Source organism: Robertmurraya sp. FSL W8-0741 (assembly GCF_038004005.1).
Lineage (GTDB): Bacteria > Bacillota > Bacilli > Bacillales > Cytobacillaceae > Robertmurraya > Robertmurraya siralis.
On the sequence record NZ_JBBOQG010000001.1, the window covers coordinates 3,704,720 to 3,935,405 of the forward strand.

Here is a 230,686-nt window from a genome sequence, read left to right on the forward strand (position 1 = left end):
GTCCTTTTATTAAATCCATACCTCTTATCCCCTTCTTGTATCGTTCTCTAACAGCTTCCCTACTCACGTTGTATTTTTCTGCAATTGCTGTCATTGTTAATTGCTCTCCGTTTATATCGATATAGATATTGTTTCTAAAATTCCTCATTTGTTCTTTTTGGGTTGTCCATCTGCAATTGTTTGGTGAATATCCCATATCATTGTTTATACGGTCAATTGTTAAATGGTCTTTATACCCGTTATCAATGCTCCAGTTGAAGAATGACTCAAAATCGTTTAACCATTCTTCACATACTGATATACCCCTACCGCCATAATTTTTATAGTCTTGTCTATTTGGATTACCGCATCTACTTTTCATATTTTGCCAAGTTGTATAAATTCTTTTATAAGATTTTCCGTGCTTGAAATTTCTTTCGGTGAGAACCTCTCTCTTTAAACAACCACAACTTTTTGTAATCCCATTTTTTAAAGCCGATCCAATAATGACTTTTTCAGAACCGCAACTACATTTACATAACCATGTTGTTTTTCCGAATTTATTATTGTCAGATTTATTAATAACAGTCAGTTTACCAAAGGTTTTTCCGACTAAATTTAATGGTTTCGGCATTAATCAATCCACCTCGACGCTAAAAGTGATTGTTTCAGGTTTTACCGAGACTCCAGGTACTATCTGTCCATCTTGACTTATTACTACCTTTTCACCGCTAATTTCCACAATCTTGAGAGACTTCTTAAGGTCCCCCCATTTCACGCTATTCTTGATAAATTCATCCATTTCATTTTCGATGACATATTGAAGGATTTGTTCTTCATCGGCTTTTTCCGGTGCTTCACCAGACCTACGAGTTTTACTTTTTCCATATGGAGTAGAAATTGTCTTAGCTTTAGGATCCTGCTCTAATTGCTTAGCATGATAAACAGCAATCATATTTTCAAAGAATTCAAGACTGTTAGAGATTGTGGATAGCTCTCCACGTTCCCATTCAGCAATACGTTCTCTTTCCACATCTGCCACTTGCTTAATTTCCTTCTCCTTTGACTTAAGAGCAGAAAGTTTTCTAAATGCCCAATTAAGACTCTCTAAATCAGTAATTTCAAAAGGCTTGTCCTGCGACTGGATTTCTTCCACATCCATTAATTCAGTTTGCTGTAATGCATTCATTATTTTTCCTCCTTAAAAACCTGATCTAAGTATTCATATGTTTCAACTAAATCCTCATAAAGATTGCTACCACTTAAAGTTTTTTCGTATTGTTCAAGTAGCTTATAAAATGGCTCCAACTTTGGATTTACAGGGCTATGAACAGTGCGATCTTTTGCTTCAAACCAAGGCATTTTATCCTCCCCTGTTGATTTATTCTTAATTACTGTTTAAACTGAAAATGAAATTAAAATAACTTTATGGTCCGATGTTGGCGCATCGGGCTATTCTTTTTGCTCACCATAACCACAATGTGGACATCCGTGGTCAAATTGTTCATCCTCTAATACCTGAAAGCTGCGTTTACACTTTGGACAACGTAATGTTACTGTTGTCATTAACTAAGTAACCTCCTGCACCAACCAATTTTTATTCCCTGCTTTTGGTATCGCTCAATTAATGCTTCCATTTTTTCTCTCTTGCTCATAAGATCACCCTTTCTTTTTTGATGCTTGTTGCAAAATAATAATGCGGTCTTGCAAAGATAAATTAAGCCAATCTCTAACTTTGATTTTCAACGTACTCACCACCCTTCATTTGGTATAATCCTCTGTAAGAGGAGGTGTATATTATGGTAGAAACAGCTCAAGATATCCACAATCAGCCTGAGGCTTTTGATTACCTAACCCCAGGGGAGCAACAACAGTTGATTAAATGGATTGAGTCGAATTTTGAACCAATCAAATCATTTAATGAACGTCGTACATCATATGGACTAAAACACATCTTTGAAAGTAATGGTGGGTTTTATATTGGTAATGGTGCTTTCAAAGGTGCTATGTTAAAGTGCGGCTATAAAGTAAAAGATAAAACTGCACTTAACTGGATCTTTAACGTTTCAGAGAAATCTATTAAACTATTGAAGTAATGAAGGCAGCTCACTTGATATGGTGGTATCAGGTGAGTTTTTTATTTAACTCAATTCGTTGCATTTCAAATTCTTCATAAACCTTATATCCTTGTTTTCTTAGCCATTTAGCAAGTGTTGTTTTCCCTGTAGGTCCTTGCGGTCCGTTTATTAGAAAAACTCTATTTTTATCAGTCATTCCGATAGCTAAACTTAATAGTTCTTTTTCGCTGAGTAGAGATTTAATATTTTCAGGTATGGAGTTAATGATTTCGCACGGTCTCACTATCTTCACCTCCCTTCAAGTTTTAGAACTAAAATCGTTCATCAAATTTCGCCAAGTGGGTAAGAAGGAAAGCCTGCTAGGCTTTAGATAATTTTGCTTTTATTTGTTCTGCATGTTCTGGACACACATCACAATTTACCCAAATGTTAATAGCGCTTTGGTTTACTAGTTTCTAACTTTTTTGCTTTGCGTTCTGCTTCGATAATCCTCGGGACGCTTGTTTTTAAGAAGAACATTAGGATTTTTTCTTTAATATGCTTTGGAGCATCCTTCATTGAAATCACATCCTATAAACTCAATTTCAATTGACCATCATGGAGAAATTTATTAATGAAATACATTAGGCCTTTACCGGTCACGACTACTTGACGGCTAGTTTTAAGTTCGCCTTCTGAATCGTAATAAAGATGGCAATGGATTTTCATTAATCCTTGATTTAATGATTTTTGTGTAGGCATATTCCATTCTCTTCCTTGTCTATTAACAAGGTATCCCTTATTTCTAAGCCATTTAAATAGTCGGTCACGCCCGATATTCACACCGTTTTGCCTCATGTATTTTGCTGCAGCTTCTATAAGGAGGCCTTCATCACTTGTGGTTATGGCATTTGCTAAAATCACTTTTTCTTTGTTACTTTCGATTTCGAATTTCAGTTGTTCATTTTCATCCACAGCTTCTGCAAGCATGAGTAATGCTTCTTTGAAGTTTTGTGGAAGAGTGTAATTTGGTTGTGGTGCGATTAGCTTTTTTTCCATTGCGTTAAAGGCTTCAATATATTTCAGCTTGAATTGAAGTGCCTTGTTTCCAGTAAAGCCCATTGCCAGTAATGTGAATCCATCTCGATTCATGAAGTACACTCTCCGTTCACGACCGTAACTATCAGGTTCGGTTGTTTCGAAGAACATCAGTCCAAAATTGGGCACATCTTTTTTGAATTCATCAATATCTCGTAAAACGTGTTTATGTTGCTTTTCAAAGGTTTCAGCTACTTGTAAAGAACTTGTTACAGCTTGTTGATTATGCATAATTACTAGTTGGTTCATTAATTAACCCCCTCATATACCTAAAATTTTCTTTATATGCTTGATATGTTCTTGAGCTTTCACACCATTTCTTTTACCACTAAGAATGTCAGACAAATACGCTCCGGAAATACCCAACATTTCAGCCAAATCTTTGTGTTTCAACTTCTTTTTATAAAGCTCCGAACGAACTTTAACACTTAAATCTTCCGACATAATCTAATCTCCTTTCTTTAGTATTCGACAAGAAAAAAGCTAAATGATTAGCGAAAAAACATTGACTGTTTTATGCGAATAGTTTAATATATAAGCATAGCTAAATAAGACTTTAAAAGCCTGTAATTTAACATTTTTTTGCTCCCCAGCGTCAAAAATGTATTTACATAGGTTGTATTTTTTATTGTCTTTTTTGCTAATCAAATAGCTTATGTCTGTAATATTAAACTATAAGCATAAAATAGTCAACTTATTTTATACAAAAAGTTTAATTAATTTCGACTGGCTCTTAAGGATGGTTGATATGACAACGTTTACGAGGATAAAAAAACTTTGCAATGAGAGAAAAATTTCAATTAATGAACTAGAAAATGCTTTGGGTTATTCCAAAAACACCTTATATCGATTAAAAACACAAACTCCAGGAGCTGATAAACTACAAAAAATAGCTGATTATTTTAACACATCTACTGATTACCTTTTAGGTAGAACCAATAATCCTCATTTAGATAACGATGACGAGATTACCGATGATGATTTTCGCAAGATTGAACGATTCGCTCGCAATTTAACACCAAATAATAGAAAAAAAGCTCTAAGAATTTTAGAAGCAACATTTGATGATGCATTTAGCAAGGATGAAGATGATGACGATGATGACCTTTAAGCCTAATTATTCGAAAGCAGAAAGAGCAGCTCATACGTTATTACAAATTAATAATGTACGAGAACTTCCTGTAAAAGTAAAAAAACTTTCGAAACATTTTCCGAATCTACGAATTAAAAAATATACTTGGTTCGCTAAGAATCAAGGTATGACTTTACAAGAAGTTTGTGAATTTGCTAATAGTGATGAAGGTTGTTGCTATTATAAAAAAACAACAGGTCAATATTTAATACTCTATAACGATCAAGTGGAGAACAAAGGGAGAATTCGCTGGACAATAGCCCATGAACTTGGTCACTTCATGTTAAAACATAATGAAATTTCTAATAGAGCCACTTTAGGCAGAAGCTCTTTAAGCGATAGTGAGTATGAAATTTTCGAGAAAGAGGCTAATTGTTTCGCAAGGGAGCTGTTAGCACCACCAACAGTTATTATCAAGTTAGGAAAAGTTGAAATATTCGATATTCAAAACATTTGTGAAATGTCAGAGGAAGCAGCAAGTAATGTCATTTCATTTTTGAATACTGGCCAAAGAATGGGATATGGATACACTTTTAATTCTACACTTGAAAAAATGTTTTCTAACTTTATATATAAAATGAAAAACAATCATTACTGTGGCGATTGTAGAAGTTACTTTATCTTTACTGACCCTTCCTTTTGCCCGATATGTAGAAATCAAAAAATAACTAAAACATTTTATACTTATAGGGGGATTAACAACGTGAAATATAATGGTTATGATGTGGATGCTAACGGACGAGCTTTAGCATGTCCTCAGTGTGGGAACGAAGAATTAAATTATAACGGTGCACATTGTAAGATTTGCGGAGTCAACGTAGTAAATAAATGTACTAATGTAGAAGAATGGAACGGTGAGATTCAATGGGAATGTGGAACCATCCTTGATGGTAATGCAAGGTATTGTCCTAATTGTGGAAGCAAGTCTACTTTCTTTGAACAGAAATTATTAGAAAATTGGGAGATAGAAAAAGAAAAGGACCTTATTCCTTTTTAATTATTATAAGAACATACATTCTTATTTAGGAGGGTAATACTATGAGAGTAGCAATTTACATTCGTGTGTCCACCGAAGAACAAGTAAAGGAAGGTTATTCTATCTCTGCTCAAAAACATAAATTGAAAGCGTTTTGTATTGCTCAAGATTGGGAAGTGGCGGGTATTTATCCAGACGAAGGAATATCTGCTAAAGACATGAACCGACCAAACCTTCAGCGAATGTTGAAGGATATTGAGGAAGGGCTAATTGATTGTGTCCTAGTTTGGAGGTTAGACCGTCTTACTCGTTCCGTCTCTGACCTTTATAAAATATTGGAGAAGTTTGAAAAATACAATTGTAAGTTTAAATCTGCTACTGAGGTGTTCGATACAACATCAGCTATGGGGAGAATGTTTATAACCATCGTTGCCGCGATGGCTCAATGGGAACGTGAAAATTTAGGAGAACGTATCAGCATGGGGTATGAGGAAAAGGTAAGACAAGGTAAATATGCACTTAACTTTCGGCCATTTGGTTATGACCTAGTATTGACTAAAGGGGACCTTATCATTAATGAGCCAGAAGCAAAGACAGTTAGAACTATTTATGATTTATATAACAAAGGCTATAGCGCGAATCGAATTTGTCAATATCTCAATGAGAGGAACATCACTACTCGAGACAAAAACACTTGGAACGATACACACATCATGAGGCTTATTAAAAATCCACTTTACAAAGGGTCCTTGAAATGGAACGACGTTGTTTATGATGGTGCTCACGATCCAATAATCTCGAGTGAACTGTTCGATGCTACTCAAAGACTTATAGAAAAGCGTAGACCGAAACATCCTCGAATTATCTCAAGCAATTTTATATTTGCAGGAAAACTTAAATGTGTAAAATGTGGACACGCAATGGTTGGAAGTAAAACTTACGAAACAAATAAATTTGGAGAGAAAGTTATTTATAATTTTTATCGATGTAACAAAGGGAAAACTGGACAATGCAAAGGTTCTTATAATGTCTCGGAAAGAAGACTAGAACAATCATTTTTAGATTATATAACTAAACAAGACTTTAACTTTGAACAGGCTGCCGCTTTAGGGGATGAACTTCTGAACCAAGAATCACCAGAAGAAAACGATAAATTAACCTTAGAACTAGAACTAATAAAAATCAGTAATAGAAGAAAAAAGTGGCAGTATCTTTGGGCTGATGAAGTAATGTCAGACGATGATTTTCGAGCTCGAATAGCTGAAGCAGAAAAAGAAGAGAAAAAAATACATGAGCAACTGGAGAAGTTCAAGAATAATTCAGTTGAAGTAGACTTTTTTGCCCGACAAGAAATACTAAAAGCAATTAAAAATATAAAACAAAATTGGAATTTCCTTGAGCAAATGGAAAAAAAGCTTTTAATAGATGATGTCGTAGAGCAAATCCACTATACAGTTACTAAAGAGAAACGTAATAATTATGTAAGCATTGAAAACATTGACTTCGTGCAATGTTAATCTTTGCTTTTTTTGTCCTACCATTACGTTTCATCCTTCATAAGTGCTCCCGAAGCTATAACAACTTTCCTTTACAAGCTCGAACGGTTTAAATGGGGAGATCGTCTCCTCCTCAAGCTCATAAATTTTCGAAAAAATTTTACTCCCATATTCGATTGGCATCACAATGGCTGTGGAGGAATTAATTTCATATTCCTCAATGATTAGCTTTTCGTTTTCCATTTCTTAATCTCCTTATAATCAAATTGATTTGCTTGCTACTGAACCAAATGTTAAAACTGGAAATAGGTCTTTTTTCTCAGTCAAACAAAAGAATTTCAGTGTAAAGCCATCCATTACCATCATAACGCTGATTTTATGTCATTTCTATAAATTACCAAATTGTTCAAAAATTAGTCATAATTTCCTATTGAAGAAATTTATCTAAAAATTTTAAAAATTCAGTTGATTACCATGAAGAAATCCTTTATAATATCAAAAAGACATCAGAGGTGATCTCGATGAAAGAAAAATTTTATCCAGAATTAATGAAGTCCGGTGCAATGAATCGTAAAAAAGAAGCATTCATGATGAACTTATACATCGATATGGTTTTATCTGAATCATTATTAAAGTCTGAAAAGGAAAAGTTGTTCCTACAAATTGATCAGGCAATTGATAAAAAAGATAAAAGCACCTTTCTTCAGCTTTCCACGCAATATATAGAACTCAAGCAAAGGTTCGGAACTTAGTACTTATGCTATTCTCCCCTCTCCAACTAAGCGGGGATTTTTTTAGCGCAAAACTATGTTTATAAAGAGGTAATTTTTGCTTCCTTCTCGCTTATCATCGGCAAAATACAAGCTGCGCAGTAAATCCTTCCAACTAAAAAAGAGCCCTAAACGGACTCTCTGCCCTTCGTATACGTGATACAACTTTCACTATTCTTCACTCTGTCTCATCTTTTCAATTTCATACTCCTCTATCATTGAAATGCGCTCAAGCATCGTCGGATGACCATAGCGGAAAATTTTCACTAAAAGCGGTGGATTCACTTGGCTTAGACCCGCTCTGCTTAACTCCTGAAAGGTCCCGATCCCGGCCTCCGTATTACCAGTCATTTCAATGGCATAGCGATCTGCTCTCATCTCCTGGTATCTAGAAACAAGATTGGAAACAGGGCTTGATACGAATAGGAGCATCGATAAGATCATTAGGAAAAGTGGAAAAGAGCGAATATCGTGCACTGCAGGAATTTTTAATGCTTCTCCCCACCTATTTACCGCATAATTCATAAGACGATAGGTTAAGTACAAGCCTACTAATGATAAAAGCAAATATCCAGCAATCCCAATATAGAGATGTTTTTCAACATAATGTGCCATTTCATGTGCCATAATAAATAAAATTTGTTCATCGTTTAAACGATTTAACGTCGTATCCCACAGCACAATACGGGAATTCGAGCCAATACCAGTGACATAAGCATTAAGGGCATTCGTTTTTTCTGCCATATTCACTTCAAACACATGCTCTGAGGGAATATTTGCTTCACTAGCAAGCTCTAATATCTTCGCTTCTAATTGTTTATCCTTTAATGGATAAAAATCATTGTACAAAGGATCAATCACGACTGGTTGTAGAAACATTACAAACAGTGTAAACGGCACAGATAATAACCACGCGTACAACCACCATCTCTTTTGACTTTTTTTCATAAGCCAGTAGAGGACTGCAACGATAATAAACATCGTTCCAAAATTAATCCAAAAATCAATTAGCTCATCCTTCATCCATGATGAGAATGACTGTGTCGAAATATTATAAGACTTTGACAAAGAATAGCTAATATAACTTAATGGGAAAGTGGCTACAAATGCAAAAAAAGTAAGCCAAATCGTATATATTGCAGTCTGAATGATTTTATACTTTGAAGACTGCCCTGCCCATTTCTTAAAAGCACCTGAAAGACCTGCTAACAGCACAAATAAATAAAAGAGCCATTCAAAAGGCGTGCTCAAAAAAAATAATAAATTTCTTATTTTGGAATACTCCTCACTCAGCATGAGCTCCCGTCCATTTAAAAATGTGGCTGGATCTGCTTTTGAGCCTTCATATTCAAACGGCAGACTTGTATCAGCAAAATAGAATAAATACCAATAAAAAAACAGGCCATAAAGGATGTAGGCAATGATTCCGTATAGACCAATTTTTCTCGCCATGTCACTCCCCCTTCACGTTGTTCAACGGGTATAATGGTACAACCCCTCTATTATCATTTTAGTAGCAAAAAAAACATTTAGAACTGAGACTTTTCTATTATCATCTCAAAATTTTCAAATCATACGTTAACGCCACGTAAAGGGAAACCATTTTTTTCATTAAAAACAGCATGAAAACGATTGTTAAGCATAAGGTAAAGTTTGCTTCCTCAAGCAATACGCGCCAAAAGCAAAAATTAAAAGAGCAAAGAATAGAGAGAAAGAACAGCGATCGAACCTAGGACGACAACAATCACATTTGCACCAAGGAAAGCAATGGCAAAAGCAACAGCCGCACCTAGCACTCCATACCAAATATCCTCTTGAATAAAAAGAATTCCAGGAAAAATAAGGGCTCCCAACGTTGCGTAGGGAACATTCCTTAAAATACCTTGAAGAAATTCAGGCAATTCTTTTCCACGAAAAAGAACAAATGGCAGCATCCTTGGAATAAAGGTAACCACACCCATGCCAATAATCATCCACATGATTTCACTGTTCATTTTTCACCCTCCTCTGTCTTCCCCTAATGAATACAACCCACTCCACAATGACCGCTGAGAGCAAAGTTGCACAGACAATTGCCCAGCCTGTTGATAAAGCATTGGTTATTGTAAAAACAGTATTAAAAATAGCTGCCAACACGGCCAAATATACGACTTTCATCCCCTTCTTCATCGACGGAACTAACAATCCAACGAACATGGCATAAAGGGCAACCGACATTCCTTCCTGAAATGTTTTCGGCAAACTTGAACCGACCATATAACCAACTCCAGAAAAAATGCCCCAGCTTAAATAGGCAATCATATTTAGGCCAAACATATACCCTGCTGAAACAGTTCCTTCCTTCACAGCGGCTATCGAAAATGTTTCATCCGTTATGCCAAATGCGTACGCTGCCTTTGTCAACAGAGGTTCATCTTCACTCTTTTCATTCAATGAAGCTGACATTAAAAAATGACGAATATTAACGATAAACGTAGTTAAAATGATTTCAAATGTACCAGTTCCTAAAGTTAATAAACTTAAAGAAATATATTGAGCGGCCCCCGCATAGACAATCAAGCTCATGAGAAGAGTCTCTCCAAAGGATAATCCTGTTGTCTTCGCTAATAATCCAAACGTTAGAGCTACTGGAAAATAACCAATCGCAATCGTAATCCCTGCTTGAAATCCTCGTCTGAATTCAGTAGCCGATTTATTTAACACCATCTCTGACATATCTCCAACCTCCTCTTTATTGCAAATTTGCATAAATCTTCCGAAATTGATAAAATATATTATACATATGTGCGTTATATTATACAAGAGTATAGGAGGAAAAATGGAAAATATTCAAAAAAATATTGCGGATAATTTAAAGAGCATCCGAAAAAATCGCGGCTACAGCTTGGAGCAAGTCGGAGAATTAACGGGAGTTAGTAAAGCCATGCTTGGCCAAATTGAACGAGGGGATTCAAATCCAACTGTTTCAACCTTATGGAAAATTGCAAGAGGTTTGCAAGTTTCCTTTTCTTCATTAATGAAAGAGGAGGCTTCTAATGTTATCGTCGTCAAACAAAGCAACATAGTTCCTGTTACAGAAAGCAATGGAAACTATCGCGTTTACCCTATCTTTCCTTTTGATCCACGAAAAAAGTTTGAAATTTTCACCGTTGAAATCGAACCAGGGTGTACTCATCTATCTGAAAAGCATAACGAAGGCCTTGAAGAGTATATTACTATTGTCAGCGGTGAGCTTGAAATACTAATCGGCGACGAAAGCTTCAGCCTGAACTCTGGTGACTCCATCCGCTTCCTTGCTAATAAAACACATACGTATAAAAATAACAGCAGCATGCTTACTACCTACCAATTGGTGATGCATTACCCGTAACATGCTAAAGTGCTGTCGCAATAAGTGACAGCACTCTTTAACTACATATTATATTGACTTGTTATTTTTTGGCTCATTTCCCCTCTCTTGCAGCTATGCTGAAAAGGCGTGTGAAATCTATCTTCGATTCGCACAAAATGAGCCAAAAATCGTTTATCAACAATATCGTTAAACAAAGCGATTAAATTAAAACCGCTCGATCATTGCTCATTTTTTCCCCGCGAATGCGTTGGAACTCTTCCAAGAGCTTTTCTACTGTCAACTGCTGTTTTTGTTTCTCATCTGCCTGAAAAATAATTTGTCCTTTATCCATCATAATCAGTTTGTTGCCCAGCTCCAATGCTTGCTCCATATTGTGAGTAACCATTAATGTTGTAAGCTTAAATTCATGAACAATTTCCTTCGTCAATCTTGTTATCAGCTCCGCCCGGGAAGGATCAAGCGCCGCTGTATGCTCATCCAATAATAAAATTTTCGGTTCCGTAAAGGTTGCCATTAATAAAGATAATGCTTGGCGCTCACCGCCAGAAAGAAGGCCGACTTTGGCCTCAAGCCGATTTTCTAAACCTAAATGAAGAATCTCAAGCTTTTCTTTAAAAAATTCTCGTTTCTTTTTCGATACACCGATTTTTAATCGACGAGAACGTGTCCTTGCATATGCAAGTGCTAAATTCTCTTCAATAGTCATCGATGGTGCTGTCCCCGCCATCGGATCCTGAAAGACCCGGCCAATTAACCTTGAGCGTCTATGCTCTTTTTCCGTTGTCACATCATAACCGTCAATCTTTACAACGCCAAGATCCGGGATAAGCTTGCCGGAGATCATATTCATTAACGTCGATTTTCCTGCCCCGTTGCTGCCGATAACCGTAACAAAGTCACCTGATTCAAGGACAAGATTAATATGATCAAGGGCAATTTTTTCATCTGGTGTTCCTTCGTTAAACACTTTATAAATCTGTTTTAATTGCAGCAAGGCTTTCACCACTTTTCTCTTCATCATTCATTTTTTCCTTCGATGCAAGCAATCTTTTTTTCTTCTTTTGCTTATCTCTTTGCCACTCAATCATTTTCGGGATAACGAGAGCAGAGACGACAATAAAGGCGGTAATAAGCTTCATATCTCCCGTCTCCAAAAATTCAATCCTCAGCGCAAGAGAAACAATCACCCGGTATAAAATGGCCCCACCAATCACGGCGAGAGTTGCTCTCACGATCGTTTTTGCACCAAAAACCGCTTCACCGATAATCACAGATGCGAGACCAATCACAATCATACCGATCCCCATCCCGACATCACTAAACCCACTGTACTGCCCTATTAAAGCTCCGGATAATGCAACAAGAGCGTTTGAGATTCCTAACCCCAGCACTTTCAAATGATCCGTATTAGCAGAGAAGCTCCGGATCATTGTCTCGTTATCACCCGTTGCCCGAATCGCCAAACCAATATCGGTTTTTAAGAATAGATCGATGAGCACTTTGACAATAAAGGCAAGAATGAGCATGATCACTAAAATTCCCCATGTTTTCGGAATAAAACTCGAAAGTCCGAGCGTATGGAAAAGAGACTGGATTGCATCATCAATTTTTAAGCTCTTCCAAAAATCAGTAAATTGGGTGAGAAGAGTTTCTTGATTTAACAAAGAAATATTCGATTTCCCCATAATTCTCAGATTGATCGAATAGAGGGCAATCATCATTAAAATTCCTGACAGCAAAGGATTAATTTTCCCTTTTGTGTGGAGAAGACCCGTTACACATCCAGCCAAAAAGCCTGCCACCATCGCTAATAGTGTTGCCAAGAGGGGATTCATTCCCCCCATAATAAAGACAGCAGCAACAGCTGCTCCAGTTACAAAACTCCCATCCACCGTTAAGTCAGGAAAATCTAATATTCTAAATGATAAATATACTCCCAAAGCCATGAGGGCATACATAGCACCCGCTTCGACAGAACCAAAGATTGCAGTAAACATAAAATCTCCCTTTCGAATAGAAAAGTGAAAGCGCCTCGCTCATCACCGTATAAACTGGGGAGAACCTGAAGTTTGAGAGGCGCTGGAACTAAACAAATCTAAAAATCTAAATTTATAATACTTACTTAATAACAGCAAGAAAAACGCAAGCTCATCACACTAGGGTGAGTCACTATGCTGAATCCTTTCATACAAACCAAGGGCTTCTCCATTTGTGGAAGCCCTGGATTGCTACCTACTCTAAAAATTGCGCAATATCGTTCCATTCTTCTTTCAATTCTACATTCATTTCCTCGGCAGCTTTTTTATTGATTACAAGCTTAACCTCTGTCGGATATTGTGCAGGAATTTCTGCTGGACTTTTTTCTCCTTTTAAAATCTCAACGGCCATTTTTCCAGCTTCGTAACCAATTGCTTCATAAGAAATCCCATATGCAGCAAAGGCTCCTTTTTCAACAGAATCTGTTTCGCCAACGAATAATGGAATATCATTGTCATTTGAAACTTGGATGACAGCGTCAAGGGCAGACACAACAGTATTATCAGTAATGATGTAAATGGCATCTACTTTCCCCATTAAAGATTCAGCGGCCTGTTTAACATCTGCAGAAGTGGCCACCGATCTTTCCACTAACTCGACGCTTGTTCCCTCCAACGCTTTTTTCATCTCGTCAATCTGGACGATAGAGTTTTGCTCACCGGTGTTATAAATTGTCCCAATGGATTTTGCCCCATAGTCTTCAACAATAAACTTAATCGTGCTTGGAATAGCATCTGGATACATATCACTTGTTCCGGTGACATTGCCACCTGGTTCTTCAAAAGATGTAATCAACTCTGCTCCAACCGGATCTGTTACAGACGTAAACACAATCGGAATATCAGTCGTTGCATTTAAAGCACTTTGAGCAGCTGGTGTCGCATTGGCAAAGATCAAATCGACTTGATCACCGACAAAATTGCTTGCAATGGCTTGTGCGTTTGGCATTTCACCTTGCGCATTTTGCTCATCATATTCAACTTTTAACCCTGCCTCTTCGAGCGCTTTTTTAAATCCAACCGTCGCTGCGTCAAGAGAAGGATGAGCTACGATCTGAGAAATTCCCACTTTATATGTTTTTTCGGAATCACCACTTCCGCCGTCCCCATTAGATTCCTCCGAAGAACCGCAGCCACTCAAAATAAGTGCTCCCATCATCCCAACAGCAGCTACTGTTTTTAATTTTTTCAACATTATTCTGTTCCCCCATTTTTATTTACTTTTCTGCTTTGAAGCTTTTATGCTTTCATGTACTAAATAACAATATTTAACTAGAATTATATAATTATCTTCTATATTATTTCAAGTGTTTTTGCATAAAGTTAAAAATTTTTTGAAAATAATATTTATCCATTTTTACTGCCATTTGCAATGAAAGCGATGAATGAGGTCAACACGATGCTTTGTTCCCTTTTCAAACAGCAAGAATTCCATGCGGAGGGAATGCCTGTTAGATGATTAAACTGCTAGGCGCAAGACGTAGAAACAGGTACTGAAAAGAACGGGCATTTACAAGATTTGTTACATGCCTTTATCAGCAATTTTTAACAAACGCAACATAAAAAAGGCAGATCAAATTCTCACTGCCTTTTATCCATTAATTTGTCTCAAAATATCGTAAAAAGAAGCTTTCCCGTGTTCGCTGCTTGCCTCATCAAATGCTTGAACCACAAAGCAATGACCCTTTACAGCTTAAGGTTTTCAACTTTTTAGCACTTGCTCTTTCAAAGCTCTGCGCAAAATCTTCCCAGTTGTATTTTTCGGGAGTTCTTGTAAAAACTCAATGAGAGTTGGTGTTTTATACTTTGCTAGATGTTCTTTGGCATAGCTTATAACCGCCTCTTCTGTTAAAGCTGGATTATTGCTTACTACATAAGCTTTCACTGCCTCACCTTGATTCGGATCAGGAACACCGATGACCGCTGCCTCAACAATTTCTCGATGATTATATAACACTTCCTCAACCTCACGTGGATAAACATTGTAACCGCCTACAATAATAAGATCTTTTTTGCGATCAACAATATAGAAATACCCATCCTCATCCATCATAGCCATATCACCAGTATAAAGCCAGCCATCGCGAATCGTTGCTGCTGTTTCTTCCGGCATTTTGTAATAGCCTTTCATAACATTTGGACCACGAACAATTAATTCTCCAGAATGTCCGACAGGTACCTCTTCTCCTAACTCATTGACGACTTTATTTTCAACATGGACGATTGACTGACCGATAGAGCCTGCTTTTCTTGGACGATCCAGTGGATTAAAACATGTAACAGGTGCTGCTTCAGAAAGCCCATACCCCTCTGAAATGACAACTTTAAATTTCTCTTCAAAGCTCTTTAACAAAGCAACTGGCATCGCCGCCCCTCCAGAAATGCATAGTCGTAAAGACTGCAAATCTTTCGGATCACCTTCTGGATATTGATAAAGAAAATTGTACATCGTTGGAACCCCAGCAAAGACCGTAGCTTCATATTTTTTGGCCAGTCGAAAAATTTCCTTAGGACTGAACTTTGGATCGATGAGGAGCGTTGCCCCACTTAACAACGGGGCATTCAAGCAGACTGTTAAGCAAAAAACATGAAACATCGGCAATGTTGTAATCACTCGATCATCTTCATTCATATGAAGATAAATGCCCACATCCCTAGCATTCGAATAAAGGTTTTTATGAGTTAGCATAGCGCCTTTAGGCTTACCTGTTGTTCCCGAGGTATATAAAATAAGCGCCACGTCATCCTCATCAACCTCAGGTGCTCGAAAACTCAACTGTCCTAATGCAACAACTTCTGAAAACGATTTCAACTTTGAGTAGATCGATAATTGACTGTTACTAGTTCCTTTTCCCTGCGGCGTTTCACAAACAATATAATGCTCTACTTTTGGAAGCGTGTGATGCATTTTTTCTGCTAATGGTACTAATAAATCAAGGGCAATTACGGTGGTCACATCACCATTGTTCAAAATGTAGCCAATTTCGTCAGGCGTATAGATTGGATTAATCGGAATAACAGTTGCCCCAAGACGCAATGCCCCGTACATTCCAATGACAAAAAAAGGTGAATTCCCCAATAGCAAACCCACATGATCCCCTTTTTTTACCCCCAGCTTTTCCAATCCAGAAGCAAACTTCGTAATCGCCCCATCCAACTCTGCATACGTGCTTGGCTGATCTTCAAAATAATATGCTGGTTTATGAGGCACTATTTTTGCCGTTTCATGCAGTTGAGAAGATAAATTCATCTACTCCATCCCCTTTGTTTATTGTGAAGAATTTCCCGAAAAAAACTTCATAGGATAACTAGGTGGAGCGTACCTTCATGCTGATTTCCATAAATTTGAGAAATGTTCACAAATTTTTAATAAATCACAAATATATTATATTAAAAGAAGATCACCTCTTCAATAGAAAACGCATACATAATCGAATTTTTAAAATATTAAAATAGAAAAACCTCCCCCTTTTTACCTTTTATTTATGCATAAAGAAAAATAAATTGTTTTTCTAAAAAAAAAACGATGTCCTATAGACATCGTTAATAAATTAATTGACTAAATTCTTCTTTTGTTATATTGCCAAAATAATGTTTAATATCGACATCAGCAAGGGCTTTATCGATTTCAGCTTTTTCGTAGCGTTTGCCAAGCAATTTTTGTTCAATATCTGCCACATCTCCTACGCCAAAGAAATCTCCAAAAATTTTGCAGTTTTCGATCATTCCTTTATTTACTTCTAAGCGCACATCGATGCTGCCGACAGGAAAACGGTGGGAATGCTGAAGATTAAATTTTGGCGACTTACCATAATTCCAATCCCAATTTTGATAGCGCTCCTTTGAAAGCTGATCAATATTCTCCCAATCTTTCTCTGTTAAAACATATTCCTGAATGTTTTCTTTGCTGCCGAAGATATATTCTAGCAACAAAGCCCGGAAATCCTCAATTGAGATTTTTTCATCAAGGAATTCTGAAATATTGGCAACCCTGCTGCGAATCGACTTTATCCCCTTTGACTCAATCTTATCCTTTTTCACCTTTAATGCTGCAACAACATTATCAATTTCCGAATCAAGCATAAGAGTCCCGTGGCTGAACATTCTTCCACGAGTAGAAAACTGGGCATTGCCAGAAATTTTTCTGCCTCCAACCACTATGTCATTACGACCGCTAAGCTCGGCATGAACTCCTAACTTATGAAGGGCTTGAACAACGGGTTCAGTAAATTTTTTAAAATTATGAAAAGATTCGCCATCGTCCTTTGTGATAAAACTAAAGTTCAGGTTTCCTAGGTCATGATAAACCGCACCTCCGCCAGATAATCTGCGAACAACTTTAATTCCGTTTTCTTCCACATAGTCTGTATTTATTTCTTCAATTGTGTTTTGATTTTTTCCAATAATAATAGAAGGCCCGTTTATGTAAAAAAGCAAATAGGTCTCGTTAATATCCAAATTTTTTAAAGCATACTCTTCAATCGCTAGGTTTATTTGAGGATCTGTAATCCCCTTATTATCTATAAACAACAATTTCTAAATCAACTCCTTATAAAGTTATAACCTTCCCAAACTGGGCTAATGAAACAGGACCTGCATAGATTTCCTGCGCTTCACTAACAAGATTCTCAAGATTTCCATATTGCGGCAAATGGGTCAAAATGACTTCTTTAACATTCGCTGATTGCGCCAAATTACCGACATCAATACTGTTCATATGGCCGGCAATTTTCCCATCTTGTCCCTTAAAAAAGTTGCATTCAGCAAGAAGCAAATCAGCCTTGTCCGAAAATGCGATAAACTCGTCTTTAAATGAGGTATCAGCAGTATAAACCAACGCCTTTCCATCTGCTTCAATTCTCATGGCAAAGCATGGGACTGGATGGTTCGTTCTTAAAAATTGAATCGTAAACGGGCCTATAGTTAAACGCTTTTGCGGATTATAGGCAATTCCTTCCGTAACCCCTGTATGGGTAAGCTTACTAAATTCCAGTTCATCTAATAGATGTCCATAGATCGGAAGCGTCGCCGGCTTCTCACCGATGAAACTTTTTATTAAACGAGCATGCTGCAATACCCCTATGTCGGCAATGTGATCAGCATGATAATGCGATATAACGACAGCATCAAGCTCCTCAGGCTCAACAAAATTTTGCAATTTGGCCAAAACCCCACTGCCACAATCGATCAGTAGTTTAAACTTACCATGCTCCAATAAATAGCCTGTACTCGCTTCATTTACCTTCGGATAACCGCCCCAAAAACCAATAATCGTCAATTTCATAAACCTACCTCCTCATAATGCCATTATATAAGATTTCACAAAAATAATAAAAAAACTGTATTGACACCTCAAAACTGTTATAATACAATTAAGATAATATTAAAACTGTTTCAAACACCTGAACCGAAGGAGGCTATAAACATGATTCAAAGCATTGTTGAATTTTTCAATAATTTGCCGGCAAAAGAGTGTAGCGACTGTGGTGTAAAGATCGAAGAACAGCACGAGTGTTATAGCAATAAATGTGATCATTGTCTAGGTGTTACAACTTTATAAAGCTTACGCTAATGGCACGTCGTTCAAACTAAGTATGGGTGACTGTTGTAGATTTAAGGAAAACTCTTTGACCATGATAATCGTTTTAATTCAATGTGATATTCGTTTTCTATCAAAATGCATCTGCATTTTGTTCCATAATCCCTTCCAAATTTGAAAGCCAGTTGTCATTTGACAACTGGCACTTTTTTTACTCTTTTACAAGTATTTCAAATTGACGTTTATGCTTAAGTTTAAAGTAAAATAGACTTCCAATAATAAATAAACACATAAACCCGATCATAACAAATAAATTTTGCCACATAAATCCGTAATCACCGCTAGAAATAACTGCTTTTAAGCCTTGGACCGTATAGGTCATCGGCAGGAATGCATTAAAGTGCTGCAGGAATCTCGGAATTAATTCTAATGGAAAAGTTCCAGCACTTGTCGTTAATTGGAAAATCAAAATTAAAATCGCAATAAATCTGCCCGGATCGCCAAAGGCCGTTACAAAAAATTGAATTAACGCTACAAAGGTTAAGCTTGTAACAACAACAAACAATAAAAATAATGGTATGTTTTTCACTTCTAGTCCTAGAGCAGTCATTAAAACCGCTGCTGCAATCAAACCTTGAATAATGCCAATTCCTGAAAGGATCGCAAATTTACTTGCGAACCAGGTCCAGGCGTTTTTCGGAACTGCAGCAGGCTGCCTTAGCGGAAAAACAATGGAAAGCAAGAGTGCTCCAACGAATAAACCGAGTGAGATAAAATATGGCGCAAAGCCGGTACCATAGTTTGGAACTTCATTAATTTTTTCATCTTGAATATCAACTGGGGCTGCCATCATCTGATAAGTTTTATCATTAGCCTCGACAGTTGATGCTTCCTCTGCACCATCAGCTAGTTTATCGGCCAATTCACTGCTTCCATCTGCAAGTTCAACCGTACCATCTGCTAACTCTTTTGCCCCCTCCTCTAATTGACCGGCACCGATTGTAATTTTATCCGTTCCATCACTCAACTCATTTAATCCACTTGATAAAAGAGAAGCACCGCCCGCTAATTCGTTTGCGCCCGCTTTTGCCTCTGAAAATTTTTGTGCAAATGTTCCCATTCCAGATTGAAATTGTTTTTGACCCTCAACCATTTTCCTAGAACCTTCATGGAGAGCTTTGCTCCCCTCAGCAAGTCTGTGGACACCTGTTTCAAGCTGTGTTTGCTTCTCGGATAATAAAGTCAAATTACTTGAAAGGGTATCTGCCCCTTGCGAGATTTGTCCTGCCCCCTCAGCCAATTTTGAGGTACCTGCTGTTAGAGAGTTTAAAATCCCTTCTAATTCTTTTTGCTGAGCTGGCTCCAGCATAGATAATACTCCTTCAAGCTGCTGCTTGAGCATCATCATTCCGCCACTTACATTTTTCGCTTCCGCCTGCCATGTATCCAAAGAGTTCGACAGGTGTGCTGCCCCTTGAGCAAGACCTGCTGTACCTTTTGTCATCTCAGGTATTTTCTGATCCATCTCTTCAATACCGGCTTTTGCTTCAGAGATTCCTTTCGCAAGCTCAGTATTCCCTTTGGAAATTTCTTGTGAAGCTGTTGTTAATGTGGAAAATCCTTTTTCCAATTCACCCAAACCTTCATTCAAAGATTGAACTCCAGTTGATAGATCCTTAGATCCTGAGTTTGCGCTTTTCATCCCTTCATTAAAGGTAATCGCTTTGCTTGCTAATTCAGCAAGATGAGTATGCAGCTCATTCGTACCATCCTTTAATTGTTCAGAGCCATCGTTGATTTTTCCTGCACCGTCACTCGCTTCATTGAGACCGGATGCTAAATCCTCAATGTTAGAGAAAACAGTTTCTGCATAAGTTTCGGTAATTTTTTCTGAAATGGAAGCTTTTATTTTTTCAATAGCTGTGCCACCAATTTGGGCTGCAAGGAAGTTATAGCTTTCATTTGGAACATAAATTAATTCGAGCTTTTGCGGCTCTTTATCCATTAATGTTGTTGCATTTTCAGAAAAGTTTTCTGGTATTTCCACAAGCAAATAATAGTTTTGCTTTTCAAGACCTTCATAACCCTCTTTTTTTCCGAGAAATTCAAACTTGAATTCTTCACTATCCTTTAATTTATCTACCAATTCATCCCCTAATTTTAAATCCTTCTCACCATAACTCGCCCCTCTATCTTCATTGACAATCGCGACAGGAAGATCTGCTAAATGCTCATAAGGGTCCCAAAAAGCCCACAAAAACATCCCGCTATAAAGAATTGGAATAAATAATATCGCAATCACAGGAATTAGCAGCTTTTTATTTTTTACTAAAGAACTTAATTCTGCCTTCATCAAATGTCTCATCCCCAACCTCCGTAATAATTGACCATTTTATTCATATGGTCATTTCTTTAAAAAAATCAAGGATTACCTATTTGGATAATCCTTCAAAAATGTATTGCTCTAACACTTTAGCAATCTTTTCTTTTGACAGTGGTTCATGGTTTTTTTCCCAATCAAAAATAAGAGCAACGTACAGCTTCAACATAACAAAAGAAGTGAGTTCCGGATCGCATCGTTGTATTTCACCTTTATTGATGGCCTTCACGATTTTATCCTTAATAAAATTTAAAATCGCCTTCTCAATGCGTTCTATTACTTCCATTGCAGCAGGGGTACGCATTTCTCTCCCTTCCTGAAAAAGCTTGATCGTGAGCTGATGTTCCAAACGAAACTCCAAGATGCGATAAAGAGCTCTGTGGACATTCTCTTGAAAAGTCAATGTTTCATCGATTGCCTCTTCGGCCGCTATTTTCATCTCCTTAATAAGACTGTTCGTAATCTCGTCAAAAAGTTCTTCCTTTGTACTGAAGAAAGTATAGATCGTGCCCTTGCCAACATTAGCAATTTTTGCAACTTGATCCATCGTTGTTGCTTTAAAACCAAATTGAGAAAACGAATTAGTTGCTGCATCAACAATCATTTTCCTTCTATCAACGACCATTTCATCACCTCTTTTGACCAAATGTCCAAATTAGTCAGTAAGTACAATTGCTATTTTACCCTACTCAGTTGATTTGTCAACAGAAAACAATTTGAATAAATGAGCATAGAGATAAATACTAAACAAAGAAGAGGCAAACAAAATACTTAAAATCCATACGGGTTCAAGCCATTCGGATAAAAATAAAGTGATCGGTGCAAGAAATCGGCCAATTGTATATTGCAAACTGTCCGCTCCCATATATTTACCAACTGACTCCCGTGGAGCATAGCGGCTTACAAAACTCTCCATTACCGGTGAACGGACTATTTCCCCAAATGTAAAAACGACCGTCACCAAAAATAAATACCAAATATTTGTACTTATCCCTAATGCAAGCATCCCTGTTCCCGATAAAAAGGAAGAGAGAATAAATATATCTCTTTCATCACGGTTTTTCAGCCATTTCGTAACAGGCAGAACGAATAGAACAAATAAGAGACCGTTCAAGCCCAGCATCCATCCAAAAATTTCTTCACTCGTCAAAAAAAGAGACCATTGATTCCAACCGATAAACACTTGTGCGGGGACATGATTAATTACATAGATCGGCAAATAGAGATCCAACTGCATGATCGTCACGACTGCGAAAACACCTGCCAAAATGTATATGGCGAATATTTTATCACGAAAAATCTCCCGATAATCGCTCCACTGCGCCTTCATTACGTGACGAAGCTTTGATTTACTATGAATATCATGTTTTGTTTCTTTAACAATTAAATAAATCACCAGCGTATAGATAATTAATATAAGCGAGCATGTCCATAAAAGCTCATGACGATAATGAAAGAAAAATATCGCACCAAGAGCTGGTCCAAGAACGGCCCCAATATTTTTTGCGGTTGTAAAAGTTGCAAAGACTTGACGCCGCTCCGCTTCTGGAACTAAATCCGCTACCATCGCTGCACTTGGTGGACGATAAATCGCGCCACCAAAACTAATACCGATAAAGGCAAGGTAATCAAGCCAAGGGGACATAGATAGGGCAAAGAGGACAAACATCAATGCTTGAATAGATGAACCCATTAGCATCACATGTCTTCTCCCTATACGATCAGCAAGACTCCCTCCCGCGAGACTTCCAAATAAGCTGATAAGCGGAGGAATCGCCATTAGCATTCCTGCGGTAGAATTTCCTAATTCCGTACTAAAATAGAGTGCTATGAAAGGGAAATACATCCAAAAATGAAGGTTAAAGATCGCCTCTCCAAACAATCGCACCTTTAAGTTTAAATCCCAATGAAATACTTTCATAAGAGTCACCTTCCTCTTTTCGTTCCTGGCCAGGTTCCTCCAATATAAAAGAATTTTCAGATAAAATATAGACTGTTATTTAAAAATTTGTTATACTAATAATATGAAAATCGAGGATACCCGATTTTTAATTTAGGTGCAGCAAAAAACGAACATTTGCTCTTATTTAAAAAGACCAAATCCTTTACAGCGGATTTGGTCTTTCTGTTTTCGAAAAGATAAATACTTCTTCGATGAGCCCAATCAATAGCAGGCTTTATAAAATGTCAATGTTGATTGATTGCAATTCCATGAATGAGGAGAAAACAAGATTTCTCGAAGTGTAAAACTAAAGAATTGTTTGAGCAACAATATCGTTTAACAAAGCCTAATTAAAAAACTGCAACACTTTTTCGACTGCGGCTTCTCCTTGATCAATGCAGTCAGGAAGACCTAAGCCTTCAAATGAAGCACCGGCGATAAAGACTCCAGGTAGTTGCTGCTTCACTTGTTCAGTCACTTTCGCAAGCCGCTCTTTATGCCCAACAGTATATTGAGGCATAGCGTTTTTCCATCTCGATACAACAACGAGTTCAGGCTCCATTGTAATGTCCATCGTTTTGTTCATATCTTCAAGAACAATTTTGACAATCTCATCATCGGATAGCTCAACTATCGTTTCATCACCTGCACGACCAACAAAGCAACGCAACAATACTTTATCATCTGGACAAGAATGCGGCCATTTTTTATGTCCCCAAGTACAGGCTGTAATCGTATAGTCGCTATTTCTTGAAACAACGAAGCCAGTACCATCAATATCGTTGGCAATTGCTTCCTTTGGAAATGCTAATGCGACATTGGCCACAGATGTGGACGGAACCTTTTTAAATTCATTGAAAAATGGATAATCAGCAAATATTGTCGGTAATATTTGATGTGGTACGGTTGCGACAATGCTTTCTGCTAATAACAGCTCACCGCTGTTCAAGCTTATTTCATAACCAGTTTGGGTTTTCTTTACTTTTTCCACCCTCTGCCCTTTTAAAACCGTTCCTGGCTCCAGTCTCTCTTCAATCGCATCAACAAAGCTTTGCAGACCAGCTTTAGGAGTTAAGAACATTCCTTTCTTACTGCCTTTTGACTGTGGGCTTTTCTTTGGAGCTGGCGTCGCCTTTTTCATCCCTAACACAAGGCTTCGATACTTCTGTTCTACCTCATAAAACTGTGGAAAAGTGGACATCAAACTCATTTGATCAATATCACCAGCATAAATCCCTGACAATAATGGCTCAATTAAGTTTTCCACCACTTCATCTCCTAGCCTGCGTCTAAAAAAATAACCAAGCGATTGATCTTGTGCAGGATCAGATTTAGGCATAACAAAATCGGCCGCTGCCCGCATTTTTCCTGTTAGAGAAAACAATCCAGTTGTAATAAATGGTCCGATTTGCGTTGGGATCCCCATAATGGAACCACCTGGCATTGGATGGAGCCGTTCTTTCACTAATACATATGATTTTCCTGCAGTGTTGCTTACGAGTGTATCCCCAATTCCTACTTCCTCTGCAAGTCTGGAAGCACTTTTCTTTCGTGCTAAAAATGAATCTGGACCCCTTTCAATCACATATCCATCTTTCACGACCGTTTGAATCTTCCCACCTAATCGATGTGATGCTTCAACTAAAATAATCTCTAGTGGTAGGTTTTTCTCCCGTGCTTCTTTCTGTAAATAGAAAGCAGTTGTGAGTCCCGTAATACCTCCCCCAAGTATTACAACCCTTCTCTTTTTCTCTGACACAGTAAATCGCCTTCTTTTCATTTGATAGATTACTCAGTTTGCTGTATCAATGACACATAATAAAGTTCTTTTGCCAATCATTGTGACTGTTTTGATGGTCAAATAGTGTTCGTCACATTGTTGAGCTCCATGTTTTTATATGTTTAAAGATTGCTCTGAAAGGATGAAACACAAGGAGTTCAAGCTCATTTCACCCTGTCAGAACGGAATCATTTGCTCTGACATTTATTTTAATAACTTAAGCACTGCTGAAGCCATTGCGTCAATAAATAATGGATCTGTATTTGGCATTTCTGGGCGATAGTAGCTTACTCCAAGCTCGTCCGTAATCACCTTACATTCATAGTCATTATCGTACAGGACTTCTAAATGCTCTGCTACAAACCCAACTGGTGTATATACAAATGCCTTGAAGTGATGTTCGTCATACAATTCCCTCGTTAAATCCTGAACATCAGGTCCGAGCCATGGCTCTGGAGTATTTCCAGCACTTTGCCAACCTACATAATAATTTTTTACACCAGCCCCTTCAGCAATTAAATCTGCTGTTTCCTGAAGCTGTTTCGGATATGGATCACCAAGTTGCAGAATTTTTTCTGGTAAGCTGTGTGCGGAAACGATTAAAGCGGCATTATTTCGTTCATCTTCAGTCATGCTGTTAAACGCTTGCTTCACCTTATCGATCCAAAATTGTATGAATTTTGGCTCCTTATACCAGCTTTCCACTGATCGAATTGTTAGTCCACCTAGTTTCTCTGCCTCTTCCTTGGCACGTCCATTATAGGACTTGATGCTGAAAGTTGAGAAATGAGGGGCCAAAACAATACTTAATGCCTCTGTTATACCATCCTCATGCATTTGCTTCACAGCGTCCTCAATGAAAGGCTCGATATGCTTTAAACCGATATACAGCTTAAATTCTACTTCATCCTGAATTTTATTTAAGTGTTGTTGAAGCGCTGCTGCCTGATCATTTGTTGTCTGTGCTAATGGAGATAATCCTCCAATCGCTTCATAGCGTCCTTTTAAATCTTCCAACATCTCATCTGATGGTCTTCGTCCATGGCGAATATGCGTATAATAGCGCTCAATATCTTCTTCTTTATATGGGGTTCCGTATGCCATTACAAGCAGACCCATTTGTTTTTTTGTCATTTTTTTCTATTCACCTCATGTTTACGTCTCTAAGCCATTATCTTGCCAAAAATTATATTGAAATATCAACTTTTATACCTATCTATTTGTGTAATTTGCTGGCTGAATACTCATGTATAAAAGTAGTTAGCTTCTTTAATGTTTCTGGATTCACTTGCGGGAATACCCCGTGCCCAAGATTAAAGATAAACCCTTGCTGCTTCATTCCTTGATCCAAAATTGCCTTTGCTCTTTCCTCAATCACTTCCCAAGGTGCAAGAAGGATTGCCGGATCTAAATTTCCTTGAACTGTTTTCGTGATTCCCTTCATGCGAGCCTCTTCAATCGGTAAACGCCAATCCAAGCCAACAACATCTAACGGTAAATCGTGCCATTCAAGAGCAAGATGACTTGCTCCAACACCGAACATAATTAGCGGAACATTCTCTGAGCGAAGTTCTGAAAAAATGCGTGTCATGATAGGCTTGATAAAGGTACGGTAATCTGCCACATTCAATGCTCCAACCCAAGAATCAAAAATTTGTATTGCTTTTGCTCCTGCCCTTATCTGTGATTTTACATATGTAATCGTAGTACTCCCAAGTTTGTCCATTAAAGCAAACCATGCATCCGGCTGAGAATACATAAAGGCTTTCGTTTTATTATAATTTTTCGAAGGTCCCCCTTCGATCATATAGCTTGCTAATGTAAATGGTGCACCGGCAAAGCCAATTAATGGTACAGAAAGCTGCTCTTCCGTCAAAAGTTTAATCGTATTTAATACATATGGAACATCTGCTTCAGGATTAATTTCTCCAAGCTGCTCCACATCAGCGAAAGTACGAACCGGGTTTGCAATAACCGGGCCAATCCCTGACTTAATTTCAACCTCTACTCCGAGTGCAGGCAGCGGCGTCATAATATCCTTATATAATATCGCGGCATCCACATCATATTGCTCAACCGGAAGCCTCGTTACATAGGCACAAAGCTCTGGTTGATGCGTGATTTCAAAAAGTGAATACTTTTCCTTGATCGCCCTATATTCAGGCTGTGAACGACCTGCTTGTCTCATATACCATACAGGCACATAGTCCGTTTTTTCTCCCCTTGCTGCTTTCAAAAATGTTTCATTTATTTCTTTGACCATGAAATGAAGTCCACCTTTCAAAACTATCTATTCTAAAATAAGAGAATAGACTATTTTATACTCATTCTAATATAGCGTTTTCTACTACTGTTGTATACATTAGTGATTGAACTGTCAAAAAATAGACGTTTTTACCGTTATAGCACTTCAAATTGGTTGCGATACGACTCATAATAAAAACCCTTCTCTGCCATTAGCTTTTGATGCGAACCTCTTTCTATAATCTCTCCATTCCGTATCACCAATATGACATCGGCATTCTCAATTGTTTTAAGTCGATGGGCAATAACAAAGCTTGTCCTGCCCTTCATTAAATTTGCCAGGCCAGTTTGAATCTCAATCTCTGTTTTCGTGTCAATACTGGAAGTTGCTTCATCCAAAATTAAAATACTGGCATCTGCTAAAATCGCCCGGGCGATCGCAATCAATTGTTTTTGACCTTGACTTAAATTATTTCCTCCTGAAGACAAGAGAGTTTCGTAGCGATTCGGTAAATGTTTAATAAATTGATGGGCAGAAGCTGTTTTCGCAGCAAGAATAACCTCTTCATCACTCGCCTGTAAATTGCCGTAGCGAATATTTTCCATTATCGTACCTGAAAATAAAAATGTTTCCTGTAAGACAAGACCGATATTTTTACGAACATCCTTCAAGCGATAGTCTTTAATATCTTGTCCGTCGATCATCACACTTCCAGCATCTGCATCATAAAAGCGTGCCAGAAGGTTTATAATTGTTGTTTTTCCTGAACCCGTTGGACCGATAATAGCGATTGTTTGTCCTGCTTTGGCATGAATGGAAATATCTTTGAGAATTAATTGTTCTTTTGAATATCCGAAATAAACATGTGAAAGCTGGACATCGCCACGAAAGCTTCGAACTGGAATCGCAGCTTCATTTTCTTTTATTTCAGGAACTTCATCCAAAATTTCAAATGCCCTCTCGGCGCCAGCAATAGCTGCTTGGAAAGTATTGAGAAGACTTGACATTTGATTAATTGGACGGAAAAATTGCCGGGAATATGTTACAAACGCAGCAATAATGCCAACCGTGGCCAAATTATTCAATGTTAAGAGAGCACCTGAAGCGATGATAAAAACGAGTCCAAGATTGTTAATAAAGTTATTGACCGGACCTAAAAAACCAGACACCATTTCAGCCTTTTCCGAGGATTGTCTGAGTCGTTCATTAACACTAGAAAACTTTTTAAAAACATTATCTTCTTTTCCGAAAAGCTGAATGACCTCAAGGCCTGTAATCGACTCTTCGACAATTCCATTAAGCTCCCCTAAATCTCGCTGTCTCTTAATAAAATTGCTACTGCTATATTTAATCATTTTCTTGGTTGAAAAAAACATCACCGGAATGACACAAAGTGTAATCAATGCCATCATCCAATTGAGAGAGACCATCGCGATGATAACGCCCACCACTGTTAATACGGTGGACATTATTTGAATAACGCTCTGACTTATAGCATTATTCAATTGGTCGATATCGTTGGTGACTCTACTCATAAGCTCCCCTTGACTTCTCTTATCAAAAAATCTTAAAGACAAACTTTGCAATTGTTCAAAAAGCTCCTGTCTTAACTTTCGGATTGTTTTCAGGGAGATATTGATCATGAAGTAAGATTGAAGCCACGTAAATATCGAAAAAACAAGGTAAACAATCGCTAGAATGCTTACCATTTTGATTGTTCCGGCAATATTTTTGGCAATAATATATTGATCAATAATGATTCCGATCATATATGGGCCAACTAATCCTAATAAGGTTGTGGCAATAACAAGAACAATAACAAAGAAAAGATAAAGCTTCTCATTCTTCATGTACTGCCAAATTCTCTTTAAAGTCCCTTTACTATCCTTTGCCTTTTCAAATGGCCCTCTCATTTTTCCTCTTGTTCCTGTCTGACCTCTAGGGGAAAAACTAGTGGCTTGCTGTTTCATGGTAGCCATCCCCCTTTCCACCCTGTGTATAATAAATTTCCTGATATACGGAATTTTCTTTCAGCAATTCACGATGTGTGCCGTTGCCGACTACTTTTCCATCCTCCAGAACTAAAATTCGGTCAGCGCTCATGATAGAGGATATTTTCGAAGAAATAATAAATGTTGTTGCTGTCATAAAGTTTGTATTCAACGCATGCAAAATCTTTTTCTCTGATAATGCGTCAACTGCTGAAGTCGAATCGTCCAAAATTAAAATCGGCGGTTTTCGAACTAATGCCCTCGCTATCGATAATCTCTGTTTTTGACCACCGGAAAGATTATTCCCTCCTTGTGTTAACGGTTGCTCATAGCGTTTATCCAGTTTTTCTATAAATTCCGAAGCATTGGCAGATTTTGATGCGTCAGCAATCTCTTTAAGATCCGCATCCTCTTTGCCGTACTGTAAATTTTCCAATATTGTCCCAGAGAAAAGAGTTGCTCTTTGCGGGATAAACCCAATTGCTTTTCGCAACTGCTCAAGGGAATAATCTTTTATGTTTTTCCCATCAATGAAAATGTCTCCTGAATCAACGTCATATAGACGAGGCAATAATTTCACTAAAGTTGATTTACCACTGCCAATCGTTCCAATAATCCCCACTTTCTCGCCGGCTTTTACCTGAAAGGAAATGTTTCGAAGGACATATTCACCATTTTTACTGTAGCTAAATTTGACATCCCGAAATTCAATAGCGCCTTTAATGGTTGAAGGAGCATTATTTTCGTAATTTGAAATTTCCAACTCTACATCAAGTACGTCTTTGATTCGTTCTGCTGAAGGTACGGCTCTCGAGATAGACATCAGGACATGGCTGCTGCCTATAAGCGCATTCAAAGTAATCGTCAAATAGTTGATAAAAGCAAGAATAACCCCTACATTGCTTGTTCCTTCATCAACTTTAATGACACCAAGCCAAAGAGCAGCAACAATTCCAATATTAATAAGAAACAGCATAACCGGCATAAGCCCCATCATCATTTGACTGGCTGACAAATTCATTTTCGTCAGTTCATCATTAATACGAGAAAAACTCTTTTTCTCATAATTCTGTCTCCCGAATGCTTTGATTACGCGAATGCCCGCGAGATTCTCCTGCAACTTCGTATTTATTTTATCAACAGCTTCCTGAACTTTACGAAAAAGCGTCCCAGCCCGCTTCATAAAATACCAATTAACAAGTGCCAGTATTGGGATTAATATGAGTAAAATCGAAAAAAACTCTCTTGCTGAAACATATACGATAACAACACTTCCAATAAATAAGAGAGGACTTCTTACAAGAATTCTTAATGTCATCATCGTCGCTGCTTGAACAGACGTCACGTCATTCGTCGCAATTGTGATCAGCTTTCCAGTACCAAAGTGATCCTTATCTCTAGCAGAAAACTGTTCCATCTTCTTAAAAAGATCTTGACGAATATCTGTGGCAAAATTGACAGCGGCTTTTGTACTATAAATCGAACAGCCAAGCCCGCCAATTAAACCGATTACCGCTACAACCAGCATAAGCAGACTCATTTTAAACACATAAGAGTGATTCTGTTCAGCGATTCCATTATCGATAATATGCTGCATGATCATTGGTTGTAATAGATCCATCGCCACCTCGATGCACATAAAAAGGGGGCCAATAACAGCAAAGAAAAGATATGGTTTTAAGTATTTTAATAGATTAAAAAATGCTTGCATTTGACTAGCCTCGTTTACGACAATAGTAGAATATACAACGGATATATTATAAGCTTCATTTATTTGAAAAACAATTTAGGACATTGAATGCACTTAATGAAACCATGCTTCAATGTCCTAATTTACCTAGTGCTTATTTGTTTTTATCACTCCATTACGATTGGCATAAACTGCGGCCTGTGTACGATCAGCAACATCCAGCTTGCTTAAAATATTGCTTACATGCGTTTTCACCGTTTTTATCCCAATGAAAAGCTCGGCGCTAATTTCTTGATTATTCATCCCTTCGCCAATACACATCAGAACCTCAAGCTCTCTTTCAGTTAAATCATGATGAGGTTTTTTCTCCTGTTTCCGCAATCGATTCATCATCCGGTTCGCAACCTTTGGCTCAATAATAGGCTCTCCTGCTACTGCCTTTCGGATCGCCCTTACGACCTCATCAGCAGTCGCCGTTTTTAGCATGTAACTGAATGCCCCCGCCTCTATTGCCGGGAAAACTTGTTCATCATCATAAAAACTAGTGATAATAATAATTTTGCAATTCGGCTCATGCTGCAAGATTTCCCTTGTAGCCTCTATCCCATTGCCATCCTCCATTAATAAATCCATCAATACAACTTCAGGCCTTTTTTCAAGCACCAGCTTTATCGCTTCATTTCCACTTTTCGCTTCACCCACGACGTCAATTTCTGGCTCTGTAACTAAATAGGAGATAATTCCTTTTCTAACCATTTCATGATCATCAACGACGGCTACTTTAATCATTTGTTATTCCCCCCTAGTAGTTGGTATGCGAATATCGATATATGTTCCTTCTCTCTCTTTAGAACGAATATTGAAAACTCCTCCTACCTCTTCACATCTTTCCCGCATCGTTTTTAAACCGTAAGAGGCAACCCTTTCAATTGTCGGATTAAAACCTTTTCCATTATCAGAGATAAACAAATAAATATAACGCTCTTCCTCCGTCAATGAAATACTGATTTTTGACGCTTCAGCATGACGTAGAACATTTGATAAAGCCTCCTGAATAATGCGAAACAAATGCTCTTCTGCCGCTTTCGATATATGAACAATTTCATCAATACTCGCTTGAAATTCTATATTCGTTTTCCCTTTTAAATCTTGAATAAGCTTAATGACCCCGTCACACAGACGATCATCACTTAATTGAATCGGGCGTAAATGGAGAAGCAATGCCCTCATCTCACCTTGCGCATGTGCAGCAATTTTTGAGATTTCTTCTAACTGTTCCTTCGCTTTTTCATGATCAATTTCAAATAAGCGCAATGTTGCTGAAGACATCATACTTAAAGCAAAAAGCTGCTGACTGACGACATCATGAAGATCACGGGCCAGTCTTTGTCTTTCCTCCATCACCACTGCAGCATGTGCCGATTGCGCTAAAGAGGTTTTTGTATCAGCCAATCTTTGCAGCGAATGCTTTTGCTCCTCGATAAACTCAGCAAGTTGATTTAATTCCTCTGAAATCATTCCGATTTCATCGTTATCATTTACTTCAATGCGCCCGGGTAAATTGCCACTTCTCAAAGAGGAAACATACAGGAGGAGATCCGTTAACCTCCCCTTTAAAAGAGAGCTTGACCGATAGCCAAAATAAGCGCCCACAAATAAAAACACAATGAAGGCAATCATAGAAAACCAAAAGGTATTCTCAATTGTTAGCGTTATTGAACGATTAACCAATAATAGCTGAAAGCCAATAAACAGAATTAACGTGCTGATAAAGGCCATCATCAAATAGTTTTGTAAAAACCAATATCGGATGCTATTTAATTTTTTCAAAATTTTCGCTCCTATACCTTATCGATTCGAATTGAACCTATCTTAACGTTAATGGTTATTTTTAATTTTCTCGTCGCTTCATCATAACCTTGAGTCTTATAAAAGACGGTTCTATTCAATGTATTTCCCTTTATATCAAAAATTCGCACATCCCCTATTTTTGAATTAGCAGTAATGTTTACAGGAATATTTTCAGGAATTATCATTTTTATATCCGCGATACTCCCGTTGATTATTATTGGGGTTTCTCTCTCCGGGATGAAAGCTTTGCTTAAATCCAAAAAATAGTCACCAATTGAATTGTTTAGCACCATCGGCTCCAGCGCCCAATTGCTATCATTATAACTGACTTCACCAATCAAGCCGCTAACTATCTTTTTCTCATCCTGATCACTGTCGCTGAACGCAGGTTTTTTTGTAGAAAAATCAATATCAATCTGCCATTTGCTTTTTTTGAATAAGAGTGAGAGGGCCAGCAGGATAATCAATATCGGCCATAGCTTCCAAACATCTGCAAATTTAAAAACAATGACCTCAAATCTGTCCAAAATTAATAGACAGGAAAATAACAGTAACAATAGGCTGAAAGTGTATTTTTTTCTTTCCTTCCTCAATAAATTGCTAATAAACAAGCTCAATCCAATCCCCAAAAGGAAAAAGGGATATAAAACGACAAATAGTTCTTTCATTTCCAAGGAAATGACACCTATATTTATTAGCAGGAGAACAATTCCTAAAGCCAGCAAAAATAATGCAAATAAAGTTTGATTAATGGATTTCTGCTTCACAAAATTCCCCTTTCTTTCTAGTTCCATAGAGAGTAATTTATTCTGTCCATTTTCTGCTCCTGAATAAATAATCTCACTTGTTTAATAGTTTACTATTTTTTTCATAAATAGAAACAATCAATCGATGGTTTTTTCTCCGTCTCAAGACGGAGGAAGCTTTTTCACATTGTCCGCCTCTCGCACTCATTTTCTTTTCCAACATATTCTGTAAACACATATAGGGCAAATACCCTTTTAACCTAATTTAGGAGGAATGAAAATGGGCGTTGAGTTAACAGCGCTACATTGGCTTTACGTCTTGATCATATTTATCATCATTGGCTTTATGATCATGCGACGTGATACAACTTTCATTTGTATTGTCGGCATCTTTCTTATCGCAATAACCGCAACCGGTTCTTTAAGCGCCTCTGTAAGCAGTATTTTTACAAGTTTCATTTATGCAATTACAGAGCTTCTATCCACTATTCTTGTAATTTCCATTATTGTTGCAATGAGTAAGACCTTAACCTCAACAGGAATTAATGACGTAATGATCTCACCTTTTGCTAAATTGATTCGAACCCCGGCACTAGCTTATTGGACAATCGGGATTTTAATGATGATAATTTCTTGGTTTTTTTGGCCCTCTCCGGCAGTTGCCCTTTTAGGTGCCGTACTTCTCCCAGTAGCTTTAAGAGTGGGACTTCCCGCTTTAGGTGTAGCTATGGCTATGAATTTATTTGGCCATGGGATCGCCTTATCAGGTGACTTTATCATTCAAGCTGCGCCAAAGCTAACAGCAGATGCAGCTGGGTTGCCTGTTAATGAAGTGATTCAAGCGAGTATCCCACTAGTCGTGGTCATGGGACTGACAACCACTATCGCTGCCTTTCTTTTCTTAAAAAGGGATATGGAGCGTGGAAAATTAAGCATCGACAAGAACACCGTTTTTTCAAAAACGGACCCTCAAAATAAAAAAGAAAGCTTACTAACCATTACTCAAAAACGCTTTTTCGCCATTTTGGTACCGCTGCTATTTCTTTTAGACGTCTTAGCCATGGTTGTCCTTGATCTGACTGGTGGGGATGCAACAGCTCTCGTTGGTGGAACTGCGATATTGATTCTGTTAATCATTACACTAGCTAGTCATAAAAAAAAGGGGTTAGAAAAAACAACAGCATTTCTAATTGAAGGGTTTCAATTTGGCTTTAAAGTTTTCGTCCCTGTCATCCCTATTGCTGCTTTTTTCTACTTAGGCGACGCGGGTTTTTACAGCATCGTTGGGGAATACTTGCCAGACCATTCACAAGGCATTGTGAATGATTTAGGGATTGCGCTGGCAGCCGTTGTTCCTTTGAGCAAAGAAATTGGGGCCATTACATTAACGATTGTTGGAGCGATTACCGGCTTAGATGGTTCCGGCTTTTCAGGAATATCACTGGCTGGATCAATCGCCACTCTATTTGCCCATTCGATCGGTGCTGGAGCTGCAACCTTAACTGCTCTTGGGCAAATTGCCGCAATTTGGGTTGGCGGAGGCACTTTAATACCCACAAAAGACAAACAATTTATAACTCAAAAAAAGACTTAATATCACAAGGGAGTTTCTCACATAATTGAGCAAACTCTCTTTTTCTTTTTTCACTCATCGTAAAAATACATAACTTTGGCTGCAATCCAAAACGGTTTTTTATCTCCGACCACATCTCTTTATATTTTTGGATCTTCTTCCGATTATCTTGCGTGCTCCTTGTATTATCAATCTCAACAAGATGGACATAACCATCACGACTAAATACGGCGTCAGGAATGATTGTTTTCTTCTTGGTGACATTCAACCCCTTAATTTGTATTCCAAAGCTAAATTCAGGCTCCTGTGTAACCTCAATTGGAAGCTCTCTTTTCCAATCACTTGGACAACCATAATATATATAGGCTTCATTGCTGAGTAGCATATGGTCGAATAGGACAGATTTCTTTATCTCCTTTTCAGAACCAATCAATTGGCGTCCTCCCTTATTGAGATATATAATCTTTTGCTGGGAGCGAACTACATTTAGATACTCTTCCAGTTGAGCAACTACTCTACAAGTATGACGATACGATCCTAACCTCAAAATCTCATGCAGCTGTTTAACGCTCACTACCCCCAACCTATCTATGGCCGATAATATCTGTTCTATCCTCTCTAATTTCATCAAGATAACCTCCAATCATTTTATCTGAGATATATGGGCATTGAATCTCGTATGACTGTGCTAATTTATAGATTGCTCTGCCTGGTACTGGCTCAAGTTCCTCTGCGCCTGTTTCATCTAAGATAACTCTGCTTCCGGTTCCGTCCGCAATCCGAAAAGCCAATCTTGCCACCATGTTCATTTTCACACCCATGCTCACAGCTTCTCTAGTTGGATATTGGGTGGCCATGATTAACCTAAAACCTAATCCCCCAGAGATACGAGCAATCTCCCCTAAATAAATCTGAGCTAGCTCGGCATATTTTTTAAACTCTTTATTCACTAATTTAGGAGATAATTCTGCAGATTCATCCACAATGATAAATGTCCTTTCCTTAATAGGTGTCTCAGTGATATTCGTCCAGCCATTTTGGCGATATCGTTCTTCTTCGACCTTTATTAGTTTATAGACATAATCAAGCGCCTTACACGCTTCTAGGAGGTCTGATGCCACGGTTAATACTTGTGGTAGGTTTTGATATTTAGAAAACTCTAGACCGCCTTTGAGATCCAGAATAATAAAACGTACATGTTTAGGATTAGATAGAAGCAACGAAGCAAAAATACTCTTTAATGCTACGGTCTTTCCGAACCTTGTGGTCCCACCTACTAATAGATGTGGATAATGCTCGAAGTTATGATACATGACTTTACGCTTTTTCCCGATCGGTACAAGCCAGCTACCTTTATACAGATGCTTCTTATTAAACTCCCAATTAGCAAGTCTTTTATTAGGGATAAGCGCGGCAGCTGTGACAAGCACAGGCGGGATAAACCACTCTAGCATTGTGTCACTCTCCTTGTCATTGTATTGGTCAGTCTCATAGGCATTGAGTCTCTATGTCAGTGACTACGACTGATGTTTAAATATTGCTATCTCACTTGTTATTTTTTGATGTCACTCTCAGAGCAACTAAGTAAGCTTATCGCTTACTATCCCTTCCTCGTTTCTCTCGTTAGGGAACGATGATAGTTTAAAAAAATAGCTTACTCAGATGTTGGAGTAGATACAGCAACCCTCCATATTTAGTAATCTCTAAAGCTATCTTTATAGCATCCTCATTTACCTTAATACCATAAGCATCTAATATTGTTACTACACACAAACTCCCGCCAGCAACGCCGATCGCCACCATGCCAAATGTAATTGGATCCAATCTGATCACCTCGCTTTGTCACTGTCTAGTACAGTGTATGGGCGCTTGGTTTGTACTATCACAAAATTATTGTGATTTTATAAAAATATTTGTGAAAGGAATAATAAATCTTGTACCGAATTAATATATTAGGTGATGTATATGGTAATTTGTCTACTAGGCTTGTACGTTAAACAATCTAAATACACAAGAACTGAATTATGCAAAATATTTGGGATATCTCAAAACACCTTATCCAATTGGTGTACTGGTAAGACATACCCTTCCGTACCTCAAATGCTGAAACTTTTTAAACTTTTGAACGTAAATTTTGAGGACGTGTACATTTATAAGGAGGAAAAACAATGAAAAAATGGTTTGTGATATTATCGTTAGTATTACTTTTGTCTGCTTGTGGGTCAGATGAAGCAGACAAGACATCAACAAATGCAGATCCAGAAGCCGCTAAAAGTGAAAAGACCGAACAGGCTGAATCAACCGAACCCTCACAGGAAGATTTAAATGAATCTCTAAAGGATGAGGCTGTAGCAGCTAACTTTGTAGAATTAAATAGTGACGAGGTAGAGGTTGGATTGAAAGTGCATGCTACCGGGGAAATTTCTAATATTCAGGAAGATGGTATTTTCAGAACCTTTACTCTTACCACTGATGAAAACGATGGTACTGGTATGTATTCAATTAAAGACCTCTTAAAAGAAGAAGAATATACAGAAGGTGACATAGTGAAAGTTTACGGAATCTATGATGGAAAAGATGAAGTTGGTTTTCCTGTGATAAGTTCAACAGTGATAGAAAAATAAACAAATCCGTCTCATACTGAGGCGGTATTTTTTATACTTGATATACGAACAAATGTTTGTATAATTATATCAAAGGAGATGTGATTGAATTATGAACAAACTGACAGAGGGAAGTAATTTACGGTGGGAGTCAAGCCGAATGATGTTGCCGGAACACAAGGAATTGCTTATCAAGATGGGGAAAGATAAAGAAAAAGTTCCTAAACCAGTTTTAGACGAACAAGAACTTGAGCAAATAAACATTGATATTTATAACTCACTTAATTACACCATGCCTATGCGACTTACACTATGGGATGATGGATATTTTAAAGACATTGAGGGCGTAATCGACAAAATTGATTACGTCACTAAGACCTTATTAATCGACACAGACAAGGAGATATTAAGGTTATCGATTAATGACATTAGCAAAACGGAGATGATTTAGTTGGCAATTATCCCAGAGGATGACCGTAAAATCATTGAGCAATCCATTTTATTGCCGATGCTTTTAACAATCCTAGATAGAGACAGGCGAATTTTTGAGTAGCTATCTGTTAAGTTTAAGCCGTCCTATTTTGCTCTCATTGAAAGTATCATTTTTCACAAAAAACATAATAATAATAATAAATGAGTTATGCATAATATTGTAATTTCTTTTGCGACTGAAATTTTTTTATTAATTTCTACAAATTTCTGCACAAGTGATTTTTCAAAAGGTATATTATTTTTATAATTGATGTTAATATATTATAAGAAATAAAGGGAGGTATTAATTTGAAGAACGATGAAATCCGACCAGAAATAACCGACATTTTTAGGAAGTTAAATATTAATAGCAAAGAAAATAGAAAAAAGTATACTTTTGGTTCAACACTGTTAGATGATGAAACAAATAGTAAATTTGTCACCAAACATATTGTTGTAACTCCAACCGAAAGGGGGGAACAAAGATAAAATGCCTAATTGGAGTGAAATTTTAAATGAAATCAATATTTTTAACAATCCTTTTGATTCAATTAGAAGAAAATATCTAAGGGCCTTACATGAAATTACTGAGAGAAATGTAATAGTTTATTATTCAGGATGGCTTCAAAAACAAGAATTAGTTGCTGAACGTTATAATGGTTTTTCTGTTGACGATAGTGACAAAAACGGTTTCATGACAGTTATGAATGGATTAGACAAGACAAAAGGACTAGATTTATTCTTACATACCCCCGGTGGTAGTATAGCAGCTACCGAATCCTTAGTTGAGTATCTAAAATCTATTTTTGGAACTGATATTAGAGTAATTGTACCACAGATTGCAATGTCAGCAGGTACAATGATTGCATGTGCTTCTAAAGAAATAATTATGGGCAAACATTCTAACCTTGGACCTATAGATCCACAATACCGGGGCTACCCAACACATGGAATTATTGAAGAGTTTAATAGGGCAGTAAAAGAAATTACTGAGGATCCAAAGAAAATTCCAATTTGGCAACCTATCATAGCTAAATATAGTCCTACTTTAATAGGAGAATGTGAAAAGGCAATTGACTGGTCAAACCAAATGGTAAAAGAATGGTTAATAACTGGAATGTTTAAAGACTCTTCTAACAAAGAAAAAAAAGCTGACTACATTGTTTCTGAACTAGGAAATCATGCTTTAACCTATTCTCATGATCGTCATATTTCTCTGGGTAGAGCAAGAGATATTGGGTTAGCAGTTCAAGCACTTGAGGATGATAAAAAATTACAGGATGCGGTTCTTTCCGTTCACCATGCATGCATACATACTTTAACTGCTACTCCAGCTACAAAAATTATTGAAAATCATAATGGAGTGGCATTTATCTCTCAAGTTCAGAGAGCAATTCCAGTATTACCACACCAAATTGAAAAGCAGCCTCCTGGTCCCCCAGCTGCACAAGAAGTTAGCAGCCCTCAATTTGGAATAGAAGAAAATAATATCATACTATGACCCAATATTAAAAGCCCCTACTCAAAAAGAGTAAGGGCTTTAGCATTTTACTCACTTTTACCAGTGATATAACCGCGATCTACAGCCACATAAAGTATCCCTAAAGCATCTGCTCCTGTTAACTCGCCGTTGATAAACTTGGTACGCCATTCTTTACCGAGTGCCGGGTCTTTTTGCTCAAAGCGACCGAGTACACGTAGCAATGCATTTTCCATCTCTTTCACTGAAAATTTAACTGGTTCCATCAGCCAATTCACCTCATCTTCTTTTTCTGGTTTTGGTTCTGCTATTCCTGATTTAACTTTTTTTAACCCTAAAGCTTTAACAAGACCATTCACATGCCCTTGAGCAATTTTATCGATAAAATCTGTTTGTTTAAGCTTCGCGGCATCACTTGCATTGTCAATAAATCCATTCTCTGTGAGGATGGCCGGCATATTTGTCTCACGTAATACTGCGTAATTAGCACGTTTTTTACCTCTGTCCTTAAAGTCCAAAGGTTTTAAGATTTCAGTATGAATCTCGTTTTGATTAGCAACTGACGCATTACTCGCATTGGTATGGACAAACGTTTCAAATCCTGTACCGCCGCCTGCGTTAATGTGGATGGACATAAAATAATCTGCTTCCCAAGTATTGGCCATTTTTGCACGTTCCGATAAGGACAGATATTTATCTGTCTCACGGCTTAATTTGACTTGAACATTTTCATATTGAGACAGTAAGGATTTTATCTTTAAAGATATTGCTAGGGTAAGGTCTTTTTCTTTAAGTCCGTTTGCAACAGCACCCGGATCTGATCCGCCGTGTCCGGGGTCAATAAAAATTTTCACCATTACTCATCATCCTCTCTTGGTTTATCATATGCAAGAGCTCGTTTACTGTCTGAGATACCCGCCGTAGTTGGATCACTCACAATTCCGCCGGCCACTAGGACTAGCAAGATAGCATCCACATATTTTTCAAAATGGCCCAGTTCCATCAACCCTAGATCCGTTACAAGTAATCCCAACAATGCAAAAAGAGCTACCCAAAATGGATAACTCTGAACGCGCACTTTCCAGTTAATTTTCATTAATGAACACTCTCCTTTTTTGTTACACCATCAATTCTTAAATGAGCTTGTTTTGCTGATTCTTCAACCCTTGTAACACGCTCCCCGAGAGCTTGAATCTGCTTGTCATTTGCTTTTAAATCAATTTTGATATCGTCCACCCCACGTCGGATATAGCCTAATTCTGCTTTTAACTCTGCACTCTCACGTCCATCTGATTTAATAGCTTTTGTCCTGTTAAGGGAATAGCCCATCAAAGTGATGATAACTGCCAAACCTGATATTAATACCCCTACCTCAATCGTCATAAGTCACCTCGTGTCATTAAGAATAATATTTATTTACGCCTGTTCTTGTACTGGTGCAATTAAATACACAGCATTTTTATTAACGATGATATCGCCAATTGTAATCATGATTAGCTTTGGATCATTGATTTTTGTTGCAAGCTCTGTCGCATTGTAACCTTCAATATCAGCCGTTACAGATAATCCGTTATTTAAAGAGATTTGTACTTTCATATTGTTTCCCTCCAATTTTTAATTCCAAGCTAAAGCACCTAGAATACTACTACCTTGTCTAACTACAATCCTACCTGTACTTGAGTCTCTATAAAGACCTAGCCCTTGACTAAACGTATCCTTTACTAAATCCGAAGCACTGTACCCATTAACCGCGCCTGCATTGCTCGCAAAAGCAACGTTAGTCGGACCGTTGTTGCCCCATATGATCCTGTTAGCACTTCCTAAGTCTACGGTTGTGCCATAAAAAGTAGCATTTAATGCTTGTACATCAAAGTTTCCACCTGTGGAAACCTGTAGACCTGATCCATAAGTGTTAATCCAAGAATCTGCCCCATTAAATCTTATACTAGCTACCGAACCATACCCAGAGCCGATTGTGAGAGTATCCGCGACGTTAGTTATTCCTGATAACTCAATCCTACTCGCCTGTAACTTTATCGTCTCAGGTGATTGCACAATCGCAGAGATAACCCCGTTACGCTCAACTTTTGTACTGATTAATCCAGCCTGAATGCTCAACTGTGACTCTGCATTTCCGACTCGGTTGCCCAACTGATTAACGCTAAACACGATATTATCTGCCCTTATATTTACGGCAGCTACGGATTCCTCCATAGCCTCAACTGAGAGTTTAATGTTATCGGCTTCAAGTTCTAATGTCGCAATAGATTCGTTGACACGCTCGACTTCCATCGTTATTCTCTCATTAGTTTGCTCGAATCGTGAGCGAGTTTCTTTTTTGTTTTGATCAATTTCCACTCTTTGCTGAGTGAGAATATCGCTAAACGTCTTTTTACGATTTTCAATCGTGACTGTTGGAGCTCTCTTGCTAAACGGAAACCATTTGCGAGCTGCAATCCTTGTCTTAATATCCATACCAAGTGGCTCATAGATAGTCCAAATGTTATCGCCTAAGTTAGCCTCAAAGTCCAGTTGAGTGACTTCAATCTCGATCGATATTTCAGGCACATCGTTAAGTTCCTGCTTGAGCCTATCTAGCAATGATTCCGGGATAGAGTACCTATCATCCCTGACAGGCTCCGCATGTCTCTCACCGTAAATTGCAACCATCGGTGATGGGTACGTGACCTCCAACCCCTCAGAGCCAAACCCTTTAATAACAGTTCTTAGGTTACTTGTATCAACCGATTTTTTAAGCGTCTTAACATTGTGCCGAAACCTGAACTGATTATCTGTGTCTGTGCCTATCCGTTTATACAGTTTAAGATGTTTGCCAGGCATAATCTTAATCTCGCAATCTAGGGCATTACAAGCATCACGGATAAGCTTTACGGCATTGTCCTCGCCAAAATTGGACAGCACTACATAGTTAGTGACGTCAACATTTTCAAACGTCCATCCAGAACCGGCAAGGATAAAATTAAAAATATCATCGGCTGACTTGGTGCCGCCCATATAGCCATAAATTTGATGTTCAATTAAGTCAAAGAAGATGTGCAAGGCACTTTCCACTTGCTTTCTTTTATTGACTTCAACGATTTTCTTAACCCTGAATTCGTGTCCGTCTAGTTCTATGAGTGACTCTTCTTCTAAAAGTGGATATGCATGAGCGTTTTCCGGTGATAAAAAAGAAGTGAAGGAAATACTAAAATCCCCGTTCACTTCTTCATTTACAACTGCATTTTGAATATTTGTGAGTGCCTCAGTATTACCTTGTAAGTCCGTTACAATAAGCAATAAAAATACACCTCCTTCAAGATGTTAGTGTTGTAGTTATATCGGATTCCATTTATGCATCGGTATTTAATGCTACAATCAATTCATTATATTGCCCCTGAGTGATACGATCACCTAACAAAAAGATATCTAATTTTAGCAACATATCATCTTTTGTCCCATAGCGACCATTAGCAATTAACTTTTTACACGCATCATAAGTATTCAAGATATCACCCTTCTTTAATTTAATCCAAGTTCTAACTTGGTCAATCTAAAATCCAGTTCCACAGAGTAAGCAATAGTCTCAGCTAGTTGTTCCTCAAATGGTTTATTTGGGATTATTGGTTCCTCTGGATTTTCCGGATTCGGGTACTCAAATGTTAACTCCTGTGTTTCCGGATCAACTTTAATCAAAGTTCCCTCTTGAAAACTCTGTGCATATTCCCCATCCCTAAGAACTAACAACGCTATTGATTCTTTAGTTCTCTGTTTTAATGACGTTAAATTTGCATAATCGTTATCAAAATTAAGGACTGGTACATAATTATAAGCTTGATCAAAAAGAACTTCACCAGTTACCTTGTCATAATAGATTTTCATTATTTTATACGTGTTATAGGCATTATACACTTGTATCATTCCTTCCCCACGCTTCCCACGTTCCAGTTGCATTTCCTCCTACGTTAACTGGCAATCTAACCAAATTTTCACTTACCACAGCATTTAAAGCATCCCCTTTTAAGTTGTAGGTGGTCACACTAGTTTGGGATGTACTTTGATAAGATGACAGTTTAATTGTTTTAGGATAAAAGGGATCGTTATCTTCTTCGTAATATGTCTTGTATACAATGGTGCCAGCACTATTCTTAAAACTTAAAGTTATTTTTGATGGAATAAATGGAATATCTGTAATTTCTACAAATCTTAAATTAACAGCTCCCGTAGTACCTGCATATTGAAACTGTAAAGTAGCTGTAGAAGAAGTACACGTTCCACTTGCATATCTAAGAATTTTATTTGCTAACTCTTCTAAGCTGTCTTCAACGTGAGCATCCTCGCCAATTGCTTCTGCAATCTTAGCTTTTTTGGTAGGTAATACAATTTCATTAGCATCCTTCGTCGCTTTTACGATTTCGTGTATATTTGCACCATCAGCTAAGCGTTTATCAAAAGTATACTCCCATTTGTAATCGCCCATTTCGATGGCGAGAGTGTTGTCGATAAAACTATTGACTAATGACATATACATTATGGATGCTTCGTCATAATTTCCCCAAGCAGAAAATTTAATAAAAACATAATTTGATTTCGGAACAAATGTGTACTCTTTGAAGTTATTCTCTAAACTTTTACCTGTGTTTAAATTTATTCTTTCATTTACATGGGATTTCACTTCCTCGTAAACAACATCCAAATAAGTACCACTTGATACATAAAAATCCAAGTTGATATCGTCGGAAAAGTGCGTAAATCTAAAACAATATTTTTTATTAGGTGTAACAGGAACATACCCGCCTGCTTCACCTTCGTCAAATACCACCAAACTTGCTCTATCTTCGGCATATGAATTGTTAAAATACTGAAAAGATGTTGCATCAAATTCCGGAATAATATTATTCCAATTTGGAGCATATTTTCCATATTTTATTTTATCCCACTGTTCTTCCGTTAAATTAATTTGTGTTTCTTCTCCGTTGGCTAAATTTTTTCTACCCACAATTTTTTCATTAACTTTTTCTACAACCTCAGACATTTCGTCTTTAGTTGTAATGCTATATGTTAATAGATTATTTTTAGTGGTTTTAACGCCAATATCGCCTTGTGGCAGAGATATCTCGGCCAACCTAGTGTCTAAGATGTAAACTCCATCTATGTCCGGATTGTCATAAATTTTAATATCAGATGGTAGATTCAAAGCGGGACGGACACCGTATTGACCCGCAGATGACGAAGTATTGGTAAGAACTCCACTACTATTTACTGCGCGCATGCCATAACTTTGCCCAGCGACTGGAGTTCTGAGAAACCAATGCCAAGGATTAGAATTTGTCAAAGAAGAGGTTGCATAATTTGAATTAACAACAGCTTCTGTTGTAGGTAAGGCTTGCCTTGAGGCATTCGCTGTCGTAAACAATTCCAGCAAGGAGCCTTCCGCTATATTATTTTCATTTGCAAGACCTACCTCAGTGTTGGACAGTAAGAAAACTTTATCTTGAAGCGTCTCACTCCCCCCGCCATCTGTGGCAGTATTTTTAACAACAGTTAAGTTTGTTGTTAAAATTTGTTTCTTGAAATCCAGTGAGAAGTTTGTTAGAAAACCACATTCACTGTCATAGGGGTTATAATTAACACCATTAGTATTCGGAGGTTCGTCTGTCTCATGCTGTGGCTCGTACCAAGATTCTATATCCTTATTTAGCCATTGACGAATATTGGAATGTAAATAACGGTTATTTCCGTTAGTTCTTCTATAGCTGTCACTGTTACTAGGTTCTTTAGCATCAATTACTTTTAACGTAATAATCTTTTCTGTTATCAGCGTCACAGAGTTGTCGGGGTAGCCTTCATGATTCTTAGCCGCTACTTGAAATACAATAGGCACGCCATAATATGTTGTTTCCGGATCTTTAACTTTTGTTCCGATAGGTAAATCGCTTAATCGCATAGTTTACCTCCTTTCCTAAGCGCCTAAAATTCCGTTTACTGATGTAATTAAACTTGACCTATCTAAATTGTTTAAACCACCACCTTCACCCTGTAAGATAAAATTTGAGCCATTAAAAGATATGGTGTATACACTATCTTGTTTTAATTGTCCAGCATCCACATCTGATCCATCTGCTTTTTTAATAGGTACTTCGCCTAATTCATTGACATTGATAGTGACCACATCTGTATTTTCTTCATGGATTTTAATTCGCAAAGACACACCTTCTGCATATGCGGAAAGTGCTGGCTCAAGTGTTGCTGTATAATTATTAGAAGTTCCAGTGGTTGCTGCAAATCCAGTATGTGAGATATAGTCTGATACATGTGTCCCAAGACTATCTCTAACCTCATTGATGTTATCCGACAAACCTTCATTCAATGTATGCAGTTCTTGTTTCGTGGCAAAAGCAGAAAAATCTAACTCGACATTTCCATTTTCATCGGGCCAGACTCCATTAACACTTGACACTAAGCCGGTCCCATCCACACCACCTACTGCCAGTAACCCCCAATAGGATGAGTCGCCACTAGCATTAGGGGTATTACCTTGCGTATCTTGCAGAGCAATATATGAGTTTTTACCGTACCGCACAATGTTGTTTTTCTTGTACTCGGTATCGCTGTTATAAGGCTCGATATACCTCGTATTATCTGCTACTGATTGAGCGTCTTCTGTGGCTTCCTCAGCGTTACTGATGGCTGTTTGAGTAGCAGACTGCCTTTGAGCTTCTTGTTGTTGCCTTACGTGCTCTGCTTCTTGTCTAGACGTCTCAGCTTGTACTCTATCCGCCTCGTTTTGTTGTCTTTCGGATTCTGCCTCAACCCTTACTTGTTCAGCGAAAGTAGCAATCTCCGTAATATCCAGCGCGTCTTGGGTCGCTTGCCTAGCATCACTTATTGCCTGTGATACTTCGGCAGCAATTTGATTAGCTTTATCAGTAGCCGTATTAGCTGCCTCGGCCGCCTCGTTTGCCTCCGTGGTGGCTTGTTGAGCATCCGCCAATATTTTTGGACCCTCGCCTAAGACTTTTTGGATAAGCGTTTCCTCGTCCTCCGATGGGATATAATCGCCGGATGGATCACTAAGCACCTCATACCTAAATGGTATGGTAGATACACGCCCATCTGCGTCATAAACTTGGATAACCGCCTCAACTTTACCTTTAACCTCAAGCTCTGTCGTGCCTAGCTTAAATCGGATAGTGTTAATGCCTGTTACCTCACCTACTGTGATGACTGCCTGTTTATCAGGGCGTGTGGACGTCATTGTAAAGGTTGATCCATCCTCAATGTTGTAAATCCTGCCTTCGTCAAAAATCCGAAAAATAAAAATAACCGTGTCATTTTGTGTCACGGTTGGAGTGCGTATGGCTGTTTTGCTTTTAATGTCTACATCGATCTCGAATACATTTTGAAGTGACAAAGAAATCACCTGCCTTAAATATAATAAAACCTTGTCCTTACTGTAATCTCGTAATCCTCTGCATTAAGAATCTCTATGTCATTCCAACCAGGAACAAATTTAAAAACTTGACGATTAGTCTGGCCAAAGATGCTAATCCCGTTTTTAGTTGACCTAATCCCTTTTAAACAAATGACATCATCCTCGTTTGTAGAGCCGTTATATCGCCACTCTTGCCCTGTTGTATTGTTACGGATGGTTAACCCCTGAGACACCCCTCTAAACTCAATCTCCGTCTCCTGCTGAGTTACCATGTCGATGTCAACGTCTCCGATGTTATGGAGGGTAAAGTTTGATGTATGTTTGAACTCGACTTTATTGATAGATTCAGCATAGGATGACGGTGATACAAAATCTAAGTCAATAGTACCCATGCTAGGTGTTACTTTTTCAGGCGCATATTTAGAAGCAGTTCTTACCTTCCACCTCTTTTGAGGATTACGATCATCAATTAAATGAAAATAGCTCTTACCATTAAAGAGCTTGTAAACCTCGTCTCGCAGTCTTGTAAAATCAACAATATTGGTTGCCTCAATCAAGTAAGTAGCTGTCATGGTGCGTCCTTCGTAATTGATTTCGACATCAATATGGCCATCTGCTCCCTCTGCATTCTCAGATTCGACTCTAGGGGAGAGTGAATCTATCATAAAGGACAAGTACGTTAAACCGTATTGCGTTAGGTCATATTGCTTGTTGTCTAAGGTTTTAATTATGAGACTCATGGGTTCACCCCGTTTACGATCGCTCTATTTGTAAAGCGAGTGTTTAATTCTTCTTCGATGATATCCACCATAGTATAAGCATCGTGCACATTATTCCCCTGATAATTGAGAACAACATTAACTGATGGAGAAGTATTATCTTTTTCCATTGTTTTTGCGATCATAGCACCTATTGTACCAAGCACCTGATCGTTTAATGGCAATGCAGCCTCTGGACCAGCCTCACCAAAACCTTTAAGTCCATAAGGTGTATTGAAAATAGTTGGCTTTGTGAATATAGCCCCTTTTGCATACCAATCCACTGTTAGTTTAGGAACACTCGGTGGCTTTAAGCTAAATGAACCATTAAGTTTAAAATGTGGTAGCTTGGGCATCTTTATTTTTGGAAATTCTAATTTCAAATTCGAAAAGAATCCCTTTATATCCTTGATTTTTTCATCAATGAAATCTCTAGCTTCTTGAAAAGGTTTTTTAATTCCATCTTTAATTTCAATCCATTTTCTGCTTGCTTCTGTTTTCAAATCAGTGAATTTATTAACAGCATTTTTCCTCATTTCTTCGGCTTTCAACTTCACTACTTCTGATGTTAATTTCCACCACAGAGCTGCACCTTCTTTTATCTCTCCCCATTTTAATGCTGTTTGCTTCTTCAATTCTTCAAAACGATTATAAGCATTAGTTTTTATTTCTTCTGCTCTCGACTTAACTTCTGCAGTAGTTTGCTTCCACCAGTTAGCAGCGTCTGCTTTCATTTCCTGCCACTTTATTGATGTATCTTGTTTAAACTTTTCCCACTTTGTGAGGACTTCTCCTGTTTCCCAATTTACGTGGTTTACATGTTCTTCTGCCTGAGCCTTTGCTTCTGAAACAACCATTTGATGCATATCTTCCGCTTTTTTTACTGTTTCATCACGTTGTCTCTCGGCTTCGAATATCATTCTGTGGGCTTGGTCTGCTGTTATGGTACCTAATTCATCACGTTGCCTTATAATTTCTTGGATAGTTTGCTCAGCCTGTTCTTCTGCCGCTTTAATAGCCCCTTCTTTTTGTTCAACAGATTTCTTCACAACTTCAGCTGCCTGTTCAGCAGTTAGAGCAGACGCATTAGCTTTCATGCGTTCCATAATAGCCTTTGCTTCAACTTCATTTTGAGATAATAAATTAATGCCGTTCTTAACCATACCTTCTTGGATGTTATTGATTTGGATTCTTTCAGATTCAGTGAGGACTCTCTTTTCATCAGATGCTTTTTGCATAATTTCTTTGATGATTTTCTCACCATTGGAAATTGCATTTTGTTGCTGAGTGTATTTATCGTTCATGTTTTTTAAGATTTCATCTTTTTCCTGCTGACTAATCCAAATACTCTCTCTCATAAAGTTCTGCATAATTTCAAGAGATTCTGCACTTCTTTTCTCTAATGCTTCTCTCATCTGATCAGCCATTTGACTAAAATTACTAGAAACTGCTTCTGCTGTTTCTTTAGTCACTTCTTTTGCGGTTAAATCTAATTCTCTAAGGGCAAGAGTGGCTTTATCATTAAGGTCTAAAAATCCCCCAACAGCCTTCTGAGTAGCTTCTGACACATCATCACCAAATCGTTGGATTTCGATAGATGGCTTTTTTAAATCTTTAACTAATAACCCTATCCCTACTCCAATACCTGCAAGCGCAGCAACCGTGATACCGATAGGGCCAGTTAAAGTTGTAAACACCGCGGCTAAACCTCCAATCGCTGGAGTAGCTGCTGTTGCTCCTGTTGTTACAACTGCGATTGCTCCTGACAATGTTCCTAAACCTGTCATGATAGCGCCAAGCGAGCTAATCAAGGTGCCACCCACAACTAATAATGGTCCAATTGCTGCAACAATTCCTCCTATAGATAGGATCAGTTTAAGTGTTTTTTCGTCCATTTCCGCGAATTTATCAACTAAAGGCTTAATTTTCCTCATCATATCCTGAGCAATAGGAATTAAAATACCTCCAATGGTTATCCCTAAATCTTTAACGTTATTCCACAGGATTTTCATTTGAGATGCAGTAGTCTTGTATCTTTGCTCGGCTTCTTCAGTTAAGGCGGTGTTCTCTTTCCATGCTTTTGTGGATGTTGAAACAGCAGAAGAAAGAAGATTAGACGCACCCGCCATCCTTAAAAGAGTATCAGACTCACGAATACCCTTAATCCCTAAATCGGATAAAATAGTAGTGAGGTTTTTACCTTCTTTTGAAGAATTATTTAATCCTTTAACAAACATATCGAGTGCTACTACTGCATCTTTTTCCCACGCCTGTTTAAACTCTTTTGACGAAACTCCAGCAGCTTTGGCAAATCCAGCTAATGCTTTTCCTCCACCTCCAACCGCTGTTTGAATCTTTTTCAAAACAGTAGTCATGGCGGTACCACCTGCTTCAGCTTCAATACCTAGTGATGACATAGTAGCAGCTAAAGCATTTATTTGAGCCTCTGACATTCCTACTTGCTTTCCTTGAGCAGCCAAACGTAATGCCATTGACACAATTTCGCTTTCGGTTGTGGCAAAGTTATTACCAAGTGCAACAATAGAAGAACCTAATCTATCAAAGTTCTTTTGATTCATTTGAGTAATATTTGCTAACCTAGCGAGTTCTGTTGCAGCTTGGTCACTCGACATATTTGTAGCTTCACCTAAATCGATCATTGTACGAGTAAAACCTAGGAGTGCATCGTTTTGGATTCCTAACTGTCCTGCCGCCTCGGCTACTCCTGCAATTTCCGTAGCAGCCGCTGGAATTTCTTTTGCCATACTTCGAATGCCTTTTTCGAACTCAGCAAATTCCACCTCTGTTGCATCCACAGTTTTTCTTACCCCCGCGAAGGCAGATTCAAAGTCAACAGATGCTTTAAATGCTGCTGTTCCTGCCGCAACTAAAGGACCAGTTACTTTCATGGACAAGTCTTTCCCAATGTCTTTCATGCCATTTCCAACATTACGAAGACTTTCTCCTGCTGAATGTAATTGTCTCTGCATGACAAGCCATTGATTGGTTTGTTCCTCTATGCGACGGTTAACCAGGTTTAGTTGATCCTCAGTGTTTCTCATGGCCGCAACTGCATTATTATATTGAGCAGCTAATCTCATGGTTTGCTCAGAGTTTTCGCCAGTAGCTTGTGCAGATTCTTCATACCTTCTGCGTAACTCCTGCACCTTCGCCCTGTGGACTTCAAGAGTTCGGTTCAATATATCTGCTCGACCTCTTAAACTAGTCAAGCTGTTATCAAAACGCCCTGCTCCCGCCTGAGAAGCTTTGAACTCTGAATTAACAGCTCGTAATCTCGTATTAATATCCCGCATCCCTCTAGTAAAATCCGCACTATCCAAATTTATGGATATTCTAAGAGCACCAATGTCTGACATTTTCTCACCTCTCTTCTCAGAGGATTTGATCTATATAAACTTCTGGTTCCTTTATTTCTGATTCGTTAAGTTCAAAATAAAAACCGATATCCATTTCATCGATTTCGTTGAGCTTATAACCTTGTTTCATGAGATTTTTGTAAACACTTTTAATAGACTCATAGGGCTCTATTCGTTTTTTGAGTCTGAGACACCCTCAATGCCTGAGGTTGCCTCAGTAATGACATCCACAAGAGTGCCTTGCAACTTAGGGAGCATCCCTTTCAACGGTAGTCCATCTAGCAGTTCATCAACTGTAAACTGATTTTCAAAGACTTCGCATACAAACTCGGCTAAATTATCAATCGTCTCGTCATCAAGCTGTGTCTTACCCTCCAACAATTTATTTAGTTTTAGCGCACGTCTCAGAATACGCCCTTTTACAAATGGCACAGCAAATGTTTTATTTTCGCCGTCTACAATCAATTCGATTTTCATAATTCATCCCTCCAAAATAAAAAGGGCAGCCTATAAGACTACCCTTCAAAAATTAGATTTCATCTGTTTCTTGTTCATCTGTTTCTTGATAAACTTCGGTAAACCAATTAGCAATCACCGCAGCATTTACACCGTCATCCGTGCTGCGAACTTTATATCTCCAGTCACCATCAAAATCACGTTTCAGGAACTGCCCTACAATTGTAGGTGTTTGATATTCAATGTTTTCACCCTTAGTCTGATGGTTTTGTTGAGGTACGCTGAACTTGCCTTTTAATAGCCATACAAACATTTCTCCACCATCGGAAGTAATCGAACTAAACCCAATCGCAACATATGGAGTTGCATCATCTGAGTTCTCGATCATTACCCCATCCTCATTAATGGTATGTCCTAATAAATCTGCTTCTACTGCCGTGGGTAAATCAGAAGTATTAATCGTAACCTCAGTCACACCTAGCGCTGAATCAGTAGCAGCAGGACCATCATCTGCATAAAGAGTTGCGGTATTAGAGTTTGTATTCATTTGGACTGAGATAGCAGGAGCTATTTTTTTAGGAGTTCCATAAGTAACTCCTGTATCATCGTCCTTTGTTAATTTTGCATAGTGTAAATTCTTCAATCCAACTACAGCCATTAGCTTTAGCCTCCTTTAATTCACATAATTAAAACGCAAAACCTTATGATAGGTCTTGGTTTCTTCTTCAAATGTTTCAGTTTCCATCCTTCTGACAAATCCCACAGATATAAGGAGATTTTTCACTTGTTTTGTAAGATTGGTATAATCCCCGTTACTCCATATATCTACTTGGATAGAGTGTTTCGTCTTTATTTCTTTATCATCTGCTCTCGTCTGACTGGTCTGATTAAATTCAAAAAAAGTGATATATGTGTCTTCATTTCCATCATAATTCAATGGTTCAACTGGTACTCCCAACGGTTTGAGGGTAGAAATAATTAAAGAGTTAAGACTCATAATCCTAACTCCCTTCTAATGACTTCGCCCATCTTATCTGTGACATTCCCTATGTTGTATTCGTAAGCAGGTCCCATAAATGGACGAGCTGCCATCGCTGGATATCTGTACCCTTTATTTTTACCTCTTGTAGCAACACCAGCTTTTCTTCCGATTTCTAAAAAGTAGCCATAAAAACCTTTTCCCTGACCATCAATCCACACACTTACTTCATCGTGCTGAACCTTATCCGATTTTTGAATGCTTTTCTCTAAATTTCTGGTTCGTTTCGGGACATTTTCTACTACTTTTTGATACATTAAATCAACGCCTGCCATCAAAGCTTTATTTTTGGCTTCTGTATTTAGACTTACACCTATCTGATTAAGCTGACTCATAAGTTGTTCCATTCCTTCTAGCTGAATACTCACAATATCTCCCTCCCAACTATAGTGAGAGTTTTATTGGATTCGTTGTCGTTGATCACCGAAAGAATTTCGAACTTCCTGCCTTTAAAAATAATCCTTATTTTTTTTCCTGATATCCATTTATCTTGTATCAATTTAGAATATCGAAAGACAAATGAGTTTGTATTTTTAGCATGGGTAGTAGCCGCCTCATAAAACGCATAAGCTGACCCTTTGTCATTTAGAGTTTTTATCATTGCCCGTGATGAATGAAAATCTTTGTATCTTTCATCTTCGGGTAATGGAAAACCATTTTCGTTTTTAGCTTCGGGATCATACTCTTGAAAAATTACTCGGTGCCTAAAAAGTGCTGGATTCATCCACATCACCATATCTTTTCAATTTCAAAATCAAACTCTGATAAGCAAAATTTAATTTATCTATTTTCAGGCTTGGATCTCTATTTTCATAATGCAATGCGCAATAAAGCATGACTGCTAAATCATATCGCTCATCTTTTTCTTTTGGCTCTGGAACACCAGAGTCTTTCAAATCCAATTTTGCCGCATTAATTAAAAGAGCGAGGAAATCATCATCCTCGCTCTCATCAATTCTCAAGTACTTTTTTACTTGTTCCAGCATCATCAATCACCTTCTACAGGTGCAGGCTCAGTTTCTACAGTTAATGGAACACTAAAAGCTGAAATCTGACCATTATTGGCGATTGCTCGTACCTTGAACTCGTAGGATGTCTCAGGAGATAAGTTGCTTTCAGAATATGATGTACCTACTCGCTTTCCAACACTTTGGTCATTTCTATAAATCTCATACTCTTTGATTCCCCCAGGATAACTCACCGCATCCCATTTAATAGATACGGAGGTGTCTGTTTTTGACTGTACCGTTAATCCTTGGGGTGCATCAGGGTGTATCAACCACTTCAGCAATGCGGAATGCGCTATTCAAAGAGCGTTTTTGGTCATACCACGCTGTTAAAACAAATAGGTAGTTACCAGAGTCTACATCCTTGTCTGTATCATAAGTCATGGCATCGTAGTTAATTCGGAAGTAGTTAAAGTCTCCGATAATAGGGTTTACCGCTCCGTCTGCAAAGTGTACTGGTTTACCTAATACTTGTTCTGGTTGTGCATTATAAAGCGTAGCGTTGCCGTTAGCTAATACCTCAATAATATCCATGTAGTCTGCATAACGCATAACGATTTGAGCATTGTCACGGAAATCTTCATGTAAGTCAGCGATAGCTGCTTTAATTGCTTTATAAAGGTCATCACCTTGTACACGTTTGATGTCAGTTCCGTTATAGAATGACATATGTTCTAAACCAGATTTAGGAGTTGACGATAACGAATCTTTCTTTTCCTTAGCAGCTAAACCAGAACGTAGAGCATTGTCCACAAAACCAACTAATTCAACATCTGATCCATGGATTACAGTATCAGAGATTACTGCTTTTACTTTGAATTTGTTACGTCCAAAAGTAACTGTATCACCTTTAAGTTTTAATTCTTTAGCTGTTTCTTCGTCAGTTATAAAATCATCATCATCTAAGTTGTAAGAAATACGTGGCAGTTCTAAGCCTTTGATAGCGCTAATTTGTGCAACTTCACGTAATTGGTTGCGTGCAAATGGTTCGTGAACTAATTCATTTTGCATGGTAGTTGGCAAGAACTTATCTCCACCTGTTTCATTACCAGCAGGGATAGCTATTAGCTGTTTTGCTTCATCATTCACTGGACGTCTTTCTAGAGAAGCACGAATAAATTCTGCTTTAGCCTTAATCATTTTTTGCTTAGGATCTGCTTCGGAACCTAAACCAAGATTTTTCGTTTGTTGCTGTGCTGCAAATTTTTCCTTTTGCTCTGCTTCTAAAGTGTCATGTTGCTCCTTGATTACTTCAAAGCGCATTTTTAAGTCCTTTTTTGAATCCTGTAACGCCTTGATATCTTCCATCGATGCTTTTGGGTCAACCGCTTTTTGAGCAAGTTCACTTTCAATTTTTTGTAATTGTTGACCAATTGTAGCCATGTCTTGTTTTAATTCAAATAAAGTTTTCATTTTATGACATCCCTTCTAAAATTGTATTAATGTACGCCGCATTGGCCTTAGACTCTTCGGCTATTTTTTGTCTCTGAGCCATTTCTTCGGCCGAAATTGTACTATTTTGTGGTTGTTTAAAAAGCTCCTTTGGTACATTCTTGTATTTCGCGAAGAGTTCATCGCTAATTGATGCGACCATATTGTTTTCAGCAAGCACCTCATCACAAAGCCCATACTCAAATGCTTCATCTGCAGACAACCAAGATTCTGCATCCAAAAGCTCTTTCAAAGTTTCTTCATCTAACTTATCACCTGCTTTTTGCAGATAAGATTGCATGGATGAGTTGCTGATACGATCCAAATCATCTGCCACTTTTCTTAATTCTTTCGCATTTCCCCATGTAAATGTCCATGCATTATGAATCATCAACATAGAGTTTTTTGGCATTAAGATTTCATCTCCTGCCATCGCAATAACAGATGCAATTGAAGCTGCCACACCATCAACATGAACAATGATTCTGGCATTATGACGCTTAAGCATATTGTGAATGGTAATCCCCTCAAACACACTGCCGCCCGGACTATTAATATAAAGATTAATAATCTCGATACCTTCGCCCAACTCGTCCAATTCGTTTTTAAACGTAATCGAAGAAACTTCTCCATATTCTTCCCAAGCATACTTCGTAACTTCTCCATAAATAAAAATATCCGCTGATTTACCATCATCGGATGCTTTCATGTTAAAAAACTTATTCTTTTGTTTCCCCATTCCCCTCACCTCCTTTCGATGAAGATTTTCTTAATGCTGGATCCATTTCGATCGGATATAGATCACCCGATATCCAAAGTTCGTTCGCCTTACCACCTAATGGAGGCAAGTCTTCAAGTCGTCTCACTTCATCCGGTTTCATCCCTCCACTCCTAAGCATTGCTTGATAAAATGCGGTTCTGGCAGCAGTGTCGCCCCGAAGTAGCCCTCCAAGGTTGAATTTGAAGTATAACCCACGCAATCGATCGGCTTTAGTGAGCAATTTTCGGTTAAATTCATGCTCATATTGCCTAACAATAGGAAGCAAAGTCATGTTTACAAACTGAATCATCTGCTGTTCGTTACTTCCAAAGGTGCCTCCTTCGGAATCATTTAAAAAAGAAGCCGGAACATTAAAAACGTTGGCCACTCTTGAGCGAGTAATTCGCTCGGACGCCAACGTATCAGAAGCAAAGTATTCTTTTTTTAATTTATCAATTTCAACCCCGGGTTCTTGAAAAAGTATTCCCCCGTTGTCTTTGTAAAATCTTCTAAAATCGTCGATAATTTTTTGTCTTTTTTCATCATCCACGTTCGCAGCATACTTTAACACAAAGGACTCCTTTTTTTGCATTTCTGTAAGAGAAAACTCTTGAACTGCTTTGTCATATTCCAAGGTGTTTTTTAAAACGTCTAATGGGCTAATCCCCGCCCATCGTGATGTACCTGTTATATGTTTAACGTGAATCATATTCATGTTGTGAATATAATGTGTTTTGGATGCTGAATTTACTTGGTACCACAAAGAGTCATCATCTAAGTTAATAAAAGGCGTCACATAGCTGGAATCAATCGGAATAATTGCTTCTGGTTGCATTCGAATATCCCTTATGATTACTGCATAACCATTTCCTTTTTCATTACGAGCGACCTCTAATTTATTCAGCAAATCAAAGCTTGTCATATTCGGATTAGGATCATTAATAAGCGCATCAGCCGATTGATGGTCCGTAATCACATCATAATTTTGATGTAATTTAATCGGTAAAGCAGATAAGGTGTTCGAAAGCCTACTAATAACGCTAAAAATCGTCTCATTGGTTGCTAGTTTACTATTGTCGATTCCCCAAAAGGTTCGACCAAACCAGTTAGAAAAGTCGTAAGTCACCCCCTTCCAACCTGCCTTTGCTCCTCTAGCGGCCATTTTAAATCGTTGAAACCATTTCAAAGTCTCACCTCCTTATAAGTCATTAACTGAAATAAAGCTGATATTTCCGCTTCCTGAATTCGTCTCAGCATATCTAGCTTGTACAAACCCGGTGATTATTGCGGCTATCGGATCTATTCGTTCGCGAGATTTACGTTTTGATAATCGAATATTTTCATTAGCGTCAATTTCGGTCATTGCATTTCCAATTGCCCATGCTAAAAGTTCATCCCCGTCATGAGTGATCTTCTGTTGATATGAATGTTCTCTAAAATCCTTGGTCGGTTCGCTTAGTGTTTGAAATCCTTGTCGGACCTCAACAACCGTAAAACCTCTCGCATTCATATTTTGAGCAAATTGAGTAGCGCCATATGGGTCATAACAAAGTAAAATAGGGTTCCATCCTTCTTCCTCCACTTTGTTCGCTATCCAATCTTCGATGTATGAATAATCAACTACCGATCCAGGAGTAACACTCAACCAACCTTTATCAATCCAATGAGCATAAGGTACTCTATCCTTCGCCTGTCTCTCTTTTAAAGCATCTTCAGGCATAAAGGAATGTTGCTTAACATGGAATCCGTAATCCATTGGAAATATAAATCCTACTGAAGACAAGTCAATTTTTTTGGATAAGTCGACACCGATATATACATCTTTTCCGGTTAAATCAGGATCCTCATCCACTTTGCAAGCATTCCATTTCGACAACGGCATATAGCCGCCCTGCTTCTGATCAACCCACAAATTCATGTTTTTAGTCAGAAACTTCGCCATTTTTTCAGGTACATCAAGCGCAGCCTTTAACCTTTTTCGAAGATATTCGATTCCATTCTCATAAGAGCAAAGAATCGGGTTAGCTTTTTGCCAATTTGACTCATCGCTCACATCATCTTCTTTATCCAATTCATTGATCATGACAAAGTAATTGTCATTCTCTATCGGACTATTAGGGTCCAAGATTTGAGATACATAATGATACTCAACCCGATAACAAGGATTATTCAAATCAAGTCCAGCCGTAGTGATAATCATCATTAATGGTTGTGGTCTCGCTCCCATACCAGATTCAATGATTTCATACATTTCATCTGTTTCGTGGGCATGGTACTCATCAATGATTCCACATTGTGGGTTATATCCATCACCGCTTTTACGATCCTCTTTAGATAACGGTCTAATAATAGAATCACTTTTAATATGTGTGATGGTCCCATAGGCTGTTCTAAATTTATCAGCTAGGTCTCCACAACCCTCAATCATTTTTTGTGTTTCTTCCCAAACAATTTTTGCCTGTTCTTTCTTCGTAGCAGCACAATAAACCTCTGATGATGGCTCCCCAAAGGCTGATGCTTCATAACTGCCAACTGCGCCAAGCGATTGTGATTTTGCGTTTTTACGACCTACTTGCCAATAACCTTTTGAAAATCGCCGATATTTCGTAACTCGATGAACCCATCCATATATATTCCCAAATATAAATTTTTGAATGATATGTGGCTCAATATGCTGCCCGGCGAGAACCCCTTTTCTGTGTTTAAAGAGTCGCATCCAGTCTAAAAATCTTTCACCTTTTGACTCATCAAAAACATAAGGAAAATCGTCTGTATCTTCTCTTTCAAGGTCAAATAAAAAACGCTGACACGCCCATTTATGCTTTTCGCAGGCTATAATGTCACCGTTTATCACTTGTTCACTATATTCAATTAGTTGAAACCTCAAAGATGGCTTTGTAAGAACATTTTGCATTAAACATCACCGAACTTCCTCTCAAACTCTGTCGGAGTATGCTTCGGTGGATCTGCTTTTGGAATCACAAGTTTTAGGCGTGATGTAATGGAAAGGCCAAGTTCGCTAGCCGCTCCTTTGCATTCGTTAAAAAGTAGATTCTTTGTTTTTTGCAATTTAGAGTAAGATTCGTTTAGGCTTTTAACACCATCTGAAACATCAATCGGCTTCATGCTTCTTAACAACCTAACAATTTTTACATATTCCGTTCTGCTGTCAATATAACGTGCTAACCCATCTACATCTAAATTGCTAAAAATTTTCAACTTTATTAGTTCATTTGCAATCTTATAAAACTCATCTTTTTGCTTTTTTGTTAAATAAGATGGTGCAACAATATTCTCTGTACTTCCTCGAATAGCATTTTCTTGCTCTTCTCTTTCTTTCATTTCCGCTTTAGTTAGATGGTTTGAACGCCCTTTTCCTTTGATCACTTCAAGTGGCTGCCTCGGTCTACCTGCCATATCCATTTCACCTCCTAAAAAAATTTGAATAAACGGATTTTTGTGCACAGAAAACTGCCCGTCGGTCTATACGGAATTTTATTTTTTACTTTTTCGAGAGGGGGGCTATCAATTCCCAGCTCTTTCCCTCCCTGTTTTCTTATTATGACAAGATTGGCATAGTAGCCAAAGGTTATCTAAGTCTAGCCGCTTACTCCAATCCTGCTTTAATGGTGTGATATGATCCACGATGACACCTGGCACGATACGCTCTTCTTTTAAGCATTGCTGACATAGACCATTATCTCTGGCTATCACTATGCCCCTAGCTTTACGCCACGCCCAAGACTTATAAAAAGAGTTAGATTTTTTATCTCGTTGGTGCCGGTCATAATACTTTTGCTTTTCGGATGATGCCTGCTTATGTTCCTCACAGTATTTTTCCTGAGTTAAATTTCGGCATCCTATTTTGTTGCATGGTTTAAGTGGTTTACCCGTCATACAATTCAATCCATTCTAAGACAAAATAGAAAACACCTCTAAAGAGGTGTTACTTGTCCTTTAACTTATTCTTCCCTTTCAACAATTCTTCTCGCTTCATCCATACTCTGTTTAATCAAAGCCTTTAATTCAGTTTCTTTTTTGGATAATGTTGCAAGTGTTTGTTCATCCATTTCTTTTACTGATCCGTGTAACTTTCTCATTTTTTTCTGAAGCTTCTTTGTTTCTTGATTTGCATAAAAGGCAATGTACTCATGCTTGCAATGTGGGCACCGAAAATAAGTTTTCTCAATTCCATTTTTCACTAGCTTTGTTTTGAGTTTGTTAATTGAAAATACCTTTTTACATCCAGCATCACATGTGGCTTGGATAGGTTTATCGCTCATTCTTTATTCTCCTTTCGCTCTTGACCTTAATGTTTCTGTTGACGAGCTTTATATTCAACCATCAGTTATCCTCAATTTCATCAAGAGTATTACTGAGTCCGCATTCAATACATTTGGATATGATATAAGGACCTTTATCATCTCCGTATATTTCTATTTCTTCCAACTCTCCACCGTATTCTGGACAAGTAGTTTTATCAATTTGATCTAATTCATCAGCCAATGCTTTTGCGTGTTTGGCAATAGCTTGTAACTTCGCTGAGAGTTTATCTGTTTCTGCATTTAGTTGAATAGTAATACTTCTTAAAGATTTTATCCTCTAGCAAATTCATTTGCTAGTATATTTTCTTTAATATTTTCTTTAATATTTTCTTTAGCGTTTTTGTATATAATGTAGGAAAAATTTTTATCGTACCACACCTGTAGGACGATATAGTACCACAATTGTAGTACGATATCGTACCCTAACTGTAGGACGACGTTATAGTACTACACCTGTGGTACGAACAAATTTTCGTATATAAAAAAGCACTCCCGAAGGAATGCTTCTAAGTTGCATTATAATTGCTTTATTTGTTTTGTGAGGTACTTTAAATTCCCCTCAAAATACTTTTGATTGACGTAGGAAACAGCACATAAAAAGAAATTTAATATATAACTAGCAAGCAAATATTTGCTAATTTCTATATTTAATAATGGAACTAGGGTCAAACTTGTTAGAAAAGATAACAGAAAACTAAAAGTTAATGCTCTTAGTTCGTGTACCCTAGTTAAAAGATGAACGAATCTACTCTTTAATTTATCAGCATTTATGTTTTGCATCATAATTAAATCTAAATCAAATTCGTGTTTATAATATTTTTTCCAGTTATTCCAAACTACAAATCCAAACAGCATACTTACTTGATGAATTACATAACCCACAGGTACGCCGATTGCCGTTAAAGTTGCAGCTATCCCGATTATTGCAATATCATTATTTGTCTCCATAAAATCCATTAGAGGCAGGTTTCCAATATAGGCATTAAGTAAAACAAATAAAAGAAATATCCACCCTGGAATTCCCCATCTTATAAGATGTTTTGTTTCAAAGTTTATGGCGTTCACCCCCAATAACATATTTTGTCTTTAGATAAATATACCAATAATCGATTCAAACTAAAAGCCATCACTCACTGCGGTGGATGGCAAACCGTCCCGATCCATTCCTTAACAACTGGGATCGCTGTTAAAACAGGAGGAGATGTTTATAGTCGCTTTAAAGGCAGTGACTTTGCCCCAGGAATGGAATATCAAATATAAAAAGAATAATACACGGGTAAGGATTTGCACCTTACATACCTATGGTTATCAACTATAGTTGGCACGTCACTAGGGACCTCTTTTGTGTCTACCTTTTCCACCACCGTGTAGAAAAAAAGAACTGACCAAGAAATTGTCCGTGAAAGGAATTCCTTAATCAATTCCCGATGTTATAACTTTAACAGTGTTAAAACCAAATAACACAAAAAATATTTATGATTTTTTTATGAATTTTTTTTAATATTTTTCTCTTTTTTTTAAAATATTTAAAGGATTCTCTAGAAAATGTGTTGAAATAATTTTGTATAGGGGATGTAAATATTTGTCGGATGAAAAAGTTAAGAGGGAGAGAAATCATGTCATATTTTAAAACAGCTAATCCAAATGTTTTTGAAAACGAGTATTTAAGAGAGCCGCAAATTAAAGCTTATGAGAAAATTTTGGAACATTTTAATGAAAGGAATAGTTCTGAACACGCCCTTGTTGTATTACCTACAGGAACTGGTAAAACCGGATTAATGGGAATTGCTCCGTATAATATTTCAAATGGTAAGGTTCTAATAATAACACCACAAACTGTAATACGAGACTCTGTCTTAGGATCTTTAGATCCCTTATACCCCAAAAACTTCTGGCTATACACAAGAATATTTGACAACTACAACGAGTTACCTTCAGTTATTGAATACGATAAATCACTTACTGATGAAGTTATAAATAGTGCGGACATAATTATTTTAAATGTACATAAATTACAGGAACGTCTAGACTCTTCACTTTTAAAAAGAGTTGGAAAAGATTTTTTTGACTTTATAATAATCGACGAGGCACATCATTCGGAAGCAAACACATGGAAAAGAGCTATAAAATACTTCCAAAAAGCTAAAGTATTAAAGGTAACAGGAACTCCCTTTAGAAGCGATGGACAAAAGATACATGGTGAGGAAATTTACAGCTACAGCCTTGGAAAAGCAATGGCGAAAGGATATATAAAAAGTCTTGAAAAAATTGATTATATACCAGAAAATCTTTATCTTACTCTAGACAAAGATTCCTCAAAACTTTATTCATTAGAGGAAATTAGAAATATGGGTTTAAGAGATGAAGAGTGGATCCAGCGTTCAGTAGCTTTATCTCCAGAAAGTAATAACAGTATTATTGAACAATCAATAAAACATTTAGAAGAAAAGAAAGAAAAGACTGGTAATCCTCATAAAATCATCGCTGTTGCTTGTAGTATATGGCACGCAGAACAATTGTTATCTCAATATGAAGAAAAAGGATACAAATGCTCAATTGTACATAGTGAAATGGAAAAACACGAAAGAGAAAAAGAATTTGCAAAAATAGAAAATCATGATGTTGATGTAGTAATTAATGTAGCAATGTTAGGAGAAGGATACGATCATAAATTCTTAACTATTGCAGCAATACTTAGACCATATAAAACACTCTTACCGTATGCGCAATTCATTGGAAGAGTGTTAAGAGCCATTTCAGAAGAAGATGTCGAGCGTTTATCAGAAGAGGACAACATAGCAGTAGCCATTCATCATAAAGAATTAGGTTTAGATACTCTTTGGAACTATTACAAAAAAGAAATAAAAAAGCGAGATATTATTAAGAGAATAAAAACTGATTACCCTGTAGATCCAAGCGAAAAAACTCCTTATAATATCGATTTCGGTGTAGTGAAGGAATCAGAAAGTTACTCTACTGAAAGAGAGGCATTCATAGATAGCGAGCTTTTAAAAAGACGCGAAATAGCTGTTGCGCAGGAAAAAATGAAAATAGAAGAGTTACAACAGTTGCTTGAAATTTCCGAAGAGAAAGCAAAAGTTTTATATCAACAAAGTCTGAAATCACAAGACAAGGAACGTTATTTACGACCAGATCTTTATCTTAAAAGGAAAAAATCTGAAATTGACCAACTGATTAGAGAGGATATTATCCCTCAACTACTCGTTGACTTCAATTTAGAATTGTCTAGTAACGAACTAACCACTAACCGATTTATTCTTCCAAGAAAATACCAATATATCTATAAAACTGCTAAAAATAATGGAGCTTTACTTGGCATATACTTTAATCACTCCTTGAAAAATTTTATCGGTGATGGAAGAGAAGATTGGAAGTTAGATGACTACGATCGAGCAATAAATAATGTCTATGAAATAGATTCACATCTTCGTGCAGTTATGAGAAAATACTTTTGGGGTGAATAAAATGAATTATGATATTATTGAACGACTTTTTGAAGAACTGTATGCTCCTAAACTGACTCCTTTTGAGTTACTTGAAAATGCCCGTCTTTCTAATTATATTTCGGTTAATTTCCATTCTGAAGACAATTATTTAATCGGTGTAACCAAATGCTTTCTTGAAACCGGAGACCAAGCAGAATATATCTACACATTTAATTCTGAAAACATGCTCATTAGCATAAACGAGAATATAAGAAATGAAATAAGAGAAATTTACAACCGTTATAAAGAAATCAATGGTCTTTATAACAAAGTATCAATTAAAAATAAAGTCATTTAAATAAAACCTCCTTCTAATTAGGAGGTTTTATTTTTTAGTAATCGCTATGTTTAGATTGAGTGCTAATCGATAAAATGCCTTCCATCTAATTTTAGAATATGTGGTAGCACTTATCGGCGGCTGAAACTTAAAACAATACACATTATAGTCCGTCAAATATTCGCTATCCTCGCTCATATAACGTTCTTCGATTAAAAACCTTTCCATCTTCGGCAAACGCTGTACAGCCTTTTCTGTTCGTTCACAGAAGCGTTTCCGATATAATTGTTCATCAGCATTGTAAATGGCAATACTTCCTGTTTGATCGCCAGTCTCATTAGTAGGACTATGATACCGCACCTCTGGACTAGCTGTAATGGATGCTTCTCTCTCATCAAATGTTAAATACTTAAATAAGCGATACTTCTCTAGGTGCTCTTCCACTTTAGTTTGTGTCGCTTTTCTGTCTAATTCGGGTAGCTCAAAGCTCAAGATGTATCACCCCTCAATTAACAATACCCTAGGAGTTACCCTAGGGCAAACTACTACTCTAGCTCATCATTGGACAACTCGTCCTCATTCGAAACATCATCCAGCGACATCTGATCAGTCACAACACTTGCGGTACCATCTTTATCTACTGTATATTCTACACCTTCATGCTCTTCGTAAAACTCATCTATGCTCATTTGTGACTCCACGATATGGAGTGTCACATCAGAGCCAGCTCTACGGTAAAAATTATATGATTGGTCTGAGGATGTATCGCCTTTGACAATGAACTCTAATACAGTTTTCTTGCTGTCCTTTGCAGATTTACTGAACTCACAAGTTAATTTCTGATCAACACCCTCGATTTCCAATTCAACCACTTCACGGGTTAATTGATTAAGTTCCTGCTTTTTCTCGTCCTCACCTTTTACATAAAACTGCACAAGCTCCTTTTTGCTATCTTTAGTTTGTTTATTAAAATGAGCCTTAACGGTTACTTGCATGCTTTATCTCTCCTTTTTTTCTTATTTTCCATGGTCATTAAACATCCCAAACCATTTCCATTTTTTTTAACGTCACTTGCTCTTACCCAGCCGCGATCTTCGTGAGACTTGATGACTCTTTCGATTGTTCCTGGGTTCATTCCAGTGACAACCTTCTTTAACTTTCTTGGTCTTTCTTCTCTCCATCCGGCCATTTGATGACCTCCTTCACCCTAGTTGGAATGTCCTGCAATTCTGGATGTTTCTCTTCCGTCCACATGGCGCAAACTAAATTCCAAGTGGCAGCACATAAATGATCCTCGTCTTCCTGTCCATCAAGATATTTCATGAGATGTCTCAATGCCGAATCTATATAACTGTGAATGGGAATGCCTTTCTGCCAGTTATACTCACCGTATTTCTCTGCGCCTTTTTCAAAGTGCTGGGAAAGTCTTAAAATTGCAGTTGGTGGAAGTAAATCGAGTCGTCCTTTCCCTTCTTGCATATCACGAACCGCACCTGTCTCAAATTCTCTTCTATTGCCCGAGTCTTTAATAATCATTTCGACTTCACTCTTCTCTTTGGCTTCGCTTTTTTCTTAGGATTTAGAATATTGTCGATTACCTCTAATTGATGCTTTGGAGCAAGAACTGCACCTGTATGTTGTGCTAAATAAAGATTCAAAGCGATTCTAGCCATAATGTAAGCATCAACTACGTTGTCGCTGTTATAATAAAAACCGTAAATATCCTGAACAGCTTCCATCACAACTTTTTTCTTTTCCTTACCCTGCAACCTGACTTTATTTCCTTTTTCACCCTTCCAATCAGTGACACCAACATATTTCTTAACAGAACTTGGAGCAACTTCGAAATAATTCATTCCTCTTCTGAGTAAAGACATCCTGATACCCCATCCAATGCCACCTAACTGAATAGCCTGTTGAGACGCATATCCAAATCCCTCAATAACAATGTAATCATTTTTTTGAACATGTCTCATGACCTCATCAATGAGAGTCGCCATTCTTTTAGGATCTTCTTTTCCTACTCCGGTGAGTTCTTTAGCGACTAAGACTTGTCCATCTTCATCAAGTGCAACAAACCCCGTCTTAGTAGATGGGTCAATCCCCACAAATCTCATACTCTTGTCCTCCTAGCCCAAGGAATTTCATGAGCGATTGAATGAAATATTTCTCTTTCCTCATGAGAAATCTTCATACTTGCCTTGCCATGATAATAAAGGGCAGTTTCAGCTTTAATATCTTCATAGTGTCCTTTACAAAGTGACACATTTGCCCAAGTCTTATATGATTCTTTTCTGCACCCGAAGACTCTGCACCCTTTCATCTAAACCACCTATTTTCTTTATTTTCAATATCCACTTGTAAAGCCTTTTCTTTCTTCCTACGCTGCAATTCCTTAGTTGCTTCATACCGTTTTTTCATTCTTGCTCCTTCGTCTTGTGCAATATCATAGAGTTGCTGATCAGTAGCTTTAGTTAGATCCATATCAGCACATCCTTACTTAATTTCGAATGATTCTTCTTGTTCTTTTTGCTTACTTTTGCAATTATGGCAAACTCTCTTTTTGCTTACGATTGTGGTTTTTTTAAGTGGGTAAAGCTTGAAACAAACGCTACAGCTAATTAGTCTCACTGGCTCGACCTCTTTTCTTTTCGAACTCTAGATAATGAGTCTCACAAAATACGAAATTTCCATTCTTGGTTTCTACGAAGAAATCCTCAGACTTTTCTATATAGAGTGTTTTGCCACATACATCACATGTTTCGTATTTATCCACGAATATCACTTCCTAGGACATTCCTTTACTCTTTTGTTTCATAATCTCTTAGCAATTTCATAAATGATGTTAACTGTCACACTATTGCCAGCTTGCTTATATAACTGGCTATCTGAATTTACTTTTTTAGCCTTATCAAAAGCCCAGTCTGGGAAACCTTGAAGTCTCCAACATTCTCTTGGGGTTAATCTTCTAATTCTGTATCCATCACTTATTCCGAATGTCCCTGCATGAGTAAAACTTGTGTTTCCATTAGCTGTAATAGTTCCAACGTTTCCGTCAGTTCGTTTTCTCTTGTTGTACATATCCCACACTTCGAAATCAGGGACAACAATTTTGTTACCCTCACCTTTATTAGTAGTTAGAGTTGGAGCAAGTCCTTTGCTGTCGTATACTTGACCATTCATTCCATTTCCAGAAGGATTAAGGTTTCCTTTTACAAGTACCTTTGGTTCAAGACCACCACCTTGAAAAGTCCTTATACAGGTTGATATACCTGTTGGATCAAGAACTTCATTTGTTTGTCTAAATCCTTCTTTTAGATGGCCAATGATTCTAATAGAGTTTTCGTTTTTTCTGTTGATAGGAAATATTTTTCTGGTACTTGCTCTTCTAAGATGTCCGATAATGAACACTCGTTCCCTGTTTTGTGGGACTCCGAAGTTTTTAGAGTTAAGCACATCCCATTCTGCATCATACCCGACTTCATCCATGGTTCTGAGGATAATCTCGAACGTATTCCCATTTTCGTGGTTAAGGAGCCCTTTGACGTTCTCAAGGAATAAATAGCGTGGTCTGAGAATAGATGCGAAGCGCATAATCTCAAAGAAGAGAGTTCCTCTAGTATCTTCGAAACCTTTCCGCTTTCCAGCAATTGAGAAAGCCTGGCACGGAAATCCTCCACAGATAACGTCTGTATGTCCGATTCCTCGAATAGACTCATCTGAAACTGTTGTGATGTCATGAGCTGTCCATTCTCCTTTCGTATCATAAATAGCTTCATAGCTTTTTCGAGCGAATTTATCTACTTCAACATATCCAACGCAGGTGTGACCAGCTTGTTCCATTCCCATTCTGAAACCGCCAATCCCTGCAAACAAATCTAGGAATCTAATACCGATCACCACCTAGTTAACTTAATAATTCTTGTAGTTATTAGAAAAAATTACTATAATTAAATAGTTTAAATATGAGTATTATGAGAGGTTTCCCCCATGAATATAAAAGAACTATTTAATAGTTATAAAAATGGAGATAGTACAGAGAAACTTGGAATTATTAGTAATTTAGTTACAATTTTCACAGCTATCACAGCACTTATCACTGGTCAACTCTTAACTTTGAAATTCGTTATTAGTAACACTACGTTTATTGCTATTGCATTTTACATAATTGCTATGGGTATCTCCCTTTTAATTTTTTTCTATTATCTAAAAGGGTCAGCAATCTTACTTAAGACATATAAATCCTTCTTAGTTCAAGTATCTATGATTCTCATTGCAACTGGTGCTTTAATATTTGCATGGGTTATTATCTGGAGTTTTATTTTAACTTTTTCTTATTAGTAATTTCCTTATAAAATCAGCATTTCATGTTCAAACAAACTTACATCTGCTGGTTGTAATGGTGGAGGCATTCTGTCTTTTGGTAATTGCAAAAGAGGAAGGCCTCTCTTTTTACTTACACCAATCTTTCTAAAGCCAGCTGCATGAAAAGTTCCACCCTTTAAATGCTTTCCAACATAAGTGATAATGCCATCTCTTGGTGGGCTCCCCCATTTAGCTGCAGTAATTCCTAATGCTAGAACTATCAAATGGGAAGAAAGATAATTTCCTTCATTACGAAACAATGTACATTCCCAAGCATTAAAGCCGTCATCCCTAATACCTTGCCACGTCACCCACAACGCTTTTTCATCTTTTGACAGTAATACTATATTCTTACCAGGTCGGCAAAACTGATTAGTGCCCGGCTTCTGTCTTGTATAATGCCGATCTGCTAAAGTTAATGCTCTTGGATCTCCTTTGTTGACTTCAATCCAGCACAACCTTACCGCCCCTTTCTTTTAGGAAACATAATACAAATCCAGTTATCTAAAACGGTAATTCCTCCGGCAATTGCGCTGTGAGCTCTCTAAACCATTCCTCATCTTTAGTATCTAAAGCAAGGTTTATGAGTGCCGGCAGGTCATCTTCATTTATAGAATCTTTACAAGGATAAACTAGCTCCTTTTCGACCCACAAAGAACTTTTCATTGATTTTCCTTTAGGGTCACTGGTGAATTGTACCTTTACATCACCATCATCCGGATCACGTTTAAGAACAAACCCAATAAACTCCTGCCCCCTGCTATTAACAACCCGAACCCAATCACCGACTTCAAATTGACTTCTAATCGTTTCCACAACCTCACTCCTCTCTTTTGAGCTCCGAAAATCTTTGCCTATACCCCTGAAACAACAACCTAAAATCATTCAATCCCGTATCTCTCCCCTTTGCGATCGTCTGTTGAATCACCTTACCTCCACTTGTCGTATCATTTGGATCATGCCAAAGGAACTCTACAACATCAGCATCCTGTTCAATGGAGCCTGATTCTTTTAAATGGGAGAGTTGAGGCTTAGATGCCGTTTCGAATGTTCGCGACATTTGGGAAAGCATCATCAAACAACAATCCAAATCCATAGCGATTCTTTTTGCTTCGCCCGTCACATTCCCAATTGCTGTTGCTCTCGACTCACCCTTTTTCTGCGGGATACGCATGATTTGCAAGTAATCAATAGCAATAACCGCAATTCGACCATGCTTCTTTTTAATTTGCTTAGCTGTCGCCTTAACCTCATCAATAGTGACCCCGGCTGAGTCTTGAACATATAAAGGCAAATCCTCAAAAGCTTCATAAGCAATCAATATTTTGTCCATATCCTTTGAATCAAGGTTTTTGTGTTTAATTCTTTGATATGAAATCCCTGTCGCATTAGACAGCCATCTATCAATTACTTGCTCCCTACTCATTTCTTGAGAAAAGAGCAATACCGCACCTTTATTTTGCATAGCCACACCTTGTAACCTTTGTAAGAGTAAAGCTGTTTTACCAACTGATGGACGACCAGCCGAGATAAAAAGCCATTTTCGCCATAAACCTTTAGCCCAAGCGTCAAACTGTTCAAATCCTGTCGGGATATATTGAGCAGGAGTTTTCAAATGCTTAAAATAATCCTGTCTCATTTCAGCAAATGTTTTCATCTTGGCATTATCTTGAGGTCTCATTTCAGAGACTAAGTTTTCAATATATGAAAAGAACTCTTCGTCGCTGTCGTAATCGTCTCTGGACATTCCCTTGATGATATCCGCAGTGTTTTTCATTCTCCGTTCCATCGCTTTGGATCGAATGATCCTCGCATAATACTCCACGTTGGCAGTAGTTGGACAAGATGCTGCTAGGTTAGACAAATAATTAACTCCGCCAATATTTTTGACCCCTCCGAACCGTTCGAAGGCTTCAGTAACAGTGATGATATCTACAGGATTCCCACGCTTTTCTAGGAATCTCATAACTTTATAAATTTGTTGATGTCGTACGCTTGAAAAGTCTCTATCCTCAAGAAAAACAATGTCATCCAAAACATTCGAGTCCAAGAACACTGCACCTAAAACAGATTGCTCAGCAGCTAATTCTTCAACTCCAATCGAATGCATCAGGATCACCGCCACTTTCAATCCACTTTGTAAAGGCAATATCTTTATCTCGGCTATCCTTAATAACTTCTCTCATAGGCATTACAGGTTTTTTCGCAGCGTTCATCTTGATAGCAAGTTCTCCGAATTTCTCTCTAAGCTTCTTAGCAGATAGGACATTGGTTTTCCAAAAATCGTCCTTTGTCACCCAATCCATAACATCTTTTGCAAGGTACTTGTTCACTCCATCAATCTCAATAAGCTTCCGAAAATCATCTGCCCAGGACTGTAAATTCGCTTTTCGGATAAGATGCTCCACTCCTGCCTCTTTTGCCACGGCCGACACAAGACCATGAAAGTAAATTGCCATCTTGAAATAGGTGTTATCCTCGCTATATTTCTGTTTTTTCGCCTTTTTGGGCTTTTCAACTTTCTTAGGCAGCTCTGGTTCCGGTGAGCTAACTGGTTGCTCGGTCCACTCTTCATAATTTTTGTTAAAGCTCAATATCCTTCCCCTCCTTTTACCAATCCCAACGACTGTCACAATTTTTCTATCAATGAGACAATCTAATTCTCGATCTACATGGCTTTTCGTGGTGTTGACTTTTTCCGCGATCATAGCAAGTGGTAATTCATGTGCTTTTCTGCGGAATCCGTATGTAAAGCGCCATATGACCATAACGATTCTTAATTGTGTGCCATTGAGATTGGTCTTGGTTATTTGCTCTAAAATCTCGTTGGCAATCCTTGTATGGCCGTTTTTAAGTTGTGGACTTGCCATCACGAGACCTCCAATCTAGTTTGCTTTTTGCTCTTTTAGTGCCTCAATGGCTTTGCATGATGCTTCTAGTGCTGTTGACAACATTTCAACAAAAAACGTTAGTTTTTCGATTTCTTTATTTTTCGGATCGATTTGCTTAGTGAGTTCATTCACCAGTTTTTCAAGACGCTTGGTTTTATCTTCTGCCTTTATTAGTTTTTCAGTGTAATAGTCCTCTTGGTCTTTCCATTGCTTTACGGTGTATATCTTTTCATTCTCGATTTCAATAGCATTTTCTCTCGGGATTATTACTCCACTATGTTCCCCTTCGATGATTTGAAAAGGGGCATTGAACTGAAAGGGCATTGAAGGAAGAATTCTAGCTTCAAATTCTTCTCCTTTTCCGATATAACCTTTGCTTCCACGCAACACTTTAATTGTCTTTATTTTCATGATGACACCACCTCGATTTCATAATGTTCACCTGCTTTGAACCCTTTCTTAAACAACGCCTTTTTCACTGTCATTTCAGCAAGCTTAGGCATGTTATTTGAGCTTGATAAGTGTGTTAGGTATATTCGCTCTCCGTGACCTGTTACAAGCCTAGAAAGCGCCTCTGCGGTTTGCATATTACTTAAATGTCCGTTATCTGATAGAATCCTAGCTTTGACATTGTTAGGATAATCAGATACCTCAACCATGTTAGGCTCGTGGTTGGCTTCCATGATATAGATGGAAGAGAACTCCATAGCGGAAATCATTTCGTCATCCACATGTCCAGTGTCTAAGCAAATGGAGCATCGATTACCCTCATAGTCATAAATCGAATACCCTAGGGGTTCGTATGCATCATGGTGAGTATTAAAGGCTTCAATGTAGAATACATCTTTAAAATCAATCCCTTTTCCTGATTTGACGACTCGTTTTAGATTATCCTCAACCACTTTAATGTCCTTCCATTCGCCTTCGCTTGCGTATACCGGAATGTTGTATTTGTTTGCTAATGGCAAGCCTTTAATGTGATCGCCATGAGCATGGGTTATAAAAATAGATCGGACATTAATTGGCTGGATTCCAATTTCGACAAGTCGTTTATCTATCTTTGTTTTCGCGATACCAGCATCAACTAGAATAGTAGAGTTGCCCGAGGTCAAGGCTATACAATTGCCACCTGACCCCGAAGCTAAGATGTCTACTTTCATAAATGCTCGCCCTCGTTATCGGCGATCATCATGGCGAAATTGGCTATATTTGCACAGCGAATGGTGATTTCATGTTTGTCTTTGTTTAATTTCTTGAGTTCGTGGTTTAGAGCAAACATATTTTTTGCTAATTGTGCAGATAAGAAATGATGTTCTTCGTCATTCCACCCACCTTTGTGATCATTAACCTTCAATTGCTTATCCATATCATGCGCAAACTCTGAAACTACTTTTCTTGGTTTCGGATTAGGCTCCATTTGTTGAACAAAATTAGCAATTTCATCCCCAAGTTCGTACACGTTTATACAATCCCGATCCACACCCATCCTTAATGCAATTAAGTCATGACCATGATAGGTTTCTAGCAACGGTCTAGCTTCAAAAGCTTCCTTGGCTTCTTGGACAAAATCTAAATGTCGTTTAGTTATCTGAGTCATTTAAAATCACTCCAATTCGTCGCCGTTTTGCATTTCTTTCATATCGATTTCCATTTGAATCATGTCAAGCAATCCTGTTAGTTCAGCGATGGAAGGATTTTCACCCATCTTAGGAGCGTTTTTAGCGATATAAGCTGCTACTTGTTCCTTACCAACAACACCGAGATCTTTTAACTTTTTAGTGATTTTGGTACGGATGGATTTAATTTGTTTTTCTTCTTCGGTTGGCTCATTTGTTGGTGGAGCATCGATGATGTCTTGATTAGGTGTGATGTCCTTGCGTCCTTGGGGCTGATACTCAGGCACAGTGTCATTGCCACCCTCAACCGTTTCATCATCAAAGTTGAGTTCAAATGCAGCCTTTAAAGCTCTACGTGCCATATGCTTTTTAAACATGTCATTGAAATAATTTGTCCACATGGTTTTCTGCATCCCGATATTGGACTTCTTAAAATGTTCTACCTCTTCGACTTCCATAACGACCGTAAATGGCTTATAACCTTCACGATAGGCAATGGCATAACCACCAATTACACGACCTCTAGGAAAGCCCCAAGAATGCTCATCAATGACAACAAAATAACGACCGTCCTCTGCCTTTTCTTGATGCATTTTAAATTCATCATTTTCGTGCACTAACTGCACATCATAACCTTGATACCCATCACTCTCTTTGGACTTGCGAACAAAGAAGTCTACTCCGAATTGGACAGTTAATTGACCGCCACGAACAGCCGGATAAATCTCATTCATTACTGGGTTTGCCCCACTTGCTTTTGCGATCGACATGAATAGTTTAAATTGTTCCTCGTTACAATCTTTTGCAATTGTGCTTCTTACTACTGCAATGTCTTGAGTAGTTAACTCCCCATACGCTAAACCTTGATATGCTTGTAGTTGATTGTTTGACATGATATTTTTCCTCCTTAGTTGGTTCATATGATTGAATTCTTTTAATCGTTTCGCACATGCGTTTATATTTCGGCTCCGGCTCATGGTCGCAAAACTTTATATATCTTTGATGTGTTTCAGGATCTACTTTGGTTTGATAAAATCCTCTACCGTTCTTGCAATGACATTTGCCCATAATATCACCCTAGATATCTGGTAATATCTTTGTTTTGCCTGTTTCGCGATGTACAAGATGTAATTCACCATTGATTTTCTTAAAGATGAGCCAGTGTGCCGGATTCAAACCGTATTCAATAAAGAGTTTCTTTTGATTGCGAGTGGGTTTACGACCTTGTTTCATTTCCTTCACCTTTCTTCAATTCAGATAATGAGTGAAATGTTTTTTGTTTAATGTCATCAAGAACCTCGAAAGCTTCATGAGGTGTCAATCCATCAACAGTAACCATGTTTGCTAAGCAACCAATTATATGAGCATGGAGTGGATTATGAATGTCCATTCTTTTTTTCTTGTTCATAGCTCACTTACCTCAACCTTCAACTCTTGCCCAGCCACAACACGACATGTAATCAACTGCCCTGAAGGCTGCTTAAATCTCGTAATCGATTCAGCATTATCAACAAATACTGGAGCAACAATCTCGCTCTGTTGTGCAAGTACTTCTCGCAATTCAAGACCTGCTCGAATGCCTTCTGAAAGAGAAAGCTTGCGATATGGTTTACCGTCCATTTCGATCTCAAAGGTATTCTTGAGTTCACCGTTTTTCTGTTGTTCGAATAACCGAATGGAAAGCGTATCGAATAAGGCTTGTACCTTTTCAGCTTGCAACTCGGCTTCTTTGGCCTTAAAGGCTTTAATTGAATCAATAATGAAAATGAAATCGTTTAGGCTGTTAAGGGTTTCCTGCTCTGCCTTTTCGGCTTCTGCCACCTGCTCCTGCAATCTAGTAAACTGTGAATATGCATTAATGGCTTCACGTAATGGCTGACCTTTTTCATCAATGGAACGAATCTCTTCACGAAGTTCTGTAACATCTATAAAGTCAAGTTCCGATAGCTTTTCTTTGAGCTCATCACGTTGTTTTATGAGAGCACTATGACCCTCCTTGTATTCAGCCATACGCTTTTCTTTATCAGCTTTCACAGCTTCAACAGACTTTTCATCTAATGGTTGCTGGCACGTTCTACACGTATCCTCAATCACTTCGTTTTTAAGTGATGGCCATCTTTCCTTAGACATGTCGATTTGGTCTTGTACGGCTTTTGACTTGTTAAGGACTGAATAGTATTCTTGATTCTTTTCAACAGCGCTATCGAGCAAAGCTTCTTTCTCACGCACTTGTTTATCTACCTGAGCGAGTTCTGCTTTGAGTGATTCAAGTGGAGTGTTTACTTTCGGCAATTGGTCTAATTGTTCTTTAAGTGTCTTGGTGCGACTTTGTGCAGCAATATAAGCCTTGTCTTTGTTTTTCTTGTTTTCTTTATGCAGATTTTCTATGTCTATTAAATTGTGTTTTTTAAGTAGCGTACCTAGTTTTTCAGCTAGTAATTCTGGAAGGTGTTTCAAAACTTCTTTACTAGGTGGAGTTGAAAAATATTTCATCAATGTTGCTCTCTGCTCGTCCTTTGTAAGAGTGAAGAAATAGAACGGATTCAAAAGGGATAACAAGATATTTTTCTCGCCCAATTGTTCAACAACTCTGTTAAACTCCCCAGCTTTTTTGGGTACTTCATTGACGTAATAAACTGCCTTACCCTTCTTCAATCCACGACCAAGCAATAATTCTTTTCCATCAACATTTAATAAAAGCGAAACCGATGTCTCATCTGCATCGTAAGTAATCGGTGTCGGATCTAACTTGCCACCTAGTGCGTCTGTGCCGTACAATACATAGCAAGGAGCTTCAACAATTGTTGATTTTCCAACAGCGTTGTCACCGGTGATATCTGTTCGCTCGCCAAAGTTAACAGTGATATCCTGGTGACTTTTAAAATTCTTAAGAACTAATTGCTTAAAAATAATGTTCAAAACATTTTCCTCCTATTCATTTACTGAGTGACTATACTCAATTTCTTTTGAACCGCAGAATGGACAAAACGTTGGTTCCTTCCCATCCTTAACTGCAAATTCATGATTCTTAGGACAAACATAGACATCAAGAATCATAGTTTTCGCCTCGCTTTCTTGGCTAAATCCGCAATATGGACAACCGTGGTCAAACTGTTCATCTGCCAATACTTGAAAACCTTTGTGGCATTTGGGACAACGCAATGTTGCGGTTTCCAAACTCATCACCCTTACAGTTCGGCTAGTTCTTTTTCTAGTCGAGATATTTCACGATTGATGGCTTCAAGTGCATGTTTCTGAATATCTGTTACTAATTCACAACCATTTAGGGCCACGCTTGTTTTTTTAGTAGTAAAGTAAACTTGGTTTGTATCATAAATCTTTTCAGCCTTATAAGTTAACTCATCAATACGGTCAACAATCTTCCTAGCTTTCTTAGCACGTTCCTCCAAGTACTCCAAAGTTTTTAAATCCATCTGATTCACCCCTTTCTTTTTGATAATTGCTGTAAAATGATGATGCGATCCTTTAACGGCAATTTTAAAAATCTACTAATCTTCATTTTTCTCACCTCCCTCATACTCATCTGCCATATAGCCAAGAGTTACAACTTCACGAAGGTTTGTGGAGTGTTCCACGCTTGAAAGCTTTATGTGTGTATCCCCATCTGCTACGTAATGTAAGAGTTCTTTACTGATTTTCACCTTCTTCACCCCCTTTCAATTGGTTCTTAACAAATGTTCGGTAAATTGCCATATACCGGTCTGCGTAGCTTAAAGCTAACCATTCGCCTGCTTTGATTTTCACTGTCTTTACCTCCCTTCTGAGTAGTTGAGAAATTTATTAATGAAATAAACTTGCCCTTTTCCTGTTACCTTTGGTGTCTTCGTTACTCGAATGCTTCCATCTGGATTGTTGATGGCACTCTTTTTAATTTCGAAGAGACCTAATTCCATGCTTTTTTGAGTAGGGTTGTTAAATTCTTCTCCTATTTTCTTAATCAGGTAGCCAGTTTCTCGTAACCATTCAAACAATCGTTTCTGCCCGATTTCCACTCCGTTTTGCTTGAGAATCTTTGCAAGTTCGCCAACTAGAATAGATGATTGAGAAGTTTCAACTGCATCAGCAAAAAGAACTTTGGGCTTTTGCTCTTTTACTTTTTGTTCAGCTTCTAATCTCTTAACCTGTTCTTCTTTTAAATTGGTTGCTAGCTTGATTAGGAAGTCTGGACTTGTTAGCGCCTGTTCTAATGTTTGGTCAGTCATATATGCTCCATGTTTTCGAATGGACGGAATGACTTCATGAGTGATCCAACGTTTGAATTCTTTTGCTTCTGGTTTGCGGCTTGATAATACCAACGAATAAAGCCCGTATTCATTAATGATATTTACTTCACCCTGACGCCCTAACTTGAAGTTAGACCGTTCATCCTCATCTAACCTACTCACTGCCTTGGAAGGGTTTGATACTTCCAAAACATCACAAACATCTTTTACTACAAACCAAGGTTCGTCGTCTTTAAGAACTGTACGAACTTCATTTTGCTTGAAATTAAAAATCTTAAGTTGTTCCATCGTTTCTCTCCCCTTTCAAGTTTTAGAACTAAAATCGTTCATCAAATTTCGCGCATTGGGTAAAAAGGAAAGCCATCTAGGCTTTTGATAATTTTTCTTTTATTTGTTCCGCATGTTCTGGACACACATCACAATTTGCCCAAATGTTAATTGCACATTTACGACAAAGTTTTTTATCACACGTTTCAGTTAACTCTTGAAAATCAATACTCGTTACTATTCCTGTACCTACTGCATAATCGCAAAGCTTAGTTGATTTGCGTTCATTGCAGTTTTCGCAAAGATCCATATCTCAACCCCCTAATTTTCATTGACGTTGCTACCGTCTATTAAGCTATTAATCCGTATGCAAAGAATCAGCAATTAACCACTTCTAATTAGGCTTAATTAATTCGTTCATGCGCTTTTTATAGGCTATTAAGCGCATATCCCTGTATGTCATTGATGGCTGTAATACTTTTGATCGATGAATTGAAACTCTCTCAGCTACTTTTCGAGTGTAGTAAGCAATACGGTGTGTAATGTCTTTTTGCATTATTGGGTTTCCTCCTCGCAATTGATTGATATTTCTCCAATAGTTAAGTTAATGAATTTAATTTCTCTCCCATATTTTTTGGACAAGATTCTTTCGATAATTGGCTTTAATTCTTTTACTTTTTCTTCCGTTAATTCAAAACCGGGTAACCCCTTCATAAGTTTTCACCTCAATGCACTATATGCAGAGTGGACAGATAGACAAATCTGTCAATTTTTCTACCTTAGGTAGCAGATTCACCCCTTTCATATCTACTTAAAGTAGAATTATCATTAAAAAAAATAAAGTCATAACTAAACTGCAGAATTTCACTAAGTTTTTTAGCATCACCAATTGTAACTTCATCAGGACATTTTTCCATTTTACTGTAAGTATGAACATGGACACCCAACTTTTCAGCTACTTCTTTTTGAGTAAGACCTTTCAACAATCTAGCCTGACGTAAAGTGATATTCATGTTTCTCACCTCGCTTAATTTGTTTTACAAACTCATAATAATCTACTTAAAGTAGAATGTCAACAACACCAAAAACATTTTTACTTCTTATTTTTCTACAAAATTCTACAAAAAGAAGAAATAAATCTACTTTTTATTGATTATATTCTACTTAAGGTATATAATTGTCTATATAATTTAGTTCGGAGGTAACGGAAATGAGTATCGGGGAAAACATAAAAAAACTAAGAGAATTACATAACTTATCTCAAAAAGAATTAGGAGAAATCGCTGGAGTTTCTGATAAAGCTGTATCAACATGGGAGAAAAATGAAAAATCTCCTAGGATGGGAGCTATTCAAAAAATTGCCGACCATTTTGGAATATTAAAAAGTGACATTATCGAAAATAAGAATATTGTTTCAACTATTAATGAGCCTCAACAAACCTATGGATCTGATTCAGTTCCAATGCCTTTATTAGGCTCTATTGCAGCTGGTATACCCATTGAAATGATTCCAGTAAAAGAAATGATTAATGTGCCAAGAGAGATTGCTGACATGTATCCTGATGCATTTTTAGTAAAAGTATCAGGAGATAGCATGAATAAAGTTATTCCTTCTGGAGCTCTTGCCTTAATAGACCCAACGGAAGAAATCAAAAATGGAGACATTGCGGCTGTATCAGTTAATGGATACGATGCTACGCTTAAAAGATTTTATAAATTCCAAGACGGGATAACATTAGAACCGGAAAGTTATAACCCCAACATCAAGACTCAGTTTTTCAGTTCCAAAGAACAGGAATACAACCCCATTCATTTAAAAGGAAAATTAGTTTGGTATATGGCCCCTCTCGACATTAAATTCTAGGAGGAAAACTGAATGAAATGTATTGCTTACGTTAGGGTATCCACAGAAGAACAAGCGAAACATGGATACTCTATCGCAGCTCAAACAGAAAAATTAGAGGCTTATTGTGTTTCTCAAGGCTGGGATCTAGTCGAAACAGTAGTTGACGATGGATACTCAGCCAAAGATATGGATCGCCCTTATTTTCAAAAAATGATTAATCGAATCAAACAAGGTGGTATTGATGTACTGTTAGTCTATCGTCTGGATCGATTAACAAGGTCTGTTCTAGATTTGTATAATATTCTCCAGATTTTAGATGACCACAATTGTAAGTTTAAAAGCGCAACAGAAGTTTATGATACTACTAATGCAATGGGGAGATTATTCATAACTCTTGTGGCAGCTATCGCTCAGTGGGAACGTGAGAACTTAGCAGAGCGAGTAAAGATGGGAATTGAAAAAAAGGTAAAGCTCGGAAAATGGAAGGGCGGTACTCCTCCTTATGGATATAATTACGAAAATGATTTGCTTACCATTAACGAAAATGAGGAACCGGTTGTTAAAAAGATATTTAAACTAGCCAAACAACTAGGCTTTTACACAATAGCAAAAATGCTAACTGAATTAGGGTATCCTACAAAAAAAGGCGGAGATTGGCACGTAGACACAGTAAGAGATATTGCAAATAACCCTGTTTATGCTGGGTATGTCACAAACAACACAAAGGAAGAGTCTAAAAAACCACCAAGAGAGCAAAATTTATATGAGGGCATCCATCCTAGAATTATTCCAAGAGAAGACTTTTGGGCTCTTCAAGAGGAATTAGATAAACGCAGAACCTTCGGAGGTAAAAGAGAGACTAGTAATTATTATTTTTCATCAATCCTCAAATGTGCAAGGTGCGGATCGTCTATGTCTGGACATAAAGGGGCAAAAGGAGTCAAAACATATCGGTGTTCAGGTAAAAAAGCAGGAAAGAAATGTACAAGCCATATCATCTTAGAAAAAAACCTCACTCAAAAAATATTAACCTCGCTTGATGATATAGTCAAAGGACCTATTAAAGACAGTAATACGTCCATGGAGAATATAAGCGAATTAGAAAAAGAATTAAAGTCTATTCAAAGATTAATCGAAAAACAAAAAACTATGTTCAAAATGGACATCATTGATATTGATGAATTGATATCCGAGACTGAGGCTCTAAGAATTCAAGAAAAGAGAATCGCAAAAGAATTAAATGCCTATTATCAATCTGGAAATGTTGAACAAGAAGATCTAAATTACCTTGTTGATAATATTGATGCTTTATGGCAAGTTGCGGACGATTACGATAAAAAAGAATTAATGACTCGTTTATTTAAGCAAATAGTTATTGATACAAAAGACGAATATAAACGTGGAACAGGAAAGCCGAGAGAGATCATTGTTGTTTCAGCTAGATAAGATGTCTTTTGTGGGTGCTGGCACTCTTATACCTTGGGCATTAATTCCCGCCGCTGCAATCTGTAATGTTGATCCATTTGAACTAGCTAGAAGAAACCTATTACCTGTAACAATCGGTCTTTTCGTGACAACAATTGTTGCCATGTTTTTAATTTAAAACGAAATGTCGGGGCCTTAGTTTTTTAGGCCCCGATTTCTTTACATAGGGTAAAGCTTTTGGAAGGCTCATAAATGCTCCACTCCCTTGACAATATGGATAATACAAATTACTGTACGTATCATTGATGTTTTAGTACACTGATGGTGGTTACAGCAGTATGTTATGAACGTATAAGGAAAAGATATGAATGCGATTAATAAGGCGATGGAGGAATTTATAATGACAAAATATACTGGTTTTATTGGTACTTATACAAAAGGGGATAGTAAAGGAATTTATTCATTTACCTTGGATACAGTTCTGGAAAAAATCACAGATGTACGGCTAGCAGCTGAGTTGGAAAATCCAACTTATTTAACTGTAAGTAGTGATAATCAGTATGTATACTCAGTTGTAAAAGATGGAGCTGCTGGTGGAGTTACAGCCTTCTCTCTTGATCACCATACAGGCGATCTCACCCACTTAAATAGAGTATTAGCAGATGGTGCACCTCCATGTCACGTGAGTGTAGGTAAGAAAAATAAAAACGTCTTTTCTGCCAATTATCACAAAGGAACGATCGATTCCTACTTAGTCAATGACGACGGAACACTACTTCCTGCCTCTTCAATTGTGAAGCACCATGGTTCAGGGCCAGACCCTCGTCAGGAAAAACCACACACCCATTATTCTGCTTTTACTCCAGATGAAAAATATGTAATTGCAGTGGAATTGGGAAGCGATAAAATTTATACATATGAAGTTTCAAACGGAGTCTTACAAGAGAAAAATCAGCTATCTGTAAAAGCTGGAAGTGGTCCTCGCCACATTGTCTTTCATCCAAATCAAAAATATGCCTATGTGATGACAGAATTTAGCTCGGAAGTTATTGTCCTTGGTTATAATGAACATGATGGTAGTTTTAATGAAGTTCAATACATTTCAACTCTCCCTAGAGACTTTCATGAAAATAACCAAGGAAGCGCCATTCATATTTCCTCTGACGGACAATTTGTTTATGCGGGCAATCGTGGTCATAATAGCATCGCAATTTTCAAAGTTGACGAAACGAAGAGCACGCTCACTTTTGTCGAGCACATTGCTACAGAAGGAAACTGGCCAAGGGATTTTGCCATTGATCCGTCAGAGAATTTTATCGTTGCTTCCAATCAGGAATCAAGCAATTTGGTGCTGTTCTCAAGAAATCCAGACACAGGTAAACTAACGCTACTACAATCCGATATTACTGTACCAGATCCGGTTTGTGTGAAGTTCTTACACGCATGATCGTAGCTTAGCTTTTTGACACTCATTTTTTGTTTCATTTAAAATGGTCTGTATGCCATCCAGCACTTGGCTGAAAAATAGCGAATTTCAAAAGGAAGTTAAACACCGCTTCCTTTTTTTCGTGTCTCAAAATAAATCATAAGTCTTCTTAGCAAACTTCTGTTATAATTATCAAAAAAGACTAAATCTTTTTATAATAAGGAGTGTTGATTATGCTCGAAAAGTTATATTCAAAGCTAGAAGGCTATTACGACGAAATGGTATCAATCAGACGCTATTTACATCAAAATCCAGAACTATCTTTTCAAGAAGTTAATACAGCCAACTACATTAAAAGCTTTTATGAAAATTTAGGAATTGAAGTAAGGGGAAATGTTGGCGGTAATGGCGTTGTTGCCAAAATTCACGGTGGCAAACCAGGACAAACGATCGCCCTTCGTGCCGATTTCGATGCCCTTCCAATTCAAGAAGAAAATGATGTACCGTATAAATCTCTTAATCCCGGAGTCATGCATGCCTGTGGTCACGATGGACATACAGCTACACTACTTGTTCTTGCTAAAGTACTGCATGAGCTAAAAGATGAATTAGAAGGTACATATGTAATGATTCATCAGCATGCGGAGGAGTATGCACCAGGTGGAGCCATTTCCATGATTAAAGACGGTTGTTTAGATGGAGTTGATGTTATTTTCGGAACCCATCTTTGGGCAAGTGAACCGACCGGAAAAATCCAATACCGCACCGGTCCGATTATGGCTGCCGCAGACCGCTTTGAAATCGAGATCCAGGGTCAAGGTGGACATGGGGCACAACCGCACAGAACGAAAGATTCAGTTGTCATCGCCTCTCAACTCGTTCTTAATCTACAGCAAATTGTCAGTCGAAGAGTGAATCCAATTGATTCTGCCGTTATCTCTGTCGGCTCCTTTGTTGCTGAGAATGCCTTCAATGTAATCGCTGATAAAGCGAAGCTTGTTGGAACCGTAAGAACATTTAATGAAGAGGTTCGCTCCTTTATCGAACATGAAATTGAACGAATTGTAAAAGGAACATGCCTTGCTGCTAACTGTGACTATTCCTACGAATACAACAGAGGCTACCCTGCTGTCGTCAATCATGCGGAGGAAACGGATTTCCTTGTGGATTGTGTTAAAAGCGTCCCTTCTGTCCAAACGGTGGAAGAAGCCGAACTACAAATGGGCGGAGAAGATTTTGCCTACTACTTACAGCATGTGAAAGGCACCTTCTTCTTTACAGGAGCGAAACCAGAAGGGGTAACCATTGCCTATCCTCATCATCATCCAAAATTTGATATCGATGAAAAAGCGCTATTAGTGGCCGCAAAAGCATTGGGGTCTGCTGCACTCACCTATAAAGTGCAAATGGAAGAGGTTTCACTGTAATAGAGCTGGACAAAAGTTCTGAAGTCAAATTATAACAGAGAAGAGAAACGTATAAGTTAAATTAACGTAAAAGGCTAATGCCATAATTCCAAACTCATATGCGCTTAATCGAAGCCCCAGCAATGAGAATTGGTCAAATTAAGGGCAATAGTTTCTGCAATTTTATACTCGAAATCCACCTGAGCTCGTCCTCATAAACCCTTTATGAGAACGAGCTCAATTTGTGGATACTTTGTCCGCATGAGCTCTTTATGAGAATAAGGTTTCTTGGATCTATGTGATCTTTGTCCTCATGAACCCTATCAAAAAGTCTTTCTTTTTTGGGAGCTTCCAAGCTAGAGTATTAGTGGGCTCCCAAAAGTTATACTTTATACTGCCTCTCAAAAATTTAAAGGAAAACGAATTTCTGAACAGCCGCAATACTTTTTGGATAGCCCCCTTTGTTACTTGTAAAAATATCCACTTCTTTTTTTAAAATCTATTTTATTTTTCAATTTCTATTACAATTGGTTCAAGTTCAAAAACCTCATCAGGGGCTGAACTGTTTTCTTCACGATACACATTACCCCTTTCATCTGTTCCATCAGCTGCTAAGAGTCTCACTATCGGTATTACAATTAGTTTCGATGCACCAGGGTTCAGTTTTTCTAAAGTATAAGTATAATGGAAAATATCACCTTCACTATACCCACCGTCCCAACTACTCACATATACATTCCCTAAATCATCTTTTACTTCTTTAATATCAATAAATTCGAAGTCCCACTTTTCATCTACTTCTTTACTGATTGATACATCGTAATTGACGATAAACGACATAGGCGTATACGTGATCCTAGTAACATTAAAAGTAATGCCCTTTTGTTCTCTTACAAGATTCACTACTTGCTCGTGATGTTTTGTGGTTTTTAAATCAAACTCAAAATCCCAGTTTCCGCTAATCTGTTCTCCATCAATTGCAGAGTCAATCTTAAATCCTTCTATATTTAATTCAAAGTTACCTTCTGATAATCCTTTTCCATTAATAAGAAGTCTGCTAGTCATCATACCAACGTACTGATGATCTCCCGTCTTTTTTATCTCATATTTTCCTGCATGAAAGAAAGTGTGACTCCCTTTAATTTCAGGAAAACCAATAATTTCAGGTGATGGACCAAGATCTTTTTCACTTTCAATCTCATATGTTACATATAAAGCACGCCCATCAAACACCGCTTCATTGAGGGTTACTTTTATCCCTTGACCTTCCTTCACAAGATTGAGCTTATTCGCATTCGCATCATACTCCTTATACAAGCCATTTTCATTAAAGAGCTTGAAAATTCCGCCTATTATAGGAATCTCTTCTGCGAAAGTCGTAAATGATAAGCCAAATAGAGAAGCTGAGGAAATCCCAATAGCTATAGAGGCAGCAGTCATTGTTTTTTTCCATTTCGAAGGTTTATTCATGTGAATTTTCTTTTTTAATTCCTTTTTAACTTGCTCTCTTTCATGTTTGCTTACTTCTACATGCTCGAATTCATTTATATCAATGTCAACATCGTTTAAAAGTTCATAAATGTCCTTCATATAAATAGTTCCCACCTTTACTAGAGATTTCATGTTTAAGCTTCTTTTTCCCACGATGAATTCTGTTATTAACCGCTGACTTCGTCATTGCTAGCTGTTCAGCAATTTCCTCTGAGTTAAAATCCATCAAATACCTCATCATAAATATCTTTTGATCGGTCGGTTCCAGCTGGCTGAGCAATTCCATCAGATCATCCTCGCGCTCAACCTCCATCGAGGGTGAAGGCGGTACTCTTATATGCTCCAAAGAGAGTTCCTGCTTTTTGACTCCCCTTCTGTAATAATCAATCGCACGATATTTAGCAATGGCACAAATCCATTTCTTAAAATCTGTCTCACCATTGCCGCGAAATTTCTCGGCCTTTTGCCAGATGGATAGAAAAATATCATTTACACATTCCCCCACCATCTCTTCCTGACGAAGTGGTCCGATAACTTTATGCACAATTCCTTTTATAAGAGGCAGATAGCAATCAATAATATATTCAAGAGCATCTTCCTTTCCAGCTTGGAGACGTGTGATAAAGTTCGATTCATTGGATTTCATAAATTTTCTCCTTCACTTTTTTGTAAAAGCTTTTACACTATTAATAACGAAAGAAATAAAAATATTTTCTCATAGATTATTAAATTATTTTAAATTTCCTAATTATTTTACATTATGAAAAGTTCATGCGAAGATAGGAAATAAAAACCAAAAAGAATGGAGCGATGGCATGGCTTCCCACATAAGAGTTAGAGCTTGTGCACTTATTATCGAAAATAATTCTATTTTGTTAGTAGAATTCAATGACCATCGAGGCTTACATTATAATCTTCCAGCTGGTGGCGTGGAAGCTAATGAATCAGTTATTGAGGCAGTTATGAGAGAAGCGAAAGAAGAGGCATCCATTGATGTGGAAGTAGGACCATTGGCGCTCGTTTATGAATATGCTCCGCACTTGAATAACGATAAATATGGGGGTGTTCAATCGTTGCAACTCATGTTTGATTGTAAAATCATAAATGGTACCACTCCCCAACTGCCAGCTAATCCTGACCCTAACCAAACCGGGGTGAAGTGGATTAAATTGAATGATTTATATTCCATAGAGCTTTATCCAAATATTCAAGAACAAATTATCCTGTATTCAAAAACAAAGGAAACGATTACCTACATAGAAGAACAGAAATTAGAACGATATGTAAAAATAGACGACTGATTCAATAGATCGCTCTGTTACTAGGAGGTCTTTTCAATAAAGATTTTGGTGTTGATTTTTTGCTCATTTTTTCTCTGATTCCATGGAAAGAAAGGTAAAAACGAGTTTTCACCTTTCTTTCCATGGAATCAGAAGACCTTTCAGCATAGCTGAAAGACGTGTGAAACTAAGGTTTCACACGAAATGAGCCAAAAATCATTTGGCAACAATATTAATATCGTTGTTTAACAAAGCCTTATGAAAAAGATAATCAGGTTCTCTTTATTACTTATATGGATCAGTGCTGCTCTCGTCATTTGCGCACTCATTTTCACACAATGATAGTGCGCAAACTTAAATCCTAAAAAAAAACGCCATCGACATTACATCAACAGCGTTTTATCTGGATTAATTTTAGTAAAGCCTTGGCGCATTTGCTAAAATTCGAATACGATAGGCATTTTTGGCAACCTCTCCTAAATGCTCCATTAAGTTGTAATTTGCATATGCTCCAACAACAGCCCCGATTCCTGGCAGGAGCTGCAGCATTTTGACAAAGTCAATATAATCACGATACTCCTGCTGGAATTGCTGCCAATCCATATCAATAATTTCCTTTATCCGCTCCTCCCAATTCTCAACGATTTGGAGCGTCTCTTTTCTTTTTTCATCGCTTGAAAAAGCGAGTTGAAAAATATGAAGGATAAACAGCCTTTCCTCATACTCCTTCGTATCAAAACCATACACTGCTGCCGCTTCAAAAAGAAATTTCATCTTAATGGACAAGAGCAATGGAAAGTCGGCTAAACCGAGCAAAATTCCTCCAGCACCTGTACCAGCACCTTCAACTGTTGCTGTTTTTTGATAAACAGCAATTTTTTCCACAAGTTTTTTTTCTCTCTCTTCCAACGATAAATTTCTTGCCATCTCCATTTTCGTTGTAAAACTGGAACCTGCTACCGTCATTTTTACCATATTTTTAATGCTATCCGTAATGACACTATGGACTTTCTCCGGAATCTTTTCGTTTATTTTATCCTGAGCTTTTTTTGATACTCGCTTAATTAAATTGGAGCGTTTCAAAAGCTTTCTTTTCCATGCTTGAACTTCCTCGTAAACTTTTTGCTCGTAATCGTTCATCGTGGATACATCCTTTAACAACGTGATAATATAGCATACGACTATCCATCAAAATGGTTTCAAATAAATATCCACTATCTTTCCCATGAGGATTCAATTATATGTTTTCTTTCTCAACAATCGACTTTTTTCTATAAAAATTCACAAAAACATAACTAAAAGCAAGACCTGCACCAATCGCTATCAAAGCAGTAATCCATTCAGCTTTTAAAAACAGGGGCACTGATAACAATATTGTCTGAATCATTAAAATCTTCGTCAAAAATTTCTTGAACGAGCTGCTCTTCAATGATTCCGCTACTGGGTACAATTGAAGCCAGATTTTATTTTGGTGATGGTTCCATAAAGGGAATAATTGAAAACCAGTAAGAAATAGAAATAACAAAACGAACAATATTTGTCCATTTCCAAAGGTAATGAAATAAAGAGCGAGTATTCCGATGATTGTTAAGCGCATGAATATCCCTAAATAATCCCCACCGCGAATGAATGTCTGTATATACAAATGTGTATACACATTCTCATGCTGATACTTCAACATTCGCAAAAGCCAGTCCAACCATTTTCTCCTTTTCACTTGATCCCTTAATTTTGGAACATCAGTAAACATATTCGCCAATCGATAGAAAGACATCATGCGCTTTTCTTCCTGCTCAATTAAATAATCCCATTTAAGCCCCATATGCTTTGTCTGTGAAAAATAAAAAGCACAGAGTAGGGCATAGATCACGATAATCGGCATAAAAAACCAAAGCGAGGCATGTGAAAATAACAAATACAGAAATGCACCGTTTACAAAATAACGGACCATCGAATCCATTCGATGCACATTTACATCGACATATAATTGAACTCTCCAGCGAATGATAATATTTAATCCTTTTAACAGGCTCATGAGCACAAAAAATAAAAAGAAACCACTGTAGCTGCCTTCATTTACATGAGCATAGAGCGGCATGAAAATGCCTAACCCAATGAATAATAAATACACCTGCACAAAAAAGCTTACAATCATCGAACGTTGAAAATAAGGTTTAAGCTTCTCTTCAAGAGGAATGAGAAAAATCCGGTCAGCTTCCAATAAAAATGTAAAAATAGGACTGAAGGTAGCCACCAATGCTAAAATAATCGCCATTATGAGCGCTACAGGAAAATCATCGCTCAACGTACGAATCCATTCCTGATAATAGTAAGCGGCAGTTCCAATTAAAAACACGAGGATAATAACGACATGGCCGTTAAAAATATAGCGAAAATACTTGCCAAGTTCTTTAACTGTATTTCCAAACCTTTGCTTCCATAGAACCTTTTCATCAAACATAGTCTTCTTCCTTTGTTAACTGAATATAAAGATCATCCAAAGTAGCATTCGGCATCGAAAATTGCTTTCTTAACTCTTCTAATGTTCCTTTTGCTCTCACATGTCCTTCGTGTAAAATGACAAAGCGATCACAGTAGCGTTCCGCCGTTGCCAAAATATGCGTCGACATTAAAATCCCCGCACCTTCATCCTTCATTTTTTTCATTAAATCAAGAAGTGATTGAATCCCTAATGGATCTAGCCCTACAAATGGCTCATCTACTATGTAAAGATTCGGTTGAACCAAAAAGGCACACATAATCATCACTTTTTGCTTCATTCCCTTTGAAAAATGGGCCGGAAACCACTTTAAGCGCTTATTCATGCGGAATTCCTTCAGTAATTGCTCTTTTCTCTCTGTAAAAATATTTTTCTCCAGCCCATAAGCCATCGCTGTCATTGACAAATGCTCATCTAATGTTAATTCATCATAAAGAATCGGGGTTTCAGGTACGAAAGTGAACTGTCTTCGATAAGATTCCATATTATCCTGAATTGATTTTCCATTTATGAGAATCTCCCCTTTTTGCGGCTCCATTAAGCCAATAACATGCTTAATCGTCGTACTTTTCCCGGCTCCATTTAAGCCAATTAATCCGACTATTTCCTTTTGATTGACTTCAAAAGAGACATTTTTTAAAACAGGGTTTCGAGTATAGCCACCTGTTACATCATTGATTTGCAGCAATGTCATCTTCAACAACTCCTACACTTAGTTAGCATCATTTTATCAAATTATTTTACTAAAAAATAGAAATAGCCCTTTTCTAATTGTTGTAAATGCTAACAGCAGCTACCTTTTCTCCCTTCATATACTACATGCATAATTCAATGAGCATGGGGCATGATAATATTCGAAGGGGAAAGTAATATGATGATGTAAAAATCATCAAAACTTTATAGTGATGTCTGTTAAGGCATATAACACTTAAGTTAAGCTTCCTAAGTTCAATAAGGGGATGGTTGTAGTGGACAATCAGTTCATGTAAACCAAAAGATCTAACGTTACACACATTTATAAAAATGGGGTGTTGGCGAAAGACTATCTACCTGCTTTATACGTTGAGAAACATATAAAGAAATAAGGGGATGGTACGCTTGAACTACAGATCGATTTCTCACTAGATAACAATCATGTAAAAATGAGGTGTTTATCAAAGAGAAATAACCCGATTTGCAGAACAAAAGGAATAAATTTCCCCTTCAACCGGCGGACGGGATTCCAAGTGAATCCTGTCCGTTCTTCTTTTTGTTTACGTTATTCCTGTGGTAAAATATACTAAAATATATGAAAAGGGGCTTTGAGAATGAATGATTGTATTTTTTGCAAAATTGTTGCTGGAGAAATCCCTGCAGCAAAAGTATTTGAAAATGAGCATGTAGTAGCATTTCTAGATATTAGTCAAGTAACAAAAGGACATACGCTCGTCATTCCGAAAATACATAAAGAAAACTTATATGAACTAACGCCAGAAATAGCAGCCCATCTTTTTGAGATAGTTCCGAACATTGCAAATGCCATAAAAGGAGCATACGAACCAATTGGCTTAAATCTTCTTAATAATAACGGTGAAAAGGCTGGGCAATCCGTTTTCCATTATCACTTACATTTAATTCCCCGCTATGGCGAAGGTGACGGCTTTGGAGCTGTTTGGAAGTCACACCAAAGCGAATATAAACCGGAAGACTATCAACAAATAGCAAGTGAAATCAAAGCGAATTTGTAAATCTTTGCACTGACTAAGGATGAGTTTCCATCACATCCTTGGTCAGGTGCGTTAAAATCCCCCAAAAATCTCGTAATTTAACGGAACACACATTCACACCTCTATAAAATGCATCTTTAAATATTTTATGACAATTTTGAAAATGACCATTTACACTCCCATTTATATTCTGTAGAATTTATCACATAAAAACTTTGATTCTTTAAAGCGATATTGTAAAAAAACTTGCCGGTGGAGGTTCATAAAATGACTCGAGCACTCAATTTTAATGCAGGGCCTGCTGCGTTACCTGAAGCAGTTCTTCAAGAAGCACAAAAACACTTATTGAATTTCAATGGGACAGGAATGTCTGTCATGGAATTAAGTCATCGTAGTAAAGATTATGAAGAGGTTCATGTTGGTGCCCAACAACAACTAAGGAAGCTATTAGCCATTTCTGAAAAATATGAAATCCTCCTTCTTCAGGGTGGAGCTAGTCTGCAATTTTCCATGATTCCGTTAAATTTATTAACGAAAGGAAAAATTGGCCACTATGTTTTAACAGGTTCATGGTCTGAAAAAGCACTTAAAGAAGCCAAAAAAGTCGGTCCTACTTCCATCCTTGCTTCGTCAAAGGAAGATCAGTATCGTTCCATCCCTTCCATTAAGACAGAACAGCTCGAAGGGGATGGTGCCTATCTGCATATTACAAGCAATAATACCATTTATGGGACCGAGTGGAAAACGTATCCCTCCAGCTCTATCCCACTCATCGCTGATATGTCCAGTGATATTTTAAGCAAACGCATCAATGTTGACCAATTTGGACTCATTTATGCTGGCGCCCAGAAAAATCTTGGCCCTTCTGGCTTAACAGTTGTCATTATGAAGAAAGACTTGATTTCAACTCCTCCTGACCATTTACCAACAATGCTGAGCTATGAAACGTACAGCAAGAATCAATCTCTTTATAATACTCCGCCAACTTTTGCCATCTATTTGTTAAAGCTCGTCCTTGATTGGGTAGAGAGTGAGGGCGGCGTAGAGGTGATAGAAAAAAGAAATCAAGAAAAAGCAAAACTCCTTTACGATGTTATTGACGAAAGTGATAGCTTCTATTCAGGTCATGCAAAACCTGATAGTCGCTCCAATATGAATGTTACCTTCACCTTACCGTCTGAAGAAAAAACAAAAGAATTTTTACATTTAGCACAGGAAAAAGGCTTTGTTGGTTTAAATGGACACCGCTCTGTTGGCGGATGTCGGGCCTCTATTTACAATGCTGTACCTGTGGACCATGTTGCCCAGTTAGCCGAGTTTATGAAATGGTTTCAAGTTCGTTCTTAATGCTTCTGGACGAAACGAATGTTTATGATATAATAGTAGAAAGCTTTTCGCTACAGGCAATGAGTGCACTGTAGGAGGGGCAAAGTTTGATTAGTCGAGATGAGGAGAGATGAGATAATGAAGACGAAAAACCTTGTTGCACTTGCCCTATTAGTTGGGATGGGTGCTGTATTGCATGCGGTGATGCCAGGCATCGTATTCGGAATGAAGCCAGATATGATGTTGGCCATGATGTTTTTAGGGATCGTTTTATTTCCTGACAGTAAGAGCGTCCTGCTCTTAAGTATTGTCACCGGGGTTATTTCTGGTCTAACAACGACATTCCCTGGGGGACTGATTCCAAATATCATCGACAAACCGATTACTGCCTTTGCAATCTTTGGACTATTTTTAGCCCTTAAAAATTTCCGTTCAAATATTGTCAGTATTGCCATTTTAACAGCATTAGGTACGATCATTTCAGGAATTGCATTTTTAGGCTCTGCCTATTTAATTGTAGGCTTGCCAGGTCCATTTGCAGCACTCTTTGCAGGTGTTGTACTGCCGGCAACTGCCGCCAATACAATTGCCATGATTGTCCTTTACCCAGTTGCCCTAACAATTGTAAAGAGAACAAAGCTTACAACCGGGCAAACAGTCAACAGCTAAAAATTTTGTGAATACAAATTGGGAACCCAGACAATGGGTTCCTTTTTTTGTGTCATCGCAACGCTGTCACAAACATCCCCAGCAGCAAGAAAATGAGCCCAGCAAGAGCCAAGACGAAAGCTCGTCTCTTTAAAACTTGTTTAGGCGGATAAAAACCAGGCCTTTTAATGGACATTGTGTTATAAATGGCCCCGAAGATGAGGACCATACTTAAAGTAAATAATCCAAAAATGACACCGTCCAATTCCGCTCACCCCTTTTTCTCTCCAACTATATATCCCGGGCTTTTATTTTCTATCGTCCTCTAAAAAAAGGTATAATACATATATATGCAAAGTTTCTTTCGCTATGAGGCGAATGTCAAAGCTCTTTTACTCCTTTGTTGTCAATTGGCCAAGCTATACATATTTGTCATCAAGGACGATACCTATTTTTTAATTTAACTACTTATCAAGTTTGAACGCCCTGCGTTTAGAGCATTGATAGGAACAACAATTACATAATAAAAATTAATTGAGGTGAAGGCAATTGAACAAAAAATCATTCATGCTCGGGTTATTAATTGGAGGGATCTCTGCAGGAGTTGCAGCCTTACTGTCTGCCCCTGCTTCAGGGAAGGAATCAAGAATATTCATAAAGGAAAATACGCATATATGGAAACAGCAATTATTTGAGTTAGCACATGATCTTGAGAAAATAAAAACTTCCATTTCTGCCCTTACTAAAGAAGGAAAAGACACTCTTTCTTCCTTTATAAAAGATGTAAAAATCCTCCTTGAAACATGGCAGATTGAAATGAAGCCCCATGAAGAGCAGTTAAAGAATGAACTTCATTCCATTCAAAAGACCATTCAGGAACTGGAATCATCCCTTAAATAAGCAAAGGTTTTGAATACAATCCTTCTTTTTCATGTATTTTTTATATTCAACACCATCCTATAAAAAAACTTATAAAAAAAGAAGGATTTTTTTATTTGAGGCAGAAAAGTAATATATTATAAAAATGATCAGTTTGTAATGAAACATTTTCTTCTATTAATCGTATTTTATTTATAGCTTCCGTATAAATAGACATCAGTAAATATTTCCAGTCCATTGTTTTGACTATATAAAAAATGAGGAAAAACGCCATATCATCTTACTTGTTTTACATAATTACAAGCTTATTTAAAATCTATAAAAAAATTTCTAAAAATTTAGTATATTTTTTCTTTATTTCTGATTGTTTTCTTGGCATAATGAAATAAAGAATATTAAAGCGGGTGAATTTGGGGATGACAGAGAAAAATTATACAATGAAAGAAGCGATGATTTTCAGTCAAAGAATTGCACAGTTAAGTAAGGCCTTATGGAAGTCTATTGAGAAAGATTGGCAGCAGTGGATCAAGCCGGCAGATTTAAACATCAATGAGCACCACATCTTATGGATAGCGTATCATTTAAACGGCTCCTCTATTTCTGATGTTGCTAAGTTTGGAGTAATGCATGTATCCACAGCCTTTAACTTTTCAAAAAAGCTTGAAGAAAGAGGATTGCTCAAATTCTCCAAAAAAGAAAGCGATAAGCGCAACACGTATATAAAATTGACAGAAAAAGGCGAGGAAGTTTTATTAAGTCTGATGGAAACCTACGACCCTGATAAAAATTCTGTTTTCTCAGGCGCTATGCCTTTAAAGAATTTATACGGGAAATTTCCAGAAATTGTGGAAATGATGGCGATTGTACGCAACGTATATGGGGATGACTTTATGGAAATTTTTGAAAGATCCTTTGAAAACATTGAAAATGAATTCGATGATAAAGATGGCTATTTAACAAAAAAGGATCCCTCAAAAGAACTTGTAATAAAGGATTAATCTGCAAATTTTTTAAGTTGTAACATGAGTGGCAAATATAATTGTTGACGGAGACAAGCTTCAATCGTCTCTTTTGGTTCAAGGCTTGGGTGCAAATCTATTTTGAATCTTTTATAAAGTGATTCAAAATAGACAAACCCCTCCGCTTGTTGCTCTTCAAGTGCAGCCGTTAATTCTTCGCAAATCGAGTAAAAATGTTCAACGTCTTTTTTACTCAATGATTTTTCGACAATTAATTTATAAAATTGATCATCGCTTTTGGATATCATCTTCAATAATATTGATTGATGATATTCAAGGCGATTGATTTTTTCTAGCAATGTATCAAGGTCCATAAAACAACCTCTTTCGGGTATATTATTAAAAGTTAGACAAATGTTAATCCTATGTCCGCTCTTATTTTACAGAAACAAACCTAAAAATGAAATAAGAAACCTATTGATTTTTTTATTCTTTGATCGTAAAGTATCAGAAGTGGATCTTGATTTGCACATTTATATCGATACCATGAATCCCTAACTTACTCCTTGTGGAGGATGATACTTTTGAATTGTTGGAAAACGATAAACTTTACTAAGCAATATGGACCTCAAAGATTGTTTATCATATCATTGATGACGATGTTAGTAGCATTTATTATTTTATATATGGCAATGTCTCATCTGCTCGTTCCGACTACCTTATATGATAATCATTTTGCCGTACTAGTATGCGGAGTGATTCTTATGTATCCACTTCATAAATTTTTGCATTTTTTGCCGATTGCTCATTTAGGAGCAATAGTAAAAAAGAAAATTGAGTGGAAATTTGGAATTTATCCCATTTTAGAGATAAAAGTTCATGAACCAATTACCAAAACATTATTTTTAGTTGCATTGCTCATGCCATTATTTGTCATAACGACCCTTTTAAGCCTATCATACTTTTTATTTGAACATTATGTTCACTATATTACGATTTTAATGGCTTATCAGATTGGTTTATCTGTTCCAGATATTCTCCATGCAATCAATATTAGAAAAGCTCCGAAAAATGCTTATATTGAGGAAAATGAAGATGGCTTTGAAATTTTAGTAACAAAGCATCAATAATAGCCTTACTGATGATTATGCCTAAAGGAGGGATTTTGTGATCATCTCCATTTTTATCGTTTTTGCTATATTTATATTGTTTAATATTAATAAACTGACAAATTCCCTTTGTTTGCAAAAAGAAATCCCTGAAGAAAAGCAAGCGAAGGTGTTTAGAACGATAAATGTATTAATTACCATCTTGTTAATATCTTCATACATCGAAATATTATACACATAAGCAACTGCAAAAAGAAGAACATGGCTTAATCCATGTTCTTCTTTTTACTAAAAGTTCAATAAAACTTTGTGTATCTTTGATAAAGCTTCACAAGCTTATAATAAAGGATATTATTTAAAAATGGTTTTTTATATCCTTAGCAATACTTTCGCCGATTTTTCCGTCCTTCTGCACGCCTTTAAAGTCTTTCTAATTTTAGTTATTTACTCAGCCTTTGTTCAAATCGTCCTTCTTTTCTTATAGCCATGCTGCTCCAACAATGACTAATAGAATGAACAACACAACGATTAAAGCAAAACCTCCACCGTATCCTGCTGCACCCATCATAACACCTCCTTCCAAGATAAGATCGTCTAAATAATCCCCCTACCGAACTGGCAAGTTATCTGTTTTTAATTGGTTCCATGGCCGCCTTGTCAATACATGGAACATGAAAATGATTGGATTCCCTCTCATCTTGTTGAAGAGGAGCTTATCGCTCTTACACTTTATCCTATGTATAAGTCCTTATTTTGGAATAGGTAGAGTGCCTATTTTTGTGGACAAAAAATGGAGATAGATATGGTTTTGTTCTTTTTCCAAATTATGATATAGTATACTTTGTGGTAACCAGTGATACATTTTCAAATAGGTTTTTTATTAAAATTACAAACGAATAAAAAATAGGCTTTGTTATATGTCGGTGTTGATTTTTTGTTCATTTCGTGTGAAACTAAAGTTTCACACGAAATGAACAAAAATCGTTGCATCAATAATATTGTTTAACAAAGCTAAAAAATAAGGGAATGGTTTTCTTTATCCTATGAAATGTAGTCACAATCAAGAAATTTAATTATAGGAGTTGTTTTAATGAAAAAGTGGGTCCTTTCCCTATTATTACTTGTGGGAATCGTTACGTTAGCTGCATGTAACAACGGGGGTAATTCTGAGACAGTCGCAGAAACAAAAGCAGGCAATATTACAAAGGACGAGCTTTATGAAGCAATGAAAAAGTCCTATGGACAAAATGTCCTTCAACAACTTGTGTATGAAAAAATCTTATCTGAAAAATATGAAGTAACGGATGAAGAGCTTGACGCAAAATTCAATGAAGTGAAAGAGCAGTTAGGGGCAAACTTCGAAATGGCCTTAATGCAATACAATATGACAGAGGAAAGCTTTAAAGATAGCCTAAAGCTTGACCTTCTCGTTGAAAAAGCGGCTACTGCCGATATGGAAGTAACAGATGAAGAAGTTCAGGAATACTATGATAACTACAAGCCGCAAATTAAGGCTCGTCATATTTTAGTTGAGGACGAAGCAACAGCAAAAGAAGTGAAAGCGAAGCTTGATGATGGTGGAGATTTTGCAGAATTAGCAAAAGAATACTCACAAGATCCTGGCTCTGCTGAAGAAGGCGGCGAATTAGGCTGGTTTGGTCCAGGAAGGATGGTTCAGCCATTCGAAGAAGCGGCTTATGCACTGGATGTGAATGAAATTAGCGAACCTGTCAAATCTGACAACGGTTTCCATATCATCCAAGTAACCGAAAAAGAAGAGAAGAAACCTCTAGAAGACATGAGAGCTGAGATTGAGTATGAAGTAAAAGTATCAAAAATCGATAACACTATGATGAGTGAAACACTTCAGAAAGAATTGAAAGAGGCTAATGTGAAAATCAGTGATAAAGAATTAAGCGGCTTTATGCAGTCTGACGAAGGTGCAGAGGGTACAGAAGCTGAAAAAAATACTGAATCTGATGAAAAATAATACTTTATACAAAAACAGTCTGAACATCTCTTGATGTTCAGACTGTTTCTATTTAAGCTACCATTGGAAATTAGCCAAATGAACGGCTCTCCGTTTTTTCTTCTTTCGCTTTTTCCAACCGCTCCATATAAATTTCTCCCTCTTTTTCAATCAGTTCTCTTTCTTTTTCTCTTTCTTCTCTGCCTGTTTTAACAGCCATAAAGGCGCTTATGACAATACCACCAACAATCACTATTACCCAAATAGGCACACCCATATTTTCTTCCTCCACATATATAGATTTGTACAAGCCTTATTGGTTCCATTGTATGCATAAATCTTTAAAATATGAACGTAGCAATAGAGATTATTGCTGAGTTCGACTGGTGGCAGAAGATTCATGTCAACAGTATTTCTCCTTCATGCGATATTTTCAGGTAAAATCGCTTTTTCTCAGCTACTATTATCATTTTTTAAGCTGACTACTTAAAGAGCCTACTTTTGGCAGCACGAACGATAAATGCGATACTATTCCCTGAATGACTTACCGTAGCGAAGGGTATTTGAAGTTTACTAAACTTTTACTATTTGGGCCAGACGTAGATATACTTTATATTTGCTCTAAACGATAAGAAAAACGGTAGCCATGCTCGAGCTTGCTCGCATACGGCTACCATTTTTTTAGTTATGAAAAGTAGGCTTGTAAAAGGCGCGATTATCCAATGCAAATACTCTGTCCGTAAACTCTCCTGGTTTGACACGCTCAAGCGCCCGGTCAAGCATGTTCATTTTCGCATCAATATTATCAATGTAATGGAGAATTTCCGCCTCTTTAATCAATGGCGGCTTCGGACTTCCCCACTCGGCTTTGCCGTGGTGGGACAACACTAAATGTTGCAGTATAACTACTTCTTCACCGGAAATCCCAAGCTCATTTGCCGCATGGACAATTTCAGATGCCATAATATTAATGTGGCCAAGTAAATTCCCTTCAACTGTATAAGTTGTGGAAATCGGACCTGAAAGCTCCGTTACCTTGCCTAAATCGTGGAGCAATACACCTGCATACAGCAGGTCTTTATCAAGACTTGGATATAACCCTGCTATAGCCTTTGCCAAATCCAGCATGCTGACGACATGATAAGCTAAACCGGAAACAAATTCATGATGATTTTTAGTCGCTGCTGGAAACTCTAAGAAATCATCCTGATATTTTTTTAGCAAATGCCTCGTAATTCTTTGTATATTTGGATTCTTCATTTCGAAGATATATTGTGTGATTTTGCTTAGCATTTCTTCCTTACTGACAGGTGCCGTTAATAAAAAGTCTGAAAGATTAACTCCATCCGTCGGAGTTGCGGGACGAATTTGCCGAAGTCTTAATTGATTTCTCCCTCGATAATTCTGGATATCACCCAACACCTTCACAATCTTCTCCGCACTATAGTTCTTTTCATCCGCCTCAGATGCGTCCCAAAGCTTCGCTTCTATTTCACCGCTTTGATCCTGCAAAATTAGAGTTAAAAATGGTTTTCCGTTGCTGGCTGTACCTTTTACAGAACTTTTTATAAGTAGAAACTTCTCAACTTGCTCCCCGACATCATGCTGGAGAATACCCTTACTCATATGAATAGACGCCCCTTTCTATGAAACTATTATAGCATACGCATGGAGGATCGTTGTAAAAAGCGAACCAGCTTAATTCAAGGCAAATTTATTTTAGGCCGTTAATTTTTACTTCATTTTGACTTCCTTACACCGCTGGAAAATGAACAAAATAAAGTCTAAAAAATAGAAATGCTACTATGTTTACTTATAAGATTGTCCATGCTCATGACTTCCTCTTTTTCAAAATAACTTAGTAAATGTTGGTGACATGTAAAGAAAAGAATTTGATTATCTTTTATACTCTGTAATAATTCAATTACATTTGACGTTCGTACGTGGTCAAAATTAACAAAACTATCATCTATTATAATGGGAAAAGGATACTTTTTATAGATTGTTGTCGCAAGGGCTAAGCGCAGCGAAAAATAAATCTGCTCCATCGTTGCCTGACTTAATTCATTCGCTTCAAAAAGAACATGATCCGCCCTTTCTATCAGAAATCCATTTGCCTCCGCTTTGGGAAGGATTCTTAAATAATTTCCATTTGTTAAAAATGCTAGATATTGTTCTGCCTTTTTTAACATTGATGGCAGACGTTCTTCTTTAAAACGATTGACAGTCTTCTGCAACATTTCTTTTGCAACCATGCGCTTCGCCCATTCCTTTGCTATTCCATCTAACTCAGACTGGAGTTGCCTATACCTATGAAGAAGTTCACCATATGCCCCGCCCTCCTCAAGCAGGGAAATTTGATGCTTTACTTCTGCCAAGGATTGCTGGAGCACTTGAATATCATCTTTGACAGCATGCAATGCCCTAACCGTCATTTCTCTTTCAATTTGTGGTTCTATCCCTTCCATTGCATCAATCTCTAAAAGAGATAATTTGAGTTGCCTTGATAACTCCTCTGCTTTTAATGCTAATTGCTGTCTCCTTTCAGCCTCCTTGCCTTTTAAGCGGTATGCTTCTTCTGAATCGACTTGCGCCATCGCAAATAATGTGCTCTTTTCCTGCTCAAGATGCTCAAACTCTCTTGTTACATGTTCTAGCTGTTCAGCTAATTCTGTCTGTTTCTCCATCAACGCTTCATACTTTTGTTTGTTGACAAATTCCTTCTTTAACTGTTCTCTTAATATATAAATCTTATCTCCAATCGAACTTGAAGACGGAGCGAAAAACCTCGTCCATATACGCTCAATTCTTTCCTCAAAATTTTTCACATCCGCTTCCTTTTTCAGCAATTGCGAATCAAGATTGCGATCTTCCCTTTTTAATTCCTTTAGCTTTGAAATCAACAGAAACGCTTCGTGAACATGATTTAAAGCCAATTCCTTCGATAAGCAAAGTTCTCGACCAAGCTGAAGTAAAAACTCTTCATGCTGTTTCATTTCTTGCTCCCAAGCTTCAAATGCATGAAGTACTTTTTCATATTGATTGTTCTGCTGCTCCCATTTAATTTTCATGACTGTTAATTGCTCTCTTAGAGCTTGATCCCGCTTTAATTGCTCCGTTATGAAAGAAACATCTGCATCAGAAAAATCATTCATTTCTGTTTTTAGTGAAACTTCTTCTTCTTTTAAGCGCTGTAGTTCAACTTCAAACTCTTTTTGCCGAGTTTTCCTCCTTACAAACAGCTTATACCCAGAAAAACTAATCCCGATAGCACCAATAACAACAAGACCCCATTGTGCCTGAAAGAGTCCCCAAATCGCCAATATCACAAAAAGACCCGCCAAAAAAAGAGAGTGTATTTGATTGGAGCGAAGCTGCTCCTTCTCTTTCTGGTTATTCATTTTTAGAAGATGTATTTTATCGCCAATACTATGTAGTTCCCTCTCTATTAAATCCTTCCGCTTCCAACGTTGCAGTCTATTTTCGTTCTCTTCTCGAACAGTTTCAGGCAGTAACTCCTCTTGTAGCTGCTCAATTTGATGTTCCAGCCTTTCTAATTCCTCTTGTTCTTTTATAAATTGTTGATCAAGCTCGAGTTTTTGCTCCTGCAGTCGAATTTGTTTTTTCTCAGCATGGGCCGCTTTATCCTTCATGAAAATACTTGTATTTACATGATTCAGCCTGTCTTCATCCATAGATAAATGGAGCATGCTCTCTATGTCTTCAATTTTCTCAGTCAGTTGCTCGCGTTTAAACCGCCACTGCTCTATCTCCTCTTTCATCTGTTGATAAAGGGTGACCTGTTCAACAATCTGTTGTATCTCAGTTTCTGCCTCAATAAACTGGCGGTTTGGTTCAAGAAGCTTTAATTCTTCTTCCATTTGCTTATTGCGCTCACTCAAAGACTTCATTTGCCCTTCTAACGGCTTTAATAGCTGCTGTAGCTGTTCAAGTCGGGGAAGCCCATCTGTCGGAAAAGAAACGTCTTCAGACTGTTGCAATTGGCTTTGAAGCAATCGTCTTTCTTTTACAATTGGCAACAGCTTTTCCCATTCTTCCAATTGCTGCAACTTCTTCTGAAGACCGTACATTTCTTTTTGTTTCATTTGAATGGTTTCCTCGATTTGACTCTTTTGCTTTAGAAGCTCCCCGTATTGTTCATTTTGTTGTTCTGCCCGTTTTAGCTCTTTATGAACACCATTTATCTCCCTTAACTTTTCATTAATAGCAGGTTTCTTCCCATTTGGTTTGAACCAACTATCAATCTCTTTAAGAAGTTCAGTTTCAGCTATTAATAAACGCTCTGTACCTACTGTTCCAGTAGAAAATAAAAACCTTCCTAAATCCTCCCCTTTCAGTTGATGCACATTTTGCAAACCATGTATATTAAAAGAAAAGATTGACTGATATAACCCTTTATCGATCCGCCATAAAAGCTCATTAAGCAATTCTTCGCCGCCGCTTCTGCCGTCTGACAATAGAACAGTGACATCACCGACTGCTTTTCCCCTCACACGTTCGATTGTTGCCTTTCCTTCTTTCAGCTCAAGTACAAGCTGACCACCATATTTCGCACCTTTCTTTGGTTCATAGCGCAGTTCATTTTGCTGCTTTGTAGGAAAACCGAAGAGAATGCTATGAATAAATGACATAATCGTTGATTTTCCCGCTTCGTTTTCCCCGTAAAAAACATTTAAATCTTGGATTTTTTTAATGGTTACATTTTCCAATTTGCCATAACCGTAAATATGGAGTTCTCTTATTTTCAAACATCTCACCCCCTACTGCTTTAGTAGCTTCTTCATTAATAAAGCCTCAGCATCTGTCGCTATTTCCTGTACATCGCTCTCAGAAAGCGGCGCTAAATATTTTCTTGCACCAGGATGCTTATAGAGTGGTGCTATCGCTTCCTCTATTTCTGTAAAACTCTTCACCGTTTGAAAAAGCTCTCCATAAAAATCAGATTCCTTCGCCAATTCCGTTTGATTCCAAGAAAATTTCTCTTCAGCTATTATTCGAACAACCCATACAAATGACTGTTCATCCTTTTCTTCTTCCTGCAAAATTTCTAATAATTCATCTAGCAGAGCAGAATCAAACCTTTGCAAGCCGATGATTTTCAGGGTTGTAAAAATACCGCGTTCTTCTACTCTAACTTCCTCCATTTTTTCAAGACACAGACGATATAATTGGTCAAAGGTGGAAATGTTGGCAGCATCAATTGTTATTTCATCCCAAATTATCTCGCTCGTTTCAACAAAATCAAATGTTGCAGCAGCTTCCTTCAACTCAACCAAATAACAGCCTTTCTGACCTTGTTCCTTTCTATGTCTTCCTTGCGTATTCCCTGGATAAACAATGGGTGGATTCTCATGAAGAACTGTTCTCTGATGAATATGACCTAATGCCCAATAATGAAACTCCTTTTCAAGCAAATCTTTTATTTGGAAAGGAGCATAATTTCCATGATCTGAGCTTCCCTCCGCATTGCCATGGAGAATTCCAATATGAAAATCTGCCCCAGCCTTTCGTTTGTAGCTGTGAATTTTTCGTTCAAATACATGTCTTTCTGGATAGCTAAAGCCATATAAATAAACCTTTGTTCCGTTTTTAGCAGTAAATTCCTTTATTTCGACTTCCTCTTTAAAAACATGTACATTAGCAGGAAGTCTTATTTCCGTCCACTTTCCGCCTAAATGATCATGATTACCGTGAACAATAAAAACATCAATCTTTTCCTTCTCTAATCGTTCCAGTTGTTTAGCAAGGAACACTTGAGCCCGCACACTTCTGTCTTCTAGATCAAATAAATCTCCAGCTAAAACGACAAAATCAACATGGTGGAAAATGGCCGCATTCACTAAATTCTCAGCCGCTCGAAAGGTACTTTCCAAAATTCTTTTAAAAATGGCGTCCGGCAATGCTTGTAAGCCAAGCATCGGACTATCAATATGTAAATCTGCCCCATGGATAAATCTTATTTTCTTCATAACTGCTTCCTCACATTAGCTTTTCTAATATCTTACCATAAAATCGAATATACGTTCTAGCAAGTACCATGAACAAGCGTAAGACTCCTTCAGAACCATGAATATCCGAATTGTTCCTGTCATGATAAATCTAAGTCAGTTTCCTTCATACTTTTATCCGTACAACTATATTTTGGAGATAAAGGAAATTGCGGAGCAATTACTTAAGAGGATCTGAAGTTTGTGAGACTAATTCACGCATTTTGTAAACGACAAAAAAGCAGACCCATAAATGAGTCTGCTCTGAAAGTTCGAATTAATTAAGCTTTGTTAACGTTAGCTGCTTGAGGTCCACGAGCACCTTGTTCTACGTCAAAAGTTACTGATTGACCTTCTTCAAGAGTTTTGAAACCTTCGCCTTGGATAGCTGAGAAATGAACGAATACATCTTCTCCACCTTCACGCTCGATAAATCCGAAACCTTTTTCTGCGTTAAACCATTTTACTTTACCATTTTCCATGTATGTTGCCTCCTATGTGCATTAAACGCACAAATGTATTACTATTCTTGCTCTTCCAGGCGAAAATATATTATTCTTCCCTTAAATTCTGAACAAAAATAATTCTTACTAAGCATAACAGAATAAATTGGAAAAGGCAAGTAAACTTATTAATTCCCATAAAATAACTTTTCAAGTATTGATTATTTCTCTGACTTCGTCATCTGAAGGGCCTTCTTAATATCTTTAAAGGAGCTTGTTTTACCGTACATAAGTACTCCTCCTTTATAAACCCTCGCTCCAAATATCGCAAGTAAGATAATCGAAACAAGCAGGATTGCAATCCCGAGAATTGGCTCCCAAGCTGGTAAGGTTAGCATTCCGACGCGCATAAACATCAGCATTGGCGTAAAGAACGGAATGTACGAAGTAACTGCGACAAATGGGGCATCGGGATTCCCAAGACCAAACATGGCGAGCATAAAGCCGGCAACAACCAACAATGTCATTGGCGTAATCATTTGTTGAACATCCTCTATTCTGCTAACAAGCGATCCTAAGAACGCAGCTAAAGTTGCATAAAGGAAATAGCCTAGAATAAAGAATATGACAGCATACACGATCGTCGATACGGAAACTGCACCAAATCCAAAAACGCTGAAAAATCCGCCTTCCATCGAATCGAGATTTTGCTTAATTGAAAAATATCCAACTCCTAGCAACAAAATTAGCTGTGTTAAACTTAAAAGTCCAATCCCTAATATTTTTGCAAACATTTGCTTAATTGGAGAGACACTTGAAATTAAAATCTCCATCACACGGGAAGATTTTTCAGTCGCGACTTCCATGGCAATCATATTTGCATACATGATAACAGCAAAGTAAATAACAAATAATAACACATAAACAAGTCCTCTTGCCTGACTAAGCTCTTCTTCAGTTTTTGCATTTTCCTCTAAAGCAACTCTTTCGACTGAAACCGGCTCATAAAGAGCGGCAAGTTGTTCCTGGGTTAAATTAATTTGATTTGCTGCCATTTGTGTTTTGACTTGCTGTAGTCCTGATTGAAGGACGGTATACGATTCCACATCTGAAATGCTCATCGATTTGTAAGTGGCGACTGGTAAATTAGCTTCATCAACGTCCAAAATTAATAATCCACTATATTCCCCTTCTTCCAAAGCTTTTTCAGCTTTTTTAGCCCCTGCCTCGTAATTTTCTAAAATCAGTTCACTGTCCGTTAACTTTAATTGTTCTTGAAGCGGTGACAAAAGCTCGCTCGTTTCATCGATTACAGCAATTTTTTCTGAGCTATTTTTATTAAAAAAACCAATGATATTCGTCATATTGGAGAGACCGATAACGATCGCTAATGTCAAAATAGTCGTCACCACAAATGACTTGGTTTTTACTTTACTCATATACGTGTGTGATAAAATAATCCAGAAATTATTCATATGAAGCACCTACCTTCTCGATAAAAATATCATTCAAAGAAGGCTCCTCAAGCACAAATCTTCGAACAAACCCTTTTCCGACAATATCCTTTAAAATCTTCTCTGCGACATGCTCTCCTTCAATTTGCAAATGCACACCTTCTGGCGTTCTCTTCATTTTTGTAACACCAGGGTAGTTCTCAAAAGCAGATAAATCAAAGTCAGCATGTATGATTAAGTTCTTTTTTCCAAAAGCTCTTTTAATTTCCTTTAGCGAGCCATGAACAACTGGACGTCCCCGATGCATAATACATAAATGCTCACACATCTCTTCTACATGCTCCATCCGGTGGCTAGAAAAGACGATCGTCGTTCCATTCTCCTTAATTTCCAGAACGGCTTCTTTCAACTGCTCCACATTAACTGGGTCAAGTCCACTGAACGGTTCATCAAGGATAAGCAGCTTAGGTTTATGTAAAACAGCAGCAATAAATTGAATCTTTTGCTGATTACCTTTTGAAAGCTCCTCTACCCGTTTATCTAAATACTCAGGAACCTTAAAACGATCAAGCCATTTTTTTAACTCTTCTAATGCCTCCTCTTTTTTCATTCCTCTTAGTCGAGCTAAATACACCAGTTGATCCTTTACCTTCAGCTTTGGATATAATCCTCTCTCTTCTGGAAGATATCCGATAACAGGACTTGTCTCATATGTAATTGGCTGTCCATTCCAGGTTACGTTTCCCTCAGTAGCATCCAAAAGACCTAATATCATTCTGAAGGTTGTCGTTTTCCCAGCACCATTTGCACCCAAAAAACCAAACATTTCCTTTTCAGGTATTGCAATTGATAAATTATCCACTGCGGTAAAACTGCCAAAGCGTTTCGAGACATCTTCTAACTTTAGAACCATATTGCATCCTCCTCTTCTTACTTAGTGTATACGAAATAAAAAGAAAAAAGGTTCATTTTCTCTTATTTTTTCTTTTTACAAAGCTTTGTTAAACATAATTATTGATAATGAACCTTTGGTTTGGCACGAAATGGGCCGAAAAATCAACACGATAAAAATTGAAACTTTTTGCAAAATTTAAATGATTATGTGAAAATTATCATTGAAACTTGATGTAACCGTTCTACTACGCAATTTAATTTACTAAATAAAGGGGAATCTTTTCGATGAAAATCTATAAACTGACTGCATTTGAATCGAATGGAGAAAAAATTCTGGACGAAGCATTTGAAGCGAAAAGCGATGATGAAGCAAAGCAAATAGGGGAAAAGCGCTTAAATGAAATAGGAGCACTTGATAAAACGCATCGTTGCACCTCACCAACCGGCCAGTTACTATTGTTTCATATGTAGCTTCCACGCAACAAAAAACAAAGCGCAAAAGAACCACTGAAATCAACTGGCCCACCTGAGCTTTTTATGGGCTCAGGTGGGCTTCCCATTCGTTAAACAAAAAATTTACTTTAAACTACTGGAGATAAACATTGAAGCATCTTGATTCATAAAGATATTTTTACCATGGTGGAATGTTCTAAGCTTAGTTCCTTTAAATCCAACCTCCGCCAAAATTTCTTTCAGCTCTTCATGTACAAACCCATTATGAACTTTCGGATGAAATACTTCATCGTTTTTGTCAAAATCCACAATGATTAACTTACCACCCGCATTTAAAATATGGAATAACTCTTGAAGGATTTTTTTAGTATCTGAGATATGGAGAAGTACTAGTGACATTAAAACAATATCTGCCTTATGTTCTGATGCAGTTTTAGTAAAATCAGAATAAAGCACTTGCGCGTTGGTGATTCCTTTTCGGGAAATTTTCGCCTTCGCAAGCTCCAACATTTGTTTTGCTGAATCTACTAGTAAAATGGAATCTACTACATCACATAGTTCCAAGCTAACTAAACCTGTGCCACTGCCATAATCCATTAAAGTTTTTGACTGACTATCTTGCAATTCAGCTCTTACTTCAGCTGCGATTACTTTCGCTAATTCTATCCTATGTTCCGTATCATATTTAGTTGCGATCTGTTCGAATAGATTATCATCCATCATTTTACTCTCCATTTTGATTTTAGCCTTTGTTAAACAATCCTGTTGATAAAAATCAACATAGACATAAAACAAAGCCTGGTTTTATTATTGACGTCTGGCAATTGAATTACTTGTATCGTTCGTCCCAATCTTTTGGATCAAAACTAATGATATTTTATGGTCATTATACATAAATCCTACTTTTTTTCGACTTATCACGCTCAAACATAGCCATTCGTCCACAACCCATTATTCACAAATTTTGTATATGCAACGATGAAGGCTTCGTTTTTTCTTAAACCGGGTTTTATATTTCATGATGCTGAAAAATAGCTCTAATCCAATGAATTCGAGGTGAGGTTCGCCTTTCATCGAATTAGAGCCTAAATCATTATGATCGTTTAATTCCGGTTTGTTTTAAATGAAACATTACTTCTTTTAACACAGCCAAGCCTTCATCAAGCTGATCATCTGTAATCACTAACGGGCTTAAAATGCGAATAATATTGCCATATAACCCTGCGCTCATTAAAATTAAACCACGGCGATGGGCCTCCTGAAGAATCTGCATTGTCAACTCCTTATCCGGCTCTTTTTCAGTTCTGTTCTTCACAATTTCAATCGCTGTCATTGCACCTAGTGTGCGAACTTCACCAATAAATGCAATGTCCTCTTGAAGCTGCTTGAAAAAATGAACGATCGACTCCCCTATTTTGTTTGCACGCTCTGTAAGATTTTCCTTTTCAATCATTTTTATGACCTCTAACGCGGCGACACAACCTAAAGGACTCCCGCCATATGTTCCACCAATTTCACCGCTTGAAGGTGCATCCATTATCTCCGCTCTTCCTGTGACCGCACTGAGTGGGAGTCCTGCGGCAATCGATTTTGACATCGTCATTAAATCAGGAATGACTTCAGAATGCTCCATCGCAAACATTTTCCCTGTTCTTGCAAAACCTGTTTGGACCTCATCCGCAATAAAGAGTATTCCGTTTTCTTCACATATTTTCTTTATTCTTTGGACAAAGGATTTAGAAGGAACGATAAATCCCCCTTCTCCTTGAACCGGCTCCATAATTACGGCAGCAACGTCTTCAGCCGGCACTTCACTCAAGAAAAAGTTGTGAAATTGTTTAATTATCTGTTCATCAACATCTTCCCTCGTCATCCCTTCAGGCGCACGATAATAATAAGGGTACGGCATTTTATACGTGTCTGGGGCAAAGGGACCAAAGCCATTTTTATATGGCTTCACTTTACTTGTTAAAGACATTGCCATATATGTTCTACCATGAAACCCCCGTTCAAAAGAGATAATTGCTCTTCTGCCTGTATATTTCCGCGCAATTTTGATGGCGTTTTCAACAGCTTCAGCACCACTGCTTAGAAAAAAAGTTTTTTTATTATGAGTACCTGGCGTAATTCGATTTAATTTCTCTGCCAACTCTATATATGGTTCATACATCATCACATGAAAACAAGGATGTAAATATTTTTCCAATTGTGTTTTTAACGACTCAACTACCGCTGGTGGACAATGCCCAGCATTTAAAGACCCAATCGCCCCTGCAAAATCAATAAATGTATTTCCATCGACATCGGTAACTAATGCACCAGTACCTTTTTCAATAAAGGTATGAACGGTATTAAATGGACCTCTCGGGACATGTTGCTCTCTTCTTTTTAGCAGCTCTGCCGCTTTTGGTCCAGGAATTTCAGTGACGAGGTTAATCGACTCTGTTTTCATTGTCATTACAGCAGCCTCCTTATTTAGTTTTCACTTAAGCTAGCATTTGCTATTTCACACCATTCGAGCAAGGTTAAAGCAATGATCTCCGCTGCGATAAATATTTTCTCTATTTCGATATACTCATCAGAGTGGTGAGCCAGTTCTGTCACACCAGGACCGAAAACAATCGTCGGTGTGTCACCAATGGCAGTTAACAGTCCACCATCAGTTCCCCAAGGAGAGGCTTCAATAACTGGCTCTTCGTCTAACACATCTTGAAATTTTTTGACTAGAATGTTCATCAGCTTGTGTTCCTGCTCAATTGCACCTGGTAGCCATCTAGCTCCAAACCATTCTAATTGAGGGGGATATTCTTCAAACCAGGGATCGATCTCTTTTAGTCGCTCGATCCATTTAGCCATTTCCTCTTTTGCTTCATCCATCGTTTCTTCGGGAGATACGCCGATCCGCCCCTCAATTTGAACGAAATCAGCCACCGATGATGGCCAATCGCCACCAGAAATTTTACCAATATTTATAGGAAAAGGAATTGGAATCTGATTGTAAAGTGGATCCTGCACCCGCTCATTACGAATTTTTTCTAATTGTAAAATATGGTTCATAACAGACATGCTCTTTTCGATGGCACTCACACCTTCATAGCGGGTTCCACCATGAGCGGACTGTCCCTTCACATAAATGCGGAACCACATCGAGCCTTGCTGTTTCGGAAATATCTTTAAATTTGTCGGCTCAGGAATAAGTGCTGCATCCGCTCGATATCCCCTTAAAATTGCAGCAAGCGTCCCTGCCCCACCACTTTCTTCCTCAATCACACTTTCAAATAGGACATCTCCTTTTAATCGAATACCCAATGCTTGAATTGCTTGCATAGCTAAGAGAAGAGACACATTGCCCCCCTTCATATCTGTCGTACCGCGCCCATATATTTTTCCATCAACTAATTTTCCACTGTATGGTTGATAGTTCCATTTTTGTAAATCCCCTTCTGGAACTACATCCACATGCCCGTTCAAAATAATAGAGCGGCCACCCCCAGTTCCTTTTAGCACGCCAACCACATTTGGACTTCCTGAAAATTCCTTTCTTGGCGATGCAAAAAAAGGATGCTCCGCTAATCGTCTGCCATCAGGCTCCCACACATCTACCTCAAGTCCCATCCGTTGAAGCTCTTCTCTCACTAATTGTTGTACACCTTTTTCATTCCCCTGTGTACTTTTTGCTTGCACGAATTGTTGCAATAGCTTAATGCCTCTTTCTTGATTGTCTGTCAACCATTGCTTAAGCTGCTCTTTAATTGCAGTACTCACTTTTTGCCCCCCTCTCTAACCAATAATCTGGCACCGGTCATCTCCCTTACATCCTTCTCAGTAAAAGGCTCCATTACTTCCTTTAACAGTAATCCCTTCTCACTTACTTCAATTACTGCCATATCAGTAATAATTAAATCTACACATCCTCTTGCAGTTAAAGGTAAAGTACATTCCTGTAAAATTTTAGGTTCCCCATGCTTATTGACATGACTCATTAACACGATGACTTTTTTCGCCTTCTCAGCTAACTCCATCCCTCCGCCGATTCCTGGAATCCTTTTTCCCGGAATGACCCAATTGGCTAAATCTCCTTTTTCACTAACTTCCAGTCCTCCTAGTATCGTCATATCCAGATAACCTCCACGGATCATGGCAAAAGCCGTAGCACTGTCAAAGTAAGACGCACCGGGAATAACAGTAACCGGAAATCCCCCTGCATTGCATAGCATTGCATCCTCCTCCCCTTTTGACGGAGAAGGACCCATGCCAAGGACACCGTTTTCTGCATGAAATAACACTTCCGTCTCGGGAGCAAGAAAATTTGGGACAAGAGAAGGAATTCCGATTCCTAAATTCACGACCATCCCAGCTTTTATTTCCTTTGCTGCCCGACTAGCCATTCGATTGCGCACCTCTATTCCCATGCCCATTTCCAATTAACCCCCTCGCTTTCGACAATCATATCGACATAAATTCCTGGCGTAATAATCGATTCTGGGTCAAGCATACCGGGCGCAACAATCTCCTCAGCTTCAACAATCGTTACCCTGCCTGCTGTTGCAACTAATGGATTTGTATTTCTTGCACTCTTGTCATAGATGAGATTCCCAAAATAATCAGCTTTTTTAGCATGAACAATCGCCACATCCGCTTGTAAAGCTGACTCAATCAAGTATGTTTTCCCTCCCATTTCCACCTTTTGCTTTCCAGCATCAATCATGCTCCCCATTCCAATATCAGACAGAACACCTCCTAGTCCAGCTCCGCCGGCTCGAATTCTCTCAGCTAAAATTCCTTGTGGACAAAACTCAACCTCCATCTTACCCTCAACCATTAATTTCCCTGCTATTGGATTTGAACCAATATGCGTAGTTATTAGTTTGCTTACTCTTTCCGCACTCACAATTTTCCCGATACCAATCTCCGGAAAACCCGCATCATTTCCAATCAAGGTCAAGTCCTTGGTCCCTTTTTGAAGAATCCCCTTAATTAAGGTGGGAGGATTGCCAACACCGCCAAAGCCGCCAAACATTAATACGCAACCGTCATTAATGAAAGATAATGCATTTTCTAATGTGGTCACCTTAGACTGCATCTCCATTTTCGATTCCCCCCGTTCTCTCAACTGATCGAATCATAACTGTCATCGACCATGACTCCATTTTGAATATCGAGAAGTGTCTCTTTAAAAATTTTTATCAATTGATCAATCTCTTGTTTATTTATAGTCAAGGGCGGAGAAATAATGACTGCGTCTCCATCGCCTCCTTCTATTCCTGCAGAAGCTGGATAGATTAATAGTCCCTTATCCCTCGCCAATGCGACAACTGAATTAGTTAGATCAAGATCTTTACGAAACGGGAACTTGCTAAAGTAATTCGCCACAAATTCCACTCCAACAAGGAGTCCTTTCCCCCTTACATCCCCGATAATAGGAATTTGCTGGGCCATTTTTTGCAGTTCATTTAAGAGGTATTGTCCATTCTCCTCTGCCTTTGCTACTAGTTGATGTTGTTCAATATACTCTAGCACTGCTAACGATACGGCAGCGGATTGAGGGTTTGCACTGTATGTGTGCCCACTCATAATCATCTTTGACCCTTGGCGAATCGGAGCAAGCACTTTTTCACTTACAAGGGTAGCCGCGATTGGTGTATAACCTGCGCTCATCCCTTTTCCAAGTGTAATGATATCTGGCCTTACTCCCCAATGTTCCATCGCCAGCATTTTTCCAGTACGTCCAATTCCAGTCATCACTTCATCAGCAATAAATAAAATGCTGTGCTTTTCGCAAATTTCTTTAATGTACTTATAATATCCCTCAGGTGGTACTATCACTGCTCCGGCTGCACCGATAATTGGTTCAGCTATAAACGCGGCAATATGCTCTGCACCAATTCGTTGAATTGCGCTCTCAAGCTCTGATCCGCATTGCAATTGACAGCTTGGGTAAGTCGCATGGAACGGACAGCGATAGCAATACGGCGCTGAAATCGTTGGCAAATCATCCAATAATGAAACAAACCTTCTACGTCGTTCCGAATGTCCTGATAAAGATAATGAACCAATCGTAATTCCATGGTAACTAGTCCATCTTGAAATCACTTTATTTTTTGTTGGTTTTCCCTGCTCCTGCCAATATTGAATCGCAATTTTCATTGCCGTTTCAGTTGCTTCAGATCCGCTATTTACAAAGAAGGAGCTGTAGTCTCCAGCTTTAATAAACTCCATTCTACTTAATTTTTCCGCCAACCTTTCCGCTTCTTCAGTTGTGAATTGTGAGCGGTACACAAATGAGATTTTTTGAGCTTGCTTGATCATCGCTTCGATAATTTCAGGAACAGCATGACCTATACTTGCTGTTACTGCTCCAGAAGAACCATCAATATATTGCTTATTCGTGTCATCATAAATATAAATCCCCTTCCCATACTTGGCAGTAGGATAATGACCATCTAATAAGGGTTTTATTAAAAATGTTTGTTCGCTCATTGTACTCGCCTCCTTATTAAGGGATTTAAAATTATTGTTTTTTTCTGATAATTACATCTTATTTCAAGAAATACACAATTGATATTCGTCAAACCAATGAAAATTAGTGGCTTTTTATTATACAATATGTATAAGAATGTCCATGAAATGATAGATTGGTGGGATTTAAAATGAGTATAAGTGTTCAGGAAGCCATTTCCCTTCCAGTAATGAAAGAAGCGAAAATACGCGGCGGAGCAGGGGGAATTGATAACCAGATAAAATGGGTCACCATTGTCGAAATCATTGAGGATATTAACCGTTTCCAAGAGGGGGAATTTCTCATTACAACAGGCTATGGTTTAAATGAAGACAGTGCAAATTTTAAAAAATTGCTAACGATGAAACAGCTATCAGGAGTCGCCATCTACAGCGGCTTTTATTTACAAGACATTCCTCAAGCTTTTATTGAAATCGCTAATCAATACCAATTGCCGCTAATCGAGCTTCCAACCCATATTAATTTTTCTTCTATTACGAAAAGTATTCTGCAGCAAATTTTAAATAAGCAAATGGAGGTTACGTCCTTTTCGCTAGAAACTCATAAACAATTAACAAGCCTTGTCTTAAAAGATGAACAAGAAAATAAGATTTCAACTACTTTAGCCGAATTAATTAATTCTTCCATTTTTGTCTTAAACGAATCCGATGAATTTGCTTATTACGCCTACAAGCATCATTCTTTACTTTATAGCAATAATGCGATCTTCATCAATAATCGCTCCATTCCATTCATTCCCTTAGTGCAGAAATGCCGCAGTCGAAAACAGCCATCAGAACTAGAATGGGATATTTTCAAAGTGTATGTTCATCCGATTATTGCCAATGAGCACTATCATGGCACATTAATTGTTATTACCGAAATCGAAAAATGGCAAGACGTTTATATTACAACAATTGAACATGCAGCTACTGTATATGCCATTGAATTTTTAAAAGAAGAGGCAGTGAAACAAACACAAATTCGATTACAGGGAGAATTTCTGGAGGAAATCATTAACGGCAGCTTTCAATCGACGTCACTGATTATCGATAGAGGAAAAAAGCTTGGATACGATCTTTCTCTCCATCATGCAGTCCTGCAAATTAAACTGGAGAAATATGAAGAAAACGAATTCTTTAAGCACCAAGTTGAACTGCTGTATAATCATGTCCTTACCTACTTGGATAGGTCAAATAGGCAATTTATGCTGAGAACGAGGTTAGATGGCCTGATTATTCTTACAGAAGTCAAAGTTACCAAGAAAGAAGAGAATGCTATTGAAGACAGCATTAGACTCGCTAAAAATCTATTAAATCATTGGCAGCAGCGGAACCGGGGGATCCCCATTATCATTGGAGTAGGAAGCGCATATAAAAATGTTAATCAATTAAGTGATAGTGCCAATGAAGCAAAATATGCAGTTGATTTATCCAATCTTTTATTAGTAAAAAAAGAAATTATTCATTACAACGACTTAGCAACCTTCCATTTATTATTACAGATGAAGGAATTAGGAATAAGCTTGGCGGAATTTTACGAGGAACAAATAGGCAGTTTACTAGAAGGGAGTAAACATGGGATTGATTACGTCCATACTCTTGAGCTTTATTTCAAACATAATCTCAATATACAAGCAACTGCAGCAGAGCTTTTCATCCATCGACATACATTAAAATATCGCCTCAGGCAAATTGAAAGTCGCAGTGGGTCCGATCTAAATTCCGCTGATGCGAGGTTGACCCTCCAATTGGCAATAGCCGCCTACAAATTGGAACAATATTTTAACAGTTAACCAAAATATGATTAAAGATTGTTTTTTCTCGGCTTTACACCCCGAAAAAACAAGGGACGTCTTTTAAAAAAATCTGGAATGAAATGAACGTATAAGCGTCATTTCATTCCAGACTAATTATTTTCCAGTGAACTTCGGTCTTCTTTTTTCAAGAAAGGCAGCGATCCCTTCTTGATGGTCTTTCGTTTGGCGCATCGCATATTGCCCATTTTTCTCTAATTCCAAGATTTTCAGGAGCTGTGGACGATTTTTTTCAGCAAGGATTTTTTTGGTTTTAATCATAGCCTTTATCGGTTTATTTAACCAATCCTCTATTTTGGCCTCAAGCGCCTCTTTATAATTCGCTGCGACTTCATGAACGAGATTCAATTTATACGCCTCTTCAGCAGATAATGACTTACCTTCCCAAATTAACTGTTTCGCCTTATTTTCCCCCATTCTTTTCTCTAAGAAAAAATGCGCTCCTCCATCAGGGATAAGGCCGATCCCAATAAAATTCATCGCAAGCTTACTGTTCTCATCAGCAATTATGTAATCCGTAGCCAGCGCAAGACTAAGCCCCAGTCCTGCAGCAGCCCCCGAAATTGCACTAATTGTCAGCATCGGCAGACTATGAATTGTAACCACCAATTCATTAATGCTATCCATGACGGAAGAGAAATCGTTTTCATTCACTTTCTGATTGAGCATTGTTTTAATGTCTCCCCCAGAGGAAAATGACCGTTCATTTCCAGTGAAAACTACAATATCAATTACATCAGAGTTGCTGATTTCCTTTAAATTACTAGCTAGTTCCTTAATCATTTCAATGTTTATCGAATTCAAGCTTTCAGGACGATTAAATTGAATTGTGGCTACTCGCCCAGCCACATTGACATTCACCGTATTCGTAAGAAACTCAGTTGTCATAACCATTCCCCCTCCTTTACTTCCTTCACCTCCATTATAAAGGCAATAGCTGGAAAGGATAAGTATTTTTTATAATATTTTAAAATTACTTTTTATTTCGATTAGAACAAAAATACTTCGGATTAGTTAAAAGCAGTCAGAAGCGGACAAAAACCCTTTAATGTGACTCGAATCGCGATATTTAATAGGTTATAAACAGCTTGCGCTAATATTTCTTAAATTAATTGTTTAGGCGAGACATACTGCTGATTCTTCATCAAGGTTTAAATCTGACTCGATGAGCTAAGAGAAAACTTGTTTTCCCATATTTCACCGAGTCAGAACTGAAGGCTTAGCGAAAAATATATCTGAACTCCCTCATAATATTTCAGAAAGAAAATTTGCTTTCACGAGTTGCCCGTTTTAATTCTTTTGCAATTCCTCTTGAACTTTATCGCGTAAAGCACGCTTAAGAAACTTGCCAACTGATGTTTTAGGAATTTCCTGCAAAAATAAAACATCATCAGGTAACCACCATTTTGCAAACTGCGGTTTGAGAAAATCTATTAATTCTTCTTTTGTTATTTCTGCTTTCTCTTTTAACACAACACATGCTACCGGTCTTTCCTGCCATTGTTCATGTGGAACTGCAACAACTGCTGCCTCGAATACAGCTTCATGAGCCATCAGAGCGTTTTCTAGATCGACAGAGGAAATCCACTCTCCGCCACTTTTGATTAAGTCCTTTGTTCGATCAATTATTTTAATAAAACCTTCTTCATCTACGGTGACCACATCTCCCGTAAATAACCAACCATCTGAGAATGCTTCACCCGTTCTTTCATCATGATAATATTCCGATGCAATCCACGGGCCGCGGAGGGCAAGTTCTCCCATTTCCTTTCCATCCCATGCAATTTCTCCAGAGTGTCCTACTACTTTCATCTCCAGTCCAGGCACGAGTATCCCCTGTTTCGCACGAATATTTAATCTCTCTTCATAAGGCAGTTCTTCCTGGTAACTCTTTAACGTTGAAATAACGGCAAGTGGACTTGTTTCCGTCATTCCATATCCATGCATAAAAGGAATATTATATTTCTGTTCAAACGCTCTAATCACCGATTTAGGGGCAGCTGAACCACCGCAAAGAACGGCTCTTAAGCTGCTAACATCATATTTCTTCTCTTCCAATTCTTTCAGTAAACCTAACCAAACGGTCGGAACTCCGGCTGCATAAGTTACCTTTTCCTGTTCAATCAGCTCAGCCAATATTTTAGGTGTAAAATAAGGACCAGGCATGACTAAAGTTGTCCCAAACCAAACACCTGCAAACGGTAGCCCCCATGCATTGGCATGAAACATCGGAACAATGGCCATCGCCACATCACGTTCACTAATGGCTGCACTATCAGCCATCCCTAGTGCCATGCTGTGTAAAACTGTACTTCTATGTGTATAAACAACTCCTTTCGGATTTCCTGTCGTTGCCGATGTATAACACATCCCAGCAGGGTCATTTTCTTCAATATCTTCTGGATATTCAAAATCATTGCGGCCATTTTCGATTAATTCTTCATAATGGTAGACAGGTGAAAGGCTTGTTTCAGGTAACTCTTCTTCATCTGTCATGATAACAAAGGCTTTTACCGTTGGAATTTCATGTTGGCATTTCTCAATTAGTGGGACGATATCTGCATCAATGAGTAGGACTTTATCTTCTGCATGATTAATAATGTAGGAAATATGATGAGGTGCTAATCGTATGTTAATTGTGTGGAGTACTGCTCCGCAACATGGTATCGCGAAATAGGTTTCTAAATGACGATGAGTGTTCCAGGCAAGTGTCCCAACTTTATCCCCCTTTTGCATGCCAAGTTTTTGGAGACTATCGGCTAACCTTCTCGTTCGTTCCGCCATTTCTTTGTAAGTTAACCTTGTAATTCCCTTTGCAGTCCGTGAGATGACTTGTTTTTTTGGAAAAAACGTTTCTGCCCGCTTAATCATTTGCGTGATTGTTAAAGGTGTTTGCATCATCAATTTTATCTTCCTCCTTTCGAAAATAAAACGCTTACATTTTTTCTGCTTATAAATAATTATGAAGCCTTTTCTAAAAGATTCTCTCTTTAAGAAAAAAATCCTTTTTTATGTTTAAAGATTTTATCATTTTTAATCCAACCGCTTTTTCAATAAAAACAAAGATGGCAAAGCTAATCTTGATTTCAGCTCACTTGCTTGACCCCTGTCCAAATTAGCAGAACAGCGGATTCCTCAGGAGCTTGCTCTTTTAGAAAGTTTGGCGCCCACCCCATCACAGGCATCCACTCCCACAACAGAGACTATGCTTAATAAATGGCTTCTTTTTAAGATGTAGTAAGAACAACAGTTAAGCTACTTTAAATACATTAAAACTGCTAACAAAACTCATTTTCCTTCCGAGCTTATCAGCAGTTTTTTGAATTTATTTAGTTAACACATTTTTGTTAAAAATCTCATTTAGGATAGCGATCTTCTTATTTGTGTATTCTTCAAAACTGTCGTTGTAGGTTTTTGGGTCTTTTGGGTTGGCAAAATGATTGATCTTCCCATCTTGGTCAATAAACTTACTAGCCGCTCCACAGCCGAGGCCGATGATGGTTTGCTGTTCCTCCATAATCATGATGTTATAAATACTTTCCTGATTTGGAAGGGAGTAGCCGACATTTTCCAGATTCCCTAAAATGTTCTTCTGTCTGTATAAATAGTATGGAGCATAGCCATGTTCCTTCGTCCACTTCTCTCCTAAATCCATCATTTCAACTATCTCTTCTCTGCTTGCCACTTTGTAACGAGATTTATTTCTCGTCATTTCCGAAGCACGTTTGAAGGACAACGTATGAATGGTTAAGGACTCCGGCATGAGCTTTTCCGTTTCATCAAGGGAATGTTGAAATTCCGCAACCCCCTCACCAGGCAAACCAATGATTAAATCCATATTAATATTGTTCATTCCCATTTGCCGCGCGAGGTCAAATTTATTGATCGTTTCCTCCACTGTGTGGTGACGACCGATCGCTTTTAATGTCTCTTGTGTGTACGATTGAGGATTGACACTGATTCGATCAATCTTCCATTTTTTTAATACTGATAGCTTTTCTGGGGTAATCGTATCTGGTCTTCCTGCCTCTACAGTGATTTCACGAATATTTTCCACATCTGGAAAGGATGTGTACATTTCCTCATAGAGCATATCCATTTCTTCTGCAGTAATACTCGTCGGAGTGCCTCCGCCATAATAAACAGTAGTAATTTTCACATTATTTTCCTTAAGCCATTCGCCGAGCTTTCTCATTTCAAAATGGAGACCACCAAGAAAGGAGTTGACTGAACCTTGTCGTCCGTTTATCGCATAAGCCGGAAAAGTGCAGTAGGCACATTTCGTTGGGCAGAAAGGAATACCGATATAAATACTTACTTCTTTCCCCAATTCATAAAGGTCTGGTACAACGGCTAATTGACGATCGACAATGGCCTGCATCAATTCAATTTTTTCGTCGGTGATTAAGTAATCAGACTTTAGCTTTTGATGAGCTGCTTCTTTTGTCAATCCTTGTTGAAGCGATTTATGCAATAGCTTTGTCGGTCTTATACCTGTTAGGATTCCCCACTTTTGTACCATTTTTGTGCAGTCCTGTAAGACGGATAAATACACATGGGCCACGGCATTTTTGATAACTTTAAATTGTTCTTTTTCCGTAAGACCATCAGAAAGATCTTTTTCATAAAAAGCTTTATAGCTTTGCTCATTTTGTTGCAATACAGCTTGAACTTCTACTTTTGCTCCAATCTGTAGCTCAAAATCAATTTTTATATTGGCTTTGCCCATTTCTTCTTCGAGAGAAATCGAGGTTTCTTCAAAAAACAGGTTCGCTATTAATTGGAGCGGCCTTGCAAATCGTTCATCCTTTAAGCCATTTATGTGAATATACAAAAGTATCTCTCCTTGCTCTTTCATTAAAGACAAAATTACTTCTAGTGTACAGAATAGAGCAATCGAGGTCAATTGGAAGACAGCTCTCTATTCCTAAAAAAATGGATTGCACGAATGGCAATCCACTTTACTATCCTATTAACGAATAATATTCATTTTTCTTAAAAACTCAATCGGCTGTTGTTTGCGAAAATGCTCCTTCACCATATAGCCTACCCCCTGCTGATTATTCGAGCGGGTAATCCAATCTGCCGCCTTTTTTACTTCTATTGGTGCATTCCCCATCGCAACACCAAGCCCAACTGCTTCAATCATTTCTAAATCATCAATGGCATCGCCAATTGCAACGATCTCATTTCGTTTAATGCCCAACTGCTGACCTAAAAAGAGGAGGCCAGTGAGCTTGGAAACGCCACGTGGTACAATTTCCATTCTATAATCTGTTAACTTTAACAGATCAACCTCAGAAAACATTCCTTCAATCGCTTTCTTTGCATCTTCAAGGTCATTTTTTTGTTCGAAATATACTTCTACTTTTGGTGGCGAGATCGGTTCATCCATTATGGTATCGCTGATAGAATCCACAAACTGATGGGGATAATGAAGCGGGTCCCCAGAATTCACGACCGTCTTTGCCAGAAGATTGTTATTTATTTTCAGTTTATTGGCAAGGGAATATTTTTCATGGACAAGTCTGATTTGGCACTGGAAGCCTTCCAAAAGTCTAACAATTTCAAAGGTAATGTCCTCAGAAATCCTTCTTTCCAAAACAGGCCTCTCGAGTTCCTTCGCCACATATCCTCCGCGATGGGTGATGAGAATAGAATCTATTTTTAATGCTTTAGCAACTTTTTTTGCTGATTGAAAGCTTCTTGAAGTCACCAATGTAACGTAAATACCCTTTTCTCTGACGTATTCAACAGCCTCTTTAGTAGACTTATGTAACCTTCCATTTGACTGTAAAAGTGTGCCATCGATATTTAAAGCTAATAGCCTATAAATCACTTATAATGCCCCCTTGTTCTTAGATGTCGTTGCCAGCACTAAATACGAAAATTTCTCTTACTACACTTTTATGAAAAATGATTAGAAAATAGAACAAGCAAGGGGGATATATTTCCCTAACTCTTGGCAACTTTTCGCAAAAATATATATGAAGTGCAACCAAGAAAAAATTACCATATTTCATCTATGAATAATTAAAAGAAATTGATACATAACTAGAAATGTAGCACAAAAAATAAAACACCAAGGAGATGATTAACATGGCAAGAAACAACAATTCAAACCAGCTTCTAGTATCAGGAGTACAACAAGCAATTGAACAAATGAAATTTGAAATTGCATCAGAATTTGGTGTAAATCTTGGTCCAGAAACATCTTCACGAGCAAATGGTTCAGTTGGTGGAGAAATCACGAAGCGTCTAGTACAAATGGCAGAACAGCAACTAGGTGGCAAATTTTAAGAAATGGCTTAAGGGGCATGAAACAAATCGCTCATGCCCCAAATCAATTTATTTTCTCCATTCAAAAATGACTGCCCATCTTTTCTCCATACCCAAGCAGCACTGTTTTCTTATTCTTATGGCTTTATAATATATCGGTTTTAGTTTTTGACTCATTTTCTCCATTTTTTCAACATCTTGAAAGAGGTGTGAAACTAAGATTTCACACGAAATGAGCCAAAATTCTTTTGAGCAACAATATCGTTTAATAAAGCCACTTCTTTATGATCGGTTTTGTTTCTTGGCATTCTTTCAAGTGGTGGACATAAAAAATCCCCGCTAATTTTAGTAGCAGGGATTGATTCTTATTGACCAGCTCCGTATAATTCTTCCAGAGGCTTCATAATAATTTGATTTAATTCATTGATAATAACACTCATGCGTTGTTCCGCTTCCATGAGCTTTCCAATCATTTCATGCTGCTGTACAAGAGCAACTGTCTTTTGGGCCTGCACAACTTCATCTTGAGTAATTTCTTCACCCATCATTTGCTTTTGTTGCAACGTTAATTGAATGTTACGGAAATTCTCAAACATATTTCGCGCCGATTCATCCGCATTAACGTTGTCATACATTTTCTTTAAATCACTAAATTCATCACTATTACGTATTGCTCTTTCTAAATCGTATGCTACATCATGTAAATTAACTGTCATTTTAAACGTACACTCCTTTTTTTGGAACCCAGTCCTAATTCTCCCATAGATTTTCCACTATGAAAGTTAATCCATACCACTATAACAAACTATGATGGAAATTGCACATATGTGTTGTTATTCTTGGGTTATCCAGTGATGAGGACAAAGATTCCTTGAAGAAGTCCGATTGCGCCACCAAGCAATGCCCCTAAATATGTGATCATTTTTAATTCGCGACTAGTGATCAGTAAGACCATTTCTTCTATCCTTTCAACAGAAAAGGATTCCACTTGCTCACGGACGATATCTGCTAAATGCAATCGTTCCATCATCTCTTCGATCTTATTAGAAAGCCAGCCACCCAGCATTAACACTATTTGAGGAGCCATTTTTTCAATTGCTTTCTCCTTATAAGGTTCAGCTAAAACAGAAATAGGGGTTGCAAAGATTCGATCGACACGGATAATCTTTTTAACCGTTCTCGTGATTGTATCTACCAGTTGCTCTCTTCCAAACTGCTCTTCGATTTTTTCAGCCTGCCATTCTAATACTTTTTCCCATTCTTTTCTGAGTAAAGTCGTAATTAATTCTTCCGTTCCCTCATTATTTAAAAATTTCAGTAGTTCTTTTTGAAGAATACCAGTTAGGTTCACATTTCCCAAAAACATTTGCATCATATTTCCAAGCATTCCACTGCGTTCTTTCACAAAATCATTGACCATTCTCTCAATGCGAAGCTCCCCTTCGACACTGGAAAAATATTCGGCTCCCTTTTGTAAAATATAGCGACTAATTTGTGGAATTTTCGAGTCCATTTTTTCTAAAAGCTCATCTGACAATATGGATTTAATAGGAATCTCTCGATATTTTTCTATAAGTTGATCATACTTGCTCTCTAAAAAATGCTCGAAATTTTTCTCAATCCACTCTTGTCTATTTTCATATCCAAGCTTTGTAAACAATTGCTCAAGACTTTCTTCATTGCTTAGAAGTTGTTCCAGTTCTTTTTGAGCCAATTTTGTCATTTCCTGCTGAAAGCTTTCATTCATGAATTTTTTTTGAATCGTCTCTGGAGTAAGAAGATGCTCTACGACCATTACCCCGAGCTGAGTAGCTAACTCATCCCGCCGCTTCGGGATGAGCCCTGGCGTGAATGGCACTCTCCAACTGCCAATATAAATGGGTTTATACGGGCGGAATAACATTTTTATTGCTAAAGAGTTTGTAACCCCTCCAATAATTGCACCAATGACAACCATAAACAAAATGATAAAAACAGTATTCATATTCATCTACCTTCCATCCTCATTTAACAGAGCTCCTCTTTGCCTAAAGTAGGCACAAATAAACGTTTTTTTCATACGATACTCATAATCAGCTTTCGCCTATATGAAGTACATGAACATATATCCAACATTGCTATTATATATGGTGCTACAAACACGAGCAAATGAGGAATGCTTATGTCATTAACTTCTTATCTACCTATTACGATTGTACCGACAAAAACGTTTCAAAATCAGAACAAGACAATTTTTTTAAGCAGTTCTTTACTCAGTCATTGGGGAATGGAGCCTGGTGATAAGATAACGCTTTGCATCGGCACAAAATCATTACACGTCTCTGTTGATGCCAAAGCGTTAGAAAAGGAGCAAATTCTTATGAATGAATGGCTCTACTCTCAATTTCCATTACCGCTTAAAAGCCTTTCATTTCTTAGTCAATACGATAAAAAACAAAAGCATTTGTTCATTGGCCCAATATTCGCACTTGTTACGGAAGTACATGAAGGCGAAGAGTCCGGACCGAGCTTTCGTTCCATTCATTCTTTTGCGGAGGAGCTACATTATACGGCTCATACAGCAGGAGGTTTAGTGTATATTTTTCATATTAAAGATTTCTCGCTTGAAGGGGTTAATGGCTTTTATTACGAAGACGATCATTGGAGAAAAAGCGAACTTGTTTTGCCGAATGTAATTTATAATCGCATTCATTCACGGAAATTAGAAGCGAGTTCCTTTTTCCGAGACAAAACTGCGCAAATGAACGTTAAAAAAATACCCATTTTTAACGAACGATTTCTGTCCAAATGGGAGGTCCACAACTTATTATATCAAGAACCCCATTTACATCCTTTCTTACCTGAGACAGCTTTGTATGATAAAGACAAACTTGCAGAGCTTCTTAATAAATACAAAACCATTTTTATAAAACCATTGGAAGGCAGTCAAGGACGCAATATTATTAAAGTTTTGCTTGAAGACGGCGCTATCATTGTTAAAACTACTTCTACGAGAGAAGATGGGCAAATAAAACTATTTGCCACTTTGGAAGAATTTCTAGAATGGTTTCAAAAGCGGGGCAAGCAAATTCCTTTTGTAATGCAACAAGGCATCCCTTTGGCAACTTATCATAATCGCCCGCTTGATTTCCGAGTTCTCTGCCATAAAGATTACAGCAATTCCTGGAGAGTCACTTCGATTGTAGCAAGAGTTTCCGCCAAAACCGAATTTGTCTCTAACCTGGCCCGCGGGGGAGAAATGATGAAAGCGAGCAAACCTTTAACACAGCTTTTTGACCTGCAAACTGCCCGCTCTCATATTTCATTCATGAAAGAGCTATCCCTTGAGATTTCGAAAATTATTAGCCAATCCGTACAAGGGATAGTCGGTGAGCTCGGAATTGATATCGGGATTGATTCGAACGGGGGAATTTGGATCATCGAAGTCAATTCGAAGCCTTCAAAAAATATGGAAGAACAGCAAACAGAAATTCGGCCATCGACAAAAGCAATCTATGAGTATGGAACGGCACTTGCCTTTCAACATTTAAAAGAACTTGTTAAATGAAGATGTTTTTCTATGGTTCAGTAAACATTCCTAGCATTTTGAAAGGGAATGAGCAGCCTTCCAATCTCATGTGAAGCTTACAGATGAGCCAGCAAATATTAACAAGCATTGACTGGGGGATAAACATGCTTACTCTTGGAATCATGACGTTAAATTTGGAAAATGAACAAGGTTATTTTACAGAGATGGCAAAACGTGCCGAAAAATATAACATTACTTGCTTTCGATTTATTCCATCCGATATCAATCCCCAATCTGAAATGATTCGAGGGGAAGAATTTGACTGTAACCAAGAAATATGGAAACACAAGCTATTTCCACTGCCAAGCATTTTATACGATCGTTGTTTTTACGGAGAGGATTTTCATTCGAAGCAATGCAAAGCAATCGTTGATTGGCTAAAAACAAAAAAATCCGTTCAGTTTCTCGGTTACGGTTTACCAAATAAACATAAGCTCTACGAGGCGTTAAGTCGCACATCCCTTGCCCCCTATTTGCCAAAAACCGTAAAAATAACTTCATCTGAAATGGTTCAGCAACTGTGTCAAAAAATGAAGCGAGTTATTTTAAAACCAATCAATGGCTCACAAGGGAATGGGATATATCTCATCGAGAAAACAGATAAATTTTGGAAAGTAAAAACGGATAAGACAGAATATCAGGCAACCCGTTCCTTTGCCAACGAGATGCAACTTATCAATTGGCTCGACAGACTTCTTCATAAAAAAGAATTCCTTCTACAGCCATATTTGCCCTTAATCAATGAGTTCAATCAACCTTTTGATATTCGCTCTCTATTACAAAAAACTGAACTTGAAGAGTGGTCAATTGTCGGAAAAGGAATTCGCACTGGCAAAATAAATGGAATCATTTCCAATTTAAGTGCCGGTGCGTCGGTAAGCGATTTCGACTCATGGATTAAAACGATTCCTTTTCAAAAAAGAGCCTTTATTAACGATGAAATCAATGATATTCTTGAAAATCTCCCTTTAATTCTTGAACAATTTTTCCCTCCACTTTTTGAACTTGGAGTCGATATTGGCATGGCGGAAGACTATTCTCTTTGGATTCTCGATATAAATTCCAAGCCAGGACGTAAAGTAGTATTGCATAGCTTACCTGAATTAAGTGATTATCTTTACGAAAGTCCCTTACTTTACGCAAACACTTTACTGAAAAGGAGCCAGCTGACACATGAGAAAACATTATCAGATTGAAATAGCGGAGAATGCGAAAAACTTACTTTATATTCCTGCAGAAGTTCAAGGAAATGTAAAAAGGATCGCATATGGCACTTTAGCAGTTGAGTTGCATGGGATAACCCATCCTAAAGGAAAGAATATCCTTCTCATTAGTGAAGATATCGCAGCTAAATTAAGACTGCCTAACCTCAAAACACCACTCCATCTATTTTTGCACGAGCAGACCCTATATTTAGGTCCACTCGTCGGAATCTTTACATCAGGATTTACTCCATTTCCATTAAGACCAATTGGAGAAAGATCATTATTTTTCTCAAAGCTATTGTCCGTTGAAAAGCTTGTTGGGGCCCATGCTTTTATCTTCGGTGAAGAGCATATCGATTGGGAAAATGGCACCATCGACGGTTTATTTTACCTTGAGCGCGGATGGCAAAAAATTACCGTTCCTTTTCCAAATGTGATATATGACCGGCTGCCAAACCGACGCAGTGAAAAAAAGGTAAATAACTTAAACGTAAAGGAACGGTTGCAGAAGGAATATTTAATCCCTTGGTATAACCCCGGATTCTTTAACAAAATGGATGTCTACGAACGACTTCAACAGGATCCTGCGAGTGCAGTTTATTTACCCGAAACCCATCCCTTTACCTCTTTTTCAATGATTGAAAAAATGCTTACCAATTATGGTCATGTTTTTATCAAACCGATTAATGGAAGCCTTGGTTTTGGCATTCACCAAATTATATTTGACCGTGAATCTCAAGCTTATTTCTGTCGCTATCGGGAAAGGGATGGAGAAAACAAACTGAGGAAATACCAAACTCTTGAAGCTCTATTTAAACATGTATTTAAAAGTCGCAGTTTACCCCATATGCTTGTGCAGCAAGGAATCCATTCATTGCGTGTCAACAAGCAAACGGTCGATTTCAGAATTCACACTAACAAGGATAATGAAGGAAATTGGCAAATAACGGCTATTGCTGCTAAAGTCGCCAGTCCTGGCAGTGTGACAACCCATATTAATAACGGTGGAATGATAAAAACGATGCAGGAAGTTTTTAATTCCCCTGAACAGGAAGAAGAAGCAGTAAAAAAATTAAAAAAGGCATGTCTCACGCTTAGTCATGCTTTGGAAACCTACATGGAAGGGATTATCGGCGAGATTGGTTTTGATATGGGAATTGATCGGGACGGAAATGTCTGGCTGTTCGAAGCAAATTCTAAACCAGGGCGCTCAATCTTTAAACATCCCCATTTAAAAGCGTTTGACTTGTTAACACGCCGACTCTCCTTAGACTTCTCAATCTTTTTGACAGAGCAAACCATTATCAATCCTGAGGAAGTTTTCAAATGATTGTTTATTATGATGCAAGAACTGAGTCATGGTTCCACACATTTCAACATCAAAAGTTCACATTGGGAGTTGAAGAGATTCCATTACTTTTTAGGCCCACGCCCTCTCCCAGCTCCATTCCTTTCTCAGTTCAGACCCATCAGCTCAATCTCGGTCCCCTTGTAGGTATTCTGGCAGGCCGGAAAGGAAAAGAATCCGTCGTAGGAAATGGATCTCTTTTTAAAAAGCTGCAAAAAAGCATCGAAGAACATAGTGGAATAGCGCTTATTTTTACATTAGAGGATATTAAAAAAAACGGAATAAGAGGTCACATTTATATTCCAGAAAAGGAGGGCTGGCTCAAAATTTATAGTCCCTTCCCTCATATTGTTTATAATCGCCTTCCTTTTCGAGCACTTGAGCAGTCGGATCAATATCAATCTGCAATCAGGCTCTTTCAAGAAAAAAAAGTCTGTTTTTTTAATCCTTCTTTTATTGATAAATATCAACTGTATACCATTCTAAAAAGAGAGCCACTATTAACTAGCTTTTTACCGGAAACAATTCTTATTGACGAAAAAAGTCAATTAATGGATTTTCTAAAGAAGCATACACAAATCTATGTCAAGCCTGCAAACTCTGCAAAAGGGAAAGGGATTTTTAAATTAGGCAAAGACAATGAAGACTCGATCACGGTGACAGGGTATTCTCATCAGCAAACCTACCCACACTACGACACTTTTTGGTCAAAATATAAAGAAATTTTTTTTAGTCAACCACATATTGCTCAAGCAGAGGTTACACCACTTTTATATAAGGGGAATCGTTTTGATTTTCGTATCCTTGCCCATTTTAATGGGCAATCCTATCAAGTTACTGGCGTTGGTGTACGTCAATCAGGGCAACAAAATTTAACAACCCATGTGCTGAACGGAGGGAAAATTATTGAGTTTGATGAAGTAAAAAGAGCGGAGGATGAGTTTTTTATAGAGGAAATTGTCAACCGCTGCGGACAAATCCTTTCTGACGAGTTGGGTTTTTTTGGTGAATTTTCAATTGATGTCGGATTGACCGAGAAAGGTGAATACGTTATTTATGAGGTCAATTCCAAACCCATGAGCTTCGATGAAGAACATATTGAGAAAAACAGAATCGACTCGTTGATTGTCTTATTCCAGCAATTTTTTAAAAAACAGCTGTTTACGCTTTAGAAAATAGCTGTTTTTTAGTCGAGCAATGCTCTCCATGATAAAATATAAATAAGACACTGCTAAAAACGGAGGATTTTATGATTACACATTTTCAGCACAAACCTTTATATGACAATCAAAACATGGCCGGATGGAGATTTTCCTTTTATTTCAATAAAGAAAAACACACTGGGATCTATCAGGCTAATGGAATAATCGAATGGACATCTTCAATAAAAATAGCAGACAAAGAGGCGCTCATAAAGCAAGTCCATGAACTTATGGCCTTCCATGTATATGATCAATAATGGAAGAATTCATATACTCACATTAACCGTTTTTTTTTATAAGGTCGAATAGGTTGCTTATCGGCTTCCCCTCGATTATGCATCTTATTTGACCTCTTCCCCTTCCATGTCTACCACATTTGGTGCATAGCTGCTTATTTGAACCCCTCTCACCTTTTACTTCACTATCCCCGTCAAATTGAGCATTTAGTTCGGAATCATTTCCGACTTGGCTTTCGGTCAATTACACCTCTCACGACTCTCCCATAAAATAGACCGACTCGCTCATCCACTTTTGTTACCGACCATTAGTCGCCTAAACTGACGTGCAATACACACCATTGCATGCATTTCATAAAAACTTGTCAGGGCCTGCTTTCGTTTACTCCTGTATAAACACAACTTTATCAATACCACATTGTGGACATTGCAAAAGGTGGGGGCATTGCTCACTTTTATAATCGTTGGAATAGCCATCCTCTAGCTTCAGTAAATCAATCGGCATGTAGGGACTATAGTCGTCATAAAAATCCATTACTTTCCCAGCATCGACAAGTGCCGTACCACAAATATTACATTTTTGTTCTACACTTTGAAAACCATTGCATAATGGACATATTCCCATTTTTTATCCCTCAACTTTCTTTAACCGCATAAAACCCTCTTTATTTTATGTTGTTTTCGTTCTTGTATAAGTGATTGAGCTGTTTTCAAAGAGGAAAAAATTCCCGCAATATTTGATGGAATAAAACGATTTAAAAATTCCATACTAAAAGTAAACACCGCAGCAGCGGTAAACATACTGGGTTAAACCAAGTATAGGTGGCAGGTAAACTCGCAAAATGGCTAGTGACTTGCTTGCTGGTGCAATTCCAGCTAACCCAACCATTAGACAAAAATTCTGAAGGAGAGTGTACATCAATGGCAAACAACAGTTCTTCAAACCAACTTTTAGTACCTGGAGTATCTCAAGCATTAGACCAAATGAAGTATGAAATTGCTAACGAGTTTGGTGTTAATTTAGGAGCTGACACTACATCTCGCGCAAACGGTTCTGTTGGTGGAGAAATCACTAAGCGCTTAGTTCAAATGGCTGAGCAACAATTAGGCGGTAGCTTCTAATCATTAGTATCGGCATAAATATAACAATTTAATAAATATGGCTAAGAGGGTGGGACAAAACCCATCTCTAAAATGAAAAAGCCAGTGAAATTTTACGACACGTAAAATTTCACTGGCTTTGATTCATTTTTGTATAAAAATAAGGACCTCTTCTGATAAAATTAAGTCACCACAACCAAATCATACAGAAAGAAGGATCCTTATGTTTAAAAATTATAACATGAATCAATTAATTTTGCCTTTAGATTTAGAAGTAAAGTTACAAAAAAATGATATTGCCTTCCATATACATCACTTAGTGGAAAGTATTCCACCTGAAGCCCTTGAACCATTTTTTCGAAATGAGGGGTGCCCTGCTTATCATCCACGCATGATGTTAAAAATTATCTTATGTGCTTATTCGCAGTCTGTCTTTTCTGGTCGTAAAATCGAAGCCCTTTTAAAAGATAGTATCCGTATGATGTGGCTAGCTCAAGGATATGAACCAAGCTACCGAACAATTAACCGATTCCGTGTTCAACCTCAAGTGAAAGATCTCATTCGCCAAAGTTTCGTCCAATTCCGTTGTCAACTTGTACAAGAAGAACTAATCGATCAAGAAGCGATTTTCATTGATGGGACCAAAATCGAAGCGAATGCGAATAAATTTACATTCGTGTGGAAAAAGTCGATTGAAAAATATCACAAAAGCTTAATTGAAAAATCAAATCAACTGTACAATGAGTTACTTGAAAAAGAGATCTTACCTGAAATTGAACGAGAAAGTGATGAGCAATTATCACTTGAAGAACTCGATCAAATGATTGAAAAAGTAGATGAAGTCATTACGGAATATGACCAAAAAATAGAAGCATCATCGAGCGTAGAAGAAAGAAAAGCATTAAGAAGTGAACGAAAATATCCAAAGCAAGTGCGTAAGCAGTTAACTGATTATCTTGTACGGAAACAGAACTATCAACGGGACTTTGAAATCTTGGGTACACGTAATAGTTATTCGAAAACAGACCTTGATGCAACATTCATGCGAATGAAAGATGATTATATGAAGAATGGTCAATTGAAAGCAGGTTATAATGTACAAATCGCAACGGAAGGTCAATACACACTTGCGTATAGTATATTTTCAAATCCGACAGATACACGTACGTTAATTCCATTTCTAGATGAAATCGAGAAAGGTTATTTCGAATTACCGAAGCATATTGTGGCAGATGCAGGTTATGGCAGCGAACAAAACTTTAATGATATCCTTTCAAACAGAAACCGAGAAGCACTAATAACGTATAACATGTATGTGAAGGAACAAAAGAAAAAACATAAACAAAACAAGTTTAATCCAGACAACTGGCAGTATGATGAAGAAAGCGATACATACACATGCCCAAATCACAAACGCCTTTTATTTAAATATCGCTCTGAACGTACGGATAAAACAGGCTTTAAACGGGAATTTAAAGTCTATGAATGTGAAGAATGTTCGGGCTGTCCATTCCGTTCATCATGTACCAAGGCAAAAGAAGGCAACCATCGAAAACTAATGGTGAACGAAAAATGGGAACAGCAAAAAGAATATGTGAGAGCGAAGCTTTCAGAAGAGAAAACAGGTGCCATCTATCGAAAACGCAAAATCGATGTGGAACCAGTTTTTGGATTCTTGAAGGCTAATTTGCGTTTCACTCGATTTTCTGTACGAGGAAAATCGAAGGTAGAAAACGAAATGGGTCTCGCGTTAATGGCCGTGAATTTAAGAAAATTCACGGCCATTAACTAAGGTAATAGAAAAATGAACACACAAAAATAGAGAAAGGTGAATTTGAGTACCCTCAAATTCACCTTTCTCATTATTTGAAGCTAGTTATGTCCCAGCTCCTTTCAACTTAAAACATTTTTATTTTTCAGCACTTGTTATTGCGTTTCCGATATAGTAAACAAGTACTATTAAGCTTGCAATCGCTAATGTAACACTTAATTCCTCCATTTTCTCTCCCCCTCTATTATGTGCTTCTTTGTTTATAAAGTAACATAGCAAAGAGGAAGGTCTTCTTGATATTTCGCACTATTTTGTGTCTATATTTTGTATTTTTGTTGAACATTTTTAAAATTCGCTGTGATTTTTATTACCCAACTTTAGCTGATTGCCCTTGCTGCAGTTGATACATTTGGTGATATTTCCCTTTTAATGCCATTAATTCATCATGGGTTCCTCGCTCAACAATTTGTCCCTTGTCTAAAACAATAATTTGATCGGCGTTTCGAATCGTCGATAAACGATGAGCAATGATAAAAGTTGTTCTACCTTCCTTCAATACATCCATTGCTTCCTGAATAATGACCTCCGTTTCAGTATCAATGCTGGAAGTTGCTTCATCCAAAATTAAGATAGCTGGATCAAAAGCAAGCGCCCGAGCAAAAGAAATTAACTGCCTTTGCCCGCTTGAAAGGGTGCTGCCTTTTTCAAGAACAGGCTCATCAAAGCCTTGTTCTAAATTGCGAAATACTTTATCGGCCCCTACATTCTTTAATGCTTTCTCGACTTTTTCTCTAGAAATCGCCGGATCATCTAAACTTACATTCGATGCGATTGTTCCCGAGAATAAATACGGGTCTTGCAGAACAATCCCCATATGCTTGCGAAGTGTTTGATGAGGAATATCTTGAATATTAATCCCATCAATAGAAATTGAACCTTTCTGACAATCATAAAAACGAAACAGCAGGTTGATGATGGAGCTTTTTCCAGATCCTGTGTGTCCGACAAGAGCAACCGTTTCCCCTTGCCTTGCCTCAAAATCAATATCCTTTAACACATACTCGTTTTCCTTGTAGCCGAAAAAAACATGCTGGAAGGACACATTCCCTTTATATCTTGGGATCATTTGATCACTCACATCAATTCCCTTTTCATCTAAAAGTTTAAAAACCCTCTCACCTGCCACAAGAGCCTGTTCTAAATTAGCAAGCTGATTAACAATTCCTTGGACTGGCTGGAAAAGCCGGGTTACGTAATCAACAAACGCGTAAAGCATCCCAAGGGAAATGACGGACGAAGCACTGAGTGATTCGCCTCCAAAATACCAAATAAATGCGACAAACACGATATTACGCAGTACACCTGCCAAATTGTGAGACGTTAACGAGTTTAAATTAAGAAGCTTATTTTGAAATCTGAAGTGTTCATGATTCAATTTTTCAAAATCGGACTGAATTTCCTTTTCGCGATTAAACGCTTGAATCACATTCATCCCTTGAATGGATTCATTGACCATTCCATTAATATCACTATTTCGCGAACGTATTACTCGATTGTATTGTGAAGCATACTTGCGATAAAGAATAATCCAAGCGTATAAAATCGGGATGAGAAGCAAGCAAATAAGCGCTAATTTTACATTTAAAATGAAGAGAGCCACATAAATACCAGTTATATAAATCATGCTTGTAAAAAAGGTTGAAAGCACCGTAACATACAACTCTCTGATTGCTTCTGTATCATTGGTTATCCGCGCCACTACTTTTCCTGCTGGAAGATTGTCAAAATAATGAATTCTCAGCCTTTGAATTTGTGCAAATACATCCTCCCTCATCTTTTGAATAATACGATTAGCTGTTTTCTGCAATACATATCGCTGACCGTATTGAAAGAAAGCTGCTATGATAAGCAATCCAAAAAAGAAAGCTAATAATTTCAACATCCTTGGCACTTCAGGCATGTAGAATTGCAGCAGTTCAGCTCCACTGAGCACCAGTGCGTCATATGTTGCCGTTTTCTCACCACTAGTGATAGTAAGCATCCCATCGTGAAAAGAACGTTCCCCATCGAATTCAATGTCTCCCTCAATAAAGACAAAATTTCGATTAACCTGAAGGATGCGAGCACTTTCAAGCTTCGTTTCATTTCCCTCCAAATAATCTTCTCTTTTATAGAAATGTCCCTTATACTCGACTGTGTCTTTCCCACTATCCGTTTGAATCCAACTTGATTCGATTCCAAGTACATGATTATCGATTAAATGTTTAGCAATAAAGGGACCCGACAAATCTGCTACAACTGCTACTGTTAGCATTAATAAAGCAGCAACAATCATTTTTTTATACAAGAGGGCATAGTCGAATAATCGTCTACCTGTTGTTTTCATGATGAAACCACCTCCCCTTCTATTGCCGATTGCACAAGCTGTCTGTCATGTTGTTCTTTATACCAACCATTTAACGCTAGTAATTGTTCGTGTGTCCCTTCTTCAATGATTTTTCCGTTATCAAGAACAATAATTCTATCTGCATGCTGAACCGCCGACATTCGATGTGTACTTATAATGGTCGTTTTTCCAGTGCGATCCTGGCGAATATTTTCGATAATTTTTTGCTCTGTTTTTGCATCAACCGCAGACAATGAATCATCAAGAATCAAAATTTCTGGATCTTTAATTAGTGCTCGAGCAATAGAAATCCTTTGCTTTTGTCCACCAGATAAAGCGACTCCCTTTTCACCTACTAAAGTATTTAGCCCTTCTGGCAGAATTTCTAAGTCCTTCTTAAAATCGGCCAATTCTATCGCTCTCTTCAGCTCTTCCTCTGTGGCCTCCATTTTTCCAAAAAGAATATTTTCTTTTACTGACTTAGAAAACAGGAAATTATCTTGCGGAACATAACCGATCCATTCCCTTGTATTTTCTAATCTTTGCTTTTCCAAAGAAATTCCTGTTACAGATAACTCACCTGTACCACTTGGATATTCTCGCAAAAGCTGCTTTATAAATGTCGTTTTTCCGCTTCCGGTTTTCCCGACGATACCCAGAGTCTCTCCCTGATTCAGATTCACTTGAATATGAGACAGATTTGCAAATTTTGAGGACGGATATTGAAATGTTACATTTTTAAAATCAATCGTTTTTGGCTCTTCTACTTCTGCAGGATTCTTTGGATTCTTTACATCCTGCTCATAAGCTAATGTTTCCTCCACTCGATCCAACGAGGCATTCCCTCTTTGCATCACATTAATCAACTCACCAATGGCAAACATTGGCCAGATAAGCATTCCTAAATAAACATTAAAAGAAACAAGCTCACCTAACGTAATCGTTTGATGAAAAACGAGATAAGCGCCATATCCAAGCCCAATAATATAACTCAAACCGACTAAAATATGAATTGTCGGATCAATTAAAGAATCAATCTTGGCAACTTTAATATTTTTTTGATAAACATCTTCTGTTAATGAGTGGAACCTTTTTTCATCTGCTCTTTCCTGCACATATGCCCTAATCACTCTCACACCTGCTACAGATTCCAAAACGCGATCATTAAGTTCACCAAAAGCATCCTGGGCTTCCGTAAATCTTTTATGAATTCGATCACCGTATATTTTCATCAACCAAGCCATAATTGGTAGGGGGAGTATCGCTGCCAAAGTTAATTTCCAGCTCACCAAAATTGCCATCGTACATAAAATCGTAAGCATAAAAATACTGGAATCAATTAAGGTTAAAATACCAAACCCTGCTGTTATCGAGATAGCCTTTAGATCGTTAGTTGCTCTCGCCATTAAATCGCCAGTTCGATTCTTTTCAAAAAAAGTCGGCGTCATCTTTAATAAATGGTTCATAAATCGAGAACGCAGCTTTCTCTCAACAAGGTAAGCACCGCCAAAGAGCTGATACATCCAAATGTAAGTTACACCATAGGATACTGCTGTGATTAAAACAAAGATGGCGATGTATTGAAAAATCTTTTCTCCGGTCATACTTCCAACATGCATATCATCAATTGCCATCCCCACAAGTCGCGGCGGCATAACATCCAAAATTCCGACGAAAATAAGCAATGTGATTGCGACTGTATATCTCTTCCAATTTTCTTTAAAAAACCAGCTTAATTTCTTGAGTATAGAGAACAAAAAAGCACTCTCCTTTCATCTGTCTGTTTTTTACTAACCACCTTCAAGCTCCACCGTTGATACCATTCTGATAATTTGTAACATGTTCATTCCTCCTTATTTTTGGGCCATGTTATATGTTGGAGTTGATTTTTAGTTCCTTTCCTCTCTGATTAGATGAAAATAACCTAAAATCATTTTATCCCCAACATTATTTAACAAAGCCATTTTTTAAATTTATAGAAAACGAGTTTCCTCGTTCACTATCGAAAAATCTGTTGAACATCACTGTCGATGTTTTAAAAAAAAAGCATGCTCTGCAAACTCCGACCACCTTTTATAGGTAAAGGAGCAGCATTAGATCGCCGATTGATCAAAAAAAGGCATATCGATCTAGTGCGACATGCCTTTTCTCATATAAGCGCACACGCTACAGGAAAACGTAGACCAGTGCCTTTCATTTTAGGAGCGATAAATTAAAAGTTTAAATGCTGGGGGTGGTTACGTTATGGTTGTATTTAGTTTCAGCTAGTGGTTTAATCATTGTCATCATTTTCGTAACCCCCAATCTTTTCATATTTTTTCCACTTTGTTAGATTATCATCTCAAATATTAAAAGTCAATTCCCATTTTTCAAAAAAGTTATGTTCCTACTCAACATAAACGGCTGTTCCATATGCAATGATCTCAGAAGCATTTTGCATCACACTGGAGCTCTCTAAACGCATAGCAATTACAGCATTTGCCCCTTTTGCTTTCGCGTCTTCAACCATGCGGCCTATTGCTTTTTGACGGGCTTCATCCATCATTTGTGTATATTCTCCAATCTCTCCACCGACGATTGTTTTTAATCCAGCCAAAATATCTTTCCCAATATGCTTTGATTGAATCGTATTGCCACGCACAAATCCCTTAAGTTCCTTTATTTCTTTTCCTGGTACAAAATCAGTAGTTACGATAATCATTTTCATCGTCCTCCTCTTTCTCTTTTAATCTTTCGACAATTAATAGGATAAAAATAGCCAAAATCGATACGCCATACAAAATAAAAATGAGGACAGCGACTACTACATTAAAAAAAAGCATGACGATTCCAAGAAGCTGCCCGACGACCGTAATCAATAATAATAATTGCTTAAGCCTGCCCATTTTTATCAGTCCCTTAGCTTTCGTTGAGAAAGGCTCTTTTCACATTCAATCATGAGTTGATTGTTCACGAACTTGTGAAAAATGCCGTTAAATTAGAAGCACCTGTATACGATGTTTTGTAAGACATATACAAAAGTAAACGTCCTAAGATAGTCTCCATCATTACATACGATCATAATGAAAGAATAGCTTCAAATTTCAAAAAAAAAAATCCTACATTAGGATTTTTTTAAACACCGCTTTCCTTTGCCTCGGTAATCACGTCGCTTTGTTCATTCTCACTTGAGTATTTCGGCAAAGTACATAAATAAAAAATACCAACGATGATGAGACAACTTCCAACTAGCCAATATAAAGCTTCAATCGATAACAGCTTTGGAAAGGTAACCGTAATAAAACCTAAAGTTAACGACTGGGATAACATCATTAGTGGTGTAATCATTCCTTGCACCCTTCCCATCATTTTCGGATCAACAATGCTTGGCATCCAACCTCCAATTCCAATATTGATAAGAGGTAGGCTTACAGATGAAATAAAAATAATGACCATAAACCAGAAAAGATTATTGGGAACAGAGGAACAGATAACGAACCCACCTGTAACGATTAATCCATAAATTATTAACTGATAGAGCTTTATCTTTTGACTCAGAAGAGAAGCAATAAAGCTTCCAATTAAGATGCCTGTACCAAAGACAACACCAATGACGATCGAAAATTGTTCATACATCTCCGGAGCAAGTTTATATTTAAGCATGAAGACAGGCATAACGGAAAAACCACCGTTTACAACACCAAAGACAAAAAAGCCGATTAATAGCGTTCTTAAAAGCTTATTCTTCAATATATAAAAGAAACCAGATTTGAAATCATCCAGCATCATCTTCCTGCTTAAGTCCTTGATACGATGCTTTCCGTTAGGCATTCTGACCATATCGTCTATTTTACAAGCCCGAATTAACAACGCGCTGATCAAAAAAGATAACACATCAACAACTAGGGCCCCATAGATACCAACGGTCCAGTAGGCAAAAATTCCGAAACCATTGCCAAATAACATAAATAGGCTCATCACAAGCTGGTTTAACCCAGCAGCTGTAGTATAATCATCTTTTTTCAGAATACCTTGCACCATTCCATGCTCTGCTGGAAAAAAGAACTTCTGGACTGCACTTCGCAAAAATAGGACAGCAAAAATAAGCGGCATCCAACCTACATAAATGGCAACCATTAATGTTAACGATAAAATGGCGCTAATCCAATCACAGTAATAAGCTATTTTCTGTCGATCCATGCGATCAGCTAAAACCCCGACAATAAAGAAAACAGCTAATGTAGGCAACGAATACATAAGTTCCGTTATGGACGCATAGGCAGGCTGATCGGAAAATCGATCCAATAAATAAAACATAAAAGCCGTTAATCCAATTGTGCTTCCAAGTTGTGAAGTGAAATTTGCCAAAAACAATCGTAAGTAATTTCGATTTTGAAAGATCTCTTTAAATTTTTTCATTTTGTTCTCCCATTCGCATTATTTATATTTCTATACTACGGGAGAGTTTTCGCACTCTTAAGAGTCCACTGATGGTTTCATTCTCAGCCTTGAGACTGAATGATTATTCCTTCGCCAATTCATTAAATCTTTCTAAAGATGCCTCTTCATCCATACTGCTGAAAATGCGAAAATACTCGTCATCTAGAATTCGATAATGTTGGCTAAGAATATTTTGCTGGAGGATGAAGCCATTTTTTGTGGCAACTTCTCTCCACCAAATTTTTCCTCCTAAAGTTTTTTCCTTGCGATAATCGATTCCATCACGTGCAACCGTCTCTAATACTTCAAGGGGTTCATTGCCAAACAAATATTGCACTGTTTCAGTTTCTCTGAAAAGCGCCGATATCGTCACAACCGTTGGCCAATTGGCATACACTCTCCCCTTCTCGATTTGAACTAATGTTTTTTTTGATACACCGATAATTTCTGCCATTTTATCTTGTGTATATCCTGCCTCTGTGCGAATAAGCCTCAATTTCTCAGATACTTTTAAAATGATCTCTTCACGTGTCACCTATCGTCATTCCCTCATGTATAAATTGGTGTAATTTTACACTTTATACATATATTATAAAGATGATGGAGCCGCTATTCAAGGAAAACTATTGCTAAATTACTATTTATTAGTACCTTCGCAGCATGATTCACTTGAACAAGTCTCCTTAATCTCACAACTTGCACATTTCCCTCGCTTCGCTCTATTAATAAATTTCCAAAGCGCCCAGAATGCATATCCAAAAATAAAGCCGCCAATAATAAAATTTACCATCATGGTTCCGCCTTCCTAGTATGGATTGATTGACCTCTCATTAAACTTCCGGTGAAGCGCTTTATAAAATATGTCAGTGTTGATTTTGGCTCTTTATCTCTCCGACCCTTTCAGGATTACTGAAGGGTGTGCGAACCAAGGTTTCCTTGAAAAGAGCCAAAATTGTTTTATCTACAATTCAGTTAGCTAAGCCTAGTGAATAAATGAGCAATGTCCCTTATCTAGAAGCCCAATAGAGTGCCAAATTGGTAAATAAGAAATGAGAGCAAGTAAGCGATTAGCAATGCATATCCCATTGAAAAACATGTCCATTTATAAGAGCCAGTTTCTTTTTTTATTGTTGCAACAGTTGCCAAACAAGGAATATAAAGAAGAATAAATACCATAAAGCTGTATGCTGCAACAGGTGAAAAACTATTGATTAGCAGCCCTTGCAAGCTTGCCTCATCAGGAACAAAATATATAATATTCATCGTTGATATAATTGCTTCCTTTGCTAAAAAACCAGTTAATAGTGACGCGCCCGCTTGCCAAGTTCCAAATCCTAATGGCGCTAACAGTGGTGCAAAAACACCGCCAATCATTGCCAAAAAGCTATCGTCCATCTCCACGTTCAGACCTTGTGGTCCTGCATAAGACAGCAGCCAAATGAGAACTGAACCAGCAAAAATAAAGGTACCTGCTTTCTTAACAAATCCCTGCCCTTTTTCCCATGTGCTCTTCCAGAGCGCCTTTCCTTGGGGAATCCGATATGGCGGAAGTTCAATCACGAAAAATGAAGTTTCTCCCTTTAAAATCGTGGTTGAAAATACTTTAGCTAAGATAAGTGCTACAACAATACCAAGAATATAAAGTGATAATACGATCAGTGCTTTATGGGAGACAAAAAAAGCACCAACAAATAAAGCGTAAACTGGCAAACGAGCTGAACAGGACATCAGTGGTGTGAGCAATACAGTAAGCATTCGTTCTCTAGGAGTTTCGATCGTTCTTGCAGCCATAACACCTGGTACATTGCAGCCGAATCCAATCATCATTGGGATAAAAGCTTTTCCATTCAATCCAACATGCTCCATTAACCGATCCATAACTAAAGCAACACGAGCCATATAGCCAGAATCCTCTAATAACGAAATAAAAAAGAAGAGGATAAATATTTGTGGCACGAAAACAAGGACTCCCCCCACCCCAGCGACAATACCATCAAGCACTAGAGCATGAATAAACGAAGAGGCACCTATAAAGGATAAAAAGCCCTCTAATCCACCCGTAATCGGTCCTGATATAATTCCATCTAAAATGTCGGAAAGAGGAAATCCGAGCCAATCAAAAGTAAGCATGAATAAAAAATACATAATGACAAAGAAAATAGGGAGCCCCAACCATTTGTTTGTTATAACAGCGTCGATTTTTTCCGATAACGGCTGTTTATTTTCTTCCTCCGTATACGTCGAGTTTCTTAAAAGCTCTCCGATCGCTGCTTGTCTTTTGTGATAAATAAAGTGGTCGATTGTTTTTTCTTCATAATTTGAAAGGATTGCTTTTGAAGTATCAAGTATAAAGGTTTCTAACTCTTCCCTGCCTATAAAGCTTTGTAAATATGCCTTCACATAATGATTTCCTTCTAATAATTGAAGGGTTAACCATCTAACAGAATGGTGCACTTTCCCTTCAAGCATTCTCGCTAATCGCTCAATTGCTCCATCCATTTCTTCCCCATACGAAACAGTAAAGCTGCTGATCGATGGTGATTCAATCGTCGTAACAAATTCAGCTAGCTCATCACAACCTCTTCCAGATCGGGCAATAACAGGTACGACTTTCGTTCCTAATTGAGAAGCTAACCTATCGACATCAATTTCAATTCCTCGTTTAGATGCTACGTCCACCATGTTAAGTGCAATAATTAAAGGTCGACCGAATTCAAGAAGTTGAATTGTTAAATGTAAATTTCGTTCTAATTGGGATGCGTCTATAATGTTGAGCATTCGATCAAAAGAATCGTGGAGCAAAAAATTGGTTACGACACCCTCATCTTTCGAAAGCGGATTTAATGAATACACACCAGGCAAATCGATAAGAGAGGCTGTCCCTTTTTTTAAAAGACCAACTTTTTTCTCAACAGTTACCCCGCTCCAATTTCCCACGTATTCATATGAACCAGTCAAATTATTAAACATTGAGGTTTTTCCTGTGTTCGGGTTACCTAATAGTGCAATATCCATTATAATTCTTCCACCTTTATTGTTTGTGCTTCGCGTCGACGAATACCAACGCATTGCCCACAGGATTCAAGCATAAATGGTCCGCCAAAAGGCATTTTACATTTAATACAAACTTCCGACCCTTCTGTAATTCCCAGATCAAGTAGACGTCTTCGCACTAATCGATCAGCTCCTGACGTATCAATTATTTTTGCACGTTTGCCAATCCTTAAACCTGCTAGCATTTTTCATCACCTAATTTCAATTAATTGAGAATGATTCTCTTTCGTTATAGCACGATTCATCTGTTTCAACAGTGTGAAAAATCACAGTGATAACAGAAAAAAAAACGGCATTGTTAAACCATAATGTTGAACAAACGTTTTTTGGTTCATTTCGTATAAAATTTTGGTTTCACACACCCTTTAATTAGCAAAAAGATCCACTGATCCCATGAGCTCACATCGCTTTATGGAATCGGAGGGACAGTGGGCCAAAATCAACGCCGTCATATAAAGCAAATAATTAAGTCCTTTTACACATATCTATAAAACCTTTCTCATAAAGCTAATATGTAAATTTCTTGAACTTTTATCCTTCAAAAATTTTTCTTTTCAAAAAACCAGATTTGATAGTCATACAAAAGGAGGAAAAGTATGTTTACAATGAAAATTGACAGCGAAATTGAACTACAATTGCTTCAATCTCAACATGCAGAGGAGTTTTTTCACCTAATTAATCAAAATAGAACATTCTTAAAAAAATGGCTCCCTTGGGTTAATGAAATTCTATCTCCTATACAAACTCAAGGACTTATCTCCTTCTGGCTCATACAATTAAGTGGACATAATGGATTTAGCTTTGGGATTCGATACAAAGGGCGATTAGTAGGCAATATCGGCTCACAGTATATTGACTGGTATAATCGTCAAACATCAATCGGCTACTTTTTGGCAGAAGATGCTGTAGGAAAAGGAATTATGACACGCTCTGTTCAAGCAGTCCTCAATTATATCTTCTTTGAATTGGGGCTTAATCGAATTGAAATCCGCTGTGGTGAAAAGAATTTAAAAAGCCGTGCGATTCCAGAAAGACTTGGTTTTACCTATGAAGGTTTCGTTCGAGACGGTGAAAACTTAAACGGTCAATTTCACCATTTACTAATGTACAGCATGCTTGCAAGAGAGTGGATGGGAAAATAATGCTTTTTCATATTGTTTTTTGATTTCTCTTACTCTGTTAAACTATTTAACAGATCAGACTGTCGACAAAATCCATCGAAAGGGCTCCCTATCGATGGATTTTGTCATTTTTGGATTGGAATTGCGCTAAAAACGTTGATTTCCTCTCCAGACGCTTGCTTTCCAGGGGGCGTGCGCCGAGCCTCCTCCTCGTGGATGCTAGTGCGGGGTCTCGGCTGTCACGCTATTCCCCCAGGAGTCAAGCGCCTCCCGCTCCAATCAACGAGTTTGGCACTCACTCAAGCAGGTTGCCAAGTCCAAGTGGCCATTTTCTTTAAGTTCATGGCAGCAAACGTAAGCATCGCCTGCATAGACTTGTTTTTAAGACCTCGTCAGGTTGTCCATCGCATACCATGCTTTTCCTTCGCATCCGCAAAGACACGTTCAATCGTCTCCTTGCGTTTCGCGTATATCTGTTTGATTTCATCGTTGTGACGTAGATGTTCTGCCTCTTCTATGTAAGCTTCCCAAATATGACGCTGTATAAGTTTTTGATGGTGTTTCCTTTCCGTACACTGGGATAGAAACGGACATTCTGCACAAATGGATGAATTTGATTTATATTGCCGATATCCTTCTTTGTCGTCGTGTACTTGAAGACTGCACTTGCAGGCAGAGATAACAATCACCATACTCATCATACACATAATCATGCTTTCGGAAGAAACCATCTTTTGTTTTTGGACGAGTGTAAGAAAGGACAGGGAACATTTGATTCTCTAATAGAAAGTTCGCAATCGCTGGGGTTTTATAAGCTGCATCAGCAGCTACTGCAAGTGGTAATTGTGCTCTATCATTTGATTGATTTCTCCTCATCATTGTAAGTCACCTTAAAAATTTCTTTATTCTATATTCAAAAAGATAAAGTGGATTGGAGCGGAGGGTGGCGACTCCTGCGGGAAAAGCGGGAAAGTCGAGACCCTGGACTGAGCGCAGCAAGGGAGGCGACTCGGCCCCGCCCGCGGAAAGCGCCACCCGGAGTGGAAATCAACCTGCGCTATTTAATTAATTCTATTTTAAAAGAAAAAAGAGTGTAGACAAACTCGAAGATTTTCGAGTTTGTCTACACTCTGCTCTGTAAAACTATTTAACAGATTTTTTTGTATTTTCAAACATTTTTAAAAGAATCGTTCATATTCCTTTCAATTTATAATAAACTAAAAGTAACTTATTTTTTGACAACCGCAACGTTTGACTGTATGGTTTTGTATCACTTATAATTATATATTATAGAAATAGATTGAGGTGATATGATGGGGCATTGTATCGCATTGGCGAACTAGCAAGTTTAGCAAATGTATCAAAAAGAACGATCGATTATTATACAAGTATTGGACTCTTGAAAGCTCAACGCTCAAAATCTAATTATCGAATTTACACAGAACAAGCTTTGGAGGATTTAAGATTTATTGAGGAATGCAAAAATCTTTATATTCCACTTGAAGAGATTAAGAGAAAACTAGAGATTAAAAAAATAAAAGAAGTGCAAGAAGGGGAACTAAAAAAACATATTCTCTCTGTCACCCAACAAATGAAACAGCTTCAAATCGATTTAAACGTTCTCATACCATTGATCGAAAATCTTGAAGCTGACCAAGCCGAGAATTACTCCAAGTTACTCAATACAGAAGGAGAAGTGTTATTAAAGTCCCTTTCCGAATTAACAGGCTAGACTATATTTTTGAATTTATTGGGAGGTGACTCCTTACTCGTTTGTGACGGGATAAGGAAATTTATTTGGACATATTTAACTTGGTTTTATTAGCCATTTTGATTGCTTTAACGGCATTTTTCGTCGCTTCAGAATTTGCGATCATTAGGATAAGGAGCTCAAGAGTAGAACAGTTAATTGAAGAAGGAAGCAAAAGTGCAATCGCTGCCAAAAAAGTCATCACTCATCTTGATGAATACTTATCGGCCTGTCAGCTTGGGATCACTGTTACAGCTTTAGGAATTGGTTGGTTGGGAGAACCAACCATTGCTAAAATGCTAACTCCATTATTTATGGAATTCAATATTCCTTCACCTCTATCCCATGCTGTTTCTATCGCGATAGCTTTCTTGTTTATTACGTTTCTCCATGTAGTAGTTGGTGAGCTTGCTCCAAAAACCGTAGCGATCCGTAAAGCCGAAAAAATCACGTTAGTTGTGGCTAGACCACTTATTTGGTTTTACCGCTTGTTCTATCCATTTATTTGGACTTTAAACGGAGCAGCGCGAATCATTGTCGGTTGGTTTGGATTAAAGCCTGCTAAGGAGAACGAAGAAGCGCATTCTGAGGAAGAACTAAGACTAATTCTGTCTGAAAGTTATAAAAGTGGTGAGATTAACCAATCTGAGTTTAAGTATGTAAATAAAATTTTTGAATTTGACGATCGTATTGCAAAAGAAATCATGGTTCCCCGAACCGAAATCGTATCATTATCAAAAGATGATACGATAAAAACATTCTTGGAGGTCATGTATATAGAAAAGTTCACGCGCTACCCTATCATTGATGGTGATAAAGACCATATTATTGGATTAGTGAACTTAAAAGAAATCATGACTGATTTATTAAATCACCCTGAAATAGCTTCCCAAACAATGGAATCTTATATTCGCCCAATTATCCGCGTGATTGATACGGTTCCAATCGGTGATTTATTAATCAAAATGCAAAAAGAGCGGATCCATATGGCCATTCTAATGGATGAATATGGAGGGACATCAGGTCTCGTTACAGTAGAAGATATCATCGAAGAAATTGTTGGAGAAATTCGCGACGAATTCGATATGGATGAAGTATCTGAAGTGCGTAAAATAAATGATGACCATTACATCCTTGATTCCAAAGTACTCGTAAGTGAAGTGAATGAACTATTTAACCTTAATATTAATGATGAAGATGTAGATACCATTGGAGGCTGGATCTTAACAGAAAATTATGAAGCCCAGGAAGGTGACATCATTGAAATTGATTCCTATTCCTTTAAAATTATCGAAATGGAAGACCATCACATCAAATATATTGAAGTTACACGAAAAATAGAGGAACAGGGGAATATTGAACAATTTCCCTTAACCAATTCCTCCATCGTCTCATAGATTTATAGAGATACAGCCGAGGACTTGTTGATAAGGAAAAGCCATTTCTAGCCCTGCTAAAAATGGCTTTTCCCCTTTTATAGAAAGAAAGCTCCGTCAAAAAGACGAAAGTGACCAGCTTTTTGACGGAGCCATTTTACTCTTATTTAAAAACCATTGCTGCTTTTACTGCCTTCTTCCAGCCATCATATAGCTCTGCACGATTTTCCTCTTCCATCGTTGGTTCAAACTTTCGATCTACTGCCCATTGTTTTGCAATTTCTTCTTGGCTTTCCCAATAACCAACAGCTAGCCCCGCCAAGTAAGCTGCTCCAAGAGCAGTAGTTTCATTGACAATAGGTCTCTCAACTGAAACATTTAACAGGTCACTTTGGAAATCCATTAAGAAATTATTTTTTACCGCGCCCCCATCAACACGAAGCTTCTTCAAGACAATCCCTGAATCTGCTTCCATTGCCGACAGTACATCTTTTGTTTGATAAGCAAGTGACTCTAATGTCGCTCTTACAAAATGCTCTTTAGACGTGCCGCGAGTTAAACCAAATACCGCGCCGCGAACATCGCTATCCCAATACGGAGTTCCTAACCCAACAAATGCCGGCACCACATATACTCCATCCGTTGAGGCAACCTTTGTTGCATACTCTTCACTATCCTTAGCATTCTTTAACATTCTTAAACCATCACGAAGCCATTGAATCGCTGAACCAGCAACAAAAATACTTCCTTCTAAAGCATATTCCACTTTTCCATTTAATCCCCATGCAATCGTTGTTAAAAGACCATGTTCAGATTGAACGGCTTTTTCACCTGTGTTCATAAGCATGAAACAACCTGTTCCATACGTGTTTTTGGCCATTCCTGATTCAAAGCATGCTTGACCGAATAAGGCAGCTTGCTGATCTCCTGCTGCTCCAGCAATCGGCACTTCTTTTCCAAAGAAATGATAATCAATGGTATAACCGTAAACTTCCGAGGATGGGCGCACTTCGGGAAGCATTGCTTTCGGAACATCAAGGATTTCTAACAACTCCTCATCCCATTTTAATTCATGAATATTATACATTAATGTTCTCGATGCATTCGAATAATCGGTAACATGAGCTCTACCACCAGATAACTTCCAAATCAACCATGTATCTATTGTCCCAAATAAAAGTTCACCACGCTCTGCACGTTCACGGGCTCCTTCTACATGGTCCAAAATCCATTTGACCTTTGTTCCCGAAAAATATGCATCAATAAGCAATCCTGTTTTTTGGCGGAATAAATCAACATAGCCCTTTTCTTTTAAGTCCTCGCAAATATCGCTCGTTTGTCTTGATTGCCAAACAATTGCATTGTATATTGGCGTCCCCGTCTCTTTATCCCATACAACCGTTGTTTCACGCTGATTCGTGATCCCAATCCCTGCAATCTGTTCCGGTTTAACATTGGACTCGGAAAGAGCTCCAGCAATAACAGCTAAAATTGATCCCCAAATTTCATTCGCATCATGCTCTACCCAACCAGGGTTTGGAAAATGCTGCGTAAATTCCTTTTGTGAAGTGTAATGGATTTCACCATTTTTATTAAATAAAATAGCACGAGAGCTAGTAGTTCCTTGGTCTAAAGATAAGATAAATTTTTCCATTGTCAATTCCCCCATTTAATTTAGGCTACTTGATTTGTTTCATTCATAATACTAGATTGTTTCTTGCTTACAAAATAAGCAATAATTAGAACAACTGCGGAAATGGCCAAAACCATCCATAAAGCGATGGTAACTTTCTCCAAGAAAACGGCTTGATAAAACACGGCTCCGATACTTCCCCCTAATAGTGGACCAACGACTGGAATCCATGAATATTTCCAGTTTGAATCACCTTTTCCTGGGATAGGGAGTATGGCATGGGCAATTCTGGGACCAAGATCACGAGCTGGATTGATCGCATAACCCGTTGTGCCGCCTAAGGACATTCCGATTACAACGATGAGTAAGCCTACTACTAGTGGATTTAATCCTTCAGTAAAATTATTTGCTCCTATAAATAATAAACCAAGAACAAGCATGAATGTACCAATCATCTCACTTAACAAGTTGGAAAAAGTATGCGGAATTGCCGGTGAAGTCGCAAATACTCCTAATTTTGTTCCTGGATCTTTTGTCTCTTTCCAATGTGGTAAGTAGTGTAAAAATACAAGTGTTGCACCTAATATCGCTCCAATAAATTGGGCAATGATATAACCGGGAACATCCGCCCATGGGAAATCTCCAGTTATGGCCAAACCTACCGTCACAGCAGGGTTTAAATGGGCTCCGCTGACTGAACCAACTGCAAACACACCCATTGTGACAGCGAGTCCCCATGCAAGTGTTGTTACAATCCACCCTGCATTTTTTGAATAGGACTTTTCTAAAGAAGAACCTGCCCCTATTCCGGCACCTAAAGCAATTAAAATCATGGTACCAACAATCTCTCCAACAAACTGTGTCATCTTTTTCTCTCCTCATCTATCAAATTGTAATCGGTTTACTTCGACGAAGAAAAAAAAGGAGCCACACCAGTACATCCTATCATAAAATAGGGGCTGTGTGAGTCTCCTTATCTCCGTCACAATTGCATTAACTTGTAACTAAAGTATAAAGAATAACTGAAAGCGTTGTCAACAATTCCATTTCGTAATTTAATGCTATAATGTGACAATTTTTCAACAAAGAATATATACAACTTGTTTACCTATTTAATTCAATTCACTGCTTTTTCATCCTTTTTGAGAATAAAAAAAAGCCAAATCTTCGATAAATAAGAAGATTTGACCCTTTTTCCAGCTCCTCACTTTGTTATTTTGGAGAAGCATGCACGCTTTCCTCGAGATTTTTCACATAAGATTGCGCGAGTACTTGCATTGGATGTTTGACATTTTTTGTCGTAAGTTGTTCTAATTGATTTCTGCACATGCCGCATTCAGTTACTGTATAATCGGCATCTGCGTCAGCAATTGCTTCAGACATTGATTTTCCTATTTTCATTGAAATCTCATATTTCTCTTCTTTAAATCCAAAAGTGCCGCATTGGCCACAGCAGCCTGCTGCTACATCTTGAATCTCATAGCCAGGAATAAGTCCAAGGATATCCATGGCTGGATTACCAATCCCCTGGCCCTTCATATGGCAAGGGGCATAATAACCTGCCTTGTCGTTCATTGGTGCAAGGTTTGAATTGAATTCACCCGCTTCTTTAAGCATACGCAAATACTCGTCAGCATCATAGACATGCTTCGCTAGCTCGTGTGCATCTGCTGATTGTAAATAATTTATATATTCCTTTTTAAAAGCAAAGGTGCAGCTCGTGCAAGTTAAAACAATATCATAACCTTGCCTTGTATACTCTAATAAACTTTCGATATTATACTTGGCATTCTTAAGGCCCTGCTCCATCTTACCGTTTGCAAACATTGGTACACCGCAGCATTTCTGTTTTGGAACTGCAACTTCAATACCGTTATGCTTCATTACCTCGACAAATGAGTCCGCCACTTCAGGGGCATTATAAGTAGCATAGCAGCCAACAAAATAGGCTACCTTTCTCTTAGTCTCTGAAGTTGTTTTTCTATATTTACGTTTAAAATTGTTAAAACGATACTGTGGAAATTTTCGTTCAGCAGGAATGCCCAGCACCATTTGCATTACTTGACGAACAGGCTTCATTGTCATCGCAGCATTGGTAATGGGTGCAAAGGCTGATGCAGCCACACCAACTAATTCAGCATTGCTTAGAACATGATCGCGAAGCTTTGTTCCTTCAATATCCGCATGAATCGCCTTCGCATACGCTGTTAGAGTAGAAACATGGACATTCTCCGGACAGGATATATCACAATTTCCACAAAGGGTGCATAATTCAATTCGCTTATCATCAATAACCTGTTGATTATCCGTAAGTCTTTTTAATTCTGGGCCTAAATGCTTTGGTCCGCCAAACTCAAGGGAAACATTTGAAACCGGACAAGTTGCTGTACAAGCATGGCACTTGAGGCAAGCATCAAATGAACGGTCTAGGAAGTTATAATTATGCATGCTGGAGCCCTCCTAACTTCATATGCTGTTTACGTGCTGTAAACGTTTGATAACATGATAAAATGGAATAGACACCGCCAGTTATTCCGTATTGTGTCACGTTCATTCCGTTACTCGCGCCAACTAGCCATACATTTTCTGGACAGCTCATGTAGCAGCCATGATGATCAAGGTCAAGTCCCAATACTTTATCCTTATAGCCCGTAGCTGTTTTCTCTATTCCACCGCCTAACATCCCACCGGCTGCAATAATATAACTCTCTGACTTTATTTCTAAATTCGCACTTGTGATTACTGCTTGAACTTTATTGTCCTCGATTTTTGCACCGATGATGGTCGTATTTTCATAAAATCTTACCCCAAGCTTTATGGCTTCTTTTTTTAATTTATCATGCAAGCGAATTGCTGTCGCATTGGGCGGCATTCCCGGTGCTTCCGTTATCGCAGCCTGCAATTGGATCGTTGCTTGTTCCAATACTTTCCGCCAATTATTAAACCCTAATGCGGCCGGAAAAATAAATAGCTCCGGCTTTGCTATTTTTTTAGCCGCCATTTTTAACTTGATTTGATCAAGAACATGCTGGCACACTTTTTCCTGATCTAGCAGATGTGCTGCATCAAGCTGCGACATTGTTCTTGAAGAACCTTTTCCAAGTGATACTGTCATCGTATCTACGTGTAAACTTGGCCTGCTTTTTTGTAAATTCCCTTTTACATACTTTGGAAGAAAATCCACTACCTCCTCAAAACCAACGATAACCACATGCCCTTGCTCAGGAATCGGTTTAATCGTATCTGGATAAAATGCCGTTTCCTTAAGATTACCCGATCCGGTAATTATTGTTATAGGTGCCTCTATATTTCCTTGATAGGGGTAACCAATTCGTTCCGTTAACTGAAAGTATTTTTTCGCAGCTTCATATATCGTTAATCGTGAACATGCATTTAACTTGTATTTCTCCATTAAATCTGCAAATCTGCTATCTTCCCCTGGAAGTATATCCAACACGCCTGCTGATTGAAAAATCTTGCCCAAACCAGTAGACACTAAAGCAACCTGCTTTCCTTCTTCACGACTCCAAATGGCTGTTAATAATCCAGTTAGCCCCTGTCCTACAATAATTTCATCATACATGTTGATTTGCCCCCTCCTTTAGACGTAATGAAACGTTGTAAATCGCCTCCATTAACTGTGCTTGTTTAGCCGTTTCACCTGTTGCGACAACGGTCATCCCCTTTTTACGTTCATTGAGAGCATCGTTTAATGCCCATGCTGCTTGTTCCGAAGTAGCTGCATCTTTTTCCACCGCTACCGCTGCTGCACGGTAACTGCAAAACGTCCCTTGACAAGGTCCCATTCCTAATCGTGTTCTTCTGCGAATATCCCCTAAATTAAAGGGACTATCCTCGGTCAACGTCGATTCTATTTCGGCCCATGTCACTTGCTCACATTCACAAATAACAGTCCGATCAATCGGACGTTGTTTTAATGACTGCTCAATCTTTTCTGCTTTTGTTCCTGCCCAATGAAATAATTTATGTTTCGCTGCGGGAGCCATATCGACTTCTTTAAAAAAACTTTGTGCTTCTCGATGAGGAACGATCTCCTCATCTGTCGTACAGCGAGCAGCAATATTCAGTTTTTCACAAACGATATCGACTGTTTTTTCAGCCATATAGCGAAAGGTTGTCAGCTTTCCGCCAGTAATGGTAATAAAGCCATCGACACCATCCCTCTGTTTATGATCCAGCAAGGCGATACCTCTCGTAACTGAGCGGCCACTTGTATCAGCGACTGTTGATTCTTGATAAAGAGGCCTGCTACCACTGAATGCTCGAATGAGGCGCATGTTCAACAAATCAGGAATTAACGCTGCACCTTCCTCCAACATCATTTCCAACTCTTGTCGATCTAAGCTAAAATCGTTCGGATCATCGACATTAACGCCTGTTGTTCCAAAGATCGTTACGTTATGGGCTGGAACACAAATATCTGCATCGCCGGGTATTCTTAAACGATTGATTACCTGTCTGTTAAATCGATGATTAAGAACAGCAAGCATTCCTTTATTATTGATTAGATGCAAGGATATTCCTGCCATTTCAGCCAAGTTAGCCCCCCACGGTCCTGCAGCATTAATCACAATATCTCCACGAACTTCGATTTCTTCACCAGTATAACGATTCCGGACGAGTACTCCACTTACCCCGTTTGTTTCACGTATTATCTCAATCACTTCATGATAAGTTAATGCTCTAGCTCCTCTTGTTACTGCATCAGCAACAACATCAACGACTAGCGTAAAACAATCCACTGAACCATCTGGAACTGAATAAACAGCTTGTATCTTTTTACTTAAATAAGGTTCATCCTTAAACGCCTGTTCAAGAGGAATGTTCTTGACAGGAATGCCAACCTTTTCACATGCAGACACCCATTTTTGCACATAATCATCATCATCTTCTGGTACCTTCACAAATAAGCCGCCAGTTTGCTCGATTGAACCAGGAACTGTCTTTTTTAGGATAATATTCTCCCGATAACTTTCAATCGCCGCTTCTTCATCTCTTACCGCATACCTGCCACCTGAATGAAGGAGCCCGTGATTTCTTGAGGAAGTTCCATGACCAAGATCACGCTGTTCGACGAGGATTGCTTTAATTCCACGGACTGCCAGATCCCGAAGTACCCCCGCACCTGTTACACCGCCGCCAATTACAATCACTTGCGTTTCTATCTTTCTTCTCATGCCATTTCCTCCTATTGATTTCATAAAGCCAGCGTAATAAATGTTTTTGATTAAAAAAAGAAACCGCAAAAAACCTGATGGGCAGACCGAACCCAGACAGTTTTTTGCGGCTTCTCCAATTCTCCAGCCAACTATTATATTTTCACTATAAGAATACTATAAGATTTAGCGATGATACGATGGATTTCATGTCAATATTGTGAAAGGGAACATTAACGAGAATTAAATTTACTCCCTTTTTGGCAAAAACCGAATAGCGCTCATAATTTTACATATTTTGGTTATCATAAATTTCGTGGTTCATTTAAATTTAAATAAAGGAGAAAATGTATGATGAAAAAAATAACAATGCTAGCAGCGATCCTTATTGTTGCTTTGACATGTAACCTATCATCTACTCTTGTTCATGCATCCCCTGAAAAGGACCATAAACATGGACATCATCATAGGTTGATTGAGCGTGAAAAAGCGGAGCAATTAAAGGAACAGGGATACTCGAAACAAGAAATCTTCATGGCAGCAATATTAAGCAAAAAAGCGGATAAGAACATTCATGATGTTCTTGACTTATACAATAAAACGAAATCTTGGGAAAAAACAGCTCAACAGCTCGGAATTGATATGGAAGAATTTAAACGTATTGACGCTATGCGGAAGTGGGAAACCTTCGTTAAAAATAATGAAAAAGAGGTGCAGAAATACTTAGCGGAGTACGCCAATAAAACAGACGAGGAAATCGATAAATATATCAAAGATGGATTTCATTTGCGTTTTTTAATTGGAGCAGCAGCCCTCGCTAAGCTTAGTGAAAAGCCACTAGAAGAAATCATTGCTTACAAGAAAGAAAAAAAATCATTTCATGATGTGATGGAAACACTTGATATAAGCAAAGAAGAACTTCAGCAAGAACTCCAGCAATTTAAAAAAGATGTAAAAAAAACGCTTAAACAAGAGAGTCGTGATTCATAGTACCTTATTTATTGCCAACAGTATGTTTAATAGTCTCCCTATTGCTTCTGCATCAAAGCAATCTTTTTGCAAAAGCTGTACAGAACAGGGGACAGCTAAAAGCGTTCCTTATTAATAAAAAAGAGGCAAGTCGAAAGGTGGTAACCAGCTGCTCTTTCAACTTAGCCTCTCCATTTTATATGAAAGATCTTTCATTTTTTCCGAAAGATCTATTATTGGTACATCAACTTGCTTGAATATTGTTCGACAAGGTTATTTTTTCCTTGATTAGCTTCCCTTCTCTGTAAATCTCCAGTTTTACCTCATCGCCAATTTTCGCCTCTGTATACAAATATTTTCTTAATTCACTGGCAGTTTCCACTTTCTGTTCATTAATTGAAACTATGATATCCTGTGCCTTAATACCAGCTTCAGCAGCTGCCGAATTGGGGTCCACGTATGTCACCATTACACCCCCGGTCACATCATCAGGGAGATTTTGGTAATAAGCTGGAGGAATTTCATTTAAGCTGGCAAGACTAACTCCCATATACGGGCGGCTAATTTTTCCTGATTCAATGATTTCATTTACAATTGGAACGACATCATTGCTTGGAATCGCAAATCCCAATCCCTCAACTCCACTTTCAGATATTTTTAAACTATTTATGCCAATTACTTGTCCTTGTGAATTAATAAGAGCTCCCCCGCTATTGCCTGGGTTAATAGCTGCATCTGTTTGGATAACATTTAACTCCCATTCTCCAGCAGAAGTTGAAACGGCGATATTTCGATCTACGGCACTGACAATTCCTTGTGTGACTGTTCTTGAAAATTCCAATCCAAGAGGATTACCGATCGCTAGCACTTGGTCACCTGCTCTTAAAGTAGAAGAATCTCCAAATGAAAGTACATTATCTGCGTACTTTGCATCAATTTTCAAGACAGCTAAATCGGTGAGTGCATCCGCACCAATTAATTGAGCTGTCACTTTCTCACCATTATGAAGCGAAACTTCGATTTCTGATGCCCCTTCAATTACATGGTTGTTCGTCACAATGTAGGCAACATCATCTGTTTTCTTAAAAATCACACCCGAACCAGAACCGCTTTCCACCACCTCTGATGTTCTCGAAAAAGGATTGTTCTGCTGTTGTCTGTTTACAATCCCTACAATCGCAGATGCCGTTTGGTCAACAATATCTGCAACTGAAGCCGATGAATTGTTTGTAGATGTCGGCATGATATTTACTTCATTTCCTTGTGTCGCAGCACCTGCAACATTTTCACTTCCTTCTGCAACTGGCTGATAGTAATCATGAAAAAAGTCAGTTTGCGGTATAACTGTCATCGTTAAAACTGAACCAACTGCTCCCGCAGCTACCATACTGAGAAAACCTTTTAGTTTTGACTTCGGTTTTTTATCTTTAGGAGCAGCCGATTGCTCCACTACTTGGATCTCATTCTTGTTCAAATCATCCATCTTCAATTCCTCCTACCTCTCAAGCTCTTTAAGCAAATTTTATCCCGTAATTATGAACAAATAGTGACGAAACTTTTAAGAAGAACTGAATAAATCGAGAAAAATCTAGTCCTTTTTCTCTTTTGATACATAATCCTTCTAAATGTGTCGGATAAACTTCTGATTTGCTTTGAGTCCACTAATGCCAATAGAGGAATGCAAAAAGCACTCGTCGCGATATCGCACCGAATGCTCAAAACGATTTACTCCATATTAATAATTTTATATTGCTTATTTGAATCGATTGCATAATGTACCATCGCTAATTAAAAAACGAACAATATAACGTTTTATAATCATTTATGTCCGCATTTACTCCTTAAAATAATGTAAAAGTCAAAAGGACATTCGTTTTTTAACTTGAAGTAGGCAATTATGAAGTGGACTCATCTGTAAGGAATTTTTATAACAAATTTTGTACCTTTTCCTTTTTCACTAAATACTTCAACGGAGCCATGATGAAGATGGATTAGCTGCTTTACAATTGAGAGCCCTAAACCAAATTCTCCGTATGGATTATTGGTTCGAGAAATTTCTGCTTTATAAAATCGATGCCAGATTTTTTCAATTTCCATCGTATCGATACCGATTCCCGTATCTTCTATTTCGATCACAGTATGATTATTTTCCATTCTTCCTTTTAAGCAAATATGGCCATTTTCGGTAAATTGTATGCTATTTTTCGTAATATTAATTAAAATTTGAATGAGTCGATCATAATCAGCAAGAATTCGGACATCTTCCTCGACTTTAATCTCAATCTGATTATTTTTCTCAGCTGCTTGTAACGTAAGCTGTTCCTGAATAATTTCAAAAACCTCTTGTAATTGTACGTCTTCTTTTTTTAATTTAATTTGATTGGACCTTATTTTATCATAATCAAGGTTTTCGTTAACTAAACGAATCAATCTCTTTGTTTCCTGACTGACTAGATTGATCCCTTTTTCTTTTTCTTCTTCCGCAATCATGCCGTTTTTCAAACCTTCAATTACACCACTTATCGTTGTTAAAGGAGTCCTTAACTCATGGGAAACGTCTGACATAAAGTTCCTTCTGCGGCTTTCTAAGCTTTCAATTTCCTCAGCGGCGGTGTTAAGCTTCTTTACCATATGATTAAAATCCTGCGCAAGTTCTCCAATTTCATCAAAATTTGATGGGGGGAGATTGACAGAGTAATCTCCTTTAGATACCATCGAAGTTGCTTCCTGAAGCCGTTTTATCCGATTTACGTGAACCTTCGATAGTAGCCAACTTGGTAAAATCGCCAACGCAAATGCCAACAGAGCGGTGAAGAATAGGTATTGATTAATTTGACTAATCATCTCTCTTGAGCCACTTATTGGAGCCGTTAACAGGATTACCCCAATTAAAGTGTCATTCATGATATAAGGTAGTGCCACTAAAGTAACTTCTTGATTGGAATGCTTAATTCTATTTCTTACAACATGAGGTTTCCCTTCAGCGATCTGATCGAGTACTTCATCTACAAGTCGTAAATTTCCACTCGGATATAGAAGGCTTCCTTCTTGATCAAAAATACTGAAGCTTATATTTCTCCCTTTCAAAACCAAACTATACTCATTCACAATATTTGAGACAGAGCGTGAACCTCTCGTAATATCGTTAAGAATATTTTCTCCATAAGAAATGAGCTCATCAACCGTATTTTGGTACACTAATCGTTCAACATAGTGGGCAAAAACAATACTCATGATGAGGAAGGCAACTAAAAGAACGCCCATATGACTGATGAGCTGTTGATATAAATACTTAATTTTCACTGGTTTGGATCGTTTCATCAAATTTATACCCTACTCCCCAAACAGTATGGAAAAATGGTTGGTGATCTGTGCCTAGTTTTTTCCTTAGTCTCTTAATATGGACATCAACAGTTCGCTCGTCCCCATAAAATTGATAACCCCATACACGATCTAAGAGCTGTTCTCTTGTGAAAACTTGCTTTGGATGTTGAACAAAGTAGTATAGGAGGTCAAATTCTTTCGGTGTTAAATTTGTAATTGCCTCACCATCCAAATAAACTTCTCTTTTTTCCTTACTGATTTGAAAATGTTTCGTCACTAATAAGCCTTTCTCTATCTTCTCCATTGGACCCGAATGAACTCTGCGCGTAATTGCACGAATTCTGGCCATTAATGCCAAAGGACTAAATGGTTTTGTTACGTAATCATCCGCTCCCATCTCTAATCCAAGAACTTGGTCAGATTCACTGTCTTTTGCAGTCAACATAATAATAGGGATCGAATCTCCTTCTCCTCTTATTTTTCTACAGATTGAAACACCGTCCATTCCCGGAAGCATCCAATCAATAATTAAAAGATCCCACTCCCCTTCCTTATATCGTTCAAACCCTTTTAGTCCGTCATGGACATATTCGCCTTTTATACCCTCTTTCGAAAAAAACATATCGATCATAGAACAAACACTTTCATTATCCTCTATTACTAAAACATTCATCTTTTCCACTCCCGTAAAAACTGAATCTACTGCAAATTCCTTTCAAATTTAACATAAGACTATTTAATTATTTTAGCAACTCTTTGCAAATATTTTCTTCTATTTTATATTTATTTCTTTACAAACACCCATAGTTTTCACTACCAATACGAAGCATATAGTATATTTCTTAAAAATGAGGTTTAAAAAATGAGCAAATACATGTTTATTGAAATAGATAAGTAACAAAGTTTATTATAAAATGCGCGAACATAAACTGCATTATATACCATAAACAAGTTTAAAAAGAGTAAAAACCGTGAATATAACAATATCGATATGATAAATAGAAAGGAGGACCGTTTATGGTAAAAACAGACATCGATCAACTGCTTGAAGAAACAGAGGACCTGGCTATGGATGTTAGTCACCTTATTATAAAGAATGTTGAAATTGATCGATTATTGGACAGCACCCAAGATTGAGCAAAAAAGAAGGCTACTCATAGAGTGCTCTCTAGTTTTTGACCAGCATGAACAATGGAAATTACCCAGGATCATCTGTAAAGATTAATTGGAAGATCCCTTTGTAGTGTGAACTATAATCGTAAATAGCTCTCCTTATACTCTGCCATTTTGAAGAATGTGTTGAGGACGCATATTCAACTCACTCCCCTCATTGGTCATAATGATTAAATAATTCCAGTATGTAAATTTAAAAACTCACGAACAGAGCTCAGCTATTTTTGTTAATTTTTCCTCAGAGTCTGCTGACGGTATTATGAAGAAAAACATTCTCATCGATGCATCCCAGCAATTTTCTGAAGGACAAGCATTCCTATAAATATTCACGCTTTATTTTTACTTTTTTTACAAAAGTTCAGCTTTAAGCATAAAAAACCGCTCGAATTCAAACTGCTCTTGTTTCATAATAAGAGCAGCCTTTCGAACGGCTTTCTTTTGATAATGAAAGTTGACTCCTACATCATCGGTCAGCTCATTGATTTTCGATATTGATACTGTTGCCATTGAAAACGAATATAACATCCAATACAAAAACCAAGAATTGCAATAAACGCTGCCAATGCAACAATAGTTGTAAAGATCCAAGCGATAATTGTCCAGTCAAATACATACCCTGTGTAACCAAGCCCTAAGCAGACAACAGATATTGCTTGATTAAACTGTTGTTGATCAAAATCTTCAGGTATATATGCAGAGGGCGCTTTTCTTAAAAATTTCCTTCCTGCTGCGATAATCGGATTAACTTTAAAAATAAGCCCAATAAGACCAAAAATGAACGGGAACAACAAGATCATTTCTTGTTGAGTAATCCAAGTTAAGAGAACACTCAGAACAATAACCCATTGATTTAACCTCACCAATGGTCTTGGAATTGATTTAGGTTTGCCCTTCATGCAAAACCCACCTATCATATAAGAATTATATGTTATTGTGAGTATACTCGATCTAGAGCAATTTGTGAAGTAAAAGTGATTGTAAATATAAAGAAAAAGGATGCTCTAACACTGACTAGAACATCCTTTTAATGAAGCGGGTGATGGGAATCGAACCCACGACAACAGCTTGGAAGGCTGTGGTTTTACCATTAAACTACACCCGCATTTTTATTGTAATTATACTAAATTCTTTCTTCCCCTGTTCGGGCCTTACATGCCTCCAACTCTTCTCGCCTTTTCTTTGTAGCACTGTCGTCGAGGCAACTCGGCGCCCATTCATTGATGCTTTGCTCGTGGCTGTGGTTTTACCATTAAACTACACCCGCATTTTAATTAAAATCTTTATTAATTTTTGTCTTCCTGAATCCGGCATTACAGGATTTTGAAATATAAATGGGGCGATCGATGGGAATCGAACCCACGAGTGTCGGAGCCACAATCCGATGCGTTAACCACTTCGCCACGACCGCCATGATTCTATTATTAAAGTATGCCTTTGCTCGTTTTGCTCTATACTAGCACTATTACGAAAATTATTAATAAATGCTATTTTACTTCGCTGCGTTTCGTTCAAAGTAACATCTCTTATTTTCACTAAGGTGAAAATGTCTGGTGGAGGGGGACGGATTCGAACCGCCGAACCCGAAGGAGCGGATTTACAGTCCGCCGCGTTTAGCCACTTCGCTACCCCTCCAACTAAAAAATGGCTCAGGACGGAATCGAACCGCCGACACAAGGATTTTCAGTCCTTTGCTCTACCGACTGAGCTACTGAGCCAAAATAATATTCTATTCCTACAGCAAATCTTTCCGTTGTCCTTCGTCCTCATCTCAGTTAGCTTATTCAAGTTGATACTCGATGAGTACGCTGTTGCCTTTTCTTGAAGTTTATTCACCGTGCTCTACCGACTGAGCTACTGAGCCATAATAATATTCTATTCCTACAGCAAATCTTTCCGTTGTCCTTCGTCCTCATCTCAGTTAGCTTATTCAAGTTGATACTCGATGAGTACGCTGTTGCCTTTTCTTGAAGCTTTTTCACCGTGCTCTACCGACTGAGCTACTGAGCCATAATACTATTCTTTTCCTAGTCAACAAACTTATTCAAGTTGTGGTTCGGTGAATATATTAAATAACGGTCCGGACGGGACTCGAACCCGCGACCTCCTGCGTGACAGGCAGGCATTCTAACCAACTGAACTACCGGACCCTCCTGCATTTTCTAAATCAAATAGAGGCCTTTAATTCAGAGAAGCTCAGAACATAAAAAATCATACATTTATTTACTAGCAGATTTTTAAAAATACGGAGGAAGAGGGATTCGAACCCCCGCGCGGTTTAACCCGCCTGTCGGTTTTCAAGACCGATCCCTTCAGCCAGACTTGGGTATTCCTCCATGTTAATATAGAATGGTAGCGGCGGAGGGGATCGAACCCCCGACCTTACGGGTATGAACCGTACGCTCTAGCCAGCTGAGCTACACCGCCATAATATAATGCTTTACTTTTATAAAGCAAATTATTTTCGCCTTCATCATTCAATACGTTGAAAAAATGTATATGACCCGTACGGGATTCGAACCCGTGTTACCGCCGTGAAAGGGCGGTGTCTTAACCGCTTGACCAACGGGCCAAAATCTTTCAAACATTTTTTGAAAACAGCTATATCAATATAACACCCCGAAAAGGATTCCGTCAATGCTTTTTTTCAAAATTTTCCCCGAGTTAAAAGTAAAGACCATTTTAAAGTTTTCTCAGCTATTCGAATAAACTAAAATGTCGTTGTACTTTGATAGATAAATCCGTTCTTCTTTGTACAATCATCTCAATACAGGAGAAATAAAAAATGAAATACACCAATTATCTTTGTTATTTTAATCAGTAAATATGCATTTAACAGTGATTGCTGTCTGGGTATACACAATGTTTTACTCAGTGCAATCTTCTTCGTAAAATGCACGATATTATTTAAAGTAACAAGATCATGCATAAAACAGATGAATTTAGAGTGGAATCGGATTTATTGGAAAGCTGATTGTAAAAAACAACATCCTCACCTTGCCGATACAACTAACACCTCTAAAAAATCGTCAGCAAGGACAAAAAAAGAACTACCTTTAATAGTAGCTCTTTAGTAAGATGAATCTATAATTTTAACGTCTTTAATATTTACCAGTTGGACATCGTAAGTAAGATTTGAATTTCGAATTTCGATCATGCCATTATGATAATTAAAGATGATAGTGTATCGCTCTTCATTATATAAGACGTCTTTACCTAACACTTGTCACAACTCCATCTCTATCAAAAAATAGCATTCACATCGCTCACTCTCAGTGCATAACTCCAGGCTCAGGCTCATTAATGGTAATTGGTGCATCAGGGGCATGGTATGTTCCGAAAAACGCAATCAAAACAATCAGTAAACTACTTAGAAATCTTTTCATTTCTCCAACCTCCTTTTTACAAAAATTTTATCATGTAAAAAGAAAGGGTGAATTTGGCGAATTTCCTGATATAATAAGGATAAAGGGTTGTTTTCTTAAAATTTCAGATGTTTTTGGCCTTCATAATAAATATAGTTATATTCGGAGTGATTTATATGGCAAGATATTTAGGTCAACGAATTAAAGAAGCTAGGGAACGCCTTGGATTGTCCCAATTTGAAACAAGCAAAGATATATGCACGCAAGCATACATTAGCAAAATTGAGAGCGGCAATGTTTTTCCAACTGCTGATATTTTGCTGAAACTAGCGGATCGATTTAGTGTCGATATTTCGTACCTCCTTGATATCTCTAGCATTCCCAGACATGATTATGTTATTGACACTTTCTCTGAAATCCGCGAAGCCATCAACAATCGTGATTATGAATTAGTGCGAAGAATCATTATTTCCGAATCCGATAACGAGTTATTTAAAGAGAAAAAATTATATCAATTCCTAAAATGGCATGAAGGAATTTGTTATTTTCAATTAGATCATGATCTTCATAATTCCATCCAATGTTTTGACGAGGCGCTTAGCCTCACAGCTTCTAATAAAAAACTCTACTCTGAACGTGAAATTGAAATCCTCATTAGTAAAGCAAATATTTATAGCCAATGTCAAATGTATGACGAGGCCATCGAAATATACAATGAAGCCATAAATCATCTAAATAAACTGACAGATATTATTAATAAACATGTCCCGGTAAGATTAAATTACAATTATGCCAGAGTACTGCGGTTGCACTCAAGAAATGCCGAATCTATCCAAATTTGTGAAAAAGGGCTAAAACTTACCGAGAAATATCAACTTATGTATTTAAAAGGTGATTTATATTTTCAAAAAGCACTGAGTCATAAAGCCTTAAATGAAAATGAAAAGGCGATTGAATCCTTTAATTTAGCAGAGATGGTTTACATATTGGAGCATAATGATACATCACTGCGTATGGTAAAATATCACGTTACGGAAGTAAACAAAGCTCTCACTGTTCATGACCGTCATGAGCCGCTTTTTTTGTAATACACCCTACCCGGAGTAAATTATACCCCGGGTACCTTTATTGAATGAAACCATATTATTGATAAAACGTTTTTTTGTTCATTTTGTCTGAACCTTGGTTTCACACGCCCTTTAGTAAGTAAAAATCAATACTTACAGATAATTAACAAAGTCAATTTCAAAGATATTTTCGATGAACGCCTTTTCCATCATACGTAAAAAGCATATTCCGGTCCTCGATAATCGTTTCAATATGAACGCCTCTGCCCCAAAGCTGATAAATATAAGGAAGCACCTTTTCTAAATATTTCAAGTCAAGTTCAATTCCTTCATACCAATGTTTAATGTAGAGTTCACCATTTTTCAAATAATCTCCATCAGTGACAGTTAAATAAGGGAAACCGCCATTCACTCGCATATTAACGAGTTGATCTCTCACTTCCTGCCAATCTTTATCGACAATTTTGTAATCTCGACCTTGTTTTTGAAATAAATACATGTCTTCACGCATAACAAGATCCTTCGTTAAGTAATTTCTTAAAAATGAGATATCCGATTCAATTTCGCGTACTTCGAACATTTTTTCTCTTCCGGAATTTTCCTTTACTCCGCGCTCTTTCATTTCTTCAGTCGGATGATTATAGCGTTCCTCTATATCTTCAAAAATTTTCAGCCCTAAATAGTACGGATTGACTCCTGTCCTTGACGGCTGAACAACCCCTGCATTAAGTTTGGCAAATTCTAGCGCTTCATCAGAAGAAAGATCCATCTCTCGCAAAATTCTTTGATGCCAAAACGAAGCCCAGCCTTCATTCATAATTTTTGTCTCTAATTGAGGCCAAAAATAAAGCATTTCCTCCCTCATCATCGTCAAAATATCCCGTTGCCATTCCGTTAATTCACGGCTATAGTTCTCTATAAATAACAGAATGTCTTTTTCAGGTTGCGGCGGAAATTTTCGCTTTTTCTTTTTCTTTACACTTTTCTCTCCATCTTTTTTATCTAAATTCCACAGATCATCATAAGGACTTGCTTTTATCTCTTCTTCTTCAAATTCCTCATCGTCCAACGTCCAAGAGAGCTTCGGCCGCATTAAAGAAGGATCAATATGCTCTTCAATCGCCAACACCGCATCAAGAAATTCCTCCACTTCCTTTTTACCATGCTCGATCTCATATTGGCGAATTCTTTCGGCAGTCGCAGACATACTTTCAACCATATCTCGTTTCGTATTTTGAAAACGAACATTATTTTTGAAGAAATCACAATGTGCCAACACATGGGCAACAATCAATTTATTTTGGATTAGTGAATTTGAATCCAGTAAAAAAGCATAGCAAGGATTTGAGTTAATGACGAGCTCATATATTTTAGAAAGTCCTAAATCGTAATGAAGTTTCATTTTATGAAATTGTTTTCCAAAGCTCCAATGTGAGAATCGGGTCGGCATACCATATGCACCAAATGTATATATAATATCGGCCGGGCAAATTTCATACCTCATTGGGTAAAAATCCAGCCCGAATCCTGAAGCAATTTCCGTAATTTCATCGATCGCGTATTCCAGTTTTTTACGCTCTTCCTCTTTCATTTGTTTTCCTCCTTCATGGTCTTATCACCAATGTATGAGACAAAAACAAAAATGATGAGATTGATTTTTACCTTCACGCATTTATCGTAACGTTGACTTTCTCATAAAAGAAGAGCGAAATTCTTCATTCATAGCTGTTTGCATTTTCAGCGTTTTTTACACAGGTAAATGCTGTTCTTTCCAATTAACAAGATGACCAACATTTACAGAGAAAGTTTATAAGTTCTCAGCACAGACTATAATCAACTCCTTAAAAAAGGAGATGAGGAAAAATGGATTCAGTTGATTATGACCGGGCATTGTATTATACCCATCGTTCCGAGTGGGACAATTTACTAATTTTAATGGTGCGCACAAAGGATCATTTTTTAGCAAAGAAAATTGAACATTTCTTACATGCCTATAATTTTGAAAAAGACTATATGGTAATTGAGCAACACTTATATTCTTTATTAAGATACATCGACCATGCAAACAGCCACCTTGAAGAACAACAAGAGTTAAGCGCGAACTGGATGTAATCAGAATTCCACCACAAAAAAGACACGGTCCGCGACCGTGTCTTTTAAAACGAATCATTCATTTTTTTATGAACAACATTCATAAAGCTCTCTTCTAATGCCTTTAGTTTTATTTGACTTTCCTCTAAGGTATCGCCTTTAACACTGAAATAAAATTTGATTTTCGGCTCTGTACCTGAAGGTCTCAAACAAACCCACGATCCATCTTCAAGAAAGTATTTCAATACATTTGATCTTGGCAAATCAATTTTCTCTTTCCCTGTTTCCGTAGTCCGTATGCTTTCTAAGTAGTCCTCCTGTTTGATTACCCTTTGTCCACCGATCTCCAGTAACGGAATCTTTCTAAAAGAAGCCAGTAAACGTTCGATCCTTTCTGCTCCAGACTTTCCCTTTAATGTTAAGGATTGAAGTCCTTCTTGATAAAAGCCATATTTTTTATAAAGAGACAATAACGCCTCGTATAATGACAATCCTTTTTCCTTATAAAAAGCACATACTTCTGTCGCTAAAAGTGCTGCCTGCACAGCATCTTTATCTCGAGCGAATGCTCCAATTAAATACCCATAGCTCTCCTCATATCCGAACAAAAACTGGTATTTCCCAGATGCCTCAAATTGCTTTATTTTTTCAGCAATAAATTTAAACCCCGTCAGAACATCGATCGTTTCGACTCCATATGATGAGGCAACAGCTCTTCCAAGCTCTGATGTAACAATGGTTTTCAACATTACACCATTTTTCGGAAGCGTGTCTTTCTCCACCTTTTCCGCAAGTAAATAATGAAGCAATAATGCTCCAGTTTGATTTCCAGTAAGTATTTGATATTCACCGCTTAAATTCTTGACTGCAATTCCAAGACGATCTGCATCAGGATCGGTAGCAATTAACAAATCTGCATTTATCTCCAAGCCCTTTTCAATCGCAAGTGTGAATGCTTCATGCTCCTCAGGATTTGGACTCTTAACGGTTGAAAATTGAGGATCAGGTTGTTCTTGTTCTTTCACAACGGTAACATTTGTATAGTTCAATAACTCTAGACCTTTTTGAACCAACTTATTAGCTGTTCCATGCAACGGAGTAAAGACAATTTTAATTGCTGATTTTTGGCCAAGATCATTTTCAGAAATTGTCACAAGTTTCTCCAAATAAGCTCGATCAACTTCCTCACCTATTATTTTAATCAAACCTAGTTGCTTTAACTCTTTTTCTGTATCGACTTGAATGCGGAGCTCATCTTCAATTTCATTAACTTTAGCAATGACAATATCCGCCTCTTTTGGGGTTAGCTGAGCCCCATCTTCCCCGTACACTTTATACCCGTTATATTCTGGCGGATTATGACTGGCAGTAATAACAATACCTGAAAAAGCCTGTAAATAACGAACGGCAAAAGATAACTCCGGAGTAGGTCTTAATTCATTAAATATGTAGGTTTGAATGCCTCTTGTCGCTAATGTCTTGGCTGCTTCCATCGCAAATTCTTGCGACTTATAGCGTGAATCATAGGCGATTACAACACCTCTTCTTTTCGCATCTGCTCCAAATGAATCAATAAAGGACGCTAATCCTGCCGACGCTTTCCGAATGGTGTAAAGATTCATACGATTTATGCCTGCGCCAATTTCACCGCGCATGCCTCCGGTGCCGAATTCTAAATTTTTATAAAATGCCTCTTCTAATTCCGTTTCGTTCAAAGAAAGTAACTGAGTCTTCAATTCAGAATCTAGATCATGGTATTGAAACCATCTTTCCACATCTTTTTTCCAACCCATACTATCCCCCCAGACCTCAAAAATGGAATCTCTATCCATTATAGCTCACTCTTTCATTCTATGGACAAATTTTTAAAATATCTCTTCTCTAATATCATAAATGCTACTTAATGTTAAAAATTTTCCAATAAATTTAATTATTGTTCATTCTTTAATTTGCAAATTGTACATGATACCTAAAAAAGTTTTAAAAATTTTCATAATCTCTTAATCGTTTAATTTGAAAAACAACTGTTAACAGCATAAAATAATGGGGACTAACTTTAAAGGAATTGGTGTAATGAGCGAAAAAAAAGATCAAAGGGAATCACTTATCTTTATTGCTTGGGCCGCATCTGTTATTGCTATGTTTGGAAGCTTGTATTTTTCTGAGGTTCGCCAGTATGAACCATGCGAATTGTGTTGGTATCAAAGGATCATTATGTACCCCTTCGTCGTTATTTTAGGGATTGCCACAGTAAAGAAGGATTATAAAATCTCCTTATATACGATGGTATTATCAGCTATAGGAGGGATGATATCCCTGTATCATTACGGTATTCAAAAGCTCTCCTTTTTAGCTGATGCAGCACCTGCATGTGGTCGTATTCCATGTACTGCCGCATACATAAACTGGTTTGGATTTATTACTATTCCATTCCTTGCGCTTACCGCTTTTGTTATTATTTTTATTTGTAGTCTTCTCATCTGGAAAAAAACAAAGGAGGTTTCCTAATTGAAAAAAGTAATTATTTTTCTTGCCATTATTGTTGTTCTATTCGCTGGTGTAGCCCTATTAACGAAAATGCAAAATGAGGAAAAAGTGTCCGAGGATAATAAATATCAAAAGGATTCTTTACATCCGGAAACGATCGCACAGTTGGATGATCCAAACTATCAAAACCTTATCCTACCTGAAGAGTTAAAAGAAAAATTGGATAATAAAGAAGACGTCACGGTTTATTTTTATAGTCCCACATGCTCACATTGTCAACGGACAACCCCAGTCGTTGCACCTCTCGCAGAGGAGATGGGAATTGATTTAGTGCAGTATAACCTATTAGAATTTGAAAACGGCTGGGATCAATACGGCATTTCAGAAACTCCAACTATTGTTCAATATCGAAATGGGGAAGAGACAGAACGTATTGTCGGTTATAAGGAAAAAGAAATTTTCGAAGAATGGTTTAATCAAAACAGTAAATAGCGAACTGAAGCCTTAGGTCCCATCAAAAATGATATCGACTTTAGCAAAAAAACGAAAACGAATCTTAGATCGTTTTCGTTTTTTCATGATAGCAGTTTATATTAATAATTCATTTGCAGCCTTCGTATAAACACTAAAGGAGCCATTATCGTTTTCCTTATCCAGATCAGCTTCGAAAAACTGCTCAAAGTCAAACGGAAAAAACAATCCGTACTCCTTCAAAATTGCGACATTCCTTTGAAACATGGATTTATGTTTTACTAAAAGCGTGGTCGATTCTAAAATGGATATAAGAGTTTGTAAGCTTGTAATGACTTGATAAGCTTCCTTTAATGTGCCAAAATACTCAAAATGCCTTGTTGAGGTATGTAATACCTTTAAATCTTCAAATTTTTCGATTTCTTTGTCAGAATAATAAAGAGGAAATACATCTTGATAAAAAGTTTTTACAAGTTCTTTAATCTTTTCTTCTTGGTCTGGTGTTGACGCAAATACAACTTTCACCTGTAACCCACCTTTAATGAAACATGTAATCAATTTTTTATATACGCTTAGGATAACATACGCAAGTAAACTAAAAGCGTGGTAATTATCGCCAAAGTTTAAGGCAAACGCTAAATTGGCGGCTTTTTTACAGTGAAAATTCTTTTACTTATTGTCTTTAAGATTGCATACGAAAGGAGTTCAACATGATTGCATCTTCTAAAAAAGGGCAATGGTTTGAATTAATTGCTCCGATGGAATGGCAAGGAATTACAAGTGAGCAATTATTTTCAAAGGTCTGGCAAGCACCAAAAAAACTTACGCATTTGTTAAAAATGAATAAAGAAGTGATGATTAATGGTAAACCTGCCGTTTGGACAAATCCATTAAAAATGGGGGATCGTCTGCAAATTAAATTATTTTCAGATGTTGATTTTGGACTGATACCTCAATATATGAATGTAAATATTGTATATGAGGACGAGCACTTATTAATTGCCGAAAAACCTCCCGGTATCAATACTCATCCAAATGAGCCAGGGCAAACAAATACATTGGCAAACGGTATTGCCTATCATTTGCAAGCAAAAGGAGAGTTCCGTCAGGTTAAACATATCCATCGGTTAGACCGTGACACTTCAGGAGTGATTCTCTTTGCAAAACATGCTTTTATCGGGGCTCTTCTTGATAAAATGCTCGAAGAAAGGCAAATCAAACGATCCTACTCGGCACTTGTCTGTGGAAAAATATTAAACAAAAAAGGGACGATCGATGCTCCAATAGGGAGAGATCGACATCATCCAACTAAGCGGAGAGTTTCTCCAAAAGGACAGAGAGCCGTTACCCATTATGAGGTTGTCAATGTTAAAAAAAATGCAACATTAATCAGGTGTAGCCTAGATACTGGCCGTACTCATCAAATTCGAGTTCATCTCAGTCATATCGGCCATCCCATTGTCGGCGATAAACTATACGGAAACAGCCCTAAAGAAACGAGGCTTCATTTGCACGCCGTTGAACTTAAATTTGTACACCCACTAACCTTCGAACAAATCCAAGTCACTTCACCAATAGATTGGGATTAATTGACTATGCTCATCAAAAGGGCGTCCGTCACTGGACGCCCCATTTATATAAAACGGCTGCTTGCCGTAGTTTTGTGGTGTTAATTATCTCTTCCCCTGAAAAATTCGTCCTAAACCAACAGTTAATGCCCCTTTTTAGAAAATAAAATAACCTTAGAGATAAGGGTCTCTAAGGTTATTTTTAATTTATTTATTGAGGTAGTTCTGGTTTTTCTACCATCGGAATATCGCCACTCATGCTCTCCAAGAAAGCAACCAAATAGCTGACTTCTTCTTGAGTTAAGTTTAATGGTTTCATCAGTTCACTCTTATTAGGGTGAGCACCGCCGCCCGTATTGTAGTAATTAACTACATCCTCTAGTGTCGCAAGGCTTCCATCATGCATATATGGTGCTGTATCCGCTATTCCACGTAAACCAGAAGTTCTGAACTTGCCTTTATCCGTCTCATTTCCAGTTACAGCAAACCTTCCATCGTCCCCTTCCATCCCGAGGTTATGATAGTTGTGGTCTGATAAAAGCGGGCCAGCATGGCATGAAATACAGCTTGCTTTTCCTACAAATAATTTCATTCCTTCTTTTGCTTCATCAGAAATAGCATCGTCATCACCAGCTAAATATTTGTCAAAGGCTGTGTCTTTGACAACAATTGTTCTTTCGAATGTAGCGATCGCCTTGGCGATGTTATCCGCTGTTATTTTGTCATTGAAGACTTTATTAAATTCATCAACATAGCCAGGAACTGCATTTAATTCTTCAATTAATTCATCAAGATTTTGGTTCATTTCACCTTCTGCTTGAATTGGACCTAACGCTTGCTCTTCCAAGCCGCCTGCCCGTCCATCCCAGAAGTTCTCTTTATAATAACCTGAATTGATAATGGTAGGGCTATTTCGATGTCCTTCGAAACCTTCAAATCCTATGAAAGTTGCAAGGCCATCGCCATAACCTGCGCCAGGAGCGTGACATGATGCACAGCTTAATTTATTATTCCCAGAAAGTCTTTCATCAAAGTATAACATTTGTCCTAATGCAATTTTCTCTTCTGTCATTTCATTGTCTTCTGGGACAGGGATTTCACCAAGTGGTTCGAATTTTGCTTTAGCTGCTTCTAATTCTTCATCTACTTCTGTTGTTGCCGGTTCTTCTCCCCCAGTTGCATCATTGTCTGCTGGTCCATCACCTTCGTTACTGCTATTACAAGCAGCCAACAACAACAAAGCGAGAAGAAGAGTTAAGAGTAGCTTCATTCTTTTCATTGTAAATACCCCCAAAAAATTTTATTGGCTGAAACTATATTGTCGCGACTTCCATTAATTCCATCCAATTACATTTATTATATAATTAGATTAATTATCATTTTCGACTTATTTTTGAATAAAATGTGAAATATATCACAAATTAATATAAACACGTTATTACTGTTGTTTAACTATAAAAACAATGGCAACTGAATTCTTTCGACAAAATGAATCGTTTTTCGAGTTTATCTATTCCCAATTCGAGATTTTTCATATAAAATTAATTCGTTTGGCACTATATGTTTAATTACAACAATTTCGTGGTGGGTTCTTTATTTTTTCAATATAAGCTCATTTCATATTTTTGGAGGTAATAGCTACATGGTATTTAAAAAACAGGATCAGTTTGCAATCTTGTTAAAAAATATTTCAACCAACTTAAAAGAAGGTGCTTATTTTTTTGCAGATTACAAATTAAACAATGTCAGTGATCTAAAAGTCTTTTTTGAAGAAATTAAGGCTTTGGAAACAAAAGGAGATTCATTTGTACATGAAACCATACAAGAACTAAACAAAGTATTTATTACACCAATTGAACGGGAGGATATTCTCCAATTGGCAATGAGTATGGATGATGTTCTAGATGGAATTGAGGCATGTTCCGCTTTATTTGAAATGTACTCTATCACTCAAGCTGATGAATATATGGTTAAATTTGTTAATGCCATTCGTGCTTGTTCAGACGAAATTGATGAATCCATTGATCTGTTAACAAACAAAAAGCTCCCTCTAATTCGGGAGCATGCAATAAAAATAAAAGACTACGAATCCAAATGTGATGGTATTCTGCGCCAATCCATAAAGCACCTTTTTTCTGTTGAAAAGGACCCCATTCGCATTATTCAATATAAAGAAATTTATGAAACGTTAGAGGAAATTGCTGATCATTGCCAAGGGGTTGCGAACACCTTGGAAACAATCATTATGAAAAATGCATAAGGAGCCCACAAGATGGATGTCATTTTTATTCTTACTGTATTAATTGTTATTGGGGCACTGGCATTTGATTTCATCAATGGATTTCATGATACAGCAAATGCGATCGCTACTTCTGTATCGACGAAAGCATTGAAACCAAGGCATGCAATTATTTTAGCAGCTGTGATGAATTTTATTGGAGCGATGTCATTTACAGGTGTTGCCAAAACAATTACGAAAGATATCGTAAACCCTTTTACATTAGAAAACGGTTCAGTTGTCATTTTATCCGCTCTCATCGCAGCTATTGCATGGAATCTGATTACTTGGTATTACGGAATTCCCTCAAGCTCGTCCCATGCGATAATTGGTTCTATAGCCGGGGCAGCTATTGCAGCAGCAGGGTTCCATTCCTTAAATTACAGCGGATTTCTAAAAATTATTCAAGCGCTAATTTTGTCGCCAATTATTGCTTTTGCCTTAGGATTTATCATATACAGTATCTTCAAAATCGTATTTAAAAACTATAATCTTACAAAAACAAATCGAAATTTCCGTTTGTTTCAAATTGCTACAGCTTCCATTCAAGCATTTACGCATGGAACAAACGATGCGCAAAAGGCAATGGGGATAATCACAATGGCACTTATCGCCAATAACTATGTGGCAACTGACGAAATCCCCTTCTGGGTCCAGTTCTCTTGTGCCCTCGCAATGGGGCTGGGCACTTCAGTAGGTGGTTGGAAGATCATTAAAACGGTTGGTGGTAAAATTATGAAAATTCGCCCCGTGAATGGCGTTGCTGCCGATCTCACAGGAGCCTTGATTATCTTTGGAGCGACATATATTCATTTGCCAGTTAGTACAACCCATGTTATTTCTTCCTCTATCCTTGGTGTAGGTGCATCGCATCGGGTTAAAGGAGTCAAATGGGGCACAGCGCAAAGGATGCTTATTACGTGGGTCATCACCCTACCAATATCGGCTGCCCTTGCAGCACTCTGTTATTTGTTCATCAGTTTAATTTTTTAAATTTTTTTGGCCGAGTTTTAACTCGGTCATTTTCTGTTTTTATGCTTCAATTTTATTTCTTTGCTTCTTCCGTTTACCTAGGGAATGGACTTTTTGCAAAAGTACTCTACTGTGCCCTCCATCACTTGGAAGGAGCATAACAAAAAATATGAATTTTTTGGCAATAAACGCTACTAAACGCACAATTAAACGTAATTTATTTCGAACATTTATGAAATAATATTAAAATCAACCTTGAATTCTATTCTTAAAACGAATATTATAGAGAATGTGTTTTTATAATGTTCGTCATTTGGAGGTCAATATGTTTAAATTAAAAGAACATCAAACAAATGTGAAAACAGAACTTTTAGCAGGCGTGACAACATTTTTGACAATGGTATATATCGTAGTTGTTAACCCAATTATCTTAGCAGATGCAGGAGTGCCATTCGATCAAGTGTTTACAGCAACGATTATTTCTGCAGTCGTAGGCACCTTGTGGATTGGATTATTTGCCAACTATCCAATCGCTATTGCTCCTGGTATGGGCTTGAATGCGTATTTTGCCTATTCTGTCGTTGGCAGCCATGGAAATATTGACTATATTACAGCTTTTGCTGCTGTTTTTATCGCAGGGATTATTTTTATCATTTTATCATTAACTCCTTTAAGAAATATGCTTATAGAGGCAATCCCTGAAAATCTGAAATTTGGAATTAGCGCAGGTATCGGACTATTTATTGCCTTTATCGGACTACGTCTTACAGGAATTATTACTGCCCATGAAACAAACCTGGTAGCTTTGGGCAATTTACGCGAGCCATCCGCCTATTTAACACTTATTGGACTGGCTGTCACATTAATTTTAATGTCTCTCCGCATTCACGGAGCACTGTTTTTTGGGATGATTGTTACTGGAGTAATTGCATTTTTCATTGGAGAACTTTCATTCACACAAGGGTTTATGGCTCTTCCAAGCTTACCGGAAGGATTGATTGTTTTAAATCCAATTGATGCACTCGGCGAAGTATTCTCTCACAGCCTTTATGCGGTTGTCTTTTCTTTTTTACTTGTGACAATTTTTGATACTACCGGGACGATGGTCGGAGTCGCACAGCAAGCCGGGCTCATGAAAGGAAACAAATTGCCCCAAGCAAAAAAAGCATTGCTGGCAGATTCAATTGGTACAACTGTTGGATCCATGTTTGGAACAAGTCCAACAACCGCATATATAGAATCCTCTGCCGGTGTCGCAGCTGGAGGCCGTACAGGCTTAACATCCGTAACCGTTGGGGTACTATTTATTTTAGCTGCATTCTTTGGACCACTCGTAAGCGCAGTTTCTGGATTATCAGCAATCACAGCACCAGCTTTAATCATTGTAGGTAGCTTAATGATGGGTTCCATCGCAAAAATTAAATGGAATGAGCTTGACGAAGCTTTTCCTGCATTTCTAACGATCTTAGCAATGCCTCTCACTTCCAGTATCGCAACAGGAATCGCTTTAGGATTTATCTCTTATCCTCTATTAAAAATCGTCAAAGGGAAATGGCGTGAAGTTCATCCAGTTATTTACGTATTTGCTGTTCTGTTTTTCTATCAGTTAGCATTTTTGCCACATTAAAAAAGTGAAGATATCATAATTAAAAAAAGAAATGCTGATACTGGTTTTTCAGCTCGGTGAGGAAGGAACAAAAGGCACACTTTTGTTCCTCCTTTTTAATTTCTTGCAAAACCATTTGCATACCTTTCCATTTTTCGATAATGTTAGCAATAAGACTAGTATCTATAAACCTTTTAAAATATGGAGGCAGGAGAAATGGGATTTTTGCAAATTTCCAAAGAAAATATCGAATTTGAGCATATATGCTGCGCATTAGGTGCAAAGCAATATGAACAGGCGGTAATAGAAAAAAAGAGATGGCTGACAGAACGGATGGACGAAGGATTAGTTTTTTATCGTTTAGATGAACGAGCCAAGGTATTTATTGAATACATACCTGCTGAAAAAGCATGGGTTCCTATACACGCCCCTAATTATATGTACATTAATTGTTTATGGGTTTCAGGAAGATACAAAAATGGCGGCAATGCGAAGCAATTGCTAAACAAATGTAAAGAGGATGCTGTTAAGCGGGGAATGGACGGGATTGTACATATTGTTGGCAAGAAAAATTATCCTTTTTTAAGTGATAAGCGATTCTTTGAACATATGGGATTTAAAATAGTAGATGAAGCAGAGCCATATTTTCAATTAGCCGCATTAACATGGAATGACGATGCTGTATTGCCTACTTTTAAAAAGCAAACATTAGCACCTTTAGAAAGTAAAGGAATCTCTATTTATTACACAGCCCAGTGCCCTTTTGCCGTTGGCACATTGGCAGAATTAAAGAAAATTGCAGAGAATAAAAATGTCCCTTTTCAAATAACGAGAATCTCAACTAGAGAAGAAGCGCAAAATTCGCCAATCATATGGACAACCTTTGCTCTATTTTATAATGGGGAATTTATTACACATGAGATGATGAGTGCAAACAAATTTGAGAAATTACTGATCAAATTATTGGAAATGTAGAACGAGTCTGAACAAAAATACGTTCAGACTCGTTCTAAAAAGATTTCTTTTTAGGCTACATCTTTTCCTGTTGAAGCAATCCAAATTTTAAACCATTGCTGACGTGTCAAAGCTATTTGCAACGATTCTGCAGCCGCCTTAATCCGCTCCATTTTTCCAGAACCAATTATCGGCATAATCTTTGCTGGATGAAGCAGGAGCCATGCAAGCATGATTTTATCAATTTCCGCAATACCGAGTTCTTCTCCAACCTCTTGCAAAGCTTTCTTTATTCGGACTGATTTTTCATCTTCACCTGAAAAGATTGCTCCTCCTGCAAGAGGTGACCACGCCATTGGAGCTACACGTTTTTGCAAGCATTGGTCAATTGTTCCATCTTGAAACGGTTGCAACTGGCTTACCGATATTTCTATTTGATTTGTGACAAGCGGAAACGGGAGATAGCTATTTAGCATTTCAAATTGTGAAGGTGTAAAATTAGACACACCGAAATGTTTCACTTTTCCTGCCTCATTTAATCGCGTAAATGCCTCTGCTACTTCACCAGGATCAATAAATGGATCGGGACGATGAATAAGCAGCACATCAAGATAATCCGCTTCAAGATTTCTCAAAGAGTTTTCAACACTCATCATGATATGTTCTTTGCTCGTATCATAATGCTTAATCTTATGCTCTGGTCGCGCTTTTGATACAAGTTTAATGCCGCATTTCGTAACAAGCTCGATTTTTTCCCTGATGGAAGGCTTCAGCGCCAAAGCTTTACCAAATAAAGCCTCATTTTGGTAGCCACCATAAATATCCGCATGATCAAACGTTGTAATTCCTAATTCAAGACATTTCTCAATTAATGAAAGAAGCCCCTCATCTGAAAGTGGCCATTCATTAAGACGCCAAAGTCCTTGAATGATTCTCGAAAAAGATAAATCTTGATTTATTTGAACTCTTTCCACTTTTGTCACCTTTTCTTATATAATTTCTCCGGAGCATCAAGCTTTTAACGTCTTAATTCTCTCAGTACATTGCTCCATGGCCTTTAAAACAGCCGCGCGAAAGCCGTGTTCCTCCAAAGCAGACACAGCTTCAATCGTTGCTCCTCCCGGTGTACATACTTGATCCTTAAGCTCCCCTGGGTGAAGTCCTGTTTCGAGGACCATTTTTGCTGCACCTAACACCGCTTGTGCAGCGAATTTATACGCTTGCTCTCTTGGAATTCCATTCTTTACTCCCCCATCTGCTAAAGCCTCTATAAACATAAAGACATATGCCGGAGAAGAACCGCTTACTGCCGGAATACTGTCCATTAGCTCTTCTTGAATAATCTCTGCTTGTCCGAAAGAACGAAAAATCGCAAGAACATTGTCCTGCTCCTCATTGCTAACCCTTGAATTAACGCTAAGTGCACTCATACCTTCGCCAACAAAAGAAGGAGTATTCGGCATGGAACGAACGGCTTTGACTTGCTGGTCAAACTCGCTCTCCAACCATTGTAGCGTAATTCCCGCTGCGATAGTAATAATGACTGCATCATCTTTTATGTCATCTTTAATTTCTTGAATAACCTCTCGATGTATGTCTGGTTTTACAGCGAGAAAAAGAAAATCAGACCAGCAGGCAACTTCTTTATTATTCATAGTCGTTTTGATCGGAAAATGATTGTTTACTGTTTTTAAAGTTTGTTCCGTTTTCGCACTAACCATTATTTGCTCCGCAGAAATTGTGCCTGATGACAAAATCCCTTTCATTATCGCCTGTGCCATTTTACCGCTGCCTATAAATCCTATCTTCTGCTTCATTTTTTAACTCCTTAAGCTTTTGGCTATGTTACATGTCGGTGTTGATTTTTGACCTATTTTCACATGCAATGAGCCCAAAATCATTTTAACAACAATTCTATTTAACAAAGCTAACCTTTTAAATAAATATTAACCTTGTGTAGACAAAATTCCATTATCATTCTCTTTAAAAAAATCTCAAAAAACCACTTCAAGATTGTGATTCTCTTTAACACTATACAAAAAAATCTCTGAAAACTCCAGAGACTTCATGAGCGTGTATGGGACACGAACAATTTAAGTACGCTACTGAGATGAAATAATTGAACTTTTCGACCCTTTAAAAATTATTGGGCGAATTAATACAATTCTCTCTTACTGCTAATGGTTACATTATAATGGAAAAACGCTCTACCGGAGAATTGCCTGTATTTGATTTTTTGGTAGTTATTATTGTTCAACACTGGTCCTTAAGTGTGGGAAGACAGAGGGTATCGCCTATCGTCAACTGTTTAGGATCCCGATGCTTGTTAACCATGAAGATGGACATAATGGGGATATTCAATTCTCTGGCGATGGAACAAACGGTATCCCCTCTTTTAATTTTGTATACCTTTAATCCTCCTTGAGAATTTGTGTTATTTTCCAAAATGATCACCACCATAGCTTAAAGTTACTCAATACATACCCTCCAATTAAATCTTTAAACGTGGATAAGCCTAAACTTCTGTGCGACAAATTTTTGGATTGTGTCATGGCTTAATAAAATGAGGCTGTTTAGCTTTTAGGGGCAAATTCCCTCTATGTGCATAGTTAATTTCCACTTCAGGCTGGGCCGCTTTTCACGCAGAAGTCACCGCCTTCCGTTCCAATTTTTATTTGCGTTGCTCATAATTTGAAAAAGTGGGAAACCTCAATAAGTAAAGAACATGGCTTATAAGCAAAAAAAGGAGTCCCCCCCTTCTATTCACCATAAAATAATCAAAGGACCCAAAAACTTATACAGAAGAAAAAGCTGATATCAAAAAGACGTTTCAACGACCTTTTGACACAGCTTCTATTTCTATCATTAACAAACGATTTGGGTTCATTTTTTACTTTTCCGACAAAATGCTCGGGGAACAAAGCGGTCTTTCAGCTTTCTAATAGGTGGAACAAACGAGGATTTTCAAGCATAATGTTAAACCGAAAACAGCATATAGTACAATTAGTTAACTAGGAACTTATTCATATCTTAACGCTTCAATCGGATCAAGCTTAGAAGCTTTGTTCGCCGGCAATAAACCAAAAATTATTCCAATAACCATAGAGAAGACAATGCCACCAACAACCACTTGCCATGAGATAAGCGACGGCCACCCTGCAAAAGAGGCAACGATTCCCGAGACACCCCAGCCGAGAAGAATTCCAATCATACCTCCAATTAAAGTTAAAATAATCGCTTCAATTAAAAACTGTGTAAGCACCTGGGTTCTTGTTGCTCCAAGCGCCATCCGTATTCCAATTTCCCTCGTCCGTTCAGTAACGGATACTAGCATAATATTCATCACGCCGATTCCGCCGACAAATAAAGAAATTCCGGCAATACTACCAATGATGATCGTCATAATTCTTGTAATTTGCCCGATCCCTTCTGCCATTTCCTCCATATTGATGACCATATAGGAATCCTCTGTGTTGTGAAGCTGATTCAATTGAAAAGTTGCTTTTTCGGCGACTGCTTGAATATGATCAGCAGATGTCGCTTGAAGGGTCATTTGCGTAACATCATCTTTGCCGAAAACCATTTTCCAAGTATTAAAAGGAAGGTAGATATCCATGGAGCCAAAGGCAAAAAGACCTGTTGGCTTTGCAAGTACACCGATAATTTCAACCGGCTGATTACCGATGCGAATAACTTCCCCGATCGGGCTTTGTCCTTCGAAAAATTTCTCTTGCAAAGAGTAACTAATTAAAGCTGCCCTTCTCCCACTCCTAAAATCTGCTTCAGAAAATCCTTGACCCTCTTCAATCTCCAAATTATTCAAATCCATATATGCCTGATTGATTCCAAATACCGAGCTGTCCCCCGTTTGTTCCCGATAACGGATTGAGGAATATTCGGAGCTTGAAGCAACTACCTGCTTCACTTCTGGAATTGTCTCAAGCATTCGTATATCCTCACTGGTGAAAGCTGCTTCGTACAGCACGCTTGGATTTGCCTGCAATTCTTCTTCACTTGGCTGGTAGAACAGTTCAACTGTATTTCCAGCACCTGTAATCTGCGACTTTAGAACCGCTTCACCACCTTGGCCGATAGCCACAACAATAATTACCGCACCAACACCGATAATAATGCCAAGCATTGTTAAAACAGAGCGGAGCTTATGAGCTTTTAAAGAGCTTAAAGCCATTTTAATATTTTCCATTAAACTCATTGCTCCTACCTCCTCCCGTCGTTGGCAACAATTTCACCATCACGAACGGTGATCGTACGATTCGTATAGTCGGCAATTTCTGGTTCATGCGTTACTAATACAACGGTGGTACCTTCCTCATTTAATTTCACAAATTGCTCCATGATCGAGATACTCGTCTTCGTATCAAGAGCTCCTGTCGGCTCATCTGCTAGAATAATTTGCGGTTGATTGACAATCGCTCGAGCAATTGCCACACGTTGCTTTTGTCCCCCTGATAAAGCATTAGGTAAATGCTCCATCCTGTCGCTAAGACCGACTTTTCGAAGAGCCTCTGCTGCTCGTTCAAGCCTTTCTCTTTTCCCAATCCCATTATAGATCATGGGTAGTTCTACATTACGAAGTGCAGTTAATCTTGGTAATAATTGAAACTGTTGAAACACAAAACCGATAGATTGATTTCGAACGCGTGCCAAAGCGGTATCCTCATAATCGGAGATATTTTCACCGTTAAGCAAATATTGTCCACTCGTTTGCTTATCGAGACAGCCGATAATATTCATTAAGGTGGACTTTCCAGAGCCTGATGGACCCATAATTGCAGTGAATTCTCCCTCTTCAATTGTAAGTCGGATTGATTTCAAAACATCGATTTGTTCCTTCCCGACCGTATACGTTTTTCTTATATCCCTTAACTCAATCATTCGACAGCCACTTCCATCCCATCACCTACTTTATCTGACGGGTTCAATACAATCATGTCTTCATCGCTAAGACCCTCAACGATTTCCATTCGCTCACCAGAAGTAATACCAATTTCAACCTCTTGTTTATGGGCAATGCCATCATTTACGAGATAAACAAAGGCTTTATCATTCTCATAAATAATCGCTTCAGAGGAAATGACCAATCCTTCCTTTTCTTCTGTCTCAATTTCCATAATCAGTTGAAAGCCAGGTTTGAGTTCTATCCCTCCGTCGATCTGAACGATAATTGGAAACTGTACTGCTTGATTCTCCAGCGGATTTCCCAGACCTGTACTCTGTGGAACACTTGCAACATCTATGACTTCTCCCTGCCATTCTTCATTTGGGAGAACATCTGATTTTACGATCACCTTTTGTCCCTTGCTCACCTTTAACACATCATATTCCGATAAAAAACCAGTGGCGATCATACTATGTAAGCTGCCGACTTGAACAAGCGGCATTTGAACTTCTGTTACAAGTTCTGTCGTTTTCTCATTTACTGCTAGAACAATCCCCTCTACCAAACTAGTAAGTTCAAAATCTTTTTCTCTCTCTTCAAGAGCTTCTTTTTGTAAAAGGGTTTGCTTCAATTCTAAATTTGCAAGTTTTATTTCCATTTCAATTTGGTCATATTCAGGAGCCAATTGCTTTTCCGCTTCTTTTTTACCGACTTGCTCGGAGAGCTCCTTTTTCCTACTATCAAGATGTTCTTTTTGCTTTTGTAATTGATTGATCCGTAAGTATCCGGTTTCAATGGATATTTTATTCTGTTCGATTTCAAAACTGAGTTGAGAATCATCAAATCTAACCAGTACATCGCCTTTTTTAACCTGTTGCCCTACTTCTACGAGAATTTCTTCAACCTGCCCAAGCTCAGGAGAAGGAAACACAAGCTGTTCCTCCTGAAGCTCTAAAGTCCCTGGCACCATTAATGAGGACGAAATTTTTTCTTGTTTTACTTCCATTACCTCGACAGCAAGCGGCTTAGCAAAAGCTGTTCGATAAACACTTACTCCTACCATTAAGATGATTAAAGTGGCAACACCTATGCCAATCCAGATTTTCTTTTTCATTATAATCCAGCTATCCCTTCAAGAACTCCTCCAAATAGGGCAAAACCTAACGAAATAACAAAGAAGATAACGGCGATAAGCGATGAAGCAGTTTTCGACAATTGACCTACTTTATGCAGTCCAATAGCAGTCAAAATTAAAGTCCAGATTGAAAATACTTCAAATGATGCAAGAACAGTGGAATCACTATTAAATAAACTTCCTAAACTTGTCACATAAATACTAGTATCTCCACCAATGCTTATTTGAATAAGGGTATTCAAAAGCATTCCTACTGCTCCAATCAACGCAATATACGTATTCATCGAGAAGATCTGCTTAAATGTCACATTTTTCCCAGCAATTTTAACAATGATTAATTGAATTACAGCTGAGATAAGTATCCCTACTAAGGCAACTATAAATACTGATACAACCGTTATCGTTTTTGTGAAGCCGAGGATTTGTTCCGCGTCTGCTAACGAAATAGTCCCTGATACAACAAGATCTTCGGCTGTGATGTTCGATGCCAAAATTGTCGAACCAATAATGTAAAGAAGTACGATAATTCCTAAAGCTCCCCAAATGCGAGGGTTTTCACGTATTTTTTCAAGCTGCTCCCCGGGGCTCCAAAACATTCCTAGTAGAGAAGGCTTTCCGTCCTTACCTGTAGTAATCTCTTTTTCCATAATGAAACACCCCTAAAAATTATTTGTTCTTAATAACTTTTACGGGGTGCTTTGGAAAAAGTTTCATATATTATTTTAAATCACTAGGGTAAACGACTCCCATTTGCTTTCTAGCTTCATCGAGAATTTCCATCACCAATTGTGATGTCTCAAATGTATTAATGTTTGATTCATATTTCCTATTTTTAAGAAGCTCAATAAATTCTTTCGTTTCATAATACATTGGATGATTCGTTTGCTCAACGGCAATATCTTCTACCCGTCCATCACGATAGCGAATTTCCACATCCTCTGGAGGATTTAATTTATCTAGTACAATGCTTCCTTCTTCTCCTTGTATTTCAGAAGGCAAATAAGAATTCGTTATTTTTGAAAAAAGGACAACGACATCCTTATCATCGTATTGTAAAAGTAGGCTTCCTTCTGCATCCACACCACTCTCGAGTAAGAATCCACTCGCCTTTACTTCATTCGGCTTTCCAAACAAATAAACGGCAGGGTAGAGACAATAGATCCCAATATCCACGAGAGAACCATTTGAAAATTCTGGCTTAAATGCATTAAGGATTGTTCCTTCTTTATAGGCGTCATAGCGAGAAGAGTATTGGCAATAGCTTGCGACATATCGCCTTACTGGCCCGATCTTATGTAAATTCTTCTTAACCTCTTGAAAATTCGGCAAGAAGGTCGTCTTTAATGCTTCCATTAACAGCACATTATGTTTTCTGGCTGTTGCGATCATCTTTTCGACCTCGCGTACATTTGACGCCAATGGTTTTTCACAAAGAACATGCTTCTTTTTTTCCATCAATACAATTGCCTGCTCCGCATGGAGGGAATTTGGACTTGCAATATAGACGGCATCAAGTTCATCACTATTTGCCATATCCTCAAGTCTCGTAAACGTAAGCTCCACTCCATATTTTTCGGCGAACTCCCTTGCCCTTTCTTCCGTCCTTGAATAGACAGCCACAAGCTTAAAATCCGGATGTTCACTTGCTGCACTTATAAATGAATCTGTAATCCAATTCGTTCCAATCACACCAAAACGGATCATTAATAAGCCCTCCTCGTATTCTTTTTAACTAAAGTGAATGAGATCGTTACCCGTATATTGTAACTGAAAAGAGGAATATGAGAAAATAAATATATTCTAACTTATTTAGGAGGAAGGAAAATGGTTAAAAACATTCAGAGCACAGTTACCCTACATAATGGTGTCGAAATGCCTTGGTTTGGCTTGGGAGTTTATAAGGTGACAGATGAATCTGAAATTGTAGATGTCGTTGCTGCTGCTCTAAATTACGGCTATAGACATATCGATACCGCTTCTTTCTATCAAAATGAAGAGGGAGTCGGCAAAGGAATTCGAAAATCAGAGGTACCACGGGAAGACATTTTTGTCACTTCAAAGGTCTGGAATGATGAACAGGGCTACGACGAAACACTTGAAGCCTTTGAAAACAGTTTAAGAAGGCTTGAAACAACCTATTTAGACCTTTATCTCGTCCATTGGCCTGTAGCAAAAAAATACACGGAAACATGGAGAGCACTTGAAAAACTTTATACGGAAGGTCGAGTGAGAGCAATTGGAGTAAGTAATTTTCATGTTCACCATCTCCAGCATTTAATGAAAAATGCCAATATTAAACCAATGGTCAACCAAATCGAGTATCACCCCCACTTGACCCAAGGAGAGGTCCATGCTTTTTGTAAAAATGAAGGAATTCAATTGGAGGCCTGGTCCCCCCTTAAGCGTGGCATCTTATTAAATGAACCTGTTCTTATTGAAATTGGGAAAAAGTACGGGAAAACACCTGCCCAAATTATTTTAAGATGGGATCTTCAAACAGAAGTCATTACGATCCCAAAATCCTCGAATCTAGGGCGGTTAGTTGAAAATGCGGATATCTTTGATTTTGAGTTAACTTCCGAAGACCTAAAACAAATTAACGCTTTAAACAAAAATAAGCGGGTTGGAATGAATCCAGATGATTTGGATCAAAAATAAACCTTAGCAAACTCGCTAAGGTTCTCATTTATTTCTTAACTGTTAATAATTTACGTCCACAAGCACAAATACTAGAATGTTTTAGCTGAACCATTTCTTGTTGACAAGTTTCACAGATTTTCTTAACCATCATGTTCAACTCCTTTGAACCGAATATTCTATATAAAATTTAGTTATTTTTTATCTCTTATTAGAATTATATCAACCTAGAAATTAAAGTCAATATTTATTTAAAATAATTATAAATAAGAGAGTGGCTTAACTGAGCTACTCTCTTATTAATGTCAAAAAATGAGTTAGGATTCTCGCCGTTAATCCCCATATAACCTTGTCTTCAAAATAATAAAAACACTCCTCCATCCCTTTCGCTTGCCAATTATATTTTTTTCCACCAACAATTTTTTCATATGGGAATGATTGATCAGGAACTGGCTTGAAGTGAATTTGATGAATATCAGGCTTTACCTGCTGAAGAAAAGATAATGGAACCGTAAATACCTCTGCAACTTCTGCTTTATTGATTGAAAACGAGGCACTGTCTTTAATTAAACCTACAAACGGGTATATGATGCTTCCAAATGGATTAACTAAAAAGTCTAAAGGAAAAACATGTTCAATACAATCTTTTGTAATTCCGAGCTCTTCAATAGTTTCACGAATCGCCGTTTCTTTTTCTGTTGCATCGCTTTGGTCGACCCTTCCCCCTGGAAAGCAGATTTCCCCGGGCTGCCTCCGCAACTCATAAGCACGCACTTCAAATAAAATATGAGGCTCGTTATGTTGCTCAATGATGGGGAGCAATACGGCATAGTTAGAATATTTATCCCTTCCTAATATCCCAGGCTTACGATCTTGGAAAATTTCTTTAAGTTTGTATTTATCCATAAATCCCCCTTAGTAAATTCCGATATTATTTCTATTATATCCTCAACTGCAATTGTTCTTAAAGCCTGTTTTTTCGCAACATAAAAAGACTACAGTCTCATGCAGTCTTTTTATGCTTGAAGTTTGAGTTCAAGGTAACTGCTCGGCTTGTATTTAGAACAGACCTTGGACAATATTGCTTTTTCCAACCAGCTTTCTATTTAACCTTACAATGAGAATTCGTTTTTAAGATCCATTAATCAGTGATAATTTTTCCATAAAAGATTTCATCCATCTCTGTCACAAGCTTTTCAGTTATTTCTTCCTCTTCTTCTGCCGATAAATCTGCTTTAGATTGGTGAAACAAATAATTAGCCAGATCAAATTCTTTTAATTTACATTTCGTATGAAAAATATTTTCTTGATACACATTGACATCAATCATATGATAGAGCTTCTTTACTTCATCTGGAATATAATTTTGAATGGAATTAATTTCATGATCAATAAATAATTTATGGCCAGTGATATCTCTTGTAAAACCTCTTACCCGATAATCCATCGTCATCACATCTGTTTCGAAGGAATGAATCAGATAATTTAACGCCTTCAATGGAGATATTTCACCGCAGGTCGAAACATCAATATCTGCACGAAAAGTGCTAATCCCCTCATCAGGATGCGACTCAGGATATGTATGAACAGTAATATGACTTTTATCCATTTGAGCGACGACTGAACCAGGAATCGGACCCGGAGATTCTTCAAATGCTTCAGTTTCTGCCTCATCAACAGGACCTTCTGAAACAAGGATTGTCACGCTAGCTCCTTGCGGAATATAATCCTGCTTCGCAACATTTAAAATATGGGCGCCAATAATATCGGCTACATTTGACAAAATATTCGTTAACCGTTCAGCATTGTAAACCTCATCAATATATTCTAAATAAGCTTCCCTCTCCTCTCTCGTCTTCGTATAGCAAATGTCATACATGTTAAAGCTTAACGATTTCGTTAAATTGTTAAATCCGTGTAGCTGGACAATTTGTCTCGGTGTTAGGTTCATGACTAAATCCCCTTTATATTTATGAAAAGCCCATGTTCTTATATTTTTTTGAAATCATAATATTATTCATAAAAAAATGAGAAAACCATTTTCAATTATGCTCATCTAAACTACAAGTAGTTAAAATATAGATTCTGTTATATGTCGGTGTTGATTTTTGGCTCATTTTCTTTCTGATATACTGAAAGCCATGTGAAACTTTGGTTTCACATGAAATGAGCCAAAAATCATTTTAACAACAATTCTATTTAACAAAGCCAAAATATAACGACCATAGAATAAGGGAGAGAAGCGATGATATAATGGAAACAAAGTAAAATAACTATCTGATAACAAGAAAAATGGGAATGAAAAAAGAGATTGATCTCGCGACAGAAAAGAAAAGAGCTAGCTTCTGATCCATGTAAAGGGAGCAGGAGCTAGCTCTTTTCTTTATAGCCATTCTCTATTAAAACAAGAACCCTTTTACCTTTTTACACAAAGAGCCATCCATTGATCTATTTGGTGAGATTGAACTTTCCCAGCGCTTATTTGAATTAAAAAATATTCTTTAAACTCTTCCGGTGCATTCAACAATAATTGTTCAACATCATTCCGCTGCTGCTGATTTTCAGTAGTACGCGCGACCCAATCGGAAAACAGAAACTTTTTCTTTCTTTGCTCAGATCTAACTTCATCAAGGCCATGAGCCTGAAAAAGCATTCTCCACTCCAAAATAGAAAGGCACCGGACATGGCTCGCATCCCTCAATTTTTCCACTTGATTCATAAATGTCCCTTTTTCAGAGTCAGCCGGAGCAATATTATCAATTAATAAAAATTTTCCTCCTGGCTTAAGCACCCTGTATACTTCACTAATAAAATCATTTGGGTTAGGAAAATGATGGGGCGCAATTCGACAAGTGACAGCATCAAATGTATTGTCTAGAAAAGGCATTGATTCTGCATCAGCGACAACATAATGGATATTTTTAAATTGTGCTTTTAAATGTGCTGCCGTGTTGGTCAACATTTCCTTCGTCAAATCGGTCGCAAAAACTGCAGAAACTTTCGCAGCCAATGTCCTCGCCACATGCCCTCCACCTGTTGCAACGTCCAAGACAACCGAATCATCTTTAGGATTCAACCATTCCGTTATTAACGGAAGGTCATCCCCTTGTGCATGAGATGTACTCGTCACATATTTCTCGGCGTTTTTTCCAAAAATACTTTTCACCATTTCTTTTGCTTCATGATCTTTCAGTGATACCAGTCCCTTCTGTCCATTAAATTGCTAACACGCAGTTCTAACACTTCGAGACTGATTTGCAGGATTCCTGCTTGACGAAAAGATGTTTACGATAAATTTTAAACACAATTGACAAAAGATCAGCATCGAGCTGACCTTTTAAGCATACATTTTATCTTCCTGCTCCTTTTTAAAGAAGCTTCGCATGGCATGGAATACATCGGCTTTTTGCTTGAGGATATAATAACGGAAGTCTTCATTTTTGATGTTTTTGTACGCAGACATGAGGGTTGAATGGCGGTTGTATTGATTTACTTCTCCATATCCAAACATATTGGATACCTTCATGATTTGTTCAACAAGTTTGACACATCTCGCATTATCAGAGGTTAAATTATCCCCATCTGAAAAATGAAATGGATAAATGTTATATCTAGTTGGGTTATATTTCGATTCAATTAACTCCAGTGCTTTTCTATAAGCAGATGAACAAATCGTTCCTCCACTTTCTCCTTTAGAAAAAAAATCTTCCTCGCTGACGACTTTCGCTTCAGTATGATGAGCAATAAATTCAATTTCCACAGTTTCGTACTTCGTTCGTAAAAATCGGGTCATCCAGAAAAAAAAGCTGCGCGCCATATACTTTTCCCATATCCCCATCGAACCACTAGTATCCATCATGGCAAGGACTACCGCTTTTGATTCGGGTTTCACGACCTCATTCCAGGTTTTAAATTTTAAATCCTCGCGATAAATTGGATGAAAGCTCGCCTTTCCAGTCATTGCATTGCGTTTGAATGCAGCCATCATCGTTCTTTTCTTATCAATATTCCCCATTAACCCTGTTTTGCGAATATCATTAAATTCAATATGCTCTACAACAATATTATCCTGCTCTTTTCTTTGCAAATTAGGAAGTTCAAGCTCTTTAAACAAGGCTTCTTCAATGTCCATTAACGAAACTTCTGCTTCAAAGTAATCTTCACCCGCTTGATCTCCCGCACCTTGGCCTTTCCCAGGTCCTTTTTGGCCACTTGAACCATCTCTTGCAACCACATCACCTACTTGGCTGTCCCCATCACCTTGACCAACATGCTTGTTCTTATCATAGTTGTAGCGAATTTTATATTCATCCAATGAGCGAATCGGTATTTTAACCACTTCCCGTCCATTTGACATCACGATATTTTCTTCAGTTATCAGGTCTGGTAAATTATTGCGAATCGCTTCTTGGACTTTTTCCTGATGACGTGTTTGATCATCGTGGCCTTTGCGGTGGAGGGACCAATCTTCCTTCGAAATCACAAATTGATGGTTATTAGCATCAGTCATTCTAACCCCTCCTTATTTTTTGTTCTTATAATTTCACCTTTAACTACTTGGCATTTTTTCAAGAAGAGTAGCAAAAAAATAAATTCACACATTTCCACTTTCATGCATACAATATCTCGGGCGTTTCATGCTAAATGGAAAAATGGTGATTACTCTATCCTATGCAGTAATCATAAATAATTTACAAATTATTTCGACAAATAATCAATTCGCCTATAAAAATGGACAACTTTCTTTGTAGTTTTAGCAACCAAAGAATAATAACAAAACCCAAGTAAGACGTTGAACACTTAAATATACTTATACAAAAAGGTCCTGCTTATATGGATGATCATTACTCTTTTAGCTCTTTGCAGTCGAATAGTATGTCTATTCGGACTCAGCTTACTTACTATAAGCTCTTTGCAGTCGAATAGTATGTCTATTCGGACTCAACTTACTTCCTTTAAGCTCTTTGCAGTCGAATAGTATGTCTATTCGGACTCAGCTTACTTACTATAAGCTCTTTGCGGTCGAATAGTATGTCTATTCGGACTCAACTCACTTCCTTTAAGCTCTTTGCAGTCGAATAGTATGTCTATTCGGACTCAACTCACTTCCTTTAAGCTCTTTGCAGTCGAATAGTCCGTCTATTCGGACTCAGCTTACTTCCTTTAAGCTCTTTGCGGTCGAATAGTATGTCTATTCGGACTCAACTCACTTCCTTTAAGCTCTTTGCAGTCGAATGGATCGTAACTTCACTGCGTTATTGTCAAGCCATTACTGCAATTCCGATCCTAATTTATAAAGAAGAAATAGGCCGGCATGAGTTCGGTTTAATACCGCATCATACCAGCCAATTAGTCTTTAGTATTAAAATTCCATCAAGACTTAACGATTTAGTAGACTTCCCACATAGCGTAAAAGCTCATTGGCGGAAGTGGAGTTGTAGCCGTGCTCATCAATTAAGCGCGCTACTACTTCATTGACCTTTTTCAATTGCTGTTCATCTGGAGTTTTCGTTGAGGTTGTAATTTTTACAACATCCTTCAGGTCTGCAAATAGTTTTTTCTGAATGGCCTCACGCAATCGATCGTGGGAGTTATAATCAAACCTCTTGCCTTTGCGGGCATATGCGGAAATTCGGATTAGGATTTCTTCACGGAATGCTTTTTTGGCATTTTCTGAAATTCCAATTTGCTCTTCAATCGAGCGCATAAGCTTTTCATCTGGATTAATCTCTTCGCCTGTTAATGGATCGCGAAGCTTTATTTTATTGCAATACGCTTCAACATTATCTAAGTAATTATCCATTAATGTTTTCGCCGATTCCTCATACGAATAGACAAATGCTTTTTGTACTTCTTTTTTGGCAATATCATCAAATTCTTTCCGAGCAACAGAAATAAAGTTTAAATAGCGTTCTTTTAATTCATCTGTTATCGATGGGTGCTGATCAAGTCCTTCTTTTAATGAACGTAAAACATCCAAAGCATTAATGGATGTCATTTCTTTACGAATTATCGTTGATGAAATGCGGTTAATGACATAGCGAGGATCGATCCCACTCATGCCTTCATCATTATATTCCTTTTTAAGTTCCTCTACGTCAGCAGAATTGAAACCCTCGACATTTTGACCATCGTAAAGCCTCATTTTCTTAACGAGGTCGATGTCACCTTTCTTCGGCTCCTTCAAGCGCGTTAATATCGTAAACATTGCTGCAACCTTTAACGTATGTGGAGCAATGTGCACATTCGAAACATCACTTTCTCGAATCATTTTTTCATAAATTTTTTCTTCCTGACTAACCTTTAGGTTATACGGAACCGGCATGACAATAATCCTTGAATGCAATGCTTCGTTTTTCTTATTCGAAATAAACGAACGATACTCTGTTTCATTTGTATGAGCAACGATAAGCTCATCCGCTGAAATTAATGCAAATCGCCCAGCTTTAAAATTCCCTTCCTGGGTTAATGAAAGCAAGTGCCATAAAAATTTCTCATCACATTTGAGCATTTCTTGAAATTCCATCATCCCTCGATTCGCTTTGTTAAGCTCCCCGTCAAAGCGATAGGCTCTTGGGTCCGATTCGGAACCATATTCAGCAATGGTAGAAAAGTCAATGCTTCCCGTTAAATCAGCAATGTCCTGAGATTTTGGATCAGAAGGACTGAATGTTCCAATCCCGACTCGTTTGTCCTCGGAAAAGAAAATTCTTTCCACAATTACATCTTCAATCCGACCGCCATACTCTTTGTCTAAACGCATCGTATTAAGGGGAGAAAGGTTTCCCTCGATTCGAATTCCATATTCATCAAAGAAATCCTGACGGAGATGATGAGGAATTAAATGCAACGGATCTTCGTGCATAGGACATCCTTTAATAGCATAAATAGCTCCACGATCTGTTCGCGAGTATGCCTCCAAGCCTCTTTTCAACATTGCAACTAGCGTCGATTTACCGCCGCTAACAGGCCCCATTAATAAAAGGATTCTTTTTCGGACATCGAGTCGTTTTGCCGCCGGATGAAAATATTCCTCCACCAGTTTTTCCAATGCTTCTTCCAAGCCAAACAGCTGATTGCTAAAAAATTGATATTGATTCTTCCCATCAACTTTTTCTACTCCTGCATCTTTTATCATATTGTAAACGCGTGAATGTGCTGATTGGGCTACCCATGGCTTTTCTTTAATAATCTCTAGGTACTCTGCAAAAGTCCCTTCCCATTTCAACTTTTCTTCTTCATGTCTTTGCATCTCAATTTTTTTTAAAATATCCATAAGGACCCTCCCCTGTAGCTTGATCAGAGACGATTAATATAATCTATGCGAGCTACTGAGCGAACATGCGAAAACAAGAAGGAGTTTTATGAACCCTCAATGGAAAGTCCTTCACAGTACAGAAAAAATCGGCTATCAAAAAAAATCCATACTTAACATTCACACTTTTAAGCGGATAGGCTATAATAAGCTTATATGTTATTTTTGCATTCGTTTTTTATGGATAGGCTTTGTTAAACTATATTGTTGATAAAATCAGCACCGACATATAACAAAACCTATGAATAAAATCTAATTTTTAAGGGGGCATACATACGTGAAACTAATTCTAATTCTTGGAGTTATGGTTGCATTCCTATCAGCTATCTTCACAGCTGGCTATAATGATAAGCCAGGTACGAATAAATAATTTTGCTGTATATAAAAGCTGCTGAGTCACTCAGCAGCTTTTATTATCTTAATTTCAATTTTTGCCCTTCAACAAAATCTTTCATATACATACGTGATTGTTTTTCAAGCATTTTTCCCATTTGCTCTGTCCAAGTGTCACTTCTTTTTCCACCAGTTCTATCTAAATAATATTTTTTTATGATTTCATTATATTCCTTCAACTCATCTATAAGGGTTTGAGTATTTTCTTCATATGTATTTTCGTGGTACAGATGCTTGAAAGGCAGTCTTGGTTTTTGAGCAGATAAATTCTCCGGATACCCTACAGCCAATCCAAATAAAGGAATTACTCTTTGTGGTGTTTTTAGTAAATTCACAACCTCATCAAGATGATTGCGAATTCCTCCAATATAGCAAATTCCCAATCCCATCGATTCAGCGGCAATAGCAGCATTTTGGGCAGCCAAAGCAGCATCAATGAGAGCAACCATAAATTTCTCCGTACTTTCAATCGAAGGTTCAATATCTTTCCCTTCCAATTCGCCAATGAGCGTATGACGATATAAATCAGCACAGAACACAAAGAAATGACCGTTCTTTTCCACATAGGGCTGCTGTCCGGCAAGCTCTGCTAATTTCTTTTTCTTCTCCTTATCCGTCACACCAATAATCGAATAAGCTTGAATAAAGCTTGATGTCGAAGCAGCCTGAGCACTAGCCACAATAGCTTCAATTTGTTCTTTTGACAACGGCTTATCCTCAAATTTACGGATTGAACGATGATTTAAGATCGTCTCAATTACCTTGTTCATTTCAATTCCCTCTCTTTCAACTTAACTTAATATCATTCAATCAAATATAGTCAGCAGATACAAATTTTACGATTTCAGAAGAATCAATCACTTTCCAGCTAAGTAAGCAGAACGACAAGAAATTCATTGCTTCAACACTGCGGAAATCATCATTAATGTGTAAATAACTTTGATGTTGTCTATATTTGTATTAAATAAATCTTTGGAGGAGAAATTTTTGGCTCGCAATTTATGGTCAGGTATCTTTTTCGGACTTGGTTTGGTTGCTTTTCTTGATGAAGCTGTTTTTCACCAAATCTTACATTGGCACCATTTTTATGATAAAAGTACATTAAGCATTGGCTTGATATCTGATGGACTTTTCCACGCATTTAGTTGGTTTTCGACCATTGGAGGATTGTTCCTGCTTGCCGACTTACGACGACGAAACGAATTAAGATTGAAAGGTTGGATAGGAGCAGTATTACTCGGGGGTGGGGCATTCCAACTGTATGATGGATTAATTCAGCATAAAATAATGAAAATCCATCAAATTCGCTATGTGGAAAATGTCATCATTTATGACCTCATTTGGAATTTTATTGCCATCATCATGATTTTGTCTGGACTTCTTCTCATTATAAAAACAGAGAAATCAAGCAGAGGAGCGACCGATCATGCACAATGAACACATCTTGCAAAAATTCAACTTTGACTTGCTTCTTGCTGCACCGTTTATACTATTATTGCTCGCCTATATTTTCGCTGTCTTTCGCTCCAACAAGCATTATAAGCATTGGCCGCTTTACCGCATAATTACTTGGAAAATAGGTGTCATCTGTATAATGGCCGTCGTTTTAGGTCCTTTAGCAGAACGGATTCACACCGATTTTGTTGCACATATGATGGGACACCTGCTTCTTGGGATGATTGCTCCACTTCTAATCGTCCTTTCAGCACCGATGACACTTTTGCTGCGCTGCATCCCTGTAAATCAAGGACGGCAAATAACTAAAATTTTAAAAAGACTGCCTATTCAACTCTTGACGAATCCCATAATCGCATCACTTCTCAACATGGGTGGATTATGGTTACTCTATAGCACGGAGCTCTTTTCATTGATGCATCAAAATTTAGTTTTGTATATATTTATTCATATCCATATTTTTATCGCTGGGTATTTGTTTACGGCCTCGATAATTTATATTGATCCGACCCCTCACAGAAAAAGTTATCTCTATCGAGCGGTTATCTTCATTCTCGCTTCTGCCAGTCATGGGATTCTGGCAAAACATATTTATGTTCATCCACCTTCCTCTGTCCTAGCGTCCGAAGCAGAGAATGGAGCTATGCTTATGTACTATGGAGGGGATGCTGTGGATATTATCATCATCCTCATCTTCTGTTTTCAGTGGTACAAAGCTAGCAAACGCAAATCATGGCTGCCAAAAAAAGCGGTAAATATTTAAATTAGAAAAAGCGGTCAAAGTATTTACTTTGATCGCTTTTGGCAAATAACAATATCTCACTCTATTTAAGGTGCAAATATTCCTGCTGTCTTAACGCCTCATACACTAAAATAGCTGCCGTATTAGATAAATTTAATGAACGAACATTTTCATTCATCGGGATACGGAGGCAACGCTCTGGATTTGCCGCAATTAAATCTTTAGGGAGTCCCGTTGTTTCTTTTCCAAAAAGAAAATAATAATCTTGCTCCTTTTGACTGTAATCATATGCAGAATGGGGCTTCGTTCCGAATTTCGTTAAATAGAAAAATTCTCCACCAGCATTTTTTTCAAAAAATTCATCTAAAGAATCATAATAAACAATGTTTACATATTCCCAATAATCCAGTCCTGCTCGCTTCAACATTTTATCATCTGTTGAAAACCCCAACGGACGGATCAAATGCAAAGTTGTGTCCGTTGCTGCACAGGTCCGGGCAATATTCCCTGTGTTAGCTGGTATCTCTGGTTGGTATAAAACTACATGCACTGCCACCAAAATTCACTTCCTCATACTATTTCTCTATTTCCCCTAGAAAAAATCTGGCCAACTCTTTCTTAACGAGAGCAGGAAAGCAGCTAAACGAAAATAGCTTTATAAACTCTCCACCCAGCTATTATAGCATCTTTTTTCTAATGAAGAAATTCAACTGTAATCATCAATAATATGAAGAAACTTATATTGAATATTAGGCGTATATGCTGTTGAATCCTCATAAGCCCAGTATCTCATTCGACTATTTGCCGTGTTTGCATTAACGAGAGGCATTCCATCTTTATCCTTTGCCGTCACAATGGTTGTATGATCAAATCTGCCATCCCCTTGAAAATCATAACAAATTACGTCTCCTCGTTTTAATTCCATAGGATCTTTTACCTCTTTTGCCCTTAAACCAGATTTTGCATTTGGCAAATACCATCGAAATGCATTAGCTACCGTCCAGCTGTAGCTCCAATTTTGACTTTGCATCCACCAACCCTTACTTCGATTTGGGTATCCTGTCATTGGCGCTTCTCCAGCATGTAAACATTGAGAGATGTAGTTAGTACAATTGACTTCAAATGATTTGAAGCGCGGATTATACTCATTCCACCACCGTTCTGCATATTTAACAGCTTTTAATCGATCATATCGAAAATACACCCGTTCATTACTATTAGTAAGTTCAGCAATGGTGAACGCCTCCCCCTCATTTGTCTGCGCAACAGCGGCTTCACGATCTTCTATTAGAATTCCCTTATAAAACTCCGCTACCCGTTCCTCCACTTCCTCTTCAAGATAAATTTGATCTTTATGGTTAATCACATATTGGAAATGAACTTGATAAAATACTTTTGAATACTCAAGCTCTTCCGATTGGTGATTAATTTTTCCTGTTGCACGAGCCTTAACAATTTCACCTTTTCTTTTAGAAAGGCTTTCTTTTTTTCTTTCTATTTTCTCACAGGAAATATGCCTAGAATTTGATACACATTGTTTTACACGTTTCATGAGGTGTGCCTGCAGTTGCTCTTTCAATTCGAACACTCCTTTCATATCATATATATGAATACAGATATAAAAAGAGAAATTAAAAAAGGAACTCATGACGAATGAGTTCCAAAATTTCCTTAATCTTATTTTATTGCATAGCAACCCATACACTTTTCACTTCTGTGTAATTGTTAAGGGCGTAGGATCCCATTTCACGACCTATCCCCGATTGCTTATAACCACCAAATGGGGAAGCTGCATCAAATGCGTTATAGCAATTAACCCAAACAGTTCCAGCACGCAATTTATTAGAAATATAGTGGGCTTTTGCTACATCTCGTGTCCAAACACCAGCCGCTAATCCATATTCACTATTGTTGGCACGATTTATTAATTCATCTAAATCGTCATATGGCATAGCTGAAATAACTGGCCCAAAGATTTCTTCCTTGGCAATAGTCATCTCATCTCGTACATCGGCAAAAATCGTTGGAGAAACAAAATAGCCCTGTTCCTGTGGTTTATTCCCACCAGTAACAAGCTGAGCCCCTTCATTAAGCCCTTTTTCTATATAATTTAATATTCGATTTTGCTGTTCACTTGAAACAAGCGGCCCGATTTCTGTATCTGCATGAATACCTGCACCTTGCTTTATCTTCTCAGCATGTGAGGCCATATCAGCTACAACATTATCGAAGTCCTTCTTCTGAATAAAAACTCTGGAGCCGGCGCAGCATACTTGACCTTGATTAAACATGACTCCATTAAGTGCACCAGGAATTGCTTTTGTTAAATCGGCATCAGGCAAAATAATATTCGGAGATTTTCCACCTAATTCCAAAGTAACACGCTTTAATGTTTTCGATGCATGCGACATAATTAACTTTCCAACCTCGGTTGAGCCTGTGAAAGCAATTTTATCGACTAAAGGATGATCTACCAGCGGTTGTCCTGCCGTTTCTCCAAAACCTGGAACAATATTGATAACTCCTGCCGGAAAGCCAGCTTTATCAATTAGCTCTGCTAAGTAAAGAGCTGATAGCGGAGTTTGCTCAGCTGGTTTAAGCACAACTGTACAGCCAGTTGCCAGGGCCGCTCCAAGCTTCCACATTGCCATAAGAAGCGGAAAGTTCCATGGAATAATTTGTCCTACTACACCAACTGCTTCGTGACGTGTATAATTGAAATACGGTCCGTTAACAGGGATTGTCTGCCCGACAATTTTTGTCGACCAGCCAGCATAATAACGCATATGCTCGATAGCCAGTGGAATATCTGCATTTGTCGTTTCACGGATAGGCTTACCATTATCCAAAGTTTCTAATTGGGCAAGCTCTTCACTGTTCTCTTCCATTAAATCAGCAAGCTTATACATAAGTCGGCTACGTTCGGCAGCACTCATATTAGACCATGGTCCCTCATCAAATGCGCGCCGCGCAGCTTTCACCGCAAGATCAATATCTTCAGCTTCTGCTTCAAAGACACAAGCTAGTACTTCTCCCGTAGCTGGATTGTAGGAATCAAAAGTCTTTTGCGACTTGCTCTCAACAAATTCACCATTGATATAAAGCTTCTTTTTTCCTTGCAAAAACTTCTCTACTTTTTCTTTTACCCCTACTGCAAGTTGACTCATAAAATTCCTCCTCTAAAATTTAATATTTTATGTAACACTGGCTGTAAAATATCAAATCTATTAATGTCAACGCTTACAATAAGATCGTAACACTACTAATCTTGCAAAATCAACGTTTAAAAATCGAAAAATTCTGATATTTAATGACATAATCTACTATTATTTTGTAATTTTCGAAAAATATTGAATTAAACAATAATTTTATAAACCTAAAACAACTGATTAAACAAAACAAGATAGCCAATGCAAATGGCTATCTTGTTAACCTTGTATCAATTGTAATCCCTTTTCAATTTCCAATAATACTGCTGAATCCGTTTCTTTTGCCATTGCTTCAAGTAATTCCTGTTCGGCCTTGTCGCCACCAATTTTTCCAAGAGCCCAAGCAGCTGTTCCTCTCATAACCGGCCTCGCATCTTCTTTTAACACAGAGACTAAATCCTTTACCGCTGTCTCATCTTTAAAATGGGCAAGGGCGATAATCGCATTGCGTTGAATTGGCTTTTTACCTCGCCATGAACCGGATAGCCTTCCAAAATTCTCTTTAAAACTCCGATTGCTAAGGTATAAGAGTGGTTTTAACAGTGGTTTTACCACTTCCGGATCTGCCTTCATTTCCTCATGAAAATGATAGTTCTTCCCTTTATTTTCTGGACAAGCTGTTTGACAAGAGTCGCAACCATATAAGCGATTGCCAATTTTTTCTCTAAACTCATCTGGAATAAATTCCTTTGTCTGAGTCAAAAAGGCAATGCAGCGTTGAGCATTAATTTGACCTCCCCGCACTAACGCACCAGTGGGGCATGCCTCAATACATTTATTACAATCTCCACAGCGATCCTCCATCGGTTTATCAGGAGCAAAAGGAAGGTTTGTAATCATTTCACCTAAATAAACATAGGAACCAAATTCAGGTGTAATAATCGAACAATTTTTTCCACTCCAGCCGATCCCAGCTCTTTCTGCAACGGCACGATCAACTAATTCACCAGTATCAACCATCGCTTTACAATTTGCGTCAGGCATTTTTTCCTTTATAAAGTCCTCCAACTTCTGCAATCTTTCTCGCAAAATTACATGGTAATCGAGTCCCCAAGACGCGCGACAAAAAAGACCACGTCTTTCCCCTTTCTTGCTTACCACTCGTTCACCCATTTTTGCAGGATAGGCTAATGCAATGGAAATAATCGAACGTGGCTGATTCATCAATAATGCTGGATTGACCCTTTTTTCAATATCCGGTTCTTCAAATCCAGATTGATAACCTAATTCTTGCTGTCGAAGCAAGCGATTTTTCAACTCATCAAAGGTGGAAGCAGTGGTAAAACCGATTTTATCAATTCCAATCGTTTTACTATAGGCAATAATTTCTTTTTTCAATTGATCGTAGTTCATTTCAACTCCCTCCCTTCGTTAGATGCTCCATATATTAAGTAACTTTTTATTGTGAAAAACTATATCCACTATGATAAACTATTTTCATTAGTTTTTGGAGGTGGAATGCATGGAAATTAATCTATCCCCCCAGTTATACACACTTATCCCGGATATTAAAATTGCGGTCATCCATTATCATAATATTGAAGTAGGTCCCTCTCCGCAAATGTTGAAAGGAAGATTGCAGCTATTTCAGGAAGCGATTTTTTTTGATTTAGAAGAGAAAAATGTTGCAGACATATCAGAGATTAATGAGTGGCGTACGATTTTTAAAAAGACTGGAAAAGATCCGAATCGCTATCGCCATTCAGCCGAGGCACTTTATCGCAGAATTAAAAAAAAGCATTATCTTCAGTCTGTTAATAGTGCAATCGATTTAAATAACTTCTTTTCCTTGCAATATAAAATTCCTTTAGGAATCTATGATCTCAAATCAGTACGTGATAGTGTAACAATGCGTATTGGGAAAGAAGGGGAAGAATATGAAGGTCTTAATGGTAGATTAAATCATTTAAAAGATATGATCGTGACTGCGGACGAGAAAGGTCCCTTTGGCAGCCCATATGTTGATTCAATCAGAACTTCCGTATCGGAAAAGACAACAGATGCGCTACAAATCATCTATTTATGCCCTTCTATGCAAGTCGCTGATGCAAAGGAGCTTGCGAAATCTCTTCAAAAAATGTTTCTGCAAATCCATGGCGGGACCGGAAGTTTAGAAATAGTAAGCAGAGTGTAAGCTGGTTTTTCGCCTAAAATAGGTCGGAGCCAACAGCACTTGCTGTTGGCTCCATTTTTATAATAAAGGGGCAAAGCTGATGGTTGATTCTCCCAAAGAGAATGTTCTCATTTAATTAGACGAATGCTTTGACAAAAAGTTTCACCTTTTTTAATAAATAAAATAACAAATTTAATTTAAACAAAATCATCAACAGAAATAGAGCTTAATCATTAGGCAGGAAAGATCCGAGTTGTTTTAAAGCAAAGGAGCCGTCTTTTCGACAAATCCATGTTCACGAACACTAATTTACATAGCTTTCGATAACAGAATGAACGTTCCAAATACGCAATATGCAAATTACTATTCACTGCGAGAAGAACAGCAGCCAAATGATGCTCATCTGCACTTGATATTCCTAAAGCATAATAAAAACGCAATACTTCGTTCTTATTGAAACGAAATACTGCGTTACATATGTATTGGAGCGGGTGATGGGAATCGAACCCACGACAACAGCTTGGAAGGCTGTGGTTTTACCATTAAACTACACCCGCATTTTTATTTATAATCTTATTTTTTTCGTTTCCCCGGCTCTGGCCTTACATGCCTCCAACTCTTCTCGCTGTTTCTTCGTAGCACTGTCGTCGAGGCAACTCGTCGCCCATTCATTGATGCTTTGCTCGTGGCTGTGGTTTTACCATTAAACTACACCCGCATTTTTATTTATAATCTTATTTTTTTCGTTTCCCCGGCTCTGGCCTTACATGCCTCCAACTCTTCTCGCTGTTTCTTCGTAGCACTGTCGTCGAGGCAACTCGTCGCCCATTCATTGATGCTTTGCTCGTGGCTGTGGTTTTACCATTAAACTACACCCGCATTTTTATTTATAATCTTATTTTTTTCGTTTCCCCGGCTCTGGCCTTACATGCCTCCAACTCTTCTCGCTGTTTCTTCGTAGCACTGTCGTCGAGGCAACTCGTCGCCCATTCATTGATGCTTTGCTCGTGGCTGTGGTTTTACCATTAAACTACACCCGCATTTTTTTTATACTCTTATTTTTTTTTCGTTTCCCCGGCTCTGGCCTTACATGCCTCCAACTCTTCTCGCCTTTTCTTTGTAGCACTGTCGTCGAGGCAACTCGTCGTTCATTCATTGATGCTTTGCTCGTGGCTGTGGTTTTACCATTAAACTACACCCGCATCGTACAGCTTACTTAATTTTATTTCAAAAATAATAACATAGAACAATATATCATTGTTTTTTTTTGTCGTCAATAGAATTTACAGAAGAAATGTCGAAAAATGATAGGTTTTTTGCTTGTTTCTATGATTATTGAAAATATTGTGACAATATTTTAAAATAAGAATTAGTAGCATTGACACAGGTCTAACGGAGGATTCGATACATGACTTTGCTTAAAGGCTTGCTCATAAATCTTCTCGTCATTCTAGTTCTAGTTTTATTTTATAATATGGTGGTAGTAAATCAACAAAAAAGGATTTCACCCCGTTTCCAAAAGTCGGTTCTTGCATTTTTTTCTTCCATATTAATTATTCTAAGCCTGCTATTAGCAATTGCGATTGAAGAAAACTTTGTTTATGACCTAAGATTTATTCCTTTCCTATTAGGAAGCCTTTATGGCGGTAAAAAGGTAACACTCTGGCTAGGAGCACTCCTTATTACAGCTCGCATTCCAATTGGTGGGGATGGAATTTGGCTAACAGCCTTGCTTGTCATATGCTTTAGTCTTATTTTCTTCTGCCTCTCTTCTCGGTTCGAAGAAAAACCAATAAAATGGAGATTATTTTTCACTACGTTTCTCGCATTTCTATATTCCATTTTGGCATTATTAATTCCATCATTCTACTATGGTTTTCATACCATTGAGACATTTTTCATTTATTCCCTTGTACTCACTGCTGCAACCTTTTTTGTCACCTATCTTACTGAACTACTGCGAACAACATGTATATTACAGCAAAAAACAATCAAAAACGAAAAAATGGAAATTGTCAGCCATCTAGCTGCCAGTATAAGTCATGAAGTTCGCAACCCGTTAACATCAATAATTGGCTTTCTTCAATTAATTTTAGAACAGAGGGACGTTCCAGATAAATGCAAAATCTATGCCTCACTTGCTTTAGATGAAGCATCTCGGACGGCGGTCATCATTGATGACTACCTTACTTTTGCCAATCCTCATCCAGAAAAGCTTCACGCGCTTGAAATTGATAAGGAAATTTTGCAATGCAGAGACCTGATTTCCCCGCTTGCATTGAAACATTCAGTTGATATGAAAATTGTTTTTTTCCATACTGATAAAATCAAAGGTGAGCCTCATAAATTTCGTCAGGCTTTACTGAATATATGTAAAAATTCAATCGAGGCTATGCCCACTGGAGGGACACTTACGATTGTCACCGCTACCAAATACAATGAAACATTCATCCATATCACCGATACTGGTCAAGGGATGAGTCCCGCCCATTTAGCTCGCTTGGGAGAACCATATTTTTCTTTAAAAGAGCAGAAAGGAACTGGACTCGGGATGATGGTAGTCTTTCGAATTGTTGAAGGAATGGGTGGCAATATTAAAGTAAATAGTGAGGAACAGATTGGAACTTCTATTACATTAAGCTTTCCATCCTTTGCTTGAAATACCGACAAAATGCCTCAAAACATATAGTTCTCTGGCAAGTTTTGAACATTTTTTCAGGATGCTGTTAAGAATCCGTTGTACAAAAAAGGACAACCTCTTGGATACCCTTCTCCAACGTCTGTCCCTCATAGAAGGACAGCATCCTTATTTTTTATTGCCTCGGGGCAAATAATATCACCATCACACCTACGATACAAATCGCTCCTCCCAGCCAATCGTATAAGTCTGGTGTTTTCCGATCAATTCCCCATCCCCAAAGAATCGAAAGAATAATAAAAACACCGCCATATGCCGCATATACCCTACCAAAAGTAGGGAAATTCTGAAAAGTAGCTATTACTCCGTATAAAGCAAGTGCCAGTCCACCTAAAATGCCCAAATAAAAAGATTTGCCTTCTCGCAGCCATAACCATATTAAATAACCTCCACCAATTTCTGCTAAACCTGCCAATAGAAATAAAATAAAAGCCATTTTTTAACCCTCTCCCTATCTTTGAATATCGACTTCTCCATTATGACAGATATGTGAAAGATGGAAAACGTATTGATCTTTTCACAAATTGATTATATGATATGTACAGAGTATAAATTGTGTATACAATTTATACTCTGTACAATTATTGATAAGAGGAGCGCGAAAATCATGATCAAAACCGCATTTTCCTTTGCTGGTGGATTTGTTCTTGTATTTCTTGAAGCATATATTGTGTTGGTTTTTAAAGGCTATCATTCTATCGAGTTCGGAGGTATGCGACCTTTTTTGAATGTATGGATCATGAATTTTTTTCTCCTCTTCTCCATTTTCACCCATATTGAAATGTGGAGAAATGAGCAAGGTAAAACCCAAAGAACTACTCGATAGGCTTGATTAATAAATACGTACCACTAGAAATATTTTCAAAAAAGTATATAGTTAAAGAAAGATGTTTATAAAAGACTTATCATTAAACTATGTATCTTATTAGAAAAATGTGGTGATAACATGAAACTTGGTAGAGCTGCTAATAAGAAGAAACAAATGGAAGAAAGAATCTATGAAGCAGGAATGACACTTTTTCAAGAAAAAGGCGTAGCAAATACAACACTGCAAGAAATTTGTGAATTAGCTGGTGTATCCAAAGGAACTATTTTCAATTATTTTTCATCAAAGGAAGATATTGTTGCAAAATTTGGTCAAAATCAAATAAAGGTATTACGAGAATTTGCCGAACAACTCCCCGTTTCACTGAACACAAAGGAAAAAATTATTGCTGTTCTTATGGAAGATATACGTGGTGTTAAGGAATCTGCCTTCAGTGCCAAAGCCGCCTTAAAGGGGATCTCTGAAGGTGGAGAAAAGGTTTACGAGTTAGAATCTAAAAATCGCCGTGACTTAGCAAATATTTATGAAAATATTTTAAAAGAAGGTAAAAAGGCAAATAGTGACTTAAACACTGCTTTGGTGGCAGACTTAATCGTCAGCATTTACTTTCATGTCCTAAATAAACACTTTTACCACAATGATCAACGTGATAAACTTGAAACAACGATCATTGCTTCACTTGAAGTCATCTTTGATGGCATTAACTCACATATAAAAGAATAAAGTTATCGATTCCTCTTATGTTGACCATCTAATTAGCTCCGAGGTTTTGCGCCCTAGTACCCGAATTCACATGAAAAACAGAGCAACGTTTGGGGCGCAGTATTCGCATTATTTAAATTTACACTCCCCACCCCTTTTGAATCATTTGAATGTGGCTTATTTAACATTGCAAGTGTGCGCAAGAAATGATTAGCGTTAGAACGATGATATCTTGCCTAACATATTCTCGTTTTCTAACTCTTCCTCAGTCTCCATTTTTCTCTAACAATGATCCACAATTTATCCGTATAGTTCATCGCTATTCCCATAAAATAACTTCATACTGATTAAATTAAACATCAATTGGAGGTAAGTATTTTGGGAGCTTCTAAAAAAAAGCAACAATTAACCACTGCGGAAATATCAGCACTTTGGTTGCAGTATGTGGGAGATAGTATGGCGATTTGTATGTATAAATACTTTTTGAGAATTGTTGAAGATAATGAGATTAAATCGATAATAAAATGGTCTTTGCGTTTGGCTGAAAAACATATAATAAATATTGAAGAATTTTTAAAAAATGCCGACTTCCAAATTCCCATTGGATTTACTGAAAATGATGTCAATTTAAAAGCTCCACGCTTATTCTCAGATCAATTTCTCTTATTTTATTCATATATTATGACTATTCACGGCTTAACTGCTTACAGTTTAGCTATAACCAATTCGCAACGAACGGATATTCAAAATTATTATTTCGAATGTCTAGAGTCATCTAAAGATCTCTTTCAAAAGATCATAAAATTAGCTGAAACATACCCAAAATATTCCCCAGTTCCGATTGTCCCTTCTCCTAACGGAACTGAATTTACCAGTTCCACCGGTTTTTTATCAAATTTAATTGGCGATAAAAGACCGCTCAATATTACGGAAATAAGTAATCTTTTCTTTAATTCAAAAAAAACCGGATTTGTGCGAACTTTAAGTCTGGCCTTCAGTCAAGTGGCAAAAACAGAGGACGTTCGCGATTTTATGTTAAAAAATGTAAAGCTGGCAAACAAAGACACTGAGAGCTTTAATACGATATTAGAGCAGGATCATCTCCCAATTCCTGAAAAATGGGATGCTGAAATTACTAGCTCCACTGAAAGCCCATTTTCTGATAAATTAATGATGTTCCATGCCGCATTTCTCGTAAATACCGCACTCTCCTACTACGGTGCTTCATTAGGCGCTAGCCTTAGAACAGATATTATCTTAAATTATAAAAAAGTTTTTAACCACGCCATGCAGGCTGGAACTATCTGCTATAACATTATGGTGAAGCACGGCTGGCTTGAAAAACTACCTGAGGCAATTGATCGCGACTTTTTAGCAAATAGCAAAAAAATTTAAGATAACCAATCACTATTAAAAGGCGACCACATCTAATCGAGTAGTCGCCTTTATATCATTATTCATATAATCCATAAGTTTTATTTACATCCTGAATAAAGATAACACCATTTCCTGGTTCATCAATTTTAAGTTTATTTTGAATGGAAGAAACGATTGCATCTGTACTTTCCTTTTTTGACAAAATTAATACCATCTCTTTTTCAGGTTCAATATCCATTGAAAATAATTTACTCGTTTCATGAATACCAGAACCTCTAGCATTAATAATGGTGCCTCCTTTAGAACCTGCTTCGGTTGCGGCGTCAATAACATCTCCTGCATTTCCTTTTTCCACTATAACGGTAATAGCATGATACATACTTTCTTCTGCACCTCTACCTTCATTTAATTGAGCACTCTTGCAGCTTCTTGCACCAATAACGCGACCAACAGAGGTTGTAAATGCAATGCCTTGATTCGTCTTTGTCAATTTGAATTTATGGACCAGTTGTTCAATAGCTTGATTTACTGTTATTTTATCAGCTACCAGAATCACAATCTCTTTTCTTATATCGTTTATTGCTAACATTTCCAAGAGGCGGTTCTTGATTGTCCCTTTGCCCAATAAAACAGTTCCTCCTGAAATCCCATGCTTCTTTGCTGTTTGCAAAATCTTGCTTCCCTTGCCAAAGTCGACAATGATACAAACCTGTTCAAAGATGTTCATTTCAGAATTACTGGACATTTTTCACCACACCTCTCTTCACTGATTTTAATTTAAAAATAACTCCAACAATTTGTAAAGTAATTAAAGGCGTTAACGCAACCATAGCTATCATCCCAAATCCATCGACAAGAACATTGGCTCCTTCCATCGCCTCTGCTGCACCTTGGACAAATGCCAATATGAAAGTTGCGGTCATTGGTCCTGATGCCACTCCGCCAGAATCAAAAGCAATTCCTACAAATAACTTTGGAACAAAATAGGTCATTCCGATCGCTAAAATATATCCTGGGAGAAGATAATGCCAAAGCTGAAGCTCAGGAATAAGGATCCTTAACATTGATAAAGCTACAGCAGCTCCTACGCCAATACAAAGTGAAAACAGTACCACTTTTCTCCTTACATATCCACTTGTTACATCTTCTATTTGATGCGTTAATACATGGACTGCTGGCTCGGCCAAGATTGTAACGAATCCTAATACAAATGCGACAATAATAAGATATGCTTTACTATCCAAAGAGGCAATAGACTGCCCAATCGCTCTCCCTACATCCATAAAACCAGCATTCACACCAACTAAAAAGAAAACAAGACCAATAAAAGTGAATACTAATCCGGTGACAATTTTCCTTACCTCTTTTCTCGACATTTTAAAAGAAAATTTCTGGAATAAAAGAAAAATAATCAGAATCGGAAGCAAAGCAATAATAATCTCTTGTGCTATGATCGGAAATTCATGTGAAAATGGCCCTAGTATTGAAAAGGATTGCTCACCATGTTCTTCCAAACTGCCTGTAATTTTATCCGACTTCGATATAATATTCATAATCATAACGGAAATGATTGCCCCTGTTGATGCAATAGCTACAAGGCCAAAACTATCTTGTTCAGACGCTTTGCTATCCTTTTTCATAACAGATACCCCTAGGGCAAGAGCTAAAATAAATGGTACGGTAAGCGCACCAGTTGTTGCGCCGGAAGCATCAAAGGAGATCGCTAAAAATTCGGGAGTTGTAAAAAATGACAAAATAAGAATGATTATGTATAAAATCGTTAGTAGTTTATATAAGGGGAAATTATAAACAATTCTGACAAGCCCTGTAGCAATAAGAACACCTATTCCTATAGAGACAATAATGACGATGCTCATTTTTGTAATAAGGCCTGCAGTAACAAAATCGACCTGCCCAGCTAAAATATGTAAGTCTGGCTCGGCAATTGAAATAAAAAAACCGAGCAGCAAACCGACAATCATGACAATCCATACTTTGTTTGTCTTTGTTAATGATTTCCCCATTAGCTGACCAATTGGAGTTATCCCAATATCGACGCCAAATAAAAAGATTGATAAACCGATAATAATCAACATCACACCAATTGTAAATCGAATAATTAATAGTGCATTATCAAGAGGGGTTAATGTAAAGTTCAGGATCAACACAATTACTGTGATCGGAAGAACCGCATATAAAACTTCCTTAAACTTGGAGATTAGAACATTCAAATAGAGTTCATTCCTTTCATGCATTAATTAAGTAACAACAGTGAGTAATGAAGGTTGATTCACATTGCGGAAAAAGTATTCTTTCCAAAATACAAACAAAAAAAGTTTCTACCGGCGATTTAAACATATAAGTCTACCAAACTGACAGATTTCATAAAAGATTCATTCAACTATGAAAAAAATAATCCATCTTTATTATCGCATAAAGATGGATTATTTTAGTAATATTATGTCTCTATTTACATCCATGACCACTTACAAAAAGCATACATTTTAATAGGTTTCTGGCAATTGTAAAATCCAGTTCACCCAGCCCATAACGGTCGATGCTCTTCTGAAATATGTACTTTCTTTATGAACATTGTATAACTGAGACTTTTTCATTATCTCTACGACTCGGGCCTTTTCAGGTAGGGTTCCCTTTTCAAAATACTCGGCTAATACTTGCCTAAAAGGCTCATGGATAAGAATAGATCGGGTCAATCTCAAGAATTTTTCTTTTGTCTTCAGCCCCATTATCTCTCTACCGGCTCGGGTTAAACGAAACATTACCTGCTTATTCCCATCCCTGTACGTTTCGATTAAACCAAGATACATACCAGCTCTTGTATAATAGCTCGTTTGCCTTTCATCAAAAGCATAATTTAAAGTGATTTGCTCCTTGCTTAGATCATTCTCCACCAATAACCCTAGCAAGTCCACGACTCTCATAAATGAGTCTGCCTGAGGAAATGGAATCTCAGGCTCTGGAACGTTTTGAGCAGAACGAAATACTCCCATGATATCGTCGTGTACGATCCCTTCATGAGCAATAATAAAATCCTTTTGCTCGATTAGCTTTAATGAGTTATAGCGATTCGGGTCAGTAAATTCATAAATAAAAAAACTAAAGATATCATTAGAGAAGGTAAAGAACACAGGAATTACTTTTTTATTCGTCTTCTCTTTCCATAAACGGTAGGGATAATAGAGCTGCCTTACCAAAAAATCATCAACCGTCTCATTTTTCGCTTCCACAATCATGAATTGATGTTCGCTTTCATAGCCGCCATCAATTTCAATTTGCGAGTTTTTTATCTCAATAAAACGCTCCATTCCCTGTTTCGTTTGAATATTAAAATTAAATTCTTTAGACGACATTCTTCCTGAAATCGTTTGGTAGGATGACTCCCCAAGAATCCTTTCCATCATTCCAGTCACATGAGCACAATGGAGAGCCGAGCTTTCTGAATAGAGATTTGCAGGATCAATTGTCGTAATCATACTTGGTAAATCAACTTGAATCGGCTTAAGTCTTGGATTATACTTCACCTTCTCATAAACATTGAATTCTCCAATAATATAGCTTGAGCGAGAGAGAGGCAAAATCGACAAACCATGTTCTTTAAATAACTTTGGCAAATGGCTAAAGTGGTCAAACTTAGCCATCAGTCTTGGCTCTCGAACCTCTTTGATTTCTTTCGCTTGAATTTCAAAAAAGCCATCTTGCTGAATTTTTTGGAGAATGTGGTGCCGATCAAATAAGATCTCCCAAGCTCTATCTGTTTTCGTTTGGCTCATAATTCATCACCAACACTTCATCAATTTTGCCCCGCTTCGATGCGACAGAGTTGATGCTTCTCGATGCTGATACAATTTCGATGTGGAACTCCTGATAGATCTCTTTAATAAAGTCAGTCGCAGAATTACTTAATAAAAACCTGCACCCTTTTTTATTTAACTGGACACAAAGATCTCGCAATCTTATTTGATCTTCTCTTCTAAAGCCATCTAAACTATAGCTAGTAAAAGAAGACGTATCAGATACTGGATCGTACGGAGGATCAAAATAAACAAAATCGCCCTCTTTTGCAGCCTCAACTACCTTCTCAAAATCAGTATTTAAAATCGTGATTTCACTCATACTTAAGTAATGATGAACAGCGCGAAGCACCGGTTCGTTGACGATTTTCGGGTTTTTATATTTTCCAAAAGGGACGTTAAACTGACCTTTACTATTTACTCGATATAATCCGTTAAAGCATGTTTTATTTAGATAGATCATTCTCGCTGCTTTTTCCACAGGAGAAAGCTTGTTATAGTCTTCCCTATTCCTATCCAGATTACGTATTTCATAAAAGTAGCCGCTGTTATTGCCATTGTCATGCTTGTTTAATTCTTTTATTAACTCATCTACATGATTCATCACAACTTCATAGACGTTCACAAGCTCGATATTAATATCATTAAGAACAGCCTTCCTCGGCTGTAAATCCAACAGAACTGCTCCCGCCCCAATAAACGGTTCATAGTAAGTATCGATATCAGTTGGGATATATTTTCTAATCTCAGGAAGTAATTGTCGCTTCCCGCCAGCCCACTTCAAAAAAGGCTGAGGTTGTATATTTTCCCCTGCTTTTTCCATGTTGATTACAACTCCTCAAAATACGAACACAAATTCTATTACCTATCATATCACGTTCGCTTGGACAAATAAATGAGGGATTCTCCATCATTTTTGCAAAATTATATTGTATAACCACGATCTATTTATGGTTTAATAAGTTTAGGCTCATGGAGGTGATGAAATTGAACCAGCCAAACACCACTACAGTAAAAGAATTGTGTACCGAGCAGGATTGGGTGGATGCCTTTCCTGTCATGAATCAGCTTAGAACTCATTTAGATTTAGAGACCTATCTTCAACTTATTGGTGAGGCAAAAGATAAGGAAAACTATCGCATGTTTGCGATTCTTGAAGATGAAACAATTGTAGCTGTCACGGGGTTCATGCCGATGATTACTCTCTATAACGGAAAATTCATCTGGGTATGTGATTTAGTCACCGATTCCAATCATCGCTCAAAAGGATACGGTGAAACTCTCCTCAATTATGTACATTATTGGGCAAAAGACAATGGTTATGATGTTGTTTCACTTTCTTCCGGCTTACAACGATTGGATGCTCATCGTTTTTATGAAGAGAAAATGGGCTATCGCAAGGTAAGCTATGTTTTTTCTAAGGACAACATTCAATAATAAAAAATAGTAAATTAATGACGCTCGATTGTTAATACTTGTTGTCTGGTTTTTATTCTGCTATGCTTTCTTTAATTGAATAGGATTTCCTTCGGGGTCGGGTGCAATTCCCAACCGGCGGTGATGAGGGGTACCTCTTAGTCCGTGACCCGTTTTCACATATATGGAAACGGTGGATTTGGTGAAATTCCAAAGCCGACAGTAATAGTCTGGATGGGAGAAGGAATATGTTAAATGCTCAAAAAAAGCTGGTTTTGACGTTTATTTGTGCTGCTATTTTTCTCCCTTACTATCATTTAGTAAGGGATATTTTCGTTTCAATGGAGAATTTTTTATAGAAAGGGGCAACTTTACTTTAAAATGAATGATTGTGAATATATGAACATAGCACTTTCTTTAGCTCGTGCTACTTTGGGTCAAACAAGTCCCAATCCTAGTGTCGGTGCCGTGTTGGTGAAGGATGGAAGATTAGTAGGCACCGGTGTACACCTAAAAGCTGGTACTCCTCATGCAGAGGTTCATGCAATACATTCTGCAGGCAACGATGCAAAAGGAGCAGTCATGTATGTTACTCTTGAGCCTTGTAGCCACTATGGGAAAACCGCACCGTGTGCTGATCTGATCATTCAAACAGGGATTAAAAAAGTATTTATTGCAACGCTAGACCCAAATCCTCTTGTTTCAGGCAAAGGAATTGAGAAGCTTATTCAGGCTGGAATTGAGGTAGAAGTCGGTTTATGCGAGGAAAAAGCGCTACAACTTAACGAGAAATTTTTTCACTTTATCCAAACGAACACTCCATTCGTAACGATTAAAGCAGGCATTTCATTTGATGGAAAAACAGCAACTAAAACAGGAGATAGCAAATGGATAACCTCTCCTGAATCACGTCAAGATGTCCATCAGCTTCGCCATGAGCATGATGGAATTTTAGTAGGAATCAACACGATCCTACAAGATAACCCTCTTTTAACCACCAGACGACCCCAAGGTGGAAAAAATCCCATTCGAATTGTTTTAGACTCTGAACTAAAAATACCCATGTCAGCACAGGTTATACAAGATCGTTCAGCAAGGACATTCATTTTTACAGGAAAGCAAATTAATATCGAGCGAAAAAAAGAGCTCGAAGATCAAGGAATCACTATTTTTACACAAAATAATGCTCAAGTTTCCATTAAAGAAGTTTTGACTACATTAGGTGAATTAAACATCATGTCCGTTTTAGTAGAAGGCGGCTCAGAAGTTCATGCCTCCTTTTTGTCAGAAAATGCTTTTCAGCAAGTTGTAGCTTATATCGCTCCGAAAATCATTGGCGGCAGAAATGCGATTCCTTTTATTAGTGGTGTTGGTGCCGAGCTAGTAGAGAATGGAATGCAGCTTCAGTTCATTGCCGTCGATCAGCTTGGATCAGATATCAAAATCACAGCAAAACCTCTTACAAAGGAGGAACCTGTCTTATGTTTACCGGAATCATAGAAGAATTGGGAAGGATTGAAAGCATTCAATCTAAAGGAAATACTCTCATTCTTGCCATTCAAGGAAAAAGGGTGCTTGAAGGCTTAAACATCGGGGATAGTATTTCCGTAAATGGCGTCTGTTTAACCGTCACAAATTTTAGCCAGACTTCCTTTTTTGTTGATGTCATGCCTGAAACATTTAAAAGCACCTCTTTATCTATGTTGCAAAGAGGCTCTTTAGTGAATCTAGAACGTGCACTTGCAGCAAACGGACGATTCGGAGGACATTTTGTGACTGGACATGTAGATACCGTTGGACAAATTTCGAAAAGAGAACAAAAGGAAAACGCCATTTACATTGAGCTTACTTTCCCAAATCAATTCAACCATCTCGCCTTATATAAAGGTTCAATTGCTCTTGACGGTACATCATTAACGATATTTGGGAATGAGCATAATCGATTAACAGTTTCTCTTATCCCTCATACAGTTAAGGAAAGTGTAGTTGGGCTTAAAAAAATCGGTGATCAGGTCAATATTGAATTCGATATGATTGGAAAATATTTATTTTCATTTTTTCAATCAAAAGAAATAAAGCGGGTTTCCATTGATTTACTAAAGGAAAATGGTTTTATGTAGCTTTGCCATGAAAGGAGGAATAAATTGATGTTCCATTCAATCGAGGATGCATTAGTAGATTTAAAGGAAGGAAAAATGATTATTGTTTGTGATGATGAAGATCGCGAAAATGAAGGAGATTTACTTGGTTTAGCAGAATTTGCAACACCGGAAATGATTAATTTCATGGCAAAGGAAGGACGCGGACTCATATGTGTTCCCCTTGCAGAATCCACTGCGAAGAAGCTTAAACTTCAGCCAATGGTTGAAAATAACACTGATAATCATGAGACCGCCTTTACCGTCAGTGTTGATCATATAAATACAACAACAGGAATCAGTGCCTATGAACGAGCATTGACAGTGAAAAAACTAATTGATGACAACTCCCTTCCACATGATTTCAGAAGGCCAGGTCATATTTTTCCCCTTATCGCCAAGGAGGGAGGAGTTTTGTGTCGAGCTGGACATACAGAAGCAGCTATTGATTTAGCTAGATTAGCAAATTCTAAACAAGCAGGCATCATTTGTGAAGTGATGAATAATGACGGAACAATGGCACGAGTTGACGATCTAATGCTATTGGCGGATAAATTCGACTTGAAAATAATTACAATAAAAGAATTGATAAAGTATCGACTTGAACACGATTCAGTAATCGAACGTCATGTTGAAATACATCTCCCTACCAAATTTGGAGAATTTGAAGCAATTGGCTTTACAAGTAAAACAGATAACAAGGAACATGTCGCCCTGATAAAAGGGAATATTCGGGAAGATGAATCAATTCTTGTAAGAGTGCATTCAGAATGTTTAACAGGTGACGTATTTGGGTCAAATCGCTGTGATTGTGGTCCGCAACTACATGCTGCTCTGGAACAAATTGAGAAGGAAGGCCGCGGAATTCTACTTTATATGAGACAGGAAGGCAGAGGCATTGGACTCATAAATAAATTAAGAGCTTACAAACTTCAAGAACAAGGTTATGACACCGTCGAAGCTAATCAGAAACTGGGTTTCCAAGCTGATTTAAGAAATTATGGAACCAGTGCGCAAATCTTGCGAAATCTCGGTGTTCGAAAGCTGCGTTTATTAACAAATAACCCACGAAAGATCGCAGGTCTTGCAGGTTTAGGTTTAGAAGTAGTGGAACAAATTCCCCTGCAAATGCCAACAAAAAAAGAAAATGTAAGCTACTTAAAAACGAAGCAAGAAAAACTTGGACATTTACTATCCATTGATTAACTTGAACACATATTTTAAATTTTTATAGGAGTGAATCGATCATGGCAAAAATACTTGAAGGAAATTTAGTCGGTACTGGATTGAAAATTGGAATCGTTGTATCTCGTTTCAATGAATTTATTACGAGTAAACTATTGGCTGGAGCCGAGGATGGATTAATAAGGCATGGTGTTAAGGATGAAGATATTACCGTAATGTGGGTACCTGGAGCCTTTGAAATCCCTCTCGCTGCTAAAAAATTAGCTGACCAAAGAATCTTTGATGCGATTATCACCCTTGGAACAGTCATTAGAGGAGCAACACCTCACTTCGAATATGTCAGCAGTGAAGTCGCAAAAGGTGTTGCCGCTACTGGAATGCAAAGTGGTACACCGATTATCTTTGGTGTCCTTACTACAGATTCAATTGAACAAGCGATCGAAAGAGCCGGAACAAAAGCGGGTAACAAAGGCTATGAAGCAGCTGTTGGAGCCATTGAAATGGGAAATCTTTATCAGCATTTCAATTAAACGATTTTCAGCTTTCGAGAAAGATGCCATCGAATAAGTATAGCTATGGTATTTAACAAGAAATTTATGGGGATTTTAAAGTCGATTGTGGAGCTCCACGTAAAAACACGGACTTGACGTTCAAATGAGCTGTTTATTATCAGTTTTATTCGAGTACCTTTTATTGTTGCAGTGCTTTGTGAATAATTGCGGCTCTCCCTTATATCGCCTTAGCTCAAAAAGAAAGTGGAGAGAAAGAAATCTTTTATCTCCACTTTCTTTTACTATATTGAATGAAGGCTTCTCAATTCGTGCCTTCGAATTTAAACTCATATCATTTGATTACTTAAAAAGTTTTAACAAACGAGCCCAGAATCCTTGTGGTTCTTCCTCCAATTCTTCAACCTTTTCAGGTTCCTCATATTTAATGCTTTCTGTTTTTAAAACAAATTGGACAGAATTGATGTTTTCATTTTCCCCTGACATGAAAGATACGGCTTCAAAGTCAGACTTATCGTATTCAGCCATCATTTGCTCAACTTCTTCCTTCATTTGCTCTGGAATATTACTTGTCGCATCTTTTAGATCCCCAGTACCGTCGTGGAGCCCACTGACACCACTTTCTAATTCGCCGGTCCCAGTTGACAAATCAGCAATACCACTATTGAGCATGCCGTATGAGCTTGATAATTGACTTACCCCACCTGCATAACCGACTAATCCAGAGTGGAATTTTTTATAATTCGCTGAAAGATCGCTAATTCCTTTTTGTAATAGAACAAATGAATCTGCCATATCGTTATTTTCTAGGGAAGAAGAAATTCCTTTTGCCATTGTTTCAAGATGCGTCGTTATCTCTAGAAGACCTCCACTAACCTGTTCTAATGTAGAATTCACCCCATCAAAAGCAGCTTTGACAGCTGTATAAGTGCCTTTTGCTTTAAGTGCGGCAGAATAGGTATCCAGCAATCGGTCTAATACATCGGGATCAGCACCGCTACCATATAGCTCTTGGATTTGTGCTTCGGAAATTTCTTGTGCTGGAATAGCATTCATCGCACCATCTAAAGTTTGGTATGAAATAGCGTAATTTTTCTTTAGCGTAGCTAAACCTGTTGACGTTTTTTTTAATCTTCCCGCTATTTGGTGCAGTCCATCTTGAAGCTTTTTCAATTCCCCAAGGTCCATCTCTTCTGAATTACTGCTTAACGATCGATTCAACATTACAAGAGCTTCATTAATTTGCTTTGACGCATCAATTAATGAAGAGGATGAAGCGGCGACTGCCTTCATTCCATCTTGATATTGTTCAGAACCCGTACGGAGCTCTTTCACTCCTGAATTTATTTGTGAGACACCTGTATCAAGTTCTCCAACTCCATTATGGAGCTCTTCAATTGCATCTGTTAGGGATTCCATGTCACCGACCATTTCATCGATATCTGGGGAATCAATGGCCATTGATGATGGAACTGCTGATATATCGATGCCTTCTAGTTCAAAGCCTTGAACATCAGCTTCAACGAGGAAGTCCCCTTCTTTTTCAGGCATCACTGTAAAGGTGATTTGCTTGTTTTTTCCCGCATTTGCAATCATCCCATCTTGTGCCACAATATTTCGATAAATCTCTAAATCTAAAGAAAGTGAAACCTGCAATAAATAGTTTTGGAAAAATATAGGGTCTACTTCCTCATTGGCATTTGTCTGAACCCTGATTTGAACATGCCCGTCTTTTCCGGCAAGCTCATCAGGGGAAATCATTTTTCCATCTAACAGATAAGACACGGAAACATTCCATGGTAAGGATTGTTCATCAATATTTCCTTGATAATAAAATTTTCCCTTAGGGGCAACAAATTCAACTGCACCATTTTGCTGTTCGAGCTCGGCTAAATCCGTTAAATTTTTCAAATGAGAATAACGCCCAAAATCAACTACTTTCCCCGCCTGTTCTACATCCAAAATATTGACGACATAAATCTCTTGTCTTTCACCCGTAGCACTTAGCTTTGCATAAACAACTTCATCCTTTGAAGAGACAGTGCCCTCCCTTGAAGAAACATCGTCTTCCGACTTATTTGAATTTGCAGCAGCCGTTACAAGAAATGAAGGAAGCAATAAAAGAAGCGCTACAAAGACAAATAAAATTTTCTTTATTTTCCTCATCATCATTGCTCCTTATGAAAATTTGCTTTCCAAGTGGTTTTTATAATCAATTTGTCAAAAAGCACCAGCATCGCAGGTAAGAAAAATACAACTAAAATAAACGCAAGCAATGCTCCTCGACCTAACAATAGCCCAATGGAAGCAACAATTGGATTAGTCGACGTAATCCATAAAATGAAGCCTACACTTGATAAAATCGAAGCGGAAACTCCAATCGAGAATATTTTATCATCAATTGTTTTTCTGACCGCTTGAAAGACGTTCATTTCCTTTCGATAATCTCTATACGCATCTGTTAACAAAATGGCATAATCAATCGTTGCTGCTAACTGAATAATACTAATAAGTAAATATCCCACATACTGAAGTGGTGAATCTGTAAAATATGGAACCGATAAATTAATCCATACAGATGTCTGAATCGTGAGAAGCAATATTACTGGAATCGAAATTGAACGGAATGTGACAAATAAAACCAAAGCAACAGTTCCAATCGTTAATAGATTAACTAACTTATTGTCCTTTTCGACTGTCGTTTTGATGTCATACAAGGTCACGCTTTCCCCAACAAGATAGACATCTTCTTCATAATGCTCATCGGCTGCCTGTTGTACTTTTTCAATTAGCTGAAACGCTTCTTTTCCTTCATTTTTTGTTTCGGTTTGCAAGATGATTCGACTATAATTCTCGGAATAAAATTGTTCCGTAATAGCTGGATCTAAGTACTCAGGAGGAATCGCCGCACTGACTGTGTTGACATAAGCAAGAACACTTGTTACATGCTTGAGTTCCTCTAAATCATGTACAAGCTCTTCTTCTTTGACAACGTCCCCTTTTGGAACGAGTAAAACAATCGGCGTACTCTCGCCAAACTCTTCTTTAATTTTCACAATATCGGCACCCGTCCTGGTTGTCTCCGGTTGCTCTCCAATGCCGTATGTAAAATCTGTTTTACTTTGTGCTAAGAAGGCTGGGACAATCAATAAAAGAACAAAAATAAAACTTACTAGCCTAACTTTAACAACCCCATTTCCCATTTTTTTAAAGCTAGGGAGTAAAGGTTTGTGCTGTGTTTTATCAATCCATTTATAAAAAAGAAGCGTAAGCGCTGGTAAAAATACCATAACACTTATGAAGCTTAAAAGAATTCCTTTGACTAAATTAATTCCTAAGTCTGAGCCGATTTCGAATTCCATAAAGGACAGTGCTATAAACCCAAAAAAGGTAGTGGCCGCACTGGCAGCAATGGCAGAAAAGGATTTTTTCATCGCAAGCTCCATCGCTTCGTTCGGATCGGCAACTTTTTTCCGATAATCTGAAAAACTATGAAGTAGGAAAATCGCATAATCCAGTGAAACAGCTAATTGTAAAATGGGGGCCACTGACTGGGTAACGAAAGAAACTTCCCCAAGAAAAAAGTTGGTTCCCATATTAATTAAGACTGATATACCGATTGCCGTTAAGAAAAACAGTGGCTCTATCCATGAAGTGGTCGATACAACCAAAATGATAATGATAATTGGAACTAATAACATGGCTGCAAACATCGATTCTTTTCCTGCCATCGTTTGTTGGGTTGCAGTATTCACCGATTCACCGGCAAGGGCATTTTCTTCCCCGATAAGGTCGTAAATGGCTTGCGTCACCTGGACTTCATCACCTGGACGGATACTGAATAAATATATCGCTGTATCATTTTTATAATATGTTTCCACTGTTTTAGGCTCAGCCATTTCGAGCGGTGATTTAATATCAACCGCATCATCCAACCAAGTCACATCAAAGACACCATCAATTGCAGACAGCTGTTTTTTAAAAGTAAGCGCTTCTTGGAGCGTTACGTCTTTCACCATGACCCGATTGGATGGAACACCACCCTCGAATTCCTGCTCCATAATGTCCAACGCGATTGTTGAGCCAGCATCCTTTGGCAAATAATCCTTCATATCGTAATTAACCGATACTGTAAAAAGTGCAAAGGTAGATATTATGGTCAGGATCATAAAAGTAATCGCAACGGATTTTTTATGTTTAATAACTCGTGCTGCAATGTTTATCATCCCTCACCTCTCTTGCCATTTTTTTATATTCACCATATCATTATAGAAACAGGGTGTTGCCTATTCAATAATCAGTTTAACAACATCTGTAATTTTTCCAACACATTTAATAATTGTGTTGGGAAAATCAAAAATTCAAGGAGAGTTCACTCATGAATTCCAAATTAGATCGACGCAAAAAGTATACACGCATGGCCTTAAAGCAAAGTTTGATCAAGTTATTAAAAGAAAAATCAATTTCTTCCATTACCGTAAAAGAAATTTGTGAGCTTGCTGATATTAATCGCTCAACTTTTTATGCCCATTACCTCGATCATTTCGATCTCCTCGATAAAATTGAGGAAGAAATTATTCAAGATATGGCTGGTTACCTTAACCAATGCACCTATGATAAAGACGAGGGCGATCTTCAATTGATAGAGAGATTGCTAGAATACTTCACCTCTAAGCAAGAAGTTTGCCAAGTACTTCTAGACGAAAATACGGACACCAACTTCCAGAAAAAAGTGATCACTTTTGCTCACCAAGCCTTCATGCAAAATTGGAAAGCAGTACATACGCTTGACCCCAAGCTTTCTGTTTATATAAGTACCTTTATCATAAGCGGGAGCATCGATGTCATCAGAAAATGGCTCAATAACGGAATGGATAAACCACCGAAAGAAATGGCAGAAGTGATAACTAAGCTGATAAAGAGTGGATTTTCAGGCTGTTTATGAAAATATACGTTAATGCCTTCTAATTTATTAATTTTCCGCACCTCTGAGGTTGGTGTAATTGACAAAATAAAATGCCCATCGTCTTTTAATAGCTCCCAATTTGGCTATTCTTCTTGAAAACTTCCAGTTCCATAGGCAATATCTAAAATATCGTGACCTTGTTCAACGCCCAACAATTTTTCCGTGGAAGGTCTAATCACATCGATTACTTTCTTCGCCATATAATCATCCCAATACTCGGCATTATCTTCCCATCTGTTTTTCGAGTCTTCATTAAGCTCTTTCCAGATAGTACGATTAGCTAATAAACAGGAGAATCCAAGGAAATTGTCAAATATAAAAAGAGAGTAACCGTCGGTTACCCTCTTTAGCTATAAGCTGCATCTACTTAATTTTGCGAATCCGTCCACTTTGAGGTAATGGTTTTGACGTTTAAAGCCGCTTTCGACAAATTATCTTTTCTTTCATTCAACCAAAAAATTAAATCACTTTGTTCCTTTTGTCTCACTTCAATCGTTTTTTCCATCCTCGTTGGACTTGGTCCACCTTCTAAACTGCGTATTTGTACAAAATACTCAGGGCTTAAACATTGTTTTAATTCTTCCTCCGATAAGCTGGATTGTTTGCCTACTATTTTCATAAATTGCTTGTTTAACAGTTCCAACGTTAAAGAATGTAATGTAATTTGACCACTTCTCATCAATTCTTTAACAGTGGAACTAACAACATGATGCGCCTGCCTGAAAGACAAACCGTCTTTTCTAACAATCGTGTCAGCTAACTCTGTTACATTTGCAAAGCTCTCTTGCGCCCTCTTTAAAAGAACTTCCTTGTTTACTTCCATTGTCAATAATACAGAGGTCAACAATTCATAAATGCCGCCCAATTTCTCAACAGCTTTCCAAATATAGGGCTGCATATCGTCTTCCGTATCTACAATATCGCCAAATGGAGTATTATGAACCATTAACAAGACTGTTTGGCAATCTCCCGCCACGCTTGATAACAATGCTCTCATATGTTCCATCGAAACAGGGTTTCTTTTTTGTGGCATAATAGAGCTAATTTGCACATATGGAGCAGAAAGGAGAAAAGCACCGTACTCTTGCGTTCCCCATAGTAGAAAATCCTGCATCGACCTTCCTAAATTCAATGCTGATAATTGAACCGATGTTGCAGTTTCAGCAATATAATCGGCTCCAGCTACTGCATCCCATGCATTATCAATCACCTCTTCGAACCCTAACAGCTCCTTCATCCGTTCCCGATTAATGGCAAAGCCTGATGTTGTAAGTGCGGCCGCCCCCATACTGCTGCGATTAACTGTCCTAAAAGCTGCCTGCATTCGCTGAATATCTCGTGTCAGTACATCTGTCATGGCATTTAAATAGTGACTTAACGTGGTTGGCTGCGCTTGCTGTGTATGGGTATAGCCAATCATTACCGTTTCCTTATGCTCCTCCGTTAATTCAATAAGTGCTTCACGCAGTTTTATCGCCTTTTCAATTAAAACTAGTAATTTTGTTCGTAACGTCATTCTATAAATCGCAATTCCCATGTCATTTCGACTTCTAGCAATATGGAGATTTCCCGCAATATCTCCTGCTTCTTCAATTAAAGAATGCTCTACTTCAAAAAATAAATCTTCAAATTCTCCCGTGTAACTGCTCAACTTTATCGTTTCAACATCTAGCTTCTGTACAGCTTTCGCAATCTTCTTCGCTTCGGCATCTTCAATAATTCCTTGCTCAACTAACATAATTAAATGTGCATAGTGAATTTCTAACATAGAGTCAATAAATTGTGTCTTCGCCTCATCATAAGCTGGTTCAAGTACCATTGACATATACGTTTTTGAAGGAAAGACTGCTCCTTCCTTATTGATGACCTGTTCCCTTAGCACTGATTTCATTATAGTCAATCCCTTCTTGTCTACTATTAGTAAAGCCAATTTTTAATTAACTCGTTTAAATTAGTGCTAGCTTTATGGACAATTTTTCTTCCCTTGTCTTCACTTATTTGTTGAATTAAACCAGTATAACCATCCCATGAAACAGGGGTTCCCTCAACTAAAATATAGGGATGATCCGAAAGCGGAGTTTGTTCCTTAAACTCCTCGTCCCCTTGCTCCACTTCCACTAAATCTGGACGAAAGGCTTTAACTGCTGACATTTCAAAAGGACCGCCATGTCCCCGTCCTTTAGTTCCCTCAAATCCTATTTCTTTCGCATCATCAACGGCCACCATCTGCCACCAATTCACCAATAATATACTTGCATCAGTATGTTGCCCAGTCACATACTCTGCTACCGTTCGCGATAAGCCCATATTGCCATCATGGGCATTTAACAAAATAACTTTCTTAATTCCCTGCTCAAGGATTCCAACAACAATATCTATTAAATACTCCTGCATGACACTGGGACGAATCGTCAACGTCCCTTTGTACTTATTCGTTTTTCCAGGACACGCCGTGTAAGGTACTGTTGGATAAATGGCTCCACCTAAGCTAGGATCAATCAAATCTGCAAACCCTTCTGCTAATACAATATCAGTCCCTAATGGAGAATGAGGGCCATGGTATTCAAAGCTACCCAATGGGACAACAGCAAAAGGTGCCTGCTCAAGCAGATAAAGATCTCTTCCGTGAATATCACTTGCTTTCATAAACTTCTCTCCTTTTTATATGGCAGCTCCTGCTTTTCCGTCGGTCAACTTTTGTGAGATAAAGAGAACGAGAACGATTAACACAATTTGTAGTACCCCGTATGCACATGCAGTTCCAAATTGAAATGCGTACATTTTCTGGAATATGGCAACTGATAATGGCATGGTAGAGGTACTGTAAATTAAGATAGAAGCAACAAATTCACCAATTCCCTGAACAAGAGCGAGCAATGTTCCTGCTAGAATTCCAGAAAAAGCCATTGGCATGACAACCCGCCTAAAGGTGTACCACCAATTTGCTCCTAAGCTGCGAGCTGCTTCTTCGACTGATTCGTCCATTTGCATTAATGCAGCAGACGTGGAGCGGAATATTAACGGCAGGTGCCGGACAAAGTATGCTAATGGCAAAATCCAAAATGTCCCAATTAAAACTTGGTTAAAGCTAAAAACATTAGGTTCACTGAAAGCAGCGATTAAATTAACAGCAACAACAGTACCCGGAAGGGCCCATGGAACCATAATTAAAATATCAAGAAACACTTTCCCTTTAAATCTCATTCGTACAAGTGCATATGCTGCGGCAACACCGAAAAGAATATTGCCTGCCGTTGCGACAAAGCTCATCTGCAGACTATTCCATATCGGACGCCAGGTGCGCTCATCTGTAAATAGATCAATATAATGCTGCAATGTATAGCTTGTCGGGATAATTTGAACAGTCCATTCTCCATCAACTGAAAAAGAGATCAACACAAGCACTAGAATTGGAAGCATTAAGATAATGACACCGATAAAAGAAAAAGCCATCGATAAGTATTTTGCCAACTGTGAACGCAATTCGGTTCGATGAACGCCGATGCCCTTACTCTGATTCTGAAAATTACGTCTGCCCTGATACCATCTCATCAGAATCAAAAAGGAAATCGAAACAATCGAAAGAATGGTAGATTGAGTAGCTGCCATATCAAGATTCCCATTCGTCCTCGACAAGTAAATTTGCATCGTCATTGTTCTATCAACACCAAACATTAATGGTGCAGTGTACGAAGCCATGGATATCATAAAGACAAGTAAGGAAGAAGCCACAAGTGATGGCGTCAACATTGGTAAAATTACTTTAAGCCAAATGCGAATTCTCCCTGAGCCTAAGCTTGTTGCTGCTTCTTCTAAGGAGGGATCCAATCCTTTAATCGCTGCTGCTGCAGTTAAATAAAAATACGTATACATGGTGAACGTATGAACAACGATCACTCCTACAACACCTTTTAAAGCAAATGGCACACTATCAAGATTAAACAATGCTTGAAAAAACCTTGGAATAATACCACTTTCTCCATATAAAAAGGTGAAAGATAAAACACCCACCAGTGGCGGCAATGCCATCGGCACTAAAATTAAAACTGATAAAATCTTTCTGCCGGGGAACTCATAACGTTCCATTAAAAAGGCCATCGTTACCCCAACAATGGCACAGGTAATAACACTAATGACCGAAATATATATACTTGTCCAAAGCGCTTCAAGATTGGCAGTACTAGTTAAGCCAAAAAAGCGTTGGTAATTTTCGAAAGTCGCACCTTCCTCAGTCATAACACTTTGGAGAAAAGTCTGATAAAAAGGATAAATTACATATGCTAAAAGCACCAAAAAAATAGGTGAAATTAAAACATAAACAAAATATTTGGATCGGGTTAACCGACTCCACCAATTTTCTTTCATAACTACATCCTGATTTCCACTCATTTTTTCACCTCCTATTCACCAATCAAGTAAATTCCGTTTACCGGAACATGGAGAGTAATCGAATCACCTCTATTAAGAATTCGGTTACCTTTATTAATAATCATTACTTTCATGATATTGGAGCCGACTTTAACAACATAATTAATACTTACTCCAGTAAATTCAACCAATTGAATCGTGCCGTGTAATTCATTCACTCCTGGACCTTCAAACACTGCCTCCGGACGAATTGAACATTTTATCTTCTCTCCAATCGTAAGCTTTTTTCCATTTGCTGACTGATCGATAGAACCTTGAACAAAAATATGATCTTCGAGCTTTACTTTCACCGAGTTTTCAATAATTTCAACCACTTCTCCATTCAGTACATTTGATTCTCCAATGAAAGAAGCAACAAAATGATTGGTTGGTTTATTATAGATCTCTTGCGGAGTTCCAATTTGTTGAACAACACCTTCTTTCATAACCATAATCCGATCGGACATGGTCATTGCTTCAGTTTGATCATGGGTAACATAGATCGTCGTTACCCCTAACTCAACCTGAAGTCTCTTAATCTCAACTCTCGTTTCCTCGCGCAATTTTGCATCTAAATTGGAAAGTGGTTCATCAAGCAAAAGAATATCTGGCTCGATTACAAGAGCACGAGCTAACGCAACACGTTGTTGTTGCCCACCTGATAGCTCATTTATTTTACGTGCACCGTATTTTTCTAGATGAACCAGTTTTTGTGCTCGTTCCACTTTCTCCTTGATTACTGCTTTGGACATTTTGCGTACTTCAAGACCAAATGCAATATTTTCAAAAACAGTCATATGTGGAAAAAGTGCATAATTTTGAAAGACCATCCCAATATTTCGTTTATTTGGCTGAAGAGTTGTTACATCACGATTATCAAAATAAATTTTTCCTTTTGTCGGAAAATAAAAACCAGCAATCATCCGTAATGTAGTTGTTTTTCCACATCCTGATGGTCCTAAAAAGGTAAAAAACTCTCCAGGTTTAACATCTATATCTACATTCTCAACGCCAACAGCTGAACCAAACATTTTACTAACAGTTTCTAGTCTTACATTTTTCAATACGAACACCTCGCTGTAATTTAGAAAGAGCAAGCACCTTCAGGAACGATCGAAAGAACACAATTTTTACTAGAACATCTTGTGTGCAATCGTTGTAAAAATGTTTTCTTCAAGGAAAAAATTTTTTGTCATTAATCTTGCAGCGATCGCTTGATTAAAATCAGTAAAATTCATAAAAAGGGCAAAGGAAATTTCTTCACCCTTTTTAAAAGGAACCACAGTTCGCTTAGTTCTTACCTTTTATATTTTCATCCCAATATTGCATCCATTCTGCCTCTTTTTCGGACATAACTTCCCAGTCAAGCTCTAAAGATTTCAACTCAAGTTCTTGATACCAATCAGGCATTGCAGATTTATCAATATCAGTACGAGTTGGAATTTGATATAAATCCTCTGCTAACGTTGTCCGTGTTTCTGGCTCAAACAAGAACTCATAAAATAACTTTGCATTTTCAAGATTTTTTGCATCTTTGACTAGACCAACTGCATCAACTAAAATAGGTGCACCACTTTGAGGATAGATGTAATCAAACGGCTGATTATGCTGGTTCTTTTGAATAAGGATATCTTGAAGATTCCAAAGAGAAATTGAGCCTTCTTGACGAGCAAGCTTCAAATATAAATTTGTTGGATCTTGTGCATACTCCTTCGTGTTGGCATCTAATTTTTTAAGCCATTCATAACCTGCTTCAGGATTATCAGCACCTTGCTCATGAATCATCGCTGAGTAAATGGTTCTCATCGTTCCGGACGCTAATACACCACGAATGATGAGCTGGTCATCCCACTTTGGATCTAATAAATCATCCCAATCCTGTGGAGCTTCCTCTTTGGAAAGCATATCTGAGTTGTACATGATAACTTCCGGTAGAAGCATCTCGCCATACCAACGGCCTTCTGCATCCTTATGTTCTGCTAGAATACTAGCATCGAAGCTTGGCTTAAATGGTTCTAATAAATCTTCGTTTGCTGCAGTCATAAAGGCAGATTGAGTACCACCCCACCAAAAGTCAGCCTGTGGATTTGCCTTTTCACCACGTACACGCTCAAGAATCTCCTGTGCTCCCATCGTTAAGACGTCAACTCTTACATCAGGGTATTTCGCATTAAACATCTCAACAACTTGATCAACGATCGTCTGATCCCGCGCTGTATAAATAACAAGATTTCCACTCGCAGATTCTTCTGCATCCCCACCTTGATTATTCGATGGAGATTCTTCACCTGAAGAACCGCTTGAACATGCAGAAACAAACAACATCATCAACCCCAGTAAAAGAACTAAAAAACTCTTCTTTTTAAACATTTGAATCCCCCTAGCTTCTTTATTTATTCTTGAAGTAGATCAATAATCTACTAAGAACCATTTTTATACATAGCTTTGTTAGATGTCAGTGTTGTTTTTGGGCCCATTTCCGTCTGAATCATGAAACGAAAGGAGAAAACGAGTCGTGGAATCAGAGTACCCTTCAGTTCTAAAAAAGGACGTGAAACCAAGATTTCATATAAGATGAGCCCAAAATTTTGGTTTAACAAGGAATAAATAGGAGACACGGATGTCACAAGTTAGGTGCATTTAAAATACTGTCATATTCTCTTAAAAACAGAGAGATTGCTCCTAATACTCCTGCATTTTCGCCAAGCTCTGATTGATGTATTCCCACTGAACTAGGTAAGTATGGCTGCACAATTTTTTGCAATCTTGGAAGAATGAAGTCAGCCGATTTCATTACTCCCCCATCTAAAATTACAACCTCAGGATTTAAAAGAGATGCGGCATTAATAATTCCATAAGCTAAATGTTCTATTGCATTCTCAACAATTTTTAATGCTACCTTGTCTCCATCCGAAGCTAACAGAAAAGCTTGTTTACCTGTCAACTCAGAAGCAATCGCCTCTTTATATAAAGGGTGGTTGCGCTCTTCCCTGATTGCCATTGTTAATTTCTCACCGATGGCTTTTCCACCTGCAACACTTTCCAGATAACCATATCGATGAAAAATTGGTTTAAACTCTTTTTTCATATCATTCTTGTCTGTTACTAAATAACCTATTTCACCGGCGGCATAAGACGCCCCTCGGTACAGTTGGTTATGAATGATAATGCCACTACCTATTCCAGTTCCGACAGCGATGAACAGAATGTTCTCCTTTTTCTGAGCACTTCCCAACCATTGTTCTCCAAGAACGGCAACGTTAACGTCGTTATCAACATAGACTGGGAAGGAAAAATATCTCTCAGACTCTGTCAAAAACGGATAACGAATCCAGTTTAAACTTGGTGCCTCAAGCACTACCCCAGTTTCCGTTTCAACTATCCCCGGTACGCCAACTCCCATTCCTAGCACCAACTCTTCTGCTATTTGGCTTTGCTGGAGCATGTCAAAAACTTCCGTATAAAGCATTCTCATTAATTGCTTTAGATGCTTCTTTGTACTGAATGTCCTTGAACAGATAATATTCCCAGTCAAATCGGAGATAGCTGCTTTTACTTTCGTACCGCCAATATCTACTCCAACTACATACGCGGCTTTTTCATTAAAATAAAGCTGTATCGGTCTTCTTCCACCTTGTGAAGAGGACTCTCCTATCCCTCTTTCATGTATCCAATTCTCTTGAACTAATTCATCCACAAGAATGGAAACTGTCGGTTTGCTAAAATTTAGCTTTCCTGCTATTTCAGCTCTAGAAATAGGTTGATAGGTTCTTATACATTGCAAAACAAGTTTTTTGTTAAAAAGTTTTGATTGTTCATTTGGAGATTTTCTAATCACAGATATCACAGCCCTACATTTGTTAGTTAGTTAGCCTAATTAATTTATATAATAAAATGAAAGTGTTTACAATATTTAATTTAAAAAATTTAGATTATTTTGAATCAGAAATTAAAGTAACCATGAATTTAGCCCTTGTTCTATCTACCTACTTTTTGTGTCAAATAGTCATTTAGTAATGTTTACAATATTCTGAATAATTATATAATATGACTTGAGAGTATAATTTATTCTTATTAGTTAGTTAATTTTACTAACTAAAATAATAAAGAAAGGAGTATTGAAGAATACTTATCCTAATTATGAAAGGGGTTTCTCTCATTGAAAAAACTTAGTTATTTAATTGTGACCATTCTGTTTTTTGCCTCTCTTTTGCCTCCGATTAGTTTTGCACAAACTAAAAATGAGCCTGATGTTGAACTGTGGAATGCTGTCAAACCGCTTGATACAACAGTTTCATTCTTAAATACAGGAGCGCATCCAGATGATGAGCGCAGCGATCTGCTTGCCTATTTATCACGAGGCTTAGGAGTCAAAACAGCTAGCCTCATTGCCAACAGAGGAGAAGGTGGTCAAAATGCCATCGGGAATGAGCTAGGAAATGCCCTCGGGATCATTCGCTCCAACGAGATGATTGAAGCTGCTAAAGTTAATGGAGTTAAAGCCTACCATCTAAGTGAAACAACATCAGATCCTATCTACGATTTTGGCTTTTCTAAATCACCCGATGAAACACTCGAAAAATGGGGTGAAGAACTAACCTATGAGCGTTTAATCAAATTTATTAGAATTTACCAACCGGACATTGTTATGCCTTCTTTCCTAAATGTCGACAGTCAACACGGACACCATAGAGCCATAACTGTTTTATCACAAAAAGCTTTTGAAGATGCTGCAGATCCAGAAGTTTTTCCTGAGCACTTTAAAGAGGGATTACATCCTTGGCAAATCAAGAAACTTTACCTGCCTGCGTCATCAGCCGATTCTGCCACCACTTCGATCGAAATTGGAGACTACGACCCTATTTATGGGATGAGCTACCCTCAGCTCGGTGAAGCTTCACGCTATTTACACAAGAGCCAAGGAATGGGCAATGATATTCCAGTCGCTCCAAGACAGGCGCATTTAGATTTAGTCAAGTCGGCCGTACAATCCTCTTCCAAAGAAATTTTTGCAGGAATTCCATACGATTTCCACGAATGGGCACAAATAATTCCTGCAAATAACGTTCAAAAGCGCCTCAATGCATTGCAGGATAAACTGGAGGAGATGATCAGCCTATACCCTAAACGCGAAGCAATTTTACCGAAATCTCAAAATGCTTTAAAAGAAGTTAAAAAAATAATATCTCTTATTAAATCAAGCACCTTGAATAGCAGTGTTAAAAATGATTTAATCCATAAACTTGAAGTAAAAGCTGAGCAACTTCAAGAATTAAGCTTTATTTCTTCCAACCTCTCAGTAGAGATTGGGATCGATTCATATGTGTTAACACAAGGAGAAAAAACAAAAGTACAAGTAACTGTTTCAAATAAAGGAAAAACAAAGATTCAACATATCAAAACAGCTCTGATTACCCCTAAGGATTGGCGACATGAAAAACCTTCAGAACTCAAACATCTGAAGCCTGGGGAGTCAAAAACAGTTACTTATAATGTGACCGTTCCTAAGAAAGCCGAATATTTCCACCCCTACGACGAGGCCGTGCTACAGGCTCAAATTTCATTTAAAGAAAACGGGGTCGAAACAAGTAAAAGTCTTGATTTGAATAATACAGTCAGTGTTCTTCCTGATTTAAGTGTAACTGCCACACCTGCCAATATAACCGTGAACACAGCAGACGTACAAGATAAAATACCTGTAAATGTAAAAGTCAAAAACTATGCAAAAGAAAAGAAGAGTGCAAAGGTTTCATTAAATCTGCCAGATGGTTGGGCAAGTCAGCCTGCAGTAGCAAATGTCTCCCTAACAGAACGATTTGAGGAAAAGGATGTTGCCTTTACATTAATACCTCCTTCAAACGTAGATGAGGGAAGTTTTACAATTGAAACAATTGCTGTTGCAGAGGGAAAAATCTACAATGCAACTGTTCAGGAGATTAAATATGAGCATATTAAAGACTCGTACTTCCTCTATCCAGCAGCAATCAATGGCGTGGCATTCGAACTGTTAAAGCCAGACCATCTAAAAATTGGTTATATTGAAAGCGGGTTTGATACTATCGCCGACTCACTAATAAATGCCGGATTTGATATTACCAAACTAACTTCCGATGATTTAGCTACTAGTGATCTTAGTCAATACGATACAATTGTTACTGGAATTCGGGTAACTCTCGCTAGAGAAGACTTTTTACAACATAACGAGCGATTACTGGAATACGTAGAAAATGGCGGTCATTTAGTCGTCCAATACATGACTTCTGGCGACCCTTGGAATTCCGTTTTGACACCTCCATACCCATTAACAATCGGAAGCCCATCAATTCGTTGGCGAGTTACCGACGAAAATGCTGAAGTAACAATGACGCAACCAGAACACCCATTATTTAATTTTCCTAATAAAATTACAAGCAATGACTGGGATAACTGGGTTCAAGAAAGAGGTCTCTACTTCCCAATGGCATGGGATGACCGTTACGAAACCTTTGTTTCGATGGCTGATCCGAATGAAGAGCCCTTTACAAGCGGAATTCTCATGGCGAATTATGGTAAAGGGACCTACCTTTATACGAGCCTTGTTTTCTATCGGCAAATTGATGCCCAAGTCCCAGGAGGATATCGAATCTTTACCAATTTATTAAGCTTTGGCGCTTATAACAACTAAATTTCAGCGCTGAATATGAAAACCGGGCAAAACGCCCGGTCTTTTTTTGTTTTGATGACATCCACGAATACTAAATGAAGCTCTTTTCTGGATATCGGTCTTTAAAATGTTATTGTCCCTATATAGTAGACAGTTTTAGAAAAACAGTCACTCTCGAATTCATGATATAGTGGTTGTACAGGGTTATAGAGAGAGGAATGATTGAGATGGAGAAGAGAAAATATCCGTTTGATGTAAAAAAGCAAATAGTTGAGTTATATTTGGAGGGACATTCTTCTGCTGAATTGGCCAAGAAGTATGACATTAGTAATTATAAAAGGATTAATGAATGGGTTCGCAAGGTAAGAGAAGGTGGATTTAAGGCTCTTGAAGATACAAGAGGACGTAAAAGCAAAGGAAAAAGGATGATGAAAGAAGCTACTTTAGAAGAAAAATATGAAAAACTGAAACTGGAGAATGAATACTTAAAAAAGTTGTTGGATCTGAAAAGGGGGTGAATGATAAGGAAGCACAATTTGCATTTATACACGCACATTCAACGACCTACCCCGTTCAAAAGTTAGTGGAGCTAACAGAGGTTTCACGTTCAGGCTACTACAAGTGGTTGAAGCGACGTGCGGAAAAGGTACAGGATACAAAAGATGAAGGGCTTTTGCCTTATATCATTAAAATTTTTCAAGACCATCGTGGAACCTACGGTAGAAAGCGAATCAAACTAGCCTTAAAGGAAGAGTATGATTTAGTGGTAAACGAAAAAAGAATATCCAGAATCATGCGCAGGTATGGCCTATACTGTAGAATCCGAAAAAAACGATTCAGAAACCAGAAGCAACCACACGGTACTATTCCTAACGTTTTAAATCGCCATTTTAAGGCCATCAAACCAGGGAAAAAATTCGTGATCGATATCACCTACATAGAGGTTAAGAAAGGGGCTCAAAAGTGGATGTATGTGTGTGCGATTAAAGATTTATTTAACGGGGAAATCGCATGTTATTCTATTGGCCAGAGCCAGGATATGGAGCTCGTTTTTCGGGCATTGAATGAATTAAAAAAGAAAGGGTTTGAAAAAGGAGCCATTCTACACAGTGATCAAGGCATCCAATTTACAAACCCAATCTACATCAAGCGATTAGAAAAGATGGGAATTACCCAATCCATGTCCCGCAGAGGCAACTGCTGGGACAACGCTTGTATCGAAAACTTCTTTGGCCACTTAAAGGGTGAAATGTACCACTTCACACAACCACAAACAGCTGTTGAAGTCATCGATGCCGTAGCTGACTATATAAACTATTATAACCATAAACGGATTCAAACAAAACTAAAAACGAGCCCTGTTAATTATCGATTAAAATCAGCTTAATGACTGTTTTTATAAATGTCTACTTGACAGGTGCATGTTCAAAAAAGTATTTCGGTCTTTATTTCATTTTATCGGTCTAGGCATGATATTCGTCTACAAGTCAGTCACTTTCGCTATTGAAAAGTTTCAGACTCAATAGAGTCTCTTGTTCCTTTACAGAGTTATTCTTTGTAGCATTAACTTCCGTATAATTGGAAGAGTTTGTCACAATGATAGGTGTGACTACCTGATAGCCAGCTTTCTTGATTTCTTCAATATCGAACTCAACAAGTAAATCTCCCTTTTTGACTTGATCCCC

General features: G+C 37.8%; 234 protein-coding genes, 9 tRNA genes, 2 pseudogenes and 1 riboswitch (2 of these 246 cut by a window edge). Of the genes and pseudogenes, 70 read left to right on the forward strand and 175 right to left on the reverse strand.

The features are described 5' to 3' along the window. The 3 genes in view from NST02_RS17990 to NST02_RS18000 are tightly spaced (at most 3 nt apart) and all read right to left on the reverse strand, a layout consistent with a single transcriptional unit that may run on beyond the window. Positions 1–613, reverse strand: partial view of a hypothetical protein gene (locus NST02_RS17990; RefSeq protein ID WP_340949413.1) — the 5' portion only. The gene continues 59 nt to the left of window position 1, outside the view; 613 of the gene's 672 nt are visible here — the first part of the coding sequence; its start codon is at positions 611–613; its stop codon lies beyond the left edge, outside the window. A 3-nt stretch (positions 614–616) separates the two neighbouring features. After that, entirely contained in the window at positions 617–1,168 is a 552-nt protein-coding gene (locus NST02_RS17995; RefSeq protein ID WP_340949414.1) for a host-nuclease inhibitor Gam family protein, read from the reverse strand. Continuing rightward, entirely contained in the window at positions 1,168–1,341 is a 174-nt protein-coding gene (locus tag NST02_RS18000; protein ID WP_340949415.1) for a hypothetical protein, read from the reverse strand. The genes NST02_RS17995 and NST02_RS18000 overlap by 1 nt, the downstream gene beginning before the upstream one ends. Positions 1,342–1,778: 437 nt before the next feature. Between NST02_RS18000 and NST02_RS18005 the strand changes: the two genes are divergently transcribed. Next, positions 1,779–2,075, forward strand: coding sequence for a hypothetical protein (locus NST02_RS18005; RefSeq protein WP_340949416.1), 297 nt, complete (start codon positions 1,779–1,781; stop codon positions 2,073–2,075). 28 nt (positions 2,076–2,103) lie between these two features. On the opposite strand, the gene NST02_RS18010 is transcribed toward NST02_RS18005, so the two are convergent. From NST02_RS18010 to NST02_RS18025, 4 genes are all read right to left on the reverse strand, one after another. After that, entirely contained in the window at positions 2,104–2,340 is a 237-nt protein-coding gene (locus NST02_RS18010) for a hypothetical protein (RefSeq protein ID WP_340949417.1), read from the reverse strand. Positions 2,341–2,486: 146 nt separating this feature from the next. Beyond that, complete coding sequence (locus NST02_RS18015) at positions 2,487–2,615, reverse strand: hypothetical protein (RefSeq protein WP_340949418.1); 129 nt, start codon at positions 2,613–2,615, stop codon at positions 2,487–2,489. Between the two features lie 12 nt (positions 2,616–2,627). Continuing rightward, entirely contained in the window at positions 2,628–3,383 is a 756-nt protein-coding gene (locus tag NST02_RS18020) for a Rha family transcriptional regulator (RefSeq protein WP_340949419.1), read from the reverse strand. Between the two features lie 12 nt (positions 3,384–3,395). Then, the gene (locus tag NST02_RS18025; protein WP_340949420.1) at positions 3,396–3,578 is read right to left on the reverse strand and encodes a helix-turn-helix transcriptional regulator; all 183 of its coding nucleotides are present in this window, start codon (positions 3,576–3,578) and stop codon (positions 3,396–3,398) included. A gap of 304 nt (positions 3,579–3,882) precedes the next feature. Here NST02_RS18025 and NST02_RS18030 point away from each other — a divergent pair, with 304 nt between their 5' ends. The 3 genes from NST02_RS18030 to NST02_RS18040 are packed head-to-tail and all read left to right on the forward strand — an operon-like array spanning position 3,883 to position 6,759. Then, a complete protein-coding gene (locus tag NST02_RS18030) occupies positions 3,883–4,245 on the forward strand; it encodes a helix-turn-helix domain-containing protein (RefSeq protein WP_340949421.1) in 363 nt (120 codons plus the stop codon). Continuing rightward, positions 4,223–5,263, forward strand: a complete 1,041-nt coding sequence (locus NST02_RS18035) for an ImmA/IrrE family metallo-endopeptidase (RefSeq protein ID WP_340949422.1) — start codon at positions 4,223–4,225, stop codon at positions 5,261–5,263. The genes NST02_RS18030 and NST02_RS18035 overlap by 23 nt, the downstream gene beginning before the upstream one ends. A gap of 41 nt (positions 5,264–5,304) precedes the next feature. Next, positions 5,305–6,759 carry a recombinase family protein gene (locus tag NST02_RS18040; protein ID WP_340949423.1) on the forward strand — a complete coding sequence of 485 codons (1,455 nt, stop codon included), beginning with the start codon at positions 5,305–5,307 and terminating at the stop codon, positions 6,757–6,759. 30 nt (positions 6,760–6,789) lie between these two features. Here NST02_RS18040 and NST02_RS18045 read toward each other — a convergent pair whose 3' ends face one another. Beyond that, entirely contained in the window at positions 6,790–6,981 is a 192-nt protein-coding gene (locus tag NST02_RS18045) for a competence protein ComK (protein ID WP_340949424.1), read from the reverse strand. 278 nt (positions 6,982–7,259) lie between these two features. Here NST02_RS18045 and NST02_RS18050 point away from each other — a divergent pair, with 278 nt between their 5' ends. Then, positions 7,260–7,490 carry an IDEAL domain-containing protein gene (locus NST02_RS18050; RefSeq protein WP_095309915.1) on the forward strand — a complete coding sequence of 77 codons (231 nt, stop codon included), beginning with the start codon at positions 7,260–7,262 and terminating at the stop codon, positions 7,488–7,490. A gap of 189 nt (positions 7,491–7,679) precedes the next feature. Here NST02_RS18050 and NST02_RS18055 read toward each other — a convergent pair whose 3' ends face one another. The 3 genes from NST02_RS18055 to NST02_RS18065 all read right to left on the reverse strand — a co-directional run bounded on the left by NST02_RS18055 (position 7,680) and on the right by NST02_RS18065 (position 10,223). Next, positions 7,680–8,960, reverse strand: a complete 1,281-nt coding sequence (locus tag NST02_RS18055; RefSeq protein ID WP_340949425.1) for a M48 family metallopeptidase — start codon at positions 8,958–8,960, stop codon at positions 7,680–7,682. 236 nt (positions 8,961–9,196) lie between these two features. Beyond that, positions 9,197–9,502: an AzlD domain-containing protein gene (locus tag NST02_RS18060; RefSeq protein WP_095309911.1), complete on the reverse strand. Its 306-nt coding sequence runs from the start codon at positions 9,500–9,502 to the stop codon at positions 9,197–9,199. Next, positions 9,492–10,223 (reverse strand): AzlC family ABC transporter permease, encoded by a 732-nt coding sequence (locus NST02_RS18065; RefSeq protein ID WP_095309909.1) that lies wholly within the window; start codon positions 10,221–10,223, stop codon positions 9,492–9,494. Before NST02_RS18065 ends, NST02_RS18060 begins: the two co-directional genes overlap by 11 nt. A 103-nt stretch (positions 10,224–10,326) precedes the next feature. Between NST02_RS18065 and NST02_RS18070 the strand changes: the two genes are divergently transcribed. After that, entirely contained in the window at positions 10,327–10,878 is a 552-nt protein-coding gene (locus NST02_RS18070; protein WP_340949426.1) for a helix-turn-helix domain-containing protein, read from the forward strand. Positions 10,879–11,059: 181 nt separating this feature from the next. Here NST02_RS18070 and NST02_RS18075 read toward each other — a convergent pair whose 3' ends face one another. From NST02_RS18075 to NST02_RS18100, 6 genes are all read right to left on the reverse strand, one after another. Continuing rightward, positions 11,060–11,854, reverse strand: coding sequence for an ABC transporter ATP-binding protein (locus NST02_RS18075; RefSeq protein ID WP_137743665.1), 795 nt, complete (start codon positions 11,852–11,854; stop codon positions 11,060–11,062). Continuing rightward, positions 11,829–12,857 carry an ABC transporter permease gene (locus tag NST02_RS18080; RefSeq protein WP_340949427.1) on the reverse strand — a complete coding sequence of 343 codons (1,029 nt, stop codon included), beginning with the start codon at positions 12,855–12,857 and terminating at the stop codon, positions 11,829–11,831. The genes NST02_RS18075 and NST02_RS18080 overlap by 26 nt, the downstream gene beginning before the upstream one ends. 235 nt (positions 12,858–13,092) lie before the next feature. After that, positions 13,093–14,091: an ABC transporter substrate-binding protein gene (locus tag NST02_RS18085; RefSeq protein WP_212933969.1), complete on the reverse strand. Its 999-nt coding sequence runs from the start codon at positions 14,089–14,091 to the stop codon at positions 13,093–13,095. 507 nt (positions 14,092–14,598) lie between these two features. Continuing rightward, positions 14,599–16,146 (reverse strand): fatty acid--CoA ligase family protein, encoded by a 1,548-nt coding sequence (locus NST02_RS18090; protein WP_340949429.1) that lies wholly within the window; start codon positions 16,144–16,146, stop codon positions 14,599–14,601. A 293-nt stretch (positions 16,147–16,439) separates the two neighbouring features. Further along, positions 16,440–17,429: a lipoate--protein ligase gene (locus tag NST02_RS18095; protein WP_095309897.1), complete on the reverse strand. Its 990-nt coding sequence runs from the start codon at positions 17,427–17,429 to the stop codon at positions 16,440–16,442. Between the two features lie 16 nt (positions 17,430–17,445). After that, a complete protein-coding gene (locus NST02_RS18100; protein ID WP_095309895.1) occupies positions 17,446–18,180 on the reverse strand; it encodes an MBL fold metallo-hydrolase in 735 nt (244 codons plus the stop codon). 141 nt (positions 18,181–18,321) lie between these two features. Here NST02_RS18100 and yhfH point away from each other — a divergent pair, with 141 nt between their 5' ends. Beyond that, entirely contained in the window at positions 18,322–18,456 is a 135-nt protein-coding gene (gene yhfH / locus NST02_RS18105) for a protein YhfH (RefSeq protein WP_095309893.1), read from the forward strand. A 190-nt stretch (positions 18,457–18,646) separates the two neighbouring features. On the opposite strand, the gene NST02_RS18110 is transcribed toward yhfH, so the two are convergent. The 11 genes from NST02_RS18110 to liaF form a co-directional block, all read right to left on the reverse strand. After that, a complete protein-coding gene (locus NST02_RS18110; RefSeq protein WP_340949430.1) occupies positions 18,647–20,800 on the reverse strand; it encodes a YhgE/Pip domain-containing protein in 2,154 nt (717 codons plus the stop codon). A 67-nt stretch (positions 20,801–20,867) separates the two neighbouring features. Further along, on the reverse strand, positions 20,868–21,440 hold the full coding sequence (locus NST02_RS18115) for a TetR/AcrR family transcriptional regulator (RefSeq protein ID WP_095309889.1): 573 nt from the start codon (positions 21,438–21,440) through the stop codon (positions 20,868–20,870). Between the two features lie 60 nt (positions 21,441–21,500). Beyond that, on the reverse strand, positions 21,501–22,736 hold the full coding sequence (locus tag NST02_RS18120) for an MDR family MFS transporter (protein ID WP_137743605.1): 1,236 nt from the start codon (positions 22,734–22,736) through the stop codon (positions 21,501–21,503). Positions 22,737–23,103: 367 nt separating this feature from the next. Further along, a complete protein-coding gene (hemY, locus tag NST02_RS18125; RefSeq protein WP_212933968.1) occupies positions 23,104–24,516 on the reverse strand; it encodes a protoporphyrinogen oxidase in 1,413 nt (470 codons plus the stop codon). 225 nt (positions 24,517–24,741) lie between these two features. Beyond that, a complete protein-coding gene (hemH, locus tag NST02_RS18130) occupies positions 24,742–25,671 on the reverse strand; it encodes a ferrochelatase (protein ID WP_340949433.1) in 930 nt (309 codons plus the stop codon). An 82-nt stretch (positions 25,672–25,753) separates the two neighbouring features. Next, positions 25,754–26,800, reverse strand: coding sequence for a uroporphyrinogen decarboxylase (gene hemE / locus NST02_RS18135; RefSeq protein WP_095309881.1), 1,047 nt, complete (start codon positions 26,798–26,800; stop codon positions 25,754–25,756). A 137-nt stretch (positions 26,801–26,937) separates the two neighbouring features. Continuing rightward, positions 26,938–28,752: an ABC transporter ATP-binding protein gene (locus NST02_RS18140; protein WP_095309879.1), complete on the reverse strand. Its 1,815-nt coding sequence runs from the start codon at positions 28,750–28,752 to the stop codon at positions 26,938–26,940. Then, positions 28,733–30,484, reverse strand: coding sequence for an ABC transporter ATP-binding protein (locus tag NST02_RS18145; protein WP_137743607.1), 1,752 nt, complete (start codon positions 30,482–30,484; stop codon positions 28,733–28,735). The genes NST02_RS18140 and NST02_RS18145 overlap by 20 nt, the downstream gene beginning before the upstream one ends. Before the next feature lie 126 nt (positions 30,485–30,610). Continuing rightward, positions 30,611–31,252 carry a response regulator gene (locus NST02_RS18150; RefSeq protein WP_095309875.1) on the reverse strand — a complete coding sequence of 214 codons (642 nt, stop codon included), beginning with the start codon at positions 31,250–31,252 and terminating at the stop codon, positions 30,611–30,613. A gap of 3 nt (positions 31,253–31,255) precedes the next feature. After that, positions 31,256–32,293 carry a sensor histidine kinase gene (locus NST02_RS18155; protein WP_137743608.1) on the reverse strand — a complete coding sequence of 346 codons (1,038 nt, stop codon included), beginning with the start codon at positions 32,291–32,293 and terminating at the stop codon, positions 31,256–31,258. 11 nt (positions 32,294–32,304) lie between these two features. Further along, a complete protein-coding gene (gene liaF, locus NST02_RS18160) occupies positions 32,305–33,108 on the reverse strand; it encodes a cell wall-active antibiotics response protein LiaF (protein ID WP_373315098.1) in 804 nt (267 codons plus the stop codon). Between the two features lie 232 nt (positions 33,109–33,340). On the opposite strand from liaF, the gene NST02_RS18165 reads away from it, so the two are divergent. Continuing rightward, positions 33,341–34,654: a hypothetical protein gene (locus NST02_RS18165; protein ID WP_340949436.1), complete on the forward strand. Its 1,314-nt coding sequence runs from the start codon at positions 33,341–33,343 to the stop codon at positions 34,652–34,654. On the opposite strand, the gene NST02_RS18170 is transcribed toward NST02_RS18165, so the two are convergent. From NST02_RS18170 to NST02_RS18180, 3 genes are all read right to left on the reverse strand, one after another. Next, a complete protein-coding gene (locus tag NST02_RS18170) occupies positions 34,632–35,261 on the reverse strand; it encodes a replication-relaxation family protein (RefSeq protein WP_340949438.1) in 630 nt (209 codons plus the stop codon). The genes NST02_RS18165 and NST02_RS18170 overlap by 23 nt on opposite strands. Then, positions 35,218–36,087, reverse strand: coding sequence for an FtsK/SpoIIIE domain-containing protein (locus tag NST02_RS18175; RefSeq protein ID WP_340949439.1), 870 nt, complete (start codon positions 36,085–36,087; stop codon positions 35,218–35,220). Before NST02_RS18175 ends, NST02_RS18170 begins: the two co-directional genes overlap by 44 nt. Positions 36,088–36,274: 187 nt before the next feature. Then, positions 36,275–36,457 (reverse strand): hypothetical protein, encoded by a 183-nt coding sequence (locus NST02_RS18180; protein WP_340949440.1) that lies wholly within the window; start codon positions 36,455–36,457, stop codon positions 36,275–36,277. A 141-nt stretch (positions 36,458–36,598) separates the two neighbouring features. Between NST02_RS18180 and NST02_RS18185 the strand changes: the two genes are divergently transcribed. From NST02_RS18185 to NST02_RS18205, 5 genes are all read left to right on the forward strand, one after another. Further along, the gene (locus NST02_RS18185) at positions 36,599–36,805 is read left to right on the forward strand and encodes a helix-turn-helix transcriptional regulator (protein ID WP_095306745.1); all 207 of its coding nucleotides are present in this window, start codon (positions 36,599–36,601) and stop codon (positions 36,803–36,805) included. Then, positions 36,802–37,257: a DNA-binding protein gene (locus NST02_RS18190; protein ID WP_340949441.1), complete on the forward strand. Its 456-nt coding sequence runs from the start codon at positions 36,802–36,804 to the stop codon at positions 37,255–37,257. Before NST02_RS18185 ends, NST02_RS18190 begins: the two co-directional genes overlap by 4 nt. Positions 37,258–37,396: 139 nt before the next feature. Continuing rightward, the gene (locus NST02_RS18195; protein WP_340949443.1) at positions 37,397–37,687 is read left to right on the forward strand and encodes a YolD-like family protein; all 291 of its coding nucleotides are present in this window, start codon (positions 37,397–37,399) and stop codon (positions 37,685–37,687) included. Between the two features lie 329 nt (positions 37,688–38,016). After that, positions 38,017–38,196: a hypothetical protein gene (locus tag NST02_RS18200; RefSeq protein ID WP_137744526.1), complete on the forward strand. Its 180-nt coding sequence runs from the start codon at positions 38,017–38,019 to the stop codon at positions 38,194–38,196. Position 38,197: 1 nt separating this feature from the next. Continuing rightward, a complete protein-coding gene (locus tag NST02_RS18205) occupies positions 38,198–39,208 on the forward strand; it encodes an SDH family Clp fold serine proteinase (RefSeq protein WP_137744527.1) in 1,011 nt (336 codons plus the stop codon). Between the two features lie 47 nt (positions 39,209–39,255). Here the strand turns inward: NST02_RS18205 and NST02_RS18210 are convergent, their stop codons facing one another. The 26 genes from NST02_RS18210 to NST02_RS18335 form a co-directional block, all read right to left on the reverse strand. Further along, positions 39,256–40,044 (reverse strand): N-acetylmuramoyl-L-alanine amidase, encoded by a 789-nt coding sequence (locus NST02_RS18210; protein WP_340949444.1) that lies wholly within the window; start codon positions 40,042–40,044, stop codon positions 39,256–39,258. Further along, the gene (locus NST02_RS18215; protein ID WP_340949445.1) at positions 40,044–40,283 is read right to left on the reverse strand and encodes a phage holin; all 240 of its coding nucleotides are present in this window, start codon (positions 40,281–40,283) and stop codon (positions 40,044–40,046) included. Before NST02_RS18215 ends, NST02_RS18210 begins: the two co-directional genes overlap by 1 nt. Continuing rightward, entirely contained in the window at positions 40,283–40,570 is a 288-nt protein-coding gene (locus NST02_RS18220; protein ID WP_340949446.1) for a hypothetical protein, read from the reverse strand. The genes NST02_RS18215 and NST02_RS18220 overlap by 1 nt, the downstream gene beginning before the upstream one ends. 33 nt (positions 40,571–40,603) lie before the next feature. Continuing rightward, positions 40,604–40,783: a hypothetical protein gene (locus NST02_RS18225; protein WP_340949448.1), complete on the reverse strand. Its 180-nt coding sequence runs from the start codon at positions 40,781–40,783 to the stop codon at positions 40,604–40,606. An 18-nt stretch (positions 40,784–40,801) separates the two neighbouring features. Beyond that, positions 40,802–42,484: a phage tail protein gene (locus NST02_RS18230; protein WP_340949450.1), complete on the reverse strand. Its 1,683-nt coding sequence runs from the start codon at positions 42,482–42,484 to the stop codon at positions 40,802–40,804. Positions 42,485–42,536: 52 nt separating this feature from the next. Next, a complete protein-coding gene (locus NST02_RS18235) occupies positions 42,537–42,692 on the reverse strand; it encodes a hypothetical protein (protein WP_340949451.1) in 156 nt (51 codons plus the stop codon). A 14-nt stretch (positions 42,693–42,706) separates the two neighbouring features. Beyond that, on the reverse strand, positions 42,707–43,138 hold the full coding sequence (locus NST02_RS18240; RefSeq protein ID WP_340949453.1) for a hypothetical protein: 432 nt from the start codon (positions 43,136–43,138) through the stop codon (positions 42,707–42,709). Beyond that, entirely contained in the window at positions 43,089–45,131 is a 2,043-nt protein-coding gene (locus NST02_RS18245) for a DUF6273 domain-containing protein (protein WP_340949455.1), read from the reverse strand. The genes NST02_RS18240 and NST02_RS18245 overlap by 50 nt, the downstream gene beginning before the upstream one ends. A gap of 15 nt (positions 45,132–45,146) precedes the next feature. Beyond that, the gene (locus NST02_RS18250) at positions 45,147–46,442 is read right to left on the reverse strand and encodes a cell envelope integrity protein TolA (RefSeq protein WP_340949456.1); all 1,296 of its coding nucleotides are present in this window, start codon (positions 46,440–46,442) and stop codon (positions 45,147–45,149) included. A gap of 170 nt (positions 46,443–46,612) precedes the next feature. Then, a complete protein-coding gene (locus tag NST02_RS18255; protein ID WP_340949458.1) occupies positions 46,613–47,359 on the reverse strand; it encodes a phage tail domain-containing protein in 747 nt (248 codons plus the stop codon). Beyond that, complete coding sequence (locus tag NST02_RS18260; RefSeq protein ID WP_340949459.1) at positions 47,356–50,544, reverse strand: phage tail tape measure protein; 3,189 nt, start codon at positions 50,542–50,544, stop codon at positions 47,356–47,358. Before NST02_RS18260 ends, NST02_RS18255 begins: the two co-directional genes overlap by 4 nt. Before the next feature lie 378 nt (positions 50,545–50,922). Continuing rightward, entirely contained in the window at positions 50,923–51,231 is a 309-nt protein-coding gene (gene gpG, locus NST02_RS18265; protein ID WP_095306757.1) for a phage tail assembly chaperone G, read from the reverse strand. Between the two features lie 52 nt (positions 51,232–51,283). Then, positions 51,284–51,868 carry a major tail protein gene (locus NST02_RS18270; protein ID WP_095306758.1) on the reverse strand — a complete coding sequence of 195 codons (585 nt, stop codon included), beginning with the start codon at positions 51,866–51,868 and terminating at the stop codon, positions 51,284–51,286. 15 nt (positions 51,869–51,883) lie between these two features. After that, positions 51,884–52,207, reverse strand: coding sequence for a hypothetical protein (locus NST02_RS18275; protein WP_095306759.1), 324 nt, complete (start codon positions 52,205–52,207; stop codon positions 51,884–51,886). Then, entirely contained in the window at positions 52,204–52,617 is a 414-nt protein-coding gene (locus NST02_RS18280) for an HK97-gp10 family putative phage morphogenesis protein (RefSeq protein ID WP_340949460.1), read from the reverse strand. Before NST02_RS18280 ends, NST02_RS18275 begins: the two co-directional genes overlap by 4 nt. Further along, positions 52,614–52,973 carry a phage head closure protein gene (locus NST02_RS18285; RefSeq protein WP_340949461.1) on the reverse strand — a complete coding sequence of 120 codons (360 nt, stop codon included), beginning with the start codon at positions 52,971–52,973 and terminating at the stop codon, positions 52,614–52,616. Before NST02_RS18285 ends, NST02_RS18280 begins: the two co-directional genes overlap by 4 nt. Beyond that, the gene (locus NST02_RS18290) at positions 52,954–53,238 is read right to left on the reverse strand and encodes a head-tail connector protein (RefSeq protein WP_340949462.1); all 285 of its coding nucleotides are present in this window, start codon (positions 53,236–53,238) and stop codon (positions 52,954–52,956) included. The genes NST02_RS18285 and NST02_RS18290 overlap by 20 nt, the downstream gene beginning before the upstream one ends. After that, the gene (locus NST02_RS18295; protein WP_340949463.1) at positions 53,238–53,540 is read right to left on the reverse strand and encodes a fibronectin type III domain-containing protein; all 303 of its coding nucleotides are present in this window, start codon (positions 53,538–53,540) and stop codon (positions 53,238–53,240) included. Before NST02_RS18295 ends, NST02_RS18290 begins: the two co-directional genes overlap by 1 nt. Beyond that, a complete protein-coding gene (locus NST02_RS18300; protein WP_095306763.1) occupies positions 53,515–54,669 on the reverse strand; it encodes a phage major capsid protein in 1,155 nt (384 codons plus the stop codon). The genes NST02_RS18295 and NST02_RS18300 overlap by 26 nt, the downstream gene beginning before the upstream one ends. A gap of 1 nt (position 54,670) precedes the next feature. Then, positions 54,671–55,426 carry a head maturation protease, ClpP-related gene (locus NST02_RS18305; RefSeq protein WP_340949464.1) on the reverse strand — a complete coding sequence of 252 codons (756 nt, stop codon included), beginning with the start codon at positions 55,424–55,426 and terminating at the stop codon, positions 54,671–54,673. Then, entirely contained in the window at positions 55,407–56,633 is a 1,227-nt protein-coding gene (locus tag NST02_RS18310) for a phage portal protein (protein WP_445678158.1), read from the reverse strand. Before NST02_RS18310 ends, NST02_RS18305 begins: the two co-directional genes overlap by 20 nt. A 12-nt stretch (positions 56,634–56,645) precedes the next feature. Continuing rightward, complete coding sequence (locus tag NST02_RS18315; protein WP_340949466.1) at positions 56,646–58,361, reverse strand: terminase large subunit; 1,716 nt, start codon at positions 58,359–58,361, stop codon at positions 56,646–56,648. Further along, positions 58,361–58,864 (reverse strand): phage terminase small subunit P27 family, encoded by a 504-nt coding sequence (locus NST02_RS18320; RefSeq protein WP_095306801.1) that lies wholly within the window; start codon positions 58,862–58,864, stop codon positions 58,361–58,363. Before NST02_RS18320 ends, NST02_RS18315 begins: the two co-directional genes overlap by 1 nt. Before the next feature lie 108 nt (positions 58,865–58,972). Further along, positions 58,973–59,344 (reverse strand): HNH endonuclease, encoded by a 372-nt coding sequence (locus NST02_RS18325; protein WP_340949469.1) that lies wholly within the window; start codon positions 59,342–59,344, stop codon positions 58,973–58,975. Between the two features lie 65 nt (positions 59,345–59,409). Next, complete coding sequence (locus NST02_RS18330; protein ID WP_340949472.1) at positions 59,410–59,730, reverse strand: hypothetical protein; 321 nt, start codon at positions 59,728–59,730, stop codon at positions 59,410–59,412. A 558-nt stretch (positions 59,731–60,288) separates the two neighbouring features. Continuing rightward, positions 60,289–60,729, reverse strand: a complete 441-nt coding sequence (locus NST02_RS18335) for a hypothetical protein (protein WP_340949473.1) — start codon at positions 60,727–60,729, stop codon at positions 60,289–60,291. Between the two features lie 659 nt (positions 60,730–61,388). Between NST02_RS18335 and NST02_RS18340 the strand changes: the two genes are divergently transcribed. Together NST02_RS18340 and NST02_RS18345 are read left to right on the forward strand one after the other, a co-directional pair. Further along, positions 61,389–63,257 (forward strand): DEAD/DEAH box helicase, encoded by a 1,869-nt coding sequence (locus NST02_RS18340; protein ID WP_340949474.1) that lies wholly within the window; start codon positions 61,389–61,391, stop codon positions 63,255–63,257. A 1-nt stretch (position 63,258) separates the two neighbouring features. Then, entirely contained in the window at positions 63,259–63,576 is a 318-nt protein-coding gene (locus NST02_RS18345) for a hypothetical protein (RefSeq protein WP_340949475.1), read from the forward strand. Between the two features lie 27 nt (positions 63,577–63,603). On the opposite strand, the gene NST02_RS18350 is transcribed toward NST02_RS18345, so the two are convergent. The 8 genes from NST02_RS18350 to NST02_RS18385 form a co-directional block, all read right to left on the reverse strand. After that, positions 63,604–64,047, reverse strand: a complete 444-nt coding sequence (locus tag NST02_RS18350; protein ID WP_340949476.1) for an ArpU family phage packaging/lysis transcriptional regulator — start codon at positions 64,045–64,047, stop codon at positions 63,604–63,606. Between the two features lie 53 nt (positions 64,048–64,100). Continuing rightward, positions 64,101–64,550: a hypothetical protein gene (locus NST02_RS18355; RefSeq protein WP_340949477.1), complete on the reverse strand. Its 450-nt coding sequence runs from the start codon at positions 64,548–64,550 to the stop codon at positions 64,101–64,103. Further along, positions 64,541–64,744 carry a hypothetical protein gene (locus NST02_RS18360; protein WP_340949478.1) on the reverse strand — a complete coding sequence of 68 codons (204 nt, stop codon included), beginning with the start codon at positions 64,742–64,744 and terminating at the stop codon, positions 64,541–64,543. The genes NST02_RS18355 and NST02_RS18360 overlap by 10 nt, the downstream gene beginning before the upstream one ends. Next, a complete protein-coding gene (locus NST02_RS18365) occupies positions 64,708–65,091 on the reverse strand; it encodes a dATP/dGTP diphosphohydrolase domain-containing protein (protein ID WP_340949480.1) in 384 nt (127 codons plus the stop codon). The genes NST02_RS18360 and NST02_RS18365 overlap by 37 nt, the downstream gene beginning before the upstream one ends. Further along, complete coding sequence (locus NST02_RS18370; RefSeq protein ID WP_095306777.1) at positions 65,088–65,672, reverse strand: hypothetical protein; 585 nt, start codon at positions 65,670–65,672, stop codon at positions 65,088–65,090. Before NST02_RS18370 ends, NST02_RS18365 begins: the two co-directional genes overlap by 4 nt. Beyond that, complete coding sequence (locus NST02_RS18375; protein ID WP_340949482.1) at positions 65,669–65,878, reverse strand: hypothetical protein; 210 nt, start codon at positions 65,876–65,878, stop codon at positions 65,669–65,671. The genes NST02_RS18370 and NST02_RS18375 overlap by 4 nt, the downstream gene beginning before the upstream one ends. Continuing rightward, a complete protein-coding gene (locus NST02_RS18380) occupies positions 65,875–66,039 on the reverse strand; it encodes a hypothetical protein (protein ID WP_340949483.1) in 165 nt (54 codons plus the stop codon). The genes NST02_RS18375 and NST02_RS18380 overlap by 4 nt, the downstream gene beginning before the upstream one ends. Positions 66,040–66,369: 330 nt before the next feature. After that, positions 66,370–67,404 carry a DNA cytosine methyltransferase gene (locus tag NST02_RS18385; RefSeq protein WP_445678159.1) on the reverse strand — a complete coding sequence of 345 codons (1,035 nt, stop codon included), beginning with the start codon at positions 67,402–67,404 and terminating at the stop codon, positions 66,370–66,372. 141 nt (positions 67,405–67,545) lie between these two features. Here NST02_RS18385 and NST02_RS18390 point away from each other — a divergent pair, with 141 nt between their 5' ends. Next, on the forward strand, positions 67,546–67,896 hold the full coding sequence (locus tag NST02_RS18390; RefSeq protein WP_340949486.1) for a hypothetical protein: 351 nt from the start codon (positions 67,546–67,548) through the stop codon (positions 67,894–67,896). Positions 67,897–67,904: 8 nt separating this feature from the next. Here the strand turns inward: NST02_RS18390 and NST02_RS18395 are convergent, their stop codons facing one another. The 19 genes from NST02_RS18395 to NST02_RS18480 form a co-directional block, all read right to left on the reverse strand. Next, the gene (locus NST02_RS18395; RefSeq protein ID WP_340949488.1) at positions 67,905–68,378 is read right to left on the reverse strand and encodes a hypothetical protein; all 474 of its coding nucleotides are present in this window, start codon (positions 68,376–68,378) and stop codon (positions 67,905–67,907) included. 46 nt (positions 68,379–68,424) lie between these two features. Next, the gene (locus tag NST02_RS18400) at positions 68,425–68,736 is read right to left on the reverse strand and encodes an IDEAL domain-containing protein (RefSeq protein WP_340949489.1); all 312 of its coding nucleotides are present in this window, start codon (positions 68,734–68,736) and stop codon (positions 68,425–68,427) included. A 4-nt stretch (positions 68,737–68,740) separates the two neighbouring features. Beyond that, complete coding sequence (locus NST02_RS18405; protein ID WP_340949492.1) at positions 68,741–70,045, reverse strand: replicative DNA helicase; 1,305 nt, start codon at positions 70,043–70,045, stop codon at positions 68,741–68,743. Continuing rightward, a complete protein-coding gene (locus tag NST02_RS18410) occupies positions 70,011–70,790 on the reverse strand; it encodes a replication protein (RefSeq protein WP_340949494.1) in 780 nt (259 codons plus the stop codon). The genes NST02_RS18405 and NST02_RS18410 overlap by 35 nt, the downstream gene beginning before the upstream one ends. Before the next feature lie 15 nt (positions 70,791–70,805). Further along, entirely contained in the window at positions 70,806–71,222 is a 417-nt protein-coding gene (locus tag NST02_RS18415) for a hypothetical protein (RefSeq protein ID WP_340949496.1), read from the reverse strand. Beyond that, complete coding sequence (locus tag NST02_RS18420; RefSeq protein ID WP_340949498.1) at positions 71,219–71,971, reverse strand: MBL fold metallo-hydrolase; 753 nt, start codon at positions 71,969–71,971, stop codon at positions 71,219–71,221. Before NST02_RS18420 ends, NST02_RS18415 begins: the two co-directional genes overlap by 4 nt. Continuing rightward, positions 71,968–72,408: a hypothetical protein gene (locus NST02_RS18425; protein WP_340949500.1), complete on the reverse strand. Its 441-nt coding sequence runs from the start codon at positions 72,406–72,408 to the stop codon at positions 71,968–71,970. The genes NST02_RS18420 and NST02_RS18425 overlap by 4 nt, the downstream gene beginning before the upstream one ends. A 6-nt stretch (positions 72,409–72,414) precedes the next feature. Beyond that, positions 72,415–73,320 carry a recombinase RecT gene (locus NST02_RS18430; RefSeq protein WP_340949502.1) on the reverse strand — a complete coding sequence of 302 codons (906 nt, stop codon included), beginning with the start codon at positions 73,318–73,320 and terminating at the stop codon, positions 72,415–72,417. Positions 73,321–73,504: 184 nt separating this feature from the next. Continuing rightward, positions 73,505–73,660 (reverse strand): DUF6906 family protein, encoded by a 156-nt coding sequence (locus tag NST02_RS23805; protein ID WP_445678160.1) that lies wholly within the window; start codon positions 73,658–73,660, stop codon positions 73,505–73,507. Beyond that, entirely contained in the window at positions 73,644–73,835 is a 192-nt protein-coding gene (locus tag NST02_RS18435; RefSeq protein ID WP_340949504.1) for a hypothetical protein, read from the reverse strand. Before NST02_RS18435 ends, NST02_RS23805 begins: the two co-directional genes overlap by 17 nt. Continuing rightward, positions 73,832–75,346 carry an ATPase gene (locus NST02_RS18440; RefSeq protein WP_340949505.1) on the reverse strand — a complete coding sequence of 505 codons (1,515 nt, stop codon included), beginning with the start codon at positions 75,344–75,346 and terminating at the stop codon, positions 73,832–73,834. The genes NST02_RS18435 and NST02_RS18440 overlap by 4 nt, the downstream gene beginning before the upstream one ends. A 12-nt stretch (positions 75,347–75,358) precedes the next feature. Continuing rightward, a complete protein-coding gene (locus NST02_RS18445) occupies positions 75,359–75,604 on the reverse strand; it encodes a hypothetical protein (RefSeq protein ID WP_340949506.1) in 246 nt (81 codons plus the stop codon). 11 nt (positions 75,605–75,615) lie between these two features. Further along, the gene (locus NST02_RS18450) at positions 75,616–75,861 is read right to left on the reverse strand and encodes a hypothetical protein (protein WP_340949507.1); all 246 of its coding nucleotides are present in this window, start codon (positions 75,859–75,861) and stop codon (positions 75,616–75,618) included. A 75-nt stretch (positions 75,862–75,936) separates the two neighbouring features. Continuing rightward, the gene (locus tag NST02_RS18455) at positions 75,937–76,089 is read right to left on the reverse strand and encodes a hypothetical protein (RefSeq protein WP_340949508.1); all 153 of its coding nucleotides are present in this window, start codon (positions 76,087–76,089) and stop codon (positions 75,937–75,939) included. A 108-nt stretch (positions 76,090–76,197) separates the two neighbouring features. After that, positions 76,198–76,959 carry a phage antirepressor gene (locus NST02_RS18460; protein ID WP_212933170.1) on the reverse strand — a complete coding sequence of 254 codons (762 nt, stop codon included), beginning with the start codon at positions 76,957–76,959 and terminating at the stop codon, positions 76,198–76,200. A 76-nt stretch (positions 76,960–77,035) separates the two neighbouring features. After that, positions 77,036–77,248, reverse strand: coding sequence for a hypothetical protein (locus NST02_RS18465; protein ID WP_340949509.1), 213 nt, complete (start codon positions 77,246–77,248; stop codon positions 77,036–77,038). An 84-nt stretch (positions 77,249–77,332) separates the two neighbouring features. Then, the gene (locus tag NST02_RS18470; RefSeq protein WP_340949511.1) at positions 77,333–77,494 is read right to left on the reverse strand and encodes a hypothetical protein; all 162 of its coding nucleotides are present in this window, start codon (positions 77,492–77,494) and stop codon (positions 77,333–77,335) included. Continuing rightward, entirely contained in the window at positions 77,494–77,652 is a 159-nt protein-coding gene (locus tag NST02_RS18475; RefSeq protein WP_340949514.1) for a hypothetical protein, read from the reverse strand. The genes NST02_RS18470 and NST02_RS18475 overlap by 1 nt, the downstream gene beginning before the upstream one ends. 65 nt (positions 77,653–77,717) lie before the next feature. Next, positions 77,718–77,951, reverse strand: coding sequence for a helix-turn-helix transcriptional regulator (locus NST02_RS18480; RefSeq protein WP_340949516.1), 234 nt, complete (start codon positions 77,949–77,951; stop codon positions 77,718–77,720). Positions 77,952–78,148: 197 nt separating this feature from the next. On the opposite strand from NST02_RS18480, the gene NST02_RS18485 reads away from it, so the two are divergent. The 5 genes from NST02_RS18485 (at position 78,149) to NST02_RS18505 (ending at position 83,062) form a co-directional block, all read left to right on the forward strand. Further along, positions 78,149–78,802 carry a LexA family protein gene (locus NST02_RS18485; RefSeq protein WP_340949521.1) on the forward strand — a complete coding sequence of 218 codons (654 nt, stop codon included), beginning with the start codon at positions 78,149–78,151 and terminating at the stop codon, positions 78,800–78,802. A gap of 12 nt (positions 78,803–78,814) precedes the next feature. Then, positions 78,815–80,230: a recombinase family protein gene (locus tag NST02_RS18490; RefSeq protein WP_340949523.1), complete on the forward strand. Its 1,416-nt coding sequence runs from the start codon at positions 78,815–78,817 to the stop codon at positions 80,228–80,230. Beyond that, complete coding sequence (locus NST02_RS18495) at positions 80,214–80,387, forward strand: hypothetical protein (protein ID WP_340950047.1); 174 nt, start codon at positions 80,214–80,216, stop codon at positions 80,385–80,387. Before NST02_RS18490 ends, NST02_RS18495 begins: the two co-directional genes overlap by 17 nt. Before the next feature lie 222 nt (positions 80,388–80,609). Next, positions 80,610–81,656: a lactonase family protein gene (locus NST02_RS18500; RefSeq protein ID WP_095309868.1), complete on the forward strand. Its 1,047-nt coding sequence runs from the start codon at positions 80,610–80,612 to the stop codon at positions 81,654–81,656. Between the two features lie 212 nt (positions 81,657–81,868). Then, positions 81,869–83,062: a M20 family metallopeptidase gene (locus NST02_RS18505; RefSeq protein WP_095309866.1), complete on the forward strand. Its 1,194-nt coding sequence runs from the start codon at positions 81,869–81,871 to the stop codon at positions 83,060–83,062. Between the two features lie 483 nt (positions 83,063–83,545). Here the strand turns inward: NST02_RS18505 and NST02_RS18510 are convergent, their stop codons facing one another. Further along, complete coding sequence (locus tag NST02_RS18510) at positions 83,546–84,631, reverse strand: DUF4179 domain-containing protein (RefSeq protein ID WP_170211280.1); 1,086 nt, start codon at positions 84,629–84,631, stop codon at positions 83,546–83,548. After that, positions 84,615–85,178 carry a sigma-70 family RNA polymerase sigma factor gene (locus tag NST02_RS18515; RefSeq protein ID WP_095309862.1) on the reverse strand — a complete coding sequence of 188 codons (564 nt, stop codon included), beginning with the start codon at positions 85,176–85,178 and terminating at the stop codon, positions 84,615–84,617. Before NST02_RS18515 ends, NST02_RS18510 begins: the two co-directional genes overlap by 17 nt. Before the next feature lie 169 nt (positions 85,179–85,347). On the opposite strand from NST02_RS18515, the gene NST02_RS18520 reads away from it, so the two are divergent. Next, positions 85,348–85,833, forward strand: a complete 486-nt coding sequence (locus tag NST02_RS18520) for an NUDIX domain-containing protein (RefSeq protein WP_095309860.1) — start codon at positions 85,348–85,350, stop codon at positions 85,831–85,833. Positions 85,834–86,226: 393 nt separating this feature from the next. Here NST02_RS18520 and NST02_RS18525 read toward each other — a convergent pair whose 3' ends face one another. From NST02_RS18525 to NST02_RS18535, 3 genes are all read right to left on the reverse strand, one after another. Then, positions 86,227–86,952: an EcsC family protein gene (locus tag NST02_RS18525; RefSeq protein WP_340949529.1), complete on the reverse strand. Its 726-nt coding sequence runs from the start codon at positions 86,950–86,952 to the stop codon at positions 86,227–86,229. Positions 86,953–87,049: 97 nt separating this feature from the next. Next, entirely contained in the window at positions 87,050–88,273 is a 1,224-nt protein-coding gene (locus NST02_RS18530; protein WP_340949531.1) for an ABC transporter permease, read from the reverse strand. Continuing rightward, positions 88,266–89,006: an ABC transporter ATP-binding protein gene (locus NST02_RS18535; protein ID WP_095309854.1), complete on the reverse strand. Its 741-nt coding sequence runs from the start codon at positions 89,004–89,006 to the stop codon at positions 88,266–88,268. Before NST02_RS18535 ends, NST02_RS18530 begins: the two co-directional genes overlap by 8 nt. Positions 89,007–89,619: 613 nt before the next feature. Here NST02_RS18535 and NST02_RS18540 point away from each other — a divergent pair. The 3 genes from NST02_RS18540 to NST02_RS18550 all read left to right on the forward strand — a co-directional run bounded on the left by NST02_RS18540 (position 89,620) and on the right by NST02_RS18550 (position 92,013). Then, positions 89,620–90,039 carry an HIT family protein gene (locus tag NST02_RS18540; protein ID WP_212933964.1) on the forward strand — a complete coding sequence of 140 codons (420 nt, stop codon included), beginning with the start codon at positions 89,620–89,622 and terminating at the stop codon, positions 90,037–90,039. A gap of 246 nt (positions 90,040–90,285) precedes the next feature. Further along, the gene (gene serC / locus NST02_RS18545) at positions 90,286–91,365 is read left to right on the forward strand and encodes a 3-phosphoserine/phosphohydroxythreonine transaminase (protein ID WP_095309850.1); all 1,080 of its coding nucleotides are present in this window, start codon (positions 90,286–90,288) and stop codon (positions 91,363–91,365) included. 117 nt (positions 91,366–91,482) lie between these two features. Beyond that, the gene (locus tag NST02_RS18550; protein ID WP_095309848.1) at positions 91,483–92,013 is read left to right on the forward strand and encodes a tryptophan transporter; all 531 of its coding nucleotides are present in this window, start codon (positions 91,483–91,485) and stop codon (positions 92,011–92,013) included. 52 nt (positions 92,014–92,065) lie between these two features. On the opposite strand, the gene NST02_RS18555 is transcribed toward NST02_RS18550, so the two are convergent. Continuing rightward, the gene (locus NST02_RS18555; protein ID WP_095309846.1) at positions 92,066–92,257 is read right to left on the reverse strand and encodes a hypothetical protein; all 192 of its coding nucleotides are present in this window, start codon (positions 92,255–92,257) and stop codon (positions 92,066–92,068) included. Positions 92,258–92,541: 284 nt separating this feature from the next. Between NST02_RS18555 and NST02_RS18560 the strand changes: the two genes are divergently transcribed. Beyond that, positions 92,542–92,892: a YtxH domain-containing protein gene (locus NST02_RS18560; protein WP_137743610.1), complete on the forward strand. Its 351-nt coding sequence runs from the start codon at positions 92,542–92,544 to the stop codon at positions 92,890–92,892. A gap of 395 nt (positions 92,893–93,287) precedes the next feature. After that, entirely contained in the window at positions 93,288–93,869 is a 582-nt protein-coding gene (locus NST02_RS18565; protein WP_095309842.1) for an HTH-type transcriptional regulator Hpr, read from the forward strand. Here the strand turns inward: NST02_RS18565 and NST02_RS18570 are convergent. Further along, positions 93,866–94,204 (reverse strand): DUF1878 family protein, encoded by a 339-nt coding sequence (locus tag NST02_RS18570; protein ID WP_340949542.1) that lies wholly within the window; start codon positions 94,202–94,204, stop codon positions 93,866–93,868. The two genes, NST02_RS18565 and NST02_RS18570, sit on opposite strands and share 4 nt — an antisense overlap. Before the next feature lie 201 nt (positions 94,205–94,405). Here NST02_RS18570 and NST02_RS18575 point away from each other — a divergent pair, with 201 nt between their 5' ends. Together NST02_RS18575 and NST02_RS18580 are read left to right on the forward strand one after the other, a co-directional pair. Beyond that, positions 94,406–94,960: a DUF3267 domain-containing protein gene (locus NST02_RS18575; RefSeq protein WP_095309838.1), complete on the forward strand. Its 555-nt coding sequence runs from the start codon at positions 94,406–94,408 to the stop codon at positions 94,958–94,960. Between the two features lie 40 nt (positions 94,961–95,000). Beyond that, on the forward strand, positions 95,001–95,180 hold the full coding sequence (locus tag NST02_RS18580; RefSeq protein WP_095309960.1) for a hypothetical protein: 180 nt from the start codon (positions 95,001–95,003) through the stop codon (positions 95,178–95,180). A 237-nt stretch (positions 95,181–95,417) separates the two neighbouring features. Here the strand turns inward: NST02_RS18580 and NST02_RS18585 are convergent, their stop codons facing one another. Then, positions 95,418–95,507, reverse strand: coding sequence for a YjcZ family sporulation protein (locus tag NST02_RS18585; protein WP_137743611.1), 90 nt, complete (start codon positions 95,505–95,507; stop codon positions 95,418–95,420). A 522-nt stretch (positions 95,508–96,029) separates the two neighbouring features. On the opposite strand from NST02_RS18585, the gene NST02_RS18590 reads away from it, so the two are divergent. Beyond that, entirely contained in the window at positions 96,030–96,929 is a 900-nt protein-coding gene (locus tag NST02_RS18590) for a peptidylprolyl isomerase (RefSeq protein ID WP_095309835.1), read from the forward strand. Between the two features lie 70 nt (positions 96,930–96,999). Here NST02_RS18590 and NST02_RS18595 read toward each other — a convergent pair whose 3' ends face one another. From NST02_RS18595 to NST02_RS18625, 7 genes are all read right to left on the reverse strand, one after another. Then, positions 97,000–97,185, reverse strand: a complete 186-nt coding sequence (locus NST02_RS18595) for a sporulation YhaL family protein (protein ID WP_095309833.1) — start codon at positions 97,183–97,185, stop codon at positions 97,000–97,002. Between the two features lie 404 nt (positions 97,186–97,589). Beyond that, positions 97,590–98,534 carry a 3'-5' exoribonuclease YhaM gene (gene yhaM, locus NST02_RS18600; RefSeq protein ID WP_095309831.1) on the reverse strand — a complete coding sequence of 315 codons (945 nt, stop codon included), beginning with the start codon at positions 98,532–98,534 and terminating at the stop codon, positions 97,590–97,592. A gap of 158 nt (positions 98,535–98,692) precedes the next feature. Further along, entirely contained in the window at positions 98,693–101,677 is a 2,985-nt protein-coding gene (locus NST02_RS18605) for an ATP-binding protein (RefSeq protein WP_340949548.1), read from the reverse strand. 12 nt (positions 101,678–101,689) lie between these two features. Further along, positions 101,690–102,898: a metallophosphoesterase family protein gene (locus NST02_RS18610; RefSeq protein ID WP_095309828.1), complete on the reverse strand. Its 1,209-nt coding sequence runs from the start codon at positions 102,896–102,898 to the stop codon at positions 101,690–101,692. A 299-nt stretch (positions 102,899–103,197) separates the two neighbouring features. Further along, a complete protein-coding gene (locus tag NST02_RS18615; protein WP_095309826.1) occupies positions 103,198–103,398 on the reverse strand; it encodes a cold-shock protein in 201 nt (66 codons plus the stop codon). Positions 103,399–103,580: 182 nt separating this feature from the next. Continuing rightward, entirely contained in the window at positions 103,581–104,834 is a 1,254-nt protein-coding gene (locus NST02_RS18620) for an ABC transporter permease (RefSeq protein WP_340949552.1), read from the reverse strand. Then, entirely contained in the window at positions 104,827–105,726 is a 900-nt protein-coding gene (locus NST02_RS18625; protein ID WP_095309823.1) for an ABC transporter ATP-binding protein, read from the reverse strand. Before NST02_RS18625 ends, NST02_RS18620 begins: the two co-directional genes overlap by 8 nt. A 266-nt stretch (positions 105,727–105,992) precedes the next feature. Here NST02_RS18625 and NST02_RS18630 point away from each other — a divergent pair, with 266 nt between their 5' ends. Beyond that, a complete protein-coding gene (locus NST02_RS18630) occupies positions 105,993–106,178 on the forward strand; it encodes a YhzD family protein (RefSeq protein ID WP_095309821.1) in 186 nt (61 codons plus the stop codon). A gap of 105 nt (positions 106,179–106,283) precedes the next feature. Here the strand turns inward: NST02_RS18630 and NST02_RS18635 are convergent, their stop codons facing one another. The 6 genes from NST02_RS18635 to NST02_RS18660 form a co-directional block, all read right to left on the reverse strand. Continuing rightward, the gene (locus tag NST02_RS18635) at positions 106,284–106,880 is read right to left on the reverse strand and encodes a class I SAM-dependent methyltransferase (RefSeq protein ID WP_212934012.1); all 597 of its coding nucleotides are present in this window, start codon (positions 106,878–106,880) and stop codon (positions 106,284–106,286) included. A gap of 373 nt (positions 106,881–107,253) precedes the next feature. Continuing rightward, positions 107,254–108,612: a 4-aminobutyrate--2-oxoglutarate transaminase gene (gene gabT, locus NST02_RS18640; RefSeq protein ID WP_137743666.1), complete on the reverse strand. Its 1,359-nt coding sequence runs from the start codon at positions 108,610–108,612 to the stop codon at positions 107,254–107,256. Positions 108,613–108,635: 23 nt separating this feature from the next. Continuing rightward, a complete protein-coding gene (locus tag NST02_RS18645) occupies positions 108,636–109,925 on the reverse strand; it encodes a peptidase (RefSeq protein WP_137743615.1) in 1,290 nt (429 codons plus the stop codon). Further along, positions 109,922–110,578 carry a 3-oxoacid CoA-transferase subunit B gene (locus tag NST02_RS18650; protein ID WP_095309817.1) on the reverse strand — a complete coding sequence of 219 codons (657 nt, stop codon included), beginning with the start codon at positions 110,576–110,578 and terminating at the stop codon, positions 109,922–109,924. The genes NST02_RS18645 and NST02_RS18650 overlap by 4 nt, the downstream gene beginning before the upstream one ends. After that, the gene (locus NST02_RS18655) at positions 110,563–111,249 is read right to left on the reverse strand and encodes a CoA transferase subunit A (RefSeq protein ID WP_095309815.1); all 687 of its coding nucleotides are present in this window, start codon (positions 111,247–111,249) and stop codon (positions 110,563–110,565) included. Before NST02_RS18655 ends, NST02_RS18650 begins: the two co-directional genes overlap by 16 nt. Before the next feature lie 20 nt (positions 111,250–111,269). After that, complete coding sequence (locus NST02_RS18660) at positions 111,270–112,640, reverse strand: aspartate aminotransferase family protein (RefSeq protein WP_095309813.1); 1,371 nt, start codon at positions 112,638–112,640, stop codon at positions 111,270–111,272. A 170-nt stretch (positions 112,641–112,810) separates the two neighbouring features. On the opposite strand from NST02_RS18660, the gene NST02_RS18665 reads away from it, so the two are divergent. Then, on the forward strand, positions 112,811–114,454 hold the full coding sequence (locus tag NST02_RS18665; protein WP_340949558.1) for a PucR family transcriptional regulator: 1,644 nt from the start codon (positions 112,811–112,813) through the stop codon (positions 114,452–114,454). 117 nt (positions 114,455–114,571) lie between these two features. Here the strand turns inward: NST02_RS18665 and NST02_RS18670 are convergent, their stop codons facing one another. The 4 genes from NST02_RS18670 to NST02_RS18685 form a co-directional block, all read right to left on the reverse strand. Beyond that, positions 114,572–115,363 (reverse strand): enoyl-CoA hydratase, encoded by a 792-nt coding sequence (locus NST02_RS18670; protein WP_095314787.1) that lies wholly within the window; start codon positions 115,361–115,363, stop codon positions 114,572–114,574. Between the two features lie 402 nt (positions 115,364–115,765). Then, entirely contained in the window at positions 115,766–117,376 is a 1,611-nt protein-coding gene (locus NST02_RS18675; protein WP_340950027.1) for a long-chain fatty acid--CoA ligase, read from the reverse strand. A gap of 424 nt (positions 117,377–117,800) precedes the next feature. Further along, positions 117,801–119,333: a coproporphyrinogen III oxidase gene (locus NST02_RS18680; protein ID WP_445678168.1), complete on the reverse strand. Its 1,533-nt coding sequence runs from the start codon at positions 119,331–119,333 to the stop codon at positions 117,801–117,803. A 114-nt stretch (positions 119,334–119,447) separates the two neighbouring features. Next, positions 119,448–120,314, reverse strand: a complete 867-nt coding sequence (locus NST02_RS18685) for a Cof-type HAD-IIB family hydrolase (RefSeq protein WP_340949561.1) — start codon at positions 120,312–120,314, stop codon at positions 119,448–119,450. A gap of 260 nt (positions 120,315–120,574) precedes the next feature. Between NST02_RS18685 and NST02_RS18690 the strand changes: the two genes are divergently transcribed. Further along, positions 120,575–120,775: an alpha/beta-type small acid-soluble spore protein gene (locus NST02_RS18690; RefSeq protein WP_095314791.1), complete on the forward strand. Its 201-nt coding sequence runs from the start codon at positions 120,575–120,577 to the stop codon at positions 120,773–120,775. A 344-nt stretch (positions 120,776–121,119) separates the two neighbouring features. Here NST02_RS18690 and NST02_RS18695 read toward each other — a convergent pair whose 3' ends face one another. Further along, the gene (locus NST02_RS18695) at positions 121,120–121,470 is read right to left on the reverse strand and encodes a YlbF family regulator (RefSeq protein WP_137743620.1); all 351 of its coding nucleotides are present in this window, start codon (positions 121,468–121,470) and stop codon (positions 121,120–121,122) included. Positions 121,471–121,598: 128 nt separating this feature from the next. Continuing rightward, positions 121,599–122,744: a DUF445 domain-containing protein gene (locus NST02_RS18700; RefSeq protein WP_095314793.1), complete on the reverse strand. Its 1,146-nt coding sequence runs from the start codon at positions 122,742–122,744 to the stop codon at positions 121,599–121,601. Between the two features lie 171 nt (positions 122,745–122,915). Between NST02_RS18700 and NST02_RS18705 the strand changes: the two genes are divergently transcribed. From NST02_RS18705 to NST02_RS18725, 5 genes are all read left to right on the forward strand, one after another. Beyond that, complete coding sequence (locus tag NST02_RS18705; RefSeq protein WP_170211282.1) at positions 122,916–124,301, forward strand: YheC/YheD family endospore coat-associated protein; 1,386 nt, start codon at positions 122,916–122,918, stop codon at positions 124,299–124,301. Positions 124,302–124,384: 83 nt separating this feature from the next. Next, complete coding sequence (locus NST02_RS18710; RefSeq protein WP_235879443.1) at positions 124,385–125,518, forward strand: YheC/YheD family endospore coat-associated protein; 1,134 nt, start codon at positions 124,385–124,387, stop codon at positions 125,516–125,518. Then, the gene (locus tag NST02_RS18715; protein WP_137743622.1) at positions 125,496–126,857 is read left to right on the forward strand and encodes a YheC/YheD family endospore coat-associated protein; all 1,362 of its coding nucleotides are present in this window, start codon (positions 125,496–125,498) and stop codon (positions 126,855–126,857) included. Before NST02_RS18710 ends, NST02_RS18715 begins: the two co-directional genes overlap by 23 nt. After that, positions 126,854–128,047 (forward strand): YheC/YheD family endospore coat-associated protein, encoded by a 1,194-nt coding sequence (locus NST02_RS18720; RefSeq protein ID WP_095314797.1) that lies wholly within the window; start codon positions 126,854–126,856, stop codon positions 128,045–128,047. Before NST02_RS18715 ends, NST02_RS18720 begins: the two co-directional genes overlap by 4 nt. 77 nt (positions 128,048–128,124) lie before the next feature. Next, the gene (locus NST02_RS18725) at positions 128,125–128,334 is read left to right on the forward strand and encodes a DUF5342 family protein (protein ID WP_137743623.1); all 210 of its coding nucleotides are present in this window, start codon (positions 128,125–128,127) and stop codon (positions 128,332–128,334) included. Positions 128,335–128,695: 361 nt separating this feature from the next. Here NST02_RS18725 and NST02_RS18730 read toward each other — a convergent pair whose 3' ends face one another. Then, on the reverse strand, positions 128,696–128,938 hold the full coding sequence (locus NST02_RS18730; protein ID WP_095314800.1) for a hypothetical protein: 243 nt from the start codon (positions 128,936–128,938) through the stop codon (positions 128,696–128,698). A gap of 296 nt (positions 128,939–129,234) precedes the next feature. Here NST02_RS18730 and NST02_RS18735 point away from each other — a divergent pair, with 296 nt between their 5' ends. Then, on the forward strand, positions 129,235–129,435 hold the full coding sequence (locus NST02_RS18735; RefSeq protein WP_095314801.1) for an alpha/beta-type small acid-soluble spore protein: 201 nt from the start codon (positions 129,235–129,237) through the stop codon (positions 129,433–129,435). Positions 129,436–129,637: 202 nt separating this feature from the next. Further along, positions 129,638–131,206: an IS1182 family transposase gene (locus tag NST02_RS18740; protein WP_137744929.1), complete on the forward strand. Its 1,569-nt coding sequence runs from the start codon at positions 129,638–129,640 to the stop codon at positions 131,204–131,206. 346 nt (positions 131,207–131,552) lie between these two features. Here NST02_RS18740 and NST02_RS18745 read toward each other — a convergent pair whose 3' ends face one another. The 9 genes from NST02_RS18745 to NST02_RS18785 all read right to left on the reverse strand — a co-directional run bounded on the left by NST02_RS18745 (position 131,553) and on the right by NST02_RS18785 (position 141,229). Further along, positions 131,553–133,571 (reverse strand): ABC transporter ATP-binding protein, encoded by a 2,019-nt coding sequence (locus NST02_RS18745; RefSeq protein WP_095314802.1) that lies wholly within the window; start codon positions 133,569–133,571, stop codon positions 131,553–131,555. After that, a complete protein-coding gene (locus NST02_RS18750) occupies positions 133,568–135,328 on the reverse strand; it encodes an ABC transporter ATP-binding protein (RefSeq protein WP_095314803.1) in 1,761 nt (586 codons plus the stop codon). The genes NST02_RS18745 and NST02_RS18750 overlap by 4 nt, the downstream gene beginning before the upstream one ends. Positions 135,329–135,957: 629 nt before the next feature. Beyond that, a complete protein-coding gene (locus NST02_RS18755) occupies positions 135,958–136,272 on the reverse strand; it encodes a YbjQ family protein (RefSeq protein ID WP_095314804.1) in 315 nt (104 codons plus the stop codon). Then, positions 136,253–136,456 (reverse strand): hypothetical protein, encoded by a 204-nt coding sequence (locus tag NST02_RS18760; protein ID WP_137743624.1) that lies wholly within the window; start codon positions 136,454–136,456, stop codon positions 136,253–136,255. Before NST02_RS18760 ends, NST02_RS18755 begins: the two co-directional genes overlap by 20 nt. Positions 136,457–136,685: 229 nt before the next feature. Beyond that, complete coding sequence (locus NST02_RS18765; RefSeq protein ID WP_137743625.1) at positions 136,686–137,969, reverse strand: MFS transporter; 1,284 nt, start codon at positions 137,967–137,969, stop codon at positions 136,686–136,688. Between the two features lie 103 nt (positions 137,970–138,072). Continuing rightward, positions 138,073–138,525: a helix-turn-helix transcriptional regulator gene (locus NST02_RS18770; protein ID WP_095314807.1), complete on the reverse strand. Its 453-nt coding sequence runs from the start codon at positions 138,523–138,525 to the stop codon at positions 138,073–138,075. A 102-nt stretch (positions 138,526–138,627) separates the two neighbouring features. Then, a complete protein-coding gene (locus NST02_RS18775; RefSeq protein WP_095314808.1) occupies positions 138,628–138,783 on the reverse strand; it encodes a FeoB-associated Cys-rich membrane protein in 156 nt (51 codons plus the stop codon). A gap of 218 nt (positions 138,784–139,001) precedes the next feature. Then, positions 139,002–141,005, reverse strand: a complete 2,004-nt coding sequence (feoB, locus tag NST02_RS18780; protein ID WP_340949565.1) for a ferrous iron transport protein B — start codon at positions 141,003–141,005, stop codon at positions 139,002–139,004. Beyond that, positions 141,005–141,229, reverse strand: coding sequence for a FeoA family protein (locus NST02_RS18785; RefSeq protein ID WP_095314810.1), 225 nt, complete (start codon positions 141,227–141,229; stop codon positions 141,005–141,007). Before NST02_RS18785 ends, feoB begins: the two co-directional genes overlap by 1 nt. A gap of 411 nt (positions 141,230–141,640) precedes the next feature. Between NST02_RS18785 and NST02_RS18790 the strand changes: the two genes are divergently transcribed. After that, on the forward strand, positions 141,641–142,186 hold the full coding sequence (locus NST02_RS18790) for a GNAT family N-acetyltransferase (RefSeq protein WP_137743628.1): 546 nt from the start codon (positions 141,641–141,643) through the stop codon (positions 142,184–142,186). A gap of 278 nt (positions 142,187–142,464) precedes the next feature. Here the strand turns inward: NST02_RS18790 and NST02_RS18795 are convergent. Beyond that, positions 142,465–143,011 (reverse strand): annotated as a pseudogene (locus NST02_RS18795) (transposase); the annotation flags it as partial. Between the two features lie 475 nt (positions 143,012–143,486). Between NST02_RS18795 and NST02_RS18800 the strand changes: the two are divergent. Then, a complete protein-coding gene (locus NST02_RS18800) occupies positions 143,487–143,897 on the forward strand; it encodes a MerR family transcriptional regulator (RefSeq protein ID WP_095314843.1) in 411 nt (136 codons plus the stop codon). Positions 143,898–143,962: 65 nt separating this feature from the next. Then, positions 143,963–145,312, forward strand: a complete 1,350-nt coding sequence (locus NST02_RS18805) for a hemolysin family protein (protein ID WP_340949567.1) — start codon at positions 143,963–143,965, stop codon at positions 145,310–145,312. Positions 145,313–145,454: 142 nt separating this feature from the next. Here NST02_RS18805 and glpK read toward each other — a convergent pair whose 3' ends face one another. The 5 genes from glpK to glpA all read right to left on the reverse strand — a co-directional run bounded on the left by glpK (position 145,455) and on the right by glpA (position 152,122). Next, positions 145,455–146,945 carry a glycerol kinase GlpK gene (glpK, locus tag NST02_RS18810; RefSeq protein WP_095314845.1) on the reverse strand — a complete coding sequence of 497 codons (1,491 nt, stop codon included), beginning with the start codon at positions 146,943–146,945 and terminating at the stop codon, positions 145,455–145,457. Between the two features lie 20 nt (positions 146,946–146,965). Then, complete coding sequence (locus NST02_RS18815) at positions 146,966–147,790, reverse strand: MIP/aquaporin family protein (protein WP_095314846.1); 825 nt, start codon at positions 147,788–147,790, stop codon at positions 146,966–146,968. 346 nt (positions 147,791–148,136) lie between these two features. Next, positions 148,137–149,372, reverse strand: coding sequence for an anaerobic glycerol-3-phosphate dehydrogenase subunit C (locus tag NST02_RS18820; RefSeq protein ID WP_340949568.1), 1,236 nt, complete (start codon positions 149,370–149,372; stop codon positions 148,137–148,139). Then, entirely contained in the window at positions 149,365–150,507 is a 1,143-nt protein-coding gene (locus NST02_RS18825; protein WP_340949569.1) for an FAD-binding protein, read from the reverse strand. The genes NST02_RS18820 and NST02_RS18825 overlap by 8 nt, the downstream gene beginning before the upstream one ends. Then, positions 150,500–152,122, reverse strand: a complete 1,623-nt coding sequence (gene glpA / locus NST02_RS18830) for an anaerobic glycerol-3-phosphate dehydrogenase subunit GlpA (protein ID WP_212933947.1) — start codon at positions 152,120–152,122, stop codon at positions 150,500–150,502. Before glpA ends, NST02_RS18825 begins: the two co-directional genes overlap by 8 nt. Positions 152,123–152,452: 330 nt before the next feature. Between glpA and NST02_RS18835 the strand changes: the two genes are divergently transcribed. Further along, positions 152,453–153,091: a hypothetical protein gene (locus NST02_RS18835; protein ID WP_095314850.1), complete on the forward strand. Its 639-nt coding sequence runs from the start codon at positions 152,453–152,455 to the stop codon at positions 153,089–153,091. A 223-nt stretch (positions 153,092–153,314) separates the two neighbouring features. On the opposite strand, the gene NST02_RS18840 is transcribed toward NST02_RS18835, so the two are convergent. From NST02_RS18840 to NST02_RS18895, 12 genes are all read right to left on the reverse strand, one after another. Beyond that, entirely contained in the window at positions 153,315–154,553 is a 1,239-nt protein-coding gene (locus NST02_RS18840; RefSeq protein WP_340949570.1) for a S1C family serine protease, read from the reverse strand. A 425-nt stretch (positions 154,554–154,978) separates the two neighbouring features. After that, on the reverse strand, positions 154,979–156,373 hold the full coding sequence (locus NST02_RS18845; protein WP_340950028.1) for a HAMP domain-containing sensor histidine kinase: 1,395 nt from the start codon (positions 156,371–156,373) through the stop codon (positions 154,979–154,981). Next, entirely contained in the window at positions 156,363–157,067 is a 705-nt protein-coding gene (locus NST02_RS18850) for a response regulator transcription factor (RefSeq protein WP_095314852.1), read from the reverse strand. The genes NST02_RS18845 and NST02_RS18850 overlap by 11 nt, the downstream gene beginning before the upstream one ends. Before the next feature lie 970 nt (positions 157,068–158,037). Continuing rightward, on the reverse strand, positions 158,038–158,463 hold the full coding sequence (locus tag NST02_RS18855) for a DUF4395 domain-containing protein (protein WP_095314853.1): 426 nt from the start codon (positions 158,461–158,463) through the stop codon (positions 158,038–158,040). A 135-nt stretch (positions 158,464–158,598) separates the two neighbouring features. Next, positions 158,599–158,669, reverse strand: a tRNA-Gly gene (locus NST02_RS18860). Positions 158,670–158,899: 230 nt separating this feature from the next. After that, positions 158,900–158,975, reverse strand: a tRNA-His gene (locus NST02_RS18865). A gap of 140 nt (positions 158,976–159,115) precedes the next feature. Continuing rightward, positions 159,116–159,199, reverse strand: a tRNA-Tyr gene (locus NST02_RS18870). 10 nt (positions 159,200–159,209) lie between these two features. Beyond that, a tRNA-Phe gene (locus NST02_RS18875) sits at positions 159,210–159,282 on the reverse strand. A gap of 358 nt (positions 159,283–159,640) precedes the next feature. Further along, a tRNA-Asp gene (locus NST02_RS18880) sits at positions 159,641–159,714 on the reverse strand. A gap of 96 nt (positions 159,715–159,810) precedes the next feature. Beyond that, a tRNA-Ser gene (locus NST02_RS18885) sits at positions 159,811–159,900 on the reverse strand. 14 nt (positions 159,901–159,914) lie between these two features. Next, a tRNA-Met gene (locus NST02_RS18890) sits at positions 159,915–159,991 on the reverse strand. A gap of 73 nt (positions 159,992–160,064) precedes the next feature. Beyond that, a tRNA-Glu gene (locus tag NST02_RS18895) sits at positions 160,065–160,136 on the reverse strand. Positions 160,137–161,105: 969 nt separating this feature from the next. Between NST02_RS18895 and NST02_RS18900 the strand changes: the two genes are divergently transcribed. Then, positions 161,106–162,017 carry a helix-turn-helix domain-containing protein gene (locus NST02_RS18900; RefSeq protein WP_170211285.1) on the forward strand — a complete coding sequence of 304 codons (912 nt, stop codon included), beginning with the start codon at positions 161,106–161,108 and terminating at the stop codon, positions 162,015–162,017. Between the two features lie 157 nt (positions 162,018–162,174). On the opposite strand, the gene NST02_RS18905 is transcribed toward NST02_RS18900, so the two are convergent. Then, a complete protein-coding gene (locus NST02_RS18905) occupies positions 162,175–163,587 on the reverse strand; it encodes a SpoVR family protein (protein ID WP_137743634.1) in 1,413 nt (470 codons plus the stop codon). A gap of 272 nt (positions 163,588–163,859) precedes the next feature. Here NST02_RS18905 and NST02_RS18910 point away from each other — a divergent pair, with 272 nt between their 5' ends. Next, complete coding sequence (locus NST02_RS18910) at positions 163,860–164,108, forward strand: YhdB family protein (protein ID WP_095314867.1); 249 nt, start codon at positions 163,860–163,862, stop codon at positions 164,106–164,108. Positions 164,109–164,152: 44 nt separating this feature from the next. Here the strand turns inward: NST02_RS18910 and NST02_RS18915 are convergent, their stop codons facing one another. Further along, positions 164,153–165,880: a phospho-sugar mutase gene (locus NST02_RS18915; RefSeq protein WP_137743635.1), complete on the reverse strand. Its 1,728-nt coding sequence runs from the start codon at positions 165,878–165,880 to the stop codon at positions 164,153–164,155. Between the two features lie 280 nt (positions 165,881–166,160). Between NST02_RS18915 and NST02_RS18920 the strand changes: the two genes are divergently transcribed. Further along, positions 166,161–166,595, forward strand: a complete 435-nt coding sequence (locus NST02_RS18920; protein ID WP_095314869.1) for a disulfide oxidoreductase — start codon at positions 166,161–166,163, stop codon at positions 166,593–166,595. After that, positions 166,596–167,066, forward strand: coding sequence for a thioredoxin family protein (locus tag NST02_RS18925; RefSeq protein WP_095314870.1), 471 nt, complete (start codon positions 166,596–166,598; stop codon positions 167,064–167,066). It begins immediately after the preceding gene. A gap of 96 nt (positions 167,067–167,162) precedes the next feature. On the opposite strand, the gene NST02_RS18930 is transcribed toward NST02_RS18925, so the two are convergent. Next, positions 167,163–167,570, reverse strand: a complete 408-nt coding sequence (locus tag NST02_RS18930; protein ID WP_095314871.1) for a DUF5365 family protein — start codon at positions 167,568–167,570, stop codon at positions 167,163–167,165. Positions 167,571–167,755: 185 nt separating this feature from the next. Between NST02_RS18930 and NST02_RS18935 the strand changes: the two genes are divergently transcribed. Then, entirely contained in the window at positions 167,756–168,634 is an 879-nt protein-coding gene (locus NST02_RS18935) for an RluA family pseudouridine synthase (RefSeq protein ID WP_212933945.1), read from the forward strand. Positions 168,635–168,824: 190 nt separating this feature from the next. Here NST02_RS18935 and NST02_RS18940 read toward each other — a convergent pair whose 3' ends face one another. Then, on the reverse strand, positions 168,825–169,892 hold the full coding sequence (locus tag NST02_RS18940; RefSeq protein ID WP_340949573.1) for a cytochrome-c peroxidase: 1,068 nt from the start codon (positions 169,890–169,892) through the stop codon (positions 168,825–168,827). Positions 169,893–170,255: 363 nt separating this feature from the next. Between NST02_RS18940 and NST02_RS18945 the strand changes: the two genes are divergently transcribed. The 4 genes from NST02_RS18945 to NST02_RS18960 all read left to right on the forward strand — a co-directional run bounded on the left by NST02_RS18945 (position 170,256) and on the right by NST02_RS18960 (position 174,444). Beyond that, the gene (locus NST02_RS18945; protein ID WP_095314785.1) at positions 170,256–170,873 is read left to right on the forward strand and encodes a DUF47 domain-containing protein; all 618 of its coding nucleotides are present in this window, start codon (positions 170,256–170,258) and stop codon (positions 170,871–170,873) included. A 12-nt stretch (positions 170,874–170,885) separates the two neighbouring features. Further along, complete coding sequence (locus tag NST02_RS18950; RefSeq protein ID WP_095314784.1) at positions 170,886–171,884, forward strand: inorganic phosphate transporter; 999 nt, start codon at positions 170,886–170,888, stop codon at positions 171,882–171,884. Between the two features lie 304 nt (positions 171,885–172,188). Then, complete coding sequence (locus tag NST02_RS18955; RefSeq protein ID WP_137743637.1) at positions 172,189–173,490, forward strand: NCS2 family permease; 1,302 nt, start codon at positions 172,189–172,191, stop codon at positions 173,488–173,490. 195 nt (positions 173,491–173,685) lie between these two features. Next, a complete protein-coding gene (locus NST02_RS18960; RefSeq protein WP_095314782.1) occupies positions 173,686–174,444 on the forward strand; it encodes an N-acetyltransferase in 759 nt (252 codons plus the stop codon). Positions 174,445–174,494: 50 nt separating this feature from the next. Here NST02_RS18960 and NST02_RS18965 read toward each other — a convergent pair whose 3' ends face one another. The 7 genes from NST02_RS18965 to NST02_RS18995 form a co-directional block, all read right to left on the reverse strand. Then, on the reverse strand, positions 174,495–175,397 hold the full coding sequence (locus NST02_RS18965) for an aldo/keto reductase (RefSeq protein ID WP_212933944.1): 903 nt from the start codon (positions 175,395–175,397) through the stop codon (positions 174,495–174,497). A gap of 36 nt (positions 175,398–175,433) precedes the next feature. Beyond that, the gene (gene proC, locus NST02_RS18970; protein ID WP_095314780.1) at positions 175,434–176,240 is read right to left on the reverse strand and encodes a pyrroline-5-carboxylate reductase; all 807 of its coding nucleotides are present in this window, start codon (positions 176,238–176,240) and stop codon (positions 175,434–175,436) included. Positions 176,241–177,442: 1,202 nt separating this feature from the next. Beyond that, a complete protein-coding gene (locus tag NST02_RS18975) occupies positions 177,443–178,636 on the reverse strand; it encodes an ABC transporter permease (protein WP_095314777.1) in 1,194 nt (397 codons plus the stop codon). A 5-nt stretch (positions 178,637–178,641) separates the two neighbouring features. After that, entirely contained in the window at positions 178,642–179,319 is a 678-nt protein-coding gene (locus tag NST02_RS18980) for an ABC transporter ATP-binding protein (RefSeq protein WP_095314776.1), read from the reverse strand. Then, positions 179,316–180,437, reverse strand: a complete 1,122-nt coding sequence (locus NST02_RS18985; RefSeq protein WP_137743640.1) for an efflux RND transporter periplasmic adaptor subunit — start codon at positions 180,435–180,437, stop codon at positions 179,316–179,318. Before NST02_RS18985 ends, NST02_RS18980 begins: the two co-directional genes overlap by 4 nt. After that, entirely contained in the window at positions 180,437–181,105 is a 669-nt protein-coding gene (locus NST02_RS18990) for a Yip1 family protein (protein ID WP_137743641.1), read from the reverse strand. Before NST02_RS18990 ends, NST02_RS18985 begins: the two co-directional genes overlap by 1 nt. Before the next feature lie 70 nt (positions 181,106–181,175). Next, on the reverse strand, positions 181,176–182,162 hold the full coding sequence (locus tag NST02_RS18995; RefSeq protein ID WP_137743642.1) for a Gfo/Idh/MocA family protein: 987 nt from the start codon (positions 182,160–182,162) through the stop codon (positions 181,176–181,178). 120 nt (positions 182,163–182,282) lie between these two features. Here NST02_RS18995 and NST02_RS19000 point away from each other — a divergent pair, with 120 nt between their 5' ends. Further along, entirely contained in the window at positions 182,283–183,116 is an 834-nt protein-coding gene (locus NST02_RS19000) for an aldo/keto reductase (protein WP_137743643.1), read from the forward strand. Between the two features lie 267 nt (positions 183,117–183,383). On the opposite strand, the gene NST02_RS19005 is transcribed toward NST02_RS19000, so the two are convergent. The 6 genes from NST02_RS19005 to nfsA all read right to left on the reverse strand — a co-directional run bounded on the left by NST02_RS19005 (position 183,384) and on the right by nfsA (position 191,573). Then, positions 183,384–184,001: an NUDIX hydrolase gene (locus NST02_RS19005; protein WP_095314771.1), complete on the reverse strand. Its 618-nt coding sequence runs from the start codon at positions 183,999–184,001 to the stop codon at positions 183,384–183,386. 235 nt (positions 184,002–184,236) lie between these two features. Continuing rightward, a complete protein-coding gene (gene speD / locus NST02_RS19010) occupies positions 184,237–185,046 on the reverse strand; it encodes an adenosylmethionine decarboxylase (protein ID WP_095314770.1) in 810 nt (269 codons plus the stop codon). Between the two features lie 465 nt (positions 185,047–185,511). Beyond that, positions 185,512–186,264 (reverse strand): class I SAM-dependent methyltransferase, encoded by a 753-nt coding sequence (locus tag NST02_RS19015; RefSeq protein WP_235879444.1) that lies wholly within the window; start codon positions 186,262–186,264, stop codon positions 185,512–185,514. 168 nt (positions 186,265–186,432) lie between these two features. Beyond that, positions 186,433–187,605, reverse strand: a complete 1,173-nt coding sequence (gene yhbH / locus NST02_RS19020; RefSeq protein WP_095314768.1) for a sporulation protein YhbH — start codon at positions 187,603–187,605, stop codon at positions 186,433–186,435. Positions 187,606–188,475: 870 nt separating this feature from the next. Beyond that, positions 188,476–190,371 (reverse strand): PrkA family serine protein kinase, encoded by a 1,896-nt coding sequence (locus NST02_RS19025; RefSeq protein ID WP_095314766.1) that lies wholly within the window; start codon positions 190,369–190,371, stop codon positions 188,476–188,478. 452 nt (positions 190,372–190,823) lie between these two features. Then, entirely contained in the window at positions 190,824–191,573 is a 750-nt protein-coding gene (gene nfsA, locus NST02_RS19030) for an oxygen-insensitive NADPH nitroreductase (protein ID WP_212933913.1), read from the reverse strand. 172 nt (positions 191,574–191,745) lie between these two features. Between nfsA and NST02_RS19035 the strand changes: the two genes are divergently transcribed. Together NST02_RS19035 and NST02_RS19040 are read left to right on the forward strand one after the other, a co-directional pair. Next, positions 191,746–192,240, forward strand: a complete 495-nt coding sequence (locus tag NST02_RS19035; protein ID WP_095314764.1) for a DUF2243 domain-containing protein — start codon at positions 191,746–191,748, stop codon at positions 192,238–192,240. Next, positions 192,230–193,021, forward strand: a complete 792-nt coding sequence (locus NST02_RS19040) for a cytochrome c oxidase assembly protein (protein WP_340949582.1) — start codon at positions 192,230–192,232, stop codon at positions 193,019–193,021. Before NST02_RS19035 ends, NST02_RS19040 begins: the two co-directional genes overlap by 11 nt. A 61-nt stretch (positions 193,022–193,082) precedes the next feature. On the opposite strand, the gene trmL is transcribed toward NST02_RS19040, so the two are convergent. The 4 genes from trmL to queG form a co-directional block, all read right to left on the reverse strand. Then, positions 193,083–193,556 (reverse strand): tRNA (uridine(34)/cytosine(34)/5-carboxymethylaminomethyluridine(34)-2'-O)-methyltransferase TrmL, encoded by a 474-nt coding sequence (gene trmL / locus NST02_RS19045; RefSeq protein WP_095314767.1) that lies wholly within the window; start codon positions 193,554–193,556, stop codon positions 193,083–193,085. 150 nt (positions 193,557–193,706) lie between these two features. Further along, on the reverse strand, positions 193,707–194,579 hold the full coding sequence (locus tag NST02_RS19050) for an amidase domain-containing protein (protein ID WP_340949583.1): 873 nt from the start codon (positions 194,577–194,579) through the stop codon (positions 193,707–193,709). 103 nt (positions 194,580–194,682) lie between these two features. Then, complete coding sequence (locus tag NST02_RS19055) at positions 194,683–196,167, reverse strand: aldehyde dehydrogenase family protein (RefSeq protein WP_340949584.1); 1,485 nt, start codon at positions 196,165–196,167, stop codon at positions 194,683–194,685. Between the two features lie 261 nt (positions 196,168–196,428). Beyond that, complete coding sequence (gene queG, locus NST02_RS19060; protein WP_340949585.1) at positions 196,429–197,562, reverse strand: tRNA epoxyqueuosine(34) reductase QueG; 1,134 nt, start codon at positions 197,560–197,562, stop codon at positions 196,429–196,431. A 109-nt stretch (positions 197,563–197,671) separates the two neighbouring features. On the opposite strand from queG, the gene NST02_RS19065 reads away from it, so the two are divergent. Next, positions 197,672–198,343 carry a B3/B4 domain-containing protein gene (locus NST02_RS19065; protein WP_340949586.1) on the forward strand — a complete coding sequence of 224 codons (672 nt, stop codon included), beginning with the start codon at positions 197,672–197,674 and terminating at the stop codon, positions 198,341–198,343. A gap of 462 nt (positions 198,344–198,805) precedes the next feature. On the opposite strand, the gene NST02_RS19070 is transcribed toward NST02_RS19065, so the two are convergent. Further along, a tRNA-Gly gene (locus NST02_RS19070) sits at positions 198,806–198,879 on the reverse strand. An 851-nt stretch (positions 198,880–199,730) separates the two neighbouring features. On the opposite strand from NST02_RS19070, the gene NST02_RS19075 reads away from it, so the two are divergent. Continuing rightward, positions 199,731–200,981 (forward strand): sensor histidine kinase, encoded by a 1,251-nt coding sequence (locus NST02_RS19075; protein ID WP_212933908.1) that lies wholly within the window; start codon positions 199,731–199,733, stop codon positions 200,979–200,981. Between the two features lie 154 nt (positions 200,982–201,135). Here NST02_RS19075 and NST02_RS19080 read toward each other — a convergent pair whose 3' ends face one another. Further along, positions 201,136–201,456: a YnfA family protein gene (locus NST02_RS19080; protein WP_095309481.1), complete on the reverse strand. Its 321-nt coding sequence runs from the start codon at positions 201,454–201,456 to the stop codon at positions 201,136–201,138. Positions 201,457–201,627: 171 nt separating this feature from the next. On the opposite strand from NST02_RS19080, the gene NST02_RS19085 reads away from it, so the two are divergent. The 3 genes from NST02_RS19085 (at position 201,628) to NST02_RS19095 (ending at position 203,943) form a co-directional block, all read left to right on the forward strand. Next, positions 201,628–201,846, forward strand: a complete 219-nt coding sequence (locus NST02_RS19085) for a hypothetical protein (protein WP_095309479.1) — start codon at positions 201,628–201,630, stop codon at positions 201,844–201,846. A gap of 120 nt (positions 201,847–201,966) precedes the next feature. After that, entirely contained in the window at positions 201,967–202,569 is a 603-nt protein-coding gene (locus NST02_RS19090; protein WP_095309477.1) for a TetR/AcrR family transcriptional regulator, read from the forward strand. A gap of 357 nt (positions 202,570–202,926) precedes the next feature. Then, positions 202,927–203,943, forward strand: coding sequence for a DUF3231 family protein (locus NST02_RS19095; protein WP_244988936.1), 1,017 nt, complete (start codon positions 202,927–202,929; stop codon positions 203,941–203,943). A gap of 58 nt (positions 203,944–204,001) precedes the next feature. Here NST02_RS19095 and NST02_RS19100 read toward each other — a convergent pair whose 3' ends face one another. The 4 genes from NST02_RS19100 to NST02_RS19115 all read right to left on the reverse strand — a co-directional run bounded on the left by NST02_RS19100 (position 204,002) and on the right by NST02_RS19115 (position 208,560). Continuing rightward, complete coding sequence (locus NST02_RS19100; RefSeq protein WP_212933906.1) at positions 204,002–204,670, reverse strand: P-II family nitrogen regulator; 669 nt, start codon at positions 204,668–204,670, stop codon at positions 204,002–204,004. Next, on the reverse strand, positions 204,660–206,156 hold the full coding sequence (locus tag NST02_RS19105) for a DUF1538 domain-containing protein (RefSeq protein WP_095309473.1): 1,497 nt from the start codon (positions 206,154–206,156) through the stop codon (positions 204,660–204,662). The genes NST02_RS19100 and NST02_RS19105 overlap by 11 nt, the downstream gene beginning before the upstream one ends. Positions 206,157–206,429: 273 nt before the next feature. Further along, positions 206,430–207,716 carry a type II restriction enzyme gene (locus NST02_RS19110; RefSeq protein WP_095309471.1) on the reverse strand — a complete coding sequence of 429 codons (1,287 nt, stop codon included), beginning with the start codon at positions 207,714–207,716 and terminating at the stop codon, positions 206,430–206,432. Continuing rightward, positions 207,694–208,560, reverse strand: coding sequence for a DNA adenine methylase (locus NST02_RS19115; RefSeq protein ID WP_212933905.1), 867 nt, complete (start codon positions 208,558–208,560; stop codon positions 207,694–207,696). Before NST02_RS19115 ends, NST02_RS19110 begins: the two co-directional genes overlap by 23 nt. A 236-nt stretch (positions 208,561–208,796) precedes the next feature. Here NST02_RS19115 and NST02_RS19120 point away from each other — a divergent pair, with 236 nt between their 5' ends. From NST02_RS19120 to ribH, 5 genes are all read left to right on the forward strand, one after another. Beyond that, complete coding sequence (locus tag NST02_RS19120; RefSeq protein WP_340950029.1) at positions 208,797–209,174, forward strand: GNAT family N-acetyltransferase; 378 nt, start codon at positions 208,797–208,799, stop codon at positions 209,172–209,174. A gap of 83 nt (positions 209,175–209,257) precedes the next feature. After that, positions 209,258–209,403: riboswitch (FMN riboswitch) on the forward strand. A gap of 131 nt (positions 209,404–209,534) precedes the next feature. Further along, a complete protein-coding gene (gene ribD / locus NST02_RS19125) occupies positions 209,535–210,653 on the forward strand; it encodes a bifunctional diaminohydroxyphosphoribosylaminopyrimidine deaminase/5-amino-6-(5-phosphoribosylamino)uracil reductase RibD (RefSeq protein WP_340949589.1) in 1,119 nt (372 codons plus the stop codon). Next, positions 210,635–211,273: a riboflavin synthase gene (ribE, locus tag NST02_RS19130; protein WP_340949590.1), complete on the forward strand. Its 639-nt coding sequence runs from the start codon at positions 210,635–210,637 to the stop codon at positions 211,271–211,273. The genes ribD and ribE overlap by 19 nt, the downstream gene beginning before the upstream one ends. Positions 211,274–211,300: 27 nt before the next feature. After that, complete coding sequence (locus NST02_RS19135) at positions 211,301–212,497, forward strand: bifunctional 3,4-dihydroxy-2-butanone-4-phosphate synthase/GTP cyclohydrolase II (RefSeq protein ID WP_137743656.1); 1,197 nt, start codon at positions 211,301–211,303, stop codon at positions 212,495–212,497. A 41-nt stretch (positions 212,498–212,538) separates the two neighbouring features. Continuing rightward, the gene (gene ribH / locus NST02_RS19140; protein ID WP_095309460.1) at positions 212,539–213,006 is read left to right on the forward strand and encodes a 6,7-dimethyl-8-ribityllumazine synthase; all 468 of its coding nucleotides are present in this window, start codon (positions 212,539–212,541) and stop codon (positions 213,004–213,006) included. Between the two features lie 321 nt (positions 213,007–213,327). Here ribH and NST02_RS19145 read toward each other — a convergent pair whose 3' ends face one another. Further along, a complete protein-coding gene (locus NST02_RS19145; RefSeq protein ID WP_340949591.1) occupies positions 213,328–215,151 on the reverse strand; it encodes a YhgE/Pip domain-containing protein in 1,824 nt (607 codons plus the stop codon). A gap of 2 nt (positions 215,152–215,153) precedes the next feature. Then, on the reverse strand, positions 215,154–217,211 hold the full coding sequence (locus NST02_RS19150; RefSeq protein WP_095309456.1) for an efflux RND transporter permease subunit: 2,058 nt from the start codon (positions 217,209–217,211) through the stop codon (positions 215,154–215,156). A 152-nt stretch (positions 217,212–217,363) separates the two neighbouring features. On the opposite strand from NST02_RS19150, the gene NST02_RS19155 reads away from it, so the two are divergent. Beyond that, positions 217,364–217,930, forward strand: a complete 567-nt coding sequence (locus NST02_RS19155) for a TetR/AcrR family transcriptional regulator (RefSeq protein ID WP_095309454.1) — start codon at positions 217,364–217,366, stop codon at positions 217,928–217,930. A 388-nt stretch (positions 217,931–218,318) separates the two neighbouring features. On the opposite strand, the gene argH is transcribed toward NST02_RS19155, so the two are convergent. The 6 genes from argH to NST02_RS19185 form a co-directional block, all read right to left on the reverse strand. Next, positions 218,319–219,842, reverse strand: a complete 1,524-nt coding sequence (gene argH / locus NST02_RS19160) for an argininosuccinate lyase (protein WP_095309452.1) — start codon at positions 219,840–219,842, stop codon at positions 218,319–218,321. 26 nt (positions 219,843–219,868) lie between these two features. Beyond that, positions 219,869–220,597: a creatininase family protein gene (locus tag NST02_RS19165; protein WP_095309450.1), complete on the reverse strand. Its 729-nt coding sequence runs from the start codon at positions 220,595–220,597 to the stop codon at positions 219,869–219,871. Positions 220,598–220,612: 15 nt separating this feature from the next. Further along, positions 220,613–222,340, reverse strand: a complete 1,728-nt coding sequence (locus NST02_RS19170; RefSeq protein ID WP_212933903.1) for an ABC transporter permease — start codon at positions 222,338–222,340, stop codon at positions 220,613–220,615. 11 nt (positions 222,341–222,351) lie between these two features. After that, a complete protein-coding gene (locus tag NST02_RS19175; protein WP_095309445.1) occupies positions 222,352–223,422 on the reverse strand; it encodes an ABC transporter ATP-binding protein in 1,071 nt (356 codons plus the stop codon). A gap of 226 nt (positions 223,423–223,648) precedes the next feature. Further along, positions 223,649–224,728, reverse strand: a complete 1,080-nt coding sequence (locus NST02_RS19180; RefSeq protein WP_095309443.1) for an extracellular solute-binding protein — start codon at positions 224,726–224,728, stop codon at positions 223,649–223,651. A gap of 253 nt (positions 224,729–224,981) precedes the next feature. Continuing rightward, a complete protein-coding gene (locus NST02_RS19185) occupies positions 224,982–226,196 on the reverse strand; it encodes an ROK family transcriptional regulator (protein WP_235879446.1) in 1,215 nt (404 codons plus the stop codon). A 321-nt stretch (positions 226,197–226,517) separates the two neighbouring features. Between NST02_RS19185 and NST02_RS19190 the strand changes: the two genes are divergently transcribed. The 3 genes from NST02_RS19190 to NST02_RS19200 all read left to right on the forward strand — a co-directional run bounded on the left by NST02_RS19190 (position 226,518) and on the right by NST02_RS19200 (position 230,388). Then, the gene (locus tag NST02_RS19190) at positions 226,518–229,022 is read left to right on the forward strand and encodes an NEW3 domain-containing protein (protein ID WP_340949594.1); all 2,505 of its coding nucleotides are present in this window, start codon (positions 226,518–226,520) and stop codon (positions 229,020–229,022) included. Between the two features lie 206 nt (positions 229,023–229,228). Further along, the gene (locus NST02_RS19195) at positions 229,229–229,519 is read left to right on the forward strand and encodes a helix-turn-helix domain-containing protein (RefSeq protein ID WP_170211413.1); all 291 of its coding nucleotides are present in this window, start codon (positions 229,229–229,231) and stop codon (positions 229,517–229,519) included. Beyond that, positions 229,516–230,388 (forward strand): IS3 family transposase, encoded by an 873-nt coding sequence (locus NST02_RS19200; protein WP_340949595.1) that lies wholly within the window; start codon positions 229,516–229,518, stop codon positions 230,386–230,388. The genes NST02_RS19195 and NST02_RS19200 overlap by 4 nt, the downstream gene beginning before the upstream one ends. Before the next feature lie 100 nt (positions 230,389–230,488). On the opposite strand, the pseudogene NST02_RS19205 reads toward NST02_RS19200, so the two are convergent. Beyond that, positions 230,489–230,686, reverse strand: a pseudogene (locus NST02_RS19205) (beta-glucoside-specific PTS transporter subunit IIABC); its annotated part runs 1,410 nt beyond the window's last position; the annotation flags it as partial.

What these genes read in the sequence shown, in the direction of transcription:
- NST02_RS18915 (WP_137743635.1), bottom strand. Translation starts at nt 165,880, where the DNA reads ATGGGTTGGAAAAAAGATGTGGAAAGATGGTTTCAATACCATGATCTA.
- NST02_RS18525 (WP_340949529.1), bottom strand. Translation starts at nt 86,952, where the DNA reads ATGAACGATTACGAGCAAAAAGTTTACGAGGAAGTTCAAGCATGGAAA.
- NST02_RS18115 (WP_095309889.1), bottom strand. Translation starts at nt 21,440, where the DNA reads ATGGTCGTTGATAGAAGGAAAATGATTGTTGATGCAGCAACTAATTCG.
- NST02_RS18840 (WP_340949570.1), bottom strand. Translation starts at nt 154,553, where the DNA reads ATGGATGATTTGAACAAGAATGAGATCCAAGTAGTGGAGCAATCGGCT.
- NST02_RS18985 (WP_137743640.1), bottom strand. Translation starts at nt 180,437, where the DNA reads ATGAAAAAGAAAATCTGGATTGGCATAGGTGTTGCCACTTTAATCATC.
- NST02_RS18620 (WP_340949552.1), bottom strand. Translation starts at nt 104,834, where the DNA reads ATGAATAATTTCTGGATTATTTTATCACACACGTATATGAGTAAAGTA.
- ribH (WP_095309460.1), top strand. Translation starts at nt 212,539, where the DNA reads ATGGCAAAAATACTTGAAGGAAATTTAGTCGGTACTGGATTGAAAATT.
- NST02_RS18390 (WP_340949486.1), top strand. Translation starts at nt 67,546, where the DNA reads ATGAATATAAAAGAACTATTTAATAGTTATAAAAATGGAGATAGTACA.
- NST02_RS18250 (WP_340949456.1), bottom strand. Translation starts at nt 46,442, where the DNA reads ATGACGTCCACACGCCCTGATAAACAGGCAGTCATCACAGTAGGTGAG.
- NST02_RS19155 (WP_095309454.1), top strand. Translation starts at nt 217,364, where the DNA reads ATGAATTCCAAATTAGATCGACGCAAAAAGTATACACGCATGGCCTTA.
- NST02_RS18680 (WP_445678168.1), bottom strand. Translation starts at nt 119,333, where the DNA reads ATGAAAGAGCAAGGAGAGATACTTTTGTATATTCACATAAATGGCTTA.
- NST02_RS18060 (WP_095309911.1), bottom strand. Translation starts at nt 9,502, where the DNA reads ATGAACAGTGAAATCATGTGGATGATTATTGGCATGGGTGTGGTTACC.
- NST02_RS18190 (WP_340949441.1), top strand. Translation starts at nt 36,802, where the DNA reads ATGAAAAAATGGTTTGTGATATTATCGTTAGTATTACTTTTGTCTGCT.
- NST02_RS18505 (WP_095309866.1), top strand. Translation starts at nt 81,869, where the DNA reads ATGCTCGAAAAGTTATATTCAAAGCTAGAAGGCTATTACGACGAAATG.
- NST02_RS18470 (WP_340949511.1), bottom strand. Translation starts at nt 77,494, where the DNA reads ATGCAAAAAGACATTACACACCGTATTGCTTACTACACTCGAAAAGTA.
- NST02_RS18225 (WP_340949448.1), bottom strand. Translation starts at nt 40,783, where the DNA reads ATGAAAGTACAAATCTCTTTAAATAACGGATTATCTGTAACGGCTGAT.
- NST02_RS19120 (WP_340950029.1), top strand. Translation starts at nt 208,797, where the DNA reads ATGAATCAGCTTAGAACTCATTTAGATTTAGAGACCTATCTTCAACTT.
- NST02_RS19145 (WP_340949591.1), bottom strand. Translation starts at nt 215,151, where the DNA reads ATGAGGAAAATAAAGAAAATTTTATTTGTCTTTGTAGCGCTTCTTTTA.
- NST02_RS23805 (WP_445678160.1), bottom strand. Translation starts at nt 73,660, where the DNA reads ATGAAACAAGGTCGTAAACCCACTCGCAATCAAAAGAAACTCTTTATT.
- NST02_RS18305 (WP_340949464.1), bottom strand. Translation starts at nt 55,426, where the DNA reads ATGGGGAAACAAAAGAATAAGTTTTTTAACATGAAAGCATCCGATGAT.
- NST02_RS18000 (WP_340949415.1), bottom strand. Translation starts at nt 1,341, where the DNA reads ATGCCTTGGTTTGAAGCAAAAGATCGCACTGTTCATAGCCCTGTAAAT.
- NST02_RS18300 (WP_095306763.1), bottom strand. Translation starts at nt 54,669, where the DNA reads ATGAAAACTTTATTTGAATTAAAACAAGACATGGCTACAATTGGTCAA.
- NST02_RS18530 (WP_340949531.1), bottom strand. Translation starts at nt 88,273, where the DNA reads ATGTTTGATGAAAAGGTTCTATGGAAGCAAAGGTTTGGAAATACAGTT.
- NST02_RS18460 (WP_212933170.1), bottom strand. Translation starts at nt 76,959, where the DNA reads ATGGAACAACTTAAGATTTTTAATTTCAAGCAAAATGAAGTTCGTACA.
- NST02_RS18920 (WP_095314869.1), top strand. Translation starts at nt 166,161, where the DNA reads ATGAGCGAAAAAAAAGATCAAAGGGAATCACTTATCTTTATTGCTTGG.
- NST02_RS18730 (WP_095314800.1), bottom strand. Translation starts at nt 128,938, where the DNA reads ATGGGAATATGTCCATTATGCAATGGTTTTCAAAGTGTAGAACAAAAA.
- NST02_RS18940 (WP_340949573.1), bottom strand. Translation starts at nt 169,892, where the DNA reads ATGAAAAGAATGAAGCTACTCTTAACTCTTCTTCTCGCTTTGTTGTTG.
- NST02_RS18900 (WP_170211285.1), top strand. Translation starts at nt 161,106, where the DNA reads ATGGCAAGATATTTAGGTCAACGAATTAAAGAAGCTAGGGAACGCCTT.
- NST02_RS18815 (WP_095314846.1), bottom strand. Translation starts at nt 147,790, where the DNA reads ATGACACAGTTTGTTGGAGAGATTGTTGGTACCATGATTTTAATTGCT.
- NST02_RS18140 (WP_095309879.1), bottom strand. Translation starts at nt 28,752, where the DNA reads ATGAAACAGCAAGCCACTAGTTTTTCCCCTAGAGGTCAGACAGGAACA.
- NST02_RS18690 (WP_095314791.1), top strand. Translation starts at nt 120,575, where the DNA reads ATGGCAAGAAACAACAATTCAAACCAGCTTCTAGTATCAGGAGTACAA.
- NST02_RS18020 (WP_340949419.1), bottom strand. Translation starts at nt 3,383, where the DNA reads ATGAACCAACTAGTAATTATGCATAATCAACAAGCTGTAACAAGTTCT.
- NST02_RS18365 (WP_340949480.1), bottom strand. Translation starts at nt 65,091, where the DNA reads ATGATTATTAAAGACTCGGGCAATAGAAGAGAATTTGAGACAGGTGCG.
- NST02_RS18065 (WP_095309909.1), bottom strand. Translation starts at nt 10,223, where the DNA reads ATGTCAGAGATGGTGTTAAATAAATCGGCTACTGAATTCAGACGAGGA.
- NST02_RS18465 (WP_340949509.1), bottom strand. Translation starts at nt 77,248, where the DNA reads ATGGATCTTTGCGAAAACTGCAATGAACGCAAATCAACTAAGCTTTGC.
- yhfH (WP_095309893.1), top strand. Translation starts at nt 18,322, where the DNA reads ATGATTCAAAGCATTGTTGAATTTTTCAATAATTTGCCGGCAAAAGAG.
- NST02_RS18935 (WP_212933945.1), top strand. Translation starts at nt 167,756, where the DNA reads ATGATTGCATCTTCTAAAAAAGGGCAATGGTTTGAATTAATTGCTCCG.
- NST02_RS18790 (WP_137743628.1), top strand. Translation starts at nt 141,641, where the DNA reads ATGTTTACAATGAAAATTGACAGCGAAATTGAACTACAATTGCTTCAA.
- NST02_RS18100 (WP_095309895.1), bottom strand. Translation starts at nt 18,180, where the DNA reads ATGAAATTGACGATTATTGGTTTTTGGGGCGGTTATCCGAAGGTAAAT.
- NST02_RS18725 (WP_137743623.1), top strand. Translation starts at nt 128,125, where the DNA reads ATGATTACACATTTTCAGCACAAACCTTTATATGACAATCAAAACATG.
- NST02_RS18035 (WP_340949422.1), top strand. Translation starts at nt 4,223, where the DNA reads ATGATGACGATGATGACCTTTAAGCCTAATTATTCGAAAGCAGAAAGA.
- NST02_RS18415 (WP_340949496.1), bottom strand. Translation starts at nt 71,222, where the DNA reads ATGAAAATAAAGACAATTAAAGTGTTGCGTGGAAGCAAAGGTTATATC.
- NST02_RS18765 (WP_137743625.1), bottom strand. Translation starts at nt 137,969, where the DNA reads ATGAAAAAATTTAAAGAGATCTTTCAAAATCGAAATTACTTACGATTG.
- NST02_RS19025 (WP_095314766.1), bottom strand. Translation starts at nt 190,371, where the DNA reads ATGGATATTTTAAAAAAAATTGAGATGCAAAGACATGAAGAAGAAAAG.
- liaF (WP_373315098.1), bottom strand. Translation starts at nt 33,108, where the DNA reads ATGGAACTAGAAAGAAAGGGGAATTTTGTGAAGCAGAAATCCATTAAT.
- NST02_RS19115 (WP_212933905.1), bottom strand. Translation starts at nt 208,560, where the DNA reads ATGGAAAAAGCAGGGGAAAATATACAACCTCAGCCTTTTTTGAAGTGG.
- NST02_RS18510 (WP_170211280.1), bottom strand. Translation starts at nt 84,631, where the DNA reads ATGAAGGACATTTATGAACTTTTAAACGATGTTGACATTGATATAAAT.
- NST02_RS18835 (WP_095314850.1), top strand. Translation starts at nt 152,453, where the DNA reads ATGATGAAAAAAATAACAATGCTAGCAGCGATCCTTATTGTTGCTTTG.
- NST02_RS19180 (WP_095309443.1), bottom strand. Translation starts at nt 224,728, where the DNA reads ATGTTTAAAAAGAAGAGTTTTTTAGTTCTTTTACTGGGGTTGATGATG.
- queG (WP_340949585.1), bottom strand. Translation starts at nt 197,562, where the DNA reads ATGAACTACGATCAATTGAAAAAAGAAATTATTGCCTATAGTAAAACG.
- NST02_RS18380 (WP_340949483.1), bottom strand. Translation starts at nt 66,039, where the DNA reads ATGGATCTAACTAAAGCTACTGATCAGCAACTCTATGATATTGCACAA.
- NST02_RS18635 (WP_212934012.1), bottom strand. Translation starts at nt 106,880, where the DNA reads ATGGATGATAATCTATTCGAACAGATCGCAACTAAATATGATACGGAA.
- NST02_RS18625 (WP_095309823.1), bottom strand. Translation starts at nt 105,726, where the DNA reads ATGGTTCTAAAGTTAGAAGATGTCTCGAAACGCTTTGGCAGTTTTACC.
- NST02_RS18150 (WP_095309875.1), bottom strand. Translation starts at nt 31,252, where the DNA reads ATGATTAAAGTAGCCGTCGTTGATGATCATGAAATGGTTAGAAAAGGA.
- feoB (WP_340949565.1), bottom strand. Translation starts at nt 141,005, where the DNA reads ATGGATATTGCACTATTAGGTAACCCGAACACAGGAAAAACCTCAATG.
- glpA (WP_212933947.1), bottom strand. Translation starts at nt 152,122, where the DNA reads ATGAGAAGAAAGATAGAAACGCAAGTGATTGTAATTGGCGGCGGTGTA.
- NST02_RS19035 (WP_095314764.1), top strand. Translation starts at nt 191,746, where the DNA reads ATGTTGTCTATATTTGTATTAAATAAATCTTTGGAGGAGAAATTTTTG.
- NST02_RS18490 (WP_340949523.1), top strand. Translation starts at nt 78,815, where the DNA reads ATGAAATGTATTGCTTACGTTAGGGTATCCACAGAAGAACAAGCGAAA.
- NST02_RS18760 (WP_137743624.1), bottom strand. Translation starts at nt 136,456, where the DNA reads ATGGGCAGGCTTAAGCAATTATTATTATTGATTACGGTCGTCGGGCAG.
- NST02_RS18975 (WP_095314777.1), bottom strand. Translation starts at nt 178,636, where the DNA reads ATGAGTTTAATGGAAAATATTAAAATGGCTTTAAGCTCTTTAAAAGCT.
- NST02_RS18740 (WP_137744929.1), top strand. Translation starts at nt 129,638, where the DNA reads ATGTTTAAAAATTATAACATGAATCAATTAATTTTGCCTTTAGATTTA.
- NST02_RS18050 (WP_095309915.1), top strand. Translation starts at nt 7,260, where the DNA reads ATGAAAGAAAAATTTTATCCAGAATTAATGAAGTCCGGTGCAATGAAT.
- hemH (WP_340949433.1), bottom strand. Translation starts at nt 25,671, where the DNA reads ATGACAAAAAAACAAATGGGTCTGCTTGTAATGGCATACGGAACCCCA.
- NST02_RS18710 (WP_235879443.1), top strand. Translation starts at nt 124,385, where the DNA reads ATGAGCCAGCAAATATTAACAAGCATTGACTGGGGGATAAACATGCTT.
- NST02_RS18980 (WP_095314776.1), bottom strand. Translation starts at nt 179,319, where the DNA reads ATGATTGAGTTAAGGGATATAAGAAAAACGTATACGGTCGGGAAGGAA.
- NST02_RS19100 (WP_212933906.1), bottom strand. Translation starts at nt 204,670, where the DNA reads ATGTCCAGTAATTCTGAAATGAACATCTTTGAACAGGTTTGTATCATT.
- NST02_RS18995 (WP_137743642.1), bottom strand. Translation starts at nt 182,162, where the DNA reads ATGATCCGTTTTGGTGTGATTGGAACGAATTGGATTACAGATTCATTT.
- NST02_RS18325 (WP_340949469.1), bottom strand. Translation starts at nt 59,344, where the DNA reads ATGACGGGTAAACCACTTAAACCATGCAACAAAATAGGATGCCGAAAT.
- NST02_RS18655 (WP_095309815.1), bottom strand. Translation starts at nt 111,249, where the DNA reads ATGGAGATGCAGTCTAAGGTGACCACATTAGAAAATGCATTATCTTTC.
- NST02_RS18475 (WP_340949514.1), bottom strand. Translation starts at nt 77,652, where the DNA reads ATGAAGGGGTTACCCGGTTTTGAATTAACGGAAGAAAAAGTAAAAGAA.
- NST02_RS18565 (WP_095309842.1), top strand. Translation starts at nt 93,288, where the DNA reads ATGACAGAGAAAAATTATACAATGAAAGAAGCGATGATTTTCAGTCAA.
- NST02_RS18210 (WP_340949444.1), bottom strand. Translation starts at nt 40,044, where the DNA reads ATGGTGAAAATTTTTATTGACCCCGGACACGGCGGATCAGATCCGGGT.
- ribE (WP_340949590.1), top strand. Translation starts at nt 210,635, where the DNA reads ATGTTTACCGGAATCATAGAAGAATTGGGAAGGATTGAAAGCATTCAA.
- NST02_RS18015 (WP_340949418.1), bottom strand. Translation starts at nt 2,615, where the DNA reads ATGAAGGATGCTCCAAAGCATATTAAAGAAAAAATCCTAATGTTCTTC.
- serC (WP_095309850.1), top strand. Translation starts at nt 90,286, where the DNA reads ATGACTCGAGCACTCAATTTTAATGCAGGGCCTGCTGCGTTACCTGAA.
- NST02_RS18705 (WP_170211282.1), top strand. Translation starts at nt 122,916, where the DNA reads ATGTCATTAACTTCTTATCTACCTATTACGATTGTACCGACAAAAACG.
- NST02_RS18720 (WP_095314797.1), top strand. Translation starts at nt 126,854, where the DNA reads ATGATTGTTTATTATGATGCAAGAACTGAGTCATGGTTCCACACATTT.
- NST02_RS18745 (WP_095314802.1), bottom strand. Translation starts at nt 133,571, where the DNA reads ATGAAAACAACAGGTAGACGATTATTCGACTATGCCCTCTTGTATAAA.
- NST02_RS18275 (WP_095306759.1), bottom strand. Translation starts at nt 52,207, where the DNA reads ATGAGTCTTAACTCTTTAATTATTTCTACCCTCAAACCGTTGGGAGTA.
- NST02_RS18070 (WP_340949426.1), top strand. Translation starts at nt 10,327, where the DNA reads ATGGAAAATATTCAAAAAAATATTGCGGATAATTTAAAGAGCATCCGA.
- NST02_RS18330 (WP_340949472.1), bottom strand. Translation starts at nt 59,730, where the DNA reads ATGAGCGATAAACCTATCCAAGCCACATGTGATGCTGGATGTAAAAAG.
- NST02_RS18110 (WP_340949430.1), bottom strand. Translation starts at nt 20,800, where the DNA reads ATGAGACATTTGATGAAGGCAGAATTAAGTTCTTTAGTAAAAAATAAA.
- NST02_RS19000 (WP_137743643.1), top strand. Translation starts at nt 182,283, where the DNA reads ATGGTTAAAAACATTCAGAGCACAGTTACCCTACATAATGGTGTCGAA.
- NST02_RS18290 (WP_340949462.1), bottom strand. Translation starts at nt 53,238, where the DNA reads ATGATGCTGGAACAAGTAAAAAAGTACTTGAGAATTGATGAGAGCGAG.
- NST02_RS18585 (WP_137743611.1), bottom strand. Translation starts at nt 95,507, where the DNA reads ATGATGGGTGCAGCAGGATACGGTGGAGGTTTTGCTTTAATCGTTGTG.
- NST02_RS18045 (WP_340949424.1), bottom strand. Translation starts at nt 6,981, where the DNA reads ATGGAAAACGAAAAGCTAATCATTGAGGAATATGAAATTAATTCCTCC.
- NST02_RS18570 (WP_340949542.1), bottom strand. Translation starts at nt 94,204, where the DNA reads ATGGACCTTGATACATTGCTAGAAAAAATCAATCGCCTTGAATATCAT.
- NST02_RS18550 (WP_095309848.1), top strand. Translation starts at nt 91,483, where the DNA reads ATGAAGACGAAAAACCTTGTTGCACTTGCCCTATTAGTTGGGATGGGT.
- NST02_RS18270 (WP_095306758.1), bottom strand. Translation starts at nt 51,868, where the DNA reads ATGGCTGTAGTTGGATTGAAGAATTTACACTATGCAAAATTAACAAAG.
- NST02_RS18855 (WP_095314853.1), bottom strand. Translation starts at nt 158,463, where the DNA reads ATGAAGGGCAAACCTAAATCAATTCCAAGACCATTGGTGAGGTTAAAT.
- NST02_RS18650 (WP_095309817.1), bottom strand. Translation starts at nt 110,578, where the DNA reads ATGGGCATGGGAATAGAGGTGCGCAATCGAATGGCTAGTCGGGCAGCA.
- NST02_RS17995 (WP_340949414.1), bottom strand. Translation starts at nt 1,168, where the DNA reads ATGAATGCATTACAGCAAACTGAATTAATGGATGTGGAAGAAATCCAG.
- NST02_RS18575 (WP_095309838.1), top strand. Translation starts at nt 94,406, where the DNA reads ATGATACTTTTGAATTGTTGGAAAACGATAAACTTTACTAAGCAATAT.
- NST02_RS19005 (WP_095314771.1), bottom strand. Translation starts at nt 184,001, where the DNA reads ATGGATAAATACAAACTTAAAGAAATTTTCCAAGATCGTAAGCCTGGG.
- NST02_RS18615 (WP_095309826.1), bottom strand. Translation starts at nt 103,398, where the DNA reads ATGGAAAATGGTAAAGTAAAATGGTTTAACGCAGAAAAAGGTTTCGGA.
- NST02_RS18220 (WP_340949446.1), bottom strand. Translation starts at nt 40,570, where the DNA reads ATGACGATTGAGGTAGGGGTATTAATATCAGGTTTGGCAGTTATCATC.
- NST02_RS18515 (WP_095309862.1), bottom strand. Translation starts at nt 85,178, where the DNA reads ATGAAATCCAATGAATCGAACTTTATCACACGTCTCCAAGCTGGAAAG.
- NST02_RS18735 (WP_095314801.1), top strand. Translation starts at nt 129,235, where the DNA reads ATGGCAAACAACAGTTCTTCAAACCAACTTTTAGTACCTGGAGTATCT.
- NST02_RS18960 (WP_095314782.1), top strand. Translation starts at nt 173,686, where the DNA reads ATGGGATTTTTGCAAATTTCCAAAGAAAATATCGAATTTGAGCATATA.
- NST02_RS18520 (WP_095309860.1), top strand. Translation starts at nt 85,348, where the DNA reads ATGGCTTCCCACATAAGAGTTAGAGCTTGTGCACTTATTATCGAAAAT.
- NST02_RS19170 (WP_212933903.1), bottom strand. Translation starts at nt 222,340, where the DNA reads ATGAGTGGAAATCAGGATGTAGTTATGAAAGAAAATTGGTGGAGTCGG.
- NST02_RS18695 (WP_137743620.1), bottom strand. Translation starts at nt 121,470, where the DNA reads ATGACAGTTAATTTACATGATGTAGCATACGATTTAGAAAGAGCAATA.
- NST02_RS18145 (WP_137743607.1), bottom strand. Translation starts at nt 30,484, where the DNA reads ATGCAAGCATTTTTTAATCTATTAAAATACTTAAAACCATATCTTTTC.
- NST02_RS18025 (WP_340949420.1), bottom strand. Translation starts at nt 3,578, where the DNA reads ATGTCGGAAGATTTAAGTGTTAAAGTTCGTTCGGAGCTTTATAAAAAG.
- NST02_RS18375 (WP_340949482.1), bottom strand. Translation starts at nt 65,878, where the DNA reads ATGAAAGGGTGCAGAGTCTTCGGGTGCAGAAAAGAATCATATAAGACT.
- NST02_RS18175 (WP_340949439.1), bottom strand. Translation starts at nt 36,087, where the DNA reads ATGCTAGAGTGGTTTATCCCGCCTGTGCTTGTCACAGCTGCCGCGCTT.
- NST02_RS19040 (WP_340949582.1), top strand. Translation starts at nt 192,230, where the DNA reads ATGCACAATGAACACATCTTGCAAAAATTCAACTTTGACTTGCTTCTT.
- NST02_RS19165 (WP_095309450.1), bottom strand. Translation starts at nt 220,597, where the DNA reads ATGAAAGCAAGTGATATTCACGGAAGAGATCTTTATCTGCTTGAGCAG.
- gpG (WP_095306757.1), bottom strand. Translation starts at nt 51,231, where the DNA reads ATGAAAATCGAATTGATTGTAGACGGCGAAAATAAAACATTTGCTGTG.
- NST02_RS18055 (WP_340949425.1), bottom strand. Translation starts at nt 8,960, where the DNA reads ATGGCGAGAAAAATTGGTCTATACGGAATCATTGCCTACATCCTTTAT.
- NST02_RS18945 (WP_095314785.1), top strand. Translation starts at nt 170,256, where the DNA reads ATGGTATTTAAAAAACAGGATCAGTTTGCAATCTTGTTAAAAAATATT.
- NST02_RS19055 (WP_340949584.1), bottom strand. Translation starts at nt 196,167, where the DNA reads ATGAGTCAACTTGCAGTAGGGGTAAAAGAAAAAGTAGAGAAGTTTTTG.
- NST02_RS18590 (WP_095309835.1), top strand. Translation starts at nt 96,030, where the DNA reads ATGAAAAAGTGGGTCCTTTCCCTATTATTACTTGTGGGAATCGTTACG.
- NST02_RS18005 (WP_340949416.1), top strand. Translation starts at nt 1,779, where the DNA reads ATGGTAGAAACAGCTCAAGATATCCACAATCAGCCTGAGGCTTTTGAT.
- hemE (WP_095309881.1), bottom strand. Translation starts at nt 26,800, where the DNA reads ATGGTCAAAGAAATAAATGAAACATTTTTGAAAGCAGCAAGGGGAGAA.
- NST02_RS18340 (WP_340949474.1), top strand. Translation starts at nt 61,389, where the DNA reads ATGTCATATTTTAAAACAGCTAATCCAAATGTTTTTGAAAACGAGTAT.
- NST02_RS18195 (WP_340949443.1), top strand. Translation starts at nt 37,397, where the DNA reads ATGATGTTGCCGGAACACAAGGAATTGCTTATCAAGATGGGGAAAGAT.
- NST02_RS18255 (WP_340949458.1), bottom strand. Translation starts at nt 47,359, where the DNA reads ATGAGTCTCATAATTAAAACCTTAGACAACAAGCAATATGACCTAACG.
- NST02_RS18755 (WP_095314804.1), bottom strand. Translation starts at nt 136,272, where the DNA reads ATGATTATCGTAACTACTGATTTTGTACCAGGAAAAGAAATAAAGGAA.
- NST02_RS19015 (WP_235879444.1), bottom strand. Translation starts at nt 186,264, where the DNA reads ATGGTGAAAAGTATTTTTGGAAAAAACGCCGAGAAATATGTGACGAGT.
- NST02_RS18040 (WP_340949423.1), top strand. Translation starts at nt 5,305, where the DNA reads ATGAGAGTAGCAATTTACATTCGTGTGTCCACCGAAGAACAAGTAAAG.
- NST02_RS19075 (WP_212933908.1), top strand. Translation starts at nt 199,731, where the DNA reads ATGACTTTGCTTAAAGGCTTGCTCATAAATCTTCTCGTCATTCTAGTT.
- NST02_RS18430 (WP_340949502.1), bottom strand. Translation starts at nt 73,320, where the DNA reads ATGTCAAACAATCAACTACAAGCATATCAAGGTTTAGCGTATGGGGAG.
- NST02_RS19150 (WP_095309456.1), bottom strand. Translation starts at nt 217,211, where the DNA reads ATGATAAACATTGCAGCACGAGTTATTAAACATAAAAAATCCGTTGCG.
- NST02_RS18820 (WP_340949568.1), bottom strand. Translation starts at nt 149,372, where the DNA reads ATGCATAATTATAACTTCCTAGACCGTTCATTTGATGCTTGCCTCAAG.
- NST02_RS18435 (WP_340949504.1), bottom strand. Translation starts at nt 73,835, where the DNA reads ATGAACAAGAAAAAAAGAATGGACATTCATAATCCACTCCATGCTCAT.
- NST02_RS18630 (WP_095309821.1), top strand. Translation starts at nt 105,993, where the DNA reads ATGAAAATCTATAAACTGACTGCATTTGAATCGAATGGAGAAAAAATT.
- NST02_RS18170 (WP_340949438.1), bottom strand. Translation starts at nt 35,261, where the DNA reads ATGAAATTAGAGAGGATAGAACAGATATTATCGGCCATAGATAGGTTG.
- NST02_RS18245 (WP_340949455.1), bottom strand. Translation starts at nt 45,131, where the DNA reads ATGCGATTAAGCGATTTACCTATCGGAACAAAAGTTAAAGATCCGGAA.
- NST02_RS18910 (WP_095314867.1), top strand. Translation starts at nt 163,860, where the DNA reads ATGGATTCAGTTGATTATGACCGGGCATTGTATTATACCCATCGTTCC.
- NST02_RS18385 (WP_445678159.1), bottom strand. Translation starts at nt 67,404, where the DNA reads ATGGGAATGGAACAAGCTGGTCACACCTGCGTTGGATATGTTGAAGTA.
- NST02_RS18080 (WP_340949427.1), bottom strand. Translation starts at nt 12,857, where the DNA reads ATGTTTACTGCAATCTTTGGTTCTGTCGAAGCGGGTGCTATGTATGCC.
- NST02_RS18990 (WP_137743641.1), bottom strand. Translation starts at nt 181,105, where the DNA reads ATGGAAAAAGAGATTACTACAGGTAAGGACGGAAAGCCTTCTCTACTA.
- NST02_RS18165 (WP_340949436.1), top strand. Translation starts at nt 33,341, where the DNA reads ATGGGCGTTGAGTTAACAGCGCTACATTGGCTTTACGTCTTGATCATA.
- NST02_RS18610 (WP_095309828.1), bottom strand. Translation starts at nt 102,898, where the DNA reads ATGAAGAAAATAAGATTTATCCATGGGGCAGATTTACATATTGATAGT.
- NST02_RS18240 (WP_340949453.1), bottom strand. Translation starts at nt 43,138, where the DNA reads ATGCAACTGGAACGTGGGAAGCGTGGGGAAGGAATGATACAAGTGTAT.
- nfsA (WP_212933913.1), bottom strand. Translation starts at nt 191,573, where the DNA reads ATGAACAAGGTAATTGAGACGATCTTAAATCATCGTTCAATCCGTAAA.
- NST02_RS18905 (WP_137743634.1), bottom strand. Translation starts at nt 163,587, where the DNA reads ATGAAAGAGGAAGAGCGTAAAAAACTGGAATACGCGATCGATGAAATT.
- NST02_RS18480 (WP_340949516.1), bottom strand. Translation starts at nt 77,951, where the DNA reads ATGAATATCACTTTACGTCAGGCTAGATTGTTGAAAGGTCTTACTCAA.
- NST02_RS18950 (WP_095314784.1), top strand. Translation starts at nt 170,886, where the DNA reads ATGGATGTCATTTTTATTCTTACTGTATTAATTGTTATTGGGGCACTG.
- NST02_RS18850 (WP_095314852.1), bottom strand. Translation starts at nt 157,067, where the DNA reads ATGAATGTTTTAGTAATAGAGGATAATGAAAGTGTTTGTTCTATGATC.
- NST02_RS18535 (WP_095309854.1), bottom strand. Translation starts at nt 89,006, where the DNA reads ATGACATTGCTGCAAATCAATGATGTAACAGGTGGCTATACTCGAAAC.
- NST02_RS18215 (WP_340949445.1), bottom strand. Translation starts at nt 40,283, where the DNA reads ATGAAAATTAACTGGAAAGTGCGCGTTCAGAGTTATCCATTTTGGGTA.
- NST02_RS18360 (WP_340949478.1), bottom strand. Translation starts at nt 64,744, where the DNA reads ATGGCCGGATGGAGAGAAGAAAGACCAAGAAAGTTAAAGAAGGTTGTC.
- NST02_RS18785 (WP_095314810.1), bottom strand. Translation starts at nt 141,229, where the DNA reads ATGCTAGCAGGTTTAAGGATTGGCAAACGTGCAAAAATAATTGATACG.
- NST02_RS18410 (WP_340949494.1), bottom strand. Translation starts at nt 70,790, where the DNA reads ATGGCAAGTCCACAACTTAAAAACGGCCATACAAGGATTGCCAACGAG.
- yhbH (WP_095314768.1), bottom strand. Translation starts at nt 187,605, where the DNA reads ATGACTGATGCTAATAACCATCAATTTGTGATTTCGAAGGAAGATTGG.
- NST02_RS18450 (WP_340949507.1), bottom strand. Translation starts at nt 75,861, where the DNA reads ATGGATTTAAAAACTTTGGAGTACTTGGAGGAACGTGCTAAGAAAGCT.
- NST02_RS18715 (WP_137743622.1), top strand. Translation starts at nt 125,496, where the DNA reads ATGAGAAAACATTATCAGATTGAAATAGCGGAGAATGCGAAAAACTTA.
- NST02_RS18335 (WP_340949473.1), bottom strand. Translation starts at nt 60,729, where the DNA reads ATGGATTTTATGGAGACAAATAATGATATTGCAATAATCGGGATAGCT.
- NST02_RS18355 (WP_340949477.1), bottom strand. Translation starts at nt 64,550, where the DNA reads ATGCAAGTAACCGTTAAGGCTCATTTTAATAAACAAACTAAAGATAGC.
- NST02_RS19110 (WP_095309471.1), bottom strand. Translation starts at nt 207,716, where the DNA reads ATGAGCCAAACGAAAACAGATAGAGCTTGGGAGATCTTATTTGATCGG.
- NST02_RS19080 (WP_095309481.1), bottom strand. Translation starts at nt 201,456, where the DNA reads ATGGCTTTTATTTTATTTCTATTGGCAGGTTTAGCAGAAATTGGTGGA.
- NST02_RS18320 (WP_095306801.1), bottom strand. Translation starts at nt 58,864, where the DNA reads ATGGCAGGTAGACCGAGGCAGCCACTTGAAGTGATCAAAGGAAAAGGG.
- NST02_RS18500 (WP_095309868.1), top strand. Translation starts at nt 80,610, where the DNA reads ATGACAAAATATACTGGTTTTATTGGTACTTATACAAAAGGGGATAGT.
- argH (WP_095309452.1), bottom strand. Translation starts at nt 219,842, where the DNA reads ATGAAATCAGTGCTAAGGGAACAGGTCATCAATAAGGAAGGAGCAGTC.
- NST02_RS18085 (WP_212933969.1), bottom strand. Translation starts at nt 14,091, where the DNA reads ATGTTGAAAAAATTAAAAACAGTAGCTGCTGTTGGGATGATGGGAGCA.
- NST02_RS18345 (WP_340949475.1), top strand. Translation starts at nt 63,259, where the DNA reads ATGAATTATGATATTATTGAACGACTTTTTGAAGAACTGTATGCTCCT.
- NST02_RS18425 (WP_340949500.1), bottom strand. Translation starts at nt 72,408, where the DNA reads ATGACTCAGATAACTAAACGACATTTAGATTTTGTCCAAGAAGCCAAG.
- NST02_RS18315 (WP_340949466.1), bottom strand. Translation starts at nt 58,361, where the DNA reads ATGCAAAATGTTCTTACAAAGCCATCTTTGAGGTTTCAACTAATTGAA.
- NST02_RS18120 (WP_137743605.1), bottom strand. Translation starts at nt 22,736, where the DNA reads ATGAAAGTATTTCATTGGGATTTAAACTTAAAGGTGCGATTGTTTGGA.
- NST02_RS18285 (WP_340949461.1), bottom strand. Translation starts at nt 52,973, where the DNA reads ATGAATCCAGCACTTTTTAGGCACCGAGTAATTTTTCAAGAGTATGAT.
- NST02_RS19085 (WP_095309479.1), top strand. Translation starts at nt 201,628, where the DNA reads ATGATCAAAACCGCATTTTCCTTTGCTGGTGGATTTGTTCTTGTATTT.
- NST02_RS18540 (WP_212933964.1), top strand. Translation starts at nt 89,620, where the DNA reads ATGAATGATTGTATTTTTTGCAAAATTGTTGCTGGAGAAATCCCTGCA.
- NST02_RS19065 (WP_340949586.1), top strand. Translation starts at nt 197,672, where the DNA reads ATGGAAATTAATCTATCCCCCCAGTTATACACACTTATCCCGGATATT.
- NST02_RS18205 (WP_137744527.1), top strand. Translation starts at nt 38,198, where the DNA reads ATGCCTAATTGGAGTGAAATTTTAAATGAAATCAATATTTTTAACAAT.
- NST02_RS18675 (WP_340950027.1), bottom strand. Translation starts at nt 117,376, where the DNA reads ATGATGCAAACACCTTTAACAATCACGCAAATGATTAAGCGGGCAGAA.
- NST02_RS19135 (WP_137743656.1), top strand. Translation starts at nt 211,301, where the DNA reads ATGTTCCATTCAATCGAGGATGCATTAGTAGATTTAAAGGAAGGAAAA.
- NST02_RS18665 (WP_340949558.1), top strand. Translation starts at nt 112,811, where the DNA reads ATGAGTATAAGTGTTCAGGAAGCCATTTCCCTTCCAGTAATGAAAGAA.
- glpK (WP_095314845.1), bottom strand. Translation starts at nt 146,945, where the DNA reads ATGGAAAAATTTATCTTATCTTTAGACCAAGGAACTACTAGCTCTCGT.
- NST02_RS18775 (WP_095314808.1), bottom strand. Translation starts at nt 138,783, where the DNA reads ATGATGGTAAATTTTATTATTGGCGGCTTTATTTTTGGATATGCATTC.
- NST02_RS19195 (WP_170211413.1), top strand. Translation starts at nt 229,229, where the DNA reads ATGGAGAAGAGAAAATATCCGTTTGATGTAAAAAAGCAAATAGTTGAG.
- NST02_RS18090 (WP_340949429.1), bottom strand. Translation starts at nt 16,146, where the DNA reads ATGAATTTATCTTCTCAACTGCATGAAACGGCAAAAATAGTGCCTCAT.
- NST02_RS18030 (WP_340949421.1), top strand. Translation starts at nt 3,883, where the DNA reads ATGACAACGTTTACGAGGATAAAAAAACTTTGCAATGAGAGAAAAATT.
- NST02_RS18825 (WP_340949569.1), bottom strand. Translation starts at nt 150,507, where the DNA reads ATGTATGATGAAATTATTGTAGGACAGGGGCTAACTGGATTATTAACA.
- gabT (WP_137743666.1), bottom strand. Translation starts at nt 108,612, where the DNA reads ATGAAAACAGAGTCGATTAACCTCGTCACTGAAATTCCTGGACCAAAA.
- NST02_RS18370 (WP_095306777.1), bottom strand. Translation starts at nt 65,672, where the DNA reads ATGAGATTTGTGGGGATTGACCCATCTACTAAGACGGGGTTTGTTGCA.
- NST02_RS18670 (WP_095314787.1), bottom strand. Translation starts at nt 115,363, where the DNA reads ATGACAACTGAGTTTCTTACGAATACGGTGAATGTCAATGTGGCTGGG.
- NST02_RS18955 (WP_137743637.1), top strand. Translation starts at nt 172,189, where the DNA reads ATGTTTAAATTAAAAGAACATCAAACAAATGTGAAAACAGAACTTTTA.
- NST02_RS18700 (WP_095314793.1), bottom strand. Translation starts at nt 122,744, where the DNA reads ATGAATATGAATACTGTTTTTATCATTTTGTTTATGGTTGTCATTGGT.
- NST02_RS18595 (WP_095309833.1), bottom strand. Translation starts at nt 97,185, where the DNA reads ATGGGTGTGCCTATTTGGGTAATAGTGATTGTTGGTGGTATTGTCATA.
- NST02_RS18420 (WP_340949498.1), bottom strand. Translation starts at nt 71,971, where the DNA reads ATGAAAGTAGACATCTTAGCTTCGGGGTCAGGTGGCAATTGTATAGCC.
- ribD (WP_340949589.1), top strand. Translation starts at nt 209,535, where the DNA reads ATGAATGATTGTGAATATATGAACATAGCACTTTCTTTAGCTCGTGCT.
- NST02_RS18185 (WP_095306745.1), top strand. Translation starts at nt 36,599, where the DNA reads ATGGTAATTTGTCTACTAGGCTTGTACGTTAAACAATCTAAATACACA.
- yhaM (WP_095309831.1), bottom strand. Translation starts at nt 98,534, where the DNA reads ATGAGTAAGGGTATTCTCCAGCATGATGTCGGGGAGCAAGTTGAGAAG.
- NST02_RS18660 (WP_095309813.1), bottom strand. Translation starts at nt 112,640, where the DNA reads ATGAGCGAACAAACATTTTTAATAAAACCCTTATTAGATGGTCATTAT.
- NST02_RS19090 (WP_095309477.1), top strand. Translation starts at nt 201,967, where the DNA reads ATGAAACTTGGTAGAGCTGCTAATAAGAAGAAACAAATGGAAGAAAGA.
- proC (WP_095314780.1), bottom strand. Translation starts at nt 176,240, where the DNA reads ATGAAGCAGAAGATAGGATTTATAGGCAGCGGTAAAATGGCACAGGCG.
- NST02_RS18485 (WP_340949521.1), top strand. Translation starts at nt 78,149, where the DNA reads ATGAGTATCGGGGAAAACATAAAAAAACTAAGAGAATTACATAACTTA.
- speD (WP_095314770.1), bottom strand. Translation starts at nt 185,046, where the DNA reads ATGAACCTAACACCGAGACAAATTGTCCAGCTACACGGATTTAACAAT.